Genomic DNA, 198290 nt, shown 5'->3' with positions numbered 1-198290 from the left:
AGCCAATCTGTGGGGCTACAACGGCCAGAGCCCTGGCCCCACCATCGAAGTGGTGGAAGGTGACCGGGTGCGCATCTTCGTGACCAACAAGCTGCCCGAGGCGACCTCGGTACACTGGCACGGCCAGCGCCTGCCCAACGGCATGGATGGTGTGTCCGGCCTGACCCAGCCGGCCATCCCGCCGGGTAAGACCTATGTCTATGAATTCACCGCCCGGCGCGCCGGTACCTTCATGTACCACCCGCATGCCGACGAGATGGTGCAGATGGCCATGGGCATGATGGGCTTCTGGGTCACCCATCCCAGGGACCCCGGCCAGATGCGGGTGGACCGCGACTTCGTGTTCCTGATGAATGCCTACGACATCGCACCCGGTGCGGCCGTCCCCAAGGTCAGCACCATGCTGGACTTCAATCTCTGGACCTGGAACAGCCGCGCCTTCCCCGGCATCGACCCGCTGGTGGTGCGGCAGAACGACCGCGTGCGCATCCGCGTGGGCAACCTGACCATGACCAACCATCCCCTGCATCTGCACGGTCACGAATTCAGTGTCACCGGCACCGACGGTGGCTGGGTGCCGCCCGCGGCACGCTGGCCCGAGGTCACCACCGACATCGCCGTGGGCCAGATGCGCGCCATCGAGTTCGACGCCACCGAGGAAGGCGACTGGGCGCTGCACTGTCACAAGGCCCACCACACCATGAACGCCATGGGTCACGACGTCCCGACCATGATCGGAGTGGACCAGTCACGGGTGGTCGAGAAGATCAGCAAGCTCATCCCCGACTACATGGCCATGGGTGACAAGGGTGGCTCGATGAACGGCATGGAGATGCCGCTGCCCGACAACACCTTGCCGATGATGACCGGGACCGGCCCCTATGGCCCCATCGAAATGGGCGGTATGTTCAGCACCGTCAAGGTACGCCGCCACCTGGCCCGCGACGATTACCGCGACCCCGGCTGGTACCGCGCCCCCAGCGGCACGGTAGCCCGCGAATGGCAGGGAGACATGCCCGAGGCCAGGCGCGCGGTCGGCAGCCATACCAAGCCGGCAGCACCGGCCCCGCTGGACGTGGTCAAGCCGGGCGGCCACCACGGCCACTGATCAGGCCATTGAACCAGCCGCCCCAACAACTTCAGCTTTACATCATCAAGAAAGGAAGCATCATGTTACGCACCCTCCTCCTCAGCCTGGCTCTCTCGCTGCCCGTGTTGGGCGTCCATGCCCAGGGCACGGCACCCAAGGTCGACGGCGAAATCCGCAAGGTCGACGCTACCGCCGGCAAGCTCACCATCCGCCACGGCGACATCCCCAACCTGCAGATGTCCGGCATGACCATGGTCTTCAAGGCCGCGCCGGACATCATCGGACGCGCCCATGAAGGCGAGAAGATCAGCTTCACCGCCGACCGTATCGATGGCGCGCTCACCGTCACCTCGCTGGAGAGCCGGAACTGATCAGCACCGACGGGTGCGGGGCGACGAACTGAAGGCGCGATGCCGGATGCAAATTTCGTCGCCCCGAGGGCCATTCCCCTGCGGCGTTGGCGTTATCATCGGTTTTTTCCAAAACAGGCCATCGCGCCGACACAACAGAGGAGACCCGGCATGCCCCAAGTGATCCAGCAAACGCCCTCGGCCTATGGCTATCCACTGCTGATCAAGCAATTGCTGCACAGCGCCCTGTCCACCGCCTCCGACCAGGAGATCATCTACGGCCAGCGCCGCCTCACCTATACCGGCTTCTACCAGCGGGTACAGCGGCTGGCCAATGTGCTCAAGGAAATGGGCGTCCAGGCCGGCAACACCGTGGCCGTGATGGACTGGGACAGCAACCGCTATCTCGAATGCTTCTTCGCCGTGCCGATGATGGGATGCGTGCTGCAGACGGTCAACGTGCGCCTGTCGCCGGAACAGATCGCCTACACCCTCAACCATGCGCAGGCTGACGTGCTGCTGGTCAATTCCGACTTCATGCCGGTGCTCAAGCAGATCCGCGGCGAACTCACCACCCTGACCCGCTGCGTACTGCTCACCGACGACGACACCCCCTGCCCGCGCGGCCCAGGCTTTGCCGGCGAATATGAAGAACTGCTGGCCCAGGCCGAGGCCAGCTACAGCTTCCCCGACTTCGACGAAAACGCCCGCGCCACCACCTTCTACACCACCGGCACCACCGGCCTGCCCAAGGGTGTCTACTTCAGCCACCGGCAACTGGTGCTGCACACCCTGGGCACCACCGCAGGCCTGGCACTGGCCCCGCAGCAAGGCCGCCTGCACCGCGACGACGTCTACATGCCACTGACCCCGATGTTCCACGTCCACGCATGGGGCCTGCCCTATGTCGCGACCATGGCGGGCGTCAAGCAGGTCTACCCTGGCCGCTACGTCCCCGACACCATCTGCCGCCTGATCCGCGAAGAAAAGGTCACCTTCTCGCATTGCGTACCGACCATCCTGCAGATGATCCTGTCATCGGAACAGGCCCGCCATACCGACCTCACCGGCTGGAAGATGATCATCGGCGGCTCCGCCATGACCGGCGCCCTGGTCAATGCCGCGCTGGAGCGCGGCATTGACGTCTTCACCGGCTACGGCATGTCCGAGACCTGCCCGGTCCTGACCCTGGCCCAGGTCGCCACCGCCGACCTTGGCAGCGACCGCGAAACCGCCCTGCGCCTGAAGACCGGCCGCCCGCTGCCCCTGGTGGCCTTACGCACGGTCGATGGCGAGATGAACGACTGCCCGCACGACGGCAAGAGCACGGGAGAAGTCATCGTCCGCGCCCCCTGGCTGACCCAGGGCTACCTGCACCAGCCCGAAGCCTCGGAAGACCTCTGGCACGGTGGCTGGCTGCACACCCAGGACATTGGCCACATCAACGCCGAAGGCTACCTGCAGGTCACCGACCGCATCAAGGACGTCATCAAGACCGGAGGCGAATGGGTATCGTCACTCCAGATCGAAGACATCATCGCCCGCCACCCCGCCGTCGCCGAAACCGCGGTCATCGGCATCCAGGACGGCAAATGGGGCGAGCGCCCGATCGCCCTGGTGGTATTGAAAAAAGACAGCACAGGCGTGAATGAAGAAGACATCCGCCGCCACGTCATGGCCGCTGCCGAAGCCGGCACCATCTCCCGCTACGGCGTACCTGACCGCGTCCAGTTCGTCACCGAACTGGCCCGCACCAGCGTAGGCAAGCTGAACAAGCGCGTCATGCGCGAGCAGTATCCGGCAAGAGAAAATGAAGTGAAGTAAGCCGCAAGCAATTCCCAAGGATGGCAAGATCGCAAAGCCGAAGGCGAGCAACCACCGCGAAGCCGAAGGCGAGCGACGCACCGCGAGGCCGAAGGCGAGCCGGACACGCTTTCCCCCTTGGGAGCCAGCCGCCGGAGTGAAGCGGCAAGTGGAACAGAAAAATAGTGGGAGCGAAGCGACTCTATTTTTCCCACTTGCTGCTTCACTCCGGCGGGAACCCTCCGCAGGAGGGCTGGCTCTTGGGGGCCGTTTTCTTTGCTTACTTTCTTTGGCGGGCCAAAGAAAGTGAGCGGCTGCCGGGCCGCCCCCGGCGCTCCCCTGAGACCGGAGAGAGAAAAAATTAAGTCAGTGCGCAGAACAGCACACCGTGCAGACTACCCTAGCCCACTCCACAACCCACCTAAAACACAAACCGAAGCACAAAACAAAAACGCCGCCCAGCCCAAGCCAGACGGCGTCCAAGTTCATACAGCAAGAATCAGTTGAAGATCACGGTCTTATGCCCATTGAGCAAAATCCGATGCTCGGTAAACCACTTCACAGCCCGCGCCAACACCACACACTCGATATCGCGCCCGATGGCAGTCAGCGTATCCGGCCCCATCGAATGATCCACCCGCTCCACCCCCTGCTCGATGATCGGACCTTCATCCAGATCACCGGTCACGAAGTGCGCAGTCGCCCCAATCAGCTTCACCCCCCGATCATGGGCCTGATAATAAGGCTTGGCCCCCTTGAAACTCGGCAGGAAGGAATGGTGGATATTGATCGCCCGCCCACGCAAAGCCTCGCACATCTCAGGCGAGAGAATCTGCATATAACGCGCCAGCACCACCAGATCGATCTGGTTCGCATCCACGATCTCCATGATCCGCTGCTCCTGCGCCCGCTTCACCTCAGCCGGCGCACCGGTAGCCAATGGCAGATGATGGAAAGGAATGTTATAGCTCGCCGCCAGCTGATAGAAATCCGTATGGTTCGACACGATCGCCGGAATCTCCACCGGCAGCAGACCACTCTTGTAGCGGAACAGCAGATCGTTCAGACAATGCCCGATCTTGGACACCATCAGCATCACACGCGGCTTCTTGCCCGCATCATGCAACTGCCAGTTCATCTGCAGCGCATCCCCCAGCACGCCGAAATCGGCCCGCAGCGCCGCATCCGACACCGCCGCATCCTCCAAAGAGAAATGCACGCGCATGAAGAAAAGCCGGGATTGCGCATCGCCAAACTGCGCCGAATCGATGATGTTACAGCCGTGATCGGCCAGGAAGCCCGAGACGCGATGCACGATGCCGCGCTGGTCCAGGCAGGACAAGGTAAGGATGTATTCCGGGTGAGCCATGAGAATGTACTGAAAAGCGCCAGCGTCCCCACAGGTAACGCCGGGTTGGCGTCACCACCGGCCTGGCAGGCCGGCTAAAAGGACGAAAGGCGCTATTGTCGCACGGCCGGGCGACGCGGACAAATCCCGCGCCATGGAGAAACGCCGCGCACACGACACGGCAGGCCAATGACACCGAAATCGGCACAATTGACCGCCAAAGCCCGTAGATAGCGACACAGACAAGCAGGTTTCCAGAAAGAAACCTGGCCACCCCATCGCCCACGCCACTACGCCAGCCCATCCTCGGATGGCGGCCGGTGCGCCGCACCCGCCACCACCCGCAGTGGCTCTCAGGCAGTCTTCTGCAGCAGATCCTTCTGCTCGTGCCCGCCACCGACCTGCAGATCGCCCGCCAACTGGCCGCCCTCTTCGATGACCAGCTTGCCGTAGCGGATCTTGCCGGTAACCTTGCCGCTGGCATAGATGACCAGCTTCTGGCGCACCGTGAGGTCGCCATCGAACTCGCCCCGGATCTCGGCCAGGTCGATCTCGGCCGAGCCCTTGAAGGCGCCACGTTCGGCGATCTGCACCACGCGGCAATTGATGGTGGCCTGCACCTTGCCTTCCACCACCAGGGTGTCGCAGTCCTCGATCTCGCCCTTGACCTTGATATTGGGGCCGACGGTGAGCTTGCTGCCGGTCTCCTCGGTCGCCGCAGGCGCGCTGCCGGTGGTGCTGGACACGGAAGAGGGATACTGATTGGGTTTATTGACGCTGGTCACATTGCCGCCTGTAGAAGAAGAGACGCTATTGCCCGCACTGCTGAACGGGGAGTTGGTCGAGCTGGTTTCGCGTTTGCCGAAGAGGGATTCCGAGCGAAGCATGTGATCTCCTGAAATGGTAGTGCCTGAAGCAAAAAAAATGACACGCGTCATGACGCGCGAAGAAGAGCATGCGCAACAGTGCGCACGCGAACGTAGCGTTGCCCCGGGTGACCGGCTGCAGATATCCGGAGGTTCGGCGGATATCCGGGCAGGTGATCAGCGACAGGACGCCACGCCCACAGGTCGAACCCTCCCGCAGCGATCGTCACGGTCGAGGACCGGGATGCGCCACCTGGAAGCGATGCCGCAGGGCATTGTCCGGGAGGAAACCTGTGCGTTTCGGCAGGATGCCTTTTGCAAAGTTCACGATAATTTTGTAACAGCGAAGAAGCCTTTCTCCGCAATGAATACAGGGCAAATTATTTAGATTTTGAAGCGCCTTGTAACTAAAAAAAATGTAACAGTTGCCTTCAATCCCGCGTCGCCTGCAGGCGACACCCATCCTTCTGCAATCCGCTCTGGATGCGACTCCCAAGGCCATCCATGTTTTTCCAAAACGGCCTTTCAGAAGCAGATACGCATCCCAAAAACTTAGTCTTTCAGATGCTCTGCATTCTCTACCTTTCCTGCTCCCCGGGGCTGGCACGGACGGAGAAATCCACCACCCGCAGCCGCATGAAGAGCAAAGAAGAGCAAAGAAGAGATGCAGAGACAGCCGACACAACGCGGAGAAAAACGCGCCAGGATGTGAGCCGATGTAAGCGATGAAAATGAATGTCATCGCGCCAGCACATCCGGGTCAGCCGATTTATGATGATGTCCTTTGACGATGTGCACGCTGCGCGCCCAGGCATCCGCCTGCCCTGCCGTAGCTGTCCCGCTGCCCTGATCACACCATGAGCCACGAACAGATCCCCTCGCCGGAATCGCTGGATTCCTTTGGCGCCCAACTTTTCCCGGCCCGGCGCGATTCCGCCGCAGCACGGGCGGTGGCCACACTGATCGCCGTCATCAGCTGGTTCGCCTTCGTGGCGCAGACCGATATCACCATCGGCCGCCTGCTGGCACGCGGCGGCGGCGTGCTGGATGGGCTGGACCGGCTGACCATGTACCTGACCAACCTCACCATCCTGATGAGCGCGCTGTGCTTTACCTCGCTGGCGTTTTCGCTGAAGACACCCCTGAGCCGCTTCTTCCGGCAGCCTTCGGTGATCTCGGCGGTGGTGGCCTATCTGGCCTTCGTGGGGATTGCGTACAACCTCTTGTTGCGTCATCTATGGACGCCGACGGGTTTTCGTGCGCTGGTCAATGAGAGCCTGCATACGGTGGTGCCGCTGCTGGCCATTGCCTACTGGATCTTCTTCGTGCCGGTGTTCCGGACCTCGCTGCGCAAGTCCCTGCTGTGGCTGGTGTACCCGCTGGGCTACCTGTTGCTCACGCTATGGCGCGGGGCCTTGTCGGGCTTCTATCCCTACCCCTTCATCGACGTCAATGCCCTGGGCTATCCGCGCGTGCTGCTCAATGCCAGCCTGCTGCTGGCCAGCTTCATCGCACTGATGGGCTTGTTCATCGCCGTGAACCGATCCGGCAAACCGGTCCTGCATCGACGCTAGTGCAAACCATCACCTACACGATGGGCGCAGTGATGGCCAGCAGCAGCATGAACAACATGGAGACGATGAAGCCGGTGGCAATGAACAGGTATTGAAAAGCTTTGAGCAAAATGATCCCCTCGACGAACTGATCCGCAGCGACCCGGGCGCCACGGCCCATCCCCTGGCCCGTCGCCCTGTCCAGCCCGGTTGCCGGGCCATGCTGCGCGTGATGCGCAGCCGGATACATCGTGTGATTGTAGAGGCATCCGGCCCCACGCCCGGCATCCTACCCTTTCCTTTACGCAATTTTTCATTGTCTCTTGGTGCAGGTTTCTTCACATTTTTAGCGTGAAACTTGCTCGATCAGGTAAAAGGACACATCCTTGTCATACGGTCGCGCTAAGCTCGCCCCGCAACGCGCCAACCCACAACAATATCCGACAGGAAACTCATCCATGAGCCAGCACGACGACGACATCGCCGGCAGTCAGCCCGCGTCCGAAGATTCCTTAACGCCTTCCCCCCATCCCGGCCGCCGCCGCTTCCTGGGCGGCATGGCCGCGCTGGGCGCCGGCAGCGCGCTGGCCGCCTGCGCCACCGAGGGCCAGGGTCCGGGCCCGGTGCCCTACCCCAGCGGCAATCCGGCCGATGCCGCGGCACTGGACCGCGCCCTGCGCGATAACGTCAAGACCATCGTGGTCATCTACGCCGAAAACCGCAGCTTCAACAACCTCTTCGCCGATTTCCCCGGCCTGGAAAGACCGCTGTCCTCGGTCAAGGCATCGGACTACCAGCAGCGCGACCGCGACGGCAGCCTGCTCAAGCAATTGCCGCCGGTCTGGAGCGGCGTGGCGATCCAGGAGCAGAGCATCGAAGGCGTGACCTACCCGGCCGGCAAGCAATACCAGAGCGACCTGCCGAATGCACCCTTCGCGCTCAAGGGGCCGCAAGGCGAAGCCCTGCCGCTGGGCCTGGTCACGCGTGACCTGTGGCACGTGTTCTACCAGAACCAGATGCAGATCAACGGCGGCAAGAATGACGGTTTCGTGGCCTGGGCCGACTCCGGTGGCCTGACCATGGGGCATTACGCCGACACCCGCTACAACCTGCGCCTGTGGGACGTGGCGCGCGAGTTCGTGCTGTGCGACAACTTCTTCCAGGGCGCCTTCGGCGGCTCCTTCCTGAACCACCAGTACCTGATCTGCGCCGCCCCGCCCTACTATCCGGACGTGATGAATTCGGTCTCGCGCACCCAGGTGGCCAAGACCCGCAACAACGATCCGCTCTCGCCGGAACTGGTACCGGCCGAAAACAGCCCGGCCAGCGCCCTGCAAGGCCCGCCCAAGTTCGGCCCCAGTGCGCTCACCCCGGACGGCTACGCGGTCAACACCATGGCCCCGCCCTATTGGCCGACCTGGAGCCGCGACCGCAACAACCCGGCCTATGCCGAACCCAACCAGCCCAGCGTGCTGGTGCCGCAGGTGCACGAACACATCGGCGACAAGCTCAACAAGAAGGGCATCGACTGGGCCTGGTATGCCGGCGCCTGGCAGGCCACGCTGGACGAGTTCAAGGACTCCAAGGGCATTCCCAAGATCCCCAATTTCCAGTACCACCACCAGCCCTTCAACTACTTCAAGAACCTGGGTCCGGACAATCCGGCCGAGCGCAACAAGCGCCTGCGTGACGGCGGCCTGGGCGACGAAGCGCGGACCAACCGCTTCCTGGCCGATGTCGAAGCCGGCCGTCTGCCACCGGTGACCTTCTACAAGCCCCAGGGCAACCTCAACCTGCACGCCGGCTATGCCGACATCGCCTCCGGCGACCGTCACATCGCGCACATCATCAAGAGCCTGCAGGCCAGCCCGCAGTGGAAGAACATGGTGGTGGTGATCACCTTCGACGAAAACGGCGGCTGGTGGGATCACGTGGCCCCGCCCAAGGGCGACCGCTGGGGTCCGGGCACCCGCGTACCGGCACTGGTGGTCTCGCCCTTCGCCCGCAAGGGAACGGTGGATCACACCATCTACGACACCGCCTCCATCCTGCGCCTGATCACCCGCACCTTCGGCCTGGAAAAGCTGGACGGTCTCAAGCAGCGCGACGACGCCATGATCACGCGCGGCCAGCAGCCCATGGGTGACCTGACCAACGCCTTGCAGTTCAAGGCCTGATCCGCCGCGACTGTTTTTTCGCTGATCGCTGGCAAGTCAACGCCGCCCCAGGGTCCACCTGCGGCGGCGTTGTCGTTCTGGCGGTTCTTGCAGGATTCAGGGGACTGCCAGAACATAAAAAAGAGCCGAGGCAAGCGCTAGGCCGAGTTTCGACCATTTATATCATGTTGTGATATATTGCAGACCTATCCCTTTGCGCTGGCTGGCCTACACTCGCAGTGGGTCCGGCAGGCAGCGCCCCATCCTGACTCCGGCATGAAACACAAACGCGACTACACCGCCGACCGGCGGCTCCCCTACCTGTGCGCCATCGCACTGCTGATCGGCGCCCTCTCCACCGGCGCTGCCTGGCTGCTGCTGAAGCTCATTGCGCTCTTCACCAACCTGTTCTACTTCCAGCGCCTGTCCTTTGCGGCCAGTTCCCCGGCCTCGCATACGCTGGGCTGGATCGCCGCGCTGCTGCCGGTGGCGGGCGGCCTGATCGTCGGCCTGATGGCCCGTTATGGTAGTGACAAGATCCGCGGCCACGGCATCCCTGAAGCCATCGAGGCCATCCTCTTCGGCAAGAGCCGTATGTCCCCCAGGGTGGCCGTACTCAAGCCCTTGTCCTCGGGCATCGTCATCGGCAGCGGCGGCCCGTTCGGAGCCGAAGGGCCGATCATCATGACCGGCGGCTCGGTCGGTTCGCTGCTGGGGCAATGGCTGCACCTGACGGCGGCCGAGCGCAAGACCCTGCTGGTGTGCGGCGCCTGCGCGGGCATGACGGCAATCTTCGGCACGCCGCTGGCGGCGGTGTTGCTGGCGGTGGAGCTGCTGCTGTTCGAACTGCGCCCGCGCAGTCTGTTACCGGTGGCGCTGGCCTGCGCGGTGGCCGGCTTCCTGCGGCCCTGGGTACTGGAGGCGGATGTGCTGTTCCCACTGCAGGTGGCCGCGCCGGCCCCGATGGCCCTGCTCTCCTGCCTGGCCGCCGGCCTGGCCAGTGGCAGCCTGGCGGCGCTGCTGACGCTGGCGCTGTATCGCATCGAGGACGGTTTCCATCGCCTGCCGCTGCACTGGATGTGGTGGCCGGCGCTGGGCGGCATCGCCGTCGGCCTGGGCGGGCTGCTGCAGCCGCGTGCGCTGGGCGTGGGCTATGACGTCATCGCCGACCTTCTGAACCAGCACATCCTGGTCTCGGCGGCAGTAGCGCTGCTGGTGGTCAAGGCGGTGATCTGGTTGCTGGCGCTGGGCTCGGGGACCTCGGGCGGGGTATTGGCGCCGCTGCTGATGATGGGCGCCGGCCTGGGACTGGTGCTGGCCCCGTGGCTGCCGGGCGGCTCCCCCGGACTGTGGCCGCTGGTGTGCATGGCCGGTGTGCTGGGCAGCGTACTGGGTGCACCGCTTACCGCCATCGTCTTCGCCTTCGGCCTGACCCATGCCAGCAATGCCCTGCTGCCCTTGATCGCCACCACCGCCGTCGCCTATGGGGTCAACGTACTGTGGATGAAACGCTCCATCATGACCGAGAAGATTGCCCGCCGCGGCCTGCACGTGCACCGCGAATACGGCGTCGATCCGCTGGAGCGCGTGCATGTGGAAGACCTGATGTCCGCCGCGCAGACGCTGGATGCGTGCCTGCCGGCCGGCGCCGCGCTGGCGCAATGCCGTGCTGGCACCCACGTACATCGCTACTATCCGGTGACCCGTGGACGTCAACTGCTAGGCATGCTGGCCCTGCGCACGCTGGAGGCGGCCGACCCGGCCCAGGTCTGCGGCCTGCTGCTGGAACCGGATCGCGGCTATCTGCTGCCGCACCTGAGCGCCCGCACTGCCGCCGGCATGATGGCGCGGCTGGGCGTGGCGCGCCTGCCGGTCGTGGCCGGCCCGGAACGCCGGCAGCTGGTGGGGATGCTTTCCCTGTCCGACCTGGCGCGCGCCAGCGCCGCCCATGCGGAGGAAGAATCGGTGCGGGAAAAACTGCTGGGCAACTAGGGCCTGTTCACATTTAATCTGCGAGATGCGTTGGCGCCAGAAGGCGTGGTGGCAAGGCGCGCGTCAGGGCTGGTGGTGGTGCCACCAGCCCTGACGTGCAACGCCGCCAGCGCGCCTTCTGGCGCCAACCCTCCGGGAGAGGCCGCCAAGCGTCGCCTGCCGTTGTTGCAGCTCCTTGCCGTAGTACCACTACGACGCGTCGCTGCGCCTAGGCAGTCAACGCTTGGCGACCTCTCGCACTCGTAGATTAAATGTGAACAGGCCCTAGGCTGTATCGGCCTTACAGCACCCCACCGCTGAGCTTGCACATCAGGTTGTCATGCGAGACCAGCACCACATTGATGCCGGCATTGCCGTTATCCAGGCGGAATTCGCTGTTGCCGTTGGAGAGCGAAATGCTCCGCACCGCCCGCGTCGCCGTTTCGGTGAGCACGGTTTCGCCGGCCATGTTCAGGCAGGTGAGCACGCAACCGGCCCCGGCGGCGCAACTGCGCGTGATGTCACTGGCCACCGGTGTAGGCGCGGCCGTGCCCACGGCTGGCACCGGCACCGGGACGACCGCCGCTGTAGCAGGGGCGGCCTGTGCCTGCGCCGCCACCCAGGGCAAGCTCAGCAAGGAAAACGCCACGAAGGCGCAACAGATGGAGCGGACCATACGCATGGCTTGCCTACCCTTCTCGCAATCAATCAGGCCGCTATTGCATCACAAACAAAAAAAGGGCGCACCTCCTTGCGGAAGCACGCCCAAAAGTCAGCCCCCCTCAGGGCTTCCCGGTAATCCGGTGTGGTGCGACGAGGGCCGCTGCGGTGAACGCAGGCGGCGGTCGTCGTGGCGAAATCAGTAGGTCAAGGTGACGGTGACGGTATCCGAATAGGCACCTGCCAGCGGTGTCTGGGCGGCGGCGATCTGGCCGTACACGGTCAGCGTCTGGGTCAGGCCCGAGCCGGTGCCGGTGGCGGTATCGGTGCCGATGGTCGAGCCCCAGTTGTTGGTGCGGGCTGCATCGCGGTACAGCGCATAGTTCAGGGTACCGCCGCCGGCCGCGCTCATCTTGCGGTTGCTGACGGTGGCGCCGGTGCCGGTACCGGCGTCCAGGCCGACGTTGTAGGCGGTGCCGTTGGTGCAGAGCACGGTGATGGTGCCGGACTGGTTGACCACGCTCTGGGTGTAGGCGCCGAAGGCGATGGCCGAACCGACCACAGTGCAGGCGGCAACCACCGAGGCGCTGATGGTCAGCGTGCCGCTGGCGGTGGCAGCGAAGGAAGCAGGTGCACTGGAAGCCAGCACGACGGCGGCGACGGTGGCGGCAACGAAGCGGTTTTTCTTGGCATTGAACATTTGATCTCTCCCTGATCGCTGCCTGGTCCTCGCCCCTTGCTCGGACTTCGTTGTGCAGCTGGTATGGAGAGAACTTTACGTTTTTGTTGTGGCGCCAAGTATCGGGTGCTTCCTGAGAGCGGCGGGAAAAGGCGTCAGGAATTCCCTGAGTGATGCAGGGAGGTCACAGGGAGGCAAGCGACCCTAAAACTCCGGCATCTGCCCGAAAGGCCCGCCCACACTGCCTTTGCGCCAGATCAAATTGTGCATATAGATATGTTAAATGAGTGTTTGCATCAAAATCTATTAGCCGATAAAGTACGTTCCCAGAGCAGATTCAATTGCGGCGCCACTTTTCAGATAGAACTGGGCGCCGCGAATCGCTCTTCCGCGCTCTTCCGGTTACCCACTCCCTCCCTTCCACTGGTCCCTGCCCGACGGCATGCGGCGCCAGTTCCTTGCAGATCCGACAATTTCCTCGCCGTCCGTGCTGGCCACGTTGGAACAGCCCGCCGACGCGCTGCCTGCATTTTTGATAGCATGCCGGGATGGATACTTCACATACCCCCGAATTGAACGCCCTGGCCGAATCGGCCGGGATGGGCCTGTCTGCCGTGGTGGCCGGGCTGCGTACCTCACGCGAAGTGACCAACAAGATCCGCTATCGCGGCGAAATCCGCGAACTGCCTTCGCGAGAGGCGATGAAGACGCTGCTGGCGCATCTGCAGGCGGCATTGTTCCCCACGCATTACGGCCACACCGACCTGTCGGACGAGACCATCGATTATTTCGTGGGGAGTCAGTTGAATGCAGCCTTGTGCATCCTGAAGGAACAGGTGCGCCGCAGCCTCTACTTCAGCAGCGACAGCGAAGAAGACAGCCTGTTGCGCGAGCGCGCTGACGTGATCACGCGTGAGTTCGCGCATCAGTTGCCGGGCATACGCGACGTGCTGGTCAGCGATATCCAGGCGGCCTACCACGGCGACCCGGCGGCCTCCAGCATTTCGGAAATCCTGCTCTGCTATCCCGGCACTACCGCCATCATCTACCACCGGCTGGCGCATGCCCTGCATCAGCTGGGCGCCCCCTTGCTGGCACGCCTGATCGCCGACATCGCGCACTCTGCCACCGGCATCGACATCCACCCGGCAGCGCAGATCGGCCCCAGCTTCTTCATCGACCACGGCACTGGCGTGGTGATCGGCGAGACCACCATCATCGGCCGCAATGTACGTCTGTACCAGGCGGTGACGCTGGGCGCCAAGCGTTTCCCGCAGGAGCCGGATGGCTCACTGGTCAAGGGTATCCCGCGCCACCCCATCGTCGAGGATGACGTGGTGGTCTATGCCGGCGCCACCCTGCTGGGCCGCATCACCATCGGACAGGGCTCGGTCATCGGCGGCAATGTCTGGCTCACCCACAGCGTGCCACCGGCCAGCAATATCTCGCAGGCGGAAATGCTGAGCGACTGAAGGCTGACCTGCGCTCTGCCGGCATGCATGGGTCGGTCAGCCGCCCAGCGGCAACCAGCGCTGCAGCAGGAACAAGGGACCCAGCAACGCCAAGCCGAACAGGAAAATGGTGCCGATCAGCTTGCGCTCGGACGGTTGCAGGGGCTCCAGCGCGAGGCTGCCGAGTTCCTGGTAGATGTGATGGTCTTGCATGAGGACTCCCGGATCGAAAGACAAGTGCCTCATGCTATCCAAGGGCCGCGCGGCTGTGAACGAAGCGATGGGCGCATCGATATCCGGTGGGCGCATAAGCCCCCGATAGCCCGTCCGGCCTAGGGGCCCCGTGCGGCGGAGGGTGCGGGTACCGGTGCCGGTTCGCGGCCGCAGGCCAGCGCGGCCAATGCCAGGGCCGCAGCCGCCAGTCCATACAACCAGAGCGAAGACATCACCGGCAACAGCAACCCTGCCATCATCGGCCCCATGCCGGCCCCGATATCACGCCAGATGGCCCGCCCCGCCAGCGCATGCACCCGCTGCCCCGGAGGCGTACGAGCCGCCACGATGGGCGCCAGCAGCGGCAGCTGCAAGGCGCGCAGGATCACGATCAAGCCGGCGAACAGCCACAGCAACCCGCCCCCGAATCCCACCAGCGCCACGCAGGTCGCCAGCGACAGCGTGACCAGCACCTTCACCGCACCGAAACGCTCGGCCAGCCATCCGCCCAGGGGACTCAATACGATCTCGCCGGCATAGCGCAGCGCCATCAGCACCCCGGCCACCAGTTCACCATCCGCCCCAAAGGATTGCTTGCTCATGTAGGCCAGTCCGACGATGAACAGCCCGTCCAGCGTCAGACCTTCCAGGAAAGACCACCAGTCCAGCGCATTGGGCAGCTTCCAGCGGCGTGGCTGCGGGGGGGCATAGCCATGGGCCGGCAAGCGGCGCGCCGCCAGCAGGCCCAGCACCGCGGTGCAGGCCACCAGCAGGAACACCATGCGCGGTCCCACATGCGCGGCCAGCAAGGCCGCCGTGGGCAACCACAGCATCGGGCCGATAGCGATCACCCCGCGCGAGCGCCCGGAACGCCGCGCCGCCCCTTGCGGATTGGACGTCGACATGGCCTGGGTCGACAGGTTGAGCCCGGCAAACGCCATGCCCCACAGCAGCCGCAGCGGCAGCAGCGCCCAAAAGCCGCTGGCCACCGTATAGCCCAGCGCACAGAGGATGGCCGCGCACACCGCCAGGGTGCAGGTGGGTCGATCACCGCGTCTGGCATAGAAGGCCGCCACCCAGCGATAACCGGCGATGCGCACCAGCCGGTTGGCCGCCAGCAGCACCCCGGCCTCGGCCAGGCTCACGTGGAACTGGTCGGAGTACATCGGCAGCAGGAGGTAGAGAACGATGTCGCAGGGCAAGGCGGCCGACAGCGACATGGCGGCATGGCGCGAATCGAGGTCGGCCTGGCGGAGGTCTGGCGTGGTCATGGGCCTGATGTTGCGCCGCGTGGGCGGCGCTGACAAACGATATTAATTCCAGGCATGCGTGATAAAATCTGACGCATGGCCGACCTTTCCCTTCCGCTCAACGCCATCCGGGCCTTCCTGGCGGCGGCCCGCCATCAGAGTTTCACGCTGGCCGCGCACGAGCTCAATGTCACCCATGGCGCCATCAGTCGCCAGATCAAGAATCTCGAAGACTACCTGGGCATGCCGCTCTTCGAGCGTCGCGTGCGTCAGGTGTTGCTGACCGAACGCGGCCGGCAGTTCTTCGAGGAAGCCAGCCCGGCGCTGGACATCCTGGCCACGGCGGCGCGCCGCGTGATGCGCGACGCCCCTACCCGCACGGTGGTGATCAATGTGCGGCCGTCCTTTGCGGTGCGCTGGCTGATTCCGCATCTTTCCGATTTCGTGGAGCGTTATCCGGGCATTGCGCCGCAGGTAGTGACCAGCACGGCGGCGGTTGGCCGGGCCGGGTCTTCCTTCGATATCGCGGTACGGCGGGGGGAGACCAATTGGCCGGAGAGTTTGAAGGTGCAGCGTTTCATGGAGGACGAGTTGGTGCTGGTGGCTTCGCCTGCGTTGCTGAAGTCGATGCCGCTGGAGGGCGTGGCGGGCATCGGGCGGCATACGCTGTTGCTGTCGCGCAGTCGGCGCAATGACTGGGAGGACTGGCGCAGGCTGGCGGGCTTGAAGCGCTCGCGGGGGCAGGCGATGCTGTATTTCGATCACGTGCATTTCGTGTTGCAGGCGGTGGTGGATGGGCTGGGGTTGGCGTTGTCGCCGGTATCGCTGGCGGACAATGATCTGCGTTCGGGGCGGCTGGTGTGTCCGCTGCCTGATTTGCGGATGGCCTTGGCGCCTTATTACCTGGGGATTTCTCCGCAGGCGGGGGCGGAGGCTTTGCTGTTTGCCAAGTGGTTGGGGGAGTATCGGGGGATGGCTGGTTTTTATGGCTGAGCTTTTGGGGCTTCGATTTTTTGATTAAACGGCGGGTAGTCTGCACGGAATTTCTTCCTCCGCCCTGGCTTAATTTCTATCTCTCTCCGGTCGGAGGGGAGCGCCGGGGGCGGCCCGGCAGCCGCTCACTTTTCTTGCTTCGCCAAGAAAAGTAAGCAAAAGAAGGCGACCGCTACTGCCCCGCCCTCCTTCGGAGGGTCCCCACGTTGGGCCCCACGAGAACGGGAAAAATAGAGTCGCTTCGCTCCCACTATTTTCCTGATCCGTTCTCATGGGGCCCAACGCGGCGGGGCAGAAGCGGACAGCCGATCCGGCTCGCCTTCGGCCTCGCGGGGGGCTCGCCTTCGGCTTCGGAATGCCACGGATTTAATGATCTTGGTAGATGCATTAATCAAAACTTAATGCTGGCGGAGTATCCCGATACGACCCTGCTCAGTCGAACAGACGAAAAAAATCAAGAGAGAAAAAGTACCAGCAGCGCCCCACCAAGATGTGCCAAGCCCCCACGAAGCCGAAGGCGAGCCCCCCGCGAGGCCGAAGGCGAGCCGGACACGCTTTCCCCCTTGGGAGCCAGCCGCCGGAGTGGAGCGGCAAGTGGATCAGAAAAATAGTGGGAGCGAAGCGACTCTATTTTTCCCACTTGCTGCTTCACTCCGGCGGGAACCCTCCGCAGGAGGGCTGGCTCTTGGGGGCCGTTTTCTTTGCTTACTTTCTTTGGCGGGCCAAAGAAAGTGAGCGGCTGCCGGGCCGCCCCCGGCGCTCCCCTCCGACCGGAGAGAGATAGAAATTAAGCCAGGGCGAAGGAAGAAATTCCGTGCAGACTACCCAAGCCCCAGCAACAAACAAAAACCAAATCAGGAAACCAGCTTCAAATACCCCTGAGCATCCAAAAACCCCTCAGAAGAAAACGCCCCAGCCGGCTGCAGCTTGAAGATCCACTGTTCATAGGGCGCATCATTGACAGCATCAGGCGTCTCCACAAGCGCCTCATTGACAGCCAGCACAACCCCATCAACTGGCGCATGCAAATCCGAAGCCGTCTTGTTGGACTCAACAATCCCCGACTCCTCCCCCCGCACCAAAGAACGCCCAACAGCCGGCATCTCCACATAGACCAGCGGCCCCAACTGCTCCTGCCCAAAATCGGTAATACCGATGGTCAGCGAACCGTCCTCCTCCACCCGCACCCACTCATGGGTCTGGGCATAGACAAGATGATCGGGAATCAGCATTACAGCCTCCTAAAAATAAAGATGAACCTCAAGCCTCGGCTTTGGAGCCATCCGCAAACACCGGCTCACCCAAATTGAGCATCAGCCGATTGGCCCAGGCAAAGATCGCCACCGAATGGATCAGATCCAACACCTCCAGCTCCGACAGACCCACGTCATACAACGCCTTGATCTGCGCCGCACCGATCTCACCCGGCGTCTCCGTCAACTCCGCAGAAAACTTCGCCACCGCCTGCTCACGCGCATCCACGCCCGCCCCATACGGCGAATCGAACACCTGCTTCACCGTGTCATTGCGCTTGGCCAGCTGCTCGAAACGCTGCGCATGCACCGACGCGCAATACACGCAGCCATTGATGCGCGAAACCACCAGCGAGCCCAGCTCACGCTCCGCGCGCGACAAGCCGCCCGGCGCGTACATGATCGCGTTGAAGGCTGCCGACCGCTGGCGCAGGATGTCCGGCTGGTGCGCCAGGAACAGGTAATAGTCCGACGTCTTGGCCTTGGGATGGCTCTCCTCCAGCACCTTCACCTGGTCTTCGCTGGCCTGCTCCAGCTGGATCACATCCAGCCACGCATCCCACTCCAGGGTTTCATTGGTAAAGCCGTTGGCCTTGATGATGTCGCTCATGTCGATTCTCCTTACTGAGCCGCCGCAGCACGCATGGCCTTCAGGCCCGCGACCACGCGCAATTGATAGGACACGAAGGCGATCAGCTGCGACAGCGCCACCACCGCAGGGGTGCTGATGCCGGCCGCTGGCAGCTTCTCGATGGCGGCCTTGTCGCCGTCGACCGGGCGCTGCGTCAGCGCACGGGTGAATTCCAGCATGGCGCGCAGGCGCCCCGGGGGCAGCTGCTCAGGCTCACCACTGTCGGCCACGGCCAGTTGCCCGGCCTCGGCCGGTACTGCCTGGGCGCGGCTGCGATAGTGCGCAGCCAGGTCGGTGGCACCGGCCAGGCGGCAGGCGTACAGCGCCACCAGCAGGCGCTCGTCCAGGCCGATGCCTGCTAGCGCAGGATCGAACAGCGTGTCATAGCTGCCCTGCGAAGCCACCGCCACCTTCTCGCGCTGATGGCGCAGGCTGTGCAGCGGGCTGCCGGCGTCGAGGCCGGACAGTTGGTCGATGACATCCTTGCTGATGTCGTAGGCGGGGGTACTCATGAAGTCTCCTTGTTGGATGAATGCCTGGTCAGCGCGTCGCGCAGGAAGTGCTGCGCCTGCTGCCAGGAGTCGATATCGGCGCGGGCATTCGCGGACGGCTCACCACCACCGGTGCTGATGCGACCGGACACCGGATGGGCATAGGTGGTCTGCGTGGTCGGTACGAACGGGAACAGGATGGAATGGCCGGCATTGGCGTAATTGCGCCAGACCACCGGCCAGGGATGCGCCACCTCGGCCAGCTTGTCGCGCACCATGCTGCAGTAGAGGCTGGAAGGCCAGGAGCCATCGTCGGTGGCCGACAGCAGCAGCACCGGGCCGGCGATCCTCTCCACCGGGATCCGGGCGCGGGCCACCGCCTCCTCGTCCTGCAAGGCGGTCAGCATCGCCAGTTCATGGCGATGCGGTGCCGGGCCTTCGTCGAAGGGCGCCCAGCTGGCGCTGCGGTTGTCTTGCCACTGGTGTGGCAGCGGCTCGCCATGCAGCAGCCAGGTCGGGCCTTCGCGGCCCACGGCCGGGTCGGCCGCATTCTGGCCGCTGTGCACCAGCGCGCTGGGCACGTAGGCCAGCACGGCCGATACCTTCTGCGGGAAGGTCGCGCCCAGCAACAGCACCAGTTCGCCACCTCGCGACTGGCCGCTGATGGCCACGAAGTCGTGCAGCGGCTGTACCTCGGCACGCAGCCAGTCCAGGCCACGCTCGAAATATTCCAGCGGCGTGTTGGAGATGTAGTTGGACAGCCCTGGCGCCTTGAAGTAAGCCAACGCGAAGGCAGCATAGCCACGCGAGGCATACAGCGCCGCGCGCGGTTCGTTGATGCCGCCACCGGAACCGTTGACGATCATCACCGCCGGGTGCGGCCCGGGCGTGGCCGGCAGGAACAAGCTGCCGACCAGCCCCTCTTCGCGTACCTCGCGCCGGATCACGCCCTCGGCCGCCAGGCGCTGCACCAGCTCCGTGCTGGCCGGGGTGCAACGGGCCAGGCCCGGCTGGTCCAGCGACGACACGGTCAGCGTCGTCACCAGCGGCGCCGTCACATCGGAATGAAAGTTGTCGCGGCGCCCGGCCTGCACCGGTTGCTGCGACCACAGCAGGCCCATCGGATCGATGCCGTAGTAGTCGCCATCGATGGCCGGGTTCATGCTCACATCCACATTGCCGTACGCATCGGCGATGTAGCAGGCGCTGCTCTGCCACTGGGCGCCGTTGCGCAGGGTCGCCGATGAAATCCGCACCGGCTCGCCCGGATGCGCGCCACGCACGATGATGCGGCGTGGCACGTCGATCAGGTCGTCGGCCGGGCTGACCTCGATGGAGAAGTTGGGCATGGGCTTACTTCTTGTCCTGGGTCACCATCATGGCGGTGGTGCGGTCGCTGCTGATGGGGGTGACCTTCAGGCCCTTCTTGGCGGCCCAGATGTTCTGGTAGTGGTACAGCGGGATCACGCCCACTTCTTCCGACACCGTCTTGGCGGCGCCACGCAGGATGGCTTCACGCTTGGCAGGATCGAATTCCGCGGTGGAATCGGCCAGGGCCTTGTCCACGGCCGGGCTGCTGTAGTGGTTCCAGTTGGAGGCGCCGATGCCCTTCTTGGGATCGACCGAACCCAGCACGTTGACCAGGGCATAGCTGGCTTCGCCGGTGCCGTTACCCCAGGCCAGGACCGAGACCGCGAACTCGTTCTTGTTGGCACGCGAGGAATACGACGCCCATGGCAGCACCTCGACCTGGGTCTTGATGCCGATGCGGGTCCAGAACTGGGCCACCGCCTGCATGGTTTCCGGCGCTTGCGGATAACGGTCGTTGGGGACGTGGATGGTCAGCTTGAAACCGTCCGGGAAACCGGCCTCGGCCAGCAGCTTCTTGGCCTCGGCGGCGTCGAAGGGGATGTTCTTGATCTCCGGGTTGTAGCCGAAGGTGTCGGCCGGCATCCACTGGTTGGCCTCGGTGGCGGCGCCTTGCAGGATGCGGTCGATCAGGGCCTTGCGGTTGATGGCCAGCGACATGGCGCGGCGCACGCGCACGTCCAGCAGCGGATTCTTGTCCAGCTGCTTGCCGTTGTTGTCGGTGATGAAGGGGCTGGGGCCTTCGTGGAAGCTCGGCTGGATCAGCAGCACGCGCAGGCCGTTGTAGGGATAGACCTTGACGTTGGGCGACTGCTTCAGCTTGGCCAGGTCGGACACCGAGACCTTGTCGATCACGTCCACGTCACCGGACAGCAGCGCCGCGGTGCGGGCCGCGCCGTTGTTGATGTAGCGGTAGTTGACCTTTTCCCACAGGGCCTTGCCGTTCCAGTAGTCGTCATTGCGCTGCATGACCACGCGATCGCCCGGCGTGTAGGAGACGAACTTGTAGGGGCCGGTCCCCACCACGGCCGCGCCGCTGTTGTAGTTCTCGGTGGTGGACTTCTCGCCCACGTGCTTGCTGACGATGTGCACCGAGGCCAGGTTCAGCGGCAGATCCGGGTTAGGGATATTGGTCTTGATGACCAGGGTCAGCGGGTCCTTGGCGGTGACCGATTCCACCGTGCGCAGGTAGCCGGCGAAGGTCGCCACGCTGCCCGGCACGGCGCGTGCGCGCTGGTAGGAGAAGATCACGTCGTCAGCGGTGAAGGGCTTGCCGTCCTGCCACTTGACGTTGGGGCGCAGCTTGAATTCCCAGGTCTTGGGGTCGATGTTCTTCCAGCTCACGGCCAGGCCGGGGACCAGCTTGTTGTAGTCGTTCTGGACCAGCAGGTCCCAGAAATGCAGGTCCACCGAGCGGTCGCCGGCGTGGTTGTTCAACTGCGGATCCAGCGACGACAACGGGTCGGCAAAGGCGATGTTGAGGTTCTGCGCGTGCGCTGCGTCGGCAGCGGCGGCCAGGGCCACGCCGGTCAGGGCAACTGCCAGCAGGCGGGTCAGGAGGGTCTTCTTCATGGTCGGGTTCCTCTGTGTGGTCATGGTGGAGGCACTACGGGTACATCAGTTCGGGGCTTTCTGGACGGCCCCCTTGCTCCCGTTCGGACTGAGTAGCAGCGCAGCTGCAACATCTGCATATCGAAGGCCTGGCTGCAACTGCATCAGCGTCTTCGATACGGCCCCGGGGGGCCTACTCAGTCCGAACGGGAGATGGAACATTTCAACAACCCCTCTCATCGGCCATCGTTGAGATGGCAGGCACTCATATGCCCCGGCGCGATCTCGCGCAGGAGCGGTTGTTCTTCACGGCAGCGCGCCATCGCATGCGGGCAGCGCGGATTGAAATGGCAGCCCGTGGGTGGATTGAGCGGGCTGGGAATCTCGCCCTTGATGGCGGTGAACTCCTTCTTGCGTGCCGCCATGCGCGGCACCTCGGCCAGCAGGGCTTGCGTGTAGGGATGGTTGGGCTGGCCGAACAATTCGGCCACCGGCGCACTCTCCACCACACGGCCCAGGTACATGATGACCACGCGGTCGGAGACATGCTCCACCACGCCCAGGTCGTGGCTGATGAAGAGATAGGTCAAGCCCAGTTCTTCGCGCAGGTCCATGAACAGGTTCAGGATCTGCGCCTGGATCGACACATCCAGCGCCGCCACGGCCTCATCGCACACCAGCATCTGCGGCTGCACTGCCAGGGCGCGGGCGATGCCGATGCGCTGGCGCTGGCCGCCGGAGAACTGGTGCGGGTAGCGGTCGCGCAGGGCCGGATCGAGGCCGGCACGCAGCAGCTGGCGGCAGACGTACTCATCCAGGTCACCCTCGACCTTGCCGTTGACTTGCGCGGCCTCGCCCACGATCTGGTCGATGCGCAGGCGCGGGTTCAGGCTGGCGTAGGGGTTCTGGAAGATCATCTGCACCTGCAGGCGGGCTTCGGCTTCTTCCTTGCTGGTGAGCGTGGAGCGCTCGCGGCCGTTGATCAGCACCTGTCCGTCCGAAGGATCGAGCAGGCCACAGGCCACGCGGCCCAGCGTGGACTTGCCGCAACCGGATTCGCCGACCAGCCCGACCACTTCGCCGGGCAAGACTTTCAGATCGACCTGATCGAGGGCGTGCGTGACGGCCGGTGGACGGCTCCAGCCGCGTGCCTGCAACTGGCGCTCCAGCCAGCCCTGGCGGCGCTCGCCAAAGCGACGGCTGACGGCGCGGGTTTCGATCAGGGGGATGACGGCCTTATCCATGTTGCGCATTGCCCTGTGGGCTGGTAGTGGGGTGATAGCAACGTACGCGGTGGCCCGGCAGCGGTTCGCTGATCCCGGGGGCTTCCAGGCAGTGCTGGCTGACGCGCTCGCAGCGCGCCGCGAAGGCACAGGTGGGGGGCAGGTGCAGCAGATTGGGCGTCATACCGGGAATCTGGCGCAAGCGCGCACCGCGCCGGTTGTTGCTGGGCAGGCTGCCGATCAGGCCCTGGGTATAGGGGTGCAGCGGCGCATCGAGCACCGCATCCACACTGCCCTGCTCGACAATACGTCCGGCATACATCACCGCCACTTCATCGGCCAGGCCCGCCACCACCGACAGGTCGTGGGTGATCCAGATCAGCGCCGTGCCATGCTGGCGCGCCAGTTTCTGCACCTCCGACAGGATCTGCGCCTGGATGGTCACATCCAGCGCGGTGGTCGGCTCATCGGCAATGATCAGGTCGGGCTTGTGCAGCATGGCGATGGCAATGGCCACGCGCTGGCGCATGCCGCCCGAGAGCTGATGCGGATAGGCCTGCAGACGCTCCTCGGGACTGGCGATACCCATCATGCCCAGAGTGTCGCGAGCCAGTTCGCGGGCCTGCTGGCGGCTCACCTTGCTGTGCGCGAGCACGGCATCGACCATCTGCGCCTCGACCTTGAGCACCGGGTTCAGGGTCATCATCGGATCCTGGAAGATCATGGCGATGCGGTTGCCCTGCAGCTCGCGCAGGGAGGTCTTGTCCATGCGCACCAGGTCGCGTCCCTGGAACAGGATCTCGCCGCCGACAATGCGGCCCGGGGCATCGACCATGCCGAGGATGGAAAAACCGGTCACGCTCTTGCCCGAGCCCGATTCACCCACCAGCCCGAGGATGCGGCCACGACCGACCGACAGCGAGACATCATCGACCGCCGGCAGCACACCATCGGGCGTGAAGAAATGGGTGCGCAGATTGCGCACTTCCAGCGTGAGGGCGCTCATTTCTGCCACCTTGGATTGAGGATGTCGCGCAGGCGGTCGCCCACCAGATTGATGGCGACGATCACGACCAACAGCGTGATGCCGGGATAGAAGCTGATCCAGTATTCGCCCGAGAGCATGTATTGGTAACCGTTGGAGATGAGCAGGCCCAGCGAAGGCTCGGTAATGGGAACACCCAGGCCGAGGAAGGACAGCGTGGCTTCCAGCGTGATGGCACGGGCCACCTGCAGGGTGCCGATGACGATCAGCGGCGGCAGGCAGTTGGGCAGGATGTGACGCACCATGATGCGCCAGGACGACAGGTTCAGTCCGCGTGCCGCCTCCACGTATTCCTTGCGCCGTTCCACCAGCGCCTGGCCCCGGGCGGTGCGGGCATAGTAGGCCCACTCCAGCACCACCAGCGTGGCCATGACGTTGAAGATGCCCTTGCCGACATAGGCCAGGATCAGCATGGCCACCAGAATCGACGGGAACGACAGCACCAGGTCGGCAAAACGCATCAGCACCGTGTCCACCTTGCCCCCGGCGTAGGCGGCCAGCAGGCCGACGAGCGTGCCGATCACGCCGGCGATCAGCGCCGAGCCCACACCGATGCCCACGCTGATGCGCAGACCGTAGAGGATGGCCGAGACCAGGTCACGGCCCTGGCCATCGGTTCCCAGCCAGTAGGTATAGGTCCCCACGCCGTTGATGGTGCCGGGATGCAGGCGGGCATCGAGCACGTCCAGCTGCATCAGGTCATAGGGGTTCTGCGGCGTGATCCAGGGCGCGGCAATGGCGCCCACAATCAAGAGCAGCACGATCACCAGGCCCAGCACGGCCGAGCGCGAGGCCACGAAGTGGCGCAGCACGCGGCGCCAGGGCGACTCGCGGCGCGGGGCCTGGAAGGCCGACAGCTCGGCCACGCGGGCGCGCACCTGCTCCTGGGTCATCGGGGTCATTTCGGTTGGCGGCACGCTCATGCCTTGGCCTCCACCCGCACGCGCGGGTCCAGTATCTTGTAGAGCACGTCGACCACCAGGTTGATGGTGACGAACATGCAGACGATCACCATCAGGTAGGCCACGATCACGGGCCGGTCCAGGGCATTGATGCTGTCGAGGATCAGCTTGCCGGCACCGGGCCAGGCGAAGATGCTCTCGGTTACCACTGCGAAGGCGATGGTGGAGCCAAATTCCAGGCCGACCACGGTCACCAGCGGGATCAGGGTATTGCGCAGCACATACATCAGCACCACCCGCGCCGGGGACAGCCCCTTGGCACGGGCGAACTTGACGAAGTCCATCGGCAGCACCTCGCGCACGTTGGCGCGGGTCAGGCGGATCACCAGCGAAATCTTGAACAGCGACAGGTTGATGGCGGGCAGGATCATGTGGCGCCAGCCGTCCGCCGTCAGCCACGACCATTGCACCCCGAAGAGTTCGGCGGTCTGGCCGCGCCCGCCCGAGGGCAGCCAGCCCAGCGTGACCGAAAAGGCCATGATGAGCATCAGGCCGATCCAGAAGGTGGGCAGCGAAAAACCGAGAATACTGGTGGTCATCACCAGGCGCGAGAGTGGATGGTCGGGCTTCATGCCTGCGAACAGACCCAGCGGCACCCCCACCAGCAGCGCCAGGAACAGCGCCGCGAAAGCCAGTTCCAGCGTGGCCGGCAAGCGCTGGAAGATCAGCAGGATGGCCGGCGTGTTGTACACGAAGCTGTTGCCCAGGTTGCCGTGCAGGGCGCCATTGAGGAAGGCCAGGTACTGGCGCCAGACCGGCTGGTCCAGCCCCAGCTCCTGGATGATGCGCAGGCGGTCCACCTGGTCGACGTCCTGGCCGATCAGGATATCGACCGGATTGCCGATCATGTGCAGGCCGAAGAAGACGATCACCGTCATCAACAGCACCACCATCAGCGCCTGCAGCACGCTCTTTGCAATGGCGACCGTCATGCGGGTAGCTCCCAGGGGGATTCGGTCCACTCGTCGCCTTCCAGTTCCGGCTCTTCATAGGACTGGATATTGCGGTAGTGGTACTCGACATCTTCGCTGTACATCAGCGCGGCGATGCCTTGTGCCAGACGATAGGCACCGTCGCTGATGGCCGGGATATCGCCCGACACCGTGCCATGGCTGGCGGCGGCCGGGTAGCAGAAGCAGTGGATACGCTCCAGCCCCGGCAGGCTGCCCGGGGTCTTCTGCTGGAATTCGAACACCGGACCCAGGTAGGGAGAATCGGCCAGTTCCCCGTCTTCCTCGCCGGCGGGCGGAGTGTAACGATCACTCCAGTTGAGGATATGCGGCGCGATGTCCTTGAATTCGGGTCGGATGCTCCAGTCGATCTTGAAACCGGTCGAAAAGAACAGGAAATCCAGTTCCAGCGGACCACGGTTGGTCTGCAGCAGCAGCGAACCGTCGTTGTTGACGTCCACCTTCTCGATGGCAGTGCCCAGCAGGAAGCGCGCATTGGCAAAGCGCGAGACGCGGCGCGTGCTGCCCGAAGGCGGCGGTACCTGCTGCACGTTGACGTAATGGCGGATGCGCCACTTCCAGGCATCCGGCAGGTGCAGGTGGCCGTTGACCAGGCCGGGACTGCCCGACCCCTTGCCCTTGTTGATGCGCGGCAGGTCCTTGCGGCGGATCAGCAGATCGACTCGCGCCGCACCCTCATCCAGGGCGGTGGCCGCGCTGTCCATGGCCGAGGCACCGCCACCGATGACACCCACGCGCCTGCCCTTCAGGCTGGCGTAGTCCAACAGGTCGGACGAATGCGCCCAGCGGTCGCGCGGCAATTGCTGCACCAGCGGCGGCAGGTAGGCGCCACCCAGGCCATCGCGCCCGGTGGCCAACACCACGCGACGCGCCAGCACGGTGGACTCGCCCGCAGGCGACTGCAGCTTCAATGCGACGATGCCATCGGCACGCGGCTGCACGGCCAGCACGCGGTGCTCGTTGCGGATATCCAGTTGCATCACGCGGCGGAACCAGCGCAGGTAATCCATCCACTGCAGGCGCGGAATCTTGTCCAGTGCGTCCCACGCCGCCAGGCCGAACTGGGCCTCGAACCAGGCGCGGAAGGTCAGCGCCGGAAAGCCCAGGGCCGGACCGGTCAGGGTCTTGGGCGAGCGCAGGGTTTCCATGCGCGCCGTGGTGGCCCAGGGGCCTTCGAAGTCCTTGGGGGACTGATCGTAGATGACATTGGCGATACCCAGGTGCGACAACGCCACCGAGGCGGCCATGCCGGCCTGGCCACCGCCGATGATGGCCACGTCGATCACGGGCTGACCATCGCGTTCCAGGGTCGGAGTCCACGACTTGCCGGGCAGCGCCAGCCATTCCAGGTCCTGGCGCAGACGCGCCTCCAGGGCGGCCAGTCCGGCCGGGCTGGGAGCGCTCGATGTTGTCGCTTGGGTGTTGTCCATATCGCCTCGTCAAAAGCATGAAAAGACGTCGCCGGCACGGTAGTTTGCCGTCGATCGTCTCATTTCGGGTTCTTGTGATGCGGCACCCTTCCCGGTTGACGCCGCTGTTGGGAGGCTGTGTCGACTTCAGCCACCTACCGTTCGACCTGAGTAGGCCCTTTCAGGGCCTTATCGAAGGCGTACCTGCGTGGCGCCTTCGATACGCGGCCATGCCGCTACTCAGGTCGAACGGTGAGTGGCAGCACACAACATCTGCCCCAGCCTCTTTGTTACTTGTTACTTACTGCGCTGCTACACACTACAAAATCATTTACAGCAATTCATCGTGCAGGCTGGCGTCACGCTTGACGAAGCCCTGCAGGGTGTGGCGTGCGGCCTGCTCCACCGCATCGATCAGGCTCTGGGTCATGCCCTCGACCGGCTTGCCATAGGGCGTGACCACACCAAAGTAAAAAGGGATGTCCACCGCCAGCCGCTTGACCACCATCCCCTCGATGGGCATGCCATAGGCCGTGGCCGGCTCCACCAGCGCCACCCCCAGCCCGGCGCGGGCGGCCATGATGGCGTTGAAGGAAGTGTTGGTATCGATGGCCACGTCCAGCTGGCTGTCTTCGCCCAGGGCGCTCTCCACGCGTTGGCGCAGGCGGTAGCGATTGGACATGGTGATGACGCGCTGCCCGCGCAGGGCGGCGCGGGTCAGCTTGTCGCGCCCGGCCAGGGGATGGTCGGCGCGCACCACCGCCACGCAGGGCGCCTCGCCGATCCAGTGCAGGTCCAGTCCGCGATGGGCCACCGGCAAGGACGTCAGCCCCAGGCTCACGGTACGGTGCAGGACGGCATGCACCACCTGCTCGGCCGACGCGCTGCGCAGATGGACGTGTTCGGGAAAGGCACGCCCCTTGTCGCTGACCAGCAACTGCAGGGCGGCCGGAGCAATGGTCGAGGCCAGCGCGGGAGTCGCTACCAGGTGCAGGGGATGGACTTCTTCCCGGGCGATTTCCTGGGCACGTTCGCGGATGCTGCGCAGGCCCACCAGCGAGCGCTCCACTTCTTCATAGAGCAGGAAAGCCTTGGCGGTAGGTGTTACCCGCGGGCCGTTGCGGTCGAACAGGGCATAGCCCAGCTCGGCCTCCAGATCACCGACGGCCTTGCTGACGGCCGGCTGCGAACGCCCCAGGCTGCGACCGGCGCCGGTCACACTACCCAGGGTCATTACCGCCGCAAATGCCTCCAGCTGGTTCAGGTCCATCGAAATCGCTTTCCTTGATCAAAGTGCTTGCATATGATTTTCGAATTATAGGTTTGTCTGTATTCTATTTCAGTATAATAATTTTGTATAAGCAAATGCATGCCGGCGTTGCTTGACCTGGAATTCGAGGGAATCAGGGCCGCCGCTGGCGCCATTGCGCTTGCTGCCACGGCATTGCCGCCAGGAAAAACCGTAAAGCGTATATACAAATACCTTCAAAGTCCTTTTCCCGGCGTGGCCAGGCGCGCTAACGTATGACCCATGACGTATGGATACGATGTGCCGGCCGCACGGCTGGATCAACCCCGAGCTTCCGATTATTCCGATTAGTCCGACCACGCCCACATGAACGCCCCTGCCCCCTGTCGCCCGCCGGCCGATCTGCAATTCCCCATCTACCTTGACTATGGCGCGACCACGCCGGTCGATCCGCAGGTGGCGCGGGTGATGTGCGATTTCCTCACCGACAAGTTCGGCAATGCCGCCAGCAGCTCCCATCCCTTCGGCTGGGAGGCGCGGCGCGCCGTGGATCATGCGCGGGCGCAAGTGGCTGCTCTGGTGGGTGCGCAGGCCAACGAAATCATCTGGACCTCCGGTGCCACCGAATCCAACAACCTGGCCCTGAAGGGCTGCGCCCATGCCCTGCGCGCACGTGGACGCGGCAAGCACCTGATCACCGTGGCGACCGAGCACAAGGCCGTGCTCGATACCATGCACACCCTGGAGAAGGCCGGCTTCGAGGTCAGCTATCTGCAGCCCGGCGCCGATGGCCTGATCACCCCGGAGCAGTTCCGCGCCGCCCTGCGCGACGATACGCTGCTGGCCTCGGTCATGTACGTCAACAACGAGATCGGCGTGATCCAGCCGATCGCCGAACTGGGTCGCCTCTGCGCCGAACGCGGCGTGGTATTCCACGTCGATGCGGTGCAGGCCGCCGGCAAGATCGCCATCGACCTGGCGCAGCTGCCGGTGGACCTGATGTCCTTCTCCGCGCACAAGGTGTATGGCCCCAAGGGCATAGGCGCGCTCTACGTGCGCACCAATCCGGACCTGAAGCTGGAAGCCCAGATCGATGGTGGCGGCCATGAAAACGGCATGCGTTCGGGCACCCTGGCCACGCACCAGATCGTCGGCATGGGCGAAGCCTTCGCCCTGGCCGGCCAGTTGCTGCAGGAAGAAGGCCGCCGCATCCGCAGCCTGCGCAATCGGCTGTGGGCGGGGCTGGCAGACTTGCCTGGCGTGCAGCTCAATGGCAGCGCCGAGCAGCGCGTACCCCACAACCTGAACGTGAGCTTCCCGCCCACCCGCTATGGCACGCTGGCCAGCCAGTTGCTGGGCATCGCGGTATCGGCCGGTTCGGCCTGCAACTCGGCTGCCTCCGCACCGTCTTTCGTGTTGCTGGCCATCGGCCGTTCGCCGGAAGTGGCACGCAATGCGGTGCGCTTCTCACTGGGACGCGGCACCACCGAAGCGGAGATCGATTACGTCGTCGCCGCCGTGCGCCAGGTGCTGGCCTGCGAGCTTGCCGCGGCGCTGCCGGCCTGACGCGGCCCGGCCTGACGCGGCCCGGTAGCTACTCTGGCGCGCTTGCCCCCCCTATTCCCCGACCCGCCTCTCGCGTATCGCTCCAGGCCTGAGATCGCTCCCGGCCTGAGCTTTCGCGCCCCATCCGGTTCACTCACGATCACCTCCATCGCGCCCAGGCGGCCAACAACGGGGAGCGTTTGCATTTTCGCAAGCATGCACACGGATTCGATTTTTAGGACTTTTCTCATTGACCGGGAAGGTGAGCACTTTTACCTTGCATCCGGCATTCCGATGACATGTCCAAGAAACAGAATCCATGCCCACCCAGCCCCCTCCTCGCCTCCACCAGATCATCACCACGCACCTGCCGGCCCTGCCGGGCGAGTGCGTGGACGGCGGCGGTGCGCGGGTGGGCCAGACCATCTATGCCGGCCTGGGCAGCGCGGGTCATCGCTGGTATTGCCTGGACCTGTCCCTTCCCGGCCACCACTGGGAACGCTGCGCCGATTTCCCCGGGCCGCCACCGCGCTGCGCAGTCGTCATTGCCGCTGGCGATGCAGTCTACGTATTCGGCGGCTTCGGCAAGGCATCACCGGCTGCCGTCACTACGCAATTCGACACGGCCTACCGCTACCTGCACGCCAGCGACCGCTGGGAGCAATTGAACACGGTCTTGCCGGTGGGCTTGAGTGGCGCCGCTGCCATCGCAGTCAATGCAAGCACCCTGTTGTTCTTCGGTGGCTACCATCGGGAGCAGTTCGATGCTTTCCACCGCGACCTGGAAACGGCCGAAGAAAGGGATCGCGAGGACATCACCGTGCGCTACATGAGCCGGCCCATCGCCAGATTCAACTGGAACGCCGAGACCTGGGCCCTGAACCTGCTCACCATGACCTGGCACAGCATGGGAACCCAGCCCCACCACGGTCACTGCAAGGCAGCTGTGGTCCGCGATGGCGCCAATTTCTATCTGCTGGGCGGTGAAGTCAAACCCGGCCTGAATGCCAGCACGATCAAGCATGGCCGGCTGGGCCCCGCCGGCGTGCAGTGGCAGGCGTCGCACGCGGTGCCGGTCAACGACGGCTTCGGTGGCTGTTTCGGCGGTCGCATCGGGAACATGACCGTGGTCGCCGGCGGAACGCACTTTGCCGGCGCCTGGGAACGCTACGCCCGCGGTGACTATTTCGCCCATGAAGGATTGCGCAGGAAATGGCTGGGCAACATCTTCGTCCTCCAGGACCGGCAGTGGAATTATCTGGACAGCCTGCCCTGCCCCCGTGCCAACGGCATCAGCATCGAAGTCGGCGACGGCCTGGTCCTCATCGGCGGCGATGGTGATGAAGGGCGGCCCTGCCTGGATACGCTGTGGCTGCGGGATCGACTCATCATGCGTTGATCGTCCGGTCGATCTGCCACCACTGACACTACTGTGCGCTTAGCTTCACCTTCCTCAAGAATTCCGGGTCGATGCCGCTGAGCTGTTTGGTGCGGGCCGCCACACGACCCTCTGCATCCAGCAGGATGAGGTCAGTGCTGTGATTGAAATCCCCATTGGGCAGGGCCCGGTACTGCAATCCCAATATCGCTGCCAGTTTGCGCGTGGTGGCGACGTCGCTGCGGGCCAGGGTCCAGCGGGGCGAATCAATCTCGCGCTGGCCGGCGGTACGCTTGAGGACAGCCACCGTGTCGCGCACGGGATCGATGGTGATCAGCAGCACGCTGAGCCTGGCACGCTCCGGCGCCGTGAGTCCTGCCTCCGTATTACGCAGCGCCTCCACCAGCAATGGGCAAACGAATTCACACGAGGTGTAGAACATGCCGACCAGCATCGGCTGGCCGCGCCTTTGCGCCAGGCTGAACGGTCTGCCATCCTGATCGGTAAAGCGGGCATCGAGCTGGTACACCGAATCACCGGGCAAGGCCGCTGCGACTGTCCCCGGCGGACGTGAAGAGGCTGGCGCGCAATGATCCTCCGGCGCTGCGGCCATCACTGTGCCGCCGGTGAGCGCGCCCACAATGAATGCCATGGTCGCCAGTAGTGCTGGCAATGCTGAGATTTTCATGACTTCTCCTTGGATGAAATCGGGCGTACACAGCGAAAGCCCAGGCTACTGGTGCTGTCGGCGGCGCCCAGGGACGACAGCAGTGCGATACGCATCAGCACGGCATAGTTGTCGCGTTGCTGCAGGTTGATGGCGCCTGCGCCGCAAAACTGGAGCTTGTCGGGGTCATCAGCCGAGCGGCTATCAGGGCTGACCAGCAAGGCGTTGAAGTCGTCCACCCATTCCCAGATCAGACCATGCATGTCGCGTACACCATAGAAATTGGCCTCGCCGCCCACGTCGCCAGGCCCGCCGCCGACCGGGCGGGAATACCAGTTGAGGATGCGGGCGCGCCACGCCGGATCGGCGCGGGCATCGTGGCGACTGGCATCGGCGGCGGCCACGTATTCCCATTCCTGCCAGGTCGGCAGGCGCGCGCCCTCGGCTTCGCAATAGGCCTGCGCCGCGAACCAGCTGACGTTGACGACCGGCCGCGCGCTGGCAGCGCCCTCCATCGGGTGCTCCGGCGTGGCCCAGTCCTTCAGGTAGCCACCGTCGACAAACGCTCGGACCGCCTGTCCACGCTGCCACTGCGGGTACGCGATCACGAAGGCGCGAAACGCGTCCTGGCTTACCGGCAGGATGCGCATGTCGAAGGCGGCCACCGTGACCGGCCCGCGATCGGCGTCACCGGCCAGTACGCTGACCAGCGTGCCGGCCGGCACCCGTACATAATCGGCCCCCTGAGCATGGGCCTGCCCCGGCATGCCGAACTGGGCCAGCAGGCCGGCCGCTACGATGACGCGGATCATCTCGCGCCCGCTCGCACTGATCACGGAATGGCTCAATGGTCGGCCTTGGCAGCCCCGGCGGGCTTGCTGGCACGCAGCTTCCTGACCTCCTCGGTGGAAACGCGCCCACCGGGATTACCCCATTCATTGGCCACGTAGGTCAGGATGTTGGCAATCTCGTCGTCATTGAGCTGGTTCATCGGCGGCATGACCGAATCGTACGCAGTGCCATTGACCACCACCTTGCCGCTGAGCCCGTGCAGCACGGCCTTGATGGCGCGATCATAGCCGCCGGTGAGATAGTCGGACTTGGCCAGCGGTGGGAACACGCCCGGCAAGCCTGCACCATTGCTCTGGTGGCACACCGAGCAGGTACCAGCGAACAGGGCTTTGCCGGCCTGAACCTGATCCTGCAGCGTCAGCTTGCCGCTTGCGGCGTTGGCGGTGGCCGTGGTCACGGCGGCCAGATTGGGCTGGGCACGGTCGCCCAGGTAGACCGAGTCCAGTTCCTTGCCGGAATAGATGGCCTTGTTCTCCGCGCCATTGACCTTGAGGATGGCCAAGGCGCCCTTGTTGAAGGCCCGGAAGATGGAGTGATCGACCAGCACGTAGCTGCCCGGCACCTTGGTACGGAACTCGACGATGGCGGCGCCGCCGGCCGGAATCAGTGTGGTCTGCACATTCTTCTGCGCCAGCGAGCCGCCTTCGAACTGCACCTTGTCGAAGATGGCACCGATCACATGGAAACTGGATACCAGGTTGGGACCACCGTTGCCGACGAACAGACGCACGGTTTCATTGACCTTGGCGGTGATGGCCTTGTCGCCGGTGAGCGCGCCTTCGGCACCGTTGAAGAGCACGTAGGTCGGACGTTCGTCGATCGCCTTTTCCATGTCGAACGGTTGCACGCCCTTCTCGCGATACTTCCCGGTAGTGTAAAAGTCGCCCTGCATGACGTAATACTCGCGGTCGACCTTGCTCAAGCCCTGTGGAGGCTCGACCAGGATCAGACCGTACATGCCATTGGCTACGTGCATGCCCACCGGCGCGGTGGCGCAGTGATAGACATAGAGGCCTTCGTTGAGGGCCTTGAAACTGAACTGCGACGCGTGACCCGGCGCGGTGAAGCTGGAGGCGGCGCCCCCACCGGGTCCGGTCACGCCGTGCAGGTCGATGTTGTGCGGCATCTTGCTGTCGGGATGGTTCTTGAGATGGAACTCCACCGTATCGCCCTGGCGCACGCGGATGAAGCTGCCGGGCACGGTGCCGCCGAAGGTCCAGAAGGTATAGGAGACGCCTTCGGAAATCTGCATTTCCTTCTCCACCACTTCCAGATCGACGATCACCTTGGCCGGGTAATTACGGTTGGTGGGTGGCGGCACTTCCGGTGGGCTGGTGAGCACAGCACGGATGGGTGCACCCTGCGGCGGCCCGAAGTCGCCGGTCTTGCCAGACTTGCCGACCTGGACCGGCTTGGCCGCAACCGGAGTCGCTGGGGTCGCTGGGGTCGCGGTCGTAGCCGGCAGCGTGACGGCGAGGCCCAGTACCAATAATGCGGGGATGAGCGCTTTCCTGATATTCAATCTCACGACGTTCTCCTTGGTGAGGCGTCGAGGGTCGGCGCCTATAAACATTCATTAGGAATGAATCTTTATGTTAAGAACGCGCAACCGAGATTGGATTGAGGCAGGTCAAACGGTATCAGCAGCGACCCCATGGTGCCGGTAGCGCCAGGCCCATGCTGAGGCCAGCATCGTCAGTGCAAACGAAATGATGGCAATTGCGTTGAGCGAAGCGCCCGAGGCAAGCAGATCGGCGTGCCACCATCCGCCGCCACAACGCAACAGCAAGGAGGCATGCATGACCATCAGCGGCCCATAGAACCACGGGCCATACAACACCTTCACGCGGGCAACCGCCGGCAGGATGACCGGTGCATGCGCCATCACCATGCTCCAGATGAATCCCAGTCCGAGTGCATGCAACGCGACATCGCGTAGCGGCAGGCCCGCGTCGGGATGCACACCCCACTCCAGCCCGAGGCCGATCCACCCAAGACCCGACACCATCAGCCAGCCATAGCCGCTCAACAGACACACGGCCATGTAACGACTCAGGCCCCGCGACCGCACAGTCCGTCGGGCGACATCGAAGCAGCAGAGCCACCCTGCCAACGTCAGCAGCGCGATGCCGAAAAGCAGCAGTCCGATACGCAGATCGACCAGTGCCGTGACCAGCGCCGCCAGCAGGCACAGCAGGGCCGACAGCAAGAGCGGGCGCGATACCGGGTGCCTGGGCAAAAGGCGCGACATCTCCAGACGTTCCGCCGTGATGGTCAGCACCACGAAGGCGAACCACCAAAGCAGCGCGACGTTGACGTCGCGTTGCGATGCCTGCACCACGTTCCCGCCAAGCCATGCCAGGGCAGCCATCAACATCAGCATCGTATGCGTGGCCGGCTGGCGCGCCAGCAACAGCGCGCTGACCGCCACGAAGCACAGCGACGCCGCGCCGCCCAGAGCAGTTATCCAGGGGAAGGCCTGCTGGCCCTCGGCTGCCAGGAGCAGCAGGCCCTGCGCCACGCAACACAACGGAGCGAGATATGCCCACCGAAGACGTACCGCCACCGCACGCTCGATGGCGATGACGCTCCCCAGAAAGACCGGCAGCATCAGTACGGCATGCAAGCCGGCGCTTTGCCCGATCAGCTGACTGCCGTAAGGCAAAGGGGGCAGCGAACCGGCCCGCAACAGCCCGCCCAGTACCGCGCACACCAGCATGCCGACCAGGGCGATGGCAACGCTGAAGCGCGCAATCACGACCGCGGAGGGCATCTCACCACCCCATGAGATGACGTGCCTTGGCGCTCATCCGGGCCGGCTCCCAGGGCGGTTCCCAGACCAGCTGGATATCCAGCCCATGGCCGGCGGGGAGTACCTTGCGCATCTCTGTGCGGGCATCATCGAGCACGACCTCCGACAAGGGACAGGCCGGACTGGTCATCGTCAGCTCGACATGCGCCACACCATCGGCCACGCGCACACTGTAGATCAGTCCGACATCGACGATGGACAGCGCCAGCTCGGGGTCTATCACGCGTGTCAGGGCCTGCTGTATCGGGCCTTGCAGTGCGTGCGGACCGTCGTAAGGGAATGGAGCGGAAACATCGGTGATGGCAGCCATGGCAAGCGAAAAAGGTGACGCCGGACAGCGGCCCTCAGGCCGCACGCACCGGCGGGAGTTGAAGTAGTTGGAGCAATACGTTGCGGTTGCGTGTGATGTCGGCCAGGGTGTATTCATCCAGCACGGCATAGAAGGCCTGGGCCGCCTTCTGCAGCGCCGCCTTGAGCCGGCAGGCATCGACGATCACGCAATGATCCGGATGTGGACCGAAGCACTCTGCCGGAACGGCCGGCCCTTCGGTGGCACGTACGACCTGGCCGATCACGATCCCGGCCGGCGGCACCGCCAGGCTCATTCCACCGCCCTTGCCCCTGATGGTGGCCAGCCAGCCCTGCTGCGCGAGGAAATGCACGACCTTGGTCAAATGGCTTTCGGAAATGGCGAAGGTGGTGGCAATCTCGGCGATGGTCGCACGCCGCTCCGGTTGCGTGGCCAGGTACATCAGCACGCGCAGGCTGTAGTCGGTGAACTGGGTCAGTTTCATGGGCAATGCTCCTGATGATGTCTCAAGCTTTTTCCGCAGGGACCGCCACGGCGCTCCTGGCAGCATGACGGCCGGGCCGACGCAGCAGGCCGATGGCATAGCATGCCAGCATCAGCCCGCCCGCGGCAAAGACGATGTCACCTGGTACACGCAACCAGACCAGCGTTTCCATGACCCTGGAATGCAGCACCTCGGGGGAGCGCGCAAACCACATGCCGCGGTCGATGCTGGCCCAGGCCTGGTAGATGCCGGTCGGCAGCAAGGACATGAAGACCATCATCGCCAGGCCGAGGTTCAGGCACAGATAGGCGGGCTTGAGCCACCCATCGGCGTGCCGCTCCCGTGCATACAGGCCACGCAGGCAGAACAGCATGAGCCCGATGCCCAGCATGCCATAGACACCGAACAGGGCCGCGTGGCCGTGTGCCGGGGTCATGTTCAGCCCTTGCACGTAGTACAGCGAGGCGGGCGGATTGATGGCGAAACCGAGCACGCCGGCGCCTACGGTATTCCAGAAACCGACCGCCACGAAACACAGGATGGGCCACTTGTAGGCGCGCATCCAGGCGGCCCCCTGGGCGCGCCGATAGGTCTGTACCGCCTCCAGGCCAATCATGGCCAGCGGCACCACCTCAAGTGCGGAAAACACCGCGCCCACGGCGATCACCGAGGTCGGCGTACCGGTGAAGTACAGGTGATGCAGGGTACCCAGGATGCCGCCGAACAGGAAGACGATGGTCTCGGCAACGATGGCGCGGTTGGCGCTGGCGGTCTGCACCAGGCCCAGACGGGTGAAGATCAGGGCGACCACGGCGGTAGCGAATACCTCGAAGAAACCTTCCACCCAGAGGTGGACCAGCCACCAGCGCCAGTATTCGATCATCGAGTAATGGGTATGTTGCCCCCACATCAGGGAACTGGCGTAGAAACCGCCGATGCAGGTAGCCGACAGGAACACCATGGCGATCAGGCCCCGGCTCTCGGAGGGCGTCTTCAAGGCCGGCCACAGCGCGCGTCCCAGCAGCAGGAGCCAGAACAGCAGACCGACGAACAACAGGATCTGCCAGACCCGGCCCATGCTGGTGTACTCCAGGCCCTGGTTGCCGATCCAGAAGCTGAAGTCGACCCCGGCGTGCTGCAGGCTGCCGATCCAGCCGGTAGCGGTCGAGCCGACCACGATGGCGATCAGCGCCCAGAACAGCACATCGACACCAAGTTTCTGGAATCGCGGCTCCCGCCCCGACAGCAAGGGCGCGATATACAGGCCCGTGGCCAGCCAGGCAGTCGCGATCCAGAAGATGCCGACCTGTGTGTGGACCGTGCGACTGACAACATAAGGCAGCAGTTGCGCCAGCGGGATGCCGAAGAAGGCTTCGCCTTCCACCGCATAGTGGGCCGTGATGGCGCCCATGCCGATCTGCAGCAGAAGCAGTCCGATGACGGCAAAGAAATATTTGCGCGTGGCCTTCATGGATGGCGTGGCCACCACATCGAGGAAGGGATCGACCTTGGGCAACACGCTCTGCTCTGCGTGCTTCTGGCCACCATGGAACCACACCATGGCAGCAATCCCGGCAATGAGCAGTACGATGCTGGCCATGGACCACATGGCGGCGGACACACTCATCTTGTTGCCCACCAGCGGTTCATGCGGCCAGTTGCTGGTATAGGAAAGACCGGTTTGACCAGGCCGGTCGGTCGCAGCAGCCCAGGAAGACCAGAAAAAGAACGCGCCCAGCGCCCGGCGATCGGTGGCCTCGGGCAGACTGCCGGCCACCATGGCGTATTGTTCGCGCAGCGGCTGCAGCGCCGGGTCGCTGCCGAACAGGCCCTCGTAATGCGCCGCCGTGGCCTGGATGGCCTGTGCCCGCTGGCGGGAGACGGTCAGTACCTGGGTGGCCGCATCGTAGCCGTTATGGCGCATTTCATCGCGCACTGCTGCATCAAGGGCAGCTGTGGATGAAGACGTCGGAGATGATGTAAAAGCTGCCTGCGTGCCGACAAGACCTGCGCCGCGCTGCTCAAGCAATAATTCCCGCAGCGCCAGCGCTTCACGATGCAGCCAGTCAGCCGACCAGTCCGGCGCGACGTAGGCACCATGGCCCCAGACGGTACCGATCTGCTGGCCACCGGCAGACAGCCAGGCCCGTTGCCCGGCCTGGATTTGCTCGCCCGTGTAGAGCAGCTCGCCCTCGGACGACATCACGGTCTTGGGAATGGGCGGCGCCTGCAGATGGATCTGGTAGCCGAGAAAACCCAGTATCCCGAACGACAGGACAAAGATAAGCCCCAGCCAACGCCAGAGCCTGTGGACTGATTTCATGCGCCTCCTCCATAAGGTTCATTTCAGATGAATCTATGGTAGGAGCCGCCCTGCCCGTCAACCTTGCGGCATATCAAACAAATCCGCTCGCAGCGGGCAGCGAGGTGTTCGGCTCAAGCACCGGACACCATCATGGGACGGATACGAGTCTTGATGATCGGCAGCAGTTCACGTTGAGCGATCCGCAAATCGTATTCGGCCTGCAGGTTGAGCCAGAATTTGGGATCCATCCTGAAGTAGACGCCCAGGCGTACCGCCGTATCAACAGTGACAGGCCGCTTGCCACGTACGATTTCACTGATACGCGACACCGGCACGTCTATATCGGCCGCCACGCGCGCCGCCGTCATCCCCATGGGCTTGATGAATTCTTCCAGCAGGATTTCACCTGGATGAATTTCGTCCAGTTTCTTCGTCATCGTGCACTCCTAGTGGTAATCGACGATTTCAACGTCGTGTACGCCTTCAGCCGTCCAACGAAAACAAATTCGCCACTGGCCGCTGATGCGAATGCTGTATTGCCCCTTCCGGTTTCCGCGCAATGATTCAAGATGATTACCTGGAGGCACCTGTAGCACCGACAATGCAGAAGCAGCGTGAATCATCAGAAGTTTGCGGCGCGCCACGCGTTCGATATTCCTGAATCGCTTGACCGGCAAGCTATGGAACAGAGATTCAGTATCTGCGCAAGAAAATGAAAGGATCATTTTTAGGATGATTTTATACCGCCAAACAGTTTCCGTTAAACAGAAACTTCGCGAAAGAACAGGCGCCATCCTAGTCGAACAGGCAAGGCAGCTGGCAAAAGCGGGGCATTTTCATCCGGCATTCGGAATTTTTTGGATTTCCGCCCCTGGCGGTCGCTTATCTGTCGATTATCAATCAATGAGACAAGCCCGAACTTGGTGAACCCCCGCCCCAAGTTCGTCCCTTCCATGCCCCATGAACACCCGCCCAGGAAGGGCATCCTGGCGTATCATCCCCGATCAGCCGCTTCCGGGTCGATTACCGATTCAATTCCGGCCGATTACCTGTCCATAGCGTCTGGCACGCTCATTGCAATTGGGAAAGCTCCAGACGCATCTATTTTTCAAGGGGTTTCCATGAAGTTTGCAAAACCGGCCCTGGCCGTTTCCCTGGCCCTGCTGTCACTGGCCGTCAATACCGCCCACGCCGACGCACTGGCCGATATCCAGAAGTCCGGCACCGTGCGCATCGCCGTGCCGCAGGATTTCGCTCCCTTCGGCTCGGTCAACGCCGACCTGCAATTGCAAGGGCTGGACATCGACGTGGCCAAACTGATCGCGCAGAAAATGGGCGTGAAGGTGCAGCTGGTTCCGGTGGCCAGCGCCAATCGCATCGCCTACCTGCAGACGCACAAGGCCGATCTGGTCATCTCGACGCTGGGCAAGAATGCCGAGCGTGAAAAGGTCATCGATTTCTCGCAAGCCTATGCGCCGTACAACAACAGCGTCTTCGGCGTGGCCGCAGTGAAGGTCACCGGCCCGGCCGACCTGGCCGGCAAGACCGTGGGCGTGGCCCGTGGCACCTTCCAGGACCTGCAGTTGACCGACACTGCCCCCAAGAGCGCCACCATCAAGCGCTACGAAGACAACAACGCCATGATCTCGGCCTATGTCTCGGGCCAGGTGCAACTGGTGGGAACCGGTGACTTCGTGGCCTACGCACTGGCCGAGAAAGCGCCGGACAACAAGCCCGTGCTCAAGTACATCATCAATGAGTCCAGCTGCAGCGTGGGCCTCAACAAGGGCGAAGCCGCCCTGCTGGCCAAGGTCAATGACGTGCTGACCGCCGCCAAGAAGAGCGGCGAACTCAATGGCATCGTGCAGAAGTGGCTCAATGTGCCGCTGCCGACCAAGATGGCAACGACCTTCCAGTAAGAGCAAGCCACCACCGCAGATGACGGGACGACCATGAGGGCGTCCCGTCAGGCCCTGCGATGTTCTACCGCCCTTGCATCATCGACATTACCCTGGCTTGCCTCTCTCACGCCGTCAGCAGCGGCCGACGACGGGAGAACAAGGCAAGCCGGCGACCTCCGGCAGAAGCGCCAGGCTCGTCGGACTCATCAGCCCCACCCGCTGGCGTGATCACCGCCTGCCCCTCTACCCGGAACACGCTGACCAGTTCCGTCAATTCCCCTGCCTGACCCCGCATGGAAGCCGCAGCAGCTGCTGCCTGTTCCACCAGTGCGGCGTTCTGCTGGGTCATGTCGTCCAGTTGCGCGACGGCGTCATTGACCAGCTGGATACCTTCGCTCTGCTCGGTACTGGCCACGCTGATCTCGTTGACGATGGCATTGACCTGCTCCACGCTCTGGACCACGCGCGACATGGTGGCACCGGCCTGTTCCACCAGCGTGCTGCCGGCACTGACCTTGTCCACCGAATCGTCGATGAGTGACTTGATCTCCTTGGCCGCTGCCGCCGAACGTTGCGCCAGGCTGCGCACTTCTGAGGCGACCACGGCAAAGCCACGCCCCTGCTCGCCGGCGCGCGCCGCTTCCACGGCAGCATTCAAGGCCAGGATATTGGTCTGGAAGGCAATGCTGTCGATCACGCTGATGATGTCCACGATCTTGCGCGACGCGCCGTTGATCGCGTCCATCGTATCGACCACACGCCCCACCACCACCCCGCCCTCGCCGGCGATGCCGGCAGCCGAGGCCGCCAGGCGGCTGGCCTGCTGGGCATTGTCGGCATTGGTGCGGACGGTGGAAATCAGTTCTTCCATGGCCGAGGCGGTCTGCTCCAGCGCGCCGGCCTGCTGCTCGGTGCGGGCCGACAGGTCCTGGTTGCCCTCGGCGATTTCACCGGATGCCGTGGCAATGGCGTCGGTGCCATGCCGCACCCGCGCGACCAGGTCGCGCAGGCGCGTGTTCATGTCCTGCAGTGAGGCCAGCAACTGGCCGACCTCATCGCGTGAAGTCACGCTGATCTGCGCCGTCAGATCACCTGCGGCCACCCGCTGCGAGAGTCCCACGGCCTGCTTGAGCGGGCGCACGATGCTGCGCGTGAGCAGCCAGGCGCACAGCACGCCAAAGACCAGCGCGGCCGCCTCCAGCACCATCAACAGGATGCGACTGCGCGCGGCCAGCGCGACGATGTTGGCGGCCGCGTCATCGATCTCAGCCTGCTCGGCCTGCTGCAGCTTGCGCATGGCGACCTGGTATTTCTTGGACAGCGGCATGAACTCCTGGATCAGCACGCTGTTGGCAGCGTCCTGTTCGCCGGTGGACTTGAGGTCCATCATCTTCAGCGTGATCGCCTTGTAGTCTTTCTGCATGCCCTCGATCTCGGCGTAGAGTGCCTTTTCATTGGCGGTGTCGAACATCGGCACCAGTTCCTTCTGCAGATCGGCACTCTCCTTGACCGAAGCCAGTTCCTCGTTGAGGAAATAATTGTTGAGCGTGAGGTCGGTGCTGCGCGACATGGCGATGGTGCGCAGGATGGCTGCGCGCAGGTTGCCATACCAGCCCGAGATCAGGCGCTCCTTGCGCACCGACTGGCTGACCATCTCTTGCGTGACATTGCTGACCACCTGCAGGCGCCAGACGCCAATGCCCATGATCAGGATGGACAACGCCAATACCAGCGCGAAACCGCCAGCCAGACGGCTGCCGATACGCAGGTTCCCAAAGACCTTCATGATGATTCCCCAGTAATGGTGCATGCGGCCGCCCCCGAGGTTGCCGCTTGTCATTTTTCCAGCAAGAAACGTACCCGCCTGCGATGGCAGCGGCCGGGGACGCAGCCTGGGCTGGGCGGCAGGTGGAAAGGTACAGAGTGAGGAGTGGGGAGAGCAGCGCCGCAGGACGCGGCGCGCAGTGCAGAGGACCAGTACCGGCCCGCGATGCGGACCGGATCATGCTTCTTACTGGTAGGTGGTGGCGATCTTTTCCGGCAGCGGCACGTTGAGCCACTTCTTGACGATGCCATTGAGCTCGCCACTCTTCTTGGAGGCGGTCAGGGCCTCGTTGACCTTGGCCATGAGTGCGGGCTCGCCCTTGTTCATGCCGACATAACAGGTCGAGACATTGATGATGTACTTGAGCAGCGGCTTGTTGTTGGGTGTCTTCTCGGCCAGCGCATAGGCCACGAAGTCGCCGGTACCGACGATCTGGACCTGGCCCGAGACGTAGGCCGAGATCAGGCCGTTGTTGTCTTCATAGCGCTTGATGACGGTGCTCTTGGGCACGCTGTCGGTGAGCATCAGGTCTTCGAAGGTGGAGCGCGCCACGCCCACGGTCTGGTTGGCCAGGTCAGCCGGACCGGCCACCTTGATGGCGGCCACGCCAAAGACGCTGTTGTTATAGGGCGCATAGCCCTGCGAGAAATCGATCACCTTTTCGCGCTCGGCATTCTTGCCCAGGGTCGAGATGATCAGGTCGATCTTGTGGGTCTGCAGGAAGGCCATGCGGCTGGAGATGGGGACCGGCACCAGCTCGGCCTTGACACCCATGCCCTTGGCCACCAGCTTGGCCACTTCAATGTCCAGCCCCTGCAGCTGCAAGTCGGAATTGACCGAGCCATAGGGCGCGAAGTCCTGTGGCACGCCGATCTTCACCACCCCGGCCTTCTGGATGTCGGCCAGGTTGTCGGCATGGGCCGATCCGGCCAAACCGGCCATCAGGCCCAGGGATGCAGCGATTACGGTCTTGACGAACTTCATGGTGGTTCCCTTGTTGTCGTTGAATTGATGATCCATGCTGACGGGCAAACAGGGGGCGCCTGTTTCGGTATCACTCGTGGCGATGCAGGCGATGTCTAACTTAGAAAATACCCCCGATGTCCCGTCCCCTGCGATGCGCATCCACCCCTATCGGGCAGCGCACAGGACGCCTCCGTACTGATGCAATTACCATGCCCGCTCTCGCCTGCGATCCGGATTCGCCCCACCCTTCTCGTGAAGTCCGGGTCAGGCAAAAAACAGCTGCAGGTCAGGAAAAAATATTAGGTTTCCGCAATTTCTGCAAGCGCTCATCCTTTCCTGACAAAAGCTGCCCGGTACAGCCGATTCCACCTAGGAATAGTCCAACACGGGCGGGCAGCTGATCATACGAAAACTAAAGTTTCAAACTGGCCGGACCGCTGCCACGGTAATGAAAATCAACTTCATGACGCAGTTGCAGCAAGCCTGGTCTTTTCTGATTCCTGCGATGTTGCGATGGCGCTATAGATCAGCTTCGCATTCTCGCCAATTAGGAGAAGACGAGGAAAAAACGTAAAATCGAAAAAATAAGTTCTAATATTTTTCAGTTCGCAGTTATATTGCCGCAGGCACTCCGCTGCCGTCATCCAGACCAATCAAAAGGGAGAGATCCATGCCCAGACGTTCCAAGACACCTGAAACCGTTACCGCGACGCCGCCTCGCTTTCTGGTCGAGCCCGACGGCTTCCTCAACGTTCCGGTGAGCCGCAAGACCCGGGATGACATCCACCATCTCAAGAAAAGCATGCGCGTGAGCAGCCAGGCAGAAGTGATCGAAAAGGCCGTGGCCATCGTGCGCGCCATCGATCTGGCCGCACGCGGCGAGGAGTAAGGCCGGGCGGAGACGCCCTGACCTGGTCGCGACCGGTTCCGGTCGCGACAGTCTTCACATCCCTCTGCGTTCCTCCAAGCTCCCCACCCTGGGTGCGTGGCGACATTCTCGTCATTCCTCACGAGCGCGCAAAAAAAACGGCTGCCCGTCTTTATTCAGGCAGCCGCTTTTTATTGGTCCAGATCCCTCCCGCGATCCACGCGGGAGGCATTGGCCAAGACCAATCAACGCATCGACGCGGCGCCCTGTACCGGCAGTCGGAAGATGCTGACCTGCTCGGCCAGCTCACCGGCCTGCCCCTGCATGGCGCGTGACGCGGCGGCGGCCTGTTCGACCAGCGCCGCATTCTGTTGCGTGACTTCGTCCATGGCCGTCACCGCTTGATGGACCTGCTCGATACCGGCGCGCTGTTCTTCTCCTGCGGCACTGATCTGTCCGATGATGGTATTGACCTGGGCCACGCTCTGCACGATTTCCTGCATGGTCTGTCCAGCCTGCTTGACCAGCTGCGCGCCAGAATCGACCTTCTCCACCGAATTGCCGATGAGTACCTTGATCTCCTTGGCAGCCGCAGCCGATCGCTGTGCTAGGCTGCGCACCTCGGTAGCCACCACGGCAAAGCCGCGCCCCTGCTCGCCAGCGCGAGCAGCTTCTACTGCCGCATTCAAGGCCAGGATGTTGGTCTGGAAAGCGATGCCATCGATCACGCCGATGATGTCGACGATCTTGCGGGCGGAGGCGTCGATGTCGTCCATCGTCGCCACCACTTGCCCCACGATCTCGCCGCCCTGGCCGGCGATGTTTGATGCGGCCTGCGCCATCTCGGCGGCCTGGCGGGCATTGGCGCTGTTCTGCTGCACGGTGGAGGTCAGTTCCTCCATGGACGAGGCGGTCTCTTCCAGCGAACTGGCCTGGTGTTCGGTACGCGAGGAAAGATCCTGGTTGCCCGCCGCGATCTCCTGTGAAGCGGTGGCGATGGTGTCGGCACCGGTGCGCACGCTGGCGACGATATCGACCAATGAATGATTCATCTCGCGCAGGGCGCCGAGCAGTTCACCGGTTTCATCGGGAGCACGATCATCGATGTGCTTGGTCAGGTCGCCGTTGGCCACCTTGCGCGCAGCGTCCAGGGCATCGGCCATCGGCACGGTGATGGAACGACTGATCATGAAGGCGGCGATCAGGCCGATCAGGATCGCAATGACCGCCGAGATGATCAGGACGGCCGCCGAATTCACATAGGTGGCGTGCGCGGCGGTGGTCGCCTCGCGCATCTGCTCCTCGTACCGCCCCACCAGCTGGCGCAAGGCTTCCAGCAACTCACCCTGGGTCTTGTAGCGCGGACCGAACAGCAGGCGCTGCCCTTCTTCACCCTGGTCTTTCAGGCCCAGGCTCACCACATCAGCTGTGAAGGCAAAGTAGTTCTTGCCGGCTTCATCGACCGCATTGACCAGACGCTTGCCTTCCTCAGTCACCGCATTGCTGCGCAGATAGTCCAGCGCCTTCTGGAATTCCACCAGGTCCTTGTCGATGGATTGCTTGTTGCTCGCCATCTGGGCCTGGTCGTTCAGGATGATGATGTTGCGCGCCGAACGGGCGATGTTCATCATCAGGTACTGCATCTTCTGGGCAGCATTGACCTTGGGATAGATGCGACTGCTCAACTCGCTGGCGGTGTTGTCCAGCGATGACATGCGGACGACACCGACCAGGGTGATGATGACGAGCAACGCGAGAAGAACGGCAAAGCCGGCACCCAGGCGCGTACCCAGGCGGAGACGACGAAGAGGATTCATGTGAGTCTTGGTGTGGATTGGAATGGGGCCGGTGGGGTCACGTCGGCGCGCAGGCGATGATACGTCGGACGCCGTCCCCCCCCTATCCCGAACAGAGGGGTAGAGTCAGGCCTTATCGCCTCATGGGCATGGCGCACGGTCGGCCACATCGATGCAGGGCAAGCACTGAGCCGGGGGATTCGCGTTTGCACAACTGCCGGATTTGACTGCCGGCTTGCATTACACACCGTCTTTCATGGTAGACACCTCCCAGCGCATGAAGCGACGGTTTGCATTGCACGCCGATGCGAGCGGATTGGCAAAGCGGGAAAAGCGGGCGCTTTCCCGCTTACGCACAGGTTTGGTGGCCACTTGACTTCTGGTATAACGAGGGCTTCGTCGTCCCTCCCCCTCGGGCCCACCGGCCATGGCGACGGCTGCACTTGCTGGCACGACCGCCACCGTTCACCTGAATCGTCGTGATGACGCGGGTGTCTGGCCGGCTGCACCTGCCGGCATGCATCTTGCTGACCTGAGGGGAGATACGTCACCGCTCAAGGCACAAGTCACATGGCAGATACAGATCAGCATTTTCTCGTCGTCGACGATTTTTCGACCATGCGCCGCATTGTCAGCGGTCTGCTCAAGGAACTGGAATACACCAAGATCGTGGAAGCCGACGATGGCTCCACGGCGCTGAAGATCCTGGAGTCTGGTGCCTCCAATATCACCTTCGTGCTAACTGACTGGAACATGCCTGTCATGGACGGTCTGACGCTACTCAAGAAGATTCGCTCCTCACCCGCGCTGGCGCACCTGCCGGTGCTGATGATCACCGCCGAGGCCAAGAAGGAGAACATCGTCATGGCTGCCCAGGAAGGGGCCGACGGCTACATCGTCAAACCATTCAACGCCGCCACGCTGAAGGAGAAGATCGAGAAGATCCTGTCCCGGCGCGCGCAGATGAAATAGGACGCGCCATGGACATTCCCGCCAACGACGACCGGCAGGAGCCGGAAATCGGCGCCGTCATCCGGCATGTCTCGATGACCACCCGCATCCACCAGACCGTCTACACGCTGGAAAACCGTACGATCCAGCTGGGGGCCGGTGCGGTCCGCTCGGAGTATCGCGTACTGCTTGAGCGCGATGTCATCAAGGATTGGACCGAGGGCGATGTGGCCCAGTATTTCGGTCGGGACATCGAATGAATGCATGAATGAATGACCGCAGCCGGTGGTCCGCAAGGCCACCGCGCTGCGCCAGCCGCACCCACCGCCTCCGCTCTTCCCCCATCCTTACCCGCAGGCCCGCACACCTGCTGTCATGACAGCATGCCCCGGGCATCCGGCTCACCGGCCCTATCTCCCTCCCCCCCTCCTGCGCCCGTACACCGTCTTGAGCGTGCTCAGGCCTGTACGCCATTGCATCGGGCATGAACACGGACGACAGTTTATTGCAAAATAGCAATTTTCAAGAGATTTTCTGTGAATCTCCCCGCTTACAAAAGCGGGTATAACGTAACCAATAATCAGACTCATCCGTTGAGAGCGCTATAACAGATCAGGGCTGTTTCATTTTGGGGATGTGAGTCGACGTGGCAGTGTTAATCGTAGAGCATCCAGACACGGGACCGGGGAGCGTGCTGAAGGTCCTTGAAGCGAGTGGACTTCCGGTCAGGGCGGTAGCGGCACTGTCGCAGCTGGAGGGCGAGGTTCAAAAAAAAACCGGCCATCCTCATTCTCGAGACGCACCGGATCACCAGCGGCTTGCGTCCACTGGTGGCGGACCTGCGCCAGAAATTCCCGCTGCTGGGCATCGTCGTCATTGCCGACAACGGCAGTGAAGCGGCGCATGAAAACGCATTGCATGACGGCGCCGACTACTTCCTGCACAAGCCGGTCAGGGATTCCGTATTGCTGGCGACGATACGTTCTTTCATGCGACGCCTGCATATCCGGCATGCGCCCACCAGTGGCCCTCCCGAAGCCTGGAGCCTGTACCGCCGCCAGGGGACCCTGGTCAGCCCGCATAACGAACGGCTGGCGCTGAGCGACAAGGAATGCGCGATCCTGACCACACTGTTTCTCAGTCCGCACTTTCCGGTCAGTTCGGAACAGTTGCTGCATGCGCTCAACATCACGGCGGAGATTTTCGATCCTCATCGCATCGATACCATCATCTATCGCATCCGGAAGAAGCTGGCGCAACTCGTCCACACCCGGTTCGAGATCAGGAACATCTATGGCCGGGGATTCATGTGCGTCGCAATGAAGGAAGGTGCGGTCTTCTATGTTTGGGATGGATAACAGCGAACTGGCCCTGATCGGGCAACTGGCCGTCAGCGGCGCCTGCCTGGGTGCCATGGGCATCTTCGGCGGCCTGCTGCGGCATGCGCGTCGTCGCTGCCGGCATCTCAGCGAACAATTGGGACAGGCCTGCGCGCTCAATGAAAGCCTGCGCCGGCAAGCGCTCTACGATGGCCTCACCGGCCTGCCCAACCGTCTGCTGCTGGAAGAGCGGATCAGCTCCGCCCTCACCCGCGCCGAGCGCGAACAGGGTGCGTTCGCCCTGCTGTTCCTGGACCTGGACGGGTTCAAGACGGTCAATGACCGCTACGGTCATGCGGCGGGCGACCTGCTGTTGATGCAGATCGCCAGCCGCCTGTCAGACAGTCTGCGCCACGCCGATACCATTGCGCGTATCGGCGGCGATGAATTCGTGGTGCTCACTGAGATCGTATCCGCCGGCGACATCGGCATCATCCGTGACAAGCTGCATCAGGCGCTGTCGCAGCCCTTCCAGATCGGCGCCGATGCGCTGTGCATCAGCGCCAGCCTGGGCCACGCCCGCTACCCGGATGACGGCAGCAGCATCGACGCACTGCTGGCGCGCGCCGACCAGGGCATGTACCACCTCAAGCGCCAGCGCCAGAGCGCAGCCATCTACGCCACACAATGACAGACGCAGCGCGCCACGGCCGCCATGATCGCGGCGGCATCGGCCTGGTGCCAGCGGGCTGCGACGTGCTGATCGGGACGGATCAGGTAGGTGCTGCCGGCACGTGCCGCATACCGCCGGGCGGCCAGGCCTTCGAGGTCGATCAGGTCGGCGCCTGAGCCGGGTGCGGCGATGGTCTTGATCCTGACCTCGACACCGGGAACGTCAATGACCAGATCCGGCGCCTCGGCCGCGAACACCAGGATGGTAAAGCCCTCTCCCAGTTCTTCCAGCAGCCACCCGGGGCGACCATCGCGCAGGATGGGGGCGTCGGCGCAGGGAGTGCCGGGTGCCATGTGTGCACTGAAGAACGCGCTGTCAGGGGTGTTGAGGGACGAGTCGCGGTAGGGGGTGGGCGTGGACAGGCGGCCGCTGTTGACCAGGGTGCGCGCAAACGCCTCGGTCTCGGCCAGGCTCAGGACGGCGTCACGCAGAAGCTTGCTCACCGGGCTCTTGGGGGTGATGAAATCGGTCGAGCGGGTCGATTGCCGCAGGTTGTCATCGGCCGCCCAGGCGCGCTCCTCGTGGTAGCTGTCGATGAAACTGACCGGGGCATGGCCATCGATGACCAGCTTGAGTTTCCAGACCAGGTTGTCGATATCCTGTACCCCGGTATTGGCGCCACGGGCGCCGAAGGGCGAGACCTGATGCGCGGCGTCACCCGCGAAAAGCACGCGCTGGTAGCGCATGTTGTCGATGCGGCGGCAGGCGAACTGGTACACCGAGACCCATTCCAGTTCAAACTCCACGTCCTTGCCCAGCATGGCCTGGATGCGAGGAATCACCTTTTCGGGCTTCTTCTCTTCTTCCGGATCGGCATCCCAGCCCAACTGGAAATCGATGCGCCAGACGTTGTCACACTGCTTGTGCAGGAGCACGCTCTGGCCGCGATGGAAAGGCGGGTCGAACCAGAACCAGCGCTCGGCGGGGAAGCCGGCCTTCATGACGACGTCGGCAATCAGGAAGCGGTCCTGGAAGAACTGCCCGCTGAATGCTGCGCCCACCATCCTGCGGGTATCGCTGTTGGCGCCGTCACAGGCGATGATCCATTGCGCCTGGGTGTGGTAGAAGCCGTCCGGTGTCTCCAGCGACAGCGTGGCGCAATGATCGTCCTGCTTCAGGTTGAGCACCTTGTGCTTCCAGCGCAGCTCGATCAGGGGATGGGCCTGGCAGGCTTCGACCATGTATTGCTCCAGATAGTATTGCTGGAGATTGATCATGGCCGGCATCTTGTGCCCCGCCTCGGGCTGCAGGTCGAAGCGATAGACCTGGCGGTCCTCGAAGAACACCTTGCCCACCTGCCAGCTCACGCCCTTGTCCACCATGCGCCTGGCCACGCCCAGCCGGTCCCATATCTCCAGCGGACGCTGCGCATAGCAGACCGCGCGTGAACCGATGCTGACGGTGTCGTTGTCATCCAGCACCACCACCGGCAGGCCGCGCGCGGCGCATTCCAGAGCGGCGGTCAGGCCGATCGGCCCGGCGCCGATGATGACCACGGGATGAAGCTGCGGCTTGCCGTCGCGCTGCTCGTCGGACTGCCGATAGGTAAAGCGTGGGTAGGTATAGGTGCTCTGCACAGAAGTCTCCTTGGAATATTGTTGTCACGACGGCTTGCTTCAGCGGGCCTGCTCACTGAATTCATCCGCATGCATCCATGCGGCATGGCGGGGCGCGCGACGGGTGCGCGACCACTCTTCCAGCATGTCCCACTTCACCGCGTCCAGCCGCTGCAACTGTTCCGGCGTCGCGCAGTCGGCGGCCAGTTCGACCCGATGACCATTGGGATCGAAGAAATAGATGGACTTGAAGATGGTGTGATCGGTGATACCGACCACCTCGATGCCATCGGCCTGCAGCCGCTGCATGACCTCACGCAGCGTGACTTCGCTGTCGACCTTGAAGGCGATGTGCTGGACCCAGGCGGGTGTATTGACATCGCGCCCCATGGGCGGCGAGGCGGGAATCTCGAAGAAGGCCAGCACATTGCCCTGGCCAGCATCCAGGAACACATGCATGTAGGGATCGGGCGCCTTGGTCGAGGGCACCTGGTCTTCGGCAATGGCCAGGATGAAATTCATGTTCAGGTATTTTCCATACCACTCCACGGTCTGCCTGGCATCCTTGCAGCGGTAGGCAACGTGGTGGATACGATCGATATGCATGGTGGATCTCCTCGGACGGGCGCAGCCCTGATTAGTAACGGTTGTTACTATATGGATGCATGAGGAGTGCGGTCAACGCGCAGGCGCTACCGATGGACAAGCTTCGCAGCGGGAATTGATCTGCATCAAGCCCTGCCCGACTTTGGCGGTTTGGTAACGTCTGTTACCATGTCGGAATGAAACTGCAAGCATTCTTTCCCTACCAGCTGGCGCAACTGGCCGAGGCCGTCAGTCGCTCGGTCGCCTCGGTCTACGCCGACCGCTTCGGCCTGAGCCGCGACGAGTGGCGCATCCTGGCCGCGTTGGCCGAACAGGGCCAGATGCAGGCCAGCGATCTGGTACCCCATACCTCACTGGACAAGATGCAGGTCAGCCGTGCCTTGGGCCGGATGGAAACGGCAGGCCTGATCCTGCGCGAACCCAGCCCGGAGGATGCCCGTGCTCGCATCGTCAAGCCGACCGCCCAGGCGCGCAGGCTCTACCGCAAGATCGTGCCGATGGTCGAAGAACGCGAGGCCTATCTGCTGCAGGCGCTGAGCGCCAGTGAGCGCGAGGTCCTGCTGCGTGCCATGCAAACGATACGCACGCGGGCCATGGAACAGGACGCTGCCCAATGATGAGCCTTGTCAGGCCTTGGCTGACGCGGGATTGCGAGCCTGCCTGATGCACGCGGTGGGTGGCTGGCGCTATCGTGAATGCTCTGGACTATCTTGAGGAGAACAGCGATGAACCAGCTTGAAAATCGGCCAGAAAATCAACGTGATCCCGCCAATGCGCGCACCGATCAGCCAGTGCGCCCCGGTGAGGCGCCGACGGTAACGCAGTTCGAGAAGGAAGAGAAAGACCATGAAGGCACGCTGGGCGGACAACCGCCCCTGCACGCCCCGGCCGGAATCCAGCGTAGCGGTCGGGGCGGGGTACTGGTCGAGGAAGGCGCGCTGGCGGGCAAGCCCGACACGTCCAAGCCTTGACGCAAGGACGGGCGGAGCATTCGGAGTGGATGGGCAGCCGCCCTCCCCGCCCACGATCCGGCTTCTTCGAGTATTCCCCTCTTTACGTATCACCCGCGCGATATCACCACCAAGCCCAGCGCGATCAAACCCGCCCCTGCCAGCTTGGCCGGGGTGATCGCCTCGCGCAGGATCCACCACGCCAGCAGGACGGCCACGATCACGCTGCCCTTGTCGATCAACGCGACCGTCGAAACGTCACCCATCTTGATCGCCTTGTAATAGAAAATCCAGGAGCCGGCGGTCGTCACCCCGGAGAGGCCGAGCCAGAAGAAGTTCTTCCATGTCAGCGCTTCCAGCTGCGAGGCCGGTACGACGACGCCTGCGAACAGCAGTACGAACAGGAACACGAAGCAGGTCCGTATCGCCAACCCCAGGTCGCCCGAGATGCCGGTCAACCCAAGCTTTGCAATGACTGAAGTAAAGCCGGCGAAGGCCATCGAAATAAATGCATACGCGACCCAGCGCTCCATCTTGTTATCCCTCACGGCAGGTTGATTGGTGCCGGGCGACCGCATTCCGGCCAGCCCGGGTTGAACCGTCAAATTACCATGAGCTGCGTGTTTTCTGCTGCAGGGGGGTGCGCTGTGTTCTTCACCCCCTCCTGCCCGGACACGATCAGCCGCACGAGTGGAACGGGATACGCCGGCTTTCGCAGGAAATAGCGGATTCTGGATACAATCACCCCTTTTCCGGCTTTCCCCATCACGAACCCTGGCAGTTCGGTCCCTGAAGAACATGTCCCCTGCGCGGCGCATAGCTCATATCGACATGGATGCATTCTTTGCGTCTTGCGAACTTTCGCGTTATCCACAACTGCGTGGCCTGCCCATGGTCGTCGGCGGGCGACAGACGCACGCGCCCAAGGCGCTGGAAGATGGCACGCTGGAATTCGCCAGGCTCAAGGATTACGTCGGCCGGGGCGTGCTGACCACGGCGACCTACGAGGCCCGTGCGCTGGGCGTACATTCCGGCATGCCCACCATGCGCGCGGCGCGCCTGGCGCCGGAGGCCATCCTGTTGCCGGTCAATTTCGAGCTGTATCGCCAGTATTCCCGCCGTTTCAAGGACGCCATCAGGGCCATCAGCCCCATCATCCAGGATGTCGGCATCGATGAAATCTATACCGACATTTCCTTGCTGGAGGCAACATCGGAAGACATCGTCGCGATGTTCAAGCGCTCGGTCTTCGAGGCCACCCAACTGACCTGTTCGGTCGGCATTGCCCCCAACAAGCTGCTGGCCAAACTGTGCTCCGATATCCAGAAGCCGGACGGCTTCACCATCGTGACGATGGAGGACATCCCGGATCGCATCTGGCCCATGCCGGTGAGCAAGATCAACGGCATCGGCCCCAAGTCGGCCAAGAAGCTCGATGCGCTGGCTATCCGGACCATCGGCGAACTGGCCGCCTGCCGGGAAGACTGGCTGGTGGAGAATTTCGGCCGGAGCTATGGCGCCTGGCTGTATCGCGTCTCCCATGGCATCGATGATCGACCGGTGGTCACCGAGTCCGAACCGGTGTCCATGAGCCGCGAGACCACCTTCGAACGTGATCTCGATGCCGTCCGCGACCGCAATGAACTGGGGGCGATCTTCACGCGCTTGTGCGAGCAGGTGGCGGCCGATCTGGACCGCAAAGGCTACCTCTGCCGCAAGGTCGGGATCAAGCTGCGCTTCAAGGATTTCTCGACCGTGACCCGCGATGCCACGCTGACGGCGGCGACGGCCGATGCACGGGAGATCAGGAAGGCCGCCGGCAATTGCCTCAAGCGCATCGTTTTTGACCAATCCATCCGCCTGCTGGGAGTCAAGGCAAGCGGCCTGCTCAAGCCGGGTGCTGCCGAACCGGCGCAACCGGTGCAGTTCCAGCTGGACATCTGATACGGGCATCCGGTCACCCCGGGTGGGAAGGCTGCCCCCTCCCCACTTGCATCGAATCCCGTTCAAAACGTATGCGCGACCATCTCCTGGAGGGCGGGTGCGAACCGGGTGTAGATCTCGCTGGCGAGGTGGAGCAGTGCTGCGGCCATGATGTTCTCCTTGTCTGATCAGTTAGAACGAGAAGCCGCCGAGGGCGCCCATGACCTGGAAGAACCACCATTCATCCGGGCTGTGATATTGGCCGGCGGTAGCCGCTTCGGCCACGGTGCTTGCCATCAGGCTGACGACGGCGACGAAGTAGAAGAGGTAGAAGCGCATGGTGTTCTCCGATGACTGGGGTTTCGATAGGTAGTCATCTTGGCCTGCGCCGGTTACGGCCCGGTTGCATCGGGACGCGGAAAAGTTACAGCTGAAACATGCGGGATTACGGCATCTCTACGCCGACCAGACCAGCACTGGCGGGCGGTAGGTGAACTCCCGGTAGACCGCCCTTCCACGCCCGTTTTCCTTGGCGACATAGAGCGCCTTGTCTGCGACCTCCACGATTTCCCGGGGCTGGAATGTGAAGCCCTTGTCCGACTCGATCGAGCTGATGCCGACGCTCACGCCAACCACGCCGTCTTCACTGGAGGGGTGGGTAATGGCCAGTGCCCTGACGGCGGCGCAAATTCTTTCGGCGACAACGGTTGCGCCCGCCCGGCCGCATGCCGGCAGTAGGACGGCGAATTCTTCGCCACCGTAGCGGGCCACCACATCGACTTCGCGCCTGGCCGCCTCGGCGATGGCAGCGGCCACCTTCTGCAGACACTGGTCCCCTGCAACGTGCCCATAGCTGTCGTTGTACTTCTTGAAGTGATCGACATCGATCATGAGCAACGAGAGTGCTCCACCTGAACGGCCGAAGCGCGCCACTTCCAGCTCCAGCAACTCGTCGAAATAGCGCCGGTTGATGGCGCCGGTCAGTCCATCCCGGCGCGACTGCACCTGCAGCAGCTGGAACATCTTTTCCAGATTCTCCTGGGCGGTCACGGCCTCGGCCTGTGCGCGCTCACGCAGGGCAACCTGGGTCACCATCTTGCTGCCGCCGTAGCAGACGGCCAGGAGCAGGAAGCTGATACCGACGGCCTTTTCGATGGCGTGACGCGTCCAGTTATGGAGCACTTCGTCCTTCGACACCGCCACGATCATGAAAAGCGGGTAATTGGTCAGGTGCTTGAAACTGTTGATCCGCACCACGCCATCCTGGGTCGAGCGAATCTCGACCGCACCGGAATCGGCCAGCTTGACGTGCTGCTGGAACAAGGGGGAATCGGTCAAAGACTTGCCCATCGAATCGGCCAGCAGCGGGCGCCGATAGAGGACGGTGGCCGCATTGGTACCGAACAGGATGGCCCCCTTCTTCCCGATATCGAACTGGTGATAAAAACGCTCGAAGAAGTTGATGTCCAGCGTCGCCAGAACGACACCCCCAAAGCTTCCATCGGGCTTGTCGATGCGCCTGCTCATCGTCAGCACCCAATGGCCGGTCGACTTGCTGCGCACGGGCTTGCCGATGAAGGCGGTATTCAAGCGCTGCTCCTTGTGGTGGATGAAATAGTCGCGGTCGCTGTTATTGAACCGGCTTTCAAGGACCGGTTGCGACGTGGCGACCCAGGCACCCTTCTCGTCATAGATGAACAGCCCCGCCAGTTGCGGGACATCACTGACGTTCTGGACCAGAAAGTTGTGCAGCCGTGTCCTGTCGGCAGCTGATTTGCCGGTACTGATCGACTGCTCCAGCGCGGCCTTGAGCACGATATCGACTTCGTCCAGCGCCTGGTCCGCATGCTGCGAAAGCGCCACGGCCATGTTGGCCGTCGACCGGAACGAGTCCTCGATCACCGTTCGGCGCTCGTGCCAGCTGGACCAGCCTTCCAGACCGACGATGATGAGACACACGACAATGACGAACCGCTTGGCCGCTTTCGACGCCACCTTGATAGCACAAACGTCCATGACTGCTCCCTTCAACGGTGACGTCCAATGGGCCCATTATTGATTGGCCGTTAAGGATCAAGTATCAGAAATTACCTGAGCTGCAACACCCAGAGGGGGCGAATGGGCAGGATCGACGTTGTGCAGGCGCTAAGGATTATCCTGATGGCATGAATTCTCCAGGGGCGTATAACGACGCCCATGGGAGAAAAAATGCTAAATAGTCATGCGCAGGACGTCGCCGGCCGGTACATGTTGATCGTGACCAGACTGGCGGAGATGGCTGGCGCCAACCTGATCGTAGGAGATCTGGTCCGGGCGGCTACCAGGAATTGCCTCATCGCGATGCATGCTGCGGGAGCGGAGTGCGCCGAAATCCGGCGCTGGGTCGGCGGCCTGATCGGCGAACACATCAGCTCATCGGCAATTCCGAATGCGCGGGCAATGGATACCTGGGTCAATGCCAGAAATCACATGGAATTCCTGCTCTTCATCGAGGAGCATGATGAGCTGGCGGGACGCGCCGGCTTCAATGCGCACAGAGCGACGACTTTCCATTGATTCGCGCCATCGTGCGGGAAGGGCATGGGCAAACCATGCCTCGGTCCGCGCAGATATGTCTTATTCAATTTCGCTCGTAGGCTTGTCATGAACCCGAAGTCGGCTGCCGCTACCATCCTGGTGATCGAAGACAATGTGTATGTCAGGTCCCTGCTCGCCGATGTGTTCGAGATGGAGGGCTATAGCGTGCTCCAGGCCGGACAAGGCGCTGAAGCATTGGCGGTCATGGAGGGCCAGCGGGTCGACGTCATCCTGACGGACCTGCGCATGCCGGTCATGGATGGGCTGACGTTCGCCACAGCGCTCAGGGCGGATGGCCGTTATCGGCACATCCCTATCGTCTTGCTGAGTGCCACGCCGCTGACGGACTCCCGGGCTACGCTGAAGTTGTTTTCAGCGTTCCTGTGGAAGCCCTGCCCGCTGGAGGAAATCATTCACACGGTACGCCAGGTACAGCTTGATGCGAGTGGAAATCCGGATATCGGCAAGCCGGCAGCCTAGACCAGCGGGGTCTGTCAAAAAAACTGCTGCTGCCAAGGGCAAGCAGCCCACACCGCCGAAGCGGCCTACGCTGCTTGCCACCTTGTTCAGTCCAGTGCCTGCCATGCCGAATACAGCGTGCTCTGGAGCACTTCTCCAGCCCTGAAGGCGCGTTGCGCCTGGGCCGCCACGTACATCGCACCTGGGAACAGCTGATGGTCGCACTCTGAGGGGGGCGACATCCATCACCCTGCCCGCAGGGCATCATCAATCAGCCTCTGAATCAGCGCTGTTTCCGCGTCAAGCTCCAGCCGAATACAGGCGCTGCGCCGAGCGCCCCCAAATTCAGAATTCCAATTTAGTGACCCAATTACGTTAATTGAGATATTTATCTCGAAATAGCCAAGAAATATTTATTAAAATAACAATATAACTAGCACCCGTTGAAGTTTTTGCATCAGAGCCGTGCAATAAAATTCAAGACCAATCCGCCATTTACCCCGTAATTACGGCGTTTTTCGCGCCAACAATCGTTGACAGTCCAAAAACCGCTGCCTATTATTCGAGTTCGGAATACGGAATTCAATAATCATGACTATCGAAGACACCTCCCCGTTCATTGATCAGGTATTCGAGCAGTTGCTGACCTCGATCGCCCTTGGAACGCTGAAGCCCGGGCAACGAATTCGGCAAGCCGAGTTGGCGGCGGAACTGAGCGTGTCCCGGCAACCGATAAGTCACGCACTACAGCTCCTTAAACACGAAGGCCTAGTGCAGGATTCGGGACGGCAAGGACTGGTCGTGTCCCCTATCGATCCGGATTACATGAAACAGATGTATCAGGCCAGGAAGGCGCTGGAAGTCACTGTTGCCGGGCTTGCCGCACAACGCGTGGCCGACAGGATCGCCACGCCCGAACAGGTCATGGCGCTCAAGGCTGCGCTCATGGAAGGGAAAAGAGCTTATGCAAGCGGCGAGCCACTGGCGAACCTGGTGAGAGCAGATCTGGAATTCCATCGCGCCATCTATCGCCTCTCCGGAAATCACGTCATCGAGCAAATGATGAATACGCGCTGGGCGCACCTGATGCGATCCATGCTCATCGTATTGGACGAGCCGGAAACCCCGGGCAGAGCGTGGGAAGAGCATGAGGAACTGACCGAATACCTCCTGTCGGGAAACGTCCTCGAAGGAAGCGATTTGGCCGCGCGTCACATGCAGAGGGCGAGTAACGACATGTACCGACGACTTACGAAGTTTACGGAATCCGCCGATTAGGGCCTGCTCACATTTAATCTGCGAGATGCGTTGGCCCCAGAAGGCGTGGTGGCAAGGCGCGCCTTCTGGGGCCAACCCTCCGGGAGAGGCCGCCAAGCGTCGCCTGCCGTTGTTGCAGCTCCTTGCCGTAGCACCACTACGGCGCGTCGCTGCGCCTAGGCAGACAACGCTTGGCGACCTCTCGCACTCGTAGATTAAATGTGAGCAGGCCCTAGTTTCGGTATTCACAGTAACGACTGACTGGCTCGATTACACCGGGTCACGGGGTCGCTTTTTCTTAAAAAATGGAGACGCACATGCAACTGACCAAACAACAACTCGCCGAGTTTGACGAACTGGGCTACATCTTTTTACCGGAGTGCTTCCCCGTGGAGCAAGTGGAAGCGCTTCGCGCGGCGGCCAGTGATGTCTTTGCTCAACATCGCGCCGAAGTCTGGCGCGAAAAGGACGGCGCACCCCGGATGGCCTTCGCCTGCCAGCAATACAGCGAAGCGTGCAAGCTGCTTGCATCAGACGAGCGCCTGGTCACCCCCGTCGAGCAATTGTTTGGCGAGCGCTGCTATCTCCATCAATTCAAGATCAATGCGAAAGCCGCGTTCACGGGCGACGTATGGCAATGGCACCAGGATTTCCCCACATGGCATAAGGATGACGGAATGCCGGAACCTCGCGCGATGAACATCGCCGTGTTTCTGGATGATGTCATGCCGATCAATGGTCCCCTGATGGTCGTTCCACGAAGCCACAAGGCGGGAGCACTGGAGTCGTCTCACGACGTCAAGACCACGTCCTATCCGCTCTGGACCCTGGACAACAAGACGGTTACCGATCTGGTTGAACGAAACGGCATCGCGACCCCGACCGGCAAGAAGGGCGGAGTGCTGATGTTCCACGCCAACATCGTGCATGGCTCCGCTGGGAATATCACGCCCTACCCTCGCCGCATCGCCTATCTGACCCTGTCTGCACTCTCCAACGCGATCGTCAAGCCGACTCGCCCGGACTTCATTGCTCACCGCGATTTCACGCCTGTCCAAAAAACATCTCCCAAGGACTTCGAGGAGTTTCTCGCCAGGGAAGTGACGGCCTGAGGCCGGAAGACCCGATTGGGCTGGCAGAGAGAGCCCCGAGATATCGGCGAAGCGGCATGCAGGAGGTCGCCTCGCCGTCTTATGAAACCGCAAGAGCCAAAGGATTTGTATGTCGTCAAGAATGAAGGGCAAGGTGGTCATTGTCACTGGAGCCGGCTCGTCCGGGCCAGGCTGGGGAAATGGAAAAGCCGCTGCTGTGCTGTACGCCCGGCACGGGGCGTCGGTGCTCGCCGTAGACAATCGAATGGAAGCCGCACAGGAGACGGCCGAGCTGATTTCTGCCGAAGGGGGGAAGTGCGTCGCCGCCCGGGCCAACGTCGCCAGCTCCGAAGACGTCAAGGAAATGGCAGAGCGATGCGTCAGGCAATTCGGCCGCATCGATGTCTTGCATAACAACGTGGGCATCGTCGAAGTCGGTGGTCCGATCGAGACTGAAGAGGAGTCCTGGAATCGGGTGATCGCAATCAACCAGTCGAGTGTCTTTCTAACCTGCAAGCACGTCATCCCGCACTTGCTTGAGGCAGGCGGCGGTTCGATTGTGAACATTGCCTCAATTGCTGCAATTCGCTGGATCGGCTTTCCCTACCTGGCATACAGCGCCGCCAAGGCAGCAATGATTGCGATGACCCAGAACATTGCCGTGCAGTACGCCCCACAAGGGATACGGGCAAATTGCATCCTGCCGGGATTCATGAATACGCCACTGATCCAGGAACCGCTTAAAGAAACCTACGGCGGCAATGTCGACGAGATGATCGACAAAAGAGATAAGCAAGTCCCAATGGGAAAGATGGGCGATGGATGGGATACGGCTTATGCAGCACTATTCCTCGCCTCTGATGAATCCAAATACATCACGGGAACGAGTCTCGTGGTCGACGGCGGACTGACAGCACGCTGCGCTTAAAAAAATGGCAACCAGCTAAAATAATACGGAGACAATCATGGATCAAAAACGTCGCACCATCATCGCCGCGGGCGCCGCGCTCGGGCTTTCCGGCATCGCCGCAGCACCTCTATATGCCGCCGGCCCCACCTACTCTTTCAAGGTCGGGACAAACGTACCGGTCAGCCATCCAATCTACCTACGCCTGATGGAGGCCGCCGAGCGGGTGAAATCGGACACCGGCGGGAAGGTGGAAATGCGCATTTTCCCCAATGGCCAGCTCGGCGGTGATACCGAAATGCTCAGCCAGGTGCGCAGTGGCGGAATGGATTTCCTTACGTTGCCCGGCGTGATCCTGGCGACGATGGTTCCAATGGCATCGCTGAACAGCGTAGGCTTTGCGTTCTCCGATTACCCCTCTGTCTGGAAAGCCATGGATGGCGGTGTCGGCGATCTGATCCGGGACAAAATCAAGGCGACCGGACTGGTGGTCATGGACAAGGTCTGGGACAACGGTTTCCGCGAGATCACCTCACAATTCCCGATCAGCAGCCCCACCGATCTGCAGAAAGCACGCATTCGCGTGCCGGTCAGCCCGCTGCTGGTATCACTCTTCAAGTCGCTGGGAGCCGCGCCTACGCCGATCAACTTCAGCGAGTTGTATTCCGCACTTCAAACCAGAATCGTGGAAGCCCAGGAGAACCCCCTCCCTATCGTTGCGACAGCCAAGCTATATGAGGTGCAAAAATTCTGCTCGCAGACTTCCCATGTCTGGGATGGTTACTGGTTACTGGCAAACGGTCGCGCCTGGCAGGGGCTTCCGCAAGATCTGCGCGAAGTCGTCGCGAAGAACATGAATGCTGCTGCAATCGCACAGCGTGCCGACAGCGAGAAGCTGGCCATCACGCTCATGAAAGAGCTCGAACAAAAGGGACTCAAATTCAATAAACCCGATCCAGCACCTTTCAGGAAAAAACTCGCGGAGGCTGGCTTTTACACCGAGTGGAAGAAGAAGTTCGGCGCGGAAGCATGGGCGGTCCTGGAGACCTATTCCGGCAAGCTCGGCTAACTCGACCAGGCGCGGATGAAGATCGCGGATCCAGAGGACAGCCAATAGCGTCCCAATCCATCAGGAAGCGGCGAGATTTGTGTTCGTGGTTCCGCGATCTTCAGGGATCAGGACAATCATCCTGAGGCGACCAATACCAAGACTTTCAGAGATGAGAGGGCTGTGCAAGAACCTCTTCAAGGTGCTTGCACAGCGCAATGCCACCCCGCTGCACGTGCCTCGATACCAGTTCCGAAGCCTCCAGAACGGAACCACGCAAAACACAATCTGCGATGGCAGCATGCTCTTCCCACGCAACCAGGATATCCGCCCTGGCATGGATGGTGATCAAGGCCCGCATGATGTGAGCCCAACGACCATTCATCATCTGCTCGATCACCGTATTTCCGGACAGCCTGTAAAGCGCGACATGAAACTGGAACTCCGCCATGGCAATCTCCGGCGCCGGCGCATGTGCGCTCACCTTATCTTGACCGGCGACGAGCATCCGCCGCAGGAATTCGCACTCATCGTCATTCGCACGATGATCTGCAACACGTTGGGCCGCCAGCGCCGCTGCGCTTGCCTCCAGCGGTCTGCGCGCCTGAAATAGCAAGCGCATGTACTCCGGTTCAATCGGTGTGACCTGAAGTCCTTGACGACCAGAATCCTGCAGCAAGCCCTCATGTTTGAGCAGCTGCAAGGCATGGCTGATGGGTTGGCGAGAAACCTTGAGCTGGCTCGCCAATACCGACTGACGAATTCTCTCGCCCGGCTCAAGCTTGCAGAAAGCAATGTCGAAGAGAAGCACATCGAAGACTTGCTCGATAAACGGCGGGCTATCCTCCACTGCTTCGAGGCTTGTATTTGATTCCATGCTTGTTGATTATCGGTGCTGAGTGAGCTATCCCCCGGGAGATCCCCGAGGATGCGCGATTACCACTTGTTGGATCGAATCCTGATTTGCAAACCGTTTTTGATGAGTCTCAGGATTGCAGCGGTATTGTAACAAGCGATCTCGCGTCGATGACCAAGCTTACAGGCATCACGCAAAGCCATCCGAGGCGATCCTCTCAAAAGGACTACACGCAACGAAGGGACATGGGACGTCGGAATGCGAGGCCCAATGAGGCGAAAACCCACCCAAAAATTCTCAATTTGCGAGAATTTACCGAATTGCGAGTGAAATGCGTTTTTATTTACAAGTTCAAGCACACGATTTCTTTTCATACTGCCGGTGGTACATGTAACGCACTGCACCGCGAACTGACCCAACCTATCAAGGAGTCACTGCAATGATGATCACGGCAGCCCAGGCCTCGGCACTTGTAGCATCCAAACCAAATTCCTTTGCGCCTCCAACCCCATCAAAGCCGGACAACAACCCAGTAGAAGAGTCAGCCAAGGTTGCCATTTCTTCCGAGGCTGTGCAGAAAGCCGCCGAGAGTGAAGCCCAGAGTAATGAAGTTGAAAGTGCATATCGGCTGACTGGCCCTGCTACCCTATTAAGCTCCATAGCCCCTGTCGCTTACCAGATGCCGGAAGCCCTGATAAACGAAATGAAGGTCCGGGCTAGCGAGGAGGCTACCCGCAACGCGATTAACTCGCAGTATGCCAACGCACATCAATACCAGACCGTGGGACAGGTCCTGGTGAATGGCAAATTATTTGCAGAAGTGAATGATGCGGGCGGTTATGGGTCGATACAGAACTCTATTCCTGGGCTGAGTGATGCGCCGCTTAATCCGCAGGACCGACTCAAGGAGATAGCTCAAGCCGTGAAGGAAAAGGGAAATGTTGAAATCAGATATTCCGATTTTGTCCCGGGTCTAGGTGGCCAGGGAGGTTCAGCAGCGCCGGAATCCATGCTCCCGGCGTTCACGGCGCGAAACATTCATGAGATCTTCGCAGAGGCTATTGGAGAGGCCAAGCGCCTGCGCTCCGCGTCGCTGCCGCAGTCAGAGTAAGACCACTGCCCTCTGCATAATGGCCAGACCCGACCTCGGGTCGCTTTCGGTACACGCAGCTTTAGCCTGATGGGATAAGCTTTAGAGGACCCCGACGCTGCGTGCGAAATATTCGAGCATACCGTGTGCACTACCGGCGAGATGGGCAAAACGCTAGAGCGTAGCCGCGAAAAAAAGCCCCCAGCCTCCATTCGAAGCTCGGGGTTCAATGTTTGCGCCATCCGGGAGCGGCCAAATGCAATTAAGCGCTCTGGATTGGGGGAGGTATACCTGCAGCAGGTTTTCGGCAACTGAGCCAAGCTGTTGAAACGGACGATATGAGCAGCAGAGCGAGGGGAAATAAAATTTGCGAGCAAAACATGTCGCAGAGGAACCGCGCAGCCCGTTCAACGAAGGAACGTCCAATTCGTATGTGAGCGTTTGTATGTGGGATCAAAAGCAAAAACGGGCCGCGAAGGCCCGTTTTGCTTGATTCCTGGCGGAGAGGGGGGGATTCGAACCCCCGATAGGCTATGAACCTATACACGCTTTCCAGGCGTGCGACTTAAACCACTCATCCACCTCTCCTGGATTTGTGTTCGCGTTCAGCGAAGCCATGCATTATAGCAAGCTTCCGAAAGAAGCCAAGTCTTTTCTAAACATTTTTCCAAAAAGACCATAAAAAAGCCGGCAGGCATGGGCCCGAATCCATCTCGCCCTGCCCTGCCGGCTTGCAGGCGGCCGTTTGCGACCGCCCTTCCGTGCCGTTGTCGCTTACTGCGCTTCCTTCAACTGATCCAGGATGGCCGGGTTTTCCAGCGTGGAGACGTCCTGCGTGATCGCTTCGCCCTTGGCCAGCACGCGCAGCAGACGGCGCATGATCTTGCCGGAGCGGGTCTTGGGGAGGTTGTCGCCGAAACGGATTTCCTTGGGCTTGGCGATCGGGCCGATTTCCTTGGCGACCCAGTCACGCAGCTCCTTGGCGATCTGCTTGGCCTCCTCACCGGTGGGACGCGGACGCTTCAGGACCACGAAGGCGCAGATCGATTCGCCGGTGGTTTCGTCCGGCTTGCCCACCACGGCGGCCTCGGCCACGATGCTGTTGGCCACCAGCGCCGATTCGATTTCCATGGTGCCCATGCGGTGACCGGAGACGTTCAGCACGTCGTCGATGCGGCCGGTGATGGTGAAGTAGCCGGTCTCCTTGTTGCGCACCGCGCCGTCGCCGGCGAGGTAGATGTTGCCACCCAGCTCCTCGGGAAAATAGCTTTTCTTGAAGCGCTCGGGGTCGTTCCAGATGGTACGGATCATCGAGGGCCATGGGCGCTTGACCACCAGGATGCCGCCATTGCCATTGGGGATGTCATTGCCGGTCTCGTCGACGATGGCTGCCGTGATACCCGGCAGCGGCAGCGTGCACGAACCCGGGACCTGCGGGGTCGCACCCGGCAGGGGCGAGATCATGTGACCACCGGTCTCGGTCTGCCAGAAGGTATCGACGATGGGGCATTTCTCCTGGCCGACGTTCTTGTAGTACCACATCCAGGCTTCCGGGTTGATGGGCTCACCCACCGAGCCCAGGATGCGCAGGGACGACAGGTCGTACTGCTTGGGATGGACCTTCTCGTCGGCATCGGCGGCCTTGATCAGCGAGCGGATGGCGGTCGGTGCGGTGTAGAAGATGGTGGCCTTGTGGCGCGCCACCATGTCCCAGAAGCGTCCGGCGTTGGGATAGGTCGGCACGCCCTCGAAGACGATCTGGGTCGCACCCACGGCCAGCGGGCCATAGGCAATATAGGTGTGGCCGGTGATCCAGCCGATGTCGGCGGTACACCAGTAGACATCGTCGGGCTTGATGTCGAAGGTCCACTTCATGGTCAGCACGGCCCACAGCAGGTAGCCGGCCGAAGCGTGCTGCACGCCCTTGGGCTTGCCGGTGGAACCGGAGGTGTAGAGGATGAACAGGGGGTGCTCGGCATCCACCCATTCCGGCTCGCAGACGTCGGACTGGTTGGCCAGCACGTCGGAGAGCCAGAGGTCACGGCCTTCGACCCAGTTGATCTCGGCACCGGCACGCTTGTAGACGACCACGTGCTTGAGGGTATCGCAGCCCCCCATGGCCAGGGCTTCATCGACGATGGACTTCAGGGCCAGCTGCTTGCCGCCGCGGACCTGGTAGTCGGCAGTCAGCACGGCCACGGCACCGGCATCGATCACGCGCTCGTGCAGGGACTTGGCGGAGAAGCCGCCGAACACCACCGAGTGGGTGGCACCGATGCGGGCGCAGGCCTGCATGGCGGCCACGCCTTCCACCGACATCGGCATGTAGATGACCACACGGTCACCCTTCTTGATGCCCAGCGATTTCAGGCCATTGGCGAACTGGCAGACCTTCTGGTGCAGTTCGCGGTAGGACACGCGGGTAACCTTGCCATCGTCGGACTCGAAGATGACGGCGGTCTTGTCGGCATTGCCGTTCTCCAGGTTCACGTCCAGGCAGTTGTAGGAGACGTTGACCTGGCCATCGGCGAACCATTTGTAGAACGGTGCGTTCGATTCATCCAGGGTCTGGGTGAAGGGCTTGTGCCACTTGAGGTTGTCCTTGGCCAGTCTGGCCCAGGTGCCTTCGTAATCCTTGGCGAATTCGGCGTTCAGGGCCTGGTAGGCCTCCATGCCGGAAATGGCGGCGTGCTTGACCAGCTCGGCCGGCGGTGCGAATACGCGGTTTTCTTGCTTGAAAGTTTCGATGTCTGCCACGGTAGTCTCCACTAGGTTTGTTTTTGCTTTCCGCAAAACATAGGCCGTTTCACTTACTCAGTCCTTACACATGCAGCGCCGTCATGGCGCGCAAACCCGCCTGCATCAACGTCTTGCGGGCCGCGCAGGCGCTTGCGCGGGCACTTGGCCGGGTAACGGCGCGTGCCGGCGAGGCATGTCGGTCCTGGCCTCCAATGACGAAGACCTTCATATTGCCCTTATGTTCAGAACAACATTTGTGCATTTTGGCACAGGCCGGTGTTTCCCGCAGGCACCTGTCTGCTCAGTTTTGATCCAGGCCGGGATGAAGCTGTCGCGACGGATTCTGCCCAAGGGCGTGTAGAATACGGCCCCAAATCCGAGACCGAGCGGGTAGCGTTCGCCCGGCGACATAATCGGATACCGCACTCACTCGCCAGAATTCATCCAGCGTACTCCTGACACCATGACCAGCCCGTCGCCCAAGACACCCCGCAAGATCGGCATCCTGCCCAACCTGATTTTCATGAGCCGCTGGCTGCAGCTGCCGCTGTACCTGGGCCTGATCCTGGCGCAATGCGTCTACGTCTATCACTTCTGGGTCGAACTGTCGGACCTGATCGGCGCGGCCATGGGCAGTGCCAGCTCGCTGGACCATATCCTGGATGCGGTGGCCATCCCCGGCGCCACCCGCCCCGACAAGCTCAACGAGCAGACCATCATGCTGGTGGTACTGGCCCTGATCGACGTGGTGATGATTTCCAACCTGCTGATCATGGTGATCGTGGGCGGCTATGAGACCTTCGTCTCGCGCATGAACCTGGAAGGCCATCCCGACCAGCCGGAATGGCTGTCGCACGTCAATGCCTCGGTGCTCAAGGTCAAGCTGGCCACGGCCATCATCGGCATTTCCTCGATCCACCTGTTGAAGACCTTCATCAACGCCAACCTGTATGACGCCAAGACGCTCATCGCGCAGACCGGCATCCATATCGCCTTCCTGCTCTCGGCCATGGCCATTGCCTATTGCGACCGCCTGATGGTGCATCCCGGCGCACATGGCGATGATCCATCCCAGAAGCACTGAACCCGTATCACCCAAACCTGAGAGAACCAGCCATGACCATCATCAAGCAAGACGATCTCATCGAATCCATAGCCGCCGCGCTGCAGTACATCAGCTACTACCATCCGGCCGACTACATCGCCCACCTGGCCCGCGCCTATGAGTCCGAGCAGAGCCCGGCAGCCAAGGATGCAATCGCGCAGATCCTGACCAACTCGCGCATGTGCGCCGAGGGCAAGCGTCCGATCTGCCAGGACACCGGCATCGTCAACGTGTTCCTGAAGATCGGCATGGGCGTGCGCTTCGAGGGCTTCTCGGGTTCGATCGCCGACGCCGTCAACGAAGGCGTGCGTCGCGGCTACTCGCACCCGGACAACGTACTGCGCGCCTCGATCGTGGCCGACCCGCAGTTCGAACGCAAGAACACCAAGGACAACACCCCCGCCGTGATCCACATGGAACTGGTACCGGGCAACACCGTGGACGTCCAGATCGCCGCCAAGGGCGGTGGCTCCGAAAACAAGACCAAGTTCGTCATGCTGAACCCTTCCGACAACCTGGTGGACTGGGTCCTGAAGACCGTGCCGACCATGGGCGCCGGCTGGTGCCCGCCGGGCATGCTGGGCATCGGCATCGGCGGTACCGCCGAGAAGGCCATGCTGATGGCCAAGGAAGTGCTGATGGAAGACATCGACATGTACGAGCTCTTGAAGCGCGGCCCGCAGAACAAGACCGAAGAGCTGCGTATCGAGCTCTATGAGAAGGTCAACGCACTGGGCATCGGCGCACAGGGTCTGGGCGGCCTGACCACGGTGCTGGATGTGAAGATCATGATGCACCCGACCCACGCGGCTTCCAAGCCGGTGGCGATGATCCCCAACTGTGCGGCGACCCGTCACGGTCACTTCGTGCTGGACGGCTCCGGCCCGGCCTACATGGAACCGCCGTCGCTGTCGGACTGGCCCGAAGTGCACTGGGTGGCCGACACCGAGAAGTCCAAGCGCGTCAACCTGGATACCCTGACCAAGGAAGAAGTCGCCTCCTGGAAGCCGGGCCAGACCCTGCTGTTGAACGGCAAGATGCTGACCGGCCGCGATGCAGCCCACAAGCGCATCCAGGACATGCTGGCCAAGGGCGAGAAGCTGCCGGTGGACTTCACCAACCGCGTGATCTACTACGTCGGCCCGGTCGACCCGGTGCGCGACGAAGTGGTGGGCCCGGCGGGTCCGACCACCGCCACCCGCATGGACAAGTTCACCGACATGATGCTGGAACAGACCGGACTGATCTCGATGATCGGCAAGTCCGAGCGCGGCCCGGCCGCCATCGAGGCGATCAAGAAGCACAAGTCGGCCTACCTGATGGCCGTGGGTGGTTCGGCCTACCTGGTGTCCAAGGCGATCAAGTCGGCCAAGGTGCTGGGCTTTGCCGACCTGGGCATGGAAGCGATCTACGAATTCGACGTCAAGGACATGCCGGTGACCGTGGCCGTCGACGCCAAAGGTATCTCGGTGCACAACACCGGGCCGGCCGAGTGGAAGGAAAAGATCGCCCAGAGCATCTCCCTGTCCAAGATCCCCGTCACCACCGCCTGAGCCACGCCAGACGATCCGCAGGAGCGCGCGCAGCACCATGAATGAAGCAGCCAAACAAGCCGCCGCGCCTTCCGCAGGACAATCTGCCAGCCCGCCCCCGATGCCGACCGCAGCCGATGCCGCGGTCGGCATTTTCGATTCGGGCGTCGGCGGCTTGTCGGTGCTGCGTCATATCCAGGCCGCCCTGCCCCGCGAAAAGCTGCTCTACTTCGCCGACTCCGGCTACGCCCCCTACGGCGACAAGAGCGAAGCCCAGATCGTGGAACGGTCGCTGGCCATTGCCGCGTTCTTTGTCGGCCAGCAGGTCAAGGCGCTGGTGGTGGCCTGCAATACCGCCACCGCCGCGGCGATCCAGGCCATTCGCGCCCAATGGCCGCGGCTGGTGGTGGTCGGCATCGAACCCGGTCTGAAGCCGGCCGCCCAAGAGACCCGCAGCGGCACCGTGGGCGTATTGGCGACCCGCAGCACGCTGGCCAGCAAGCGCTTTGCCTTGCTGCAGCAGCAGATGGAGGAGCAGTACCGGGTGCGCTTCCTGCCGCAGGCCTGCGTCGGCCTGGTGGACCTGATCGAAAAAGGCGAACTGTACTCGCCGGCCACGGTGCAATTGCTGGAGCGCTACCTGCAGCCGCTGCTGGACCAGGGCGCCGATACCCTGGTACTGGGCTGCACCCACTACCCCTTCGTGCGGCCGGCCATCGAGAGCGTATGCAGGCGTCTGGCGGGCGAAGTGCCGGACATCATCGATACCGGCCAGGCCGTCACCCGGCAACTGGCCCGCCTGCTGGAAACACAAGGATTGCTGACGCAGGCCGCTACCGGCTCGCTGGCCGGCTTCACCACGGCCAGCCAGTCCACACTGGAAAACGCCTTCCGCAGCCTGCTGCAGCTGGCACCACCGGTTCAGGCCCTGCAGCCGCAAGACGGCGCCTGAAGCGGGCAAAAAGGAAATGTTCGGCGAACTTTCCTTTTTGCATCGAAATTATGTTGCCATTCCTCGCAAGTGTTTGTATAATCTTTTGCTTACTTGATGACGGACGCAAGTCTGTCTGACAGTCGACGGTGGCTGTAGCTCAGTTGGTAGAGTCCAGGATTGTGATTCCTGTCGTCGTGGGTTCGAGTCCCATCAGCCACCCCAAGTATTCAAGCAAAAAGCCCGGTCCTGATGACCGGGCTTTTTGTTTTTCATCGCACCTGCATCGGGCGCACCGCATCCCTCCTGCCCTCAAGTCCGCCACCGGATGTCCGTCCACCTCTTTGGGGGGAAGAAACATCCGGCCGCGCCCGCCTAGTTGATCATCCCGGTCGAATACGCATACTTGATCAGGTCGGCATCGGTACTCAGGCCCAGCTTGCGCATCGCATTGTTCTTGTGAGTGCTGATGGTACTGGGCGTGCGCGACAGACGTTCACATATCTCGCCCAGCGACTGACCTTCCACAAACAGCCGGACGACCTCCAGCTCGCTCTGGGTCAATTCGCGCACCAGTCCGAAGCCCTCCCCCTGGGCCCAGCTCATCTCCAGCTCGCCGCGCAGCGACACGGGGAAGTACAGTTGCTTGCTGCTCTGCGTGGCCAGGCAGGCGTTGATCAGTTCATCCGTCTTTTCGCGCTTGTTGATGACGGCGAATACGCCCATCCGGTACAGGCGACGGATCACGGCGCCATTGTTCATCGCCGTGTAGACGATCAGCTTGGTCGAGGGATGTTCGTTCTTGATTCGCTTGACCAGCGCAAAGCCGTCGGAATCGTCGCTGTCGTCGGCCGGCATGGCGAAATCGGTGATGACGATCTCGCATGGTGCGCGCTTGAGCGCCGCGAGCAGCGCTTCCCCCGTATCCACCTCCAGATCGATGCGTATTTCCGGCAGGCGTGCCAGCTCGCTCCTGAGCGCGCCGAGCACGATAGGATGGTCGTCGGCAATGGCTACGTGCAGGATCTTCTTCAAATTCATGCTACCCCCAAATGGTTCAATTAACTGACAGGTGGCGACTTCGCAGACCTTCGCCCGAAATCGCTCTCCCATGAAGTGCCGTGGCTTGATGCCCTCGATTTCCTTTCATCGATGTCGGCTCCCCTCGTCTGTCGACACCATGGCGGCATCGAAAAACTTCCATCAGTAGGAGATAGACAAATTCTGGGGAAAATAGAAAGGAAATCGCGATATTGCGGCTGAAAATCGAATTTATACGAGGTGTCAATAGCAGAAGGATGCGGCAACTTCACTTTCCATGGCGATTTCAACAACAATCGGGCCTTATCGTCGACGGATGTCGAGATTGCGCAGAATTGAGAGGGTGGGACGATGATGGCCGACCAGCGTGGCGCCGTCGGCCGGCCTGAAATCAACAGTCACCAGTAGTCTTCGGTCACGAACTGACCACCGCCAGTGCGACGCAATGGCCCCATGCCACGCTCGCGCAGCAGTTCGCGCACCTCGGTGACCATCTCGGGATTGCCGCAGGCCATGACGCGCGTCTGTTCCACGCTCAGCGGCAGGCCGGCGGCCTGCTCCAGCCGCCCCTCCTTCAACAGCGTGGTGATGCGACCAGCCAGCCAGCCCGGGGCATCAGGCAGGGCATCATCACGCGTCACGCAACGCAGCAGCTGCAATCGCGCTGGCCAGCCCTGCTGGCGGGCGTGCTGACGCAGCTGTTCGAATTTGTCGGCATAGGCCAGTTCCTCGCGCTGACGAACGCCATGCACGATGACCAGTTCATCGAAGCGCTGCCAGACATCGGGCTGCTGCAGGATGGAGACATACGGCCCCAGCCCGGTGCCGGTGGCCAGCATCCACAAGTGGCGGCCATCGACGAAGCGGTCGGCGGTCATGAAGCCATAGCTGAGCCTTTCCACCCAGACCGGGTCCCCTGGCTGCAAGGCTGCGAGGCGCGTGGTGAACTGGCCGCCAGGGACCACGATGGCGTAATACTCCACCTGGTCCTCCTGCTCGGCCGAGGTGATGGAATAGGCGCGCGAGACGATCTGGCCATCGATCTCCAACCCCAGACGGGCAAACTGGCCGGCCGTGAAACGGTAACCGGCCGGACGCGTGGTGCGAAAGCTCAGCAACTTGTCGGTCCAGCGATGAACCGACAACAAGCGCTCGCAACTGGCCTTCTCCGAATACACATCAATATTCACACTGCTGACACTACTCACACGACTCTCCTTCGATTGACCGCACTCACCTGTCCACGAGGGAAGCGATGTGCAGCTTTGGTCCGCAATACCTGCCCGGGCGACGCTGCAGGCACATTACAATAGCGGGATGAACAAGGCGGTGGATCGCCCTGCCCATGTCGCCAGGACCTGTCATCGCCACAGGAACCCGCGACGCCGCAGTGAGACATGGCCCGGGAATGAAGCGCCTGCACCGGTGCCGGCCAGGAACTATCCGCGCCGCACGCCGGTCAGGCCTTGGTGGCATGAACCACCAAGCCCTCCATCCTACCCGACTTGCCCCAAGGGGCGGCAGGCCGGCCGCCTCAACCGATAAACGAAGATGCAGTGAATCAATGACCTGGACCCGTCACCTGGCCATCGCCTTCCTCTGGTGTGCCGCCGATACCGCCTATGCCGCCTACAAGGTGGAGATCGAAGCGCCCAAGCCGGTGCAGTCGCTGCTCAAGGATTTCCTGGACCTCTCGCGCTATCAGGACCGCGACGACATCAGCGACGAGCAGCTCAAATTCATGATGGATACCGTTGGCGACCAGGTGCGCGAACTGACCTCGACCGAGGGCTATTTCGCGCCCGTCACCAAGGTCAGCGTGCAGACCGAGCCCGCCGCGGCCGATCAGCAGCCGCTGCGCCGCATCAAGCTCAGCGTCGACCCCGGCCCGCGCACCGCGATCAGCAGCGCCGACATCACCGTCACCGGCGTGGCCGCCCGTGAAGACGCGGCCCGGGTGGCTGCCCTGCGCGAGAACTGGTCATTACCGCCGGGCCAACCGTTCCGCCAGGAAGACTGGGACAAGGCCAAGAATGCCGGCCTGGACCAGCTGCAGCAAAAGAAATACGCAGCCGCCCGCATCGCCTCCTCCCAGGCCCGGGTCGATCCGGACGAACACCAGGCCGACCTGTCGGTGCGCTATGAGAGCGGCCCGGCCTTCACCCTGGGGCCCTTGCAGATCACCGGCACGCGCCGCTATCCCGAGACCATCATCCGCAACGTCAATCCGCTCAACATCGGTGAAGCCTATGACGTCGACCGCCTGCTGGCGCTGCAGCGGCAGATCCAGAATACGCCCTACTTTTCCAACGCCATCGTGGCCATCGACGATGACCCCGAACACCCGGACCTGACACCGGTCAAGGTGCAGGTCACCGAGTTTCCGACCCAGCGCATCCGCACCGGCGTGGGCTATAGCACCGACACCGGCGCCCAGGTCGAAGGTCGCTATTCGCATTACAACGTGTTCAACAAGGCCTATGTCTTCGACAGCCAGGCACGGCTGGAGCAGAAACGCCAGTACGGCATGATGTCCCTGGCCATGCCGCCGGATGAAAAGGCCTTCGTCAACAGCCTCAATACCTCCTACGACCGCACCAAGCTGGAAGGCATCGACCTGCGCAGCCAGCAGATCGGGCTCAAGCGCGCCCGCAACAGCGAGAACTACGACACCACCTATTCGCTGACCTATTACCGCGATGAGCTGAGCCAGGAGGACGGCAGCACCCTGCCCGCCAATACCATCGTCACCCCCGGCAAGCACCGGGCGCTGGTGCCGGGCTTCGCCTGGTCACGCCGCAATGTGGACAACCCGATCTTTCCGCGCCGGGGCAACCTGCTGACGCTGGAAGCCGGCTTCGCACTCAAGGGCTTGCTGACCGACCAGAGTTTCAGTCGCCTGTATGGCCGCTTCAAGCAGTTCGTGCCGGTGGGCAAGCGCGACATCGTGGTCTTGCGCGCAGAACTGGGCGGCGTCTTCACGGCCGGCAGTGCCGGGGCGGTGCCGCCCTCGCTGCTGTTCCGCACCGGCGGCAACGATTCGGTGCGCGGCTATAGCTACCAGAGCATCGGCAACGAGCAGAACGGTACCGTCTATCCGACCAAGTACCTGGCTGTGGGCAGTTCCGAATACCAGCGCTGGTTCAGCGAGAAATGGGGCGCGGCGGTGTTCTACGACATCGGCGCGGCCGCCGACAACTGGAACAACAAGACCTTCTATCACGGTGTGGGCACCGGTGCACGCTGGCGCAGTCCGGTGGGGACGCTGAACCTGGACCTGGCCTATGGCATCCAGAAGCGCCAGATCCGTCCACACATCTCGCTGGGCATCGCGTTCTGACGCAGGCGCCAGAATTGCCCAAACGATTTATATGATTTCGAACGACAGGCACGCATGAGCGACCAGCCACAAGCATCGCAGGATTCTTCCCCTACACCGGAGCCGCCGGGTCCACGGCGCTCGCGCAAGCGCGCTGGCAACACGCGCCGAATGGGCCGCACGGGCCGCATCCTGGCCTGGAGCAGCGGCACGCTCGCCCTTCTGCTTCTGGCCACCGCCGGGACAAGCCTGTACGCCTTGAAGACCGAAAGCGGCACCCGCCTGCTGTGGAACGGCGCGGTCAAGGCGCTGGACGGCAAGCTCTCCGGCCAGTTGCTGGGCGGCACCGTGGCCGATGGTCTGCGCCTGCGCGCCCTGCACTACCAGGATGGGCAGCGCATCCTCGATATCGACAGCATCGACGCCCGCTGGCATCTGGCAGTGCTGCAGCGCAAGTTCAGCATCGACTACCTGCGCGTGGGCGCGGTGCAGCTGAAACAGCAGCCCTCGCCGTCCGAGCCGACCACCCTGCCGACCTCGCTGGACATTCCCCTGGCCGTGGAGATCGGCGAGATCAGCCTGGGCCACCTGAGCCTGACCCAGGGGACGTCCACCACCGAACTGTCGGACCTGAAACTGCACGGCAGCTCCGACGGCGTGCAACACACGCTGGTGCTGGACCGCGTCATGACCCCCTACGGCCAGGCCACGGCCCTGCTGCATCTGAACGGCAAGCGCCCCTTCGCCATCGGCGGCGGCCTGGAACTGACCGGTGCCTACCAGCAAGGCGAGCTCAAGGAGCAATACCAGTTGGCCGCCCAGTTGTCGGGCTCGCTGGAGGAACTGGGCATCGCCCTCACCGCCGGGGGCGACAAGCTCAAGGGCAACGCCGACATCGTCGCCACGCCCTTTGCCGCGGTCCCGCTCAAGCGCGCCCGGGTCGACCTGCAGCATCTCAATCCGCAGGCCTTCAACGCCGCCGCGCCGGCAGCCGACCTCAACCTGCGCGCCGACCTGGCTCCGCCGGCCGGACTCCCCGCCAATGCCCCGCTGCAGGTGGCCGGCCGGGTGGACATCACCAATGCCCGCCCTGGCAGCCTGGACCAGCAACTGCTGCCCCTGCTCTCGGCCAGCGCCGATCTGCAACTGGACCTGCAACAGCAGACCCTGTCGCGACTGGATATCCACCTGCCCCGCAACGCTCGCATCGAAGGCGGTGGCCAGTTCCGCCCTGGCAGCACGGAGCCCGGCAGGGAGTCCGCCATGGCCGGCCAGTTCAAGCTGCGCGTCAACGAACTCGATCTCAGCCAGATCCATCGGCAGGTACGTCCCACCCGGCTGTCCGGGCCGGTCGATGTGACGCTGGCGCCAAACGCCCAGCAACTGCTGCTGACCCTGCAGGACAGCGCCCTGAAGCTTCACTTGGATACCGTCATCGGCGCCGGTCGGGTACAGGTGCGGGAGGCTTCCCTGACCGCCGGCAAATCGCGCCTGGAAACCAACGGGTCCCTGCAGACCGTGGGCGCGATGGATTACGCCTTCAAGGGCAGGCTGCTGGACTTCGACCCCACGGCCGTCCTGCAGGCCGTTACCCCGCCACCGGTCACCAAGGGGCGTCGCACCCGCAGCGCAGCGCCTTCGCAACCGGTGCGCGCGCGCATCAACATGGACTTCGACGCAGCCGGCGCCCTCTCGCCGGAGCTGAAGGTCAAGCTCGGTTTCCGCATCCACGACAGCAGCTATGGCGATCTGCCCATGAGCGGCCGGGGTGATCTGCAGCTGGCCGGCATGCGTCTTCTGCCTTCCAGGGCCAATCTGCAGGTTGCCGGCAATACGCTGGACCTGGATGGCAGCTTCGGCAAGGCCGGGGACAAATTGCGGCTCAAGGTCGATGCGCCACAACTGGCACGCCTGGGTTACGGCTTGTCCGGCCTGCTGCGCCTGGACGGCACCGTCAGCGGTACGCGCCAGCGCCCCGATGTGGTGGCCAGCTTCCAGGCGGAGCAATTGCAGTTCGGCGCGCACAAGCTGCACCACCTGGCCGGCCAGAGCGAACTCCACAGCAACCTGGCCGCCGGTGTGGCCTCGCCCGACAACCGCCTGGCGCTCACACTGGAGGGTGACGGCTACAGCGGCCCGCAGGCCGAACTGTCACGCCTGGCGATCAAGCTGGACGGCACCTACGCCCGGCACACACTGGCCCTGCAGGCCAAGGGCAAGCTGCAGGATCAGACCCTGGACCTGGCCGTGGGCGCCCACGGCCAGGTCACCGAAAAGACCAAGGGTCAGTATGGCTGGGCCGGCAGCATCGACCAGTTCAGCAACCAGGGCTTCCCGCGCATCGCCCTGGGCAGTCCGCTGACACTGGATGCCTCGGCCGACGGCATCGAGGCTGGCAGCACCCGCATCGAGATCGACCGTACTGCCATCGAACTCAAACGCCTGTCCTATCAGCAAGGCCGACTGGCATCGGCCGGCCAGGTTCGGGCGCTGGACCTGGGACGGGTGCTGGAACTGGTGCAGCAATTCAGCGGCACACCCGCCCCGGTCAGGACCGACCTGGTGCTCGATAGCGACTGGGACTTCAGCCTGGCCGAACGCGCCAGCGGCTACCTGCAGATCGCCCGCAGATCGGGCGATGTCAGGGTCACCACCAGCACCGGCGAAGCCACGCTGGGCCTGTCGGAACTCAAGCTGCGCAGCGACTTCCAGGGCGAACAGATGCGCGTGAGCGGTCGCGTCGATGCCGCGCGCATCGGCAGCCTGGACCTGGGCGGAGAAGTCGGCCTGCGCCGCATCGACCAGTTGCTGGCACTGGACGCGGCATCCCCGCTGAACCTCCGCGCCCGCCTGGATGTCCCGCAGCTCAAGCGGGTGGGTGACCTGATCGGCCCGCAACTGAGCCTCAACGGCAAGCTGTCGGCCGACCTCAATGCCGCCGGCACGCTGGGCCAGCCCCGCCTGTCGGGGGCCATCAACGGTGACAACCTGGCACTGACCGAATTCGACCAGGGTATCCAGTTGAAGGACGGCATCGTACGCATCGTCATGGACAGCAATGTCATCGAACTGCGCCAGATCGAGTTCCATGGCGGGCGCGGCACCCTGCGCGCCGGTGGCAAGATCCAGCTGGGTGCCGACAATCCCGACCTCAACGCCACCCTCACCGCCGATCATCTGGAACTCTTCGCCAGTCCCGACCGGCAATTGATGCTCTCCGGCGAAGGCAAGATCAGCAACGTCAACGAACAATTGCGCGTGGACGGCAAGTTCATCGTCGACCGCGGGCTGTTCGACCTGCCCAAGAGCAGTGCACCCAAGCTGGGGGACGACGTGGTCATCGTCAGTCGCAGCGGCAAGAACCGTGTCGGTGCGGCCGCCTCCTCGCAGCAGAAGCTGGAAGCCGCGACCGAAAAGCCGGCCAGCAAGTTCGCACCCGTCATCAACCTGGCGGTCGACCTGGGCAATGACTTCCGCTTCCGCGGCAGTGGCGCCGACCTGCTCCTGCGCGGCGACATGATGGTGCGCAGCGAACCGCTCTCCCCCCTGCGCGCCACCGGGACCATCAACGTGGCCGAGGGCAGCTATGAAGCCTTTGGCACCAAGCTCAATATCGAGCGGGGCATCATCAACTTCCAGGGCCCGATCGCCAATCCCAACATCAACATCCTGGCCATGCGCCGCAACCAGGACGTCGAGGCCGGCGTCTCGGTGACCGGCAATGCCAACCAGCCGCGCGTGCAACTGGTGTCCGAACCCAACGTCCCGGACGATGAAAAACTGTCCTGGATGATGTTCGGCCATGGCACCGACAGCTCCAACATCGGCCAGCGCAACGCCAGCAGCCAGGCCCTGGCGCTGGTGGGCAACATGGGCGGCAAGCGCATCGCCAAGGACATCGGGCTGGACCAGTTCAGCATCGGTTCCAGCGAATCGGGACTGACCGACGAGCAGGTGGTCAACCTGGGCAAGGCCATCACCCAGAAGATCACCCTGGGCTACGAACAAAGCCTGCAGGGTGCGGCCAGCGTGGCCAAGGCTACCTGGCAGATTTCGCGCCGCTGGTCGGTGGTGGCCCGCGCCGGCACCATCAACGGCCTGAACATCCTGTTCAGCCGTCGCTACGACTAGCGATTAGCGATTAGCGACAAGGGGCGCGGGACTCGGGCGGAAAAGCCACGGACAGCGCCCCGATGGCGCTTTCCGGCGGGCAAGGCTTGCCCCCGGAGAGGGGGAATCTGTTAATCTCGTCGCAAGTTCAGGTAATCCCCGATGGACGCTTCAGCAGGATTTCATAACAATGGCGCCGGGGAAAGGCCGTTTCCGGGGAAAGCGACATGCCAGAACACAGAATCCAGCGCGCATCAAGAACAGCCAAGCTGTTCGTGGTCGTGGTCTGCCTGATCATCCTGCTGCTGGAGGCATGGTCGGCCTGGCGCGCCTATGAGATGGCGCTGGACGAGGCCAACCGGGACGGCGCCAATATGACCCTGGCGCTGACCCAGCAGGCCGACCAGTCCTTCAAGGAAGTCGACGTGGTATTGCTCGGGGTGCAAGAGCACCTCGACTATGACGGCACCAATGCAGCCGGAAGCCAGCGTACGCACGATTTCATGGTCACCTCGGTGGCGGCGGTGCCGCAACTGGCCATGCTGATGGTCTACGACGAAACGGGGCTGGCCATCGGCACCTCCCAGGCCACCCTGGAACATCGCTATATCCAGGACGACTACTTCCTGCATCACCAACGCCTGCGTACCAACCAGGCCTATCTCGGCAAACCCATGCGCAGCCGCGTCAGTGGTCAGTGGGTCGTCACCATGAGCCGCCGCATCAATCATCCCGACGGCAGCTTCGCCGGGGTGGTGGTGGCCGACATCGACCTGTCGCACTTCCAGCGCTACTACGAGCAATTCACCATCGGCCGCAATGGCGCCATCCTGTTCGGCCTGAACGAAGGCACGGTGATCTACCGCCAGCCGTTATTGAGCTATTCCATCGGGCTGGACATCTCCAAGTCGATGCTGCAGCAGCAATACCTGAGCAAGGCCGACCAGGGTTCCTTCGAGATGCGCTCGCCGCGCGAGGACATCGTGCGCCTGACCAGCTTCCAGCACTGCAACCTGTATCCGCTGTTCGTAGCGGTGGCACAGGCCAAGGACGACATCCTGGAAGACTGGACGCGCCGGGTCTGGATACGCGGCATCGCCGTGATGTTGCTGTTGATCGTCATCGGCTACGGCGGCAACCGGCTGGTGGCGCAGGTGGCTGGCCGCGAAACGGCGGAGATGGAAGCCATCACCGCCCGCACCGAACTGGAGCGTCTCTACCGCACCCTGGAAGCACAGTCGCAGAAGGATGGCCTGACCGATGTCTTCAACCGCCGCTACTTCGATGCCGCGCTCACGGCCGAACTGGCACGCCTGAACCGTTCCGGCGAATCGCTCTCGCTGATCATGGTGGATGTCGACCATTTCAAGCGCTACAACGATACCTACGGCCATGCCGCCGGCGACATCTGCCTCAAGCAGGTGGCCGCCGCCCTCAATGGGGTGGCGCGCCGCCAGGGCGACATCGTGGCGCGCTATGGCGGCGAGGAATTCGCCCTGATCCTGCCCAACTGCAATGCCGCCAGTGCCGCTGCCATTTCCGGCAGGCTGGTGCAGGCGGTGCGGGCATTGCGCATTCCCCACGAGGGCAGCCCGGTCGGCCAGGTCACCATCAGCGTGGGCGCGGCCAGCCTGGCCAGCGGCAAGGGCGCGCAGGTGGATGCCCGCGACCTGATCGACAGTGCCGACGCCGCCCTCTATCTGGCCAAGGAACAGGGCCGTGATCGTGCCATCCAGCATGAGTATCCGCGCCTGAGCCTGCTGCCGGACATTCCCGGAGTGAGGTGACCCGTGCGCTGCCTGATCCGCTATCAACTGCGCGAGGAAGAACTCCCTTCCCACCACGAGTTCAACGCCGAGGCCCCCGATACCGAGCTGGTGATCCGGCATCTCACCGAATTCCTGCATCCTGAAGTGATGTTCGAATTCCTTCCCGTGCAGCCTGGCGCAAAGGACGGCATCACCCAGTTGCGCGACCGCATGGCCCATGCGCGCGACTATCTGGAACAGTATTGCGGACTGAAAAGCCTCTCCTACATGATCCTGCCCGAAGGCGCCTCTTCCGCCCAGGGAAGATGGACGACCCTGCTGCTGGGCGGGGGCGAGTCGGGCCCCGTCAGCCGCCTGGATTAGTCGCTGCAGGGCTGCGGCTAATTGTCGCACCCGGCACCTCCCATCACCCTCCCAAATCAGCCGCAAAACCTTTGCTGGAGCGGCTTTCCCCTCTGCGACAGAGCATTTTCACCCGATTCAAGCTGCCCCCAGTCCGACCCTCTGCGTTGTTAGAATCGGCCGCGATCCGATTTCTTTACTTCCTGCAGGCATGCATGGCATGCCCACTCAGACTGCGACCATGACCAAGACCACACGACAGCACCGGGGCAGCCCCGGCCAGCAGCAACGTTCCTCCTTCCACCTGGCACTGCCCCTGCTGTGCCTCGCCGCAAGTGCCCAGGCACAGCAGAACGACGCCACCCTGCCCACCATCTCGGTGAGCGCCAGCAGCACCGCGCCCTTGCAGAACCCGGTGAGTACCGGTTCCAACCTCGACCTCACGCCCCTGCAGATTCCTGCCAGCGTCAGCGTGATCGACCGTCGTCAGCTGGAAGAACGCGGCGACGCCAGCATCGTCGATGCCATCACCCGCGCCCCCGGCTACAGCAGCCTGGCGCACCCTGGCAACAGCGGCAGTTCGCTGTCGGCACGCGGCTTTACCGATACCACCTCGGTCATGCGCCTGTACGACGGCGTGCGCCAGTACGGCGGCGTCGGCGTGAGCTTCCCCTTCGACACCTGGAGCGTGGAACGCATCGAAGTGCTGCGCGGACCGGCCTCGGTGATCTATGGCGATGGCGCCATCGGCGGCGTGGTCAACGTGGTGCCGAAGAAACCTTCACGCGGCAAGATCGAAAATGAAGTCGAGGCCAGCATCGGCAGCCACAACACGCAGCGCCTGGGCCTGGGCAGTGGTGGCGCCATCAACGACATGCTGTCCTACCGCGTGGACATCAGCGGTGACCGCTCCGATGGCTGGGTGGATCGCGGCTATTCCAACAACCTCAGTTTCTCGGGCGCGCTGCGGCTGGACGTCAATCCCGACCTGTTCGTGCAGTTGAGCTACGCCCAGGGCCACCAGCGTCCCATGGCCTATTTCGGCACGCCGCTGATCAATGGCCAGCAGGTCGATGCGCTGCGCGAAAAGAACTTCAACGTCGGTGACGGCAACATCGACTACAAGGACCGTTGGGCGCAACTGGAAGCGCAATGGACACCGAACGCCGACACCACCGTGCGCACCCGCTTCTACCAGATCAACAGCGACCGTAACTGGCGCAACGCCGAATCCTACGTCTACAACGCGGCCTCCGGGCTGATCGACCGCAGCGGCGCCACCCAGATCCGGCATGACCAGTCGCAGACCGGCAACACCACCGACGCCACCTTCAAGGGCCACCTGCTGGGCCTGAGCAACCAGGTCTCGGTCGGCTTCGACATCAACTCCAGCAGCTTCACCCACACCAACAACACCTATGTGGGCAACTTCAGCAGCGTCAATCCCTACGACTTCGACCCCGGCGTCTACGCCAGCGGCACCGGCATCCCGGCCTTCCGGCCGCGCTATCGCAACAGTGCCTCGCAGTATTCGGTCTTCTCCGAAGACAAGCTGGACCTGACCGAACGCCTGAGCGTGCTGGCCGGCTTGCGCTTCGACCATGCCGACGTCTCCCGCAGCGACCTGATCAACAGCGCCAACGACTTCAGCCAGAGCTACTCCAACCTCGGCTGGCGCCTGGGTTCGGTGTATGCCATCACGCCGGACCTGTCCGTCTATGGCCAGTACACCAAGGCCGCCGCACCGGTGTCGGGCCTGCTCATGCTGACCCAGTCCAACAGCCGCTTCGCCCTGTCCACCGGTCGCCAGGTGGAAGTGGGCGTCAAGCAGGTGTTCTGGAACAAGCGTGGCCAATGGACCCTGGCCCTCTATGACATCCGCAAGAACAACCTGGTCACCCGCGATCCGGCCAATGCCAGCCAGAGCATCCAGGTCGGCCAGCAATCCTCGCGCGGCGTCGAAGCCAGCCTGTCGCTGGCCCTGGCCGATACCGTGAAGCTGGACGCCAACGCCACCGTGCTGCGGGCGCGCTTCGACGACTTCGCCGAAGCGGTGGCCGGCGTGGCTGTTTCGCGCAGCGGCAATGTCCCCACCAACGTGCCAGAACGACTGGCCAACCTGTGGCTGAGCTGGGACTTCCTGCCCGCCTGGACTGCCAGCGGCGGCCTGCAGTACGTGGGCGCGCGCTATGCCGACAACGCCAACACCCTCAAGCTGCCGGCCTACACCACTACCGACCTGGCCCTGCGCTGGAAGGCCACGCAAGCCACCACCCTGACCCTGCGTGCCAACAACGTGTTCGACAAGCACTACTTCACCACCGCCTACTACACCAATACCCAATGGCTGTACGGACCGGGACGCGAGTTGCAGTTGAGCGTGAACCACCGCTTCTGATCGATGGCGGCGACTTCCTGGCCGGCGCGCCTGCGTCGCTGGACCTACCTGACCCACCGCTGGTGCGGCGTGGCCGGCTGCCTGCTGATGGCCCTGTGGTTCGCCAGCGGCGTGGTGATGCTGTTCGTCGGCTATCCCAAGCTCACGCCCTGGGACAGGCTGGCGGCCCTCCCTGCGCTGGAAGCCGGCAGCAAGCTGCCGGGCCCACCGCCGCAGGCGCGTGCTGGCGCACTGGTGCTCAACGCCGCCAGTGGCCAGCCGCGCTATCTCCTGCGCCAGAAGGATGGCAGCCTGCTGTCGCTGGATGCGGCTTCCGGCACAACCCAAACGCAATTCGACCGCGATGCCGCGCTGCGCTCGGCACGGCTGTTCCGTCCGGGCGCCGAGGCCCATTACCTGGGTCAGTTGCACGAAGACCGCTGGACGCATGCCCGGTCGCTGGACGCGCATCGGCCACTGCACCAGATCATGCTGGACGATGCCGCCCACACCCTGGTCTATGTCTCCTCGCACACCGGCGAAGTGGTGATGCAGGCGACCCGCCTGCAACGCGGATGGAACTATGTCGGCGCCTGGCTGCACTGGCTATACGTCTTCAAGAACCAGCCGGTCGATCCGGTCTGGACCTGGACCGTGATCGCGCTCTCGGCCGGCTGCGTGCTGGTGGCCTGCAGCGGCATCGTGGTGGGACTGTGGCGCTGGCGCTTCGGCCGGCCCTACAAGTCCGGCTCGCACTCACCCTTCGCGCCCGGCTGGATGCGCTGGCATCACCTGCTCGGCCTGGGCTTCGCGGCCATCACCCTGACCTGGATCTTCAGCGGCCTGATGTCGATGAACCCGCTGGGCATCTTCTCCGCCGCGCAACGGCCCGACCTGGCGCGCTATGCGGCGGTGCCGGCCCAAGGCGGCCTGCTGGCGGCCCCTACCGGAGCCATCCTGCAAAGCCTGGCCGATAGCGGGTTTCGTCCGGTGGAACTGGAATGGCTGACGCTGGCCGGCCAGCCCTTCGTGCTGGCCCGCGACGCACATGACGGCACGCGCCTGGTCCTGGCCATCGATGGGCAGGGGCAGCGCCTGCTGGTGGCGCAGCATTGGTCTCGCGCCACGCTGGAACGCGCCGGGGCCCGGCTGATGGACGCGCCCCTGGTGAAGGTGGAGCGCATGGAGCAGTACGATGCCTATTACTACCGCCGCGACAGCGAGGCCATGATGGGGGGCGCACAACGACAGTTGCCCGTGCTCAGACTGAGGTTCGCCGATGCCGGTGATACCCTGGTCTACCTCAACCTGCAGAGCGGCCAGGTGGAATTGAGTGCCGACCGCGCCCAGCGCATCGGGCGCTGGCTGTTCAGCCTGCTGCATAGCTGGGACCTGAGGCCGATGCTGGCCGCCGGCTGGTTGCGCGAGGCCGTGCTGATCCTGCTGAGCATCGGCGGGCTGGCCTTGTCGGGCAGTGGCGTGGTGATCGGCTGGCGGCGGCTGCGCCGCAAGTTCGGCGCCCGCGCCTGAGGGTCAGCTACCCAGGCGTATCTGCCGGTCCGCCACGCAGCGCACGATATCGGTGTCGTGCGTCACCAGCAGCACCGCACAACCCGCTGCCCTGGCCTCTTCCACCAAGAGGCCGATCACTTCCTGCTGGGTCAGCGGGTCCAGCCGCGAGGTAGGCTCGTCGGCAAAGATCAGCGTCGGTTTCATTAACAACACCCGTGCCAATGCAATGCGCTGCAGTTCGCCACCCGATACCTGGCGCGGCAGGCGATCCAGCAGCCCGGTATCGACCCGCATGCGCGCCAACAGCGCCTCCAACCGGTTCCAGTCCAGCTGGTGCAGGCGCACCACGTCCCGCAGGGACTGGCGCAGGCTGACGGTGGGCGCAAAGGCCGCCGCCGGGTCCTGATAGATCTTCTGGAACGCCGTGCGCGCCAGGCCGGCGGCGCGGGTGACGGTTCCCGCATCGGGCTTGAGCAGGCCCAGCAGGAGATTGCCGAAGCTGGTCTTGCCCGCCCCACTGGGCCCGCTGATGGCCAGGATCTCACCGGCGTGGATGCGGGCACTGACATCACTGAACAACACACGCTCGCCGAAGGCCTTGCTGACGCCGCTGATCTCGGCAATGACCCGGCCAACATCGCCGGCTGCGGCTTGCACTGGCGCAGGCAGCGGCCAGCACGCAGGATCGGCCGCCAGCAGGCGCCGGGTATAGGTGTGCTGCGGCGCGGCCAGTACCGCCTCGGCCTCGCCCCGCTCCACCATGCGTCCCTCCAGCATCACCGCCAGTTGTCCGCCCAGCGCCCGCGCCAGCCAGACGTCGTGGGTGATGCACAGAAGGCTCATACCCTCCTTGCGGGCCGCCTGCAGCAGGGCCAGCACTTCGCCACGGCGGTCGGCATCCAGTCCCTTGGTGGGTTCGTCGATGATCAGCAACGGTGCGCCGGCCGCATGCGTGGCCAGGAACGCCACCCGCTGCGCCATGCCACCGGAGATCATGAAAGGATATTTGTCCGCCGCATCCCGCAGGCCCAGACTGGCCAGCGCATCCAGCGCCGACGTCCGGGCGTTGCTGCGGGCAGTCCGCAGGCTGTCGTTCTGGGTATCGACGGCGGGCCGGCTGACCAGCTCATAGGTCTCGGCCACCTGCTGCGCCACGGTCATGGTTGGGTCCAGTGCCAGCCAGGGTTCCTGGGGCAGCAGCGCGATACGCCGGCCCCACCCTGCCTGGCGCGGGGCGACATCGGCAGCCTCCCCCGCTTCGCCATCGATGCTGATGCGCCCGGTACAGCGCAGGTTGGCCGGCAGATGACCCATGATGGCCTGGGCCAGCAAGGACTTGCCGGAGCCACTCTCGCCCAGCAACGTCAGCACGCCACCGGCCGGGATGGAAAAGCTGGTCGCATCGACCAGCACATCCTCCCCGTGCAGCACCGCGAGGTCTTGCACGCACAGCGCCGGCACCGGCGCCTGCGCGTTCATGCGGCCTCCTTCTGCGGCGACAGCAGCAGCAAACCCAGCAGGGTCATGAACAGCACCAGCACCGGCGCACCCACCAGCCAGGGCGCCTCACGGTAATAGGGCAATAGTTCGATCATCATGACGCCCAGTTCCGGCGTCGGCGGCTGCAGACCCACACCCACGAAGCCCAGTGCCGACATCGCCAGCACCGCGCCGGCCAGGCCGAAGCGCATCAGCGTCAGCAGACGCGGCAGCAAGGCCGGCAATACGTGACGGCGGATGATGTAAGCAGGCCCAAAGCCCAACAGGCGCGAGGCCTCCACCTGCGGGCTGGCCAGCAGGACGCGGCATGCGGCACGCACCACGCGGAAATATTCCACCCAGAGCGCCAGCGAAATGCCCACGTACAAGGACCAGAAGCCACCCGGCGCCAAGGCCGCCAGCAGCAGCACCAGCAACAAGCCCGGCAAGGCCAGCACGGCATCGGCCAGCGCCGCCAGCACGCGCTCGGTCCAGCCGCCGCACCAGGCCGCCAGCAGACCGATGAGAAAGCCAGGAACGGCCGCCGACAGCACGCTTACCAGTGCCAGCGACAAGGACAGCCGGGCGCCATGCGCCAGCCTGGCCAGCATGCTGCGCCCAAGCTGGTCGTAACCCAGCGGCTGCGCCAGGCTGGGCGCTTCAAGGAAGCGCGCCAGATGCTGACGCGCAGGATCGATGTCGATGACGATCGGCCCGACCAGCGCCAGCAGCGCCACCGCCAGCAACAGCAGCAGCCCGGCGGACTGGCCGCAGGTCCAGCGGCTTGCCCCGCGCTCGACAAGGACATCGGAAGCAGAAAGGCGGCTCATGCTCGGCCTCGCGGATCAAGGAAGGCGCAGGCGGCATCCACCAGCGCATTGAAGAGGACGAACATCAGGCCCAGCACCAGGGCAGTGCCCTGGATCATCGGCACGTCGCGGCCGAAGATGGCATGTACCAGTGCGTGGCCGATGCCGGGCCAGGCAAAGATGGTTTCCACCAACACCACGCCTTCGACCAGCATCACCAGTTGCACGCCCAGGTAAGCCACCACCGGTACGGCCACATTGCGCAGGCCATGGCGCGCCAGCGCCTGGGATAAGGTCAAACCTTTGGTCAGCGCAAAACTGAAGTATTCGGAACGTCGGACCTGCACCATGACATCACGCGCCACGCGGCAGGACACCGCCGCCAGGCCCAGCGCCAGCGTCAGGGCCGGCAGCAGGATACCGCCATGGTCACCATGACCGGCTGCCGGCAAGGCACCCAGCTGCACCGAAAACAGCAGCACCAGCAACAGCCCCAGCAGGAAGGACGGCAAGGCCCGCAGGACCACCGACACGGCCAGCGTGGCACGGTCCAGCCAGCCACCCGGGTGCAGCCCGGCCAGCACACCTGCAGTGGGGCCGATGGCCAGCGACAGCGCCATCGCCAGCAGCGACAGGCGCAGCGTCGGGCCCAGTTGATGACCGATCTCCACCAGCACCGGCAAGGCAGTGACCTGGGACATTCCCAGGTCCAGATGCAACAGGCGGCCCCACCATTCGCTCAGGGCCATGAACCAGGGCCGGTCCAGGCCCAGTTCCGCACGCACGGCCAGCGCGGCCTCGGTGGTGACCATGTCATAGCCGTAGCGCCCGGCCGCAATGCGGTAGGCCATGTCGCCGGGCAGCATGCGCGTCATGACGAAACACAGCGTGCCCACCAGCAGCGCCACCAGAGCGGCCTGCAGCAGGCGCTGCCCCAGCGCGAGCAGCAAGCGGCGCCGGGTGGCCGCGCTCAATAATCGATTCAGGTCCATTGCAGGGAAGAGATCCGGTAACTGCGTTCAAAGGGGTCGATGCTGGCGCCACGCAGGCGCCGGCTGACGGCGCAGGTCTGGCGATACCAGACCACCGGGATCACCGGCAACTGCTCCTGCAGCACGGCGGTGATGCGCTGGCGCAGGCTGCTGTCACGGTCTCGGTCACGGTCGGCAGGCACGGCCGGCGCGGCCGCCAGTTGCGCCAGCAGCGCCGGCACCTCGGCATTGCGCCAGCCCATGGCGCCCCAGTCGCCGCCCTCGGGACCGAAATCCTGCAGCAGGCTGGCCACCGGTTCGGGAAGATTGCCGTAGTTGCGCGCCGCCAGCGCCATCTGCAGCAAGCCGCTGCGATGACCGGCCGGGATATCGCTGGAATTGCCAATCACCACCCGCACGGCAATGCCGATCTGGCGCATCTCTTCCTGCAAGGCAGTGGCGATCAGGGGCAGTTCGGGACGATCCACGAAGGTCGTCAGATTCAAGGCCAGCCGCTGGCCCTCACGCCACCGCACGCCGTCCGTACCGAGACGCCAGCCGGCCTCCTCCAGCAGGCGGCGGGCCTGTTTCAGGTCTGTCTGCAAGGGCGGCAGGCTGGCGTCGTGCCAGCGCGCCAGCGCGGGGGGAAACAGTTGCGTAGCACCGAGGTCGGGGTCGCGCAGCAGGGCGCGGGCGATGCCTTCGCGTTCGATGCATAGCGCGATGGCGCGTCGCACGCGCACATCGGCCAGGAAGGGATGACCGGCGTTGAGCTTCAGAATGGTGGTACGCGGCAGCATGGTCGACAGCAGGGCCGCGCGTGGATGGTCTTGCAGCGCCCGGATGCTGGGCGGGTCCAGCGAGAAGGCAAGATCAGCCTGACCGCTCTGGACCAGCAGGGTGCGCGTCTCCGCACGCGAGACGCTGATGTAGCGCGCCCGCTGGATCGGCCTGCCCTGCCCGGACTCGATCAAGGCCACGCGTTCGACATCGAATTGCTGGGGCAGGCTCAGGGAACGAATGCGATATGGCCCGCTCCCGATGATGGCCTGCACATTGCCCTTGGCGTCGAAGGAAGCCGGTGCCAGGATCTGCGTCGTGTAGTGCGTCAGCAGATAGGGGAAAGGGCTGAAGGGCTGGCGCAAGGTGATGACCAGGTCACTGCCCTCCAGCTGCATCGTCGCGATCGCCGCCAGCTGCAATACGCCCGGCCGCTGGGCGGCGCGCTGCAGGCAGGCCAGCACGCTGGCCGGGGTGAGCGCGCTACCATCATGGTAGCGTCGCCCGCTGCGCAGTGCGAAACGCCATTGCAGACCGTCATCGCTGACCCGCCAGGTAGTGGCCAGGCCCGCACGCAAGTGGCCGCTGTCGTCCACCTCCAGCAGCGTCTCCACCACTTCCATGCGGGCGAACATGTAGCCGGAGCGCGAGGGGTCGAGGCCGGTCATTTCCCAGGGGCCGACCACGGTCAGCACGCCGGCATCCGCCCGGGTGACGGCATGCGAGTGCGGCGCATCGTCGCCGTGCGCCAATGCGCTGCGCCAGGGCTGGACAGCGGCCAGCGCGGCGGCCGCCAGCAGGGCCCGGCGGCGCGCTGCGTTCAGGTGATGGGACACAGGGCCGCCCTCAGAACCGGACGTTCAACGCCAGCATGGCATTGCGCTCGTCACCCGGCATGATCCACAGGTTGTTGTAGGAGCTGGTGTAGTAACGCTTGTTGAAAAGATTATTGACGTCCAGCGAGAGCTTCATGCGTGGCGTGAACTGCCAGTAGGCCAGCGCCCGCGCCGTGGCATAGGCGGGCAACCGGAAGCTGCCGGCCTGGTCGCCGGTACGCGCCCCGACATAGCTGGCGCCGCCGCCCACGCCAAAGGGTGCGCCGTGCGCATCGACATCCTCGAACACTGCCAGCAGGCTGCCCGACACGCGCGGCACGTTGACCAGCCGCGCACCGACGGTGAGAGTGTTGTCCTTGGCGACATAGGCGTCGGTATAGGCCAGGTTGCCAGTCAGGCGCCAGTGGCGTCCGAGCTTGGCATTGGCATCCAGTTCCACGCCCTTGCTGCGCACTTCGCCAGCCGCCACCGAGAACGAGGGATTGGACGGATCGGTGGTCAGCACATTCTGCTTGGTGATGTCGAACACGGCCAGGGTGGCGCCGCTGCGCTGGTCCTGGCTCTGGAACTTCAGACCCGCTTCGGATGCGCGGGCGGTCTCGGGACTGAAGGCATTGCCCTGCACGTCGCTGCCGCTGTTGGGGCGGAAGGACTTGCTGGCGCTGGCATAGACCGACCAGGCGGGCGTGATCAGGTAGGTCAGGCCCAGGCGCGGCGAAACGGCGCTCTTGTCCTGGCGCGTGGTCGCACCGCTGCGCCCGTTGTTCAGGGTGGAGTTCAGGGTGGAGCGGAAGGAATCGGCACGCACGCCGGCCAGCAATTTCCAGCGATCCGACAGGCTCACCTGATCTTGCACATAGAGCGCGGTGCTGATCTGGCGCTCGCTGGTATCGGTGTTGGGCAGGGGCGTGGGTTGCGCCTGGCCGTAGACCGGGGTGTAGATGTTGACTGCATAGGGCGCAGCGGCGCTGGGATTGATACGCAGCATGCGCTGGTCCAGCGTCAGCCAGTCGATCTCGGTGCCGACCAGCACCTCATGGCCGATGCCACCGGTCTGCAGCTTGCCGCCCAGTTCGGCCTGCAACGAGGTGTCGTGCCAGCTGTAGTCGCGATAGCGGCGCTGGCGACGCAGGGTGGCGTTGTCGGCCTGCAGGGCGGAGGCCTCGGTGGAGAAGCCATCCAGGCTGCCATCCTTGTGGAACACGCCGGTGCGCACATGCCAGTTGTCGTCCAGGCGATGTTCCAGCGTCAGCAGGTGGTTGCGGTTTTCCATCTTGATGTCGCCATCGCGTGGCTCGCCCAGAAAGCGCGAGACCGGCAGCACGCCCGGATTACCGTTGACGGCGACGATGCCGCGATCCAGCGGCGCCTTCTGGCGCAGGAATTCGCCCTCGTAGTTCAGAACCGTACGGTCCGACAACACCCAGGTGAAGGCCGGCGCCAGGAATTCGCGCTGGCTGGTGACGTCGTCGCGCATGCTGCCCTTGTGCTCCATGGCAGCGTTGATGCGGTAGGCCACTTCGCTGTTGATGGCGCCGGTGGAATCGACGGCACTGCGGTAGGTGTTGTTGGTGCCGATGGACAGATCCAGCGCATTGGCCGACTTGAACTGCGGCTTCTTGCTGACCACGTTGATGGTGCCGCCCGGCTCGCTATTGCCGTACAGGGCCGCCGCCGGTCCCTTGAGGAAGTCCACGCTCTCGACGTTGGCCATGTCGCGCGGCGGCGCATAACCACGGTTGGAGGCGAAGCCGTTCCAGAGGATGTTCATGCCGCCGTTTTCGCTGCCGGAAAAGCCGCGGATGGAATAGTTGTCCCACAGACCGCCGAAATTGTTCTGCCTGGCCACCCCGCTCACGTAAAGCAGCACGTCATCCAGCCGCGTGGCGGCCAGGTCGTCGATCAGCTGGCGCGACACCACCTGGACCGATTGCGGCAACTCCTGCAAGGGGGTCTCGCTGCGGGTGGCGCTGGAGGTCGCGTTCTGGCGGTATTGCTGGCGCTCGCCGGTGCCGGTCACCACGACCTGCCCCAGTCCGCTGTCGGCGCTGGCGGAGGTGGCGGCGGTGTTGGTGGTGGTATCGGCGCCCCAGGCCAGGTTCTGGGCCTGGCTCATGGCGAGCGCGCCCAGCACGGCCGCCCGCAGTGCGGTCATTTTCATCTTTTCCCTTGTGTTTTTTGTGTGTTGCGGCTGGGTGCTGAGCTGCCTTGCCGCGAGCGTGGTGACCGGCTCACGCGGTCAGGCCGGCATTTTATGCAACCGTGTTGCATTTAGCAAGAAGAAAGACAGGCATCGGAAACACGAGCCAGCCGAACCAGGTCCGGCCATGCGTGTCTGACGCTGCCTGTTCGTGCCGCCGATCAAGGCAGGCGGGAGTATAAAAGCGCGGGACAGCCGGTGGCTGCGACCAATTGTCGCACCCACCTCGCTATGATCTGAAAGGAAAAGACCGGTTGGACTGGAGCGGCAGCCTAGAGCCATCCTGCCTTGCGCAGACGCCGCCACAGCAGCGTGCATGCGGTGATGATGCCCCCCAGAACCAGCGGGAAACTCCATTGCCAGGACAAGCCGGGCATGTGCGCGAAGTTCATGCCATAGAGGCTGAAGATCATGGTCGGGATGGCCAGGATGGCACCCCAGCCAGCCAGGGTCTGCACGATCTCGTTCTGGTGGATGGTGACCTGGGCCAGGTTGATCTGCACCGCCGACTCCACCATTTCGCGCAGGCGGTCGCCGGTGTCGATGAAGCGCACCACGTGGTCGTAGATGTCGCGGAAGTAGGCCTTGCCGTCCTTGGTGATCAGCCCTTCATGGAAACGCAGCAGCTGGGTGCAGACATCCAGCAGCGGCGAGGCCGCCGAGCGCAGGCGGATCAGCTGGCGCTTCAACTGGTAGAGCTCCTGCAGGTAGGCCTTGCCGCTGATGGCGCCGGGGTTGAAGAGCTGTTCCTCGTACTGGCTGAACTTGGCTTCCAGGTCGTCCATGATGGGTCGGTAGTTGTCGACCACGAAGTCCATGATGGAATAGAGCACGAAGCTGGGGCCGCGCACCAGGCGCTCGGGCAGCATCTCGCAATGCTCGCGTACCTTGGCATAGCTGCGCGAGGCACCGTGCCGCACCGTGACCACGAAGCGCGGACCGGTGAGGATGTGGGTCTCGCCGAACTGCACCTCGCCGCCGGCCAGCTGGGCCGTGTGCAGGACCACGAAGAGGGTATCGCCGTATTCCTCGATCTTGGGCCGCTGGTGAGCGGCATAGGCGTCTTCCACCGCCAGTTCGTGCAGGCAGAACTCTTCCTTGATCTTGTTCATCAGCTCGACATTGGGTTCCAGCAGGCCCAGCCAGACGAAGGTCCCCTCCTCTTCCAGCACGTCGCTGATTTCATCGAGGGTGATGTCCCGCAGCTTCTTGCCCTTCTTGTAGACCGTGCAATTGACGATCATGGTGGGATCGATCATGTCTCTTTCCTGTTCTCTACCTGTTCTTGTCGGATCGACCGGACTCTGTCAGCCGGCACGCCAGCGCAGGCGCTGCTTGAACACCTGCGCCATGATCACCCCGGCCAGCGTGATCAGGCCGCCCACGGCGTGGTAGCCATGCAATTGCTCACCCAGCGCCGCTACCGCAATGATGACAGTGAACACCGGCATCAGGTTCACGAAAATGGAACAGCGGCTGGCGCCCAGGTAGGCCACGCCGCGCATCCACAGGAACTGCGAGAGGATGGAAGCGGCAATGCCCGCATACAGCAGGATGGGCAGGTTGTCGCGGGTGATGGGCGAATGATGCCCCAGCACGAAGCCCGGGAACAGCAGCACCACCGCCATGAGCACCTGCATGTACAGCAATTGCCAGGTGCGCAGGGGCAGCGCCCAGCGCCGCAGCATCACGCCATACAGACCATAGGCGATGGTGGCCAGCAGCATCAGCAGATCCCCGGTGACCACGCCCTGCTCGAACAGGTTCTGCGGGTGACCGCGCCCGATCAGCACCGCCAGGCCGAACAGCGACAGCACCCCGCCGGCCAGGGTGCCGATGGTGGGCGGTTCGGACAGCAGCTTGATGCTCAGCACCAGCGTCAGCAAGGGCATCAGCGAGGCAATGATGCCCATGCTGGTGGCCGACGCGGTGGCGGCGGCGAAATAGGCCAGGCTCTGGAACAGCACCATGCCCAGCAGCGCCAGCACCAGGATCTTGCCCAGGTGGGGTCGGATCTGCGCGCGTGCGGCCCAGGTCGAGCGCGCCAGGAAGGGCGACATCAGCGCCGCCGCCAGTACCCAGCGGTAAAAGGAAATATCCTCGGGCGCGATGACGCTGGCCGACATCTTGCTGATGACCGTGTTGCCGGCCCAGATCAGGACGGCACCCAGCGGGAACCACAGGGCTTTGTAGGACTGATCGCTACGCATTGCGCTCCTCGTCGTGGCGGCCGCGTCAGGCCGACTTGTTCTCTTGCTGCCCGGCCATCTCGGCGCCGGCATCATGCGGCAACTGGCGCAGCATCAGCAGCGCCAGCGCCGCTACCGCGCCCACCACCAGGAAGGCCGGCCAGAAATCCTGGGCCACCAGGGTGGCATGACCCTGGAGGTCGTTGGACATCTGCAGGGCAAAACCGGCCAGCACCACGCCCATGCCGATGGACAACTGCTGCGCCACGCTGGCCATGCTGGTGGCCTGGCTCAGGCGCTGCTTGTCGACATCGGCGTAGGAAATCGCATTGAGGCTGGTGAACTGCAGTGAACGGAAGCAGCCACCGATGAGCAGGACCAGCACCATCAGCAGATACGGCGTCTGCGGCGTGAAGCCGGCGATGGCCCACAAGCCCAGCACGCCCAGCGCGCCATTGACCAGCAGCACCCGGCGGAACCCATAGCGCCGCAGGAAGCGGGCGGCGATGGTCTTCATGAACATGGCCCCGGCCGCCGAGGCGCAGGTCAACAGCCCCGAATGGAAAGGCGTATAGCCAAAGCCCAGTTGCAGCATCAGCGGCAGCAGGAAGGGGATGGCGCCGATCCCCACGCGATAGAGCGAGCCGCCGAAGACACCGGCGCGCAGGGTGGGAATCTTCAACAGCGCCAGGTCGATCAGCGGCGCCGTGGCACGACGCGCATGCCACACGTAAGCCGCCAGGAACAGCACGCCCGCCACCACGCAGGCCAGCGAGACATCGCCCGAGACCAGGTGCCGGCCGGAGGTCGCCAGTCCCATCATCAGCAGCGAGCAACCCAGCGCCGAGAGCACGAAACCCTTGAAATCGAGCGGCGCCACCTGCTCGGCCTTGAGGTCGGGAATGAAGCGCGTGGCCAGGTAGAGGCCGAGAATGCTGATCGGGATATTGATGAAGAAGATCCAGCGCCAGTGGAAGTAGGTCGTGATGAAGCCGCCCAGCGGCGGCCCCAGCACCGGCCCGAACAGCGCAGGAATGGTCAGGTAGGACAGTGCCTTGACGAGGTTGACCTTTTCCACGCTGCGCAGGATCACCAGGCGCCCCACCGGCACCATCATGGCGCCGCCGATGCCCTGCAGGAACCGCGCCGCCACGAACTGCGGCAGGGTCGAGGAAGCCCCGCACAGGATGGAGCCCAGCATGAAGACACAGATGGCGGTGCGGAAGATGGTGAGCGAGCCGAAGCGGTCGGCCATCCAGCCCGAGATGGGAATGAAGACGGCCAGGCTGACCAGGTAGGAGGTCAGCGCCAGCTTGAGCGAAATCGGATCGACATTCATGTCCAGCGCCAGCGCCGGCAGGGACGTCGAGATGACGGTGGAATCCATCTGTTCCATGAACAGCGCACAGGCGACGATCAGGGGAATGATGAAGGTGCGTGGAATGGGCATCGGACTAGGTAGTGAAGGGACAGCGCCCTGGCAGCGTGGCAAGCCTTCAAGTATACCTTTTACGCTATCATGCTGCCGGCGGTGCTGCGCTGCCCGCCCTGCCTGCCCTTGCCGTCCTTGCCGTCCTTGCCCCCCCCTGTTCCATGACCGACTGCTTCGCCCTCCTCGACGACCATCTCGCCACGCCGGCCGAACCGCGCTCGCGCCTCTATACCGGCCACCTGCGCACGCTGGCCTGCACCGACGTCGCCGGCTTTGGGGCCCTGCTGGCGCAGATGCAGGCCGCGCTGGCCGCTGGCCAGCATGCGGTCGCCTTGTGGAGCTACGAACTGGGCGCGGCACTGCAGGGCTTGCCGCACCGGCCGCTGTCGGCCCCGCTGGCGCGCGTCCTGCTGTTCCAGCACTGCCAGCGCCTGGGTGCGACCGAAGTCGATGCCTGGCTGGCCGGCCAATGCGCTGACGAAGCGGCCGGCATCGTCAACCTGCGCAGCAGCGTCGATGAGGCCGCCTTCAGCGCCGCCATCGGACGCATCCGCGACTACATCGCCGCCGGTGATACCTACCAGGTCAATTACACCTATCGCCTGCACTTCCAGGTCCATGGTGACCCCATCACGCTCTACCGCCGCCTGCGGGCACGCCAACCGGTGCCTTACGGTGCGCTGGTGCGCGATGCGCAGGGTGGCATGGTGTTGTCCTGCTCGCCGGAACTGTTCGTCTCGCACCAGGATGGCATGTTGAAGGCCAAGCCGATGAAAGGCACCGCTCGTGCCATGGATGCCCAGGCTGACGCTGCCGACACGATCAATGCCCAGCGCGCCCTGGCCCTGGCCAACGATGAAAAAAACCGGGCCGAGAACCTGATGATCGTGGACCTACTGCGCAACGACCTGGGCCGCGTGGCCCGCTCCGGTTCGGTCCAGGTGCCGCACCTCTTCGACGTGCGCCGCTATGGGCAGGTGCTGCAGATGACCTCCACCATCCGCGCGCGCCTGCGCGAGGACGCCACGCTAGCCACCGTCATCGCCGCCCTCTACCCCTGCGGCTCCATCACCGGCGCGCCCAAGCGGCGCACCATGGAAATCATCGACGAGCTGGAAACCGAGGCCCGTGGCCTGTACACCGGCGCCATCGGATGGTTCGACGCGCCACGCGAAGGCGGCGGCACCATCGGTGACTTCTGCCTGTCGGTACCGATCCGCACGCTGGAACTGCAAGCGCCTGAGCATGGCCTGCGACAGGGCGTGATGGGCGTGGGCGCGGGCATCGTCTACGACAGTGACGCCGCCTCCGAATTTGCCGAATGCCGCCTGAAATCGGCTTTCCTCACCGGGCTGGAACAGGAATTCAGCCTCTTCGAGACCATGCACGCCAGCCACGCCGGCTGCCGTCATCTGGACTTGCACCTGCAGCGGCTGCAGGCCTCGGCGGCGGTGTTCGGTTTTCCCTGCGACGAGAAGGCGACGCGTCAGCAGATCGATGCGCTCTGCGCCGGCCTGCCCAAGGACGTCGTCCTGCGCCTGCGACTGGCACTGGATGCAGGCGGCAACGTCAGCCTGCAGCATGCACCGCTGCTACCGCTGACGGGACCGGTGACAGTCTTCCTGGCCGAGCATCGTTGCGCCAGCGACGACCTTTTCCTGCGCCACAAGAGCACGCGGCGCGCACATTACGACGCGGCCTGGAAAGAAGCCGAACGACGTGGCGGCTTCGACATGCTGTTCTTCAATGAGCGCGACGAATTGACCGAGGGGGGACGCAGCAATGTCTTCGTCAAACTTGACGGGCAGTGGTGCACCCCGCCCCTGTCCGCCGGTGTGCTGCCAGGCGTGATGCGCCGCGTCCTCCTGGCCGATCCACACTGGCAGGCCCGCGAAGCCGTCATCACCCGCGCCGAACTGATGCGCGCGCAAGAGGTGGTGGTGTGCAATGCGTTGCGGGGCGTGCTGCAGGCCCAGGTTTCCTCATAAATAATCACGCCTGTTCACGCCTGGTCACGCCCGGCGACGCGTAGCTCCGCATAGTCACGCGACCACTGTCGCATCCACGCCGTGGACTGGCGCTCTGAAGGGATTCGACATCCATCCCGGGCCGCCAGCATGGTCTCTTTGCGGTTTGTTTTTTCTCCCCTGCCCCTCCTTCGCATTCTGTCCTCGTTTCTAGAATTCCATCGCTATGGCGAGTGTTCTGCGTTGGCTACCATCTCCCCTTTCTCGTTGTCCCCATCCTCCGTCTGCGCTGACTTCATGAATGGCCCTGGCCATTGACGCCGCTTGATGCGCACCCGGAACCTACCCGGAGCCCGCATGACCAGGACCATTCCCAGATTTCAGGAACTGATCAAAGGACGGCAGCACAACCGCATGCTGCGCCTGTCATTCCCCCACCGTGATGCACCCGATGCGCAGATGGTCGTCGACAGCATCGACGCCGTGGAAAGTATCTCCCGCGACTTCGAATACAAGGTCAAGCTGCTCTCCGACGACCCCAGCATTGCACTCAAGGACATGCAAGGCAAGCTGCTCAACATCGAGCTGGTGCGCGCAGATGGCAGCTTGCGCTACTTCTCAGGCTACGTATTCAGCTTCCGCAGATGCCATGCGGACGGTGGCATCGCGCTCTACGAAGCCACACTCGGCCCCTGGCTGCGTTTCCTCAAGCTGCGCAAGGACAACTACGTCTTCCACTACAAGTCCTTGAAGGATCAGACCAGCAGCATCTTCAGGGACTATTCGGCCTACCCCAACTGGGAGTGGCAGATATACGGCGGCAGCGCTGCCATGACCTACGCCTGCCAGTTTGACGAAACCGACTTCAATTACCTCAGCCGGCGCTGGGAAGCAGCGGGCTGGATTTACTCTTTCCGGCACGACGAGCAAGGCCATACCCTGATCATCGCCGATGACCCCTATCGGTCCGCTCCGATCGACGGCGATCTGGAAGTGCGCTTCCACGCACAAGGTGGCAGCGTCGAGGAAGACGCCATCGATCGCTGGGTGGCCGTGCGTGAGCTCGTACCGTCCAGCTTCAGCGTGAGTTCATACAATTTCTGCGAGCCCAGGCAGGTCTTGCGCACCGCGCCGACACTGAATCAGCAAGGCAGCGCCCCGCGCATGGAACAGTATGAATATGCGGGCTCCTATGGCTGCAAGAATTTCGATGATGCCTATGGACAAGCCAAGCTGCGCATGGAAGAGATCGAAGCCGTCGGCAAGTATTTCGAAGCGGAGGGAAATTGCCGCACGCTGGAAGCAGGACGCTATTTCCGTCTGGTGGACCATTTCAACCACGAACGTTATGGCAGGGACGCGCGAGACGGCCGTAATGATTTCCTGGTGCTGTCGATCAGACACCGGGTCTGCAATAACTATCTTGCCCGAGATGGCCTGGCCGAACCGACGTACCGCAACTGGTTCACCTGCTCCCGCATCCGATCAAGTTCATCGAACACCTGGCGAAATGCATGTGGCTATCGAAGAACGAGCTAGCGCACATCTATCCAACGGCGCCGTCCGGGAATGCGGCGACCATCAGCCACGGCACACCGGAGGCCGTGCGAGAGAAGTATCGGGTGGAAATCAATAAGTGCTGCATTAAGTATGGTTTGAATACGCGGTTGAGGATGGCGCATTTCTTCGGTCAAGGAGCGGTCGAGTCTATGAGTTTGAACCGAATGCTTGAAGAACATGATGGCAGCGATTACGAAGGGCGAACAGATATCGGCAACGTTTCTCCTGGAGACGGAAAAAAATTCAGAGGCCGAGGAATCAAGCAAATTACCGGCCGCTTTAACTATGGCGAGTATTGGGCATTCAGAGGGTGGTTGAAAAAGGGAATTGATTTTGATCCTGGATGGGAGACACCCGCAACTAAAGAAACGCCGTCCAAGCCGCCCAAGAGACCTCCACTCATCGATAACCCCGACCGCATTCTGGAGAACGTCTATAACTGCGTGGACGGCGGGGTTTGGTACAGCGTTCTTTTCAGATCATCCACTGCAGCTGCCATGGACAGAGATGATGTTCGAGCGGTAACTCACGCTGTTAATGGCGGCAAGGACACGCCCTTATGGGAAAAAAATTCGGCTCTCGGCGACCGAATCAACCATACTCAACGGATCAAAAAGGTACTTCTATGAACCACCAATGGCTAGTAACAATAATTCTACCTGCCATTTTCTCGTCTCAAGTTTCCATTGCAGGAGAGCGCGAAACTAACGAAATCGAGTTGATTATCAAAACTCAAAAGCAGATTGGTGAGCAAGCCTCATACCAGAACATCGAAATCGACAAGGTGTTGATCAAAAGCTCGGAGAAGTTGGGAAATGCGCAGATCAAAAGAATCAATTCAGAATTACAGAGACTGAATATCTCCTTTCATAAGAGCGCCAGTGCGTGCTACGACCCTCAGTGGCCTGGACCGTGGGGCCATGTGCTTAAGTATGAAAAAACCAACTTTGGGAAAACCACTCTGAGCATCCTGTTTGACATAGCTGAAGGCTGTTCTGGACAGCCAAATTTCGAAACATTCGCAGCCAACTTCTCGATACCAACAGGCAAACCGATTTCCACAAGAACGCTCCTGGAAAGATATGCACCCTCCTTGTTAAGGGCTGGTGCAGAAGTGAGCCACGACTTCCTGATCTTGGGAGACGATGCATTCTCGATTCTCATGGAGCAGAACGAAGGCACGTTCACACCCGATCTGCAAGAGTCTTGTGATTTTTTTCTGCGAAGGACAGGTTTCAGGGTGTGGGTAGAAGAGAATCGGCTGGTACTCTTGCCGCCGTTTCAGGTACAGAATTCAATATGCCACAACTGAATATGCATCAAGCGATCTTCGCTTCAAGAAGGAAATCTATCGCCAGTCCGGACCGAAAGACGAAATCAACAGGATCTATCTTGAAAAGATCACGATGCAAGCCTCCAGAAGACTTGGAAAAATTCAGGCGATGAGGATCAACAAGGAGATCGACAAGTTGTATGAGGCGATTTACTCGGAAGCGCGCTATTGCCGTGATCCTCTGGTCGCAAGCCCATGGGGATATGAAGCCGAACTGACGCATATCAACCTGGAAGGTGACACGTTGAGCGTGATCTTCAAAATCTCAGGCGCTTGTTACAGTCAACCGCATTTCGATATGGTTGCGGGAAATTTTTCCATACGCTCAGGCGCTGTTATTTCACGACGAAAGATGCTGAAAATGTACGCGCCCGATCTATTAAAAGCAGGGGTCACTTTTGATCCCAACTTCATTTCTTTGAGCGAGGATGCGGTTCAATACCTATTGGAGCAGAACGAAGATCTATTCAAATCTGAAGCAATGGCATCCTGCGAGTCCTATTTCCGATCTGCGGCTTTCCATATATGGCTCCGCGATGGCGCTTTGATACTGACACCGGGTTTTAGCCACCCAAATTCAATCTGCTTTAAAGCGTATTCCATCCGACCCAGCTGACCGTCTGAACCCACTTCTAGCACTGACCAGGAAGAGCAGACCTGTGCGCCAGCCCCTGTAACCCATTCAACCCAAACTTTCGAGATCACAGAATGCTGAAAAAAAACCTAGCCTTGGCAATCACCGTATTACTACCGTCGATTTTTCAACCCAGCTTCGGGGAAGAACTGGATCTCGGCGATATCAAGCTGGAAACTTCCGTTTATAAAAAAACAGGGGCAAGAGATGCAATGAACCGGATCTATATCGAGAAGGTGACCGTAAAACCCTCCAGATATCTGAACACCAGGTCGGCCAACAAGATCAACGCGCAACTTAAACAGCTCTCTGCAAGCTTCTATGCCAAGTCGCGGCAATGCAATACGCCCCCGAAGAACATTCCGTGGGGCTACGAGTTCGAGCTTTCAGAAGCCACTAACTCGGACGACATCTTGACGTTCGTCTTCGATGCTACGAGCGCATGCTCGGGTCGTCATTCATTCAAGAAGGTCAAACGAAATTTCTCTGTTCAGACCGGGGCGCTGATTCCTGAGGATTAATGCCCCCCCTCTACCTCAATGCCGCATTCTCCTTCAAACCCCTGGCCCGCTCTGCACTCTGCTGCTCCAGCGGTCCCAGGTCATCCAGGCTATGTCCGTCCCAGCCACCGCCCAGGGCCTTGGCCAGCAACACGCTGGCGGCCATGCGGCGGTTCAGGATATTCAATGAATTCAGCTCGGCCGACAGGGCCGTGGCCTGGGCGGTGATGACGTTGACGTAGCTGACCGTGCCGGCCTTGTACTGGTTGGTCACCAGCGTGACGGCCTGGCGCGCCGCTTGCAGCGCTTCGCCCTGCACCGCGGCTTCCTGCTCCAGGATGCGCAATGCAGCCAGGTTGTCTTCGACCTCCTGGAAGGCTGTCAGTACCGTCTGCTTGTAGGTGGCCACCGTGCCGTCGTAGCTGGCGATGGCCTGATCGGTGGCGGCCTGGCGCGCGCCGCCGTCGAAGATGGTCTGTGCCAGCTGTGGTCCCAGCGACCACACCCGACCCGGCAGTGTGAACCAGTCGGCAAAGGTGGAACTCTGGTAACCGCCCGAGGCCGACAGCGTCAGGCTGGGGAAATAGGCGGCCTTGGCTACGCCGATCTTGGCATTGGCGGAGGCCACGCGGCGCTCGGCGGCGGCCACGTCAGGACGGCGCTCCAGCAGCATCGACGGCACGCCCTGCGGGACCGGCGGCGCCACGGCGGTCAGCGGCGACCTGGGCAGGGAGAAGCTGGCAGGTGTCTTGCCCACCAGCAGGGCGATGGCATGTTCGATCTGGGCGCGGGTGACGCCGTTGTCCAGGGCCGAGGCCTGGGCCGATTTCAGCTGGGTCTGTGCCTGGATCACGTCGGACTTGGCGACCATGCCAGCGTTGTACTGGTTCTGCGCTACCTCCAGCGAGCGCTGGTAGGCCTGCACGGTGTCATCCAGCAACTGCTGCTGGGCGTCCAGCACGCGTAGCTGCAGGTAGTTCTGCGCCACTTGTGCCTGCGCCGACAAGCGGGCGCCGGCCAGGTCCGCTGCGCTGGCCTGGGCGCTGGCCTGGCTGGATTCGACGTCGCGCCGGACCTTGCCCCAGATGTCGGCCTCCCAGGCGGCGGTGAGCGAGAAGGTATAGGAATTGCGCACGCCGCCGGACGATCCGGACGACGACGAGGTACCGGACGAGGTCGAAGACCCGGCCGAGCCGGAGCGGCCCCGCGAGGCGCCGGCCGAAGCCGACAAGGTGGGCGAATAGGCCGAGCGCGAACTCTGCACCAGCGCCACGGCGCTGCGGAAGTTGGCTTCGGCCAGCGCCAGGTTCTGGTTGGAGACGTCCACCTGCGCCACCAGCGCATTCAATTGGGCATCGTTGAACATCTCCCACCACTTGCCGTCGGCCATCAGGTCGCGCGGCTGGGCGGGCTTCCAGTTCTGGCCTTCCTTGAAAACGGCCGGGGCCATGGTGGCCTCGTCCATCTGCGGTCGGACGTAATCGGGGCCGACCGCGCAGGCCGTCAGCGCCAGGCTGACCGCCAGCGCCATCAGCACGGGCTTGAGTTTGAACAGGTCTTGTTGCGTCATGCGTTTCTCCATGGCGGCAGCCTCAGGCCGCCGAGGTTTCTGTCTGGTTCTTGCGGCCGAAGCGGCGCTGGCCCCAGGCGCGCAGGCGTTCCATGTACAGGTACACAACCGGGGTCGTATAGAGGGTGAGCAGCTGGCTCACGACCAGTCCGCCGACGATGGAAATACCCAGCGGCTGGCGCAGCTCGGCGCCGTCGCCGTGGCCCATGGCCAGCGGGATCGCGCCGAGCAAGGCGGCCATGGTGGTCATCATGATGGGGCGGAAGCGCAGCCGGCAGGCTTCGAAGATGGCGTCACGCGGGGACAGGCCACGATTGCGTTCGGCATCGATGGCGAAGTCCACCATCATGATGGCGTTCTTCTTGACGATGCCGATCAGCAGGATCACACCGATCAGCGCGATCAGGCTGAAGTCGGTGCCGGTCACCATCAGTGCCAGCAAGGCACCCACGCCGGCCGAGGGCAAGGTGGAGATGATGGTGATGGGATGGATCAGGCTTTCGTAGAGTATGCCCAGTACGATGTACACGGCCAGTAATGCCGTCAGGATCAGGAGGGGCTGGCTGGAGGTGGAGGACTGGAAGGCATTGGCGGTACCGGCAAAGGTGCCCAGCACATTGGTGGGTACACCCAGTTGCGCCATGGCGCGGTCGATGGCTTCGGTGGCCTGCGACAGCGACACGCCCTCGGCCAGGTTGAAGGACAGCGTGGAGGCCACGAACTGGCCCTCGTGGCTGACCGACAGCGCGGTGGTGGTCGGCTCGAAGCGCGAGAACGCGGCCAGTGGAATCTGGCGCGAGGGCGCGGTGGAAATGGTCTGCGCCAGGCCCGTGTTGGCATTGAGCTTGCCGGCCGCCGACAGGGCCGGTGGCGTGGACAGGCTGGAGGTGGTCGGCGACAGGTTGGACGAGCCGGCCAGGCTGACATAGGTATCGCGCAGGGTTTCCGGGCTCTGCCAGTATTGCGGCGCGGCTTCCATCACTACGTGGTACTGGTTCATGCCGCTGTAGATGGTCGAGATCTGGCGCTGGCCGAAAAGGTCGGACAGGGTGGAATCGATCAGCTGTGGCGTGACACCGGCCCGCATGGCGGTCTCGCGGTCGATGGTCAGGGTGGTCTGCAGGCCGTTGTCCTGCTGGTCGGTGCTGATGTCTTCCAGTTCCTTGAGGTTGGACAGGGCCAGGCGGATCTTGGGTTCCCAGATGCGCAGCAGGCCGACGTCATCGGACTTGAGCGAGTATTCATACTGCGAGTCGCTCTGGCGGGCACCGATGCGGATGTCCTGCACCGGTACCAGGAACACCCGGGCGCCAGCCACCTTGGCGGTCTTCATGCGCAGCCGCGCCACTACCTTGTCGGCGCTGTCTTTGCGTTCGGTGAGCGGCTTCAGGGTCACGTACATGAAGCCGCCATTGCGCCGCTGCCCACCGGTAAAGGCCACCACATCCGACACGGCGGGATCGGCCTTGACGATGTCGATGAAGTCGTTGAGCTTGGTGCGCATGGCCTGGAAGGAAATGGCCTGGTCGCCGCGGATGCCGCCGATCAGGCGCCCCGTATCCTGCTGCGGGAAGAAGCCCTTGGGGATGGCCTTGTAGAGATACACGTTCAGGGCAATCGTGGCCAGCAGGATCAGCATCATCAGGGGGGCCGCCCGCAGGGCCCAGGCCAGGGTGCGTTCGTAGGCCAGCAGCATGTCTTCGAAGATGGCGGCGGTCTGATCGGAAATCTTCTGCAGCCAGGGATGGCGCCGCTGGCGACGCGCTGCGTCGGCCTCCGGGTCATGGCGCAGCAACTGCGCGCACATCATCGGCGTGGTGGTCAGGGACACCACCAGCGAGACCAGGATGGCCACCGACAGGGTGATGGCGAATTCGCGGAACAGGCGGCCGACGATGCCTTCCATCAGCAGGATGGGAATGAACACGGCGATGAGCGAAATGCTCATCGACAGCACGGTGAAGCCGACCTCGCGCGCACCGAGCAGGGCCGCCTTGTAGGGCTTCATGCCGGACTCGATATGGCGCGAGATGTTTTCCAGCACCACGATGGCATCGTCCACCACGAAGCCGGTGGCAATGGTCAGCGCCATCAGCGACAGGTTGTCCAGGCTGAAGCCGGCCAGGTACATCACGCCGAAGGTGCCGATCAGGGACACCGGCACCGCCACTGCGGGGATCAGCGTGGCACGGGCGTTACGCAGGAACAGGAACACCACCATGATCACTAGCGCCACCGAGAGGATCAGGGTGAATTCGGTTTCCTTCAACGAGGCGCGGATGGTGGGGGTGCGGTCCAGCACAACCTTCATGTCGATGGCGGACGGGATCGAAGCCTGCAGCTGCGGCAAGAGCTCGCGCACATTGTCGACGGTGTCGATGATGTTGGCGCCGGGCTGGCGGTTGATGATGATCAGCACCGAGGGCTTGCCGTTGGAGGAGCCGGCGTTGCGCACATCGGCTACCGAGTCGCGCACTTCGGCCACGTCCTGCACCCGCACCGGCGTGCCGTTGCGGTAGGACACGATCAGTGGCGCGTATTCTGCGGCGGTCTTGGCCTGGTCGTTGGCGTAGATCTGCCAGTTACGGCCATCGTCTTCCAGCAAACCCTTGGGGCGATTGGCATTGGTGGCCGCCACTGCAGTGCGCACGTCGGCGCTGCCGATGCCGTACTTGTTGAGGGCGGTCGGGTTCAGTTCGATGCGCACGGCCGGCTGTGAACTGCCGCCCACGCTGACCTGCCCTACCCCGCGCACCTGCGACAGTTTCTGCGCCACGATGCTGTCGGCGGCGTCGTACATCTGCCCCTGGGTCATGGTGTCGGAGGTCATGGCCAGGATCAGGATGGGGGCGTCGGCCGGGTTGACCTTGCGATAGGTCGGGTTGCTCGGCATGCCGGTGGGCAGCAGGCTGCGCGCGGCATTGAGCGCGGCCTGCACGTCGCGGGCGGCGCCATCGATGTCGCGGCTCAGGTCGAACTGCAGGGTGATGCGGGTGGAGTTCTGGGAGCTGGTGGAGGTCATCTCTGTGACCCCGGCGATGGCGCCCATGGCGCGTTCCAGCGGCGTGGCCACGGTCGCGGCCATGGTCTCGGGGCTGGCGCCGGGCAGCGAGGCAGAGATCGAGATGGTCGGGTAATCCACCTGCGGCAACGGCGAGACCGGCAGCAGGCGGAAGGCCACCATGCCCGCCAGCGCGATGCCGATGGTCAAGAGTGTGGTGGCGATGGGCCGCTTGATGAAGGGAAGCGAGATATTCATGCGCGCATCCGCCTACACCGCCGGCGGCAGCGTGGCCGGCTTGCCGTCTTCACCATCATCGTCGTCGCCGCCATGCCCAGGCGCGCGCTGCCCGAAGCGTGCGCGCAACCGGCGGCCCAGGCTGTCGAAGCCGAGATAGATCACCGGCGTGGTAAAGAGCGTGAGCACCTGCGACACCAACAGGCCGCCCACCATGGTGATGCCCAGCGGCTGGCGCAGTTCGGAGCCCACGCCGGTGCCCAGCATCAGCGGCAAGGCGCCCAGCAGCGCTGCCATGGTGGTCATCAGGATCGGCCGGAAACGCAACAGGCAAGCCTGATAGATCGCCTCGCGCGGGCTCTTGCCTTCGTGCCGTTCGGCCTCCAGGGCGAAGTCGATCATCATGATGGCGTTCTTCTTGACGATGCCGATCAGCAGGATGATGCCAATGATGCCGATGATGCCCAGGTCGGTACCGGAGATCATCAGCGACAGCAGCGCGCCCACCCCCGCCGAGGGCAGCGTGGAGAGGATGGTGATGGGATGGATGTAGCTCTCGTAGAGCACGCCCAGCACGATGTACATGGTGATGATGGCCGCCAGGATCAGCCAAAGCGTATTGGACAGCGAGGCCTGGAAGGCCAGCGCGGCTCCCTGGAAGTTGGTCACGGTGGAGGCCGGCATGCCGATCTCGGCCTCGGCGGCCTTGATGGCATCGACCGCCTTGCCCAGCGAGGCGCCCTTGGCCAGGTTGAAGGACACGGTGGCCGCCGGGAACTGGCCGATGTGGTTCACCACCAGCGGCGCGGTCCGTTCGCTGACGGTGGCGATCGACGACAGCGGTACCTTGCCGCCGCCCGAGGTGACCAGGTAGATGCTGTCCAGCGCTTCGGGGCCGCGCTGGAATTCCGGCTTGACCTCCATCACCACGCGATACAGGTTCGATTGCGTATAGATGGTGGAAATGAGGCGCTGGCCGAAGGCGTTGTAGAGCGCGTTGTCGATGGCGGCGGTAGTGATACCCAGGCGCGATGCGGCATTGCGGTCGATCTGGATATAGGCCTGCAGCCCCTGGTCCTGCAGGTTGGTGGCCACGTCAGCCAGTTCCGGCACCTGTTGCAGGCGCGCGATCAGCTTCGGCACCCAGGTACTGAGTAGGGCCGGATCGGCGTCTTCCAGGGTGAACTGGTATTGCGTGCGGGAGACGCTATCCTCGATGGTCAGGTCCTGCACTGGCTGCATGTAGAGGGTGACGCCCGGCACTTCCCGCGCCAGCGTGGGTTGCAGGCGACGGATCACGTCGGCGGCGGAAACGTCGCGTGCTTCGTGCGGCTTCAGGTTGATCAGCATGCGCCCGCTGTTCAGGGTGGCATTGGTGCCATCCACGCCGATGAAGGAGGACAGGCTCTCCACGGCCGGGTCTTGCAGCACTACCTTGGCCAGTTGCTGCTGTTTTTCTCCCATGGCACTGAAGGAAATGGACTGCGTGGCTTCCGAGATACCCTGGATAACCCCGGTGTCCTGCAGCGGGAAGAAGCCCTTGGGCACGAACACGTACAGCAGCACGGTCAGGCCCAGCGTGGCCACGGCCACCAGCAGGGTCAGCTTCTGGCGCTCCAGCACCCATTCCAGCATGACGCCGTAGCGGGCGATGATGCGATCGAAGAAGACCTGGCTCTTGTGGTAGAACCAGCCCTGCTGTTCTTCCGGCTGATGGCGCAGCAGGCGCGCGCACATCATGGGGGTCAGCGTGAGCGAGACCACGGCCGAGATCAGGATGGAGACCGCCAGGGTCACCGCGAATTCGTGGAACAGGCGCCCCACCACGTCACCCATGAACAGCAGCGGGATCAGCACCGCAATCAGCGAGAAGGTCAGCGAGATGATGGTGAAGCCAATCTGCTCGGCGCCTTTCAGGGTCGCCTGCATGGGCTTCATGCCTTCTTCGATGTAGCGCGAGATGTTCTCGATCATGACGATGGCGTCGTCGACCACGAAACCGGTGGCAATCGTCAGAGCCATCAGGGTCAGGTTGTTGATCGAGAAACCGGCCAGATACATGATGGCGAAGGTGCCCACCAGCGACAGCGGTACCGCTACGCTGGGGATGATGGTGGCCGGCACGTTGCGCAGGAAGACGAAGATCACCATCACCACCAGCGCCACCGACAGCAGCAGTTCGAACTTCACATCGGCCACCGAGGCGCGGATGGTGGTGGTGCGGTCGGTCAGGATGTGGACGTCGATGGAGCCCGGCAGGCTGGCCTGCAGCTGCGGCAGGATCTTCTTGATGCTGTCGACCACGGCGATCACGTTGGCACCCGGCTGGCGCTGGATGTTCACAATCACCGCAGGCTGCTGGTTGGCCCAGGCGCCCAGGCGGACGTTTTCTGCACCATCGATCACATCGGCCACATCGGAGACCCGGATCGGCGCGCCATTCTTGTAGGCGATGATCAGGTTGCGATACTCGTCGGCCGAGCGCAGCTGGTCGTTGGCATCGATGGTGGAAGCGCGGGTGGGGCCGTCGAAGCTGCCCTTGGCCTGATTGACGTTGGCATTGCCGATGGCGGTACGCACGTCATCCAGGTTCAGGCCCAGTGCGGCCACGGCACGCGGATTCAATTGCATGCGCACGGCCGGGCGCTGGCCGCCCGACAGGCTCACCAGACCCACGCCCGACAATTGGGAAATCTTCTGCGCCAGGCGGGTGTCGATCAGGTCCTGGACCTTGGGCAGGGGCATGGTCCTGGAGGTGACCGCCAGCGTGATGATGGGGGTATCGGCCGGGTTGACCTTGCTGTAGACCGGCGGCATCGGCAGGTCCGAGGGCAGCAGGTTGCTGCCGGCGTTGATGGCGGCCTGCACCTCCTGCTCGGCCACATCCAGGCTCAGGTCGAGGTTGAACTGCAGCGTGATCACCGAGGCTCCGCCGGAACTGGTGGAAGACATCTGCTTCAAGCCCGGCATCTGGCCGAACTGGCGCTCCAGCGGCGCGGTGACCGAGGAAGTCATCACATCCGGGCTGGCCCCGGGATAGAGGGTGACCACCTGGATGGTCGGGTAATCGACTTCGGGCAGGGCCGACAGCGGCAGGAGCCGGTAGGCGACGATGCCCACCAGCAGGATCGCCAGCATCAGCAAGGATGTGGCGACCGGCCGCAGAATGAACTGGCGCGAGGGATTCATGCGTGAGCCTTGTGCTTACTTGGTGCCGTTGGCGTTGCCTGCGTTGCTGGCACCACCGGTGCCGCCATTGGCATTGCCTGCCTCGCGCTGGCGCCGCAGTTCCATCATCTTCTGGCGACGCTGGTCTTCAGGCAGCTTCTTGATCTCTTCGCCGAATTCGCCGGCATCGATGCGTTTGTTGAGCTCGGCCCAGCGCTTCTGGCGCTCTTCCGGGCTCATGCTGGCCTGACCGCCCTGACCGCCTTCTGCGCCCTGCCCTGCGGCCTGTCCGGCCCCTTGTCCTTGACCCTGGCCACGCTTGCCATGGCGGCGTGCATCGGGGTTCTCGGTGGTGAGCTTGTTGGCCGGGTCGTCGGCACCACCGCGTGCCACGGCCTCGACCTTGGCGCCTTCGCGCAGCCGGTCGATGCCGTCGATGACCACGGTCTCGCCGGCGGCCACGCCGTCGGTGATGACAGTCAGGTCATCCTGTACCGGGCCGGTCTTGACCGGGCGCACGGTGACGGTGTTGTCTTCCTTGACCACATAGACGAACAAACCCTTGGCCCCGCGCTGGATGGCGGCCGTCGGGATGACGGTGGCACCTTGCTCGGTATTGAGCTGCAGGCGGATATTGACGAACTGGCTGGGGAACAGCGCGTAGTCGGTATTGGGGAACTGGGCCTTGAGCTTGACCGTGCCGGTGGTGGAATCGACCACGTTGTCGATGGTCAGCAGCACGCCGTCGGCCAGTTTCTTCTTCTGCTCCCGGTCCCAGGCCTGGGCCGGCAGCTTGCGACCGCTCTGCAGCTGCTGCAAGACCTTGGGGATATTGTCTTCGGGAATGCTGAAGATGGCGGTGATCGGCTGCAGCTGGGTGATGATGACCAGGCCGTTGGTGTCGCTGGTGGTGACGTTGTTGCCGACGTCGGCCTGGCGCAGGCCCAGGCGGCCACTGATGGGGGCGATCACGCGGGTGAACGACAACTGCAGGCGGGCGCTGGCGACGCTGCCCTCATCGGCCTTGACCGTTCCCTCATATTGCTTGACCAGCGCGGCCTGGGTGTCGACCTGCTGGCTGGCGATGGAGTCCTGCGACAGCAGGGTCTGGTAGCGCTTCAGGTCAAGCCGGGCCGAGCTCAGCAGTGCGCGGTCGCGCGCCAGCTGGCCTTCGGCCTGGGTCAGCGCGGCCTGCAGCGAGCGCGGGTCGATCTCGGCCAGCAGCTCACCGGCCTTGACCACCTGGCCTTCCTTGTAATGCAGCTTCATCAACTGGCCATCGACCCGGGCGCGCACGGTGGCGGTGGCCGTGGGGGTGACGGCCCCCAGTCCGTTGAGGAAGACATCCACATCCTGCACCCGGGCCTTGGCCACGCCGACCGGCATGGTCTGGCCAGCGAAGGCGCCGGCGCCCGGACGGCGGGCGCCCGGACCGCCAGCACCTGGACGGCCCCCGGGGCCACCGGGGCCACCCATGGCACTCATCTGCTCCTGCTCGGCCTTCTTCTTGGACCAGTATTTGTACCCGCCACCGGCGGCCAGTGCGGCCACCAGTACCCAGAACCACCAGCGGCGCAGGATGCTGCCACGGGAACGCGAAGGAGATGGGGAGGGAGATGGCTGGCCGGGATTGGGAGTATTTGTCATGTCAGGGAAACCAGTAAACCGATCACGTATGCAGACCGCCAACAGGCGGCCTTGTCTCATGGGAAGTCGATGCAGCGCTCTGCCATCGCGTCGGCGTGCCGTTATCCGGTCACGCAAAGGCAAGAGCATAAGGGAAGGCGGCCCATCCTGTTGGATCGGGCCGCCTACCGCTATTCTCTCCTGGGCGGCTTGCAACTCTGCAACCACGCATGCCACCTGCATCGGCTGGCACGCAGTGTACCCAGCTATTGCCGGCCGCGCCAATGAGAACAGCCTTGCGGGTCAAGCGCAAGGCTGTCGGGGTGGAAAACGCCCGCGCTTGCAACGCACGGGCGAATGCTGCCGTGTGCCTTACTTGGCCGGAGCGTCGGGAGCGGGCTTGCCGTCACGCGGCGGGCCCTTGTGCTCGCCACGCTGGCCGTGATGCATCTGTTCCCAGCGATGGTGCTGCATCTTGGCGAACTCGGCGTCGAAGGTCTTCTGCTGCTCCGGCGACAGGGTGGCGTAGAACTCCTTGGTGGCGGCGATGCGCTGTTCTGCGAAGGATTCGCGCTTGCGCATCATGTCCAGCTGCTTGTCCAGACGTTCCGGGGTGGACAGCTTGGCCCATTCTTCCTTGTTGGGACGGGCGGCACGGTCAAACGGGGCCGGCTTGGTCTTGTCCAGGAACAGCTTCCAGCCGGCTTCCTGGGCGGCGGTGATCTTGAGCTTGTCGTGCAGCTGGGCCTGGTGCTTGGCGCGCATCTGCTCGAACTTGGCGATCTGTTCCGGGCTCGGGGCGTGGCCTTGCGGGCCGTCCGGGGGCATCTGGGCGAAGGCCGACAGCGTCACGGCGCTGATGCTTACGGCGGCGATGCCGGCCAGGATACGGTTCTTGAATGTCAACATGTGTTGCTCCTTTCAGTGGGTCTTGCGCTTGGTACTGTGCTTGTACTGCGCTTGTACTGTCATACAGCGAAGTGCTGTCTTGGCACGGTTCCCATTAAACCGGCGGCGTGTATCGGCGATTTTTCCGCTGTGCCGTCATTTGTATCGTTTTGTATATCCGCAGGCCTCCCAGGTATCGTTTTATTTCCATCCCCCTCCTTGTAAAGACCCGATACAAATCCATCCTGCACGTACGGACAAGTTCGGCATAATGCGTCCCATGGATACAAATACTCACATCCTCGTCGTCGATGACGACCGCGACATCCGCACACTGCTGGCCGAATACCTGGACAGCAACGGCCTGCGCACCCTGACCGCCACCAATGGCAGCGAAATGCGTCGGGTGCTGGAAGAGTCGCGGGTGGACCTGATCGTGCTGGACCTGACCCTGCCCGGGGAAGATGGCCTGACGCTGTGTCGCAACCTGCGCGCCACCTCATCGGTGCCGGTGATCATGCTGACCGCGCGCGGCGAGCCGCTGGACCGCATCCTGGGCCTGGAAATGGGCGCCGACGACTACCTGGCCAAGCCCTTCGAGCCGCGCGAGCTGTTCGCCCGCATCCGCAGCGTGCTGCGCCGGACCCAGGCACTGCCGCCCAACATGGCCCAGCCGGACGTGGCCACCATGCGCTTTGCCGGCTGGACGCTGGACCTGACGGCGCGCCATCTGGTGAACCGCGATGGCGTGGTGGTAGCCCTGTCGGGGGCGGAGTTCCGGCTGCTGAAGGTGTTCCTCGACCATCCCAACCGGGTGCTCAACCGCGACCAGTTACTGGAGCTGACCCAGGGCCGCGAATCCGATCCCTTCGACCGCTCCGTGGATATCCAGATCAGCCGCCTGCGCCAGAAGCTGGGTGACGATGCGCGCACGCCCACCATCATCAAGACCGTGCGCAACGAGGGTTATGTGCTGGCCACCACGGTCAGCGCGGAAGGTGCAGGCCGGCCGGCATGAAGGATTTCCTGGGCTCCATCGGCAACCGCATCTTCTTCCTGCTGCTGGCGGGCATCGTGGTGGCGGTCATGGCCACCACCTGGTTGTCTGGCAACGAGCGCCGCAGCACCTTGCGCGAACTGCGCTTCCAGCATCTGGCCGACCGCGTGGAACAGATCGTCCAGGCGGTGGACGACATCCCGCCGCCGCAACGTCCCATCGTGCTGCAGGCCGCCACCAACTTCGGTTTCGAGGCGCGCATGGTGGACGACATGAATGACGCCATCGGGCCCAACGCCAGCACCAGCCCGCTCATCGAGATGCTGCAGTCGCGTCTGGGGGAGGACCGCAAGATCGCCGTCCAGCGCGAAAGCGAATGCCCGCCCTTGCGGGCCGATGATGCCCACGCCCCGCGCCGCGACACCTGCCGCGTGATCTACGTGAGCCTGCACGACCAGGCCCTGATGCGCCTGCGCCTGCACCAGCCGGGCGAGCCCCCTGCCCTGCGCGGACGCGGTGGACCGGGTGGACCGTTCGGCCTGCAGTACATCCTGCTGTTCCTGGCGCTGATCGCGATGCTGGCCTGGCTGGTGGCGCGCATGGCGACCCGCCCGATCCGCCAGTTGGCCCAGGCCGCATCGCGCCTTGGCAGCGACATCGACCATGCGCCACTGGCCGAGACCGGCCCCACCGAAATCCGGCAGGCGGCGCATGCCTTCAATGCCATGCAGGGCCGCATCCGGCGCCAGATACAGCATCGCACCCACATGCTGGCGGCCATCACCCACGATTTGCAGACGCCGCTGACACGCATGCGCCTGCGCCTGGAAAAGGTCACCGACGCCGAACTGCAGCAAAAGCTGATCGACGATCTGGGCGTGATGCACGGCATGGTGCGCGAGGGGCTGGACCTGGCGCGCAGCATGGATTCCTCGGAGAAGATACAAGCCCTGGATATCGACTCCCTGCTCGACAGCGTCTGTGCCGATGCTGCCGACGCCGGCCAGGACGTGAGCCTGCAAGGCAGCACCCGCGCCTTCGTGATGGCCCAGCCGGGGGCGCTGCGGCGCTGCCTGACCAACCTGATCGACAATGCCTGCAAGTACGGCCGCCAGGCGCGGGTCAGCATCGCCCTGGAGCAACAGAAGATCGCCATCCGTATCCGCGACCAGGGGCCGGGCATCCCCGATGCCGAGCTGGAGGCAGTCTTCGAACCCTTCTATCGGCTGGAAACCTCGCGTTCACGCGATACCGGTGGCACCGGGCTGGGCCTGACCATCGCGCTCAATATCGCCGAGAACCATCATGGCCAGCTGCGCCTGCGCAATCTGGCTGAAGGCGGGCTGGAAGTCTTGTTGGAACTGCCGCAGATGACGCCAACCAAGGCACGCTGAACTCCTCCTCAGGCATGAAAAAACCGCCGCTCCCCTTGCCGGGAAGCGGCGGTCTCGTTTTCTGCAGGCGGTCGCCTGGGCGCCTTAGCCGAAGTAGTTCAGGCCCAGCGCGGCATTGACTTCCGACATGGTCTGCGCGGCCACGGCACTGGCACGCTCGGTGCCGCGCTTGAGGATGGCCAGCACTTCGCCACGGTCCTTGGCGAACTCTTCGCGACGGGTGCGGATGGGTTCCAGCAATTCCTGCAGGATGCCTTCCAGCCGACGCTTGACCACGCTGTCGCCCAGACCACCCCGGGTATAGTGGGCCTTCAGCTCGGCCACGGCATCGCGGTCGGGGTCGAAGGCATCCAGGAAGGTGAAGACCACATTGCCCTCGACCTGACCCGGATCGTCCACGCGCAGGTGGTTAGGGTCGGTGTACATGCGGTGCACGGCCTGCTTGATCTCGGCCGGCGTCGCGCCCAGGGCGATGGAATTGCCCAGCGACTTGCTCATCTTGGCCTTGCCGTCGATGCCGGGCAGGCGGCCGGTTTCGGAAAGCACTTCCTTGCATTCCACCAGCACTTCACGATCGACGGTGGCGTTGAATTTGCGCACCAGTTCGTTGGTCTGCTCGATCATCGGCAACTGGTCGCTGCCCACCGGCACCAGTTGCCCCTTGAAGGCGGTGATGTCCGCCGCCTGGCTGACCGGATAGGTCAGGAAACCGGCCGGGATATCGCGCTCGAAGCCGCGCAGGCGGATCTCTTCCTTGATCGTGGGATTGCGCTCCAGGCGCGACACCGTCACCAGGTTCAGCAACACCATCGACAGTTCGTAAAGCTCGCGCACCTGGGACTGGATGAAGATGGTCGATTTCTCGGGATCGATGCCCACGGCCAGGTAGTCCAGCGCCACCTCCAGCACGTTGTCGGTGACTTTCTGGTGGCGACCGACGTTGTCGGTCATGGCCTGCGTGTCGGCCAGCAGCAGGAACTGGCGCGAAGTCTCCTGCAGCGCTACGCGCGATTTGAGGGAACCGATGTAGTGCCCCAGGTGCAGCGGACCGGTAGGACGGTCGCCGGTGAGGACCACGGGCAAGGTGGAAGCGGAGGTCGTGCTGGAAGCGGAACTAGTGGCGTTCGAAGACATGGTCATTCCTGATCGTTAATCTGTCTGGAATGCCGCCGGTCCGAAGCTGAAAAAAACATGCCGCCGGAACCGGCGGCATCACATGGTCAATCTGTGTGAAAACGGGCCGCCTGGGTCAGGCGCGCCACCAATGCTGGGTTTTCGCAAGTTGGGTTCGGAAAAGCATGGCGGCGAGTATAGCACTGGCGGGCCGCCATGTTGCGTTGCATAAGAAAAAACCGCATCCGGGGATGCGGTTTGTTTTCTTCACCATCTGCGTTCTCAATATGCACCCGGCGGCGGGCCGTAATACGTCGGCGGCGGACCATAGTAGCCCGGAGGCGGCGGCGGAGCGTAGTAGTAGCGCGGGTGGTAGGTATAGACGGTGGTGGTCTGGACCGGCTGCTGCACCTGGTTGCCCTTGCTGTACATGCACTGGGTATAGGTCATGTCATAGCGCTGCTGCATCGAATAATTGCCGCCCGCAGCCGCATTGCTGCCGGCTGCGCTGCCCACCAGCAGGCCACCACCAGCACCGATGGCCGCCCCGGCACCGGCATTGCCGGAAGCCGCGCCGATCAGTGCGCCGGCCACCGCACCTACGGCGGTACCGACCGCGGCGCTGTTGGCCGCATTGTTCTGGGTCTGCGCCGCCTGCCCGCCGATGGCGTCCTGGGCGTACTGCTGGCATTGCTGCTGGTCGGCACGGAATTGCTCGTAACTCTTGTCCTTGCCTGGCATCGCCATCACGGACGGTCCGGTCGGTACGCTCACGCAACCACCGAGCGCCAGCATGGCGCCGACGGCGGTGACGGTAGCGGCGGTCTTGTAGATGGGTTTCACGTTGATTCCTTTATCTGTGAAGGTATTGCTTTAGCGCAGAGCATCTGAGAACGGCCTGCGCGACCCGGTCGCCAGGCTATTGCGGTGGCGGACCGCCGGGAACGGCGGGGGTATTGGGAACCACCTTCATCCAGGGACTGGGGCAGTTCTGGACATAGGGGTAATACGCCTTGGATTCCTGGCAGTAGTACCAGTAATCCTGGCGCGGCGGCTCCACGTAGACCGGTGCCGGCACCCGTTCCACATAGACCGGAGGCGGGTAGTAGACCGGCGGCGGCACCCAGATCGGCCCGCCGATCACCACGCCGCCATAGAAGCGCCCATGTGCATACACCGACGCGCTAGCCACCAGGCCGGCCACCGCCAGCACGCCGCAGACGCCGATTGCCGCTATTTTCTTCATGTTATTGCCTTTGGGAGTGTCTCTGAATGTCGGGAATTATCGCCGATGACATCGCTGCCGCTTTCCCCGATCGCCCGAAACTCCTTGTCGGGCGCGGCTTGCAGACGCATCTGGCGCATGAAAGCAATATACGCCGGGGCTGGTCTTAAATCTTGAGATGTTTCAATTCGTAACCCTAATCAATATTGATATACATGGGGTTGAAAAGGCTTTGCAAATCACCGTGCTTTGCAGCAATGTGCAGCGTGCTACTTCAGCCGGGCAAGGCCTTGCCGTCAAGGTCTGCAAAAACAAAAACGGCCTTTTGCAAGGCCGTCGATGCTTATCACGCCAGGGCAACTCAGGAATGCCAGTGCCCCGGCAACACTGAACCTGGCTCAACCCGGCCGCGTCATCTGCTCCGGCTTGATCCACTCCACGAACTGCTCTTCAGTGACATAGCCCAAGGCCAGAGCGGCCTGCTTCAGGGTCGTGCCGTCGTGATGCGCCTGCTTGGCGATCTTGGCGGCCTTGTCGTAGCCGATGTGCGGTGCCAGGGCGGTCACCAGCATGAGCGACTTTTCCATCAGTTCGCCGATGCGGCTGCGGTTGGCCTCGATGCCGCGGGCGCAGTGCTCCTCGAAACTGGCCATGCCGTCGGCCAGCAGGCGCACGCTCTGCAGGAAGTTATGGATGATCACCGGCTTGAAGACGTTGAGCTCGAAATTACCGCTGGCGCCACCGATGTTCAAGGCAACATCGTTGCCGAAGACCTGGGCGCAGAGCATGGTCATGGCCTCGCACTGGGTCGGATTGACCTTGCCCGGCATGATGGAACTGCCCGGTTCATTCTCGGGGATGGTGATCTCGCCCAGGCCCGAGCGCGGGCCGGATGCCAGCCAGCGCACGTCGTTGGCAATCTTCATCATCGCCGCGGCCAGCGTCTTCAGGCCGCCATGCGAGGCCACCAGGGCATCATGGCCGGCCAGTGCGGCGAACTTGTTGGGCGCGGTCTTGAAGGGGAAACCGAAGAACTTGGCCAGCTCGGCAGCCACGCGCTCGCCGAATTCGGGGTGGGCATTCAGGCCCGTGCCGACCGCCGTGCCGCCGGCGGCCAGTTCGGAGATGGCATTGAGGGTGGCGATGACGGCCGACTCCGCATGTTCCAGCTGGGCCACGTAGCCGGAGAACTCCTGGCCCAGGGTCAGCGGAGTGGCGTCCTGCAGGTGGGTGCGGCCGATCTTGACGATGTCGGCGAACTGGGTGGATTTCTCCGCCAGGGTGCCGCGCAGCTTGTGCAGCGAGGGAATCAGGTGGGTCGCCACGGCCATGCAGGCGGCCACGTGCATGGCGGTCGGGAAGATGTCGTTGGAGGACTGGCCGCGATTGACGTCGTCATTGGGGTGGATCAGGCGATCTTCGCCACGTACGCCACCCAACAGCTCGGAGGCACGGTTGGCCAGCACCTCGTTCATGTTCATGTTGCTCTGGGTGCCGGAGCCGGTCTGCCAGACCGACAGCGGGAATTCCAGCGGATGCTTGCCGGCGATCACTTCATCAGCGGCAGCGATGATGGCCTCGGCCTTCTTGCCCTCCAGCTTGCCCAGGTCGCGATTGACACTGGCACAGGCACGCTTGACGGCAGCCAGTGCCACGATCAGCTCGGCTGGCATGCGCTCGGTGGAAATGTGGAAGTGGTGCAGCGAACGTTCGGTCTGCGCGCCCCACAGGCGGTCGGCCGGGACTTCGATCAGGCCAAAGGTGTCGCGCTCCATGCGGTGGTTCATGATGCTTCTTCTCCGTGATTAGGCGGCCGCGTACGGCCAGGTGATCCCGCTGGCTCTGGCTGATGTGTCCGGCTGAGCGCGGGAAGTGAAGACGGGTAGTAGTGTAACTGCTGGCGGGACCGCCTGCAGGGGCGGCATGAAGCTGGCGGGGTATTGCCCGGGCGATACAAACCGCCCGGCGGGGATGACAAGGCTCAGGGCGCCTTGTTTTCCTTGGGAGGGTCAGGCAGGACACAGGCTTCGATCACCTGCAGGTCGTTGTCCTTGGCGAAGTTGACCACGAAGTGATACGCCAGCGGTTCCAGCTCGCGCAGGGCTTCGTTGACCACCACCGAGCGCACGCCATCGATGTGGGTCGGCAAGACGTAGGGAGAATACTTCAGGTGTGCGTTGCGCCCGCCACTGCCTTCCGGACGGAAACACGACATCACGCCGCACAGGCGCTCCGCCCAGTCGCTGGGGCGGAACTGCCGGCCATCCGAGGTCTTGCCCAGGATGATGAATTCTTTGGCCGGTGCGTTTGCGGGTTTGATGGGATCAGCCATACGTGCAGTTCTTCTATAGCGCTTGCAACCGAATGCCCCGGTCCTGGTGAGACCCGAGCCCTGGATTCCGCGGTGCCTGCGCGACTTGTCGCGGGGGTGCCTGCGGTGTTGAGTATTATATCTTATAGAAGACTTGGCTTCTACCGGTCTCCTCGCCTCCAGCCATTCTGCCTTGCCTGGCCCTGCGCGTCGCTCGTTCCTGGTCCGGGCTGAGCTGCTGCCCGGCGGGATGCGATCTTGGTGATGTGAATCCGGAAGTATACCGGGTTGGCGGGAATCGCGTTCCCCAAAAAAACGAAGCGGGCCACCGCCCGCTCGTCTCAATTCGAAAGAACTAGCCCATCCAGACCGCGACTGACAGCAGCAGCAACAGGAACATCCACAGCAACAAGGCACGCCAGACCAGGCCCACGGTGCTCTGCAGGGTGCGCGGGGATGGTGTGTCACCGGGCAGGCCGTCGGTCTCCTCGGGCATGGAATCGACCGTGGCCGCATCAACCGGCAGGATGATGCCGGCAGCGGCCTGGTTTTCGGTGCCGAAGCGCACGCCCATGGCGCCACCACCGGCGGCCAGGATGATACCGGCGGCCTCGTCCTCCCAGCGGTTGGCGAAGTTGCGCCAGGCGTAGATGGCATCCTCGAAGTTACCCACCACGGCAAAGGCGGAGGCGGTCAGGCGTGCCGGAATCCAGTCGATCCAGTAGAAGGCCTGGGCAGCGAAGCGGCCGAAGGCCTCGAACTTCATGTGATCGGGCTCGTTCCAGGCGCGCGAGAGGTACTCGGCGACGCGATACATCACCGCCAGTGCTGGGCCGACCGGCATCAGGAACCAGAAGAACACGCCAAACACATGGCGATGCGTGGTGATCAGGGCGCGCTCGGAGGCGATGCGCGAAATCTCGCTGACGTCCATGCCGGCGGTGTCCAGCTTGGTCCATTCGGCCAGCAGGGTGCGGGCAGTCATCTCGTCGCCCGTGTTCAGGGCCAGCTGGATGGAAGTGAAGTAATGACTGTAATGACGGAAGCCCAGCGTCATGTAGACCACCAGCACGTTCCAGGCAAACGCCGCCACCAGGCTCACATGCAGCAGCAACCAGTACACCAGCGCCACCGGCACGGTCAGCGCACCGACCATCACCACCCAGCCCAGTCGGCCGTGATGAACGTGGCCGGCGTTGAACCAGCCCTCTATCGTGGCCGCGAAAGACTTGATGGATGCATAAACCGGATTGTCCGCACGCAGTGGTTTGAGTTGTTCGATTAACAGCGCAAAGAGAATGGATAGAAATGTCATCAAGCAGCCTTAGGTGTCTCTGTAGCCCGTACGATAGCGCAGTGCAAGATGGGAATCAAACAATTGATTTGTTGACGAGAATCAAGCTCGCAATGTCATCAATATTTACGTGTTTGAACATCAACAACGACTTTGCGTATCTTATTCGATACAGAGTGACAACCAAAGGCAGTGGACAGTTCAGCTACGCAGGAAGTGGAAGAGATTACGCAGCATGCCTGCCGTCGCGCCCCAGATGAAATAACGGTCGTAGGGCATCGTATAGAAGCTGCGGCGCCCGACCGGCGCGGGCAGTTCCACCGAACGGCGCTGATGGTTCACGCCATCCATGAGGAAGGCCAGCGGCACCTCGAAGATTTCCGCCACTTCACGGGGATCGCCGACTGCTTCGAACGGTGGCTGGATCAGCCCGGCCACGGGGGTGACGCGATAGCCGGTGCCGGTGAAGTAATCCGGCAGGGAGCCGATGACTTCGACGTACTGGCGGGCCAGGCCGATTTCTTCCTCGGTTTCGCGCAAGGCGGTCTCGATGGCCGAGCCGTCATAGTCTTCGCGACGACCGCCGGGGAAGCTGATCTGGCCTGCATGATCCTTCAGGTCAGCTGTGCGGCGCGTGAAGAGTACCGTCATCCCCTCTTCCCGCAGCACGATCGGAATCAACACCGAAGCCAGCCGGAAGCGGCCCTTGGTCTCGGCCATGCGTGCCAACTGGTCGCCGCTGTGCTCGGGTTCCCAGCGCGGCGGTGTGGCAAAGCGCTGGCGCAGCCAGTCGGCGTTCAGGCGCGCCGCTTCCAGGGCGCTTTCGCCGGCGACGGCATCCACCGGCAGGTTGACGGGATCGAAACTGGCCACGATGTGCTCGCTTGATCTGAGATCTGTTAATCGGAATTCAACGAAGAATGCAATGCAACTGACGGAAACGAAAAAGGGGTGTCGCGAGACACCCCTTTTCCTGACGCATCAACATGCAACCGATTACTCGGCAGCAGCAGCCTTTGCAGCGCGGCTGGGCAGCTTTTCCTTGATACGTGCCGACTTGCCCGAACGTTCGCGCAGGTAGTACAGCTTGGCGCGACGCACGTCGCCACGACGCTTGACTTCGATCGAAGCGATCAGCGGCGAGTACAGCTGGAAGGTACGCTCAACGCCTTCACCGGACGAAATCTTGCGCACGATGAAGTTGGAATTCAGACCACGGTTGCGGCGGGCGATGACCACGCCTTCGTAGGCCTGGGCGCGCTTGCGGGTGCCTTCAACCACGTTGACGCTGACAATCACGGTGTCGCCGGGGGCGAAGTCGGGAATGTTCTTGGCGAGACGCGCGATCTCTTCTTGCTCGAGTTGCTGGATCAGATCCATTTTTTGCTCCTGTAACCATCTTGCCGGCGCCGTTGCCCGAAGGCTGATTGTGTAGCCCGGTAGAGGATGGGGTTTCAAACGCAACGGCCAGGCCGCTGCACGGTGCGGGTCCATCGCTGGACCTGCGGTACTGCTGGTACGACTTCGATTTGGCGACCTGCATGCCGGCGATACCGACTACGGCTGTGGCAGGCTGCTCAGAAACTTTTCATCGGTCTTGCTCAACAGGCCCTGTTCCCTGGCCCTGACGATCAGATCGGGGCGCTTGGTCAAGGTGGCTTCCAGCGCACGCTGCCGACGCCATTTCTGGATCTCGGCATGGTGACCACCCAACAGGACGGCGGGCACCGGCTCACCTTCATAGACTTCCGGACGCGTGTAATGCGGCGAATCCAGCAGCCCGTTGACGAAGCTGTCTTCCACGGCCGAGGCGCTATCGTTGAGCGCACCCGGCAATAACCGGATCACTGCATCCATCAACGCCATGGCGGGCAGTTCGCCGCCGGAAAGCACGAAATCACCGATGCTGATTTCCTCGTCCACGCACTTGTCGAGCAGGCGCTGGTCGATGGCTTCATAGCGGCCGCACAGCAGCACGGCCCCACTGTCCTGCGACAGCCGCACCACCCGTTCATGGGTCAGCGGCGCGCCTTGCGGCGACAGGTAGATCACCCGTGGCTTGGCCAGGCCCAGCGTCTGCTGGCGTGCCTGGGCAGCCTCGATGGCCGCCTGCAGGGGCTTGGCCAGCATCACCATGCCGGGACCACCCCCATAGGGACGGTCATCCACGGTGCGATGGTTGTCGGTGGTGAATTCACGCGGATTCCACAGCGACAAGCCCCAGCGCTTCTGCTCCAGCGCCCGGCGGGTAATGCCGGATTGCGTCAGCGCGGCAAACATTTCGGGAAACAGAGTGACGACATCAAACTGCATCACGCCTCCATTTCCAGGTAACTCTCGACATCAAGCGGGGCGGAAAAGAAAAACTGACCTGGGCGGTCAGTAGTTCTCCAACATTCAGTAGTCCCTGCCCCAGTCGACGACAATCTTCTTGTCCTTCGGCAGTACCGTCTTGACGAACTGGTCGACGAAGGGGATCAGCATCTCAGGCGCAGCCACGGATTTCTCCCTGGCGCCCTTCCTGGGCTTTGCTTCGACAGCGTCTTCGGGCTCGACCGCAGTTTCCTGTGTCGGAGCCGTCACCTTCAGGATGGGATGAGCGCCGTTGTCCATCATGTCGGACACCACGCCCAGCTGTTCACCCTGGAGATTTTCCACCGCCGAGCCGATCAGGTCGACCCAGTAGAATTCATTGTCATCTAGTGCCGGGAAGTGCTTGCGGGAGATGGAGACCACCGTTCCCTTCATCGCTTCGGCCGCATTGCGGTCGGCTACCCCGGTCAGGCGCGCGACGATATCGCCGCTATGCCCCTTGGACTGCATGACATCGACGTCCTGCTTGGGCTGGCCGGATTTCTCCAGCCACCAGGTCTTGGCATTCAACAAGGCATCCGCTTCCGAAGAATACGGACGCACGCGAATCCAGCCCTGGATTCCGTAGGCTCCTGTCACATGGCCGACGACCACGAGATCGCCGGGTGCGGAGAAACCCGCCTGGGCTGGATAAGTCATGAGTACGCCAGACCTGTTCTTCTCACTTGCGCCACGACAGGTCGCAGCGCCGGATCAGACAGGAAAAACTTGATCAGGCAGCAGCCTTGGTACCAGCTTGGGCAACCAGGCGAGCAACGGTCGGCGACAGTTGTGCGCCAACGCCTTGCCAGTGAGCCAGGCGGTCAGCAGCGATACGCACTGCTTCTTCCTTGCCCGAAGCGACCGGGTTGTAGAAGCCGATGCGCTCGATGAAACGGCCATCGCGACGATTGCGCGAGTCGGTTGCAACGATGTTGTAGAAGGGGCGCTTCTTGGCGCCGCCACGAGCTAAACGAATAACGACCATAATGGTTCCAGTAAGAATACGGACACGGAAAAGCCGCAGATTATAACGGACTTCCCCACCCTCGGGCAAGCTGCTTGGTGCTTTTGTGCAGTTGACCAACGCAGAAACACCCCAAAACGCCCCAAAAAGCAGCAGATCTGATGCCAAATGACATCAGATCTGCTGCCACATCGGCCACGGCAGGCCTTCTGGGCTATCCCGCAGGCAAGCCCCCTGCACCAGCGCCTCGGCTATACTGCGCCGACAGCTTGACAACAACATTGCCGGGAGCGTCATGCGCCACGGCAACAACCAGAACAAAGAGACAACCGGCATGCCTTCAGCACCCCGCCACAAGAACAAGACCCTGACGACCTTCCTGGCCACCGTGACCGGCAGCATCGGCCTGCATCGCTTCTATCTGTACGGCGGACGCGACCGCTTCGGCTGGCTGCACATCCTGGCCATCCCGCTGTCGCTGGGCCTGATGGCGGCGCAACCGGAAGCTCCCCGACTGTTCACCGCCCTGCCCTTGGTGCTCTCCGCGCTGATCGCCTGCCTGGAAGCGCCGGTAATCGGTCTCACGCCTGACGAGAAATGGGATGCCCGGCACAATGTCGGCAGTGGCAAGAGCTCGGAATCGCACTGGATACTGGCGGTGATCCTGGTACTCACCGTCGGCCTGGGTGCCATGGGCGTGATCGCCCTGCTGGCGCGCAGCTTTGACCTGCTCTTCACCGGCGGCGCCTTCGGCTGAAGGCCCACGCAAACTCCCCAGAAAGACACAAGCCCGGAAAACCGCCAGAGCGGCCTTCCGGGCTGACAGGTTCAAGACCGGGTCAGAACTGGTCTTCGTCCAGCGCCATGACCGCCTGGCCACCCTCGACGATGGCCGTGCGATAGGCCAGCGCCTGCGGCAGAATCTGCTCGGCATAGAAACGCGCCGTGGCCAGCTTGGCCTCGTAGAACTTGCTGTCACCCTCGCCGGACTTGAGCCTGGAGGCCGATACCGCTGCCGCGCGCGCCATCTGCCAGCCGCCGAGCACCACGCCGGCCATCTTCAGGTAAGGCACGCTGCCGGCGAAGACCGCCTTGATGTCGCCCTTGACGTTGCCCACCACATAATCGACCACCTGTTCCAGCGCATCGGCAGCCTCGGCCAGGCGCGTGGCGATGGGCTGCAATTGCGCATCACCCTGCAACTCGGACACGGTCTGACGCACCTGACCCAGGATGCCCTTGGCCACTGCGCCACCATCGCGGGTGGTCTTGCGGCCGACCAGGTCATTGGCCTGGATGGCCGTGGTGCCTTCGTAGATGGGCAGGATACGGGCATCGCGGTAATACTGCGCAGCGCCGGTCTCTTCGATGAAGCCCATGCCGCCATGCACCTGCACGCCGGTCGAGGTGACATCGATGGACAGCTCGGTGATCCAGCCCTTGACGATGGGCACCAGGTATTCATAGAAAGCCTGATTGGCCTTGCGGGTGGCCTCGTCGTCGCTGAAGTGCGCCGCATCCGAGGTGGCCGCGGCCACGTAGGCCAGCGCACGCGCCGCCTCGATCTGGGCGCGCATGGACATGAGCATGCGGCGCACGTCCGGCTGGCGGATGATCGCCACCGGCCCCGGCGAGCCTGCCAGGTCCCGCGACTGCACGCGGTCGCGGGCGTAGGCCACCGCCTGTTGATAGGCACGCTCCGACACCGACAGACCCTGGATGCCCACGGCGAAGCGCGCCGCGTTCATCATGATGAACATGTATTCCAGGCCGCGATTCTCTTCACCCACCAGCGTGCCGATGGCGCCACCATGGTCGCCGAACTGCAGCACGGCCGTCGGGCTGGCCTTGATGCCCAGCTTGTGTTCGATGGAAACGCAATGCACGTCGTTGCGCTCACCCAGTGAACCATCGGCATTGACCAGGAACTTGGGCACGATGAACAGCGAAATGCCCTTCACGCCTTCAGGCGCATTGGGGGTACGGGCCAGCACCAGATGGACGATGTTCTCGGCCATGTCGTGCTCACCGTAGGTGATGAAGATCTTGGTGCCGAAGAGCTTGTAGGTGCCATCCCCCTCCGGCACGGCACGGGTACGCACCAGCGCCAGGTCGGAGCCGGCCTGCGGCTCGGTCAGGTTCATGGTGCCGGTCCACTTGCCGGAGATGAAGTTGGCGATGAAGGTTTCCTTCTGCTGCTGGGTACCGGCCGTCATCAGCGCCTCGATGGTGCCGTCGGTCAACAGCGGGCACAGCGCAAAGGACAGGTTGGCCGAATTCAGCATCTCGATGCAGGGCGTGGCCAGCAGCTTGGGCAGGCCTTGCCCGCCGAACTCCACCGGGTGCTGCACGCCTTGCCAGCCAGCCTCGCCGAACTGACGGAAGGCTTCCTTGAAGCCGGGGCTGGTGGTCACCTTGCCATCGGCCCAGGAACTGGGTTGCTTGTCGGCGGAATGATTCAGTGGCGCGACCACCTCGCTGCAGAACCTGGCGTTTTCTTCCAGGATGGCCTCGGCCGTTTCCGGCGTGGCATCTTCGCAGCCGGGCAGCGCATTGACGGCAGCCAGGCCGGCCAGTTCGTTCATGACGAACAACATATCCTTCACGGGTGCGGTGTAACTCATCTCCAACCTCCAATAGGGAACGCTCTGGCGGCATTCCTTGCTTGCATGAAAACACCCCGGCGAAAGCCGGGGCGAAAACTACGGTACGGTGTGATCAACCGAGCTGCTTGACCAGCTCCGGTACGACCTCGAAGAGGTCACCCACCAGGCCGTAGTCGGCCACCGAGAAGATCGGCGCTTCCTCGTCCTTGTTGATGGCGACGATGACCTTGGAATCCTTCATCCCGGCCAGGTGCTGGATCGCGCCGGAGATACCGACGGCGATGTACAGCTGCGGCGCCACGATCTTGCCGGTCTGGCCAACCTGCCAGTCGTTGGGCACGTAACCTGCATCGACGGCGGCGCGGGAGGCGCCCATGGCGGCGTTCAACTTGTCAGCCAGCGGCTCCAGGATCTTGAAGCTTTCCGACGAGCCCATGCCACGACCACCGGAGACGATGATCTTGGCGGCCGTCAGTTCCGGACGATCCGACTTGGCGACTTCACGGCCGACGAAGCTGGACTTGCCCGAATCGGCCACCGCCGCAATGCTCTCCACGGCGGCCGAACCACCCTGTGCAGCCGGATCGAAACCGGTGGTACGCACGGTGATGACCTTGATCGGGTCGATCGACTGCACGGTCGCGATGGCGTTGCCGGCGTAGATGGGACGCTCGAAGGTATCGGCCGACTCCACCTTGGTGATGTCGGAAATCTGGCCCACGTCCAGGCGGGCGGCCACGCGCGGCAGGATGTTCTTGCCGTAGGCGGTGGCGGGCGCCAGGATGTGGCTGTAGTCCTTGGCAATGGCCAGGACCTGTTCGGCCACGTTCTCGGCCAGGCCATCGGCGAATTGCGCGCCATCGGCCAACAGGACCTTGGCCACACCGGCGACTTGCGCAGCGGCGTCGGCCACGGCCTTGGCGTTGGAACCGGCCACCAGCACGTGGACGTCACCACCCGCCTGCACGGCGGCGGTAATGGTGTTGAGGGTGCTGCCCTTGAGGCTGGCGTTGTCGTGTTCAGCAATAACGAGTGCGGTCATGATCAGATCACCTTGGCTTCATTTTTCAGTTTGGCGACCAGGGTCGCGACATCCGGCACCTTCACGCCGGCGCTGCGCTTGGCCGGCTCGGTGACCTTGAGCGTCTTCACGCGCGGGGTGACGTCCACGCCCAGCTCCTCGGGCTTGACGGTGTCCAGCTGCTTCTTCTTGGCCTTCATGATGTTGGGCAGCGTCACATAACGCGGCTCGTTCAGGCGCAGGTCGGTAGTGATGATGGCCGGCAGGGTCAGGGCCAGGGTCTCCAGGCCGCCGTCCACTTCGCGGGTCACGCTGACCTTGCCGTCTTCCAGCACGACCTTGGAGGCGAAGGTGGCTTGCGGCCAGCCCAGCAGGGCTGCCAGCATCTGGCCGGTCTGGTTGCAGTCATCGTCGATGGCCTGCTTGCCCAGGATGATCAGCTGCGGCTGTTCCTTCTCGGCCAGCGCCTTGAGGATCTTGGCCACGGCCAGCGGTTGCAGTTCCACATCGGCACCGACTTCAGCCAGGATGCCGCGATCGGCGCCAATGGCCATGGCGGTGCGCAGGGTTTCCTGGCACTGGGTCACACCGGCCGAGACGGCGATCACCTCGGTGACCTTGCCGCCTTCTTTCAGGCGCACGGCTTCTTCCACCGCGATTTCGTCAAACGGGTTCATCGACATCTTGACGTTGGCGATATCGACGCCGCTGCCGTCGCTCTTGACGCGCACCTTGACGTTGTAATCCACGACGCGCTTGACTGGTACTAATACTTTCATCGCATGGCCCTTGCAAAAAGGAATTGACGTAAACGTAAACTTCCGCAGGATTATAAAAGCAAAACGAACTGCCTACCGTTTTTTAGCACGATCGTTCTTTTTAATGTTCGCAGCATACACCAAAGATTCACGTGAACGGAAGAGGAAATGCTGCGCAAGTGAAAAAAACTTCATGCAGCGGAATCGCCCGGGCTGTGCCTGCGGGCAATATCCGTGGGGATCAGACTGCCAGGTGGGGAACCGGTTCGCCGCGCAGGCCGGCAATCAGGTTGGTGACGGCCAGTTCGGCCATGGCCAGGCGGGTTTCGTGGGTGGCCGAACCGATGTGGGGCAAGGCCACCACGTTCGACAATGTCAGCAGGGGCGACTCGACCGGCAGCGGCTCGACCTCGAACACATCCAGGCCGGCGCCGTAGATGGTCTTGTCCTGCAGCGCGCGGATCAGCGCGGCCTCATCGACGATACGGCCTCGCGAGGCATTGATGAAGATGGCACTGCGCTTCATCATCCCGAATTCGCGCGCGCCGATCATGCGCTCGGTGGCGGGCGTCAACGGCAGCATCAGGCAGACGAAGTCGGCCTGCGCCAGCAGCTCTTCCTTGCTGACATAGCGCGCATCGAGTTCGCGCTCGGCCTCGGGATTGGGGCGGGTATTGTGATACAGGATGGGCATGCCGAAACCATGATGCGCCCGGCGCGCCACCGCGCTGCCGATGCGTCCCATGCCGATCAGGCCCAGGGTCTTGCCGTGCACGTTCACGCCGAACTGGGCCTCGCCGATACTGCCCTTCCACTGACCGGCCTTGACGTACCCGGCCAGCTCCACCACCCGGCGGGCGGTGGACAGGATCAGGGCAAAGATGGTGTCGGCGGTCGCCTCGGTCAGCACGCCCGGCGTATGCGCCAGCATCAGGCCGCGCTGGCGGAAATACTCCAGGTCGAAATTGTCCACCCCGACCGAGATGGTGGAGGCGATCTTCAACTCCGGCGCCCCCTCCAGCATGGCATTGGTGATCGGCAGGCTGGCCCCGATCATGCCGTGCGCGGTCTTGAGCGCGGCGATGAAGTCGGCGCGATTGGCCTCGGTGACGCGGTCGAACCAGCTCACGTCGAACTCCGACTGCAGGCGCTGCGCCAACGCTTCGGGCAATTTCTTGTAGACCACTACACGCTGCTTCATCGTTATCCCTGTGTATTAAAACCCGCCGGAAGAAACTAGGCCGAAGCCGCCTCCAGCTCGGCCCGTGTCGGCAGGCCTTCCATATCGCCCACCACCTGGATGGCGAAGGCACCGATGCGGTTGCCCCGCATCACTGCCTGCTCCACCGGCAAGCCTTCCAGCATGCCGCTGATCACGCCCACGGCAAAGCCGTCACCGGCGCCCACGGTATCGACCACTTCCTTGACCGCGACGCCGGCCACCCTGCCCTCGCCCTGCGCATTGCGCCAGTAGGCGCCTTCCGCACCGAGCTTGATGACCACCATCTGCACGCCACGTTCCAGATAGAAGGCGGCGATATCGCGCGCCTCGCTGTGGCCGGTCAGAATCCGGCCCTCGGCCAGGCCCGGCAACACCCAGTCAGCCTTGAAGGCCAGCGCATTCAACTGCTGCGCCATCACTTCCTGCGAGGGCCATAGCATAGGCCGCAGATTGGGATCGAAGGAAATCGTCTTGCCCTGGCTGCGCATGAAATCCATCGCATGATGGGCAAACGCCATGGTCGTGGCCGACAGGGCCGGTGCAATGCCGGTGGCATGCAAGTGCCGCGCCGCGCCGAAGTAGTCGGCATCGAAATCGGCCAGCGACAGATGACTGGCCGCCGAGCCCTTGCGGTAATACTCGATGGCCGGATCCGCCCCATCCACGGCCTTGGCCTTCAACTGGATGGCGGTACGGAATTCACTGTCGGTCAGCACACGGCTGACATCCACGCCCTCCTGCGCCACCCGCTGGCGGATGAAGCGCCCGAAAGCATCATTGCCCACCCGGCTGGCCCAGCCCACCTTCAGGCGCAGGCGCGCCAGTCCGATGGCTACATTAGTCTCGGCCCCGGCCAGGCGGCGCGTGTATTTTTCCACTTCCTCGAAGGGGCCGACCTCATCGGCCACCAGCAGTGCCAGGGCTTCACCCCAGGTCACCACATCCAGTTGCATCGTCATTGTTGTTGTCCTCAGACTGCCGCCAGCATGGCGACATGGCGGCGCGTGGTCTCTTCCAGATCGCTGCCCACCAGGGGGAATTCGATGGCCCGCAGGATGCCCGTGGGGAAATGCGCCAGCATGGCCTGCCAGTGGCTGTCCTGTGCCTGCAGCGGCACTGCCTTGAGCTTGCCGCGATCCTCCTGCACGCCCTTGCAATGCACGTAACGCACGTGCGGCGCCAGCGAGCGCGCGGCGGTCTCGGGATCGACACCCTGCCAGCGCCAGTTACCCATGTCGAAGGTCATGCCAAAGGCATAGCCATTGCCGGTGCACAGCGCCAGGAAGCTGACGATGGGCTCCAGCCGGCCACCTTGCGGGGTCTGGTCGTTTTCCAGCAGGACTTCGATGGGGGCATGCGAGAGGAAGCGCAACAGCGACTGCAGATCGCTGCCCGCCGAGAAATGCCCCAGCGACACCTTCAGGAAACGCGCCCCCACCTCTTCGGCCTCGGCCATCGCCTGGGTCATCTGTTCGTGGTCAAAACGGCCATCGGCGCCGAACAGCTCCAGCGGCACCGAATACACCGCGAACAGCTTGTGCTGCGCCAGCAGCGCACGCAGCGCCGTCAGGTCCTGCGGACCATCGAAGAGCTCGCGTCGTATCTCCAGGCCTGCCGCCCCGGCCGCCGCCACCATCGGCACCAGATCGGCATGGCCGACCCGTCGCACCAGGTCGGCGCCATAGGCCGAAGCAGCGACCAGGACCGGGCTCACTTGATGGCTCCCGCACCGATGAACTGCTTGGCCTCCGGCGTCTGCGGATCGGCGAAGAACTCCTTGGACGGGCGCGCCTCCCACACCTTGCCCTGGTGCATGAAGACCGTCAGGTCCGCCACCCGGCGCGCAAACTCCATCTCGTGCGTCACCAGCAGCATGGTCATGCCGCCACGGGCCAGCTCTTCCATCACCTTCAGCACTTCGGCCGTCAGTTCCGGGTCCAGCGCCGAGGTCACCTCGTCGAACAGCATCACCTGCGGCTCCATGGCCAGCGAGCGGGCAATCGCCACGCGCTGCTGCTGACCACCCGAAAGCTGCTCCGGATAGGCATCACGCTTATGGTCCAGGCCGACCTGCTTCAAGACCTTGATGGCGGTCTCGCGGGCAGTCTCGGTGGCGGTCTTCTTCACGATGCGGGGTGACAACATGATGTTCTCCTCCACGGTCAGGTGCGGGAAGAGATTGTAATGCTGGAACACCATACCCACATCCTTGCGCAGCTCGATCAGGTGTTCGTGCTTGTTGGTCAGCTTGTGGCCGGCCACGGTGATGCTGCCGCCGTCGATGGTCTCCAGGCCGTTGATGCAACGCAGCATGGTGCTCTTGCCGGACCCGGAACGGCCGATGATGGCCACCACCTGGCCGCGCTCGACCGACAGCGAAATGCCGTTCAACACCTGGTTGCTGCCGAAGCGCTTGGTGATGTTGTCAATTTCAACGATGGGCATGTAATTTCCTCTCTAAGGCAAAGCTGAAGCGCGACAGCGGATAGCAGAAAACGAAGTAGATACCGGCCACGATGGGGAAGACCAGGAAGGGCTGGAAGGTCGCATTGCTGACCAGCTTGCCGGCCTGGGCCAGTTCCACCAGACCGATGATGGAAGCGATCGAGGTGTTCTTGACGATCTGCACCAGGAAGCCCACGGTGGGCGGCAGCGAAATGCGCACCGCCTGCGGCAGGATCACGTAGCGCAACTGCTGCCAACGGGTCATCGCCAGCGCGGTCGAGGCTTCCCACTGCTGCACCGGCACGGCCTCGATACAACCACGCCAGATCTCACCCAGGTAGGCGCTGGAGTAGATCGTCATGGCGATGGTGGCCGCCACCATCGGCGGCAGCTTGTAACCGAAGATCGCCAGCCCGTAGAAGGACAGGAACAGGATGATCAGCACCGGCGTGCCCTGGATGATCTGGATATAGACCGTCGAGAGCACCCGCAGCGCGCCGATATGGGAAGTGCGCATCAGCGCCACGATGAAGCCGGCGATGCCACCGCCCACGAAGGCCAGCACCGACAGCAACAGCGTCCACTGCGCCGCTTCCAGCAGGAAGATGAAGTTATCAAGGGAAAATTCGGCGAGCATTACATTCTCCTCGGACGCGCCACGCCCAGACGGCGACGGCGTTTGAAGACCACCAGGCCGATCAGCCAGAAGGCCAGTCGGAACAGCAATGCCAGCAGGATGTAGAGCACCATCACCACCAGGTAGATCTCGAAGCTGCGGAAGGTCTCGGCGTCCAGCAGGTTGGCCGTGGCCGTGAGTTCTTCCGCCGAAATCGCCGAGACGATACTGGAGGCCAGCATCATCAGCGTAAACTGGCTGGCCAGGGCCGGATAGACCTTTTCCAGCGCGGGCGTGAGCACCACGTGGCGGATCACCTGCCCGCGCGTCATGGCCAGCGCCTGCGCCGCCTCGATCTGCGAGGGATGGATGGCCATCATGCCGGCCCGTACGATCTCGGTCGAATAGGCCCCGAGGTTGACCGTCATCGCCACCAGCGCGGCAATGTTGGCATCGACCTGCACCCCGATCGAAGGCAGGCCGAAGAAGATGATGAACAGCTGCACCAGGAAAGGCGTGCTGCGGATCAGTTCCACATAGGACGTGACCGCAAAGCGCGCCGGCGCGCTGCCGTGGATGGAAATGATGGCGCCGAAGATACCCACCGCCAAACCGCAGATCATCGACAGCGCGCTCAAGCGTATGGTGAGCAGCGCGCCAACCAGCAACTGATCAAGATGCTGGAAGATGAACGCGAACTGAAAATCGTAATGCATCGTGTGCTCCTCCCACAAACCCGCGCCGGCCGTTCCTTCCCGACCGGCGCGTGATCTGTTCTACCCAGGCTGCACCGCAGGACCAGGCCTTGCGTGCAGCCGCTTCTGCCAGACCGGTTCCGTCAAATGCGACGCAACCGGTACCAGCCATCAGAACACTGGCAGGTTCGGCAGCGGGCCGGACCACTTGCGCGAGATCGCATCCAGTTCGCCATTGAGCTTGACGTAGTAGATGAAGTTGTTGAGCCACTGCTGCAGCTCGTAGGAACCCTTGCGCACGGTCATCGAGTTCGGTTGCACCGAGTACGGGAACTTGACTTCGATCTTGCCCTGGCCACGCGACTTCACGATTTCATTGGCCATGGTGTTGGGAATCGAGATCGCATCGACCTGGTTCGACAGCAGGGCCTGGGTCACGGTGGAGTCATCCTCGAAACGCACCAGCACGGTACCCGGAGGCGCCAGGCGGGTCAGCGCGGTGTCGTTGGTCGAACCACGCGAGACACCCACCTTCTTCTTCACCAGATCGTCCAGCTTCTTGTAGTTGGAACCGACCGGGCCAACGATGGACAGCTCGAAACCGCTGTAGGGGATCGTGAACAGCACCGACTTGGCACGCTCAGGCGTGGGTGCCAGGGTCGCGGCCAGCATGTCGACCTTGCCAGACTCCAGCGCCGGGATACGGGCCGGTGGCACCAGCGGCACGATTTCCACCGGCAGACCCAGGTACTTGCCGATCAGGTTGGCCACGTCCACGTCGTAGCCGATGGGTACGCCTTTGGCATCGACCGAACCGAACGGCGGCGTGCCGCTCACCACACCGATGGTGATCTTGCCCTTCTTGGTCAGCTCGGCGATGCTCTGCGCGCTGGCGCTGGCGGCACCGGCGACCGCGCAGGCGGCTGCCAGCGTCAGTGCAACGAATTTGGCGTTGAAAATCTTCTTGATGCTCATGTAGGTCTCCTCGATAGTTGCCGTGGTGACGGCAGTCCGTTTGGCTCGGAACCCCTCCCGCTGGTCGCCGGACGAATTCTTGTGCCCCTCTTTATTGCCTGTGCCTGCTTTGATCCCGCGATCAGGTCTGTAACCCGGCCAGGCCGGGCTTGCTGCTGTTGACGAACACCGACGGCATCTGATCCTCCGTCCTGTTTTAAGGTCTTACCAGTAGCCTGTATTTCCTCGACTGCCGGTGGTACCGGTTCCAGACGCACGCTAGGCTGTAGCGTACTGGAGGGTGTTCGTCGTGTGGATTTTTTCGCTGATGCCTGCCACCCGGGCGCGCTCTGGATGCTCGGCCACGCTGGCCGACGACCCACGGTGGATCAGTCGCCCATCCAGCAGGAGTTCCATGCGCACCGAGCGCTCGCCCTGAATGCGTACCAGCAGGCGCTCGATGGCGGTAAAGCCGATTTCGTAAGTCGGTTGTTCGATGGTACTGATGCCGCTGCCGACCAACGGCGACCAGGCCAGTTCATCGAAGCACAACAGCCCCAGATCATCGGGGAAGCGCAGCTTCATGCTCTGCAAGGCCAGCGCGATCTGCAGCGACACCATGCCGTTGCCGGCCAGGATCGCCACCCGTCCCTGGCTGCCGGCCGCCGCACGCCGCAGGAAGAATTCGCGCAGCACCGTGGCCACATGACCCGGCTGGTCCACATCCACTTCCAGCGTCTCACCGTGGCAATCGGGCCGCTCCGACATCGCCTGCAGGAAGCCGGCCTGCCGTCCCTGGCGCGAACTGACGCCATACAGCGGCTGCACCACCAGCGCGATATCGGTATAGCCCTGCGCCAGCAGGTGGCGCGTGCCAAGTTGCGCGGCCTTCACGTTGTCCAGGCCCACCAGGTCGAAGTCACACCCTTCCACATGGCGATCCAGCAGCACCACCGGAAAAGCCGCCTGCCCCAGCTCCCGCAGCGGCGTCACATTGCGCCCCTGCGTATTGAACAGCAGGCCTTCCACGCTGTAGGAATGCAGCGCCGCCAGCGATTGCTTCTCGCGTGCCTCGTCATTACCGGTATTGCACAGCATGAGCGTGTAACCGTGCTTCTGACAGGCCGCCTCGGCACCATGCAGCACCGCCACCGAATAGGGATTGAGGATATCGGCCACCAGCATGCCGATGAGCCGCGTCCGTCCGCCTTTGAGACCACGCGCCATCTGGCTGGGCTGATAGCCCAGGCGCGCAATGGTCTTGCCGATCTGGTCGCGCAGACGCACCGACAGCGCGTCGAACTCGCCGCCCAGGTAACGCGATACGCTGGTCTTGGACACCCCGGCCTCCCGCGCAACCTGTGCGATGGTGACCCGGTCGGTGCCGGTCTTGATGCTTTGTCTCACTGTTGCCCGCCAAATCGTTGTACTGCGTGGGTTGATTTGTGCTTCCGGTTCCGGGCTGCTCATTTATTTGAATCTTTTGGAACCGGTTCCAAGATAGCAGTCACGATTGTTCTGGTCAAACCAATTTCACATGAAAAATTTGACAGGCCGACATGAAGTTCGCCGCGCATTTCCTGCCAGCAAACCCGGGCTGCAAATTTGCAACGCCAGGCAGGCCCCTTCTCCGCCCTTGCAAACCCTTGCCCATGCTGCACTGCATTGCCTGCGCCCTGACAGGGTCTGCATGGCCCACTTGTGCCAGACCGGAAAAGTCTATTGCTTCGCACACAGATGAGATATCATGAATAATAATTATTCTCATTATTATCAGAAAACATGCCCTCTCTTTCACCTGGCGCCCTCGCCGTCCTGCTCGCATTCTCATCTGCTGGTGCTTACGCCCAGACTGTCGCCCCGGTCACGGCACCGAATGACGCCACCACTACCGCAACGTCTCAACTGCCCACGGTGGATGTGGTTGCCGATGGCATGAACGATACCCAGTTCAAGGCCACCCGCACCCAGGTCAACAAATCCGATACCCCACTGTCGCAGACCCCACAGTCGGTCTCCGTGGTCACCCGCGCCATGCTGGACAGCCAGCAAGCCGTATCCCTGGCCGATGCCCTGGAAAACGTCCCCGGTGTGGTGGCGCAGCAATATGGCCGACGCGGCTGGGACGATCTGATCATCCGCGGCCAGGTCGCCTCCGATTCGCTCTACCTCGATGGCTTGCGCACCACCGCCAGCTCGCGCGTGGCCGAGCAGCTGTTCGGGCTGCAGCAGGTGGAAGTGCTCAAGGGACCGGGCTCCCTGCTCTATGGCCTGGTGCTGCCGGGCGGGCTGGTCAACATGGTCAGCAAGCGCCCGCAGGGAACGGACTTCGCCAACATCGACGTCACCGCAGGCAGCCACAACTTCTACCAGACCACGGTGGATCTCAACAAATCGCTGTCGGAGAACGGCAAGCAGGCCTTCCGCATCAATGGCCTGATTTCCAATTCGGACGATGCCACCGACCACGTCTGGTTCAAGAACCGCTACATCGCGCCCTCACTGTCGCTGGACCTGGGTGCGCGCACCGACTTCACCATCCTGACCAGCTACCAGGAACGCAGCTACGTGCGCCAGCAAGGCCTGCCGCTGTCCGGTTCGATCAACCCCAACGTCAACGGCGCCCTGCCGCGCAGCCTCTTCATCGGCGAACCGGGTGCGCGCCCCTATGCCGCCAACGAGACCCGCATCGGCTATGCCCTGACGCATCGCTTCGACGATGGCTGGACGCTCAACAACAATGTGCGCTACCAGCAGTTCGAGATGAGCGGACAGGTCATCACCAACAACGCGCTCGCCAGCACCAGCCGCAACCTCACCCGCCAGGCCACCGACCAGACCTTCGAAGGCCAGACCTTCACGATGGACACCAACGTCCAGCGCAGCTTCAACACCGCGCTGGGCAAGCACGAGATCACCCTCGGCACGGACTACCTGAATTCCCGCGAAGACAACCTGTCCTACACCTGCAGCATTGCCGCCCTCAATGTGTATAACCCGGTCTATGGCGCGCGCATGACCTGCCCCACCGCGGCCACCACCAACACCTCCACCACGGTGCGTGACACCGGCCTGTATGCACGCGACAAAATCAGCTTCGGCCAGCGCTGGCAATTGCTGACCGGACTGCGCTACGACAACGCCTCCACCTATTCCACCAACCAGCGCACCGGCACCCACACCGACAACCCGTCCAGCGCCACCACCGGCTCGGCGGCGCTGATGGTCGAGGTACTGCAGGGCGTGCGCCCCTACATCAGCTATGCCACCTCGTTCTATCCCAACAGCGGCACCGATGTCAGCGGCAGCACCTTCAAGCCCGAGACCGGCAAGCAATGGGAAGCAGGCGTGAAGTTCGATCTCGACGAAGGCCGCACCAGCCTCAACGTCGCCGTATTCGACCTGCGCCGTCGCAACGTGCTCGTGAGCGATCCGGTCAATACCGGCTTCAACATCGCGGTGGGCGAACAACGTTCGCAAGGCGGCGAGATCAGCATCACCTCCGACCTGCGCAACGGCCTGAGCCTGAATGCCGGTTATTCCTACACCGCCGCCATCGTCACCGACGACGGCGGACAACGCAGCACCACCGTTGGCCAGTGGCTGGACAACGTCCCGCGTCACAACTTCACCGCCAGCGCCCGCTACCGCCTCAAGGGCGAACTCAGTGGTTGGGAATTGAATGGCGGCGTGCATGGCCAGAGCATGATGCGCACCAACGGCTACACCCTCCCCGGCTACGTCCTCACCGATGCCGGCGTGGCCTACAACGCCGAACGCTGGCGCGCCGCGCTGAACGTGAAGAACATCTTCAACACCCACTACTATGCCGGTGGCCTGGCACGGGCGGTGGCACTGGGGGATGATCGGACTGTGATGCTGACGCTGGGGTATCGGTACTAAGACCGTTATTCATTTCCGCGCATTGAAGACGGCCGCTTGATAAGAGCGGCCGTTTTTCGTTCTGCATATTGTTCGAAGAAACTGTACTTTTTTAACGTGATGCCTGGGGTAGATCGATTGATGCGCAAGGTCGCGTCATCATGCGCACTCACCCACCCCAGACAATCAAGGAAAAGAAGACCAATGAGACCGCACCTGCTTCTGTCATTGTCCCTATCGTTTGTCAGCATCGCCATGACGGCTCCGGCATGGCCCACTACTGCGCTGGAAGACGATATCCATGCTTTGAAACAGACCTCGGTCTTCGCCCTCGGTCAGGTCGGCTTCATCGGCCACATCAGCGAAAGCGAACGACGTTATCGCCGCATCCTGCAAAACCCCACCGCGCTGGAAGATTTCCGGCGCATGCTCGATGACGACAGCGCCACCGACGAAGCCAGGCTCTACGCCGCCTGCGGCATCCGTGCACTGGCTGCGAACGAATTCGATACCCTCACCAGGACCTTGCGTCTTTCCGGCAGGTCAGTGTCCATATTGCGTACCGACATCCTCAAGCGCGAGCCGCTGCAATATCAGTTGCGCATGATTGGGGAATCCGGCTGCAACGATGCCTACTGGCGATGAGCGTGGGAAGGAAAATCGAAGAAGAGCAAGCAGGAAGTCATTCCACCCGCATTCTCAGCGGAAGGAAAAATGGGAAGCATCAAGAAAGAGGAACAGGAAAGAAAACAGGCGAACTCCTCGCGAAGTCCGCCTGAAAAGAAGGCCAGAAGGAGCCTATGACGAAACTGAACGACGTTCATTTCAATCTCGGCATTGATGGTAGTCAGCCTCTCCCACCCAACGCAAATCCGCACCACGGATTAGCTCCATAAATAACGTAAATGATTTGCCCGGCACGTCGCCAGCGCTCTCGCGTTTGGTGCATGACCAGCGGAAACTCCTTGACCACAGCTGCTTTGCGCCAGATTGCCGTGCACCGGCCAGGGGCGCCGTGCGCGATTACGGAGCGCTCTACTCATTATTACTAATATTCATTGGGACAATTCCTAAATAGAATTTGACCCTGCTTTGACCGAGGATGACACTCAGCTACCTTCTTTCAACCAAAGTGGTGTGCCATGAATTCGATTACGCTCGATGTTTATCCCGTCCAGAAGAAAGTCGTCACCGCCGCGCCCCCGCATGCGGACTCCCCCGAAATGGATGTCCTCATCGAGGAAGTGACCGCCCGTCGGGATGAATTCGACCAGCTCGGCCACGTGCCGCGCGACATCGTCGCGACGATGAAGAAGGCCGGCATCTTCCGTAGCGGCACGCCGCGCAAGTTCGGCGGTGAAGCGCTGGCGCCGGCGGCCTTCCTGGCCATGGTCGAGCGTATCTCCAAGGCCGATGGCTCGGCCGGCTGGGTCGCCGCCTTCGGGTCGGCCAACACCTATCTGGCCGCCCTGCCGATTGAAACACAACGCAAGATCTACGCCGATGGCCCCGACCAGGTCTATGCCGGCGGCCTCTATCCCCTGCAGGAAGCCAAGGCCGTCCCCGGCGGCTGGGAAATCACCGGACGCTGGCACTTCGCCAGCGGCTGCAAGGGCGCCGACTGGATCGGCGTAGGCATCAAGGACAACACCGGTGCCGATGATGGCACGCAAAAACCGGCGCTCATGGCCGTCATGCCGGCACAGGAGGTGGAGATCATCGACAACTGGAACGTGGTCGGCATGCAAGGCACCGGCAGCCACGACACCCGCCTCAAGGACAAGTTCGTCGCCCATGAGTGGACCTGCGCACGCGGTGCCGCCGGCCTGATCGATGAACCCCTGTATCGCTACCCGGCGCTGGCCTATCAGGCCGAGGTGCATGCCGCCGTCAACATCGGACTGGCCCGCGCCGCGCTGGACATCGTCACCGACATGGCCGGCGGCGCCAAGATCATGCCCGGCGCACTGCGACTGGCCGACCGCGCCTACTACAAGATCAAGCTGGGCCTGTCCGAAGCCAAGTGGCGCAGCGCCCGCATGTTCTTCTACGACGCCTGCGAACAGGCCTGGGAACAGATCGTGGCCGGCAATCCCGTCACCGAAGAGATCGACATGATGCTCAAGCTCTCGGCCACCTACGCCGCCCGGGTCTCAATGGAAGTGGTCAACGACGCCTACCAGGCCGCCGGCATGGCGGCCATCCAGCGCACCCACCGCATGCAACGCATCGTGCGCGATGCGATGGTGGTCACCCAGCACGCCGCGCTCTCGGAACTAAACTACGAAAGCGCTGGCGCGCTTTTTGCAAAGCTGGGGATCAAGCGCTAAGGCGCATTCCCTTCCCAAGTCTTGCCTGCGCCTCGGCCGCAGCCGCAAGCATCCGTGACGTTTTTGCCTTTGTTACTGCTGTGCCTGCCAACTCCACTGGCGTTTCACCAACCTTACAAAGAGGACCAAGCTCGTGACCCACTCCACCGTCTCGCCACAACGCCGCAAGCTTCTGCTCGGCGCCGCTTCGATGCTCGCCGCAGGTGCCGCCCCTGCCCTGCCAGCCCTGGCACAGGGAGCCCCCGTCACCATCGGCGTCGGTGCCGATCCGGTGTTCACAGCCTTCTTCGTGGCGGCCAACGAAAAGCTCTTCGCCAAGCACGGCGCCCCCAATGTCACGGTGCAGTCCTATACCGATGGCGGCGAGGCGCTCAATGCGCTGGTGGCCAACCAGGTCAACCTGGGCTGTGCCGGCGAACCCACGCACATCGTGCGCCTGTCGCGCGCCGAGCTGCGTCCGCTGGCCGTGACCTACCAGTCCAAGACCTACCTCAAGCTGGTGGCCCGCAAGGAAATCACCTCGGCCGACAAGATCAGGAAGTTCGGCATCGTCGCCGGCTCGGTCTCGGAATACGTCACCGGCCTGACCATCAAGCAACTCAAGCTCGACGCCAGCAAGATCGAGATGGTGCGCTCCGGCCCGCCGGAGCTGCCGGCCCTGCTGGCGCGCGGCGACATCGACGCCTACTTCGTCTGGGAGCCGTGGCCTACGCTGGGCGTACAACAGGGCGGCCATGTGCTCATGACCTGTGGCGACGTCGGCTATACCAGCACGCTGTGGCTCTCGGCCACCGCCGGCTGGCTGGCCGCCAACAAGGAAGTGGCCGGCAATATCCTCAAGGCCCTGGCCGAAGCGGCCGAGATCACCCGCAAGGACCCGCCACGCGCGGCGCAATCGGTACAGGCCGTCACCCGCATCCCGGTGCCGCAGACACTGAACTCGCTCAAGGACATGGAACCGGTGGTGCGCGATTTCACCGATACCGATCTCAAGACCGCCAACGCCATCGGCGACTTCCTGCTCTCCAAGCAGGCCATCAAGGCGCCGGTGGACATGAGCAAGGTACTGCAGCGCGGCTTCTACAAGGGGTAAGTCATGGCACATGGATCCTCTGTTTCCATCAAGCGGGTGGGCCTGACCATCGGCAACAATGAAATCATGGCCGGCATCGACCTCGATATCCGCGCCGGTGAATTCGTCTGTCTGCTGGGTCCGTCGGGCTGCGGCAAGTCCACCCTGCTCAATGCGATTGCCGGCTTCCAGGACGTGGCCGGCGAGATCAGTATCGACGGCAAACGCGTCAAGGGACCGGGGCTGGATCGCGGCGTGGTGTTCCAGTCCTCGGAGGCACTGTTTCCCTGGCTGAGCGTGCGTGAGAACGTTGAATACGGCCTCAAGCTGCGCGGCGTGCCGGCGGCGGAACGACGGTCGGCTGCCGAGCGCTATGTCTCGCTGGTGGGCCTGAAGCATGCCATCGACAAGTTTCCCGCCGAACTGTCGGGGGGCATGCGCCAGCGTGCCCAGATCGCCCGGGTACTGGTCAACGAGCCTTCGGTGGTGCTGATGGATGAACCCTTCGGCGCCCTCGATGCGCAGACCCGCGAAGTGCTGCAAAGCGAACTGGACCGCATCTGGAAGAGTACCGGTTGCACCATCGTCTTCGTCACCCACGACATCTGGGAAGCCATCCTCCTGGCCGACCGTGTGGTGACCATGACCGCCGGTCCCCGCGCCCATATCAAGACCATCGAAACCATCGACCTGCCGCATCCGCGCGATCCGGCCGACCCGGCCTGCATGGCACTGTACGCCCGCATCCGCGACGATATCGGCGCCGAAGTGAACCGCGTACTGCGCGCCCAGGGATTGATCGAAGAGGAATTAGTGAAATGACGCAGCTCTCGCAGACAGCCACCCCGACGGCACAAGAGTCGGCCATGCCATCCAACCTGGGGCGTCGTATGAAAGCAGCCCGTCCTTTCCTGATTTCGGTGATCGCCATCGTCGGTGGTCTGGTCCTGTGGCAACTGGTCTCGATGACCACTTCGCCACTGTTCCTGCCCTCGGTCTCGATGACCTGGGCCGCCGCGCTGGAACTGATCAGCGACGGCACCCTGCAACAGTCGGTGCTGGCTTCGTCCGGCCGCATCCTGGCCGGCTGGGGCGCAGGCGTGGTGATCGGGGTGCCGCTGGGCATCTTCATGGGACGCTTCGAAACGGTACGCCAGTTGCTCGATCCCTATATCGAGTTCTTCCGTTTCATCCCGCCGATCGCCTTCGTCACCCTGGCCGTGATCTGGCTTGGCCCGGGCGAGTTGTCGAAAATCGCACTGATCTTCTACACCACCGTCTTCATCGTCACTCTGAACACGATTGCCGGGGTCCAGGCGGTGAACCCGCTGCGCCTGCGCGCCGCGGCCTCGCTCGGTGCCGGACAGTGGAAGATCCTGACCACCGTGATCCTGCCCTCGACCGTACCCTTCATGGTCACCGGCGCCCGCATCGCCATGGGCAATTCCTTCCTGACCGTGGTCTCGGCGGAAATCGTCTCGGCCCGCGAAGGCCTGGGCGCGCTGATCTGGACAGCACGCAACTTCAGCCGTACCGAATGGGTGTTCGTGGGCATCATCGCCCTGGGCCTGCTGGGCTACCTGTTCGACCGCGTCCTGCGCGTGGCCACCCGCAAGCTGCTGGCGCGCTACCTGTAAGGCGCAAGCCGCCTGCCAGTTCCGCCGACGATGCAGCGCTGCGCTCATCGTCGGCAACCACCGTACGTGTATGCGTGTACGGTGGCTTTTCAATAACAACCAGAGACCTCCCACCATGACCGATATCAGCCAGGAAATCCTGCAACTCAAACGCCGTCTCGACGTGCTCGAAGCCGAAGCCGACATCCGTCGCATCCAGGCACGCTACATGTTCCTGTGCGACACCCCCTGCCCCGAACCGGTGGCCGACGACGCCGAGCGCATCGAGAAGATCCTCGAACTCTACGCCGAAGATGCCATCTGGGAAGGCGTGGGCGCCTACTACGAAGGCCAGTTCGGCCAGGCCGTCGGCAAGGACGCCATCCGCAAGCACTTCCAGGCCTTCTGGGGCCAGAAGAAAGACCCCGAACTGCTCTTGAACGTGCATTACCTCACCTCGGAACAGATCCACGTCAACGCCGAATGCACCCATGCCGATGGCCAGTGGGTTCATTGCCAGCCCTGGATTTTCGGCGACGGTTCCTCGCTGCTGCGCTCCAGCCGGCTCAACAACCTGTTCAAGAAGGTCGATGGCGTCTGGAAGATCGCCCGCACCCGTACCGAGAATGTGTTCGTGGCGCCGCTGACCACCGGCTGGGCCAACAACGTGCCAAGCTATTCGGTGCTGATGAAGGAATAATCTTTTATATCGTTTAGTTCATTTCCTGAAAGACGCGCCTGATGCAGTCCACCACCTCTCCCATTCGCCGCCAGTTCATCGACACCAGCGCCGGCCCGCTTCACGTTGCCAGCGCGGGGGCCGGCTTTCCGGTGCTGTTGCTGCACCAGACTCCGCGTTCCTGGGATGAATTCAGGGAGGTGCTGCCGCTGCTGGGGCAAGGCTTTCATGCCATCGCCATCGATACCATCGGCTTCGGCGACTCCTGCAAGCTGCCGCTGGAACAGCACAGCATTGAACGCTGGGCGCAACTGGCGCTGGAAGTGATGGATGGAATGGGATTGCAGAAGGCCGCCGTCGTGGGCCACCACACCGGCGCCGTCACCGCCATGGAAATGGCGGTCGCGGCGCCGCAGCGGGTGGCGGCGCTGGTGCTGTCCTCCTGCCCTTTCAACGATGCAGCGCGCCGCACCACGCATGCGGGCAAGCGCACCATCGACGACGTGGAAGTCCGCGCCGACGGCAGCCACCTGCAAGAACTGTGGCAGCGCCGACAGCCCTTCTATCGCGAGGGCGATACCGAGCTGCTCACGCGTTTCATCGGCGACGCCATCAAGGCCGGCGCCATGGCCTCGCACGGTCACATCGTGGTGCGCAACTACCGCATGGAAGAGCGCATCGGCCAGGTGCGCGCACCCACGCTGGTGCTGCGCGCCGGTCGCGATCCGCATGCCGCGCCCTATGCTGACCACATCGCCGCTGCCATCCATGGCAGCCGCCTGCAGACGCTGGAAGAAGGCATGGTCCCGATGCCGGACCAGATTCCCGCCCGCTTTGCGCAGGCGGTGATGGAATTCCTGCAGCAGCATTGCTGATCAGCTTAATCCCGCACAAAACCGTAGTCGCGCTCGACCTTGCAGATGCGGGTGCGATAGGCCTGGTACCACTGCTCCCGTCCCAGGCGCTGGGCCATCAGGTGATCGAGATCGCGTTTCCAGGCGGCGATAGCCTCCAGGCTCTGCCAGTAGGAGACCGTGATGCCGACCTCTTCCCGCGCCGACTCCACACCCAGGAAGCCCGGCTGGCGCGATGCCGCCTCGACCATGGTCTCGGCCATGCGGCCATAGCCATGGTCGCCCGGTGTACGCAAGGAAGTGAAGATGACGGCGTAATAGGGAACATCGCCGGTGAGTGCGATCGACATGAGTCTCTCCTGAAGGGGGGATGGATCAACGGCGGGGAACGGGAACGTCAACCGCCGGACCGCGCCATTGTGCCTGCATTGCGGCGATGCTGCCGACCGGCCCAGGGAGAAGCCCGAGCAGGGTCAGTTGATCTCCAGCACCAGCCGCCCGCGCGTCACCGCGCCCTCTTCCAGCATCTGGTGCGCCCGGGCGATCTCCGCCATGGGCAGGACCGCACTGATGGCCGGACGCCATACGCCTTGCGCGGCCAGGTCCACCACCTGCTGCAGGACCTGCTGGTCTTCCTCGATCAGGGAGCGGGTGACGGTCACGCCGAACTCGCTGCCTCTGTCGCGGATGGGTGCCGCCACCAGCCACACCAGATGACCGCCACGCCGCAGCAGCGGGTAGGACCGATCATGGGTGGCGCCGCCGACCAGATCGATCACCACATCCTGTTCACGCACGGCAGAAAAGTCGTCACGGTCATAGGCGATCACCTGCCTGGCACCCAGGCCCGCCACGTAATCGACATTGCTGCTGCGACAGGTCGCCGTCACATCGGCGCCCAGATGGGCCGCCAACTGCACCATCAAGCTACCCACCGCGCCGGAACCGGCGTGGATCAGCACCCGCATGCCGGGCTGGATGCGTGCCGTGCGCAGCAGCGGAATCCAGGCACTCGCCCCCGGCTGCAGCAAGGCCGCACCTTCCTGCATCGACAGGCTAGCCGGCTTGCGCACCACCTGCTGCTGCGGCAGCACGGCACACTCCAGGGTGGTGCCACGCCCCAGCATGCCGGGCATGACGCAGACCTCGTCACCCACCTGCAAGCCCTGCACATCGGCACCGATGGCCGTGATCACCCCGGCCCCATCCCGACCGGGAACCTTGGGCAGACTCAGCGGCAGCAGATGCTGCAGCAGGCCGGCACGCAGCTTGGTATCGACCGGCGCCACGCCGGCCGCATGCATGGCCACCTGCACCTGGTCAGGCGCCAGGGGAAGTTCATCGAGATCGCTCGGTTCGAGCACGGACGGCGGTCCGTAACGGTGATAGGCAATGGCGCGCACGGGCTGGCAGGGGCAGAAAAATGAACAGCCTGCAGTGTCGTTGCAGGCAGGCTGCATGGTCAAATCCGCGCCGCTGATGCCATGTATTTGCGACAGTCATCCGCAGCCATGGGCAGGGCTCAGCGAAGCATCACGGCGCGATCTCTTCGCGCCCGAACATTTCGATCAACAGGCTGCGCAGCCACTGGATACCCGAGTCGGCCGAGAAACGGGTGTGGGTATAGAGACTCACCGGAATGCGCGGCATCTCCAGCGGCAGGTCCAGCAGCACGAAGGCGCCGTCCAGATTGTGGCGCTCGGCGATGCTGCGTGGCAGGAACAGTGCCAGGTCGGTATGGCGCACGATCTCCGGTGCCACCGTGAAATGCGGCATGCGCAGCGCGAAGTCGCGCTTCACACCGGCATTGCGCAACACATCCTCGGCCAGCTGGTGGCCGGTGGTATTGGTGTTGGTGTAGACGTAGCGCAGCTGCAGCAGGTTTTCCATGGTCAGGGCCTGCCCCACCATCGGATGCTCCTTGCGCAGCATGCAGATGTAGTCGTCATTGAGCACCAGCTGGCTCTGGCAATCCTCCGGCAAGCCCGGCAGGTAGCCGAAGGCCAGGTCGATGTCGCCATTGCGCATGGCCGCGCCCAGGTTTTCCATGGCCATCTGCTGCACCTCGATGGAGACATGCGGTGCCGCATGGGCCAGCTCTTCCATGAGCAGCGGCAGCACGTGGCTACAGGACATGTCCGACATCACCAGATGAAAGCTGCGCGTGGCTGTGGCCGGATCAAAACTGGAATGGGTATGCAGGGCTTCGTGGATGATGCCCAGGGCGCGGGCAATCGGCTCGTGCAGGCGGATGGCCGTCTCGGTGGGCACCATGGAAGTGGTGCTGCGCACGAACAAGGGATCGTCGAACATCTCGCGCAGGCGGCGCAGCGCATGGCTCACTGCCGGTTGCGTCAGGTGCAGGCGCTCGGCGGCGGCGGTGAGGCTGCGCAACTCCCAGATGACGATGAAGGTCTTGAGCAGGTTCAGGTCCACCGCCCCGATATTCATTTGCTTCATGCGCGACATTCCAGACAATCATTTGACCCTTGATTTGCTCAGGGTCTATTGTTCATCCCAGGACGCAGGCTTTGCCAAGCGATGCGTTCTCCCTCTCACCTGCTGATCGACATCCGCCCGACCCTTGCCGCAGATTGCGCAAAGGATAACGAAGCCTTGTGCCGGATGTCATCTCTTTTTTGGATGGACATACCATGAAGAAAGACTTTCGCGATGCCATGGCGCGCCTGTCGGCGGCCGTCAACATCATCACCACCGACGGCCCCGCCGGACGCGCGGCGATGACCGTGAGCGCGGTCAGCTCGGTCTCGGACGATCCGGCGACCGTGCTGGTGTGCATCAACGTCAAGAGTGCCGCGCACGCGACCCTGGTGGGCAACGGTCGCCTGTGCATCAACATCCTGACCGCGCACCAGGAAGAACTGGCGCGCATGATCGCCGGCATGACCGGCGTGGCGCCCGAAGAACGGATGCGCCAGGTGCAGTGGATCACCGGCGACTACGGCCAGCCGGTCCTGCCCGATGCCCTGGCGGTGCTGGAGGGGGATATCGTGTTGCAGCAGCAGGCCGGTACCCACAGCGTGCTGTTCGTGGAGGTGCGACACATCCGCCTGGCCTCGACCGCAGAAGATGGCCTGGCCTATTTCGGGCGCAGGTTCCACCGGATTGCAGCGGAGGTGGCGGAAGCAGCGCTGGCGGCGTGAACGGGAAATGAAAACGCCGTCCGACGCAGGGGCGGACGGCGCTTATCGGAGCACTGGCACCGATGCCATGCAGACATCGGCACCATGGCATCAACGGGAATCAGGCAGCCAACTGCTGCAGATGCCGATTCACCGCCTCCAGCACGATGGCATTCACGCCCTCTCCCTGCGTCTTGTCGATATGTTCCAGGAAAGCCTTGCGCATGCGCGGTTCCCAGAAGCGCTTGAGATGGGTGGCGAGGTCGGCCATGGCCTGGTCGCGGTCCGGCATGGTGGAAAAGAAGCTGCCAATCTGGTTGGCCATCTTGACCAGGTGTTCGGTATTCATGAGTCTCCTCCTGCAATATTGTTCAATCGGTTCACGCGGGCAAGCGGCCCGGCGCGGATGGTTCAACGCAGACGATGCGGGCGCGCATACACCACGTGGCCCTGCTTGCGCACAAAGCCCAGCAGCGTGACATCGGTTTCCTCGGCCAGGCGGATGGCCAGGGCGGTCGGGGCCGAGACGGCGGCGATGAAGCCGATGCCGACCGTGGCCGCCTTCTGCACCATCTCGTAGCTGGCGCGGCTGGTGATGATGGCCGCACCCTGCGAGAAATCCGTCTTCTCTTCGGCCAGCGCGCCGATCAACTTGTCCAGCGCATTGTGGCGACCGACATCCTCCCGCACCAGCACGATACGACCCGCTGCATCCATCCACGCCGCCGCATGGGTGGCACCGGTGGCTTGCTGCAGTTGCTGGCCGACCTGCATCTGCTCGAAGGCGGCATGCACCTGCGCCACCGTAAAGCCGGCGCCACCCTGTACCGCCTGCGGATGGCGCACCGCCTGCTCCAGCGTCTCGGCGCCGCACAGACCGCAACCGGTACGGCCGGTCAGGTTGCGACGCTTTTCCTTCAACGCCACGAAGCGCTCCGTGGCGATGCGCATCTGTACCTGCACGCCTTCACAACCGGGGACGATGTCGCATTCGTACAATTCGCCCGGGCTGGCAAGGATGCCTTCGGTGAGCGAAAAACCCAATGCGAAATCTTCGAGGTCAGCGGGCGTGGCCATCATCACCGCGTGCGAAATGCCGTTGTACTCCAGCGCGATGGGGACCTCTTCGGCCACCACGTCCTCCACCGTCTCGCGCTGCCCATCCCGCCAGCGATCCACCTGGACGCGGGCAAAGGTGGCGTACTCGCCGGTGGTTTCATCGATACTGGGGCTACTGGGGTTGCTGCTGTTGCGTGTGTTCATGCTGTCCTGCGCGGTTTGGATTAGGGCCTGTTCACACTCAATCTGTGAGTGCGAGAGGTCGTCAAGCGTTGACTGCCTAGGCGCAGCGACGCGCCGTAGTGGTGCTACGGCAAGGAGCTGCAACAACGGCAGGCGACGCTTGCCGGCCTCTCCCGGAGGGTTGCGCCCAGAAGGCGCGCTGGCGGCGTTGCACGGCAAGGCTGGTGGCACCACCACCAGCCTTGCCGCACGCCTTGCCACCACGACTTCTGGGCGCAACGCATCTCGCAGATTGAGTGTGAACAGGCCCTAGGCTCGTCTGCACATCTGAAACCATCATGGCAGCGCGAGCCCGCCATCGCTGCGCTGCTTACTTGGTCACCAGTGGTTCGGCCTGCGGGGCAGCCTGCCTGTCTCCCTTGAGCAAATCCAGCTGCTCGCGGTTGAAGCGCTCGTAGTGCTGCTGCCACTCCGATGGCTGCGATACCGGCAAGACCTGCACCGCCGTCACCTTGTACTCGGGGCAGTTGGTGGCCCAGTCGGAGTTGTCGGTGGTGATCACATTGGCGCCGGACTCCGGGAAGTGGAAGGTGGTATAGACCACACCCGGCTGCACGTTCTCGGTCACCGTGGCGCGCAACACCGTCTGGCCGGCCCGCGACTCCACGCCGACCCAGTCGCCCTCGCGGATGCCGCGATCCTCGGCATCGTGCGGATGGATTTCCAGCCGGTCTTCGCTATGCCATTGCGAGTTCTCGGTGCGGCGCGTCTGCGCGCCGACGTTGTACTGCGACAGGATACGGCCGGTGGTCAGGATCAGCGGATAACGCTGGGTCACCTTCTCGTCGGTGGCGAAGTATTGCGTGTTGATGAACTTGCCCTTGCCACGGATGAAGCTGCCGACGTGCATGATGGGCGTGCCTTCCGGTGCCGCTTCGTTGCAGGGCCACTGGATGCTGCCCAGTTTTTCCAGCTTGTCGTAGCTCACGCCATGGAAGCTGGGGGTCAGGGCGGCGATCTCGTCCATGATTTCAGAGGGGTGATTGTACGGCATCGGGTAACCCAGCGCTTCGGCCAGGGCCACCGTGACTTCCCAGTCGGACTTGCCGGCCTTGGCCGGCATCACCTTGCGCACGCGCGAGATGCGGCGTTCGGCGTTGGTGAAGGTGCCATCCTTTTCCAGGAAGGAGGAACCGGGCAGGAACACGTGCGCGTACTTGGCCGTTTCGTTCAGGAACAGGTCCTGCACCACGATGCATTCCATCGCCTGCAGGGCCGCGGCCACGTGCTGGGTGTTGGGGTCGGACTGGACGATGTCCTCGCCTTCGCAGTACAGGCCCTTGAAGCTGCCATCCAGCGCCGCATCGAACATGTTGGGAATGCGCAGGCCCGGTTCCGGGTTCAGCGTCACGCCCCAGGCCTGTTCGAACTGGCTGCGCACGGTGGAGTCCGAGATATGCCGATAGCCCGGCAGCTCATGCGGGAAGGAGCCCATGTCGCAGGAACCCTGGACATTGTTCTGGCCACGCAGCGGGTTCACGCCCACGCCTTCGCGGCCGACGTTGCCGGTACACATGGCCAGGTTGGCGATGCCCATGACCGTGGTCGAACCCTGTGCATGCTCGGTCACGCCCAGGCCGTAGTAGATCGCCGCATTGCCGCCGGTGGCGTACAGCCGGGCCGCGCCACGCAGGGTCTCGGCCGGCACGCCGGTGATGGCGGCCATGGCTTCGGGGGAATTGTCCTCGCGCAGCACGAACTCCTTCCAGTCCTTGTAAGACTGGAGGTCGCAGCGTTCCTGGATGTAGGTCTCGTCCTGCAGGCCCTCGGACAGGATCACGTGGGCCAGCGCGGTGATGATGGCGGTGTTGGTGCCGGGCCGCAGCTTCAAGTGGTAGTCGGCCTGCACGTGCGGCGACTTGACCATCTCGGTGGTACGCGGGTCGATCACGATCAGCTTGGCGCCCTGGCGCACGCGACGCTTGATCTGCGAGGCAAACACCGGGTGGCCGGAGGCCGGGTTGGCGCCCATGATGAGGATGACATCGGACTTCATCACCGATTCGAAGGTCTGGGTGCCGGCCGATTCTCCCAGGGTCTGCTTCAAGCCATAGCCGGTGGGCGAGTGGCACACGCGGGCGCAGGTGTCGACGTTGTTGTTGCCGAAGGCGGCGCGCACCAGCTTCTGGACCAGGTAGGTTTCTTCGTTGGTGCAGCGCGAGGAAGTGATGCCGCCGATGGAATCCTTGCCATGCTTGGCCTGGATGCGGCGGAATTCGCTGGCCGCATAGGACAGCGCCTCTTCCCACGAGACTTCACGCCAGGGATCGTTGATGCTCTTGCGGATCATGGGGTTGAGGATGCGGTCCTTGTGGGTCGCATAGCCCCAGGCGAAGCGGCCCTTGACGCAGGAGTGGCCCTGGTTGGCCTTACCGTCCTTGTACGGCACCATGCGCACCACTTCGTTGCCCTTCATCTCGGCCTTGAAGGAGCAACCCACGCCGCAATAGGCGCAGGTGGTGACGGCGCTGTGCTCGGCTTGGCCCAGCATGATGACGGTCTTCTCGGTCAGGGTCGCGGTCGGGCAGGCTTCCACGCAGGCGCCGCAGGAGACGCATTCGGATTCCATGAAGCTTTCCATCTGCCCGGCCGAGACGCGCGATTCGAAGCCGCGACCGTTGATGGTCAGGGCAAAGGTACCCTGGGTTTCTTCGCAGGCCCGTACGCAACGGTTGCAGACGATGCACTTGGAGGCGTCATAGGTGAAGTAGGGATTGGATTCATCCTTCTTCAGCTTGAGATGGTTCTCACCCTCGTAGCCGTAGCGCACTTCGCGCAGGCCGACCACGCCGGCCATGTCCTGCAGTTCGCAGTTGCCGTTGGTGGGACAGGTCAGGCAATCAAGCGGGTGGTCGGAGATATAGAGCTCCATCACGCCACGGCGGATCTCGGCCAGCTTGGGGGTCTGGGTCTGTACCTTCATGCCTGGTTCGCAGGGCGTGGTGCAGGAGGCCGGATAGCCCTTCATCTTGCGGCCATCCTTTTCGATTTCCACCAGGCACAGGCGGCAGGAACCGAAGGGTTCCAGGCTGTCGGTGGCACACAGCTTGGGTACGTTGATGCCGGCCTCCACCGAAGCGCGCATCACCGAGGTGCCGGCCGGGACCGTCACGGCCACGCCGTCGATCTCCAGCGTGACCATGTTTTCCGAGACACGCGCCGGCGTGCCGTAATCCGTTTCATTGAGCTGGTTCATGTTGCAACTCCTCTGCATTCGGTGATGGGATCAGGCTGCCTGTTCGCTGGGCGCGCCGAAGTCTTCCGGGAAATGGTTCAGCGCCGACAGCACCGGGAACGGCGTCATGCCGCCCATGGCACACAGCGAGCCATTGACCATGGTGTCGCACAGGCTCTTCAACAGATGGATCTGTTGTGGCCGCTCATCGTTGGCGATGATCTTGTCGATCACCTCCACGCCCCGGGTCGAGCCGATGCGGCAAGGCGTGCACTTGCCGCAGGACTCCACGGCACAGAACTGCATGGCGTAACGGGCCTGGCGGGCCATGTCGACCGTATCGTCGAAGGCCACCAGGCCGCCGTGACCGATCATGGCGCCGATGGCGGCAAAGGCTTCATAGTCGAGCGGGGTATCGAACTGCGACTGCGGCAGGTAGGCGCCCAGCGGGCCGCCCATCTGCACTGCGCGGATAGCCCGACCGCTGGCGCTGCCGCCACCGAAGTCTTCGAGCAACTGGCGCAGGGTGAGACCGAAGGCCTTTTCCACCAGTCCGCCCTGGCGGATGTTGCCGGCCAGCTGGAATGGCAAAGTGCCATGCGAACGACCCACGCCAAAGTTCTTGTAGAAGTCCGCGCCACGCGCCAGGATCACCGGCACCGAGGCCAGCGAAATCAGGTTGTTGATCACCGTCGGCTTGCCGAACAAGCCTTCGATGGCCGGCAGCGGCGGCTTGGCGCGCACCACGCCTCGCTTGCCTTCCAGGCTTTCGAGCATGGCGGTCTCTTCGCCGCAGATGTAGGCGCCCGCTCCCTTGCGCACTTCCAGGTGGAAGGACTTGCCCGAGCCCAGGATGTTCTCGCCCAGATAACCACGCGCCGTGGCGATGGCGATGGCCTCGTTCAGCGTGGCAATCGAATGCGGATATTCGGAGCGCACATAGACATAGCCCTCGCTCGCGCCCACGGCCAGGGCGGCGATGGTCATGCCCTCGATCAGGGTGAAGGGGTCGTCTTCCATGATCATGCGATCCGAGAAGGTGCCGGAATCGCCCTCGTCGGCATTGCAGACCACGTACTTCTGCGCGGCAGGTGCGCGCAGCACGGTCTGCCACTTGATGCCGGTGGGGAAAGCCGCACCACCGCGGCCGCGCAGGCCGGAGGCGATCATTTCCTCGACGATGGCCTCGGGGGTCTTGGTCAGCGCATTCTTGAGGCCGACATAACCTTCATGGGCCAGGTAATCGTCCAGGGAGAGCGGATCGATGATGCCGACGCGGGCGAAGGTCAGGCGCTCCTGGTTCTTCAGGAAGGGGATGTCCTCGGTCAGACCGAGATGCAGCGCATGAGTGCCGCCCGCCAGCAGGCCGGCATCGAACAGGCCCGCCACATCCTCCGGCGCGACCGGTCCATAGGCCACGCGGCCGGCGGCGGTGGCCACCTCTACCAGCGGCTCCAGCCAGAACATGCCGCGCGAGCCATTGCGCACCAGCTTGATGGACTGGCCGCGCCTGTCGGCCTCGGCGGCGATGGCAGTGGCCACCTCATTGGCGCCCAGGGCCAGCGCGGTGGAGTCGCGGGGAACGTAGATGGTGACGATATCGTTGGCGCTCATCATGCCTCCCGCTTGGCCTGGATCAGGCGCTTGAACTTGTCGGCATCGACGCGGGCGTGCAGCTCGTCATTGATGGTCAGGTTGGGGCCGATGGCGCACTGGCCCAGGCAATACACCGGTTCCAGGGTGAACTTGCCGTCGGCGCTGGTCTCATGGAAGCCGCAGCCCAGCACGTTCTGCGCATGTTCGGCCAGGGCCTCGCTGCCGCGTGCCTGGCAGGCCTCGGCACGGCAGACCTGCACCACGTGCTGGCCGGCCGGCTCCTGGCGGAAGAAGTGATAGAACGAGATCACCCCGTGTACTTCGGCGCGCGAGACATTGAGCTCGCCGGCGATCATGGGCACCGCATCGGCAGGGATGTACCCCACCTTTTCCTGGATGCCGTGCAGGATGGGGAGCATGGCACCGGCCATGTCCTTGCGATCGGCGATGATGCTGCGCACCGCCGCCACGTCGAAAACTTGTTGCTGCTTCATTGTTGCCTCCTGTGTTGCCTTGATGCGGACCTCGTCCTTCTCCCGGAGGATCTTCTATGGACCGCGCAAATGACGAATGAAAGGGGTGGGACCGCGCCTACGGAGGGGCGGCCTGCTGGAAACAGATCAGGCGAAGGGAAGCGGCATGCAGCAGCGCAGCGCAGGCCCGGGGATGGGCGCGCACGATCGTGCTTGGTGGAACAGCTGGTCTCCGTTGTTGCATGTTCGCCCTGCCTTCGGGGTTGGTGTGAACACTGAGGATGCGGGCCTGCCCTCTACCGGGTGGACGGACTGCGCTCCTGATTTTTTGATAGTCGCTGACACAAGCTGCCGCTGCTCACGTTGCAGGGCAGCTTGTGTCAGCGGCTTTCGCCGCTGGGGTCTCTCGTGCAGGCCGGGTGGAGCCGGCCTGCAGTCGAGTTTGAAACAGGGACTACGCGATCAGCGGAACAGCACGGCCGACTTCTGCAACACCAGGGTGATACCCCAGACCAGCGGAATGCCGACGGCCGCCCAGGCCAGACCGATCACCACCGGGTTGCCGCCGGAACCGATCTGCGACATGTCGCCGGAACCAGCGGTGGCAGCTGCATCGGCAGCCGACTTTTCGTGGGCCAGCTGCTTTTCGCGGGCCAGTTCTTCCGGGGTCATGAAGTGCTTGGCAGCGACCGGGCGGATCAGCAGGTTGCAGATCAGACCCAGCACCAGCATGCCGGCCAGGATGTACATGGTGGTGTTGTAGACCTGGCTCTTGGGCATGCCCAGGGAGAGCTGGTATTCACGCATGTAGTTCACCACCACCGGGCCCAGGATGCCGGCGGTCGCCCACGCGGTCAGCAGACGGCCGTGGATGGCGCCCACCATCTGGGTGCCGAACAGGTCGGCCAGGTAAGCCGGCACGGTCGCGAAACCGCCGCCGTACATCGACAGGATGATGCAGACCGCACCCACGAACAGCGGGATGTTGCCGGCCTTGGCCGACCACGGCAGGCTCACGTACAGCACGAAGCCCAGCACGAAGAAGATGGCGTAGGTCATCTTGCGGCCGAAGAAGTCCGAGCACGAAGCCCAGGCGAAACGACCACCGATGTTGAACAGCGAGATCAGACCGGTGAAGCCGGCGGCCAGCGCCGCGATGGCGGTCTTCTGATCGACCGACAGGTCATTGAAGCCGATGTCCACGCCCAGCAGCTTGCCGCCGAACACTTCCTGCAGCATCGGCGAGGCGATGCCGATGACGCCGATACCGGCCGACACGTTCAGGCAGAGCACCAGCCACACCAGCCAGAACTGGGGAATGCCCCAGACCTTGGAGACGTGCACGTGGTTCTGGGTGATCATCGTGGCCGAGGACTTGGCCACCGGCGGGGTCCAGCCGGCCGGCTTCCAGCCCGAAGGCGGCACGCGGTAGCCGAAGGCGCCAGCCATCATGAAGACGAAGTAGATCACGGCCATGACCACGAAGGTTTCCCACACGCCCACGGAAGTGGGGGTGGCGAACTTCTTCATCAGGGCATCGGCCAGCGGGGTGCCGACCAGCGCACCACCACCGAAGCCCATGATGGCCATGCCGGTGGCCATGCCGCGACGGTCAGGGAACCACTTGATCAGCGTGGACACGGGCGAGATATAGCCCAGGCCCAGACCAACGCCGCCGATCACGCCCGAGCCCAGCCACATCAGCCAGATCTGGTGCGTCTTCACGCCCAGGGCCGAGATCAGCAGGCCGCCGCACCAGCAGATGGCAGCGACCACGCCGGCCTTGCGGGGACCGGCGTGTTCCAGCCAGCCACCCCACAGCGCGGCGGAGATGCCCAGCAGGACGAAGAACATGGTGTACATCCAGCCCAGCATGGAGATCTTCCAGTCACAGGAGGACGAGAAGACCTGGGCGAAGAAGCCGACATCGGCGCCGCAGGCGATGGGCGCGGTCACGCCCAGGGCCTTGGACAGCGGCAGCCAGAACACGGAAAAACCGTAGGCCATGCCGATGCAAAGGTGGATTGCGAGTGCTGCTGGCGGTACCAGCCAGCGATTGAAGCCAGGCTTGGCGACTGTATGTTCCTTGTTCAGGAAATCGAAAGCCATTATTCCTCCGAATATTTTTGAGTGTGTGTGGTGGGTAAATCGAAGGAAGGACTGCATCGCAAAGCCGGTAGGGCCGGATCGTGAAACCGACCCATCTTTGCGGCGCTATCCTTCTCTTTTAATTTATTTATATATGTACAACGCCGCATATATTTTTTATCATTTATGCGGAGTGACGCGAAATTATCACCGATAAACTGTCGTTTCAATATGCTTTATTTTGCCTAAATGTTCAAAGTCCACATCAAACCGCACTGGGAAATCGCCTATGACAATGAGGTGGCTCTGGACACGGCCAACCTGCTGCAACTGCTCACGGCGATCCAGCAAAGCGGCTCCATTGCGCGTGCCGCGCAATTGACGCGCTATTCCTACCGGCACGCCTGGGGACTATTGCGCGATGCGGAAAGGATGTTTGGCAACGCACTGATAGAAAGCGGCCGTGGCCGTGGCACCACACTCACCGATTTCGCCAGCAAGCTGTTATGGGCCGACCGGCTGGTGACGGCGCGCCTGTCGCCGACCCTGGACAGCCTGGCCTCGGAGCTGGAAGTGGAACTGGGCAAGACGGTCGAAGGCCAGTCCGAGAAGGTGCGGCTCAATGCCAGCCACGGCTTTGCGGTCGCAGCGCTGCTGGGCAAGATCAACGAGGCTCGCCTGCCGGTGGAAGTACGCTACCGCCACAGCACCGATGCCGTGGCCGCGCTGTCGCGCCAGGAGTGCGACCTGGCCGGTTTTCACGTTCCGCTGGGCGAATTCGAGAAACCGGCCATCGCCACCTATGCCAAGTGGCTCAACAAGCGCAGCGATTGCCTAATCCACCTGGCCATCCGCAACCAGGGCCTGTTCGTCGAACCGGACAACCCCAAGGGCCTGCGCGGACTGCCGGACCTCGTTCGCAGCGACCTGCGCTTCGTCAACCGCGAAGCCGGCTCCGGCACGCGCATGCTGCTGGAGCTGATGCTGGCTGGCGCCGGCATCGCCCACAAGAAGATCAACGGCTTCGAAAATACCGAGTTCACCCACTCGGCGGTAGCCGCCTTCATCGCCAGCGGCATGGCCGATGTCGGCTTCGGCGTGCAGACAGCGGCCCACCGCTTCGGCCTGGGCTTCATCCCGCTGGTACGCGAACGCTACTTCTTCGCCCTGCCCGCGGCCTCCCTGCAAGACCCGCTGATCCGCGCCGTGATCGACATCCTGCAATCGGATGGTTTCCGCAAGGTGGTCAACAACCTGGCCGGCTACGACGCCAGCGACATGGGCAAGATACAGACCATCAAGGAAGCCTTCGGCTGAGCGCGCTCCGCAGACGCTTGTAGCCCTGCAGCGATCAGGCTACACTCCCGCCCCTGGCCCGTTGCCGTCCTGGCGGCGGGCCATTCTCTTTTGGCCCGATCGCGTCATGAATTCCGCTGCTCTCACCTCTTCACCTGCCCTGCTGGCGCTGGCCACCATGGATCAACGTCTGCTGCGCCTGCTCGACGCCATCCTCGATGAAGTCCACCTGGCACGCGCCGCCGCCCGCGTGGGCTTGCCCTTGCCGGCTGCCGCCAATGCGCTGGAACGCTGCCGTCAGTTGCTGCGCGATCCCCTGCTGGAAGATGGCGGCCAGCAGATGCGCCTGAGCAGCCTCGCGCAAACCCTGCGCGAGCCGCTGCGCCTGGCACTGGGCGGCGATGGCGCCGCGTCCCCGGCGCACGAGCAGGACCTGGCTACGCTGGCGCGCCGGGTGCGCATCCTCATGCCCGACTATCCCGCCCAGGTGGTGGCACAGCCGCTGTATCAGGAAGTGAGCGCCAGAGCGCCCCTGCTGGATCTGGAATTCCAGACCTGGCAAGGCGACGCCGATGCCGCCGCCCGCCTGGAGCGCGGCGAGACCGACCTGGTCCTGGGCGCGGCCACGCCGACCAACACCCTGCGCGGCCGCGAAGTACTGCAGGAACGCTGCGTGGTGGTGATGCGGCGCGACCACCCGGCGGCGCAACAGCTGACCATGGCGCGCTGGCTGGAGTATCCCCATCTGCAGATCGCCTGCCATGACACGCTCAATCGCCGCATCGACGAACAGCTCGCCACCCAGGGCCTGCGCCGCCGCATCGGCATGGTGATCCCCAACTTCCTGATGGCGCCGGCCCTGCTGCAGGGCTCGGAGTTGATCGCGGTAATGCCCATGTATTGCGTGCCGGCCGCCACCGCTGCCCATCCGGTGGTGCTGGCCTGCCTGCGCCCGCCCCTGCCACTGGAGGCGCCGCCGCTGCGCCTGCTGCATCATCCCCGCCACGCCGACGACCGCGCCGTGGCCCACGTGGCGCAAGGCCTGGAGCGCATCGTGCGGCAACGCTTTGATGTGCGCTGAACATCAGGCAGTCAGCCCGAGGCCTGCCGGCCGGGTCGCCGGATCGCAGGACCGCCGCACCATCACACCGTCATCGCCGGCGCCGTGACATCCAGGTGCTTTTGCAGGAAGCGCACGCACTCGCGCACCTTGGCTGAATTCTTCAGCTGCACGGGATAGACCGCGCACAGGTCGGCCTCCTGGAAATACTGCGGCAACACCCGCACCAGCCGCCCGCGCTTGAGGCTATCGGCCACGTCCCAGATCGACCGCAGGATGATGCCGTGACCGTCCACCGCCCACTGGTGGATGATCTCGCCATGGTTGGATGCCAGTCCCCCCGAGACCTTGACCGTCTCCTGCCCCTTGGGCCCCATCATGCGCCAGATGCCGAAGGACTGGTTGCGCTCGCGGATCACCAGGCACTGGTGCTGGCGCAGCGCCGCTAGGTCGGCCGGCGCGCCCTGCTTCTTCAGATAGGCCGGACTGGCGCACAGCACCCGCTGGCTGGGCAGGATGCGCTTGGAAAACAGATGCGGTTCATGCCCCGCCCCCACGCGGATATCCAGATCGATGCCTTCATTGACCAGGTCGATCTGCCGGTCCACCAGCTCCAGCTGGATCTTCAGTTCCGGATGCTCGCTGGCAAAGCGCGACAGCAGGGGCGAGACCACCTTGCGCCCCAGCCCGAAGCTGGTACTGATCTTGAGCAGTCCACGTGGCACCCGTTTGGCGCTGCTGACGGTTTCCATCATCTGCTCGACGTCATCCAGAATCCTGCGCGCCCATTCATGGACATTGCCGCCATCCTCGGTCATGACCACGCTGCGCGTGGTGCGATGGAACAAGCGTACGCCCAGCGCCTGCTCCAGCAGCGCAATGCGCTTGCTGATGTAGGCCGGCGAAGCGCCGACCTCGCGCGCCGATTCGGCGAAGTTGCTGTGGCGCGCCACCACACAGAACAGACGCAGGTCTTCCAGCAGGGGAGAATTGTTCACGATCTGTAGCCATTGAAATCCACGATCTGTGGATTATAGTCCGGTCACGACCCACCCGAACAAGCGCCACATTCAGAGCGACCCAGCCGATACGGCCCGCCTCGCGCGGCGCGCCAAACCACCCGCAGACGCAGGAATTGTGGCAGTCTTGCGCTATCGCAACGAATTCTTGGAGTCACCGGCATGAGCATCATCGAGGAGCAGGAGGTCCCGCCCGACCTTCCCCACATCCAGCGTATCGAAGTCAACCAGCTGCAATGCCTGCGCGTGCAGACCGCCCGCGCCGAAGTGCTGATCGCCGAACAGGGCGCCCAGGTCCTGCGTTACCAGGTCCACGGCCAGGAACCGATCATCTGGATGAGCGAGGAAGCCGCCTTCGAAGCCGGCAACTCGGTGCGCGGCGGTATCCCCGTCTGCTGGCCCTGGTTCGGCGACCTGATGCGCAACCCACCGCAGGTGCAGGCCCTGCACGCCGGTGGCCGCCTGCCGGCGCACGGCCTGGTACGCGGCATCCCCTGGCTGCTGATGGAAAACGCCATCGAAGGCGACACCGTGCGCCTGGTGCTGGCCATCCCTCCCACCACCGATTCGCCGGCCCTGCGCCACCTGCCACCGGGCCTGGAACTGCGCCTGGAAATCCTCCTCGACGACCGCCTGCACCTCAAGCTCACCACCCGCAACGGCAGCGAGCAGCACATCGCCCTCACCCAGGCACTGCACAGCTACTTCGCCGTCAGCAGCATCCACGACGTCACCGTGGAAGGCCTGGAAGGCCAGCGCTACATCGAAACCCTGGAAGGCTGGGCCGAGCGCGAACAGAAGCGCCCGTTGGTAGTCAGCAGCGAAACCGACCGCATCTACCTAGACCTGCCGGCGCATCTGGCGATCCGCGACGAAGGCTGGAACCGCCGCATCCATATCGATGCCAGCGGCTCGACCTCGGCCGTGGTGTGGAACCCCTGGGTCAGCAAGGCACGCCGCCTGTCGCAGTTCGCCGACGACGCCTGGCAGCGCATGCTCTGCATCGAGACCGCCAATGTGATGGACGACCTGGTGGAACTCGAACCGGGTGCCGAGCACAGCATGGGCGTGAGCCTGTGGGGCGAAGCACTGGGCGGCTGAACCGCTCTCAAGGCATCACCAAGGCACTGCCGCAGTCCGGGCAGTGCCTTTTTCATGGGCTGAGGTTTTGCCCATCATTCACGAATCGTGTTTTATAAAATCACCAGATCGTGGATGATCCCTCGCCCGAAGCGTTCTATGATGGACACCGTTTACACCGTCCAGAACAGACCACAGGAGCACAGCAGATGAGCAAGACCCACAAGATCGCCGTCATCGCCGGTGACGGCATCGGCCAGGAAGTGATGCCCGAAGGCCTGCGCGCCGTCGAGGCCGCCAGCAAGAAATTCGGCATCGACATCGAATTCACCCATTTCGACTGGGCGCACTGCAACTACTACGCCCAGCACGGCCAGATGATGCCGGACGACTGGTTCGAGCAACTGAAGGGCTTCGACGCCATCTTCTTCGGCGCCGTCGGCTGGCCCGCCACGGTACCGGACCACGTCTCGCTGTGGGGTTCGCTGCTCAAGTTCCGCCGCGACTTCGACCTCTACGTCAACCTGCGCCCGGTGCGCCTGATGCCCGGCGTGCCCTGCCCTCTGGCCAACCGCAAGCCCGGCGACATCGATTTCTACGTGGTCCGCGAGAACACTGAAGGCGAATACTCCTCCATCGGCGGCCGCATGTATGAAGGCACCGACCGCGAAACCGTGATCCAGGAATCGGTCTTCAGCCGCAAGGGCACCGACCGCATCCTCAAGTTTGCCTTCGACCTGGCGCAAAGCCGTCCCAAGAAGCACCTGACCTCGGCCACCAAGTCCAACGGCATCGCCATCACCATGCCCTACTGGGATGAGCGCGTCGAAGCCATGGGCGCCAAGTACCCCGACGTGCGCCGCGACAAGTACCACATCGACATCCTGACCGCGCACTTCGTCCTGAACCCGGACCGCTTCGACGTGGTGGTGGCCTCCAACCTGTTCGGCGACATCCTCTCCGACCTTGGCCCGGCCTGCGCCGGCACCATCGGCATCGCGCCCTCGGCCAACATCAACCCGACCCGTGAACTGCCCTCGCTGTTCGAACCGGTGCACGGCTCGGCCCCGGACATCTTCGGCAAGAACATCGCCAACCCGGTCGCCATGATCTGGTCCGGCGCCATGATGCTGGACTTCCTGGGCAACGGCGAAGGCAAGTATCGCCAGGCCCACGACGCCATGCTGGCGGCCATCGAGGAAGTGCTGGTCAACGGACCGACCACCCCCGACCTGGGCGGCAAGAGCAACACCACCGAAGTCGGCAAGGCGGTGGCTGCGGCAATCTGAGCGCCCCTGACTGCCCTTCACTGAAAGAGAAGATGGCTCGCCGCGTGCGGGCCATTTTTCCTATGGCGGCCCCATGATGATTTGCAAAGGGCATGTTAGGATTGCCGCTCTTTCAATTTTCGTGATCGATGAGTTGGACATGGCTGCAAGCCTGCGCATGACGGGACACCGCGTACTGGCCGAACTGCTCTTCTGGAGCATCCCGCTGATACTGCTGCTGGAAGACGATGTCGCCATGCTGGCCATGATGCTGACCTGACGCGAAGCCCTGCGATATGGATAGACCGTCCCCTCACCGCCTGCGCGCTCCCCGCCCCACCCTGCTGGTGGCGGCACCGCTGGCCTTGCTCCTGGCCGCGACCTGCCTGCCCGCGCGCGCCGAATGGTCGCCCCTGGGCGAGAACACCATCGGCAGCTTCTTCATCGACAAGAGCAGCATCGTCGTTACCCGCAGCGTGCGCCAGGCGCAGATCCTGCTGAACTGGAGCCGTCCGCAACTGTTGATGGGCCAGGGCAGCAAGACCTATTACCTGTCGGAGGTCTCGACCGCCTATTTCGACTGCACCAGCCGCCAGCTCGGCTTTGGCAGCCGCAAGATGTACGCGCAGGCTGACGGCAAAGGGCAGATGCTGCTGGCGCCGCAACTGGCCTACTCGGACGTGAAGCTGCAGGACCCCATCCCCGGCTCCACCGGCGAGCGCGCCATCGAAGCGGTGTGCGGTAAATAATTTCCCGGCGAGCATGAAAGGGCTTGCCCCGGAAAACGAAATCGGCAATAATCACCGGCTCGCGTCGCCGGGATGGCGGAATAGGTAGACGCACGGGACTCAAAATCCCGCGCCGCAAGGCGTGCCGGTTCGATTCCGGCTCCCGGCACCAGAAGTCCTTTTTAAGAATGCACCTCTCGGGGTGCATTTTTGTTTTCTGACCCAGAAATCAACTCTGTCGTCGCTGTTGAAAATACCTCGTTTTACGCTGCGTCTTTGTCCTCTATTGTCCGGACAGAATGGCAAATATCGATTTAGCACATATAAACCACTGACAGGGCCGCGCTGCCCCCACCGGGGGTGCGACATTTTTTATTTCCGGGACAGGTGGATTTGAACCAAACTCTTTGCCACCAGGGCGTAGCAGGTTTTCGTCGCTTGCGACGTCAGTGCATCGAATACCCCGCTGATCCGTTCGCCACTGAACACCCGTTCAGACAAACAGATTTCCTTGCACCCATCCCCGGAAACCGGTGAAAAATCCCCAGGATCAACGCTCCCGCACCGCCCGCCAGCAAACCGATCTTTTTTCTGCCAAGAGCAGTTTCATTTTTTTTGCAGAGCCTATATAATCGCCCCCTCTTCGGAATTCGGCAGCCCTGCCAGGCAGGAAAACCTGCCTCCGGAGCAGACAAGAACACCCCAAAAAGGCCCTCCCCAGCGAGGGCCTTTTTTATGGGCCGCGATTTTGCAAACAATTTACGCAACCTCGCCAGAAGCCCCGTCGTTGCAGGAAACTTATCCACGATTTATGTGCATAAATTTGTGGATAACCCATTTCCCCGATGCGCAAGCGGCGTCCCCGCCTGCCCTCCCAATAAACCGCACAAAAAATAGGCAGTCCGGCCAGGGTCAGCCTTCCCGCGCTGACGATCTCTTGCCCCTGGTCATGATCGCATCGCGCAACGCCTGGGCCAGCGTCGCTGCGGCCGGGTTGAGTACCCGTCCCTTCAGGCTGATCAGGCCCATGGCGCGGCTCAGGACCGGGCTGGTCACCGGGCGCGCCACGATGCCCTTGTAGGGGGCATTGCGCAGTGCCAGCTCCGGCAGCAGGGCTACGCCCAGGCCGGCGGCGACCAGGCTGATGGCGCCGGCCACGTGGTTGGTCTCGTACTGGACTACCGGGCGCTGCGGTACGCGGGCGAAGGCATTGTCGATCAGGCTGCGGTTACCGCTGCTGGACGAGACCGAGACCAGCTTTTCCCCGGCCAGTGATTTCCAGTTCAGGGTGACATGCGCGGCCAAAGGATGATGGGCCGGCATGACCGCCAGGTAGCGCTCGCGGGTCAGTTCTTCGAAATCGATCTCGGCTTCCTGTGCACCGATGAAGTTCACGCCGAAGTCCGCCTCGCCCTTGCGCACGCTTTCCAGTACGTCGGCTGCGCTCTCGTCGATGATGCGCACCCGCACATTGGGATGGCTGCGCGCATAGGGCTTCAATACCTGCGGCAGCAGGTTGTTCGCCACCGAAGGCACGCAGGCCACCGTCACATGCTGGCGGCGCTGCGCCATGCCCTGCTCCACGCTCTTGACGGCCAGTTCCAGTTCTTCCATCACGGCCTGGGCATGCACCAGGAACAGCTCGCCGGCCGGGGTCAGGGAAACGCGCCGGGTGGTGCGGTCGAACAGGCGTTCCTGCAGCGCCTGTTCCAGGTTCTCGATGCGCCGGCTCAGCGCCGGCTGGGTGATGAACAGGCCCTCGGCCGCCGCCCGGAAGCTGGATTGGCGCGCCACGGCGATGAAAGCCTGCAATTCGGAGGTCTCGATATTGATGCGCATTTTTTATCAATCCCAAGATTAAATGCAATTAACTTTTCAAAGGATACTCCGCAAACTGCCGGGTCTCATTCCCTAGCTCAAATTAAAAACGCCAATCGGAGATCCCATGAAAAACATCCTCGCCCATTCCGTCCTCCAGCGCAGCGTGCTGGCCCTGGTCATCGGTGCCGCCAGCAGCCTGGCCGCCGCAGCCGATCTCCACGTGGTCAGCTCGGGCGGTTTTGCCGCCGCCTACAAGGCACTGGCCCCGGACTTCGAAAAGAAGACCGGCCACAAGCTCATCTCCGGCTGGGGCCCGTCCATGGGCGAAACCCCGCAGGCCATCCCCAACCGTCTCAAGCGCGGTGAACCTATCGACGTGGTGATCATGGTCGGTGACTCTCTGGACAAGCTTGTGGCCGAGGGCAAGGTGTCGCGCTCCGAGCACAAGCTGCTGGCGCTCTCGCGCATCGGTCTGGCGGTCAAGGCCGGCGCACCCCGGCCTGATATCTCCACGCTGGACGCCTTCAAGCGCACGCTGCTGACGGCGCATTCGGTGGTCTATTCGGATAGCGCCAGCGGCGTGTTCCTTTCCACCAAGCTGTTCAAGCGCCTGGGCATCGACCAGCAGATGGCCTACAAGGGCCGCATGATCCCCGCCGAGCCGGTGGGTGAAGTGGTGGCGCGCGGCGAGGCCGAAGTCGGCCTGCAGCAGATCTCCGAGCTCAAGCCGATCAAGGGCATCGACATCATCGGCCCCATCCCCGAAAGCGCGCAGCAGCTTACTCCGTTCTCCGTAGGCGTGGTGGTCGGCACCAAGGAGCCGCAGGCCGCCAGGGAACTGCTGCAATACCTGGCCTCGCCGGAAGCCGAGGCGGCCATCAAGGCCTCCGGCCTGGATCCGGCGCCGCGCTGATCGACGGCTGATCCAGCGCCTGAATCCAGAGAGAAGAGAGAGACCGACATGACCACAAGCACAACAAGCACAAAAAGCATCCAACACTCCAAGCTGTCCACCGTCCTGCGGGTGACCAGCGGCAATTTCCTGGAGATGTTCGATTTCTTCCTGTATGGCTTCTATGCCAGCTACATTTCGAAGACCTTCTTCCCGTCGGACAACGAGTTCGTCTCGCTGATCCTGACCTTCGGCACCTTCGGTGCGGGCTTCCTGATGCGTCCCCTGGGCGCCATCATCCTGGGTAGCTACATCGACCGCGTCGGCCGCCGCCAGGGCCTGATCGTGACGCTGGCCATCATGGCCATCGGCACACTGCTGATCGCCTTCGTGCCGGGCTACGCCACCATCGGCGTGGCCGCGCCCATCCTGGTACTGACCGGACGGCTGCTGCAAGGGTTCTCGGCGGGGGTGGAACTGGGTGGGGTGTCGGTCTATCTGGCTGAAATGGCCACGCCCGGCAACAAGGGCTTTTACGTCAGCTGGCAGTCCGCCAGCCAGCAGGCGGCCATCATGGCGTCGGCCCTGATCGGCTATCTGGTCAGCCAGTCGCTGGCACCGGCGCAGATCAGCGACTGGGGCTGGCGCATTCCCTTCTTCATCGGCTGCCTGATCGTACCGGCCATCTTCATCATCCGCCGTTCGCTGCAGGAGACCGAGGAATTCCTGGCCCGCAAGCACCATCCGCGTTTTGGCGAAATCATGGCCTCCATCGCACAGAACTGGAAGATCGTGGTAGCCGGCATGATGATGGTGGTGATGACGACCGTGTCCTTCTATCTCATCACGGTCTACACCCCCACCTTCGGCAAGAACGTGCTCAAGCTGTCGGCCTCGGATAGCCTCATCGTCACCTTCTGCGTGGGCCTGTCCAACTTCTGCTGGCTGCCCATCATGGGCGCGCTGTCGGACCGCGTGGGGCGCCGCCCGGTGCTGGTGGCCTTCACGGTGCTGACCCTGCTGACCGCCTATCCGATCATGTCGTGGCTGGTCTCGGACATCAGCTTCAAGAACCTGCTCATCACCGAACTGTGGCTGTCCTTCCTCTACGCCAGCTATAACGGCGCAGCCGTGGTGGCGCTCACCGAGGTGATGCCCGCGCATGTGCGCACGGTCGGCTTCTCGCTGGCCTACAGCCTGGCCACTGCCATCTTCGGCGGCTTCACGCCACTGGTCTCGACCTGGCTGATCGAGACCTCCGGCGACAAGGCGGCACCGGGTTACTGGATGAGCTTTGCCGCCCTCTGCGGGCTGATCGCCACACTGGTGCTGTATCGCGGCAAGGCGGCGACAGCCTCCTCATCGTCCACCTCGGCGGCCTGAAGCATCGTCCGCTCCGGTCGCACCTCCTGCAGCCGGAACACACCCACCAGCTCACGCAACCGCTGCGACTGGTCCTGTAAGGACTGGGCCGCGGCGGCGGCCTGTTCCACCAACGCCGCGTTCTGCTGGGTGGTTTCATCCATGTGGGTGATGGCGTGATTGACCTGCTCGATACCGGCACGCTGTTCCTGCGTGGCCATGCTGATCTCACCGACGATGTGCGACACCCGTCGCACGCTGTCCACCACCTCGCCCATGGTCGCGCCGGCCTGTACCACCAGGCGTCCACCGGCATCCACCTGCGCCACCGAATCGTCGATCAGCGCCTTGATCTCCTTGGCCGCCGTGGCCGAGCGCTGGGCCAGCGAGCGCACTTCCGATGCCACCACTGCAAAGCCCCTGCCCTGCTCGCCGGCACGCGCCGCTTCCACCGCCGCATTGAGCGCCAGGATATTGGTTTGGAATGCGATGCCGTCAATCACGCCGATGATGTCGACGATGCGGCGCGAGGCCTCGCTGATGCCCTGCATGGTGCTCACCACCTGCTGCACCACTTCCCCGCTGCGCGCCGCCACGCCGGAGGCATCCGAGGCCAGCTGGTTGGCCTGCTGCGCGTTCTCGGCATTCTGCCGCACGGTGGAAGTCAGTTCCTCCATCGCCGCCGCCGTTTCTTCCAGTGAGCCGGCCTGCTGCTCGGTGCGCGCCGAGAGGTCCAGGTTGCCACCGGCGATCTCGGCCGAGGCAGTGGCGATGGTCTCGGCCCCGCCGCGCACATCGGCCACGATGCGGGTGAGACTGCCATTCATCTGGCGCAAGGCCTCCAGCAACTGGCCGATCTCGTCCCGCGCGCCGGCCCGGATCTCGCTGCACAGGTTGCCGTCGGCCACCTGCTGCGCCACCTCCACTGCATGGCGTACCGGGCGCGTGATGGAACGCGTGGTCCACCAGGCAAAGCCGCCACCCAGCAACACCGCCAGCGCAGCGATGGCCAGCATGATCAGGGTCTTGCCATGGTACTGGTCGGCGGCTTCCTGGCCGCTGCGCTCCATCATCATGGTGCCCACCGAAATATAGCTTTTGAGGCGGGCGATGTACTTGTCCTGGTCCTGGCGCAGGCTGGTCATCAACAGCTCGGTGGCGTCCATGGTGGCGCCGGTGGAGGCCAATTGCAGGAAACGCTGCTGGCCCTGGCGGTAGCTGGCGCGCAGCGACAATATCTCGGCGAAGGACTTGCGGCCCTGCTCGCTGGACAGGCGCGCCTGCAGTTTGCCGAGGTCTTCGCCGATGGCGGCTTCACCCTTGTCGATGCGGGCGATTTCCTCGATCAGTTTCTGGTGGTCGTCCAGCAGCAGCAGGTTGCGCATGGCGCTGGCATTCTCGCTGATGTGCAAGAGCACGTCATTGGCCAGCAAGACCTGCGGGTAGCGGTCTTCGACGATCTGGCGCGTGCCCTGGTGCAGCGTGGACAGGCTGGCGATGGCCAGTCCCGTGATCCCGGCCAGCAGCGCCAGTACCAGTCCGAAGCCCAGTCCAAGACGGGCGCCCAGTTTGAGATTTGCAATCATGAGGCTTTCTCCGCAACGCAAGAATGCCGGGGGGACGATGTCATGATGCCCACCGGCAATGAATTCGGTTTGGATAAAAAAATGGCGGAGAAAGCGACTTCCTCCGCCCAAGGCACTACGAAATCCCAACCCGCTCCAGGGTCGGGATACGCAAGACAAGACTATTCACAGAAGGTAATGCCAGCCATCCAAAGATGGCCTTAGAACGAGTGGTGCATGCCGATGGTGGTGACCAGTTGGCCCTGGCCGCCGGAGACCCCGGTGGAACCGCTGGCACCGGTACCGTTCATGACAGCAAAGCGCGCATCGCCGCCGGCACGCTGGTAGGCGGCCTGCACGTACCACTGGGTGCGCTTGGAGAACTCATGCACGTGCGACAGGCTGAAGGTGTTCCAGCGCGCGCCTTCCAGCTTGGACAGGCCATAACCGAAGTTGATGGTGTCCAGCGTGGCATAGCGCCAGGCCGCGCCCAGGTCCAGGTTCTTCTGCTTGGGCGTGGCGCCGCTGGGCATGGACAGCTTGACCTGGGTGTAGGCGGTGTTCAGGCGCACGCTGCCGATGGTGTAACCCAGGCCGCCGGCGGTGGTGGTCAGGCTGTTGAAGACCGTCGCTGCATTGCCCAGGCCGACGCTGCTGAGGAAGGTGCCGGCGTAACCAGCGGCACGGTTGTTCAGCTTGGAATACGCCAAAGCCGCGCGGAACGGGCCATTGGTGTAGGTCGCACCGGCGCTGACGTTGCGACCAGCGCTGCTGTCGCCGGCCACTTCGCCGAAGCCATACATCAGGCTGCCCTGGAAGCCGCCTGCGGTGGGCGAGGTATAGCGCACTGCATTGTCGAACTGGTAGGTGTTGGCCAGGCTGTCCAGGTTACCCGGGTGGAACAGGTACCAGTTGGTCAGCTGGAAGCCGTTGGACAGCTTGCCCACGTAGTCGAACACCACGTCCGGCATGTGGCCCAGGGTCACCGCACCGAAGTCGCCGGACAGGCCGATGGTGCTGTAGCGGTTGAACAGCTTGGAGGAATTGGGCGTGCCGCCGGTGTCGGTGTAGAAGCCGGCTTCCAGCTGGAAGATCGCCTTCAGATTGCCGCCCAGGTCCTCGATGCCACGAAAGCCGATACGATCCGGCTGCATCGTGCCCTGATCCAGGCGCGACACCGATCCGCCATTGAGGTTGTTGATATAGGCTACGCCAGCATCGAGGCTGCCGTAGATGGTGACGCTGCTCTGCGCAAAGGCGCCCGCCGACAGGCAGGATGCCGCTGCGGCAATCATTAACTTCTTCATCAAACTCCCCTTCAACGAATAAAGTCCAAACACGCGGCCAGGCCGCATTCACTCACTGCTCCCCGGCGCCCCGTGCGCAGGAGAGGTGACTTCTGCCGGCAAGCGAGGCGCCCTGTCCCGCATGGTCGGCGGGCGCCGCTTGCCAGGTGGTGCGTGATCCGGTGTTATTTGTTTCACCTATGGATCGACGTTCCACAAAATTCATCAGGCTCAAAAAAATGCCCTGTGCCTGAGCACGGGCATGGGGCCGGGCGAACGCTGCCCGGGCCTTGTTGCCTTACAGGTCCTGCTACAGGTCCAGCACCAGGCGTTGTCCCTTGCAGCCGGACACGCACACCATCATGGTCTTGCCGGAAGCGCGCTCGGCCTTGCTGAGCACGCCATCGCGATGTTCCAGTTCACCCTCCAACACCTTGGTCTCGCAGGCGCCGCAAACCCCTTCGCGGCAGCTGTGATCGACCGCAATGCCGGCATCCAGCAAGGCGTCCAGCAGCGACTTGCCAGACGGGACGGTGACGCTGGACTTGCTACGCGCCAGTTCGGCCACGTAGCTGCCGGTCTGGACCGCCTCTACCTTTTCGGCGGCAAAGCGTTCGATGTGGACGTTGGGCAGGCCCAGTTCTTCGCACAGGTTTTCGAAGGCGTTGAGCATGGGCGTCGGCCCGCAGCAATAGAAATGCGCGTCCTTCGGATGCGCGGCGAGGAAAGCCCGCAGGTCAGGCGGCGCGCCAGCCTCGTCATCGAAGTGGCTGGACACACCCGGCTCGCCCAGCAGCTCGGCGGTGAAGGCCGCTTCCTTGCGCGAGCGGGCGCAGTAGTGCAACACCGCTTCCCGACCCTGGGCGCGCAGGTGGTGATACATGCAGGAAATCGGCGTGATACCGATGCCACCGGCGATCAGCACCGACAACGGCGCGGATTCTTCCAGCGGAAAATTGTTGCGCGGTGCCGAGATGGTGAGGCTGGCACCGACCCGCAGTTGTTCATGCACGTAGCGCGAACCGCCGCGACTGCCCCGGTCGTTGAGCACACCGACCACATAGCGATGCCGCTCGGTCGGCGAGTTCGACAGCGAATAGCTGCGCACCAGGCCATTGCCCAGGTGCAGGTCGATATGCGCACCGGCCTCGAAGGCCGGCAGCTCGCCGCCCTCGGGCAGGCGCAGTTCGACGCTGACCACGCCTTGCGCTTCAAAGCGCATGGCCTGCACGCGCACGGAAATAAGAGGACTGCTCATGAATGCACCACCATCACATCAGATTGTTCAAACCGCCTCGTGTCACTTGCTGTCACTTGCTGCCACTTGCAGCCACTTGCATCAACCGCCCACTGCCTGCCGCAGGTCCACACCCAGGCGCGCAAAGGCATCGATCTCGACCGTCAGTTCCGGAAACACCAGCGCGCTCACCGCCACCAGCGTCGAGCATGGATAAGGCGTGCCGAAGAAGTCGCGCCGGGCGCGTCCTACCTCGTCCTTGTGCGCGATGTCGGTGACATAGATCACCAGCTTGGTGATGCTGCCGACGCTGCCGCCGGCGGCCTCCACCAGATCGCGGATCTTGCCCAGCACCACCAGCGTCTGCTGGTAGGTGTCCAGCGTCTGCTGGCGCGAGGCCGGATGTGCGGTCATGCCGGACATCACGATCTCGTCGCCCACCACCAGGCAGTTGGACCAGGTGGCCGTGGCCAGCTCGGGGACCTTGTCGGTCTTCACATGGCGCACGGCGACCGGGCTTGCTGCGTGGTTCATGCTGCCTTCACCGGCGCCTTGGCCGCGGCCAGTTCTTCTTCCCGCGCCAGCTGGGCCTTGGCCAGACCGCGCAGGTGACGACGCAGGCGCACGATACCCATGTCGTGCTGGTACAGCATCTCGCGCTGGTTGGCGTCGGGCTCCATCAGTTCCAGCACCACGCGGTCCTGTTCCAGCACGTTCCAGTGGCGCGCTTCCAGGCGGTTGCGGTAGAGGAAGCGCCAGGTGTCGCGCTGCCAGCCGGACAGCTTGCGGCAGCGCCAGTGGAACACCGCCGCGATGTTGTCCACGATGGGCGTGTAGCTGCCGATGATGACGAAGCTGCCGCCCGGGCCGCCGGTCTTGGGATAGGGAATGGCCAGACGCATCCAGTGCAGGTCGGTATCGCCCCATTCGGTCCAGTCGAAGTTGACGTCGCGCTGGCCTTCCTTTTCGAAGACGAAGCCGATGTCGGTCTCGCGGATGCCGAAGCTGGCGGTGTTGTCGCCTTCGGCCATGGAGTGCGACTGCTTGTGCAGGAAGGTGCCGTGCATGGGGTCCATCACGTTGTCCAGCACGTAGCGGTAATCCCCCTTCCATTCGGTGTAGCACAGGAAGTTGGAATACTCGGGGCTGGTCAGTTCTTCCGGCAGGCGCAGCGGCGGCGGGGTGTCGACGTCTTCCATGCTGTTGTAGAGGAAGATGGCGCCGGCCGCTTCGGTGACGTGGAAGCGACGCGTGGCCTTGGCCCCTTCCAGCTTGCAGCCGGGGCTGCCGGGTACGCTGGTGACCACGCCGTCGAAGCGCACCTGCACGCCGTGGTAGCCACAGGCGATGCGGTCACCCATGGGGATGCCCATGGACAGCGGTGCGCCACGGTGCGGGCAGTGGTCTTCCAGGGCATGCAGCTTGCCCGAGGGCTCGCGCCAGAACACGAACTTCTTGCCCAGGCGACGCAGCGAGACCGGCTTCTCGGCCACGAACTCGGACGGGCAGATCGGATACCACAGGTCTTTCAGGCCGACGGCGAGGACTGCGTCGACGGGATCATTGGCGGTGGTTCTCATTTAGATACTCTCCTGTAGGCTGGCTTGGCGTCTGGACGGATCAGGCGGCCAGGCGGGCAATCTCTTCCTGGAAGTTGGCGGCGGTCCACACGCCCTGGTTGTAGGGGCAGCTCGGACCGGTACGGTTCAGGTGTGCCACCAGCGCATCCAGCTCGTGGATGCCAGCGGCATAGGCGCGCTCGATGGAGTCGCCCAGCAGGTCTTCGAACTGGGTCGGCGCACGGCGACGTGCCTGGTGCGGATTGAGATAGACATCGGTAACAGTTGCAACCATCATTGGCCTCCATTTCTGACGCGCTCGCGGATACGCTCGCGCACGGGAACAAAATCGTAAGTGGGGTAGCACTCGGTACGGAACACACCCCAGGCCGAGCGCTCCAGCTCGACATTGACTTGCGGCAGCAGCGCCGGCGGCAGCTCCAGGGTGACGATCTGGCCCAGGCCCATGGCCACGGTCCAGGACACCACGCGACAGCCTTCCACCGGGAAGCGCTCCCACCAGTCCATCTGCTTCATGTGGGCCTGGATCTGCTCCAGGTTCTTCGACTGGTCATGCCTGAGCAAGATGGTCAGGAGCATGCGGTCGGAGTGGGTCTCTGCACTCATCGCTGGCTCACGCAGGGACGGCGACGGATTCAGGCTGCGCATCCAGCGGCGTGGTCCAGGCGTCATAGCCATAGACCCAGTCGGCGTTGCCGCCCTCGCGCAACCAGTTGTTGCCACGTGAACCGATCTGGATCTTCGAGGCGCGTTCCATGCGCAACTGCGCATAGGCATGCAAGGACCCTGCCACCTGCTCCAGCGTGGTGACCTTGGCCAGGCAGCGCGCCAGCACCACCGCATCCTCGATGGCCATGCCGGCGCCCTGCGCCATGAACGGCATCATCGGGTGGCAGGCATCACCCAGCAGCGCCATGTTGCCGCGCGCCCAGGCCGGCAGCGGATCGCGTTCATACAGCGCGGTCTTGAGCACTTCGTCGCAGGCATCCAGCAAAGCCGTGGCGTCGGGATGGAAACCGGCGTAGCTATCGCGCAGTTCCTGCACGTTGCCCGGGGTGGTCCAGGATTCCAGGTGCCAGCTTTCTTGCGCGGTGGTAGCGAAGATGAAGATATCTTCACCGCGATTGAGCGGGAAGGTCACGATCTGGCTTTCCGGGTTCGGCCCCCACCACTTGGTGAAGGCCTGCAGGTTCGGCACGCCGGCCACGCGGGAGGCCGGCACCACGGCGCGGAAGGCCACCACGCCGGTAAAGCGCGGGCTCTCGGCACCGAACATGGCCGTGCGCACGGCGGAGTGGATGCCATCGCCACCGATGAGCACGTCCACGCGGTCCGTGCTGCCATCGGTGAAGTGCAGATGGATGCCATCGCCCTCTTCGCTGATCTTCTCGGCGCGCTTGGCAAAGCGCACCTGCTCCAGCGGGAATACCTCGGCCAGCGCCGCCAGCAGGTCGGCACGGTGGATGGTCAGTTGCGGTGCGCCGTATTTCTGCTCGGCGGTGTCGCCCATGGCCAGGCGCGAGGTTTCCTCGCCGCTGTCCCAGGTACGGCTGATGCGGTGGGTGGGACGGGCGGCGGTACGGCGCACGGCCTCGCCGATGCCCAGTCCATCGAGTGCACGCACTGCGTTGGGGGTGAGGTTGATATCCGCGCCCACGCGCAGGAATTGCTTGGACTGTTCATACACCACCACCTCATGGCCCGCGCGCTGCAGGGCGATGGCGGCGGTCAGGCCGCCGATGCCGGCGCCCAGGATTCCGATCTTGAAGGACATCTGGATTTCCTTTCTACAAATGACGGATTGCCGTCTTACTTGCCGGCCGGCGCGCGGTCGGTCAGGAACTTGCCGCTGGGGCCTTGCGCATTCTTCTGGCGGCGGGTGTTGCCGTCGATGCCGCCATCGATGGCCCATTCGGCGAACACGGTCGGGCCGGGTTCGAAGTCACGCGGCTCCCAGTGGGCATCGAGCTGGTCTTCATCGGCGTAGTATTCGATCAGGCCACCGGCCGGATTCTTGAAGTACCAGAAGTAGGCCGAGGAAATCGGATGACGGCCCGGACCCAGTTGGGTATCCCAGCCCTTGCGCGACATGTGCATGCCACCGCCGAAGACTTCATGGATGTCGCGCACGGTGAAGGCGACGTGGTTCAAGCCCGACCTTGCCTCCGGCGGTTGCAGCAGGAAGATGTCGTGATGCCCGCCGACATCGGCGCAGCGCAGGAAGGCGCCGCGTTCCGGATAGCGGTCCGAGGGCACGAAGCCGAAGTTCTCGCAATAGAAGCGTTCGCAGGCCTTGACGTCCTTGACGAAGAACACCACGTGGCCCACCTCGATGGGCGTGGCACGTTCGTAGATGGGGCTGCGCTGGTTGATGCGGTTCTTTTCGTTCCAGGTGTTCATGCGGGCGCATTCGACCTCGACATCGCGCTTGACCGAGACCTGGAAGCGCACCGCCAGGCCGTTCGGATCGGTGCAACCGACGCGCTTGCCGTCATTGACGTAGCCCGGCAGACCGCTAATGCGGCCGGCGAACTTGTCCAGCACGGCGGCCGAGGACACGCCCCACACCACCTCGCGCAGGGTCGGTCCGGCTTCGATGGCCGGCGGCAGGCCGGGGTCGGCGCTGTCGCGCACGATGACGCGGCAGCCGTTCTGCGATTCGAAGACCAGTTCGGCTGCGCTTTCCTGCGCCAGCAGCATGCCCCAGTCGAGGAAGAACTGGCGGCAGGTCGGCAGGTCGTCCGCGCCGTAGATGATTTCGTCGATACCCAATACGTCCATGTGTGTCTCCAATACGTGTTCAGGGGGGCGGCGCTCTTAGCCGGCCCAGGGCAAGGGCTGTTCGTTCATGCCCCAGTACATGGCCTTCTGCTCCATGTACTGCAGGATGCCCAGCCTGCCCTTCTCGCGACCCAGGCCACTGTCGCGCCAGCCTCCGAAGGGGGTCGAGATCGAGAATTGCTTGTAGGTGTTGATCCAGACATTGCCGGCCTGCACTGCGCGGCCGATGCGCCAGGCGCGCTTGTAGTCGCGTGTCCAGATACCGGCAGCGAGCGCATAGACGCTGTCGTTGGCTTGCCGGATCAGGTCGTCTTCATTGTCGAAGGGCATCGCCACCAGCACCGGCCCGAAGATTTCCTCCTGGCAGATGCGCTGCTCATTGCTGACGCCTTCGATGATGGTCGGGGTGTAGTAGTAACCGCGCTCGAACTGCGCGCCCTGCGGACGCACGCCACCGGTGCGGATGCGGCCGCCATCGGTGACGCCGATGTCGACATAGCGCTCGATGCCTTCGCGATGGCGGGCGGTGATCAGCGGCCCCATCTGGGTGCGCTCGTCGGCCGGATCGCCCACGCGCAGTGCGGCGGCACCGGCGGCCAGGCGTTCCATGAAACCGTCGTACAGCGAGCGCGCCACGAACAGGCGCGAGCCGGCGATGCAGGATTCGCCGGAACTGCTGAAGATGCCATACAGCACACCGGCCACGGCATGGTCGAGATCGGCATCCTCGAACACCATGGTGGGCGACTTGCCGCCCAGTTCCAGCGAGACCGGCATCATCTTGTCGGCGGCGATGTGGGCGATGTGCTTGCCGGTGGTGGTGCCACCGGTGAAGGAGACGCGCTTGACCAGCGGATGCAGGGTGATGGCGTCGCCGATCACCGAGCCCTTGCCCGGCAGCACGCTGATCATGCCGGCCGGCACGCCGGCTTCGATGCAGATGCGCGCCAGTTCCAGCGCGGCCAGCGGGGTCACCTCGGCCGGCTTGACCACCACTGCATTGCCGGCAGCCAGGGCCGGCGCCATCTTCTGCGCCTCGCTGGCGATCGGCGAATTCCACGGTGTGATGGCGGCCACCACGCCCATGGGTTCATACACGCTCATGGTGAGGTTGTCGCCACGCATGGGCGTGAGGGTTTCTTCCAGGGTTTCACAGGCGGCCGCGAAGAACTGGAAGGTGCCGGCCGCGCTGGCCACCAGATTGCGCGTCTCGCTGATGGGCTTGCCGTTGTCCAGGCGCTGCATCTGCGCCAGGGCTTCGCCGCGTTCGCGGATCAGCTGCGCCACGCGGTACAGGACGGCGGCACGTTCATGCGGCTTCTTCTGCGCCCAGCCGCTGGTGCGGAAGGCGTGGTCGGCACCGGCGATGGCCTCTTCCACATCGGCCACACTGGCCGCATTGAGGTAGGCCACCGGCTCACCCGTGGCCGGGTAGAGCGTGGCATAACGGTCGCCGCCACCCAGTCGCCATTGACCGGCGATGCAGATCGGCAGCGTTTCGTTCAGATTCATCATGGTCGACATGTCCTTGCGAAGCTCAGATATTCAGATACTCAACTGCTCAGATCGACAGCGCATGGGCACGATTGCCCAGGGCGCGCACGACGCTATAGACGGTCAGTGCCGAGGTCTTGGGATTGGCCGCCAGCGGCTTGCCGCGCATGGTCAGCTCAAAGCCGCCGAAGGCGCCCCGCGCTTCCACGTAGTGCACGTTCTCGCTCACGCCCGGATCGGCATACAGGCGCACCCGGGTCTGGTCCAGGCCCAGGCCGGCCAGCGACAGCGTGGCGGCGACGTTGGCATTCTTGGGATACAGGCGCGCCGCTTCGCGGGCGCTGCCTTCGAAGATGACGGTCGGTTCCTTGAGCGCATCCAGATCGAAGGCGGCCTCGGCCGGCGTATCCTTCCAGGCCTGCGGCGGCTTGCGGCCGGTATAGACCACCGATTCCAGCCCGCCGACCTTGGCCGCGGCCAGGGCGTCGATGGCGCCGATGGCGCCGGAGAGCAGCTGCACCTGGGTCTTGCCGGCGCGGGCGGCGGCTTCCAGCTTGTCGACCAGGCCAGGTTCGGACAAGGCGCCGATGGACACCACCATGCAGGGGATGCCGCGCTCCAGCGCCGGGATGATGTGTTCGGCGATGGCCTGGTGGCCGGCGCATTCGATCAGCAGGTCGGGACGCTCGTCCCCCAGCCGCGACACCACCCGGGCCGTCGGCGCCAGTGTGGAGACGGTGCTGCGGGCGCGCTCCATATGCGCCTCCGGCACTACCACCATGTCGAAGGCGACCTCGGGATCACTCTTCAAGATCTCCATGACGCCCACGCCGATGGCGCCGCATCCGATCATCGATACGTGCAGCATGCTCGGCTCCTCAGGCGGTGGCCGCGGTGGCGGCAGCGGCGACCACGGCTGCTGCTGCGGCGGCGGCCTTTTCCGCGCTTTCCGCGCTTTCCACGTTTTCCGTCTGATTGACCGGCGGGCCGGCGAAGGCCGTCTTGAAGCTGCCGATGGTCAGCATGTCGATCTCCAGCAGGAAGGGGCCCTTCTGCGACAGCGCCTCGTCCAGCGCCCCGGCCACCTCGGCCAGGTTGCCCACGCGCTGGTGACGCAGCTTCAGCGCCGAGGACAGTTCGGCATAATCGGGCGTGTGCAGGTCCACGTAGTGGCGACGACCGCCGTATTGCGCATCCTGGATGTTCTTGATGACGCCGTAGCCCTTGTCGTTCATCAGCACGATCACCATGTCAGCCTGTTCTTGCACGGCCGTGGCCAGCTCACCCAGGTTGAGGATGAAGCCGCCATCACCAGCCAGGGTGAAGGTCTTCTTGCCGGACTGCGTGACCGCTGCGCCGATGGCCGCGCCGATACCCATGGCCAGGCCCTGACCGATGCCGCCGCCCAGCGCATGCACGCCGGCACGCGGATCGAAGATACGCAGGTAGCGGTTGCCCCAGGTGCTGTTGGAGACGGTGACGTCGCGCACCCAGTTGAACTCGCGGCCGGCCGCCTGCTGCAACTGTTCCACCAGGGCGCTATAGGGGCCGAGGCCATCGACCAGGCCATGCACGGCGGTATCGCGTGCCTTCTGCAGGTCGGCCATGAAGCCCGGATCGACCTTCAGCGCGGCCAGGCGGTCGGCCAGGCCGGACAGTACCAGCGCCGAATCACCGCAGACGAAATAATCGCTGGTGTAGCAGCGACCTTCGGCAGCCGGATCGGCATCCACGCGATACAGCGGACGCGGCAGTTTCAGTTCGTACTTCAGGGTTTCGTTGCCGCGCAGGCGCGAGCCGACCACCAGCATGGCGTCGCAGCTCTGATAGAAATTCTCGACCGGTTTGTGCAGGTTGAAGGCGCCCAGCGAGCGCGGATCATCCTCGGCCACGATGCCGCGACCCTGGGTGCTGGTGACCACGCCGAAGCCCAGGTCCATCAGGCGCTTTACCTGCGCGCCAGCATGCCGCGCCCCGCCGCCCAGCCACAGCAGCGGACGCTTGGCCTTCATCAGGCGCTCGGCCAGTTCATCCAGCGCGCGCGCCGACGGCACGCTTTGCGGGAGGGCCAGCGGTTGCAGGTTGCTGGGCATGGGGATCAGGGCAGCCTGGATGTCGATGGGGATTTCCACCGAGACCGGGCCCATCGGCGGGGTCAGTGCAGTCTGCACGGCCAGCTTGATGGTGCTGATGGCCGTCTCCACGCTACGGATGCGGAAGGCCGCCTTGGAGATGGCCTTGAGCATGCTCAACTGGTCCGGCGCTTCGTGGATGTAGGCCAGGCTCTGGTCCAGGTAAGGCGTCTCGATCTGACCGGTCAGGTGCAGCAGCGGCGTACCGGCGGTCAAGGCTTCCACCATGGCACCGGCGGCATTGCCGGCGGCGGTGCCGGTGGAGGTCAGGCATACGCCCAGGCCACCGGTGGTACGGGCATAGGCGTCGGCCATGTTGGCGCCGCCAGCTTCGCCGCGGGCCGGGATGAAGCGGATCTTGCCGCGCTCGCCGAAGGCGTCGAGGATGGGCATGTTGTGGATCGAGATCACGCCGAAGGCAGCCTTCACGCCGCACTGTTCGAGGAAAGCCGCGATGGCGCAGCCGACGGTCACTTGCTGGTTGGTATTAGACATGGCGGGAAAGTCCTCCTGAAACATCGATATGGCTGCCTGTGGTGTACGAGGAAAGCGGCGTGGCGAGGAATACGATCGCCTGCGCGGCTTCCCGGGGAAGGCCGAGACGGCCGAGTTGAATCTGTTTCTTTGCGGCCAGCGCGGCGGTCCATTGGGCCCAGCTCTGGTCCTGCAGTTCGGGGCCGCGCGCGGCATAGCGGCGGCGCCATTGGCCCGACTCCACCAGGCCGATCAGGATGCCGTTCACACGCACGCGGGCGGCGTCGCCATTGGCCAGTTCGGTGGCCAGCGAGCGCACCAGGTTGTGCACGCCGGCGCGGGCGGCGGAAGTCGCTACCATGTGCGGCTCGGGTTGCGTGGCCAGCAGCGAGTTGACGCAGACGATGGCGGCATCCCCATGCTGCGCGCTCATGGCCTGCAGTTGCGGCAGGAAGGCGCGGGTCGGGTAGATCACGGAAAAGAATTTGAGGCGCAGCTCTTCGCTCCAGGCCTCGTCGGCGGTATCGGCGAAGGTCGAGACGCGGCCCTGGCCGGCGTTGTTGACCAGCATGGACACCGCGCCCAGGGTGTTTTCCACCGAGGCGGCGAAGGCCTGCACCTGCTCCTGCGACAGCACGTCGCAAGGGGCGCTATACAGGCGGGCCTGCGGGTAGCGCTCGCGCAGCGCGGCTTCGGCGTCCTTCAGCCGGGCGCCATCACGGCCGCAGAAGGCCACGGCTGCGCCCGCTTCCAGCAGCAGTTCCACGGTCGCCAGACCGATGCCGGAAGAGCCGCCGGTGACCACGGCCACCTTGCCCTGGAGAGAAGTCATCGCCATCTCAGCCCCGCCACATGTTGACTACCTTGGCACCGCCCTGCGGGGCGTGGTCCAGCAGGCGGGACAGTTCGGCCGCGGTATCGCGCACGCGGGCCACGATGATGTCGAGCTGGCTGGCGTCGATGTGCGGCGAAGGGATCGTGGCGCCCATGGCGGCCACCACATTGCCGGAGTGATCGCGCACCGGTGCGGCGACGGTGGAGATGCTGGTTTCGAAGAAACCTTCCTGCAGCACGAAGCCACGTTCCTTGTCGGCCTGCACCATGTCGAACAGTTCGACCACGGTCTTGGGGGTGTTGCTGGAAAAGACTTCCAGGTGTTCTTCCGGATACAGGGCGCGCAGTTGCGGCAGGCTCAGGTCTTCCAGCAGCACCCGGCCCAGCACGGTGGCATGCGCCGGCAGGCGGGTGCCGACGTTGACGTGGCTGGTGAAGGCGGTCTGGGTGACCGACTTGGCGACATAGACGATGGAGCGGCCATCGCGCACCACCAGGTTGCAGGAGTAGCCGATCTCGTCGCGCAGGCGGTCCAGCAGCGGGCGGCCGATCTCGGTCAGTTCCAGCGAGGCCAGGTATTCGAAGCCCAGGCGCAACACCGACATGCCCAGGCGGTAATCACGCCCGCCGTCGGCACGCTCGACGAAGCCCATGCGTTCCAGTGTGGCCAGCAGGCGGAACACGGTAGAGCGCGGGATGTCCAGGCGACGCGCCAGTTCGGGCGCGGACAGGGTCTTGTCCTGGCGGCTGAATTCGCACAGCAGGCGCAGGCCGCGTTCCAGGCCGGGGACGGAATACTTGTCTTGCGACTCTTCTTCTGGCATCACTGGTTTGTTCATGATGATTTTCTGTTCTAGTTGGTTGAGGTGAGTTGCGCGCTGACCAGCGCAGCAAATTGCGACGGCTGCTCGATATAGCAGGCATGACCGGCCGCGTCCACCAGCTTGAAGGGAAGTTCGAACTGCCTGGCCAGCCCTTCACTGGCCTCCGGGGTGGTGACGATGTCCTCGGCCCCGCATGCCACCGACAACCCCCGTCGTGGTGCAGCCTGCAGGTAAGGCGCGATATCGTCACCGCACAACAATTGCACGGCCTGGGTGTAGCCCGAGGCGTCCAGCCACTGCATGTTCCAGCGCACCCAGGCGTGGTCCTGCACGCTGGCATGGGCCGACAGCAGGCGCGTCGGCTTCTGCGCCATGCCGGCGATGCCCAGGGTGCGCAAGGCGCCCAGGCGCTCTTCCCGCACCTGGTGCGCGCGCTCTTGCTTGCTGGCGGCGCCGTAGCCCAGCGCCGGATCGGCCAGCAGCGTGCGGCGTGCGCGGCCATCGCCATGGGCCAGGTAGGCTGCGGCCATCAACGCCCCCAGCGAATGGCCGACCAGCACGCACTGCTCGACTTCCAGCGCCTGCAGCATGTCCTGCAGACGCTTTGCATAATCGACCGCCTTGGGCTGGCTCATCGTCAGCGGTGTGGAACGGCCGTAACCGGGTGCGTTCCAGGCGATCACGCGGGCCTGCGACTCCAGCTTGAGCGCGCACTGCAACCACGAGGCCGCGCCCGAGCTGATGCCATGCAACAGCACCACCACCGGACCGCTGCCGCAGCTGCGGTAGCTGACACGGCCGCCCGGCACCTCGACGCTGCCCTCGGCGAAGCGGCCTTCCAGCAGGGCCAGCGGTTCGCGCAGGGCGTCGTCGCAGCTGACTGCGGTGGCGGAGGCGATGGAGGTGTGAGGATGCATGGTGTGATGCTCTGCAATCAGCGCTTGACCGAGGTCAGCGGATGATCCGGCGGATAGGTCGGAGTGATGGGCTTCTTGGCGCCCAGCATCACGCACATCAGCGCGTCTTCGTCACCGATGTTGATCTCTTCGCGATACACGCCCGGCGGCACCGAGACCACGTCACGGTCGGTGAGGATGGTCTCGAAGCGCTCGCCATCCTTTTCCAGAACCAGCTTGAGCTTGCCGCGCAGGACGAAGAACACTTCTTCCACGTCCACGTGCAGGTGCGACGGACCTTCGTGGCCGGCCGGGATGATCATGGTCGAGAAGGTGAAATGCTCGGAGGGGATGACGTTGGCGTCATGCGCCACACCCGTGCCACCGGTACCGATGTAGCGCATCTGGGCGCGACGGTACTTGGGGTCGTAGTCGGCCTGGAACTTCAGTGCGTTCCAGTCGTACTTGCGGGTGGACAGGCGCGCCACGCGCGACTCCATCCAGTCGGCGAAGCTGGCGCCGGCGGGCCGATCCCAGCTGCGGCCCATGTTTTCCTGTTCGGACATATCGGTCATGCTTTTCTCCTTGAAGGGGTCCGGAGTGATCCGGGTTGATCTGGCAAGAAATACGTTTTCAATGCATCACGAAGCCACCGTTGACCGCCATCACCTGACCGGTGAAGAAGCGCGCCATCTCCGATAGCGCGAACACCACCGCGCCGCAGACATCCTCGGGCAACTGGTCGCGCCGGATGGCACGGCCGTCCAGGTAGTGCTGGTGCCGCGCCTGCGGTACGTACTGCGTGGCTTCCACCAGCGTCAGGCCCGGTGCCACCGCATTGACGGTGATGTTGTCGGCGCCCAGCTCGCGTGCCAGCGAACGGGTCATGCCGATCACCGCGCTCTTGCTGGCCACGTAGGCCAGCAGGTTGGGGGCGCCCCACAACGGGGTATCGGACGACAGGTTCACCACCGCGCCGCGCCCCGAGGCACGCAGCGCCGGCAGGCAGGCATTGGTCATCAGCCAGGTACCGCGCACGTTGACATCCATGACGCGGTCCCACATGTCCACTTCCAGCTGCTCGCTGCTCTTGCCGCCGGAGTTGGTGATGGCGGCGTTGTTGACCAGGCCATCGAGTCCGCCCAGCCATTGCGTGGCGGCCGCCGCGCAGGCCTTCACCGAGGCCGGATCGGCCAGGTCCAGTGCAAAGCCCTCAACCTGCAGGCCACGTTGTTTCAGGGCGGCCACTGAGGCCGCCAGTTCTTCCTGCAGGATGTCGGCCATGGCCACCGTGGCCCCGGCGGCGGCGATGGCGTCCACGAACGCCAGGCCGAGGCCGCGTGCGGCGCCAGTGACCAGAATGCGTCGTCCCGCCAAAAGTGTCGCCGTGCTTGCTGCTGACATGTGCTTGCTCCTGTTGCGCTGGTTGAGTCTCTGGATTCAGACGGTGCTGGTATTGGCCTTGGGCAGGTAGTGCAGGACCTTGCGTTCGGCCCAGACCACCACCCCGTAGGTAACCACGCCGATCAGGGTCAGTGCGACGATGGAGACGAAGACGGCGGCGGTATTGCCCTGCCCTTCGCCATCGACCAGCAGATAACCCAGGCCCTGGTTGCCGCCCACCAGTTCACCCACGGTCACGCCGATCACCGACAGCGTGGAGGCGATGCGCAGGCCCGAGAACAGCGCCGGCAGCGCCGAACGGAACTCGACCAGGTGGAAGATCTGCCAGCGGCCGGCATTGAGCGTGCGCACCAGGTTGACCATGTCGGGATCGACGGTACGGATGGCCGAGAGCACGTTGATCATGATCGGGAAGAACACGATCAGCACCGCCACGATGATCTTGGGATAGATGGTGTAGCCCAGCCACATCACGAACAGCGGTGCAAAGGCCACCTTGGGCGCGATCTGCAGTGCCAGGATGTAAGGCGAAAGCATGGCCTCGGCACGCGGCGAAAGACCCAGCGCGACACCGACGGCCAGGCCCAGCAAGGCGCCGAAGAGGAAGCCGAACACCACTTCCATGGCGGTGATGCCGAAGTGCTGCAACAGTTGCGCGTTGTTCCACATCACCACCGCTTCACGCACCACCTGCATGAAGTTGGGCAGGATGTATTCGGGCATGCCCAGCATGCCCGGGCCCCACTGCCAGGCGGCGATGAACACCACCAGCAGCGCCAGGCTGCCGCATACCGTGCGGGCCTTGTCGTTCAACAGCGGACGGCGCGCCGTCGGCTTGACCGGATTGGGCGAGGACGTTGGCTCGGGACTGGACATGGTCAGGTCTTTGGCTGTGGTGGTATTCATGATTACTTGGCGACTCCGACGAACTGGTTGGTGAAGAGCTCGTTGACCGGCGTGGCCTTGGTGACGATGCCTTCGCTGACGTAGAACTTCTGCACCGCTTCCATGCGCGCCTGGTCGATCTGGCCCAGGGTCTTCTGGTTGGCGTAGACGTACTTGTTGTACATCTCGAAGGTGGCCTGGATGCTGGCTTCCTTGCCCTTGTAGGTGGGCAGTGCAGCGACGTAGTCATCGGCGGCGGCCTTGGGGTCCTTCATGATGTCCTGCATGCCGCGCAGGGTGGCGCGCACCAGGCGCTTGAGCAGCTCCGGGTTCTTCTTGATGGTGTCGTCGGAGGCCAGGATGGCCTGGGCCATGCTCTTGAAGCCGCCGTTGTCCAGCAGTTCGACCTTGGCACCGGCATCGGTGGCATTGACCACCCAGTCCGGCACGCCGGCGAAGGCCTGCGACTTGCCCGAGGTGTACAGCTGCCAGACACCCGAGGGGCCGGCGGCCTGGATCTGCACGTCGGTCTTGGACAGGCCGGCCGTCTTCAGGCTGCCCAGGAAGGCGTAATAGGTGGTGTCGGTATAGGACATCACGGTGACGGTCTTGCCCTTGAGGTCTTTCAGGCCCTTGATGCCGTCGGCCGGATTGGCCGCCACCATGGTCACCGAACCGGCGCCCAGCACGGCGATGGCCTTGACCGGGATGCCGTTGGCGCGCACCACGATGGGGGTGTCGCCGATGGCGCCACCGATGACGGCATTGCCGGCACCGATCTGCTTGGCCACGTCCACGCCGCCCTTGGCGACGATGAAGCTGACCTTCAGGTTCTCATCGGCGTAATAGCCCTTGTGCTGGGCCAGCACCCAAGGGGCGAAGGCCGGCGAATTGGGTGGTGCAGGCAGCAGGTAGGTCACTTCTTCCGGCGCGGCGTGCGCGGCCATGGGCAGGACGGCGGCGCCCGTGGCGGCGACCAGGGCAAGTGCACTACAGGCGGATGCGAACAGGTTCTTCATGTTTCTGGCTCTCCCTTGGGGTCTCTCTGTTGACGGGTGAAGATGCAGCGTGAAATCAGTGCAGCTCGGCGGTCTCTTTGCCCACCTTGAGCAGTTCCATCAGGCGCCCTTGCAAGGGGCCGATCTCGGGCAGCTTGCGACGCTCCAGCGGGTTGTCGCGGAACGGCAGGTCCACCACGATTTCCTCGACGATGGTGCCGGGACGCTCGCTCATGACCAGCAGGCGGTCCGACAGGGCGATGGCTTCCACCAGATCGTGGGTGATGAAGAGCGCGGTCTTCTTCTTTTCGTAAAGCATCTTGGCCAGGTCCTGCTGCAGCACCATCTTGGTCTGCGCATCCAGGGCCGAGAAGGGTTCGTCCAGCAGCAGCACCTGCGGGTCCACCGCCAGCGTGCGGGCCAACGCAGCGCGCTGGCGCATGCCGCCGGAGAGCTGGTACGGGTAATGCTCTTCAAAGCCCTTGAGGTGGCACTTGGCCAGCAGCTCGTCGGCGATGCGTCGGCGCTCGGCCTCGCGCATGCCGTCGATTTCCAGGCCCAGGGTGACGTTGGCGCGGATATTGCGCCAGGGCATGAGCAGGTCCTTCTGCAGCATGAAGGCCACCTTGCGGACCGGCTTGGTCACGCGCTCGCCGCCGACGAAGACTTCGCCTTCGGTGGGCAGGTAGAGACCGGCACCCATGTTGAGCAGGGTGCTCTTGCCACAGCCGGAGGGGCCGATGATGGAGACCACCTCGCCGCTCTTGATGGACAGGTTGACGTTGGTGACAGCGGCGCGCGCTTGCGCCGTCTGGCGATCGACAAAGCTTTTGCCGACCTTGCGGAATTCGATTTCGATCATGTTGCCTCTGCTGATTGCCATAGCGCGCTGTTGCGCCCCAGCTATTCTTCCCGGCTGCCGTCTCTGCGGACGGGTGCCTCCTGCCGGGCACCGAAACGTTCCATATATGAAACAGCAATTTATATATGGGAGATATTCGCAGTCAATATAGCAGATATCTCAAAACAAAATGACTTATTTTGTTCCATATATAAACTGATGGTTTATATAAAAACCGTTTTGCTCGTTTTATGCAAACAGCGTGCCAGGCTGGAAAGCCTGATTTCTGCGCATTTCGCGGCTGGGAACTCACCAAAGACAGGCATGCAGCGCCGCACCGGTGCGCCTTTTGCACCGTGGCGGCCCTGTCGCGATGACGACACAGTGTGGTGCGGCGGAATGAAAACGCCGGCCTGAAGCGGCCGGCGTATTAAGCGGGGAAGAAAGAGCGAGGGAAAGACAGTAATACAGTTCAGTCAAGAAAGAATCGCCGCGCCAGATGACTTTGGCGCAGCGATTTTGCTTGGTTCTCTTCAAGCCATCTGAAACCGTTCGGACTGAGTAGGCCCTTTAGGGCCGCATCGAAGCCTGTCCTGAGCCTGTCGAAGGGGCGCTGCTCAGCTTGTGGCGCGCCTTCGATACGCGGCTACGCCGCTACTCAGGACGAACGGTCAGCGGTGGAGCAAGCAAAGTCTGAGCAAGCTTTCGGGCTGGTAACAAGCTTATCTGAACGGCATTAGCGGGAAAGGCAGTGGAATCAGTGCAGGCTGCGGCCCCGGTGTTCCAGCCGCGACAGCCAGCGCACCAGCGGCAGCAGCAGGATCAGGTAGAGCAGCGCCGCCAGCACGATGGGCGACGGGTTGTAGACCAGCGACTGGGCGTCGCGCGCCACCCGCAGCAGTTCAGGCAGGGCCACCACACTGGCGATGGTGGTCAGCTTGATGACCTCGATGCAGTTGCCCACCAGGTCGGGCAGCGCATTGCGCGCCGCCTGCGGCACCACCACATAGGCCAGCGCCTGCCAGCGCGACAGGCCGGTGGAGCGTGCCGCTTCCATCTGGCCGCTGGGCACGCTTTCGATGCCGGCGCGCAGCACCTCGGCGAAATAGCTGGAATTGTTGAACATGAAGCCCAGTGCCACGGCGACCAGCTTGGGCAGCTCCAGCCCCAGGAAGGGGGCGCCGAAATAGATCAGGATCAGCAGCACCAGCGGCGGGAAGGAACGGAAGAAGTCCACATACACCGCCACCGCAATGCGCACCGCGCGTGAACGGCTCTGGGTGGCCAGCAAGGCCAGCAGCAGGCCCGAGAGCACGCCGATGGGAATCACCAGCAGCGACAGCCAGACCGTGGTCCACAGGCCGCCCAGCAGGAAGGGCAGCACCTGGCGATAGACCTCCAGGTTGAAGAAATTCTGCAGCAAGGCTTCCATGGGCGCCCTCTCCTATCGTTTCCAGCGCCAGCGGGTTTCCAGCCAGCGCGCGAACAAGACCACCGGAATGAAGATCAGCAGGTAGGCCGCCGCCCCCAGCATCAGCGGGGTGGGATTGCCGGCATTGCTGCTGGCGGCCTGGGCGGTATTGAGGATTTCCGACAGGGCCACCACCGAGCCCAGCGCGGTGTTCTTGGTGATCGAGATGACGCGGTTGGTCAGCGCCGGTACGGCCATGCGCAAGGCCTGCGGCAGGATCACCGCGCCCATGGTCTGGCCCCAGGACAGGCCGGTGGAGCGCGCCGCTTCGCTCTGGCCACGCGGCAAGGCGGCGATGCCGGCCCAGATGCTTTCCTCGGCGTAGGCCGCCAGCACCAGGCTCAGCGCCAGCCAGGTGGCAGTGAAGGACGACATGGACAGGTCGATGTAGGGGAAGGCGAAGAACAGCACGATGATCAGGATCAGCGGCGGCAAGGCCCGCATGACATCGGCGAAGGCCACCACCATGAACACCAGGCCGCGCTTGCCGGTGGCGCGCAGCACCGCCAGCAACAGGCCCAGCAGCAGCCCGGCGCCGATCACGGCCAGGCTCAGCAGGACGGTCACGCCCATGCCACGCAGGATATCCGGCCAGTAGCGGGCGGCGATCTCGGCATTGAAGAAGGTAAAGAGGAATTGCTCCATGGCTCAGTGCTGTGCGGCGTAGCGGGCCACGAAGGCCTTGGTGCGGGCTTGCTGGGGATCGCCGAAGATCTGTTCGGGCGGGCCTTCCTCGACGATCACGCCGCCGTCCATGAACACCACGCGGTCAGCCGCCGCCCGGGCGAAGGCCATCTCGTGCGTGACCACCAGCATGGTCATGCCGGCCTCGCGCAGCTGGCGCATGACCTCCAGGACGCTACCCACCAGTTCGGGATCCAGCGCGCTGGTGGGTTCGTCGAACAGCATCACCTTGGGCTGCAGGGCGATGCCGCGGGCAATGCCCACGCGCTGCTGTTGGCCACCGGACAGCTGGCCGGGATAGGCGGCCGCCTTTTCCAGCATGCCCACCTGCTCCAGCGCCCGTCGGGCACGGGCTTCGGCCTCGGCATGCGAGTGCTTCTGCACCTTTTTCAGGGCCAGCATCACGTTGCCCAGCACGCTCAGGTGCGGGTACAGGTTGAACTGCTGGAACACCATGCCGATCTGCTGGCGCACGGCGTTGAGGTCGGTGCGGGCGTGCATGATGTCCACCCCATCCACCACGATCTGGCCGGCACTGGGTTCTTCCAGCCGGTTGCAGCAACGCAGCATGGTGCTCTTGCCCGAGCCGGACGGGCCGATCACGCAGATCAGCTGGCCGGTGCGCACACGCAGGTCGATGCCGCGCAAGACCGTATTGCCTTCATAGGACTTGTGCAGGCCGACGATTTCGAGGATGGGGGCGGCAAGGTTCATGGGTGATTCATCCGGTGAAACGGGCCAGGATCAGTGGCACTTGAGCGTGACCGGCGTCGGGTCGTAGCCATCCAGGCCCGGCACGCCCTGCCCCACGCCGACCTTGACCACGGTGGCGTCTGGTGCGGGGGTATAGCCGAACCACTTCTGGGCGATCTTGCCCATCGTGCCGTCCTGCTTCATGCACTTGAGCGCCATGCCGGCGGCGTCGCGGCCGGCCTTGTCGTCCAGGCGGAAGGCCAGCGCCCAGACCAGGCCGGTCTTGACGGTATAGGTGGTCTGCACCGCCGGGTTTTGCTTGGCGGCCCAGGCCGCTACCGTGCTGCCGGCTAGGTTGGCGTCGGCACGTCCCGATTGCACCGCCTGCACGGCATCGGCGTTGTTGCCGTAGACGTCGTACTTGAAGCCGTACTTGGGCGCATTGTCACGCGCCCACAGTTCATAGGCCGAGCCCTTGTTGACCGAGATGGTCTTGCCCTTGAGGTCTTCCAGGGCGGTGATGGCGGGCGCGCCCTTCTTGATGACGAAGGTGTAGTCGGTATCGAGGTAGCCCTCGGTGAAGAGCATGGCCTTGGCGCGCTCGGGGGTGGCGGTCACCGGCGCCAGCACGAAGTCGTATTTCTTGGCGTTCAGGCCTGGTACCAGACCTGAGAATTCTGTGCCTTCGATCTCGATCTTGCGGCCCAGGCGGCGCGCCAGTTCTTCCCCCAGGTCGATGTTGAAGCCTTGCAGGCCGCCGCCCAGCTTGACCATGGCATGCGGGGCGAAGGTGGCATCCACGCCGGTGCGCAGCGGCGCGCCCTGGGCGAATGCCCCGGCCGACAGCAGCGCGCTGGCCGACAGGGCGACCAGCAGGGAACACTTCAGGGATAACTTGGATGGCAGGGCCAGGAAGGGCAACATCGCAACACTCCTCGATTGGGTGGAAGGTGGACAGGATTCAGGTGGACAGTTCGGACGGCGCCAGCGGTTCGCCGGCACCGGTGCGTTCGACGATGAGGCGGTAGTGTTCGGGACGACGGTGCTTGGCGAAATTGAAGACGTGCTGCAGGAAGGTCTCGCCCAGGCCCAGGTCGCAGTTGGCGAAGATGACTTCGTCTTCCTCGCCCTGGGCCTGCGCCACGATCTCGCCGGAAGGCGCGACGATGGCCGAGCCGCCGATCATGTGGAAGCCGTCTTCAAACCCGCACTTGGCGGCGGCCGCCACCCACAGGCCGTTCTGGTAGGCATTGGCCTGCAGCGACAGCAGGTGGTGGAACATGCGCAGGTGCGGCGGCTCGTTCCAGTGGATATTCCAGGACGGCGTGTTGTAGCCCAGCGCGACGATGCGCGCGCTCTGCAGGCTCATGACGCGGTAGGTCTCGGGCCAGCGGCGGTCGTTGCACAGGCATTGGCCGATGCGGGTGCCCAGCATGTCGGTAACGCCGAAGCCATCGTTGCCGACCTCGAAGTATTTCTTCTCCAGGTGCTGGAACGGCGCCTCGGGCTTGTGATCGCTATGGCCGGGCAGATGGATCTTGCGATAGCGCGCCACGATCTGCGCCTTGTCATCGACCAGGATGGCGGTGTTGTAGTGACGACCCTCGGCAGTCAGTTCGGCATAGCCGAGATAGAAGCCGATGCCCAGTTGCGCCGCCAGTTCGAACAGCGGGCGGGTCTGCGGCCCCGGCATCTCGGACTCGAAGAAACGGGCATCGACCTCGGCCTGGTCTTCCATCCAGTAACGCGGGAAAAAGGTGGTCAGTGCCAGTTCCGGGAAGACCACCATCTTCGCGCCGCGCGAGGCGGCTTCACGCATCATCTCCAGCAGGCGGCGCACCACGGTGGCACGATCCTCGGCCAGTTGCACCGGCCCCATCTGCGCCACGGCCAGGCCGAAGCGTTTGTGATTGCTTGCGTTCATTGCTGCTCCCATGCTTTTCCCTTGAGGCCGAGCAAGCCCGGCAGATTGCTGCGCGATGGCCGTTGCGCGATGCTGGCCGGTTCCGGACACTGCCGCGCGATATAGCGGCCCGATCCGCGCTGCACTTTCAGTTCGCCCTCGCTGATCACCACCCGGCCACGGCTGGTGACCACTTCCGGCCAGCCCTTGATCTGCCGGCCTTCATAGGGGGTGTAGCCGACGTTGTCGTGCAACAGGTCGGCCGTGATGGTGGTTTCGCGTTCGGGGTTCCAGATCACCAGGTCGGCATCCAGGCCCTCGGCGATGTTGCCCTTGCAGTGCGACAGGCCATACATGTGGGCGTGGTTGGTGGCGGTCAGTCGCACGAATTCGTGGATGTCGATGCGCCCGCCCAGCACGCCTTCGGAAAACAGCAGCGGCAGGCGCAGTTCGATGCCGGGCACGCCATTGGCCATTTCCTTGAAGGTAGTGTCTTCGCCACGCGGCAGCTTGCCGCTTTCGTCGAAGCGGTAAGGTGCGTGGTCGGAGGAATACATGCCCAGCGTGCCATCCTTGAGGCCGGCCCAGACCGCCTCCTGAGCATTGGCGTCGCGCGGCGGCGGGCTGCAGCAATACTTGGCGCCTTCCACACCGGGCAGGTCGATATCCTCGGCGGTAAGGAACAGGTATTGCGGGCAGCTCTCGGCATAGATCTGCGCGCCCAGCAGCTTGGCATTGCGGATGGTCTGCACGGTTTCGGCGCCGGCCACGTGCACGATCAGCACCGGCACGCCGATCAGGCGCGACAGTGCAATGGCGCGGTTGCTGGCTTCGGCTTCGGCCAACGGGTCGTGCGCCACTGCGTGGAACTTGGGTGCGGTATGGCCCTGGTCCAGCAGGCGCGAGGCGAGCCAGCGGATCATGTCGTGGTTCTCGGCGTGGATCATCACCAGCGCCCCTTCCCTGCCGGCCAGCGCCATCACGTCCAGCAGCTGGTAGTCGTCCAGCTTCAAGGCGTTGTAGGTCATGTAGACCTTCAGCGAGGTGATGCCGTCGCGGATGGCCTGCGGCAGGTCGTGTTGCAATGCCTGCTCGTCAGGGTCGGCCAGGATCAGGTGGAAGCCGTAGTCGATCACCGCCTTCTCCCGGGCGCGTTGCGCGTAATCGGCAATCACGTCGGGAATGCGCTTGCCGCGATGCTGGGCGGCGAAGGGAATGATGGTGGTGGTGCCGCCGAAGGCCGCCGACACGGTGCCGGAATAGAAATCGTCGGCACACATCATGCCCATGCCGGAAAGCTGTTCGATGTGGCAGTGACTGTCGATGCCACCGGGCAGCACCCAGCGACCGGCCGCGTCGATATCTTCGCGCCCGGGCGACAGGCCCGGTGCGATGCGCACGATCACGCCATCCTTGACGCCGATGTCGGCCACGAAGGTGTCACGGTCGGTGGAGATGCGGCCGTTGCGGATGGTGAGGTCGAAGTCCATGCTCATTGCCTTCCTTATCGGAGTCTGCGTTCAGAAAGTGCCGGGATAGGCGCCGCCATCCATCAGCAGGTTCTGCCCGGTGACGAAGCCGGCCTGGGCGCTGCACAGCCAGGCGCAGGCATCGCCGAATTCGCCGGGCTGGCCGAAACGGCCGGCCGGATTGGCGGCGCGGCGGGCCGCCAGGACCTGCTCCACGCTCTTGTCGGTCCCGCGGGCAGCGGCGGCGGCCGTGGCCAGCAGGCGATCGGTCTCGAACGGGCCCGGCAGCAGGTTGTTGATGGTCACGTTGTGGGCCACGGTCTTGCGCGCCAGGCCGGCGACGAAACCGGTCAGCCCGGAGCGTGCGCCGTTGGACAGGCCGAGGATGTCGATGGGCGCCTTCACCGCACCGGAGGTGATGTTGACGATGCGACCGAAGCCGCGCTTCATCATGCCGTCCACGGTGGCCTTGATGAGCTCGATGGGGGTGAGCATGTTGGCGTCCACCGCGGCGATCCAGTCTTCCCGCGACCACTCGCGGAAGTCGCCGGGCTTGGGGCCACCGGCGTTGGTGATGAGGATGTCCGGATCGGGACAGGCCGCCAGCGCCAGGGCGCGGCCCTCGGGCGTGGTGATGTCGCCGGCTACGGCGATGACGGTGGCACCGGCAGCCTCACGCACCTGCTGTGCGGCCGCCTCCAGCGCCTCGGCGCCGCGTGCGGTCATGGTCACGGCCACGCCTTCGCGCGCCAGAGAAATGGCACAGGCCAGGCCCAGCCCCTTGCTGGAGGCGCAGACCAGTGCGCGACGTCCGGCGATTCCCAAGTCCATGCGCGGCTCCTTACCGGATGACCAGCGCGCCGCGCTGGTTGAGGTCCAGGCCCACGCGGGCGATCACGGCTTCCAGTTCGCGCTCGGTCTCGGGATCGATGCGCATGCCTGGCGAGCGGATGGCGTCGCTGGAAATCACGCCGCGCTTGCGGTAGACATACTTGCGCAGCGACAGGCCGATCTTGGGCTGGAATTCATAGCGGATGAGCGGGCAATACTTGTCGAAGGTGGCTGCGGCACCGGCCAGGTCGCCGGCGGCGAACTGGTCATAGATGCGCACCAGGATTTCGGGGAAGGCAAAGCCGGTCATGGTGCCGACCGCGCCGCGCTGCAATTCTTCCAGGAAATACACGCCGCCCAGTCCACCGAAGATGCGCATGGATTCGCCCGCCAGGTCGCGGATGCGGCTGATCTTCTGGCCCACCGGCGGCTCTTCCATCTTGATGAAGTTGACACCGCCTTCGCGGCCCAGTCGGGCGATCACTTCGGCCTTGATCTCGGTGCCGAAGGAGTCGGGGAAATCGTGGATCACCACCGGGATGTTCAGGGCCGCCGCCAGCGACTTGTAGTAATCGAACTGCACGGCGTCCGAGGCCATGTCCAGCGGTGCGGCGAAGACGGCGGCAGCGCCGGCCTCGGCGGCTTCGGTGGCTTGCTCGATGGCACCGGCCAGGCCCAATGCGCGCACCCCGACCCAGACCGGCACGCGACCGGCGGCGCACTTGACGAAGGTGGCGGTCACGGCGCGCCGTTCGGCATTGGAGAGCTTGTGTGCCTCGCCCAGGAAGCCGAGGATGGCCAGGCCCGAGACGCCGGCCTGGATCTGGAACTCGACCAGGGTGGCGATGCTGCCCAGGTCCAGACCGCCATCGGCGTGGAAGGGCGTGGGGCAGATGGTGTAGACACCGCGTGCGGTGGCCAGCGAAGAAGCAGATGTGGACGAAGAAGACATGCGCGACATTCCATGAAGAGATGGTGGCAGCGGCGACCGGGCGCTGGGCCAGGCCGGACAGGATGGAAACGATTGTCGTGGAGTCATCCGTGCTTGTCGCATGCCTTTTTGTGCGCACGCCTTAACGTGGTGTTAATGCTCGCCATCGATACCATTCACCTCCTCTTCATGCGGCAGGCCGTAGCCCTGGGCCCGCACCAGCTGCTGCAACTCGGCGACGAAGGCCTGGGTCAGCTGCGACAGCGGCTCGGTGCGCACATGCACCAGGTTGGCCCGCAGGATGGGCGCGCGCGCCACCGGACGCACCACCATCTGGCTGGTACCGGCCCAGCTGCGCACCGAGAATTCATCCACCAGCGCCACCCCGGCGCCCATCTGTACCAGGGAACAGGCGTTCTGCGGCGAGCCCACTTCCATGATGGGTCGCAGCGGTTCTTCCTCGGACTGATAGAAGCGGCCGACGATGCCGCCGAAGGGGGAATCGCGGTTGTAGGAGATCAGCGGGAAGGGTCGCAGATCGGCCAGGCTCAGGGTGCCGCGCCGGGTCAGCTCATGGTTGTAGGGCAGCACGCACACCAGCCGGTTGCTGCACAGTGGCGTGACCTGCAGGCTGGGGTGTTCCATGGGCAGGATGATGATGCCCAGGTCGGCCTGGCGCGCCAGCAGGCGATCCTTCAGGTAGCCGTAATTGAGGCAGTGGAAGGTCAGCTTGACATCCGGATGCCGGTTGCGGAACAGGGCGATGGCCTGCGGGATCAGCATCTGCCCGATGCTGGGGCTGGAGACGATGTTGAGGATGCCGCTGCGGTTTTCCGAGAGGTCGGTGGCCAGCTCGTTGACGCGCTGCACGGCCTGGTAGACGTGCTCCACCTCGTGGAACAGCTTCTTGGCCTCGGGCGTGGCATAGAGCCGGCCCTTGATGCGTTCGAACAGGGCGAAGCCCACCCGTTGCTCGGTGTGGGACAGCAGGCGGCTCACCGCCGGCTGGGAGACGAACAGCAATTGCGAGGCGCCGCTGATGGAGCCGGTCGTCATGACCGCCCGGAATACCTCGATCTGGCGCAGGTTCAGTGCCATGGATCCTCGTCGCGCATAACAGCATGTTAAGGGGAACCGACAAATGAGCAAGGAGCATGCCCGTCGGCCTGGGGTACAGTCCTTGCCTGTGCTGACTCCTGTTTTGCGAGAACCCGCGAGAAACCATCATGTCCATTGCCCCCGCCGACGGCCCTGCCCTGTTCATCATCAATCCCAATAGTACGGCCGCCGTCACGCGCGGCATCGACGCCGCCATGGCGCCGCTGCGCATGGCGGGCGGACCGGCCATCGAATGCCTGTCGCTGCAGTCGGGGCCACCCGGCATCCAGACCCAGCAGGACGTGGACAGCGTGGCACCGCAACTGGTGGCGCTGGCGCGCTCCTTGCGTCCCCGGGCAGCAGCCTTCGTGATCGCCTGCTACTCCGATCCCGGCCTGCATGCGGTGCGCGAGGCGGTGGACGTCCCAGTGCTGGGCATCATGGAAAGCGGCGTACTGACCGCCCTGACGCTGGGCCAACGCTTTGGCGTGATCGCCATCCTGCCGGGCTCGATCCCGCGCCATCTGCGCGCCTATGGCGCCATGGGGGTGCAGGCACGACTGGCCGGCGAGCTGGCCATCGGCCTGAACGTGACCGAACTGGCGCAATACGAACGCACGCTGACGCGCATGACCGAGGTCGGCCGCCGCCTGCGCGACGAACATGGAGCCGATGTCATCGTCATGGGCTGCGCCGGCATGGCGGCCTATCGCGATCCCCTGCAGCAGGCGCTGGGCCTGCCCGTGGTCGAGCCCAGCCAGGCCGCTGCGGCAATGGCCATCGGCCGTATCAAGATGAACTGGCATGGAGCATGAGGTCTGACATGAGCGAGAACACCCAGGAACTGATCCGCCAGCTGCACGCCATCGTCGGCGATGCCGGACTGGTCACCGACGCCGAGGCACAGGCACCCTATCTCAAGGACTGGCTCGGCAAGTGGCAGGGCCGCGTGGCGGTGGTGGTGCGTCCGGCCGACACGGCGCAGACCGCCGAGGTGGTACGGCTGTGCCATCTCACCCACACCCCCATCGTGACCCAGGGTGGCAACACCGGCATGAGCGGTGGCGCCACGCCGGACGACAGCGGCGCGCAAGTGATCCTCTCCACCACCCGCATGAACCGTGTGCGCGAGGTCGATCCCATCAACAACACCATGACCGTGGATGCCGGCGTGATCCTGGCGCATGCGCAGGAGGCGGCACGCGGCGCGGGACGCTATTTCCCGCTGAGCCTGGGTGCCGAGGGCAGTTGCACGGTCGGCGGCAATCTCGCCACCAATGCCGGTGGCATCGCCGTGCTGCGCTTTGGCAACATGCGCGAACTGGCCCTGGGGCTGGAAGTGGTCTTGCCCGACGGGCGCATCTGGAACGGCCTGCGCGGCCTGCGCAAGGACAATACCGGCTACGACCTGCGCGATCTCTTCATCGGCTCGGAAGGCACGCTGGGCGTGATCACCGGCGCGGTGCTGAAGCTCTTCTCGCAGCCGCACGCCCGCGCCACGGCCTGGGTCGGTGCCGACTCGCCGGCACAACTGGCCGACCTGCTGGCGCGCACCCGCGCCCGTTGCGGCGACCGTCTGGTGGCGTTTGAAATGATGTCGGCCGCCTCGCTGGCGCTGGTACTGCAGCACGTCACCGACACCCGCGCCCCGCTGGCCCGGGCGACGCCCTACAACGCCCTGATCGAACTGGCCGATACCGAAGACCTGGGCCTGCAGGCGATGCTGGAAGAGGTACTGGGCCAGGCCCTGGAGGACGAAACGATCAGCGATGCCATGTTCTGCACCAGCGGCACGCAAGCCGCAGCCTTGTGGAAAATCCGCGAAGGCATCTCGCAGGCGCAGGTACGCGCCGGCAAGGTCATCAAGCACGACATCGCCCTGCCGATCTCGGCCATCGCCGGCTTCGTGGCGCAGGCCGAGGCGCTCATCGCCGATTGCGGCCTGGCCGCGCAGATCATCAACTTCGGCCACCTGGGCGATGGCAACCTGCATTTCAACGTCATGATCCCGCTGTCCTCGACCTATGAAGACGTCAAGCAGGCCACGCTGCTGCTGAACCGCCTGGTGCACGACCTGGTCACCGACCTGCAGGGCAGCATCAGCGCCGAGCATGGCGTGGGACAGTTGCGGCGCGACGAGCTGCAGCACTACAAGTCGCCGCTGGAGATGGAGCTGATGCTGCGCATCAAGCAGGCCTTCGATCCCAACCTGATCATGAATCCGGGGAAGTTGCTTTAGTTGGTTCCATTCAGCTTGAGCGGCATGGCGGGTAGGTAAAAAAAATCGGCGGACCAGATGGTCCGCCGATTTTCTTGTTGCTGCTTTGCTGCTGGCTGCGCTTACTTCTTGCGCTGCGGCGGCAAGTCCGTGCAATGACCTTCGGCCACTTCCGCAGCCATGCCCAGGGACTCGCCCAGGGTCGGGTGCGGGTGGATGGTCTTGCCGATATCCACGGCGTCCGCGCCCATCTCGATGGCCAGGGCCACTTCGCCGATCATGTCGCCGGCATGGGTGCCGACGATGCCGCCGCCGATCACGCGATGCGTTTCGGCGTCGAAGAGCAGCTTGGTGAAGCCTTCCGAACGGCCATTGGCCACGGCGCGACCGGAGGCGGCCCACGGGAAATGGCCCTTCTCGATCTTGATGCCCTTTGCCTTGGCTTCGTCTTCGGTCACGCCGACCCATGCCACTTCGGGATCGGTGTAGGCCACCGACGGGATCACGCTGGCGTCGAAGAAGCTCTTCTCGCCGGCAATCGCTTCAGCGGCGACGTGGCCTTCATGCACGGCCTTGTGCGCCAGCATGGGCTGGCCCACCAGGTCGCCGATGGCGAAGATGTGCGGGACGTTGGTGCGCATCTGCTTGTCCACCGGGATGAAGCCGCGATCACCCACGATCACGCCGGCCTTGTCGGCCGAGACCTTCTTGCCGTTGGGGCTGCGGCCCACGGCCACCAGCACCAGGTCGTACAGTTGCGGCTCGGGGGCGGTGGCGCCGGCTTCGGCGGCTTCGAACGTCACCTTGATGCCTTCGGCCAGGGCTTCCACGGCCACCGTCTTGGTCTTGACCATGACGTTGTCGAAGCGCTTCTCGTTGAACTTCTGCCAGACCTTGACCATGTCGCGATCGGCACCCTGCATCAGGCCGTCCATCATCTCGACCACGTCGATGCGCGCGCCGAGGGTGGAATAGACGGTCGCCATTTCCAGGCCGATGATGCCGCCACCGATGACCAGCATGCGCTTGGGCACCTGGCGCAGTTCCAGCGCGCCGGTGGAGTCCACGATGCGCGGATCCTGCGGTACGAACGGCAGGTTCACCACCGAGGAACCGGCGGCGATGATGGCGTGCTTGAACTGCACCACCTTCTTGCTGCCGTCAGCGGCGGTCACTTCGATGTGGTTGGGGCCGGCGAACTGGCCGTCACCATTGACCACCGCCACCTTGCGCGCCTTGGCCATGCCGGCCAGGCCACCGGTCATGGTGCCGATGACCTTGTCCTTGTAGCCGCGCAGCTTGTCGATGTCGATCTCGGGCTTGCCGAAGGTGACGCCGTGCGAGGCCATCGCGGCGGTCTCGTCGATCACGGCGGCCACGTGCAGCAGCGCCTTGGAGGGGATGCAACCGACGTTCAGGCAGACCCCGCCCAGGGTGGCTTCGCGCTCGACGATGACGGTGTTCAGGCCCAGGTCGGCGGCACGGAAGGCGGCCGAGTAGCCACCGGGGCCACCACCGAGCACCATGACG

177 protein-coding genes and 3 tRNA genes are annotated in these 198290 nt (G+C 63.5%); 64 read left to right on the top strand and 116 right to left on the bottom strand.

Going from position 1 to position 198290, the window contains the following annotated elements; all coding sequences use genetic code 11:
* From HFRIS_RS06675 to HFRIS_RS06665, 3 genes are all read left to right on the top strand, one after another.
* The coding region (locus tag HFRIS_RS06675) for a multicopper oxidase family protein (RefSeq protein WP_006462512.1) at nt 1-1108 on the top strand (1108 nt) is incomplete at its 5' end.
* A gap of 62 nt (nt 1109-1170) precedes the next feature.
* Entirely contained in the window at nt 1171-1461 is a 291-nt protein-coding gene (locus HFRIS_RS06670) for a copper-binding protein (protein ID WP_006462511.1), read from the top strand.
* A 150-nt stretch (nt 1462-1611) separates the two neighbouring features.
* On the top strand, nt 1612-3264 hold the full coding sequence (locus HFRIS_RS06665) for a fatty acid--CoA ligase (protein WP_006462510.1): 1653 nt from the start codon (nt 1612-1614) through the stop codon (nt 3262-3264).
* 478 nt (nt 3265-3742) lie between these two features.
* Here the strand turns inward: HFRIS_RS06665 and purU are convergent, their stop codons facing one another.
* Together purU and HFRIS_RS06655 are read right to left on the bottom strand one after the other, a co-directional pair.
* Nucleotides 3743-4612, bottom strand: a complete 870-nt coding sequence (gene purU / locus HFRIS_RS06660; RefSeq protein WP_006462509.1) for a formyltetrahydrofolate deformylase — start codon at nt 4610-4612, stop codon at nt 3743-3745.
* A 332-nt stretch (nt 4613-4944) separates the two neighbouring features.
* On the bottom strand, nt 4945-5478 hold the full coding sequence (locus HFRIS_RS06655; RefSeq protein WP_006462508.1) for a bactofilin family protein: 534 nt from the start codon (nt 5476-5478) through the stop codon (nt 4945-4947).
* 836 nt (nt 5479-6314) lie between these two features.
* On the opposite strand from HFRIS_RS06655, the gene HFRIS_RS06650 reads away from it, so the two are divergent.
* The 3 genes from HFRIS_RS06650 (at nt 6315) to HFRIS_RS06640 (ending at nt 11158) form a co-directional block, all read left to right on the top strand.
* Complete coding sequence (locus tag HFRIS_RS06650; protein WP_006462507.1) at nt 6315-7031, top strand: Pr6Pr family membrane protein; 717 nt, start codon at nt 6315-6317, stop codon at nt 7029-7031.
* A 437-nt stretch (nt 7032-7468) separates the two neighbouring features.
* Nucleotides 7469-9187, top strand: a complete 1719-nt coding sequence (locus HFRIS_RS06645) for an acid phosphatase (RefSeq protein WP_006462506.1) — start codon at nt 7469-7471, stop codon at nt 9185-9187.
* Between the two features lie 255 nt (nt 9188-9442).
* Entirely contained in the window at nt 9443-11158 is a 1716-nt protein-coding gene (locus tag HFRIS_RS06640) for a chloride channel protein (RefSeq protein ID WP_006462505.1), read from the top strand.
* 280 nt (nt 11159-11438) lie between these two features.
* On the opposite strand, the gene HFRIS_RS06635 is transcribed toward HFRIS_RS06640, so the two are convergent.
* A complete protein-coding gene (locus HFRIS_RS06635) occupies nt 11439-11819 on the bottom strand; it encodes a hypothetical protein (RefSeq protein WP_139347024.1) in 381 nt (126 codons plus the stop codon).
* 177 nt (nt 11820-11996) lie between these two features.
* Nucleotides 11997-12497: a Csu type fimbrial protein gene (locus HFRIS_RS06630; protein WP_006462503.1), complete on the bottom strand. Its 501-nt coding sequence runs from the start codon at nt 12495-12497 to the stop codon at nt 11997-11999.
* Nucleotides 12498-13024: 527 nt separating this feature from the next.
* Between HFRIS_RS06630 and epsC the strand changes: the two genes are divergently transcribed.
* Nucleotides 13025-13948: a serine O-acetyltransferase EpsC gene (gene epsC, locus HFRIS_RS06625; protein WP_006462502.1), complete on the top strand. Its 924-nt coding sequence runs from the start codon at nt 13025-13027 to the stop codon at nt 13946-13948.
* Between the two features lie 36 nt (nt 13949-13984).
* Here the strand turns inward: epsC and HFRIS_RS25535 are convergent, their stop codons facing one another.
* Both HFRIS_RS25535 and HFRIS_RS06620 read right to left on the bottom strand, forming a co-directional pair.
* A complete protein-coding gene (locus HFRIS_RS25535; RefSeq protein ID WP_167331818.1) occupies nt 13985-14140 on the bottom strand; it encodes a hypothetical protein in 156 nt (51 codons plus the stop codon).
* A 119-nt stretch (nt 14141-14259) separates the two neighbouring features.
* Nucleotides 14260-15411 carry an MFS transporter gene (locus tag HFRIS_RS06620; protein WP_006462501.1) on the bottom strand — a complete coding sequence of 384 codons (1152 nt, stop codon included), beginning with the start codon at nt 15409-15411 and terminating at the stop codon, nt 14260-14262.
* 75 nt (nt 15412-15486) lie between these two features.
* Here HFRIS_RS06620 and HFRIS_RS06615 point away from each other — a divergent pair, with 75 nt between their 5' ends.
* Nucleotides 15487-16383, top strand: a complete 897-nt coding sequence (locus HFRIS_RS06615) for a LysR substrate-binding domain-containing protein (protein WP_006462500.1) — start codon at nt 15487-15489, stop codon at nt 16381-16383.
* A gap of 854 nt (nt 16384-17237) precedes the next feature.
* Here HFRIS_RS06615 and gcvH read toward each other — a convergent pair.
* The 11 genes from gcvH to HFRIS_RS06560 all read right to left on the bottom strand — a co-directional run bounded on the left by gcvH (nt 17238) and on the right by HFRIS_RS06560 (nt 28557).
* Nucleotides 17238-17615, bottom strand: a complete 378-nt coding sequence (gcvH, locus tag HFRIS_RS06610) for a glycine cleavage system protein GcvH (protein ID WP_006462499.1) — start codon at nt 17613-17615, stop codon at nt 17238-17240.
* Between the two features lie 28 nt (nt 17616-17643).
* Complete coding sequence (locus HFRIS_RS06605) at nt 17644-18246, bottom strand: peroxidase-related enzyme (protein ID WP_006462498.1); 603 nt, start codon at nt 18244-18246, stop codon at nt 17644-17646.
* 11 nt (nt 18247-18257) lie between these two features.
* On the bottom strand, nt 18258-18779 hold the full coding sequence (locus HFRIS_RS06600) for a CMD domain protein (protein WP_006462497.1): 522 nt from the start codon (nt 18777-18779) through the stop codon (nt 18258-18260).
* Nucleotides 18776-20107: an acyl-CoA thioester hydrolase/BAAT C-terminal domain-containing protein gene (locus HFRIS_RS06595; RefSeq protein WP_006462496.1), complete on the bottom strand. Its 1332-nt coding sequence runs from the start codon at nt 20105-20107 to the stop codon at nt 18776-18778. Before HFRIS_RS06595 ends, HFRIS_RS06600 begins: the two co-directional genes overlap by 4 nt.
* A gap of 4 nt (nt 20108-20111) precedes the next feature.
* Nucleotides 20112-21698 (bottom strand): ABC transporter substrate-binding protein, encoded by a 1587-nt coding sequence (locus HFRIS_RS06590; protein ID WP_006462495.1) that lies wholly within the window; start codon nt 21696-21698, stop codon nt 20112-20114.
* Between the two features lie 215 nt (nt 21699-21913).
* Nucleotides 21914-22921 carry an ABC transporter ATP-binding protein gene (locus tag HFRIS_RS06585; protein ID WP_006462494.1) on the bottom strand — a complete coding sequence of 336 codons (1008 nt, stop codon included), beginning with the start codon at nt 22919-22921 and terminating at the stop codon, nt 21914-21916.
* Nucleotides 22914-23906, bottom strand: a complete 993-nt coding sequence (locus HFRIS_RS06580) for an ABC transporter ATP-binding protein (RefSeq protein ID WP_006462493.1) — start codon at nt 23904-23906, stop codon at nt 22914-22916. Before HFRIS_RS06580 ends, HFRIS_RS06585 begins: the two co-directional genes overlap by 8 nt.
* The gene (locus HFRIS_RS06575; RefSeq protein WP_420865056.1) at nt 23903-24847 is read right to left on the bottom strand and encodes an ABC transporter permease; all 945 of its coding nucleotides are present in this window, start codon (nt 24845-24847) and stop codon (nt 23903-23905) included. Before HFRIS_RS06575 ends, HFRIS_RS06580 begins: the two co-directional genes overlap by 4 nt.
* 17 nt (nt 24848-24864) lie before the next feature.
* The gene (locus HFRIS_RS06570) at nt 24865-25839 is read right to left on the bottom strand and encodes an ABC transporter permease (RefSeq protein WP_006462491.1); all 975 of its coding nucleotides are present in this window, start codon (nt 25837-25839) and stop codon (nt 24865-24867) included.
* Nucleotides 25836-27308 carry a SidA/IucD/PvdA family monooxygenase gene (locus tag HFRIS_RS06565; protein ID WP_006462490.1) on the bottom strand — a complete coding sequence of 491 codons (1473 nt, stop codon included), beginning with the start codon at nt 27306-27308 and terminating at the stop codon, nt 25836-25838. Before HFRIS_RS06565 ends, HFRIS_RS06570 begins: the two co-directional genes overlap by 4 nt.
* Before the next feature lie 310 nt (nt 27309-27618).
* Nucleotides 27619-28557, bottom strand: coding sequence for a LysR family transcriptional regulator (locus tag HFRIS_RS06560; protein ID WP_006462489.1), 939 nt, complete (start codon nt 28555-28557; stop codon nt 27619-27621).
* A 345-nt stretch (nt 28558-28902) separates the two neighbouring features.
* On the opposite strand from HFRIS_RS06560, the gene HFRIS_RS06555 reads away from it, so the two are divergent.
* Both HFRIS_RS06555 and HFRIS_RS06550 read left to right on the top strand, forming a co-directional pair.
* Entirely contained in the window at nt 28903-30102 is a 1200-nt protein-coding gene (locus tag HFRIS_RS06555) for an aminotransferase class V-fold PLP-dependent enzyme (RefSeq protein ID WP_006462488.1), read from the top strand.
* Nucleotides 30103-30400: 298 nt separating this feature from the next.
* On the top strand, nt 30401-31480 hold the full coding sequence (locus HFRIS_RS06550; protein ID WP_006462487.1) for a YjhT family mutarotase: 1080 nt from the start codon (nt 30401-30403) through the stop codon (nt 31478-31480).
* Nucleotides 31481-31508: 28 nt separating this feature from the next.
* Here the strand turns inward: HFRIS_RS06550 and HFRIS_RS06545 are convergent, their stop codons facing one another.
* The 9 genes from HFRIS_RS06545 to HFRIS_RS24725 all read right to left on the bottom strand — a co-directional run bounded on the left by HFRIS_RS06545 (nt 31509) and on the right by HFRIS_RS24725 (nt 39614).
* Nucleotides 31509-32147 carry an SCO family protein gene (locus tag HFRIS_RS06545; RefSeq protein ID WP_006462486.1) on the bottom strand — a complete coding sequence of 213 codons (639 nt, stop codon included), beginning with the start codon at nt 32145-32147 and terminating at the stop codon, nt 31509-31511.
* On the bottom strand, nt 32144-32938 hold the full coding sequence (locus tag HFRIS_RS06540) for a formylglycine-generating enzyme family protein (protein WP_051110885.1): 795 nt from the start codon (nt 32936-32938) through the stop codon (nt 32144-32146). The genes HFRIS_RS06545 and HFRIS_RS06540 overlap by 4 nt, the downstream gene beginning before the upstream one ends.
* A gap of 32 nt (nt 32939-32970) precedes the next feature.
* Nucleotides 32971-34467: a copper-containing nitrite reductase gene (gene nirK, locus HFRIS_RS06535; RefSeq protein WP_006462484.1), complete on the bottom strand. Its 1497-nt coding sequence runs from the start codon at nt 34465-34467 to the stop codon at nt 32971-32973.
* A 141-nt stretch (nt 34468-34608) separates the two neighbouring features.
* Complete coding sequence (locus tag HFRIS_RS06530) at nt 34609-35736, bottom strand: hypothetical protein (protein WP_244436266.1); 1128 nt, start codon at nt 35734-35736, stop codon at nt 34609-34611.
* Between the two features lie 16 nt (nt 35737-35752).
* Nucleotides 35753-36100 carry a metal-sulfur cluster assembly factor gene (locus HFRIS_RS06525; RefSeq protein WP_006462482.1) on the bottom strand — a complete coding sequence of 116 codons (348 nt, stop codon included), beginning with the start codon at nt 36098-36100 and terminating at the stop codon, nt 35753-35755.
* 34 nt (nt 36101-36134) lie between these two features.
* Nucleotides 36135-36584 (bottom strand): RrF2 family transcriptional regulator, encoded by a 450-nt coding sequence (locus HFRIS_RS06520; protein ID WP_006462481.1) that lies wholly within the window; start codon nt 36582-36584, stop codon nt 36135-36137.
* A gap of 22 nt (nt 36585-36606) precedes the next feature.
* On the bottom strand, nt 36607-38907 hold the full coding sequence (locus tag HFRIS_RS06515; protein ID WP_006462480.1) for a nitric-oxide reductase large subunit: 2301 nt from the start codon (nt 38905-38907) through the stop codon (nt 36607-36609).
* Nucleotides 38908-39020: 113 nt separating this feature from the next.
* Nucleotides 39021-39326 (bottom strand): HigA family addiction module antitoxin, encoded by a 306-nt coding sequence (locus HFRIS_RS06510; protein WP_006462479.1) that lies wholly within the window; start codon nt 39324-39326, stop codon nt 39021-39023.
* A gap of 9 nt (nt 39327-39335) precedes the next feature.
* Complete coding sequence (locus HFRIS_RS24725; RefSeq protein WP_152486647.1) at nt 39336-39614, bottom strand: type II toxin-antitoxin system RelE/ParE family toxin; 279 nt, start codon at nt 39612-39614, stop codon at nt 39336-39338.
* Between the two features lie 396 nt (nt 39615-40010).
* Here HFRIS_RS24725 and HFRIS_RS06505 point away from each other — a divergent pair, with 396 nt between their 5' ends.
* Nucleotides 40011-40808, top strand: coding sequence for a transporter substrate-binding domain-containing protein (locus tag HFRIS_RS06505; RefSeq protein WP_006462477.1), 798 nt, complete (start codon nt 40011-40013; stop codon nt 40806-40808).
* A 106-nt stretch (nt 40809-40914) separates the two neighbouring features.
* Here the strand turns inward: HFRIS_RS06505 and HFRIS_RS06500 are convergent, their stop codons facing one another.
* Nucleotides 40915-42576, bottom strand: a complete 1662-nt coding sequence (locus HFRIS_RS06500; RefSeq protein WP_152486646.1) for a methyl-accepting chemotaxis protein — start codon at nt 42574-42576, stop codon at nt 40915-40917.
* A gap of 225 nt (nt 42577-42801) precedes the next feature.
* The gene (locus tag HFRIS_RS06495; RefSeq protein ID WP_039874743.1) at nt 42802-43599 is read right to left on the bottom strand and encodes a transporter substrate-binding domain-containing protein; all 798 of its coding nucleotides are present in this window, start codon (nt 43597-43599) and stop codon (nt 42802-42804) included.
* A gap of 652 nt (nt 43600-44251) precedes the next feature.
* Here HFRIS_RS06495 and HFRIS_RS06490 point away from each other — a divergent pair.
* Nucleotides 44252-44470: a hypothetical protein gene (locus HFRIS_RS06490; protein WP_006462471.1), complete on the top strand. Its 219-nt coding sequence runs from the start codon at nt 44252-44254 to the stop codon at nt 44468-44470.
* Nucleotides 44471-44694: 224 nt separating this feature from the next.
* On the opposite strand, the gene HFRIS_RS06485 is transcribed toward HFRIS_RS06490, so the two are convergent.
* A complete protein-coding gene (locus tag HFRIS_RS06485) occupies nt 44695-46266 on the bottom strand; it encodes a methyl-accepting chemotaxis protein (RefSeq protein ID WP_039874699.1) in 1572 nt (523 codons plus the stop codon).
* Nucleotides 46267-46815: 549 nt separating this feature from the next.
* Between HFRIS_RS06485 and HFRIS_RS06480 the strand changes: the two genes are divergently transcribed.
* From HFRIS_RS06480 to HFRIS_RS06465, 4 genes are all read left to right on the top strand, one after another.
* Nucleotides 46816-47217, top strand: a complete 402-nt coding sequence (locus HFRIS_RS06480; protein WP_006462469.1) for a response regulator — start codon at nt 46816-46818, stop codon at nt 47215-47217.
* An 8-nt stretch (nt 47218-47225) separates the two neighbouring features.
* Entirely contained in the window at nt 47226-47456 is a 231-nt protein-coding gene (locus tag HFRIS_RS06475) for a hypothetical protein (RefSeq protein WP_006462468.1), read from the top strand.
* A gap of 558 nt (nt 47457-48014) precedes the next feature.
* A complete protein-coding gene (locus HFRIS_RS06470; RefSeq protein WP_006462467.1) occupies nt 48015-48554 on the top strand; it encodes a response regulator transcription factor in 540 nt (179 codons plus the stop codon).
* A complete protein-coding gene (locus HFRIS_RS06465; protein ID WP_039874698.1) occupies nt 48547-49206 on the top strand; it encodes a GGDEF domain-containing protein in 660 nt (219 codons plus the stop codon). The genes HFRIS_RS06470 and HFRIS_RS06465 overlap by 8 nt, the downstream gene beginning before the upstream one ends.
* Here HFRIS_RS06465 and HFRIS_RS06460 read toward each other — a convergent pair.
* Together HFRIS_RS06460 and HFRIS_RS06455 are read right to left on the bottom strand one after the other, a co-directional pair.
* Nucleotides 49191-50825 (bottom strand): FAD-dependent oxidoreductase, encoded by a 1635-nt coding sequence (locus HFRIS_RS06460; protein ID WP_006462465.1) that lies wholly within the window; start codon nt 50823-50825, stop codon nt 49191-49193. The genes HFRIS_RS06465 and HFRIS_RS06460 overlap by 16 nt on opposite strands.
* Nucleotides 50826-50864: 39 nt before the next feature.
* Nucleotides 50865-51410, bottom strand: coding sequence for a VOC family protein (locus HFRIS_RS06455; RefSeq protein ID WP_006462464.1), 546 nt, complete (start codon nt 51408-51410; stop codon nt 50865-50867).
* Nucleotides 51411-51586: 176 nt separating this feature from the next.
* Between HFRIS_RS06455 and HFRIS_RS06450 the strand changes: the two genes are divergently transcribed.
* Complete coding sequence (locus tag HFRIS_RS06450; RefSeq protein ID WP_006462463.1) at nt 51587-52027, top strand: MarR family winged helix-turn-helix transcriptional regulator; 441 nt, start codon at nt 51587-51589, stop codon at nt 52025-52027.
* A gap of 108 nt (nt 52028-52135) precedes the next feature.
* Nucleotides 52136-52381 (top strand): hypothetical protein, encoded by a 246-nt coding sequence (locus HFRIS_RS25530; RefSeq protein WP_006462462.1) that lies wholly within the window; start codon nt 52136-52138, stop codon nt 52379-52381.
* An 89-nt stretch (nt 52382-52470) separates the two neighbouring features.
* On the opposite strand, the gene HFRIS_RS06440 is transcribed toward HFRIS_RS25530, so the two are convergent.
* Entirely contained in the window at nt 52471-52893 is a 423-nt protein-coding gene (locus HFRIS_RS06440) for an EamA family transporter (RefSeq protein ID WP_039874736.1), read from the bottom strand.
* Nucleotides 52894-53158: 265 nt separating this feature from the next.
* Here HFRIS_RS06440 and dinB point away from each other — a divergent pair, with 265 nt between their 5' ends.
* Entirely contained in the window at nt 53159-54304 is a 1146-nt protein-coding gene (dinB, locus tag HFRIS_RS06435; protein ID WP_039874696.1) for a DNA polymerase IV, read from the top strand.
* 171 nt (nt 54305-54475) lie between these two features.
* Here dinB and HFRIS_RS25415 read toward each other — a convergent pair whose 3' ends face one another.
* Together HFRIS_RS25415 and HFRIS_RS06430 are read right to left on the bottom strand one after the other, a co-directional pair.
* Entirely contained in the window at nt 54476-54622 is a 147-nt protein-coding gene (locus tag HFRIS_RS25415) for a hypothetical protein (protein ID WP_158243267.1), read from the bottom strand.
* A gap of 117 nt (nt 54623-54739) precedes the next feature.
* Complete coding sequence (locus HFRIS_RS06430; RefSeq protein WP_006462459.1) at nt 54740-56299, bottom strand: sensor domain-containing diguanylate cyclase; 1560 nt, start codon at nt 56297-56299, stop codon at nt 54740-54742.
* 192 nt (nt 56300-56491) lie between these two features.
* Here HFRIS_RS06430 and HFRIS_RS06425 point away from each other — a divergent pair, with 192 nt between their 5' ends.
* Both HFRIS_RS06425 and HFRIS_RS06420 read left to right on the top strand, forming a co-directional pair.
* Complete coding sequence (locus HFRIS_RS06425; protein ID WP_006462458.1) at nt 56492-56839, top strand: hypothetical protein; 348 nt, start codon at nt 56492-56494, stop codon at nt 56837-56839.
* Between the two features lie 87 nt (nt 56840-56926).
* Nucleotides 56927-57340: a response regulator gene (locus HFRIS_RS06420; RefSeq protein ID WP_006462457.1), complete on the top strand. Its 414-nt coding sequence runs from the start codon at nt 56927-56929 to the stop codon at nt 57338-57340.
* 86 nt (nt 57341-57426) lie between these two features.
* On the opposite strand, the gene HFRIS_RS25935 is transcribed toward HFRIS_RS06420, so the two are convergent.
* The gene (locus HFRIS_RS25935) at nt 57427-57561 is read right to left on the bottom strand and encodes a hypothetical protein (RefSeq protein ID WP_255411858.1); all 135 of its coding nucleotides are present in this window, start codon (nt 57559-57561) and stop codon (nt 57427-57429) included.
* 349 nt (nt 57562-57910) lie between these two features.
* Here HFRIS_RS25935 and HFRIS_RS06415 point away from each other — a divergent pair, with 349 nt between their 5' ends.
* From HFRIS_RS06415 to HFRIS_RS06400, 4 genes are all read left to right on the top strand, one after another.
* Nucleotides 57911-58597, top strand: coding sequence for a GntR family transcriptional regulator (locus HFRIS_RS06415; RefSeq protein WP_006462456.1), 687 nt, complete (start codon nt 57911-57913; stop codon nt 58595-58597).
* Nucleotides 58598-58893: 296 nt separating this feature from the next.
* Nucleotides 58894-59688 carry a phytanoyl-CoA dioxygenase family protein gene (locus HFRIS_RS06410; protein WP_006462455.1) on the top strand — a complete coding sequence of 265 codons (795 nt, stop codon included), beginning with the start codon at nt 58894-58896 and terminating at the stop codon, nt 59686-59688.
* A gap of 109 nt (nt 59689-59797) precedes the next feature.
* The gene (locus tag HFRIS_RS06405; RefSeq protein ID WP_039874694.1) at nt 59798-60595 is read left to right on the top strand and encodes an SDR family NAD(P)-dependent oxidoreductase; all 798 of its coding nucleotides are present in this window, start codon (nt 59798-59800) and stop codon (nt 60593-60595) included.
* 37 nt (nt 60596-60632) lie between these two features.
* Nucleotides 60633-61643 (top strand): TRAP transporter substrate-binding protein, encoded by a 1011-nt coding sequence (locus tag HFRIS_RS06400; RefSeq protein WP_006462453.1) that lies wholly within the window; start codon nt 60633-60635, stop codon nt 61641-61643.
* 145 nt (nt 61644-61788) lie between these two features.
* On the opposite strand, the gene HFRIS_RS06395 is transcribed toward HFRIS_RS06400, so the two are convergent.
* A complete protein-coding gene (locus HFRIS_RS06395; RefSeq protein WP_039874691.1) occupies nt 61789-62499 on the bottom strand; it encodes a GntR family transcriptional regulator in 711 nt (236 codons plus the stop codon).
* Nucleotides 62500-62917: 418 nt separating this feature from the next.
* Between HFRIS_RS06395 and HFRIS_RS06390 the strand changes: the two genes are divergently transcribed.
* On the top strand, nt 62918-63589 hold the full coding sequence (locus HFRIS_RS06390) for a hypothetical protein (RefSeq protein ID WP_006462451.1): 672 nt from the start codon (nt 62918-62920) through the stop codon (nt 63587-63589).
* 476 nt (nt 63590-64065) lie between these two features.
* On the opposite strand, the gene HFRIS_RS06385 is transcribed toward HFRIS_RS06390, so the two are convergent.
* Together HFRIS_RS06385 and acs are read right to left on the bottom strand one after the other, a co-directional pair.
* Nucleotides 64066-64156, bottom strand: a tRNA-Ser gene (locus HFRIS_RS06385).
* Nucleotides 64157-64342: 186 nt separating this feature from the next.
* Entirely contained in the window at nt 64343-66325 is a 1983-nt protein-coding gene (gene acs / locus HFRIS_RS06380; protein ID WP_006462450.1) for an acetate--CoA ligase, read from the bottom strand.
* Between the two features lie 445 nt (nt 66326-66770).
* On the opposite strand from acs, the gene HFRIS_RS06375 reads away from it, so the two are divergent.
* From HFRIS_RS06375 to HFRIS_RS06360, 4 genes are all read left to right on the top strand, one after another.
* Entirely contained in the window at nt 66771-67391 is a 621-nt protein-coding gene (locus HFRIS_RS06375; protein ID WP_006462449.1) for a YqhA family protein, read from the top strand.
* A gap of 32 nt (nt 67392-67423) precedes the next feature.
* Nucleotides 67424-68965 carry a fumarate hydratase gene (locus tag HFRIS_RS06370; protein ID WP_006462448.1) on the top strand — a complete coding sequence of 514 codons (1542 nt, stop codon included), beginning with the start codon at nt 67424-67426 and terminating at the stop codon, nt 68963-68965.
* 37 nt (nt 68966-69002) lie between these two features.
* Nucleotides 69003-69896, top strand: a complete 894-nt coding sequence (murI, locus tag HFRIS_RS06365; protein WP_039874689.1) for a glutamate racemase — start codon at nt 69003-69005, stop codon at nt 69894-69896.
* Between the two features lie 128 nt (nt 69897-70024).
* A tRNA-His gene (locus HFRIS_RS06360) sits at nt 70025-70100 on the top strand.
* A gap of 150 nt (nt 70101-70250) precedes the next feature.
* Here HFRIS_RS06360 and HFRIS_RS06355 read toward each other — a convergent pair.
* Together HFRIS_RS06355 and HFRIS_RS06350 are read right to left on the bottom strand one after the other, a co-directional pair.
* Nucleotides 70251-70916 (bottom strand): response regulator, encoded by a 666-nt coding sequence (locus HFRIS_RS06355; protein WP_006462446.1) that lies wholly within the window; start codon nt 70914-70916, stop codon nt 70251-70253.
* Nucleotides 70917-71314: 398 nt separating this feature from the next.
* Nucleotides 71315-72124, bottom strand: coding sequence for a ferredoxin--NADP reductase (locus HFRIS_RS06350; protein ID WP_006462445.1), 810 nt, complete (start codon nt 72122-72124; stop codon nt 71315-71317).
* Nucleotides 72125-72480: 356 nt separating this feature from the next.
* On the opposite strand from HFRIS_RS06350, the gene HFRIS_RS06345 reads away from it, so the two are divergent.
* From HFRIS_RS06345 to HFRIS_RS06320, 6 genes are all read left to right on the top strand, one after another.
* Nucleotides 72481-74256: an autotransporter assembly complex protein TamA gene (locus HFRIS_RS06345; protein ID WP_006462444.1), complete on the top strand. Its 1776-nt coding sequence runs from the start codon at nt 72481-72483 to the stop codon at nt 74254-74256.
* A gap of 54 nt (nt 74257-74310) precedes the next feature.
* On the top strand, nt 74311-78366 hold the full coding sequence (locus HFRIS_RS06340; RefSeq protein ID WP_039874686.1) for a translocation/assembly module TamB domain-containing protein: 4056 nt from the start codon (nt 74311-74313) through the stop codon (nt 78364-78366).
* 206 nt (nt 78367-78572) lie between these two features.
* Entirely contained in the window at nt 78573-80132 is a 1560-nt protein-coding gene (locus tag HFRIS_RS06335; protein WP_039874684.1) for a sensor domain-containing diguanylate cyclase, read from the top strand.
* 3 nt (nt 80133-80135) lie between these two features.
* Nucleotides 80136-80477, top strand: coding sequence for a hypothetical protein (locus tag HFRIS_RS06330; RefSeq protein ID WP_006462441.1), 342 nt, complete (start codon nt 80136-80138; stop codon nt 80475-80477).
* Nucleotides 80478-80697: 220 nt separating this feature from the next.
* Nucleotides 80698-82854 carry a TonB-dependent receptor gene (locus HFRIS_RS06325; protein WP_006462440.1) on the top strand — a complete coding sequence of 719 codons (2157 nt, stop codon included), beginning with the start codon at nt 80698-80700 and terminating at the stop codon, nt 82852-82854.
* 3 nt (nt 82855-82857) lie between these two features.
* A complete protein-coding gene (locus HFRIS_RS06320) occupies nt 82858-84363 on the top strand; it encodes a PepSY domain-containing protein (protein WP_006462439.1) in 1506 nt (501 codons plus the stop codon).
* Nucleotides 84364-84366: 3 nt separating this feature from the next.
* Here the strand turns inward: HFRIS_RS06320 and HFRIS_RS06315 are convergent, their stop codons facing one another.
* The 8 genes from HFRIS_RS06315 to HFRIS_RS06280 form a co-directional block, all read right to left on the bottom strand.
* On the bottom strand, nt 84367-85824 hold the full coding sequence (locus HFRIS_RS06315; RefSeq protein WP_006462438.1) for an ABC transporter ATP-binding protein: 1458 nt from the start codon (nt 85822-85824) through the stop codon (nt 84367-84369).
* Nucleotides 85821-86654 (bottom strand): ABC transporter permease, encoded by an 834-nt coding sequence (locus tag HFRIS_RS06310; protein WP_006462437.1) that lies wholly within the window; start codon nt 86652-86654, stop codon nt 85821-85823. The genes HFRIS_RS06315 and HFRIS_RS06310 overlap by 4 nt, the downstream gene beginning before the upstream one ends.
* Nucleotides 86651-87625 (bottom strand): ABC transporter permease, encoded by a 975-nt coding sequence (locus tag HFRIS_RS06305; RefSeq protein ID WP_039874681.1) that lies wholly within the window; start codon nt 87623-87625, stop codon nt 86651-86653. The genes HFRIS_RS06310 and HFRIS_RS06305 overlap by 4 nt, the downstream gene beginning before the upstream one ends.
* Nucleotides 87616-89220, bottom strand: coding sequence for an ABC transporter substrate-binding protein (locus tag HFRIS_RS06300; RefSeq protein ID WP_006462435.1), 1605 nt, complete (start codon nt 89218-89220; stop codon nt 87616-87618). Before HFRIS_RS06300 ends, HFRIS_RS06305 begins: the two co-directional genes overlap by 10 nt.
* Before the next feature lie 10 nt (nt 89221-89230).
* Complete coding sequence (locus HFRIS_RS06295; protein ID WP_006462434.1) at nt 89231-91375, bottom strand: TonB-dependent siderophore receptor; 2145 nt, start codon at nt 91373-91375, stop codon at nt 89231-89233.
* 317 nt (nt 91376-91692) lie between these two features.
* Complete coding sequence (locus HFRIS_RS06290) at nt 91693-92679, bottom strand: magnesium and cobalt transport protein CorA (RefSeq protein ID WP_006462433.1); 987 nt, start codon at nt 92677-92679, stop codon at nt 91693-91695.
* 48 nt (nt 92680-92727) lie between these two features.
* Entirely contained in the window at nt 92728-93630 is a 903-nt protein-coding gene (locus HFRIS_RS06285; RefSeq protein WP_006462432.1) for a DMT family transporter, read from the bottom strand.
* Nucleotides 93631-93655: 25 nt separating this feature from the next.
* Nucleotides 93656-95059: a DHA2 family efflux MFS transporter permease subunit gene (locus HFRIS_RS06280; RefSeq protein ID WP_006462431.1), complete on the bottom strand. Its 1404-nt coding sequence runs from the start codon at nt 95057-95059 to the stop codon at nt 93656-93658.
* Between the two features lie 143 nt (nt 95060-95202).
* On the opposite strand from HFRIS_RS06280, the gene pabB reads away from it, so the two are divergent.
* The 6 genes from pabB to HFRIS_RS06250 all read left to right on the top strand — a co-directional run bounded on the left by pabB (nt 95203) and on the right by HFRIS_RS06250 (nt 101056).
* Nucleotides 95203-97029, top strand: coding sequence for an aminodeoxychorismate synthase component I (pabB, locus tag HFRIS_RS06275; protein WP_006462430.1), 1827 nt, complete (start codon nt 95203-95205; stop codon nt 97027-97029).
* 336 nt (nt 97030-97365) lie between these two features.
* A complete protein-coding gene (locus tag HFRIS_RS06270) occupies nt 97366-98547 on the top strand; it encodes a type VI secretion system Vgr family protein (RefSeq protein WP_161625966.1) in 1182 nt (393 codons plus the stop codon).
* Complete coding sequence (locus HFRIS_RS24490) at nt 98523-99197, top strand: glycoside hydrolase family 19 protein (protein WP_051110884.1); 675 nt, start codon at nt 98523-98525, stop codon at nt 99195-99197. The genes HFRIS_RS06270 and HFRIS_RS24490 overlap by 25 nt, the downstream gene beginning before the upstream one ends.
* Nucleotides 99194-99880: a hypothetical protein gene (locus HFRIS_RS06260; protein WP_006462427.1), complete on the top strand. Its 687-nt coding sequence runs from the start codon at nt 99194-99196 to the stop codon at nt 99878-99880. The genes HFRIS_RS24490 and HFRIS_RS06260 overlap by 4 nt, the downstream gene beginning before the upstream one ends.
* Nucleotides 99881-99974: 94 nt before the next feature.
* Nucleotides 99975-100517: a hypothetical protein gene (locus HFRIS_RS06255; protein ID WP_039874678.1), complete on the top strand. Its 543-nt coding sequence runs from the start codon at nt 99975-99977 to the stop codon at nt 100515-100517.
* A gap of 92 nt (nt 100518-100609) precedes the next feature.
* On the top strand, nt 100610-101056 hold the full coding sequence (locus HFRIS_RS06250) for a hypothetical protein (protein ID WP_006462425.1): 447 nt from the start codon (nt 100610-100612) through the stop codon (nt 101054-101056).
* Nucleotides 101057-101066: 10 nt separating this feature from the next.
* On the opposite strand, the gene HFRIS_RS06245 is transcribed toward HFRIS_RS06250, so the two are convergent.
* From HFRIS_RS06245 to HFRIS_RS06225, 5 genes are all read right to left on the bottom strand, one after another.
* The gene (locus HFRIS_RS06245; RefSeq protein WP_006462424.1) at nt 101067-102605 is read right to left on the bottom strand and encodes an efflux transporter outer membrane subunit; all 1539 of its coding nucleotides are present in this window, start codon (nt 102603-102605) and stop codon (nt 101067-101069) included.
* Between the two features lie 22 nt (nt 102606-102627).
* The gene (locus HFRIS_RS06240; protein WP_006462423.1) at nt 102628-105864 is read right to left on the bottom strand and encodes an efflux RND transporter permease subunit; all 3237 of its coding nucleotides are present in this window, start codon (nt 105862-105864) and stop codon (nt 102628-102630) included.
* Between the two features lie 12 nt (nt 105865-105876).
* Complete coding sequence (locus HFRIS_RS06235) at nt 105877-109032, bottom strand: MdtB/MuxB family multidrug efflux RND transporter permease subunit (RefSeq protein ID WP_006462422.1); 3156 nt, start codon at nt 109030-109032, stop codon at nt 105877-105879.
* A gap of 15 nt (nt 109033-109047) precedes the next feature.
* Nucleotides 109048-110658, bottom strand: a complete 1611-nt coding sequence (locus HFRIS_RS06230) for an MdtA/MuxA family multidrug efflux RND transporter periplasmic adaptor subunit (RefSeq protein WP_039874673.1) — start codon at nt 110656-110658, stop codon at nt 109048-109050.
* A gap of 351 nt (nt 110659-111009) precedes the next feature.
* Nucleotides 111010-111546 (bottom strand): Spy/CpxP family protein refolding chaperone, encoded by a 537-nt coding sequence (locus tag HFRIS_RS06225; RefSeq protein WP_006462420.1) that lies wholly within the window; start codon nt 111544-111546, stop codon nt 111010-111012.
* 259 nt (nt 111547-111805) lie between these two features.
* On the opposite strand from HFRIS_RS06225, the gene HFRIS_RS06220 reads away from it, so the two are divergent.
* Complete coding sequence (locus tag HFRIS_RS06220; RefSeq protein WP_006462419.1) at nt 111806-112543, top strand: response regulator; 738 nt, start codon at nt 111806-111808, stop codon at nt 112541-112543.
* Nucleotides 112540-113916 (top strand): ATP-binding protein, encoded by a 1377-nt coding sequence (locus HFRIS_RS06215; protein WP_006462418.1) that lies wholly within the window; start codon nt 112540-112542, stop codon nt 113914-113916. Before HFRIS_RS06220 ends, HFRIS_RS06215 begins: the two co-directional genes overlap by 4 nt.
* A gap of 84 nt (nt 113917-114000) precedes the next feature.
* Here the strand turns inward: HFRIS_RS06215 and trpS are convergent, their stop codons facing one another.
* From trpS to rpsP, 11 genes are all read right to left on the bottom strand, one after another.
* On the bottom strand, nt 114001-115050 hold the full coding sequence (gene trpS / locus HFRIS_RS06210) for a tryptophan--tRNA ligase (protein WP_006462417.1): 1050 nt from the start codon (nt 115048-115050) through the stop codon (nt 114001-114003).
* Nucleotides 115051-115311: 261 nt separating this feature from the next.
* A complete protein-coding gene (locus HFRIS_RS06205; RefSeq protein ID WP_006462416.1) occupies nt 115312-115872 on the bottom strand; it encodes a glycine zipper family protein in 561 nt (186 codons plus the stop codon).
* 76 nt (nt 115873-115948) lie between these two features.
* Nucleotides 115949-116275: a hypothetical protein gene (locus HFRIS_RS06200; protein ID WP_006462415.1), complete on the bottom strand. Its 327-nt coding sequence runs from the start codon at nt 116273-116275 to the stop codon at nt 115949-115951.
* Nucleotides 116276-116652: 377 nt separating this feature from the next.
* Nucleotides 116653-118041 (bottom strand): class II fumarate hydratase, encoded by a 1389-nt coding sequence (gene fumC / locus HFRIS_RS06195; RefSeq protein ID WP_006462414.1) that lies wholly within the window; start codon nt 118039-118041, stop codon nt 116653-116655.
* Nucleotides 118042-118235: 194 nt separating this feature from the next.
* Nucleotides 118236-118586, bottom strand: a complete 351-nt coding sequence (locus HFRIS_RS06190; RefSeq protein WP_006462412.1) for a DUF3579 domain-containing protein — start codon at nt 118584-118586, stop codon at nt 118236-118238.
* Nucleotides 118587-118920: 334 nt separating this feature from the next.
* Entirely contained in the window at nt 118921-119880 is a 960-nt protein-coding gene (locus HFRIS_RS06185) for a CobD/CbiB family protein (RefSeq protein WP_006462410.1), read from the bottom strand.
* 180 nt (nt 119881-120060) lie between these two features.
* A complete protein-coding gene (locus HFRIS_RS06180) occupies nt 120061-120732 on the bottom strand; it encodes a CoA pyrophosphatase (RefSeq protein WP_006462409.1) in 672 nt (223 codons plus the stop codon).
* Nucleotides 120733-120855: 123 nt separating this feature from the next.
* Entirely contained in the window at nt 120856-121239 is a 384-nt protein-coding gene (gene rplS, locus HFRIS_RS06175) for a 50S ribosomal protein L19 (protein ID WP_006462408.1), read from the bottom strand.
* Nucleotides 121240-121416: 177 nt separating this feature from the next.
* On the bottom strand, nt 121417-122172 hold the full coding sequence (trmD, locus tag HFRIS_RS06170) for a tRNA (guanosine(37)-N1)-methyltransferase TrmD (RefSeq protein WP_006462407.1): 756 nt from the start codon (nt 122170-122172) through the stop codon (nt 121417-121419).
* 84 nt (nt 122173-122256) lie between these two features.
* Nucleotides 122257-122871, bottom strand: a complete 615-nt coding sequence (gene rimM / locus HFRIS_RS06165; RefSeq protein ID WP_006462406.1) for a ribosome maturation factor RimM — start codon at nt 122869-122871, stop codon at nt 122257-122259.
* A gap of 73 nt (nt 122872-122944) precedes the next feature.
* On the bottom strand, nt 122945-123199 hold the full coding sequence (gene rpsP, locus HFRIS_RS06160; protein WP_006462405.1) for a 30S ribosomal protein S16: 255 nt from the start codon (nt 123197-123199) through the stop codon (nt 122945-122947).
* Nucleotides 123200-123512: 313 nt separating this feature from the next.
* Between rpsP and HFRIS_RS06155 the strand changes: the two genes are divergently transcribed.
* The gene (locus HFRIS_RS06155; protein WP_039874719.1) at nt 123513-123935 is read left to right on the top strand and encodes a TM2 domain-containing protein; all 423 of its coding nucleotides are present in this window, start codon (nt 123513-123515) and stop codon (nt 123933-123935) included.
* A gap of 82 nt (nt 123936-124017) precedes the next feature.
* Here the strand turns inward: HFRIS_RS06155 and HFRIS_RS06150 are convergent, their stop codons facing one another.
* The 11 genes from HFRIS_RS06150 to HFRIS_RS06100 all read right to left on the bottom strand — a co-directional run bounded on the left by HFRIS_RS06150 (nt 124018) and on the right by HFRIS_RS06100 (nt 134902).
* Nucleotides 124018-125802, bottom strand: a complete 1785-nt coding sequence (locus HFRIS_RS06150) for an acyl-CoA dehydrogenase (RefSeq protein WP_006462403.1) — start codon at nt 125800-125802, stop codon at nt 124018-124020.
* 94 nt (nt 125803-125896) lie between these two features.
* Nucleotides 125897-126826: an electron transfer flavoprotein subunit alpha/FixB family protein gene (locus HFRIS_RS06145; RefSeq protein WP_006462402.1), complete on the bottom strand. Its 930-nt coding sequence runs from the start codon at nt 126824-126826 to the stop codon at nt 125897-125899.
* Nucleotides 126827-126828: 2 nt separating this feature from the next.
* Nucleotides 126829-127584, bottom strand: a complete 756-nt coding sequence (locus HFRIS_RS06140; RefSeq protein ID WP_006462401.1) for an electron transfer flavoprotein subunit beta/FixA family protein — start codon at nt 127582-127584, stop codon at nt 126829-126831.
* Nucleotides 127585-127804: 220 nt separating this feature from the next.
* A complete protein-coding gene (locus HFRIS_RS06135; RefSeq protein ID WP_006462400.1) occupies nt 127805-128764 on the bottom strand; it encodes a 2-hydroxyacid dehydrogenase in 960 nt (319 codons plus the stop codon).
* A gap of 35 nt (nt 128765-128799) precedes the next feature.
* Nucleotides 128800-129744, bottom strand: coding sequence for a sugar kinase (locus tag HFRIS_RS06130; RefSeq protein ID WP_006462399.1), 945 nt, complete (start codon nt 129742-129744; stop codon nt 128800-128802).
* A gap of 11 nt (nt 129745-129755) precedes the next feature.
* Nucleotides 129756-130499 (bottom strand): sugar phosphate isomerase/epimerase family protein, encoded by a 744-nt coding sequence (locus tag HFRIS_RS06125; RefSeq protein ID WP_006462398.1) that lies wholly within the window; start codon nt 130497-130499, stop codon nt 129756-129758.
* On the bottom strand, nt 130496-131230 hold the full coding sequence (locus HFRIS_RS06120) for an amino acid ABC transporter ATP-binding protein (RefSeq protein WP_006462397.1): 735 nt from the start codon (nt 131228-131230) through the stop codon (nt 130496-130498). Before HFRIS_RS06120 ends, HFRIS_RS06125 begins: the two co-directional genes overlap by 4 nt.
* Entirely contained in the window at nt 131217-131867 is a 651-nt protein-coding gene (locus HFRIS_RS06115; protein WP_006462396.1) for an amino acid ABC transporter permease, read from the bottom strand. The genes HFRIS_RS06120 and HFRIS_RS06115 overlap by 14 nt, the downstream gene beginning before the upstream one ends.
* Nucleotides 131867-132562, bottom strand: coding sequence for an amino acid ABC transporter permease (locus tag HFRIS_RS06110; RefSeq protein ID WP_006462395.1), 696 nt, complete (start codon nt 132560-132562; stop codon nt 131867-131869). The genes HFRIS_RS06115 and HFRIS_RS06110 overlap by 1 nt, the downstream gene beginning before the upstream one ends.
* A 150-nt stretch (nt 132563-132712) precedes the next feature.
* Nucleotides 132713-133516, bottom strand: a complete 804-nt coding sequence (locus HFRIS_RS06105) for a transporter substrate-binding domain-containing protein (RefSeq protein ID WP_006462394.1) — start codon at nt 133514-133516, stop codon at nt 132713-132715.
* 258 nt (nt 133517-133774) lie between these two features.
* Nucleotides 133775-134902 (bottom strand): LacI family DNA-binding transcriptional regulator, encoded by a 1128-nt coding sequence (locus HFRIS_RS06100; RefSeq protein WP_006462393.1) that lies wholly within the window; start codon nt 134900-134902, stop codon nt 133775-133777.
* Between the two features lie 375 nt (nt 134903-135277).
* Here HFRIS_RS06100 and HFRIS_RS06095 point away from each other — a divergent pair, with 375 nt between their 5' ends.
* The 8 genes from HFRIS_RS06095 to HFRIS_RS06060 all read left to right on the top strand — a co-directional run bounded on the left by HFRIS_RS06095 (nt 135278) and on the right by HFRIS_RS06060 (nt 143949).
* On the top strand, nt 135278-137398 hold the full coding sequence (locus HFRIS_RS06095) for a TonB-dependent siderophore receptor (RefSeq protein WP_039874658.1): 2121 nt from the start codon (nt 135278-135280) through the stop codon (nt 137396-137398).
* 234 nt (nt 137399-137632) lie between these two features.
* The gene (mchS3, locus tag HFRIS_RS06090) at nt 137633-138022 is read left to right on the top strand and encodes an MchS3 family protein (RefSeq protein ID WP_152486645.1); all 390 of its coding nucleotides are present in this window, start codon (nt 137633-137635) and stop codon (nt 138020-138022) included.
* Between the two features lie 497 nt (nt 138023-138519).
* The gene (locus HFRIS_RS06085; RefSeq protein WP_006462390.1) at nt 138520-139707 is read left to right on the top strand and encodes an acyl-CoA dehydrogenase family protein; all 1188 of its coding nucleotides are present in this window, start codon (nt 138520-138522) and stop codon (nt 139705-139707) included.
* A gap of 133 nt (nt 139708-139840) precedes the next feature.
* Entirely contained in the window at nt 139841-140800 is a 960-nt protein-coding gene (locus HFRIS_RS06080; protein ID WP_006462389.1) for an ABC transporter substrate-binding protein, read from the top strand.
* A 3-nt stretch (nt 140801-140803) separates the two neighbouring features.
* Nucleotides 140804-141601, top strand: coding sequence for an ABC transporter ATP-binding protein (locus tag HFRIS_RS06075; protein WP_006462388.1), 798 nt, complete (start codon nt 140804-140806; stop codon nt 141599-141601).
* Entirely contained in the window at nt 141598-142416 is an 819-nt protein-coding gene (locus tag HFRIS_RS06070; protein ID WP_006462387.1) for an ABC transporter permease, read from the top strand. The genes HFRIS_RS06075 and HFRIS_RS06070 overlap by 4 nt, the downstream gene beginning before the upstream one ends.
* A 115-nt stretch (nt 142417-142531) precedes the next feature.
* Nucleotides 142532-143095: a nuclear transport factor 2 family protein gene (locus HFRIS_RS06065; RefSeq protein WP_006462386.1), complete on the top strand. Its 564-nt coding sequence runs from the start codon at nt 142532-142534 to the stop codon at nt 143093-143095.
* A 41-nt stretch (nt 143096-143136) separates the two neighbouring features.
* Nucleotides 143137-143949: an alpha/beta fold hydrolase gene (locus tag HFRIS_RS06060; RefSeq protein ID WP_006462385.1), complete on the top strand. Its 813-nt coding sequence runs from the start codon at nt 143137-143139 to the stop codon at nt 143947-143949.
* A gap of 5 nt (nt 143950-143954) precedes the next feature.
* On the opposite strand, the gene HFRIS_RS06055 is transcribed toward HFRIS_RS06060, so the two are convergent.
* The 3 genes from HFRIS_RS06055 to HFRIS_RS06045 all read right to left on the bottom strand — a co-directional run bounded on the left by HFRIS_RS06055 (nt 143955) and on the right by HFRIS_RS06045 (nt 146388).
* Complete coding sequence (locus HFRIS_RS06055) at nt 143955-144278, bottom strand: antibiotic biosynthesis monooxygenase family protein (RefSeq protein ID WP_006462384.1); 324 nt, start codon at nt 144276-144278, stop codon at nt 143955-143957.
* 123 nt (nt 144279-144401) lie between these two features.
* Nucleotides 144402-145331 carry an NADP-dependent oxidoreductase gene (locus tag HFRIS_RS06050; RefSeq protein ID WP_039874717.1) on the bottom strand — a complete coding sequence of 310 codons (930 nt, stop codon included), beginning with the start codon at nt 145329-145331 and terminating at the stop codon, nt 144402-144404.
* A gap of 130 nt (nt 145332-145461) precedes the next feature.
* Entirely contained in the window at nt 145462-146388 is a 927-nt protein-coding gene (locus HFRIS_RS06045; protein ID WP_039874714.1) for a LysR family transcriptional regulator, read from the bottom strand.
* A 194-nt stretch (nt 146389-146582) separates the two neighbouring features.
* Between HFRIS_RS06045 and HFRIS_RS06040 the strand changes: the two genes are divergently transcribed.
* Entirely contained in the window at nt 146583-147092 is a 510-nt protein-coding gene (locus HFRIS_RS06040; RefSeq protein WP_006462381.1) for a flavin reductase, read from the top strand.
* A 100-nt stretch (nt 147093-147192) separates the two neighbouring features.
* Here HFRIS_RS06040 and HFRIS_RS06035 read toward each other — a convergent pair whose 3' ends face one another.
* The 6 genes from HFRIS_RS06035 to HFRIS_RS06010 all read right to left on the bottom strand — a co-directional run bounded on the left by HFRIS_RS06035 (nt 147193) and on the right by HFRIS_RS06010 (nt 155726).
* On the bottom strand, nt 147193-147420 hold the full coding sequence (locus HFRIS_RS06035; RefSeq protein ID WP_006462380.1) for a formate dehydrogenase subunit delta: 228 nt from the start codon (nt 147418-147420) through the stop codon (nt 147193-147195).
* Nucleotides 147421-147482: 62 nt separating this feature from the next.
* Nucleotides 147483-148334 carry a formate dehydrogenase accessory sulfurtransferase FdhD gene (fdhD, locus tag HFRIS_RS06030; protein WP_006462379.1) on the bottom strand — a complete coding sequence of 284 codons (852 nt, stop codon included), beginning with the start codon at nt 148332-148334 and terminating at the stop codon, nt 147483-147485.
* Between the two features lie 349 nt (nt 148335-148683).
* Nucleotides 148684-151569 carry a formate dehydrogenase subunit alpha gene (gene fdhF / locus HFRIS_RS06025; RefSeq protein ID WP_006462378.1) on the bottom strand — a complete coding sequence of 962 codons (2886 nt, stop codon included), beginning with the start codon at nt 151567-151569 and terminating at the stop codon, nt 148684-148686.
* 30 nt (nt 151570-151599) lie between these two features.
* Nucleotides 151600-153162, bottom strand: a complete 1563-nt coding sequence (locus tag HFRIS_RS06020; RefSeq protein ID WP_006462377.1) for a formate dehydrogenase beta subunit — start codon at nt 153160-153162, stop codon at nt 151600-151602.
* Nucleotides 153162-153638, bottom strand: a complete 477-nt coding sequence (locus HFRIS_RS06015) for a formate dehydrogenase subunit gamma (RefSeq protein WP_006462376.1) — start codon at nt 153636-153638, stop codon at nt 153162-153164. Before HFRIS_RS06015 ends, HFRIS_RS06020 begins: the two co-directional genes overlap by 1 nt.
* Nucleotides 153639-154079: 441 nt before the next feature.
* On the bottom strand, nt 154080-155726 hold the full coding sequence (locus HFRIS_RS06010) for an OFA family MFS transporter (RefSeq protein ID WP_006462375.1): 1647 nt from the start codon (nt 155724-155726) through the stop codon (nt 154080-154082).
* A 228-nt stretch (nt 155727-155954) separates the two neighbouring features.
* Here HFRIS_RS06010 and HFRIS_RS06005 point away from each other — a divergent pair, with 228 nt between their 5' ends.
* Both HFRIS_RS06005 and HFRIS_RS06000 read left to right on the top strand, forming a co-directional pair.
* Nucleotides 155955-157022: a substrate-binding domain-containing protein gene (locus HFRIS_RS06005; protein WP_006462374.1), complete on the top strand. Its 1068-nt coding sequence runs from the start codon at nt 155955-155957 to the stop codon at nt 157020-157022.
* 106 nt (nt 157023-157128) lie between these two features.
* Nucleotides 157129-158082: a LysR family transcriptional regulator gene (locus HFRIS_RS06000; RefSeq protein WP_006462373.1), complete on the top strand. Its 954-nt coding sequence runs from the start codon at nt 157129-157131 to the stop codon at nt 158080-158082.
* Between the two features lie 62 nt (nt 158083-158144).
* On the opposite strand, the gene HFRIS_RS05995 is transcribed toward HFRIS_RS06000, so the two are convergent.
* Nucleotides 158145-159059 carry a LysR family transcriptional regulator gene (locus HFRIS_RS05995; protein ID WP_006462372.1) on the bottom strand — a complete coding sequence of 305 codons (915 nt, stop codon included), beginning with the start codon at nt 159057-159059 and terminating at the stop codon, nt 158145-158147.
* A gap of 183 nt (nt 159060-159242) precedes the next feature.
* On the opposite strand from HFRIS_RS05995, the gene HFRIS_RS05990 reads away from it, so the two are divergent.
* The 4 genes from HFRIS_RS05990 to HFRIS_RS05970 all read left to right on the top strand — a co-directional run bounded on the left by HFRIS_RS05990 (nt 159243) and on the right by HFRIS_RS05970 (nt 162328).
* On the top strand, nt 159243-160181 hold the full coding sequence (locus HFRIS_RS05990) for a D-hexose-6-phosphate mutarotase (protein ID WP_006462371.1): 939 nt from the start codon (nt 159243-159245) through the stop codon (nt 160179-160181).
* Between the two features lie 188 nt (nt 160182-160369).
* Nucleotides 160370-161449 (top strand): tartrate dehydrogenase, encoded by a 1080-nt coding sequence (locus HFRIS_RS05985; RefSeq protein ID WP_006462370.1) that lies wholly within the window; start codon nt 160370-160372, stop codon nt 161447-161449.
* A 275-nt stretch (nt 161450-161724) separates the two neighbouring features.
* Entirely contained in the window at nt 161725-162177 is a 453-nt protein-coding gene (locus tag HFRIS_RS05975) for a surface-adhesin E family protein (RefSeq protein ID WP_006462368.1), read from the top strand.
* 66 nt (nt 162178-162243) lie between these two features.
* Nucleotides 162244-162328: transfer RNA gene (locus HFRIS_RS05970), tRNA-Leu, on the top strand.
* A gap of 740 nt (nt 162329-163068) precedes the next feature.
* Here HFRIS_RS05970 and HFRIS_RS05965 read toward each other — a convergent pair.
* Nucleotides 163069-163995 carry a LysR family transcriptional regulator gene (locus HFRIS_RS05965; protein WP_006462367.1) on the bottom strand — a complete coding sequence of 309 codons (927 nt, stop codon included), beginning with the start codon at nt 163993-163995 and terminating at the stop codon, nt 163069-163071.
* 106 nt (nt 163996-164101) lie between these two features.
* Here HFRIS_RS05965 and HFRIS_RS05960 point away from each other — a divergent pair, with 106 nt between their 5' ends.
* Both HFRIS_RS05960 and tcuC read left to right on the top strand, forming a co-directional pair.
* The gene (locus HFRIS_RS05960) at nt 164102-164890 is read left to right on the top strand and encodes a substrate-binding domain-containing protein (protein WP_006462366.1); all 789 of its coding nucleotides are present in this window, start codon (nt 164102-164104) and stop codon (nt 164888-164890) included.
* Between the two features lie 48 nt (nt 164891-164938).
* Nucleotides 164939-166252 (top strand): MFS transporter, encoded by a 1314-nt coding sequence (gene tcuC / locus HFRIS_RS05955; protein ID WP_006462365.1) that lies wholly within the window; start codon nt 164939-164941, stop codon nt 166250-166252.
* On the opposite strand, the gene HFRIS_RS24720 is transcribed toward tcuC, so the two are convergent.
* The 29 genes from HFRIS_RS24720 to HFRIS_RS05810 form a co-directional block, all read right to left on the bottom strand.
* Nucleotides 166150-167817, bottom strand: a complete 1668-nt coding sequence (locus HFRIS_RS24720; RefSeq protein WP_081626824.1) for a methyl-accepting chemotaxis protein — start codon at nt 167815-167817, stop codon at nt 166150-166152. The genes tcuC and HFRIS_RS24720 overlap by 103 nt on opposite strands.
* 200 nt (nt 167818-168017) lie before the next feature.
* A complete protein-coding gene (locus tag HFRIS_RS05945) occupies nt 168018-169103 on the bottom strand; it encodes a porin (protein ID WP_039874649.1) in 1086 nt (361 codons plus the stop codon).
* 289 nt (nt 169104-169392) lie between these two features.
* A complete protein-coding gene (locus tag HFRIS_RS05940) occupies nt 169393-170340 on the bottom strand; it encodes a PDR/VanB family oxidoreductase (RefSeq protein WP_039874647.1) in 948 nt (315 codons plus the stop codon).
* Between the two features lie 81 nt (nt 170341-170421).
* Complete coding sequence (locus HFRIS_RS05935; RefSeq protein ID WP_006462360.1) at nt 170422-170853, bottom strand: RidA family protein; 432 nt, start codon at nt 170851-170853, stop codon at nt 170422-170424.
* Entirely contained in the window at nt 170850-171899 is a 1050-nt protein-coding gene (locus HFRIS_RS05930) for an aromatic ring-hydroxylating oxygenase subunit alpha (protein WP_006462359.1), read from the bottom strand. Before HFRIS_RS05930 ends, HFRIS_RS05935 begins: the two co-directional genes overlap by 4 nt.
* Before the next feature lie 40 nt (nt 171900-171939).
* A complete protein-coding gene (locus tag HFRIS_RS05925) occupies nt 171940-172173 on the bottom strand; it encodes a recombinase-like helix-turn-helix domain-containing protein (protein WP_006462358.1) in 234 nt (77 codons plus the stop codon).
* Nucleotides 172173-172505, bottom strand: a complete 333-nt coding sequence (locus HFRIS_RS05920; RefSeq protein WP_006462357.1) for a hypothetical protein — start codon at nt 172503-172505, stop codon at nt 172173-172175. Before HFRIS_RS05920 ends, HFRIS_RS05925 begins: the two co-directional genes overlap by 1 nt.
* A 7-nt stretch (nt 172506-172512) precedes the next feature.
* Nucleotides 172513-173673: an FAD-dependent monooxygenase gene (locus HFRIS_RS05915; protein WP_006462356.1), complete on the bottom strand. Its 1161-nt coding sequence runs from the start codon at nt 173671-173673 to the stop codon at nt 172513-172515.
* A 35-nt stretch (nt 173674-173708) separates the two neighbouring features.
* Nucleotides 173709-174680, bottom strand: a complete 972-nt coding sequence (locus tag HFRIS_RS05910; RefSeq protein ID WP_006462355.1) for a VOC family protein — start codon at nt 174678-174680, stop codon at nt 173709-173711.
* 36 nt (nt 174681-174716) lie between these two features.
* The gene (locus HFRIS_RS05905) at nt 174717-176192 is read right to left on the bottom strand and encodes an aldehyde dehydrogenase (RefSeq protein WP_006462354.1); all 1476 of its coding nucleotides are present in this window, start codon (nt 176190-176192) and stop codon (nt 174717-174719) included.
* Between the two features lie 49 nt (nt 176193-176241).
* Nucleotides 176242-177042: an aspartate dehydrogenase gene (locus tag HFRIS_RS05900; RefSeq protein ID WP_006462353.1), complete on the bottom strand. Its 801-nt coding sequence runs from the start codon at nt 177040-177042 to the stop codon at nt 176242-176244.
* Between the two features lie 10 nt (nt 177043-177052).
* Nucleotides 177053-178801, bottom strand: coding sequence for a thiamine pyrophosphate-binding protein (locus tag HFRIS_RS05895; RefSeq protein ID WP_006462352.1), 1749 nt, complete (start codon nt 178799-178801; stop codon nt 177053-177055).
* Nucleotides 178794-179618, bottom strand: a complete 825-nt coding sequence (locus HFRIS_RS05890; protein WP_039874641.1) for an SDR family oxidoreductase — start codon at nt 179616-179618, stop codon at nt 178794-178796. The genes HFRIS_RS05895 and HFRIS_RS05890 overlap by 8 nt, the downstream gene beginning before the upstream one ends.
* 1 nt (nt 179619) lies before the next feature.
* Nucleotides 179620-180453, bottom strand: coding sequence for an IclR family transcriptional regulator (locus HFRIS_RS05885; protein ID WP_006462350.1), 834 nt, complete (start codon nt 180451-180453; stop codon nt 179620-179622).
* A gap of 14 nt (nt 180454-180467) precedes the next feature.
* The gene (locus HFRIS_RS05880) at nt 180468-181355 is read right to left on the bottom strand and encodes an alpha/beta fold hydrolase (RefSeq protein ID WP_006462349.1); all 888 of its coding nucleotides are present in this window, start codon (nt 181353-181355) and stop codon (nt 180468-180470) included.
* Nucleotides 181356-181372: 17 nt separating this feature from the next.
* The gene (locus HFRIS_RS05875) at nt 181373-181909 is read right to left on the bottom strand and encodes a cupin domain-containing protein (protein ID WP_039874638.1); all 537 of its coding nucleotides are present in this window, start codon (nt 181907-181909) and stop codon (nt 181373-181375) included.
* A 58-nt stretch (nt 181910-181967) separates the two neighbouring features.
* Nucleotides 181968-182738, bottom strand: coding sequence for an SDR family oxidoreductase (locus HFRIS_RS05870; RefSeq protein WP_039874635.1), 771 nt, complete (start codon nt 182736-182738; stop codon nt 181968-181970).
* A gap of 36 nt (nt 182739-182774) precedes the next feature.
* Nucleotides 182775-183644: an ABC transporter permease gene (locus HFRIS_RS05865; RefSeq protein ID WP_006462346.1), complete on the bottom strand. Its 870-nt coding sequence runs from the start codon at nt 183642-183644 to the stop codon at nt 182775-182777.
* A 2-nt stretch (nt 183645-183646) separates the two neighbouring features.
* A complete protein-coding gene (locus HFRIS_RS05860; protein ID WP_006462345.1) occupies nt 183647-184642 on the bottom strand; it encodes an ABC transporter substrate-binding protein in 996 nt (331 codons plus the stop codon).
* A 55-nt stretch (nt 184643-184697) separates the two neighbouring features.
* Nucleotides 184698-185483, bottom strand: coding sequence for an ABC transporter ATP-binding protein (locus tag HFRIS_RS05855; protein WP_006462344.1), 786 nt, complete (start codon nt 185481-185483; stop codon nt 184698-184700).
* Nucleotides 185484-186219: 736 nt separating this feature from the next.
* Complete coding sequence (locus HFRIS_RS05850; RefSeq protein ID WP_006462343.1) at nt 186220-186894, bottom strand: amino acid ABC transporter permease; 675 nt, start codon at nt 186892-186894, stop codon at nt 186220-186222.
* Nucleotides 186895-186906: 12 nt separating this feature from the next.
* Nucleotides 186907-187578: an amino acid ABC transporter permease gene (locus HFRIS_RS05845; RefSeq protein WP_006462342.1), complete on the bottom strand. Its 672-nt coding sequence runs from the start codon at nt 187576-187578 to the stop codon at nt 186907-186909.
* A 3-nt stretch (nt 187579-187581) separates the two neighbouring features.
* Nucleotides 187582-188331 (bottom strand): amino acid ABC transporter ATP-binding protein, encoded by a 750-nt coding sequence (locus HFRIS_RS05840; RefSeq protein WP_006462341.1) that lies wholly within the window; start codon nt 188329-188331, stop codon nt 187582-187584.
* 30 nt (nt 188332-188361) lie between these two features.
* Nucleotides 188362-189234, bottom strand: coding sequence for a transporter substrate-binding domain-containing protein (locus tag HFRIS_RS05835; protein WP_006462340.1), 873 nt, complete (start codon nt 189232-189234; stop codon nt 188362-188364).
* 37 nt (nt 189235-189271) lie between these two features.
* Nucleotides 189272-190234 (bottom strand): N-carbamoyl-D-amino-acid hydrolase, encoded by a 963-nt coding sequence (locus tag HFRIS_RS05830; protein ID WP_006462339.1) that lies wholly within the window; start codon nt 190232-190234, stop codon nt 189272-189274.
* Entirely contained in the window at nt 190231-191703 is a 1473-nt protein-coding gene (gene hydA / locus HFRIS_RS05825; RefSeq protein WP_039874706.1) for a dihydropyrimidinase, read from the bottom strand. Before hydA ends, HFRIS_RS05830 begins: the two co-directional genes overlap by 4 nt.
* Nucleotides 191704-191733: 30 nt before the next feature.
* Nucleotides 191734-192513 (bottom strand): SDR family oxidoreductase, encoded by a 780-nt coding sequence (locus tag HFRIS_RS05820; RefSeq protein WP_006462337.1) that lies wholly within the window; start codon nt 192511-192513, stop codon nt 191734-191736.
* A gap of 10 nt (nt 192514-192523) precedes the next feature.
* Nucleotides 192524-193465, bottom strand: a complete 942-nt coding sequence (locus HFRIS_RS05815) for a dihydrodipicolinate synthase family protein (protein WP_006462336.1) — start codon at nt 193463-193465, stop codon at nt 192524-192526.
* 132 nt (nt 193466-193597) lie between these two features.
* Entirely contained in the window at nt 193598-194542 is a 945-nt protein-coding gene (locus HFRIS_RS05810) for a LysR substrate-binding domain-containing protein (RefSeq protein ID WP_006462335.1), read from the bottom strand.
* Nucleotides 194543-194670: 128 nt separating this feature from the next.
* Here HFRIS_RS05810 and HFRIS_RS05805 point away from each other — a divergent pair, with 128 nt between their 5' ends.
* A complete protein-coding gene (locus HFRIS_RS05805) occupies nt 194671-195357 on the top strand; it encodes an aspartate/glutamate racemase family protein (RefSeq protein ID WP_006462334.1) in 687 nt (228 codons plus the stop codon).
* Nucleotides 195358-195365: 8 nt separating this feature from the next.
* A complete protein-coding gene (locus HFRIS_RS05800; RefSeq protein WP_006462333.1) occupies nt 195366-196781 on the top strand; it encodes an FAD-binding oxidoreductase in 1416 nt (471 codons plus the stop codon).
* Nucleotides 196782-196882: 101 nt separating this feature from the next.
* Here the strand turns inward: HFRIS_RS05800 and lpdA are convergent.
* Nucleotides 196883-198290, bottom strand: a 1408-nt coding sequence (gene lpdA / locus HFRIS_RS05795; protein ID WP_006462332.1) for a dihydrolipoyl dehydrogenase, incomplete at its 5' end; no start/stop codon positions are given.

This window comes from Herbaspirillum frisingense GSF30 (genome assembly GCF_000300975.2).
Taxonomy (GTDB): Bacteria; Pseudomonadota; Gammaproteobacteria; order Burkholderiales; family Burkholderiaceae_D; genus Herbaspirillum; species Herbaspirillum frisingense.
This window is presented reverse-complemented; position numbering and strand designations above follow the sequence as displayed.

What these genes read in the sequence shown, in the direction of transcription:
- HFRIS_RS06670 (WP_006462511.1), top strand. Translation starts at nt 1,171, where the DNA reads ATGTTACGCACCCTCCTCCTCAGCCTGGCTCTCTCGCTGCCCGTGTTG.
- HFRIS_RS06665 (WP_006462510.1), top strand. Translation starts at nt 1,612, where the DNA reads ATGCCCCAAGTGATCCAGCAAACGCCCTCGGCCTATGGCTATCCACTG.
- purU (WP_006462509.1), bottom strand. Translation starts at nt 4,612, where the DNA reads ATGGCTCACCCGGAATACATCCTTACCTTGTCCTGCCTGGACCAGCGC.
- HFRIS_RS06655 (WP_006462508.1), bottom strand. Translation starts at nt 5,478, where the DNA reads ATGCTTCGCTCGGAATCCCTCTTCGGCAAACGCGAAACCAGCTCGACC.
- HFRIS_RS06650 (WP_006462507.1), top strand. Translation starts at nt 6,315, where the DNA reads ATGAGCCACGAACAGATCCCCTCGCCGGAATCGCTGGATTCCTTTGGC.
- HFRIS_RS06645 (WP_006462506.1), top strand. Translation starts at nt 7,469, where the DNA reads ATGAGCCAGCACGACGACGACATCGCCGGCAGTCAGCCCGCGTCCGAA.
- HFRIS_RS06640 (WP_006462505.1), top strand. Translation starts at nt 9,443, where the DNA reads ATGAAACACAAACGCGACTACACCGCCGACCGGCGGCTCCCCTACCTG.
- HFRIS_RS06635 (WP_139347024.1), bottom strand. Translation starts at nt 11,819, where the DNA reads ATGCGTATGGTCCGCTCCATCTGTTGCGCCTTCGTGGCGTTTTCCTTG.
- HFRIS_RS06630 (WP_006462503.1), bottom strand. Translation starts at nt 12,497, where the DNA reads ATGTTCAATGCCAAGAAAAACCGCTTCGTTGCCGCCACCGTCGCCGCC.
- epsC (WP_006462502.1), top strand. Translation starts at nt 13,025, where the DNA reads ATGGATACTTCACATACCCCCGAATTGAACGCCCTGGCCGAATCGGCC.
- HFRIS_RS25535 (WP_167331818.1), bottom strand. Translation starts at nt 14,140, where the DNA reads ATGCAAGACCATCACATCTACCAGGAACTCGGCAGCCTCGCGCTGGAG.
- HFRIS_RS06620 (WP_006462501.1), bottom strand. Translation starts at nt 15,411, where the DNA reads ATGACCACGCCAGACCTCCGCCAGGCCGACCTCGATTCGCGCCATGCC.
- HFRIS_RS06615 (WP_006462500.1), top strand. Translation starts at nt 15,487, where the DNA reads ATGGCCGACCTTTCCCTTCCGCTCAACGCCATCCGGGCCTTCCTGGCG.
- gcvH (WP_006462499.1), bottom strand. Translation starts at nt 17,615, where the DNA reads ATGCTGATTCCCGATCATCTTGTCTATGCCCAGACCCATGAGTGGGTG.
- HFRIS_RS06605 (WP_006462498.1), bottom strand. Translation starts at nt 18,246, where the DNA reads ATGAGCGACATCATCAAGGCCAACGGCTTTACCAATGAAACCCTGGAG.
- HFRIS_RS06600 (WP_006462497.1), bottom strand. Translation starts at nt 18,779, where the DNA reads ATGAGTACCCCCGCCTACGACATCAGCAAGGATGTCATCGACCAACTG.
- HFRIS_RS06595 (WP_006462496.1), bottom strand. Translation starts at nt 20,107, where the DNA reads ATGCCCAACTTCTCCATCGAGGTCAGCCCGGCCGACGACCTGATCGAC.
- HFRIS_RS06590 (WP_006462495.1), bottom strand. Translation starts at nt 21,698, where the DNA reads ATGAAGAAGACCCTCCTGACCCGCCTGCTGGCAGTTGCCCTGACCGGC.
- HFRIS_RS06585 (WP_006462494.1), bottom strand. Translation starts at nt 22,921, where the DNA reads ATGGATAAGGCCGTCATCCCCCTGATCGAAACCCGCGCCGTCAGCCGT.
- HFRIS_RS06580 (WP_006462493.1), bottom strand. Translation starts at nt 23,906, where the DNA reads ATGAGCGCCCTCACGCTGGAAGTGCGCAATCTGCGCACCCATTTCTTC.
- HFRIS_RS06575 (WP_420865056.1), bottom strand. Translation starts at nt 24,847, where the DNA reads ATGACCCCGATGACCCAGGAGCAGGTGCGCGCCCGCGTGGCCGAGCTG.
- HFRIS_RS06570 (WP_006462491.1), bottom strand. Translation starts at nt 25,839, where the DNA reads ATGACGGTCGCCATTGCAAAGAGCGTGCTGCAGGCGCTGATGGTGGTG.
- HFRIS_RS06565 (WP_006462490.1), bottom strand. Translation starts at nt 27,308, where the DNA reads ATGGACAACACCCAAGCGACAACATCGAGCGCTCCCAGCCCGGCCGGA.
- HFRIS_RS06560 (WP_006462489.1), bottom strand. Translation starts at nt 28,557, where the DNA reads ATGGACCTGAACCAGCTGGAGGCATTTGCGGCGGTAATGACCCTGGGT.
- HFRIS_RS06555 (WP_006462488.1), top strand. Translation starts at nt 28,903, where the DNA reads ATGAACGCCCCTGCCCCCTGTCGCCCGCCGGCCGATCTGCAATTCCCC.
- HFRIS_RS06550 (WP_006462487.1), top strand. Translation starts at nt 30,401, where the DNA reads ATGCCCACCCAGCCCCCTCCTCGCCTCCACCAGATCATCACCACGCAC.
- HFRIS_RS06545 (WP_006462486.1), bottom strand. Translation starts at nt 32,147, where the DNA reads ATGAAAATCTCAGCATTGCCAGCACTACTGGCGACCATGGCATTCATT.
- HFRIS_RS06540 (WP_051110885.1), bottom strand. Translation starts at nt 32,938, where the DNA reads ATGATCCGCGTCATCGTAGCGGCCGGCCTGCTGGCCCAGTTCGGCATG.
- HFRIS_RS06525 (WP_006462482.1), bottom strand. Translation starts at nt 36,100, where the DNA reads ATGGCTGCCATCACCGATGTTTCCGCTCCATTCCCTTACGACGGTCCG.
- HFRIS_RS06520 (WP_006462481.1), bottom strand. Translation starts at nt 36,584, where the DNA reads ATGAAACTGACCCAGTTCACCGACTACAGCCTGCGCGTGCTGATGTAC.
- HFRIS_RS06515 (WP_006462480.1), bottom strand. Translation starts at nt 38,907, where the DNA reads ATGAAATCAGTCCACAGGCTCTGGCGTTGGCTGGGGCTTATCTTTGTC.
- HFRIS_RS06510 (WP_006462479.1), bottom strand. Translation starts at nt 39,326, where the DNA reads ATGACGAAGAAACTGGACGAAATTCATCCAGGTGAAATCCTGCTGGAA.
- HFRIS_RS24725 (WP_152486647.1), bottom strand. Translation starts at nt 39,614, where the DNA reads ATGATCCTTTCATTTTCTTGCGCAGATACTGAATCTCTGTTCCATAGC.
- HFRIS_RS06505 (WP_006462477.1), top strand. Translation starts at nt 40,011, where the DNA reads ATGAAGTTTGCAAAACCGGCCCTGGCCGTTTCCCTGGCCCTGCTGTCA.
- HFRIS_RS06500 (WP_152486646.1), bottom strand. Translation starts at nt 42,576, where the DNA reads ATGAAGGTCTTTGGGAACCTGCGTATCGGCAGCCGTCTGGCTGGCGGT.
- HFRIS_RS06495 (WP_039874743.1), bottom strand. Translation starts at nt 43,599, where the DNA reads ATGAAGTTCGTCAAGACCGTAATCGCTGCATCCCTGGGCCTGATGGCC.
- HFRIS_RS06490 (WP_006462471.1), top strand. Translation starts at nt 44,252, where the DNA reads ATGCCCAGACGTTCCAAGACACCTGAAACCGTTACCGCGACGCCGCCT.
- HFRIS_RS06485 (WP_039874699.1), bottom strand. Translation starts at nt 46,266, where the DNA reads ATGAATCCTCTTCGTCGTCTCCGCCTGGGTACGCGCCTGGGTGCCGGC.
- HFRIS_RS06480 (WP_006462469.1), top strand. Translation starts at nt 46,816, where the DNA reads ATGGCAGATACAGATCAGCATTTTCTCGTCGTCGACGATTTTTCGACC.
- HFRIS_RS06475 (WP_006462468.1), top strand. Translation starts at nt 47,226, where the DNA reads ATGGACATTCCCGCCAACGACGACCGGCAGGAGCCGGAAATCGGCGCC.
- HFRIS_RS06465 (WP_039874698.1), top strand. Translation starts at nt 48,547, where the DNA reads ATGGATAACAGCGAACTGGCCCTGATCGGGCAACTGGCCGTCAGCGGC.
- HFRIS_RS06455 (WP_006462464.1), bottom strand. Translation starts at nt 51,410, where the DNA reads ATGCATATCGATCGTATCCACCACGTTGCCTACCGCTGCAAGGATGCC.
- HFRIS_RS06450 (WP_006462463.1), top strand. Translation starts at nt 51,587, where the DNA reads ATGAAACTGCAAGCATTCTTTCCCTACCAGCTGGCGCAACTGGCCGAG.
- HFRIS_RS25530 (WP_006462462.1), top strand. Translation starts at nt 52,136, where the DNA reads ATGAACCAGCTTGAAAATCGGCCAGAAAATCAACGTGATCCCGCCAAT.
- HFRIS_RS06440 (WP_039874736.1), bottom strand. Translation starts at nt 52,893, where the DNA reads ATGGAGCGCTGGGTCGCGTATGCATTTATTTCGATGGCCTTCGCCGGC.
- dinB (WP_039874696.1), top strand. Translation starts at nt 53,159, where the DNA reads ATGTCCCCTGCGCGGCGCATAGCTCATATCGACATGGATGCATTCTTT.
- HFRIS_RS25415 (WP_158243267.1), bottom strand. Translation starts at nt 54,622, where the DNA reads ATGCGCTTCTACCTCTTCTACTTCGTCGCCGTCGTCAGCCTGATGGCA.
- HFRIS_RS06430 (WP_006462459.1), bottom strand. Translation starts at nt 56,299, where the DNA reads ATGGACGTTTGTGCTATCAAGGTGGCGTCGAAAGCGGCCAAGCGGTTC.
- HFRIS_RS06425 (WP_006462458.1), top strand. Translation starts at nt 56,492, where the DNA reads ATGCTAAATAGTCATGCGCAGGACGTCGCCGGCCGGTACATGTTGATC.
- HFRIS_RS06420 (WP_006462457.1), top strand. Translation starts at nt 56,927, where the DNA reads ATGAACCCGAAGTCGGCTGCCGCTACCATCCTGGTGATCGAAGACAAT.
- HFRIS_RS25935 (WP_255411858.1), bottom strand. Translation starts at nt 57,561, where the DNA reads ATGTCGCCCCCCTCAGAGTGCGACCATCAGCTGTTCCCAGGTGCGATG.
- HFRIS_RS06415 (WP_006462456.1), top strand. Translation starts at nt 57,911, where the DNA reads ATGACTATCGAAGACACCTCCCCGTTCATTGATCAGGTATTCGAGCAG.
- HFRIS_RS06410 (WP_006462455.1), top strand. Translation starts at nt 58,894, where the DNA reads ATGCAACTGACCAAACAACAACTCGCCGAGTTTGACGAACTGGGCTAC.
- HFRIS_RS06405 (WP_039874694.1), top strand. Translation starts at nt 59,798, where the DNA reads ATGTCGTCAAGAATGAAGGGCAAGGTGGTCATTGTCACTGGAGCCGGC.
- HFRIS_RS06400 (WP_006462453.1), top strand. Translation starts at nt 60,633, where the DNA reads ATGGATCAAAAACGTCGCACCATCATCGCCGCGGGCGCCGCGCTCGGG.
- HFRIS_RS06395 (WP_039874691.1), bottom strand. Translation starts at nt 62,499, where the DNA reads ATGGAATCAAATACAAGCCTCGAAGCAGTGGAGGATAGCCCGCCGTTT.
- HFRIS_RS06390 (WP_006462451.1), top strand. Translation starts at nt 62,918, where the DNA reads ATGATGATCACGGCAGCCCAGGCCTCGGCACTTGTAGCATCCAAACCA.
- HFRIS_RS06375 (WP_006462449.1), top strand. Translation starts at nt 66,771, where the DNA reads ATGACCAGCCCGTCGCCCAAGACACCCCGCAAGATCGGCATCCTGCCC.
- HFRIS_RS06370 (WP_006462448.1), top strand. Translation starts at nt 67,424, where the DNA reads ATGACCATCATCAAGCAAGACGATCTCATCGAATCCATAGCCGCCGCG.
- murI (WP_039874689.1), top strand. Translation starts at nt 69,003, where the DNA reads ATGAATGAAGCAGCCAAACAAGCCGCCGCGCCTTCCGCAGGACAATCT.
- HFRIS_RS06355 (WP_006462446.1), bottom strand. Translation starts at nt 70,916, where the DNA reads ATGAATTTGAAGAAGATCCTGCACGTAGCCATTGCCGACGACCATCCT.
- HFRIS_RS06345 (WP_006462444.1), top strand. Translation starts at nt 72,481, where the DNA reads ATGACCTGGACCCGTCACCTGGCCATCGCCTTCCTCTGGTGTGCCGCC.
- HFRIS_RS06340 (WP_039874686.1), top strand. Translation starts at nt 74,311, where the DNA reads ATGAGCGACCAGCCACAAGCATCGCAGGATTCTTCCCCTACACCGGAG.
- HFRIS_RS06335 (WP_039874684.1), top strand. Translation starts at nt 78,573, where the DNA reads ATGCCAGAACACAGAATCCAGCGCGCATCAAGAACAGCCAAGCTGTTC.
- HFRIS_RS06325 (WP_006462440.1), top strand. Translation starts at nt 80,698, where the DNA reads ATGACCAAGACCACACGACAGCACCGGGGCAGCCCCGGCCAGCAGCAA.
- HFRIS_RS06320 (WP_006462439.1), top strand. Translation starts at nt 82,858, where the DNA reads ATGGCGGCGACTTCCTGGCCGGCGCGCCTGCGTCGCTGGACCTACCTG.
- HFRIS_RS06315 (WP_006462438.1), bottom strand. Translation starts at nt 85,824, where the DNA reads ATGAACGCGCAGGCGCCGGTGCCGGCGCTGTGCGTGCAAGACCTCGCG.
- HFRIS_RS06310 (WP_006462437.1), bottom strand. Translation starts at nt 86,654, where the DNA reads ATGAGCCGCCTTTCTGCTTCCGATGTCCTTGTCGAGCGCGGGGCAAGC.
- HFRIS_RS06305 (WP_039874681.1), bottom strand. Translation starts at nt 87,625, where the DNA reads ATGGACCTGAATCGATTATTGAGCGCGGCCACCCGGCGCCGCTTGCTG.
- HFRIS_RS06295 (WP_006462434.1), bottom strand. Translation starts at nt 91,375, where the DNA reads ATGACCGCACTGCGGGCGGCCGTGCTGGGCGCGCTCGCCATGAGCCAG.
- HFRIS_RS06290 (WP_006462433.1), bottom strand. Translation starts at nt 92,679, where the DNA reads ATGATCGATCCCACCATGATCGTCAATTGCACGGTCTACAAGAAGGGC.
- HFRIS_RS06285 (WP_006462432.1), bottom strand. Translation starts at nt 93,630, where the DNA reads ATGCGTAGCGATCAGTCCTACAAAGCCCTGTGGTTCCCGCTGGGTGCC.
- HFRIS_RS06280 (WP_006462431.1), bottom strand. Translation starts at nt 95,059, where the DNA reads ATGCCCATTCCACGCACCTTCATCATTCCCCTGATCGTCGCCTGTGCG.
- pabB (WP_006462430.1), top strand. Translation starts at nt 95,203, where the DNA reads ATGACCGACTGCTTCGCCCTCCTCGACGACCATCTCGCCACGCCGGCC.
- HFRIS_RS06270 (WP_161625966.1), top strand. Translation starts at nt 97,366, where the DNA reads ATGACCAGGACCATTCCCAGATTTCAGGAACTGATCAAAGGACGGCAG.
- HFRIS_RS24490 (WP_051110884.1), top strand. Translation starts at nt 98,523, where the DNA reads ATGTGGCTATCGAAGAACGAGCTAGCGCACATCTATCCAACGGCGCCG.
- HFRIS_RS06260 (WP_006462427.1), top strand. Translation starts at nt 99,194, where the DNA reads ATGAACCACCAATGGCTAGTAACAATAATTCTACCTGCCATTTTCTCG.
- HFRIS_RS06255 (WP_039874678.1), top strand. Translation starts at nt 99,975, where the DNA reads ATGCAAGCCTCCAGAAGACTTGGAAAAATTCAGGCGATGAGGATCAAC.
- HFRIS_RS06250 (WP_006462425.1), top strand. Translation starts at nt 100,610, where the DNA reads ATGCTGAAAAAAAACCTAGCCTTGGCAATCACCGTATTACTACCGTCG.
- HFRIS_RS06245 (WP_006462424.1), bottom strand. Translation starts at nt 102,605, where the DNA reads ATGACGCAACAAGACCTGTTCAAACTCAAGCCCGTGCTGATGGCGCTG.
- HFRIS_RS06240 (WP_006462423.1), bottom strand. Translation starts at nt 105,864, where the DNA reads ATGAATATCTCGCTTCCCTTCATCAAGCGGCCCATCGCCACCACACTC.
- HFRIS_RS06235 (WP_006462422.1), bottom strand. Translation starts at nt 109,032, where the DNA reads ATGAATCCCTCGCGCCAGTTCATTCTGCGGCCGGTCGCCACATCCTTG.
- HFRIS_RS06230 (WP_039874673.1), bottom strand. Translation starts at nt 110,658, where the DNA reads ATGACAAATACTCCCAATCCCGGCCAGCCATCTCCCTCCCCATCTCCT.
- HFRIS_RS06225 (WP_006462420.1), bottom strand. Translation starts at nt 111,546, where the DNA reads ATGTTGACATTCAAGAACCGTATCCTGGCCGGCATCGCCGCCGTAAGC.
- HFRIS_RS06220 (WP_006462419.1), top strand. Translation starts at nt 111,806, where the DNA reads ATGGATACAAATACTCACATCCTCGTCGTCGATGACGACCGCGACATC.
- HFRIS_RS06215 (WP_006462418.1), top strand. Translation starts at nt 112,540, where the DNA reads ATGAAGGATTTCCTGGGCTCCATCGGCAACCGCATCTTCTTCCTGCTG.
- trpS (WP_006462417.1), bottom strand. Translation starts at nt 115,050, where the DNA reads ATGTCTTCGAACGCCACTAGTTCCGCTTCCAGCACGACCTCCGCTTCC.
- HFRIS_RS06200 (WP_006462415.1), bottom strand. Translation starts at nt 116,275, where the DNA reads ATGAAGAAAATAGCGGCAATCGGCGTCTGCGGCGTGCTGGCGGTGGCC.
- fumC (WP_006462414.1), bottom strand. Translation starts at nt 118,041, where the DNA reads ATGAACCACCGCATGGAGCGCGACACCTTTGGCCTGATCGAAGTCCCG.
- HFRIS_RS06190 (WP_006462412.1), bottom strand. Translation starts at nt 118,586, where the DNA reads ATGGCTGATCCCATCAAACCCGCAAACGCACCGGCCAAAGAATTCATC.
- HFRIS_RS06185 (WP_006462410.1), bottom strand. Translation starts at nt 119,880, where the DNA reads ATGACATTTCTATCCATTCTCTTTGCGCTGTTAATCGAACAACTCAAA.
- rplS (WP_006462408.1), bottom strand. Translation starts at nt 121,239, where the DNA reads ATGGATCTGATCCAGCAACTCGAGCAAGAAGAGATCGCGCGTCTCGCC.
- trmD (WP_006462407.1), bottom strand. Translation starts at nt 122,172, where the DNA reads ATGCAGTTTGATGTCGTCACTCTGTTTCCCGAAATGTTTGCCGCGCTG.
- rimM (WP_006462406.1), bottom strand. Translation starts at nt 122,871, where the DNA reads ATGACTTATCCAGCCCAGGCGGGTTTCTCCGCACCCGGCGATCTCGTG.
- rpsP (WP_006462405.1), bottom strand. Translation starts at nt 123,199, where the DNA reads ATGGTCGTTATTCGTTTAGCTCGTGGCGGCGCCAAGAAGCGCCCCTTC.
- HFRIS_RS06155 (WP_039874719.1), top strand. Translation starts at nt 123,513, where the DNA reads ATGCCTTCAGCACCCCGCCACAAGAACAAGACCCTGACGACCTTCCTG.
- HFRIS_RS06150 (WP_006462403.1), bottom strand. Translation starts at nt 125,802, where the DNA reads ATGAGTTACACCGCACCCGTGAAGGATATGTTGTTCGTCATGAACGAA.
- HFRIS_RS06145 (WP_006462402.1), bottom strand. Translation starts at nt 126,826, where the DNA reads ATGACCGCACTCGTTATTGCTGAACACGACAACGCCAGCCTCAAGGGC.
- HFRIS_RS06140 (WP_006462401.1), bottom strand. Translation starts at nt 127,584, where the DNA reads ATGAAAGTATTAGTACCAGTCAAGCGCGTCGTGGATTACAACGTCAAG.
- HFRIS_RS06135 (WP_006462400.1), bottom strand. Translation starts at nt 128,764, where the DNA reads ATGAAGCAGCGTGTAGTGGTCTACAAGAAATTGCCCGAAGCGTTGGCG.
- HFRIS_RS06130 (WP_006462399.1), bottom strand. Translation starts at nt 129,744, where the DNA reads ATGACGATGCAACTGGATGTGGTGACCTGGGGTGAAGCCCTGGCACTG.
- HFRIS_RS06120 (WP_006462397.1), bottom strand. Translation starts at nt 131,230, where the DNA reads ATGCCCATCGTTGAAATTGACAACATCACCAAGCGCTTCGGCAGCAAC.
- HFRIS_RS06115 (WP_006462396.1), bottom strand. Translation starts at nt 131,867, where the DNA reads ATGCTCGCCGAATTTTCCCTTGATAACTTCATCTTCCTGCTGGAAGCG.
- HFRIS_RS06110 (WP_006462395.1), bottom strand. Translation starts at nt 132,562, where the DNA reads ATGCATTACGATTTTCAGTTCGCGTTCATCTTCCAGCATCTTGATCAG.
- HFRIS_RS06105 (WP_006462394.1), bottom strand. Translation starts at nt 133,516, where the DNA reads ATGAGCATCAAGAAGATTTTCAACGCCAAATTCGTTGCACTGACGCTG.
- HFRIS_RS06095 (WP_039874658.1), top strand. Translation starts at nt 135,278, where the DNA reads ATGCCCTCTCTTTCACCTGGCGCCCTCGCCGTCCTGCTCGCATTCTCA.
- mchS3 (WP_152486645.1), top strand. Translation starts at nt 137,633, where the DNA reads ATGACGGCTCCGGCATGGCCCACTACTGCGCTGGAAGACGATATCCAT.
- HFRIS_RS06085 (WP_006462390.1), top strand. Translation starts at nt 138,520, where the DNA reads ATGAATTCGATTACGCTCGATGTTTATCCCGTCCAGAAGAAAGTCGTC.
- HFRIS_RS06075 (WP_006462388.1), top strand. Translation starts at nt 140,804, where the DNA reads ATGGCACATGGATCCTCTGTTTCCATCAAGCGGGTGGGCCTGACCATC.
- HFRIS_RS06070 (WP_006462387.1), top strand. Translation starts at nt 141,598, where the DNA reads ATGACGCAGCTCTCGCAGACAGCCACCCCGACGGCACAAGAGTCGGCC.
- HFRIS_RS06065 (WP_006462386.1), top strand. Translation starts at nt 142,532, where the DNA reads ATGACCGATATCAGCCAGGAAATCCTGCAACTCAAACGCCGTCTCGAC.
- HFRIS_RS06060 (WP_006462385.1), top strand. Translation starts at nt 143,137, where the DNA reads ATGCAGTCCACCACCTCTCCCATTCGCCGCCAGTTCATCGACACCAGC.
- HFRIS_RS06055 (WP_006462384.1), bottom strand. Translation starts at nt 144,278, where the DNA reads ATGTCGATCGCACTCACCGGCGATGTTCCCTATTACGCCGTCATCTTC.
- HFRIS_RS06045 (WP_039874714.1), bottom strand. Translation starts at nt 146,388, where the DNA reads ATGAAGCAAATGAATATCGGGGCGGTGGACCTGAACCTGCTCAAGACC.
- HFRIS_RS06040 (WP_006462381.1), top strand. Translation starts at nt 146,583, where the DNA reads ATGAAGAAAGACTTTCGCGATGCCATGGCGCGCCTGTCGGCGGCCGTC.
- HFRIS_RS06035 (WP_006462380.1), bottom strand. Translation starts at nt 147,420, where the DNA reads ATGAATACCGAACACCTGGTCAAGATGGCCAACCAGATTGGCAGCTTC.
- fdhD (WP_006462379.1), bottom strand. Translation starts at nt 148,334, where the DNA reads ATGAACACACGCAACAGCAGCAACCCCAGTAGCCCCAGTATCGATGAA.
- fdhF (WP_006462378.1), bottom strand. Translation starts at nt 151,569, where the DNA reads ATGAACCAGCTCAATGAAACGGATTACGGCACGCCGGCGCGTGTCTCG.
- HFRIS_RS06020 (WP_006462377.1), bottom strand. Translation starts at nt 153,162, where the DNA reads ATGAGCGCCAACGATATCGTCACCATCTACGTTCCCCGCGACTCCACC.
- HFRIS_RS06015 (WP_006462376.1), bottom strand. Translation starts at nt 153,638, where the DNA reads ATGAAGCAGCAACAAGTTTTCGACGTGGCGGCGGTGCGCAGCATCATC.
- HFRIS_RS06010 (WP_006462375.1), bottom strand. Translation starts at nt 155,726, where the DNA reads ATGGCTTTCGATTTCCTGAACAAGGAACATACAGTCGCCAAGCCTGGC.
- HFRIS_RS06005 (WP_006462374.1), top strand. Translation starts at nt 155,955, where the DNA reads ATGTTCAAAGTCCACATCAAACCGCACTGGGAAATCGCCTATGACAAT.
- HFRIS_RS06000 (WP_006462373.1), top strand. Translation starts at nt 157,129, where the DNA reads ATGAATTCCGCTGCTCTCACCTCTTCACCTGCCCTGCTGGCGCTGGCC.
- HFRIS_RS05990 (WP_006462371.1), top strand. Translation starts at nt 159,243, where the DNA reads ATGAGCATCATCGAGGAGCAGGAGGTCCCGCCCGACCTTCCCCACATC.
- HFRIS_RS05985 (WP_006462370.1), top strand. Translation starts at nt 160,370, where the DNA reads ATGAGCAAGACCCACAAGATCGCCGTCATCGCCGGTGACGGCATCGGC.
- HFRIS_RS05975 (WP_006462368.1), top strand. Translation starts at nt 161,725, where the DNA reads ATGGATAGACCGTCCCCTCACCGCCTGCGCGCTCCCCGCCCCACCCTG.
- HFRIS_RS05965 (WP_006462367.1), bottom strand. Translation starts at nt 163,995, where the DNA reads ATGCGCATCAATATCGAGACCTCCGAATTGCAGGCTTTCATCGCCGTG.
- HFRIS_RS05960 (WP_006462366.1), top strand. Translation starts at nt 164,102, where the DNA reads ATGAAAAACATCCTCGCCCATTCCGTCCTCCAGCGCAGCGTGCTGGCC.
- tcuC (WP_006462365.1), top strand. Translation starts at nt 164,939, where the DNA reads ATGACCACAAGCACAACAAGCACAAAAAGCATCCAACACTCCAAGCTG.
- HFRIS_RS24720 (WP_081626824.1), bottom strand. Translation starts at nt 167,817, where the DNA reads ATGATTGCAAATCTCAAACTGGGCGCCCGTCTTGGACTGGGCTTCGGA.
- HFRIS_RS05945 (WP_039874649.1), bottom strand. Translation starts at nt 169,103, where the DNA reads ATGAAGAAGTTAATGATTGCCGCAGCGGCATCCTGCCTGTCGGCGGGC.
- HFRIS_RS05940 (WP_039874647.1), bottom strand. Translation starts at nt 170,340, where the DNA reads ATGAGCAGTCCTCTTATTTCCGTGCGCGTGCAGGCCATGCGCTTTGAA.
- HFRIS_RS05935 (WP_006462360.1), bottom strand. Translation starts at nt 170,853, where the DNA reads ATGAACCACGCAGCAAGCCCGGTCGCCGTGCGCCATGTGAAGACCGAC.
- HFRIS_RS05930 (WP_006462359.1), bottom strand. Translation starts at nt 171,899, where the DNA reads ATGAGAACCACCGCCAATGATCCCGTCGACGCAGTCCTCGCCGTCGGC.
- HFRIS_RS05925 (WP_006462358.1), bottom strand. Translation starts at nt 172,173, where the DNA reads ATGGTTGCAACTGTTACCGATGTCTATCTCAATCCGCACCAGGCACGT.
- HFRIS_RS05920 (WP_006462357.1), bottom strand. Translation starts at nt 172,505, where the DNA reads ATGAGTGCAGAGACCCACTCCGACCGCATGCTCCTGACCATCTTGCTC.
- HFRIS_RS05915 (WP_006462356.1), bottom strand. Translation starts at nt 173,673, where the DNA reads ATGTCCTTCAAGATCGGAATCCTGGGCGCCGGCATCGGCGGCCTGACC.
- HFRIS_RS05910 (WP_006462355.1), bottom strand. Translation starts at nt 174,680, where the DNA reads ATGGACGTATTGGGTATCGACGAAATCATCTACGGCGCGGACGACCTG.
- HFRIS_RS05905 (WP_006462354.1), bottom strand. Translation starts at nt 176,192, where the DNA reads ATGAATCTGAACGAAACGCTGCCGATCTGCATCGCCGGTCAATGGCGA.
- HFRIS_RS05900 (WP_006462353.1), bottom strand. Translation starts at nt 177,042, where the DNA reads ATGCTGCACGTATCGATGATCGGATGCGGCGCCATCGGCGTGGGCGTC.
- HFRIS_RS05895 (WP_006462352.1), bottom strand. Translation starts at nt 178,801, where the DNA reads ATGTCTAATACCAACCAGCAAGTGACCGTCGGCTGCGCCATCGCGGCT.
- HFRIS_RS05890 (WP_039874641.1), bottom strand. Translation starts at nt 179,618, where the DNA reads ATGGCGATGACTTCTCTCCAGGGCAAGGTGGCCGTGGTCACCGGCGGC.
- HFRIS_RS05885 (WP_006462350.1), bottom strand. Translation starts at nt 180,453, where the DNA reads ATGAACAAACCAGTGATGCCAGAAGAAGAGTCGCAAGACAAGTATTCC.
- HFRIS_RS05880 (WP_006462349.1), bottom strand. Translation starts at nt 181,355, where the DNA reads ATGCATCCTCACACCTCCATCGCCTCCGCCACCGCAGTCAGCTGCGAC.
- HFRIS_RS05875 (WP_039874638.1), bottom strand. Translation starts at nt 181,909, where the DNA reads ATGACCGATATGTCCGAACAGGAAAACATGGGCCGCAGCTGGGATCGG.
- HFRIS_RS05870 (WP_039874635.1), bottom strand. Translation starts at nt 182,738, where the DNA reads ATGTCAGCAGCAAGCACGGCGACACTTTTGGCGGGACGACGCATTCTG.
- HFRIS_RS05865 (WP_006462346.1), bottom strand. Translation starts at nt 183,644, where the DNA reads ATGAATACCACCACAGCCAAAGACCTGACCATGTCCAGTCCCGAGCCA.
- HFRIS_RS05860 (WP_006462345.1), bottom strand. Translation starts at nt 184,642, where the DNA reads ATGAAGAACCTGTTCGCATCCGCCTGTAGTGCACTTGCCCTGGTCGCC.
- HFRIS_RS05855 (WP_006462344.1), bottom strand. Translation starts at nt 185,483, where the DNA reads ATGATCGAAATCGAATTCCGCAAGGTCGGCAAAAGCTTTGTCGATCGC.
- HFRIS_RS05850 (WP_006462343.1), bottom strand. Translation starts at nt 186,894, where the DNA reads ATGGAAGCCTTGCTGCAGAATTTCTTCAACCTGGAGGTCTATCGCCAG.
- HFRIS_RS05845 (WP_006462342.1), bottom strand. Translation starts at nt 187,578, where the DNA reads ATGGAGCAATTCCTCTTTACCTTCTTCAATGCCGAGATCGCCGCCCGC.
- HFRIS_RS05840 (WP_006462341.1), bottom strand. Translation starts at nt 188,331, where the DNA reads ATGAACCTTGCCGCCCCCATCCTCGAAATCGTCGGCCTGCACAAGTCC.
- HFRIS_RS05835 (WP_006462340.1), bottom strand. Translation starts at nt 189,234, where the DNA reads ATGTTGCCCTTCCTGGCCCTGCCATCCAAGTTATCCCTGAAGTGTTCC.
- HFRIS_RS05830 (WP_006462339.1), bottom strand. Translation starts at nt 190,234, where the DNA reads ATGAACGCAAGCAATCACAAACGCTTCGGCCTGGCCGTGGCGCAGATG.
- hydA (WP_039874706.1), bottom strand. Translation starts at nt 191,703, where the DNA reads ATGGACTTCGACCTCACCATCCGCAACGGCCGCATCTCCACCGACCGT.
- HFRIS_RS05820 (WP_006462337.1), bottom strand. Translation starts at nt 192,513, where the DNA reads ATGGACTTGGGAATCGCCGGACGTCGCGCACTGGTCTGCGCCTCCAGC.
- HFRIS_RS05815 (WP_006462336.1), bottom strand. Translation starts at nt 193,465, where the DNA reads ATGTCTTCTTCGTCCACATCTGCTTCTTCGCTGGCCACCGCACGCGGT.
- HFRIS_RS05810 (WP_006462335.1), bottom strand. Translation starts at nt 194,542, where the DNA reads ATGGCACTGAACCTGCGCCAGATCGAGGTATTCCGGGCGGTCATGACG.
- HFRIS_RS05805 (WP_006462334.1), top strand. Translation starts at nt 194,671, where the DNA reads ATGTCCATTGCCCCCGCCGACGGCCCTGCCCTGTTCATCATCAATCCC.
- HFRIS_RS05800 (WP_006462333.1), top strand. Translation starts at nt 195,366, where the DNA reads ATGAGCGAGAACACCCAGGAACTGATCCGCCAGCTGCACGCCATCGTC.